This is a genomic window from Bordetella genomosp. 7, from assembly GCF_002261415.1.
Lineage (GTDB): Bacteria > Pseudomonadota > Gammaproteobacteria > Burkholderiales > Burkholderiaceae_B > Bordetella_A.
Map to the genome: position 1 here is coordinate 1 of NZ_NEVI01000001.1, position 226186 is coordinate 226186.

The 226186-nt window shown below is 66.2% G+C and carries 207 protein-coding genes, 1 tRNA gene and 1 riboswitch (1 of these 209 cut by a window edge); of the genes, 108 read left to right on the plus strand and 100 right to left on the minus strand.

Translation table 11 applies throughout. From position 1 onward, the window contains the following. From CAL18_RS00005 to CAL18_RS00015, 3 genes are all read right to left on the minus strand, one after another. A partial coding sequence (locus tag CAL18_RS00005) for a tripartite tricarboxylate transporter permease (RefSeq protein ID WP_170940262.1) occupies positions 1-656 on the minus strand: 656 nt, incomplete at its 3' end. Positions 657-677: 21 nt separating this feature from the next. Next, on the minus strand, positions 678-1142 hold the full coding sequence (locus CAL18_RS00010) for a tripartite tricarboxylate transporter TctB family protein (protein ID WP_094795728.1): 465 nt from the start codon (positions 1140-1142) through the stop codon (positions 678-680). 819 nt (positions 1143-1961) lie between these two features. After that, the gene (locus CAL18_RS00015; protein WP_094817103.1) at positions 1962-2477 is read right to left on the minus strand and encodes an acyl-CoA thioesterase; all 516 of its coding nucleotides are present in this window, start codon (positions 2475-2477) and stop codon (positions 1962-1964) included. A 172-nt stretch (positions 2478-2649) separates the two neighbouring features. Here CAL18_RS00015 and CAL18_RS00020 point away from each other — a divergent pair, with 172 nt between their 5' ends. Continuing rightward, positions 2650-3525: a dienelactone hydrolase family protein gene (locus tag CAL18_RS00020; protein WP_026639808.1), complete on the plus strand. Its 876-nt coding sequence runs from the start codon at positions 2650-2652 to the stop codon at positions 3523-3525. Positions 3526-3533: 8 nt separating this feature from the next. On the opposite strand, the gene CAL18_RS00025 is transcribed toward CAL18_RS00020, so the two are convergent. Together CAL18_RS00025 and CAL18_RS00030 are read right to left on the minus strand one after the other, a co-directional pair. After that, on the minus strand, positions 3534-4547 hold the full coding sequence (locus CAL18_RS00025) for an MBL fold metallo-hydrolase (RefSeq protein WP_094817104.1): 1014 nt from the start codon (positions 4545-4547) through the stop codon (positions 3534-3536). Positions 4548-4598: 51 nt separating this feature from the next. After that, a complete protein-coding gene (locus CAL18_RS00030) occupies positions 4599-5513 on the minus strand; it encodes a LysR substrate-binding domain-containing protein (RefSeq protein WP_094817105.1) in 915 nt (304 codons plus the stop codon). A gap of 131 nt (positions 5514-5644) precedes the next feature. Here CAL18_RS00030 and CAL18_RS00035 point away from each other — a divergent pair, with 131 nt between their 5' ends. Genes CAL18_RS00035 through CAL18_RS00045 form a run of 3 tightly spaced genes read left to right on the plus strand, consistent with a single transcriptional unit; the run spans position 5645 to position 7306 of the window. Next, positions 5645-5902: a DUF2917 domain-containing protein gene (locus tag CAL18_RS00035; RefSeq protein ID WP_026639811.1), complete on the plus strand. Its 258-nt coding sequence runs from the start codon at positions 5645-5647 to the stop codon at positions 5900-5902. Further along, positions 5899-6519 carry a 2-hydroxychromene-2-carboxylate isomerase gene (locus CAL18_RS00040; protein WP_094795732.1) on the plus strand — a complete coding sequence of 207 codons (621 nt, stop codon included), beginning with the start codon at positions 5899-5901 and terminating at the stop codon, positions 6517-6519. The genes CAL18_RS00035 and CAL18_RS00040 overlap by 4 nt, the downstream gene beginning before the upstream one ends. 31 nt (positions 6520-6550) lie before the next feature. Next, positions 6551-7306 (plus strand): SDR family oxidoreductase, encoded by a 756-nt coding sequence (locus CAL18_RS00045; protein WP_026639813.1) that lies wholly within the window; start codon positions 6551-6553, stop codon positions 7304-7306. Between the two features lie 18 nt (positions 7307-7324). On the opposite strand, the gene CAL18_RS19660 is transcribed toward CAL18_RS00045, so the two are convergent. The 4 genes from CAL18_RS19660 to CAL18_RS00065 are packed head-to-tail and all read right to left on the minus strand — an operon-like array spanning position 7325 to position 9945. Further along, positions 7325-7492, minus strand: a complete 168-nt coding sequence (locus tag CAL18_RS19660; RefSeq protein WP_094817106.1) for a hypothetical protein — start codon at positions 7490-7492, stop codon at positions 7325-7327. A gap of 49 nt (positions 7493-7541) precedes the next feature. Then, complete coding sequence (trpC, locus tag CAL18_RS00055; RefSeq protein ID WP_026639814.1) at positions 7542-8330, minus strand: indole-3-glycerol phosphate synthase TrpC; 789 nt, start codon at positions 8328-8330, stop codon at positions 7542-7544. Then, positions 8327-9358 (minus strand): anthranilate phosphoribosyltransferase, encoded by a 1032-nt coding sequence (gene trpD / locus CAL18_RS00060; protein WP_026639815.1) that lies wholly within the window; start codon positions 9356-9358, stop codon positions 8327-8329. The genes trpC and trpD overlap by 4 nt, the downstream gene beginning before the upstream one ends. 14 nt (positions 9359-9372) lie before the next feature. Continuing rightward, positions 9373-9945, minus strand: coding sequence for an anthranilate synthase component II (locus CAL18_RS00065; RefSeq protein WP_026639816.1), 573 nt, complete (start codon positions 9943-9945; stop codon positions 9373-9375). Positions 9946-10636: 691 nt separating this feature from the next. On the opposite strand from CAL18_RS00065, the gene CAL18_RS00070 reads away from it, so the two are divergent. Beyond that, positions 10637-12241 (plus strand): Re/Si-specific NAD(P)(+) transhydrogenase subunit alpha, encoded by a 1605-nt coding sequence (locus CAL18_RS00070; RefSeq protein ID WP_026639817.1) that lies wholly within the window; start codon positions 10637-10639, stop codon positions 12239-12241. Between the two features lie 18 nt (positions 12242-12259). Next, positions 12260-13669 carry a Re/Si-specific NAD(P)(+) transhydrogenase subunit beta gene (pntB, locus tag CAL18_RS00075; protein WP_094795735.1) on the plus strand — a complete coding sequence of 470 codons (1410 nt, stop codon included), beginning with the start codon at positions 12260-12262 and terminating at the stop codon, positions 13667-13669. A 62-nt stretch (positions 13670-13731) separates the two neighbouring features. Here pntB and trpE read toward each other — a convergent pair whose 3' ends face one another. The 3 genes from trpE to rpe all read right to left on the minus strand — a co-directional run bounded on the left by trpE (position 13732) and on the right by rpe (position 16990). Then, the gene (gene trpE, locus CAL18_RS00080; RefSeq protein ID WP_026639819.1) at positions 13732-15252 is read right to left on the minus strand and encodes an anthranilate synthase component I; all 1521 of its coding nucleotides are present in this window, start codon (positions 15250-15252) and stop codon (positions 13732-13734) included. A 260-nt stretch (positions 15253-15512) separates the two neighbouring features. Continuing rightward, positions 15513-16250: a phosphoglycolate phosphatase gene (locus tag CAL18_RS00085; protein WP_026639820.1), complete on the minus strand. Its 738-nt coding sequence runs from the start codon at positions 16248-16250 to the stop codon at positions 15513-15515. Positions 16251-16258: 8 nt separating this feature from the next. Further along, positions 16259-16990, minus strand: a complete 732-nt coding sequence (gene rpe / locus CAL18_RS00090; RefSeq protein WP_094817107.1) for a ribulose-phosphate 3-epimerase — start codon at positions 16988-16990, stop codon at positions 16259-16261. A gap of 100 nt (positions 16991-17090) precedes the next feature. On the opposite strand from rpe, the gene apaG reads away from it, so the two are divergent. The 5 genes from apaG to CAL18_RS00115 are packed head-to-tail and all read left to right on the plus strand — an operon-like array spanning position 17091 to position 21771. Then, complete coding sequence (gene apaG, locus CAL18_RS00095; RefSeq protein WP_026639822.1) at positions 17091-17465, plus strand: Co2+/Mg2+ efflux protein ApaG; 375 nt, start codon at positions 17091-17093, stop codon at positions 17463-17465. Between the two features lie 35 nt (positions 17466-17500). Continuing rightward, complete coding sequence (mltA, locus tag CAL18_RS00100) at positions 17501-18796, plus strand: murein transglycosylase A (RefSeq protein ID WP_026639823.1); 1296 nt, start codon at positions 17501-17503, stop codon at positions 18794-18796. Then, a complete protein-coding gene (locus CAL18_RS00105) occupies positions 18793-19962 on the plus strand; it encodes a UbiH/UbiF family hydroxylase (RefSeq protein WP_094795736.1) in 1170 nt (389 codons plus the stop codon). The genes mltA and CAL18_RS00105 overlap by 4 nt, the downstream gene beginning before the upstream one ends. 18 nt (positions 19963-19980) lie before the next feature. Continuing rightward, a complete protein-coding gene (locus CAL18_RS00110; RefSeq protein WP_094817108.1) occupies positions 19981-20787 on the plus strand; it encodes a DsbC family protein in 807 nt (268 codons plus the stop codon). A gap of 27 nt (positions 20788-20814) precedes the next feature. Continuing rightward, complete coding sequence (locus CAL18_RS00115) at positions 20815-21771, plus strand: D-2-hydroxyacid dehydrogenase family protein (RefSeq protein ID WP_026639826.1); 957 nt, start codon at positions 20815-20817, stop codon at positions 21769-21771. Positions 21772-21817: 46 nt separating this feature from the next. On the opposite strand, the gene ttcA is transcribed toward CAL18_RS00115, so the two are convergent. Together ttcA and folB are read right to left on the minus strand one after the other, a co-directional pair. Beyond that, entirely contained in the window at positions 21818-22789 is a 972-nt protein-coding gene (ttcA, locus tag CAL18_RS00120; protein ID WP_094817109.1) for a tRNA 2-thiocytidine(32) synthetase TtcA, read from the minus strand. A gap of 9 nt (positions 22790-22798) precedes the next feature. Next, the gene (gene folB / locus CAL18_RS00125) at positions 22799-23158 is read right to left on the minus strand and encodes a dihydroneopterin aldolase (RefSeq protein ID WP_026639828.1); all 360 of its coding nucleotides are present in this window, start codon (positions 23156-23158) and stop codon (positions 22799-22801) included. A 114-nt stretch (positions 23159-23272) separates the two neighbouring features. Here folB and CAL18_RS00130 point away from each other — a divergent pair, with 114 nt between their 5' ends. Then, complete coding sequence (locus CAL18_RS00130; RefSeq protein WP_094817110.1) at positions 23273-24169, plus strand: NAD(P)/FAD-dependent oxidoreductase; 897 nt, start codon at positions 23273-23275, stop codon at positions 24167-24169. A gap of 547 nt (positions 24170-24716) precedes the next feature. Here CAL18_RS00130 and CAL18_RS00135 read toward each other — a convergent pair. After that, complete coding sequence (locus tag CAL18_RS00135; protein ID WP_094817111.1) at positions 24717-26480, minus strand: M61 family metallopeptidase; 1764 nt, start codon at positions 26478-26480, stop codon at positions 24717-24719. Positions 26481-26524: 44 nt separating this feature from the next. On the opposite strand from CAL18_RS00135, the gene CAL18_RS00140 reads away from it, so the two are divergent. From CAL18_RS00140 to CAL18_RS00195, 12 genes are all read left to right on the plus strand, one after another. Further along, a complete protein-coding gene (locus CAL18_RS00140) occupies positions 26525-27301 on the plus strand; it encodes an enoyl-CoA hydratase (RefSeq protein WP_026640855.1) in 777 nt (258 codons plus the stop codon). Between the two features lie 184 nt (positions 27302-27485). Beyond that, entirely contained in the window at positions 27486-29066 is a 1581-nt protein-coding gene (locus CAL18_RS00145) for a DUF1254 domain-containing protein (protein WP_094817221.1), read from the plus strand. A gap of 200 nt (positions 29067-29266) precedes the next feature. Continuing rightward, on the plus strand, positions 29267-29695 hold the full coding sequence (locus CAL18_RS00150; RefSeq protein ID WP_249278356.1) for an ATP synthase subunit I: 429 nt from the start codon (positions 29267-29269) through the stop codon (positions 29693-29695). A 68-nt stretch (positions 29696-29763) separates the two neighbouring features. Beyond that, the gene (gene atpB / locus CAL18_RS00155) at positions 29764-30645 is read left to right on the plus strand and encodes a F0F1 ATP synthase subunit A (protein ID WP_026640858.1); all 882 of its coding nucleotides are present in this window, start codon (positions 29764-29766) and stop codon (positions 30643-30645) included. Positions 30646-30759: 114 nt separating this feature from the next. Then, entirely contained in the window at positions 30760-31002 is a 243-nt protein-coding gene (gene atpE / locus CAL18_RS00160) for a F0F1 ATP synthase subunit C (RefSeq protein WP_003815363.1), read from the plus strand. Positions 31003-31150: 148 nt separating this feature from the next. After that, positions 31151-31621 carry a F0F1 ATP synthase subunit B gene (locus CAL18_RS00165; protein ID WP_026640859.1) on the plus strand — a complete coding sequence of 157 codons (471 nt, stop codon included), beginning with the start codon at positions 31151-31153 and terminating at the stop codon, positions 31619-31621. Positions 31622-31633: 12 nt separating this feature from the next. After that, positions 31634-32173: a F0F1 ATP synthase subunit delta gene (locus CAL18_RS00170; protein ID WP_094817112.1), complete on the plus strand. Its 540-nt coding sequence runs from the start codon at positions 31634-31636 to the stop codon at positions 32171-32173. Positions 32174-32210: 37 nt separating this feature from the next. Then, the gene (atpA, locus tag CAL18_RS00175) at positions 32211-33752 is read left to right on the plus strand and encodes a F0F1 ATP synthase subunit alpha (protein ID WP_094817113.1); all 1542 of its coding nucleotides are present in this window, start codon (positions 32211-32213) and stop codon (positions 33750-33752) included. Positions 33753-33850: 98 nt separating this feature from the next. Then, entirely contained in the window at positions 33851-34756 is a 906-nt protein-coding gene (atpG, locus tag CAL18_RS00180) for a F0F1 ATP synthase subunit gamma (protein WP_026640862.1), read from the plus strand. A 42-nt stretch (positions 34757-34798) separates the two neighbouring features. After that, positions 34799-36199, plus strand: coding sequence for a F0F1 ATP synthase subunit beta (atpD, locus tag CAL18_RS00185; protein WP_026640863.1), 1401 nt, complete (start codon positions 34799-34801; stop codon positions 36197-36199). A gap of 9 nt (positions 36200-36208) precedes the next feature. Beyond that, positions 36209-36634 (plus strand): F0F1 ATP synthase subunit epsilon, encoded by a 426-nt coding sequence (locus CAL18_RS00190; protein ID WP_026640864.1) that lies wholly within the window; start codon positions 36209-36211, stop codon positions 36632-36634. 277 nt (positions 36635-36911) lie between these two features. Beyond that, complete coding sequence (locus tag CAL18_RS00195; RefSeq protein WP_038852576.1) at positions 36912-37682, plus strand: helix-turn-helix domain-containing protein; 771 nt, start codon at positions 36912-36914, stop codon at positions 37680-37682. A 247-nt stretch (positions 37683-37929) separates the two neighbouring features. On the opposite strand, the gene CAL18_RS00200 is transcribed toward CAL18_RS00195, so the two are convergent. Both CAL18_RS00200 and ygiD read right to left on the minus strand, forming a co-directional pair. Then, positions 37930-39429, minus strand: coding sequence for a catalase (locus CAL18_RS00200; protein WP_094817114.1), 1500 nt, complete (start codon positions 39427-39429; stop codon positions 37930-37932). 171 nt (positions 39430-39600) lie between these two features. After that, positions 39601-40452 carry a 4,5-DOPA dioxygenase extradiol gene (gene ygiD, locus CAL18_RS00205; protein WP_094817115.1) on the minus strand — a complete coding sequence of 284 codons (852 nt, stop codon included), beginning with the start codon at positions 40450-40452 and terminating at the stop codon, positions 39601-39603. Positions 40453-40718: 266 nt separating this feature from the next. Here ygiD and hemE point away from each other — a divergent pair, with 266 nt between their 5' ends. The 3 genes from hemE (at position 40719) to CAL18_RS00220 (ending at position 46285) form a co-directional block, all read left to right on the plus strand. Then, complete coding sequence (gene hemE, locus CAL18_RS00210; protein WP_094817223.1) at positions 40719-41792, plus strand: uroporphyrinogen decarboxylase; 1074 nt, start codon at positions 40719-40721, stop codon at positions 41790-41792. 350 nt (positions 41793-42142) lie between these two features. After that, positions 42143-44224, plus strand: coding sequence for a primosomal protein N' (locus tag CAL18_RS00215; RefSeq protein WP_094817116.1), 2082 nt, complete (start codon positions 42143-42145; stop codon positions 44222-44224). Positions 44225-44227: 3 nt separating this feature from the next. Then, a complete protein-coding gene (locus CAL18_RS00220) occupies positions 44228-46285 on the plus strand; it encodes a UvrD-helicase domain-containing protein (protein WP_026640869.1) in 2058 nt (685 codons plus the stop codon). Positions 46286-46781: 496 nt separating this feature from the next. On the opposite strand, the gene CAL18_RS00225 is transcribed toward CAL18_RS00220, so the two are convergent. The 8 genes from CAL18_RS00225 to CAL18_RS00260 all read right to left on the minus strand — a co-directional run bounded on the left by CAL18_RS00225 (position 46782) and on the right by CAL18_RS00260 (position 55428). Continuing rightward, positions 46782-47912 (minus strand): M20 family metallopeptidase, encoded by a 1131-nt coding sequence (locus CAL18_RS00225; protein WP_094817117.1) that lies wholly within the window; start codon positions 47910-47912, stop codon positions 46782-46784. 33 nt (positions 47913-47945) lie between these two features. Beyond that, positions 47946-48848 carry a hydrolase gene (locus CAL18_RS00230; protein ID WP_026640871.1) on the minus strand — a complete coding sequence of 301 codons (903 nt, stop codon included), beginning with the start codon at positions 48846-48848 and terminating at the stop codon, positions 47946-47948. A gap of 9 nt (positions 48849-48857) precedes the next feature. Then, positions 48858-49865 (minus strand): ABC transporter ATP-binding protein, encoded by a 1008-nt coding sequence (locus tag CAL18_RS00235; protein WP_026640872.1) that lies wholly within the window; start codon positions 49863-49865, stop codon positions 48858-48860. Then, positions 49862-50845, minus strand: a complete 984-nt coding sequence (locus tag CAL18_RS00240; RefSeq protein ID WP_026640873.1) for an ABC transporter ATP-binding protein — start codon at positions 50843-50845, stop codon at positions 49862-49864. The genes CAL18_RS00235 and CAL18_RS00240 overlap by 4 nt, the downstream gene beginning before the upstream one ends. Then, positions 50842-51762 carry an ABC transporter permease gene (locus tag CAL18_RS00245; protein ID WP_026640874.1) on the minus strand — a complete coding sequence of 307 codons (921 nt, stop codon included), beginning with the start codon at positions 51760-51762 and terminating at the stop codon, positions 50842-50844. The genes CAL18_RS00240 and CAL18_RS00245 overlap by 4 nt, the downstream gene beginning before the upstream one ends. A gap of 3 nt (positions 51763-51765) precedes the next feature. Continuing rightward, a complete protein-coding gene (locus CAL18_RS00250; protein ID WP_094795749.1) occupies positions 51766-52743 on the minus strand; it encodes an ABC transporter permease in 978 nt (325 codons plus the stop codon). A gap of 38 nt (positions 52744-52781) precedes the next feature. Continuing rightward, positions 52782-54395 (minus strand): ABC transporter substrate-binding protein, encoded by a 1614-nt coding sequence (locus tag CAL18_RS00255; RefSeq protein ID WP_094817118.1) that lies wholly within the window; start codon positions 54393-54395, stop codon positions 52782-52784. A 64-nt stretch (positions 54396-54459) separates the two neighbouring features. After that, positions 54460-55428: a succinylglutamate desuccinylase/aspartoacylase domain-containing protein gene (locus tag CAL18_RS00260; protein ID WP_094817119.1), complete on the minus strand. Its 969-nt coding sequence runs from the start codon at positions 55426-55428 to the stop codon at positions 54460-54462. A gap of 309 nt (positions 55429-55737) precedes the next feature. On the opposite strand from CAL18_RS00260, the gene CAL18_RS00265 reads away from it, so the two are divergent. Continuing rightward, the gene (locus CAL18_RS00265) at positions 55738-56694 is read left to right on the plus strand and encodes a LysR family transcriptional regulator (protein WP_094817120.1); all 957 of its coding nucleotides are present in this window, start codon (positions 55738-55740) and stop codon (positions 56692-56694) included. A gap of 572 nt (positions 56695-57266) precedes the next feature. Here the strand turns inward: CAL18_RS00265 and CAL18_RS00270 are convergent. From CAL18_RS00270 to CAL18_RS00280, 3 genes are all read right to left on the minus strand, one after another. Further along, entirely contained in the window at positions 57267-58886 is a 1620-nt protein-coding gene (locus CAL18_RS00270) for an ABC transporter substrate-binding protein (protein ID WP_094817121.1), read from the minus strand. Positions 58887-59152: 266 nt separating this feature from the next. Then, positions 59153-59386, minus strand: a complete 234-nt coding sequence (locus tag CAL18_RS00275) for a hypothetical protein (RefSeq protein WP_094817122.1) — start codon at positions 59384-59386, stop codon at positions 59153-59155. Positions 59387-59481: 95 nt separating this feature from the next. Continuing rightward, positions 59482-60333, minus strand: a complete 852-nt coding sequence (locus CAL18_RS00280; protein ID WP_094817123.1) for an NAD(P)H-hydrate dehydratase — start codon at positions 60331-60333, stop codon at positions 59482-59484. Positions 60334-60368: 35 nt separating this feature from the next. Between CAL18_RS00280 and CAL18_RS00285 the strand changes: the two genes are divergently transcribed. After that, on the plus strand, positions 60369-61256 hold the full coding sequence (locus tag CAL18_RS00285; protein WP_094817124.1) for an enoyl-CoA hydratase/isomerase family protein: 888 nt from the start codon (positions 60369-60371) through the stop codon (positions 61254-61256). A gap of 21 nt (positions 61257-61277) precedes the next feature. On the opposite strand, the gene CAL18_RS00290 is transcribed toward CAL18_RS00285, so the two are convergent. Further along, positions 61278-62030 carry an enoyl-CoA hydratase-related protein gene (locus CAL18_RS00290; RefSeq protein ID WP_094817125.1) on the minus strand — a complete coding sequence of 251 codons (753 nt, stop codon included), beginning with the start codon at positions 62028-62030 and terminating at the stop codon, positions 61278-61280. Further along, complete coding sequence (locus CAL18_RS00295; protein WP_094817126.1) at positions 62027-63019, minus strand: NAD(P)H-dependent flavin oxidoreductase; 993 nt, start codon at positions 63017-63019, stop codon at positions 62027-62029. The genes CAL18_RS00290 and CAL18_RS00295 overlap by 4 nt, the downstream gene beginning before the upstream one ends. A gap of 132 nt (positions 63020-63151) precedes the next feature. Here CAL18_RS00295 and CAL18_RS00300 point away from each other — a divergent pair, with 132 nt between their 5' ends. The 3 genes from CAL18_RS00300 to CAL18_RS00310 all read left to right on the plus strand — a co-directional run bounded on the left by CAL18_RS00300 (position 63152) and on the right by CAL18_RS00310 (position 66742). Beyond that, the gene (locus tag CAL18_RS00300) at positions 63152-63778 is read left to right on the plus strand and encodes a TetR/AcrR family transcriptional regulator (protein ID WP_094817224.1); all 627 of its coding nucleotides are present in this window, start codon (positions 63152-63154) and stop codon (positions 63776-63778) included. Between the two features lie 129 nt (positions 63779-63907). Further along, positions 63908-65137, plus strand: a complete 1230-nt coding sequence (locus CAL18_RS00305; RefSeq protein WP_026639604.1) for a CaiB/BaiF CoA transferase family protein — start codon at positions 63908-63910, stop codon at positions 65135-65137. Positions 65138-65218: 81 nt separating this feature from the next. Next, a complete protein-coding gene (locus CAL18_RS00310) occupies positions 65219-66742 on the plus strand; it encodes a 3-hydroxyacyl-CoA dehydrogenase (protein ID WP_094817127.1) in 1524 nt (507 codons plus the stop codon). Positions 66743-66767: 25 nt separating this feature from the next. Here CAL18_RS00310 and CAL18_RS00315 read toward each other — a convergent pair whose 3' ends face one another. Next, on the minus strand, positions 66768-67676 hold the full coding sequence (locus tag CAL18_RS00315) for a LysR family transcriptional regulator (protein ID WP_094795757.1): 909 nt from the start codon (positions 67674-67676) through the stop codon (positions 66768-66770). Positions 67677-67762: 86 nt separating this feature from the next. On the opposite strand from CAL18_RS00315, the gene CAL18_RS00320 reads away from it, so the two are divergent. Further along, a complete protein-coding gene (locus CAL18_RS00320; protein WP_026639601.1) occupies positions 67763-68545 on the plus strand; it encodes an NAD(P)H-dependent oxidoreductase in 783 nt (260 codons plus the stop codon). Positions 68546-68620: 75 nt separating this feature from the next. Here the strand turns inward: CAL18_RS00320 and CAL18_RS00325 are convergent, their stop codons facing one another. Then, positions 68621-69535: a c-type cytochrome gene (locus CAL18_RS00325; protein ID WP_026639600.1), complete on the minus strand. Its 915-nt coding sequence runs from the start codon at positions 69533-69535 to the stop codon at positions 68621-68623. Positions 69536-69743: 208 nt separating this feature from the next. Between CAL18_RS00325 and CAL18_RS00330 the strand changes: the two genes are divergently transcribed. Continuing rightward, positions 69744-69818, plus strand: a tRNA-Arg gene (locus CAL18_RS00330). 280 nt (positions 69819-70098) lie between these two features. On the opposite strand, the gene CAL18_RS00335 is transcribed toward CAL18_RS00330, so the two are convergent. Continuing rightward, a complete protein-coding gene (locus tag CAL18_RS00335) occupies positions 70099-71220 on the minus strand; it encodes a helix-turn-helix transcriptional regulator (protein WP_051423757.1) in 1122 nt (373 codons plus the stop codon). A gap of 193 nt (positions 71221-71413) precedes the next feature. Here CAL18_RS00335 and CAL18_RS00340 point away from each other — a divergent pair, with 193 nt between their 5' ends. Further along, positions 71414-73612 (plus strand): TonB-dependent siderophore receptor, encoded by a 2199-nt coding sequence (locus CAL18_RS00340; RefSeq protein WP_094817128.1) that lies wholly within the window; start codon positions 71414-71416, stop codon positions 73610-73612. A gap of 28 nt (positions 73613-73640) precedes the next feature. Here CAL18_RS00340 and CAL18_RS00345 read toward each other — a convergent pair whose 3' ends face one another. Further along, a complete protein-coding gene (locus CAL18_RS00345) occupies positions 73641-73895 on the minus strand; it encodes a hypothetical protein (protein ID WP_094817129.1) in 255 nt (84 codons plus the stop codon). A gap of 267 nt (positions 73896-74162) precedes the next feature. Between CAL18_RS00345 and CAL18_RS00350 the strand changes: the two genes are divergently transcribed. From CAL18_RS00350 to CAL18_RS00360, 3 genes are all read left to right on the plus strand, one after another. Further along, a complete protein-coding gene (locus CAL18_RS00350) occupies positions 74163-75098 on the plus strand; it encodes a LysR substrate-binding domain-containing protein (RefSeq protein ID WP_094817130.1) in 936 nt (311 codons plus the stop codon). A gap of 92 nt (positions 75099-75190) precedes the next feature. Then, positions 75191-76735, plus strand: a complete 1545-nt coding sequence (locus tag CAL18_RS00355) for an acetolactate synthase large subunit (protein ID WP_026639596.1) — start codon at positions 75191-75193, stop codon at positions 76733-76735. A gap of 54 nt (positions 76736-76789) precedes the next feature. Then, positions 76790-77770, plus strand: a complete 981-nt coding sequence (locus CAL18_RS00360) for a Bug family tripartite tricarboxylate transporter substrate binding protein (RefSeq protein WP_094817131.1) — start codon at positions 76790-76792, stop codon at positions 77768-77770. Between the two features lie 108 nt (positions 77771-77878). Here CAL18_RS00360 and CAL18_RS00365 read toward each other — a convergent pair whose 3' ends face one another. After that, complete coding sequence (locus tag CAL18_RS00365; RefSeq protein WP_094817132.1) at positions 77879-78574, minus strand: GntR family transcriptional regulator; 696 nt, start codon at positions 78572-78574, stop codon at positions 77879-77881. Positions 78575-78746: 172 nt separating this feature from the next. Between CAL18_RS00365 and gabT the strand changes: the two genes are divergently transcribed. From gabT to CAL18_RS00425, 12 genes are all read left to right on the plus strand, one after another. Continuing rightward, a complete protein-coding gene (gene gabT, locus CAL18_RS00370; RefSeq protein ID WP_249278357.1) occupies positions 78747-80084 on the plus strand; it encodes a 4-aminobutyrate--2-oxoglutarate transaminase in 1338 nt (445 codons plus the stop codon). After that, positions 80081-81061 (plus strand): aminopeptidase, encoded by a 981-nt coding sequence (locus CAL18_RS00375; RefSeq protein ID WP_026639592.1) that lies wholly within the window; start codon positions 80081-80083, stop codon positions 81059-81061. Before gabT ends, CAL18_RS00375 begins: the two co-directional genes overlap by 4 nt. After that, positions 81058-81831, plus strand: coding sequence for an enoyl-CoA hydratase/isomerase family protein (locus CAL18_RS00380; protein WP_094817134.1), 774 nt, complete (start codon positions 81058-81060; stop codon positions 81829-81831). Before CAL18_RS00375 ends, CAL18_RS00380 begins: the two co-directional genes overlap by 4 nt. Before the next feature lie 17 nt (positions 81832-81848). Next, positions 81849-83051, plus strand: a complete 1203-nt coding sequence (locus tag CAL18_RS00385) for a CaiB/BaiF CoA transferase family protein (RefSeq protein WP_026639590.1) — start codon at positions 81849-81851, stop codon at positions 83049-83051. A gap of 163 nt (positions 83052-83214) precedes the next feature. After that, positions 83215-84450: an ABC transporter substrate-binding protein gene (locus CAL18_RS00390; RefSeq protein ID WP_026639589.1), complete on the plus strand. Its 1236-nt coding sequence runs from the start codon at positions 83215-83217 to the stop codon at positions 84448-84450. Positions 84451-84465: 15 nt separating this feature from the next. Further along, entirely contained in the window at positions 84466-85341 is an 876-nt protein-coding gene (locus CAL18_RS00395) for a branched-chain amino acid ABC transporter permease (protein ID WP_026639588.1), read from the plus strand. A gap of 2 nt (positions 85342-85343) precedes the next feature. Next, complete coding sequence (locus tag CAL18_RS00400) at positions 85344-86240, plus strand: branched-chain amino acid ABC transporter permease (protein ID WP_026639587.1); 897 nt, start codon at positions 85344-85346, stop codon at positions 86238-86240. Between the two features lie 2 nt (positions 86241-86242). Continuing rightward, positions 86243-86998 (plus strand): ABC transporter ATP-binding protein, encoded by a 756-nt coding sequence (locus CAL18_RS00405; RefSeq protein WP_038852321.1) that lies wholly within the window; start codon positions 86243-86245, stop codon positions 86996-86998. After that, complete coding sequence (locus CAL18_RS00410; RefSeq protein ID WP_051423755.1) at positions 86995-87762, plus strand: ABC transporter ATP-binding protein; 768 nt, start codon at positions 86995-86997, stop codon at positions 87760-87762. Before CAL18_RS00405 ends, CAL18_RS00410 begins: the two co-directional genes overlap by 4 nt. Then, complete coding sequence (locus CAL18_RS00415) at positions 87759-89090, plus strand: amidase (protein WP_094817135.1); 1332 nt, start codon at positions 87759-87761, stop codon at positions 89088-89090. Before CAL18_RS00410 ends, CAL18_RS00415 begins: the two co-directional genes overlap by 4 nt. Before the next feature lie 216 nt (positions 89091-89306). Continuing rightward, on the plus strand, positions 89307-90284 hold the full coding sequence (locus CAL18_RS00420) for a Bug family tripartite tricarboxylate transporter substrate binding protein (protein ID WP_170940263.1): 978 nt from the start codon (positions 89307-89309) through the stop codon (positions 90282-90284). Positions 90285-90301: 17 nt separating this feature from the next. Continuing rightward, positions 90302-91234, plus strand: coding sequence for a ketopantoate reductase family protein (locus tag CAL18_RS00425; RefSeq protein WP_094817137.1), 933 nt, complete (start codon positions 90302-90304; stop codon positions 91232-91234). Here the strand turns inward: CAL18_RS00425 and CAL18_RS00430 are convergent. Continuing rightward, positions 91231-92103 carry a LysR substrate-binding domain-containing protein gene (locus tag CAL18_RS00430; RefSeq protein WP_094817138.1) on the minus strand — a complete coding sequence of 291 codons (873 nt, stop codon included), beginning with the start codon at positions 92101-92103 and terminating at the stop codon, positions 91231-91233. The genes CAL18_RS00425 and CAL18_RS00430 overlap by 4 nt on opposite strands. A gap of 94 nt (positions 92104-92197) precedes the next feature. Here CAL18_RS00430 and CAL18_RS00435 point away from each other — a divergent pair, with 94 nt between their 5' ends. The 4 genes from CAL18_RS00435 (at position 92198) to metC (ending at position 96785) form a co-directional block, all read left to right on the plus strand. Then, entirely contained in the window at positions 92198-92788 is a 591-nt protein-coding gene (locus CAL18_RS00435) for a cysteine dioxygenase family protein (protein ID WP_094817139.1), read from the plus strand. Positions 92789-92876: 88 nt separating this feature from the next. After that, complete coding sequence (locus CAL18_RS00440) at positions 92877-94445, plus strand: rhodanese-like domain-containing protein (RefSeq protein ID WP_026639580.1); 1569 nt, start codon at positions 92877-92879, stop codon at positions 94443-94445. Positions 94446-94513: 68 nt separating this feature from the next. Further along, entirely contained in the window at positions 94514-95524 is a 1011-nt protein-coding gene (locus tag CAL18_RS00445) for a Bug family tripartite tricarboxylate transporter substrate binding protein (protein WP_094795759.1), read from the plus strand. A 79-nt stretch (positions 95525-95603) separates the two neighbouring features. Continuing rightward, positions 95604-96785: a cystathionine beta-lyase gene (metC, locus tag CAL18_RS00450; RefSeq protein ID WP_094795760.1), complete on the plus strand. Its 1182-nt coding sequence runs from the start codon at positions 95604-95606 to the stop codon at positions 96783-96785. A gap of 22 nt (positions 96786-96807) precedes the next feature. On the opposite strand, the gene CAL18_RS00455 is transcribed toward metC, so the two are convergent. From CAL18_RS00455 to CAL18_RS00465, 3 genes are all read right to left on the minus strand, one after another. Next, a complete protein-coding gene (locus CAL18_RS00455) occupies positions 96808-97977 on the minus strand; it encodes a putative sulfate/molybdate transporter (protein WP_094795761.1) in 1170 nt (389 codons plus the stop codon). Positions 97978-98072: 95 nt separating this feature from the next. Further along, positions 98073-99278, minus strand: coding sequence for an MFS transporter (locus tag CAL18_RS00460; RefSeq protein ID WP_094795762.1), 1206 nt, complete (start codon positions 99276-99278; stop codon positions 98073-98075). 54 nt (positions 99279-99332) lie between these two features. Next, positions 99333-99809 (minus strand): MarR family winged helix-turn-helix transcriptional regulator, encoded by a 477-nt coding sequence (locus tag CAL18_RS00465; RefSeq protein ID WP_094795763.1) that lies wholly within the window; start codon positions 99807-99809, stop codon positions 99333-99335. Between the two features lie 706 nt (positions 99810-100515). Between CAL18_RS00465 and CAL18_RS00470 the strand changes: the two genes are divergently transcribed. After that, on the plus strand, positions 100516-101334 hold the full coding sequence (locus tag CAL18_RS00470) for an SDR family oxidoreductase (protein ID WP_094817140.1): 819 nt from the start codon (positions 100516-100518) through the stop codon (positions 101332-101334). A 3-nt stretch (positions 101335-101337) separates the two neighbouring features. Continuing rightward, complete coding sequence (locus CAL18_RS00475) at positions 101338-103158, plus strand: glycoside hydrolase family 15 protein (protein WP_094817141.1); 1821 nt, start codon at positions 101338-101340, stop codon at positions 103156-103158. A gap of 13 nt (positions 103159-103171) precedes the next feature. On the opposite strand, the gene CAL18_RS00480 is transcribed toward CAL18_RS00475, so the two are convergent. Genes CAL18_RS00480 through CAL18_RS00490 form a run of 3 tightly spaced genes read right to left on the minus strand, consistent with a single transcriptional unit; the run spans position 103172 to position 106370 of the window. Beyond that, positions 103172-104155, minus strand: coding sequence for a Bug family tripartite tricarboxylate transporter substrate binding protein (locus CAL18_RS00480; RefSeq protein WP_026640851.1), 984 nt, complete (start codon positions 104153-104155; stop codon positions 103172-103174). Positions 104156-104166: 11 nt separating this feature from the next. Further along, complete coding sequence (locus tag CAL18_RS00485; protein WP_026640850.1) at positions 104167-105168, minus strand: NADPH:quinone oxidoreductase family protein; 1002 nt, start codon at positions 105166-105168, stop codon at positions 104167-104169. Next, positions 105168-106370: a CaiB/BaiF CoA transferase family protein gene (locus CAL18_RS00490; RefSeq protein WP_094817142.1), complete on the minus strand. Its 1203-nt coding sequence runs from the start codon at positions 106368-106370 to the stop codon at positions 105168-105170. Before CAL18_RS00490 ends, CAL18_RS00485 begins: the two co-directional genes overlap by 1 nt. Positions 106371-106462: 92 nt before the next feature. On the opposite strand from CAL18_RS00490, the gene CAL18_RS00495 reads away from it, so the two are divergent. After that, positions 106463-107404, plus strand: coding sequence for a LysR family transcriptional regulator (locus tag CAL18_RS00495; protein ID WP_026640848.1), 942 nt, complete (start codon positions 106463-106465; stop codon positions 107402-107404). Between the two features lie 28 nt (positions 107405-107432). Here the strand turns inward: CAL18_RS00495 and gshA are convergent, their stop codons facing one another. After that, the gene (gene gshA / locus CAL18_RS00500; RefSeq protein ID WP_094817225.1) at positions 107433-109007 is read right to left on the minus strand and encodes a glutamate--cysteine ligase; all 1575 of its coding nucleotides are present in this window, start codon (positions 109005-109007) and stop codon (positions 107433-107435) included. A 169-nt stretch (positions 109008-109176) separates the two neighbouring features. Here gshA and CAL18_RS00505 point away from each other — a divergent pair, with 169 nt between their 5' ends. Then, positions 109177-109713, plus strand: coding sequence for a hypothetical protein (locus CAL18_RS00505; RefSeq protein WP_094817143.1), 537 nt, complete (start codon positions 109177-109179; stop codon positions 109711-109713). Here the strand turns inward: CAL18_RS00505 and CAL18_RS00510 are convergent. Next, positions 109703-109918: a helix-turn-helix domain-containing protein gene (locus tag CAL18_RS00510; protein WP_094817144.1), complete on the minus strand. Its 216-nt coding sequence runs from the start codon at positions 109916-109918 to the stop codon at positions 109703-109705. The genes CAL18_RS00505 and CAL18_RS00510 overlap by 11 nt on opposite strands. A 124-nt stretch (positions 109919-110042) precedes the next feature. Continuing rightward, positions 110043-110915: a LysR family transcriptional regulator gene (locus CAL18_RS00515; protein WP_094817145.1), complete on the minus strand. Its 873-nt coding sequence runs from the start codon at positions 110913-110915 to the stop codon at positions 110043-110045. 110 nt (positions 110916-111025) lie between these two features. Here CAL18_RS00515 and CAL18_RS00520 point away from each other — a divergent pair, with 110 nt between their 5' ends. The 9 genes from CAL18_RS00520 to CAL18_RS00560 all read left to right on the plus strand — a co-directional run bounded on the left by CAL18_RS00520 (position 111026) and on the right by CAL18_RS00560 (position 119281). Next, positions 111026-111823, plus strand: coding sequence for a succinate dehydrogenase/fumarate reductase iron-sulfur subunit (locus CAL18_RS00520; protein WP_249278359.1), 798 nt, complete (start codon positions 111026-111028; stop codon positions 111821-111823). Continuing rightward, positions 111820-112176, plus strand: a complete 357-nt coding sequence (locus CAL18_RS00525; RefSeq protein WP_094817146.1) for a succinate dehydrogenase — start codon at positions 111820-111822, stop codon at positions 112174-112176. The genes CAL18_RS00520 and CAL18_RS00525 overlap by 4 nt, the downstream gene beginning before the upstream one ends. Continuing rightward, complete coding sequence (gene sdhC, locus CAL18_RS00530) at positions 112163-112516, plus strand: succinate dehydrogenase, cytochrome b556 subunit (protein WP_094817147.1); 354 nt, start codon at positions 112163-112165, stop codon at positions 112514-112516. The genes CAL18_RS00525 and sdhC overlap by 14 nt, the downstream gene beginning before the upstream one ends. Positions 112517-112519: 3 nt before the next feature. Further along, positions 112520-113398, plus strand: coding sequence for a fumarate hydratase (locus CAL18_RS00535; RefSeq protein ID WP_026640841.1), 879 nt, complete (start codon positions 112520-112522; stop codon positions 113396-113398). A gap of 17 nt (positions 113399-113415) precedes the next feature. After that, entirely contained in the window at positions 113416-114027 is a 612-nt protein-coding gene (locus tag CAL18_RS00540) for a fumarate hydratase C-terminal domain-containing protein (protein WP_026640840.1), read from the plus strand. After that, on the plus strand, positions 114024-115757 hold the full coding sequence (locus CAL18_RS00545) for an L-aspartate oxidase (RefSeq protein ID WP_094817148.1): 1734 nt from the start codon (positions 114024-114026) through the stop codon (positions 115755-115757). Before CAL18_RS00540 ends, CAL18_RS00545 begins: the two co-directional genes overlap by 4 nt. Positions 115758-115968: 211 nt before the next feature. Then, the gene (locus CAL18_RS00550) at positions 115969-116859 is read left to right on the plus strand and encodes a tripartite tricarboxylate transporter substrate binding protein (RefSeq protein ID WP_249278360.1); all 891 of its coding nucleotides are present in this window, start codon (positions 115969-115971) and stop codon (positions 116857-116859) included. A 54-nt stretch (positions 116860-116913) separates the two neighbouring features. After that, positions 116914-118527: a thiamine pyrophosphate-binding protein gene (locus CAL18_RS00555; protein ID WP_094817150.1), complete on the plus strand. Its 1614-nt coding sequence runs from the start codon at positions 116914-116916 to the stop codon at positions 118525-118527. Between the two features lie 7 nt (positions 118528-118534). Then, positions 118535-119281: a sulfite exporter TauE/SafE family protein gene (locus tag CAL18_RS00560; RefSeq protein WP_094817151.1), complete on the plus strand. Its 747-nt coding sequence runs from the start codon at positions 118535-118537 to the stop codon at positions 119279-119281. Positions 119282-119296: 15 nt separating this feature from the next. Here the strand turns inward: CAL18_RS00560 and CAL18_RS00565 are convergent, their stop codons facing one another. The 8 genes from CAL18_RS00565 to CAL18_RS00600 form a co-directional block, all read right to left on the minus strand. Continuing rightward, a complete protein-coding gene (locus tag CAL18_RS00565) occupies positions 119297-120304 on the minus strand; it encodes an Ldh family oxidoreductase (RefSeq protein ID WP_094817152.1) in 1008 nt (335 codons plus the stop codon). A 24-nt stretch (positions 120305-120328) separates the two neighbouring features. Continuing rightward, entirely contained in the window at positions 120329-121258 is a 930-nt protein-coding gene (locus CAL18_RS00570) for a hydroxyacid dehydrogenase (RefSeq protein ID WP_094817153.1), read from the minus strand. 74 nt (positions 121259-121332) lie between these two features. Further along, positions 121333-122340 carry a Bug family tripartite tricarboxylate transporter substrate binding protein gene (locus CAL18_RS00575; protein WP_026640834.1) on the minus strand — a complete coding sequence of 336 codons (1008 nt, stop codon included), beginning with the start codon at positions 122338-122340 and terminating at the stop codon, positions 121333-121335. 44 nt (positions 122341-122384) lie between these two features. Next, positions 122385-123266, minus strand: coding sequence for an ABC transporter permease (locus CAL18_RS00580; RefSeq protein ID WP_026640833.1), 882 nt, complete (start codon positions 123264-123266; stop codon positions 122385-122387). Beyond that, entirely contained in the window at positions 123259-124056 is a 798-nt protein-coding gene (locus CAL18_RS00585) for an ABC transporter ATP-binding protein (protein WP_026640832.1), read from the minus strand. The genes CAL18_RS00580 and CAL18_RS00585 overlap by 8 nt, the downstream gene beginning before the upstream one ends. 57 nt (positions 124057-124113) lie before the next feature. Beyond that, a complete protein-coding gene (locus CAL18_RS00590; RefSeq protein ID WP_026640831.1) occupies positions 124114-125127 on the minus strand; it encodes an ABC transporter substrate-binding protein in 1014 nt (337 codons plus the stop codon). A gap of 154 nt (positions 125128-125281) precedes the next feature. Continuing rightward, the gene (locus CAL18_RS00595; RefSeq protein ID WP_026640830.1) at positions 125282-126457 is read right to left on the minus strand and encodes a UxaA family hydrolase; all 1176 of its coding nucleotides are present in this window, start codon (positions 126455-126457) and stop codon (positions 125282-125284) included. A gap of 53 nt (positions 126458-126510) precedes the next feature. After that, positions 126511-126792, minus strand: a complete 282-nt coding sequence (locus CAL18_RS00600; RefSeq protein ID WP_026640829.1) for a UxaA family hydrolase — start codon at positions 126790-126792, stop codon at positions 126511-126513. Between the two features lie 171 nt (positions 126793-126963). Between CAL18_RS00600 and CAL18_RS00605 the strand changes: the two genes are divergently transcribed. The 5 genes from CAL18_RS00605 to CAL18_RS00625 all read left to right on the plus strand — a co-directional run bounded on the left by CAL18_RS00605 (position 126964) and on the right by CAL18_RS00625 (position 132041). Then, positions 126964-127722: a GntR family transcriptional regulator gene (locus CAL18_RS00605; protein WP_026640828.1), complete on the plus strand. Its 759-nt coding sequence runs from the start codon at positions 126964-126966 to the stop codon at positions 127720-127722. A 375-nt stretch (positions 127723-128097) separates the two neighbouring features. Beyond that, a riboswitch (SAM riboswitch) is annotated at positions 128098-128177 on the plus strand. Next, positions 128167-129411: a homoserine O-succinyltransferase MetX gene (gene metX, locus CAL18_RS00610; protein ID WP_026640827.1), complete on the plus strand. Its 1245-nt coding sequence runs from the start codon at positions 128167-128169 to the stop codon at positions 129409-129411. (Overlaps the previous riboswitch by 11 nt.) Beyond that, positions 129408-130025, plus strand: coding sequence for a methionine biosynthesis protein MetW (metW, locus tag CAL18_RS00615; RefSeq protein ID WP_094795906.1), 618 nt, complete (start codon positions 129408-129410; stop codon positions 130023-130025). Before metX ends, metW begins: the two co-directional genes overlap by 4 nt. A 96-nt stretch (positions 130026-130121) precedes the next feature. Continuing rightward, the gene (locus tag CAL18_RS00620; RefSeq protein ID WP_231494604.1) at positions 130122-131378 is read left to right on the plus strand and encodes a muropeptide transporter; all 1257 of its coding nucleotides are present in this window, start codon (positions 130122-130124) and stop codon (positions 131376-131378) included. A 90-nt stretch (positions 131379-131468) separates the two neighbouring features. Next, positions 131469-132041: a trimeric intracellular cation channel family protein gene (locus CAL18_RS00625; RefSeq protein WP_231494605.1), complete on the plus strand. Its 573-nt coding sequence runs from the start codon at positions 131469-131471 to the stop codon at positions 132039-132041. Positions 132042-132531: 490 nt separating this feature from the next. On the opposite strand, the gene gdhA is transcribed toward CAL18_RS00625, so the two are convergent. After that, complete coding sequence (gene gdhA, locus CAL18_RS00630) at positions 132532-133875, minus strand: NADP-specific glutamate dehydrogenase (protein ID WP_094817154.1); 1344 nt, start codon at positions 133873-133875, stop codon at positions 132532-132534. A gap of 466 nt (positions 133876-134341) precedes the next feature. Further along, positions 134342-135130 (minus strand): exodeoxyribonuclease III, encoded by a 789-nt coding sequence (locus CAL18_RS00635; RefSeq protein WP_094817155.1) that lies wholly within the window; start codon positions 135128-135130, stop codon positions 134342-134344. A 174-nt stretch (positions 135131-135304) separates the two neighbouring features. On the opposite strand from CAL18_RS00635, the gene pyrE reads away from it, so the two are divergent. After that, complete coding sequence (gene pyrE, locus CAL18_RS00640) at positions 135305-135991, plus strand: orotate phosphoribosyltransferase (protein ID WP_094817156.1); 687 nt, start codon at positions 135305-135307, stop codon at positions 135989-135991. On the opposite strand, the gene CAL18_RS00645 is transcribed toward pyrE, so the two are convergent. The 4 genes from CAL18_RS00645 to gatC all read right to left on the minus strand — a co-directional run bounded on the left by CAL18_RS00645 (position 135984) and on the right by gatC (position 140490). Beyond that, on the minus strand, positions 135984-136964 hold the full coding sequence (locus CAL18_RS00645; protein ID WP_038852564.1) for a tripartite tricarboxylate transporter substrate-binding protein: 981 nt from the start codon (positions 136962-136964) through the stop codon (positions 135984-135986). The genes pyrE and CAL18_RS00645 overlap by 8 nt on opposite strands. Positions 136965-137188: 224 nt before the next feature. Next, on the minus strand, positions 137189-138643 hold the full coding sequence (gatB, locus tag CAL18_RS00650; protein WP_094795769.1) for an Asp-tRNA(Asn)/Glu-tRNA(Gln) amidotransferase subunit GatB: 1455 nt from the start codon (positions 138641-138643) through the stop codon (positions 137189-137191). Continuing rightward, on the minus strand, positions 138640-140178 hold the full coding sequence (gatA, locus tag CAL18_RS00655; protein WP_094795770.1) for an Asp-tRNA(Asn)/Glu-tRNA(Gln) amidotransferase subunit GatA: 1539 nt from the start codon (positions 140176-140178) through the stop codon (positions 138640-138642). Before gatA ends, gatB begins: the two co-directional genes overlap by 4 nt. A gap of 3 nt (positions 140179-140181) precedes the next feature. Beyond that, entirely contained in the window at positions 140182-140490 is a 309-nt protein-coding gene (gene gatC, locus CAL18_RS00660) for an Asp-tRNA(Asn)/Glu-tRNA(Gln) amidotransferase subunit GatC (RefSeq protein WP_026640817.1), read from the minus strand. A gap of 226 nt (positions 140491-140716) precedes the next feature. On the opposite strand from gatC, the gene CAL18_RS00665 reads away from it, so the two are divergent. The 5 genes from CAL18_RS00665 (at position 140717) to rodA (ending at position 146531) form a co-directional block, all read left to right on the plus strand. Then, positions 140717-141760: a rod shape-determining protein gene (locus tag CAL18_RS00665; RefSeq protein ID WP_012247450.1), complete on the plus strand. Its 1044-nt coding sequence runs from the start codon at positions 140717-140719 to the stop codon at positions 141758-141760. Between the two features lie 73 nt (positions 141761-141833). Beyond that, the gene (mreC, locus tag CAL18_RS00670) at positions 141834-142718 is read left to right on the plus strand and encodes a rod shape-determining protein MreC (protein ID WP_026640816.1); all 885 of its coding nucleotides are present in this window, start codon (positions 141834-141836) and stop codon (positions 142716-142718) included. Continuing rightward, entirely contained in the window at positions 142705-143271 is a 567-nt protein-coding gene (mreD, locus tag CAL18_RS00675; RefSeq protein ID WP_026640815.1) for a rod shape-determining protein MreD, read from the plus strand. Before mreC ends, mreD begins: the two co-directional genes overlap by 14 nt. Before the next feature lie 21 nt (positions 143272-143292). After that, on the plus strand, positions 143293-145398 hold the full coding sequence (gene mrdA / locus CAL18_RS00680; protein WP_026640814.1) for a penicillin-binding protein 2: 2106 nt from the start codon (positions 143293-143295) through the stop codon (positions 145396-145398). Continuing rightward, positions 145395-146531 (plus strand): rod shape-determining protein RodA, encoded by a 1137-nt coding sequence (gene rodA / locus CAL18_RS00685; RefSeq protein WP_026640813.1) that lies wholly within the window; start codon positions 145395-145397, stop codon positions 146529-146531. The genes mrdA and rodA overlap by 4 nt, the downstream gene beginning before the upstream one ends. 809 nt (positions 146532-147340) lie before the next feature. Here the strand turns inward: rodA and slmA are convergent. Genes slmA through argB form a run of 3 tightly spaced genes read right to left on the minus strand, consistent with a single transcriptional unit; the run spans position 147341 to position 149598 of the window. Then, positions 147341-147913, minus strand: a complete 573-nt coding sequence (slmA, locus tag CAL18_RS00690) for a nucleoid occlusion factor SlmA (protein WP_026640812.1) — start codon at positions 147911-147913, stop codon at positions 147341-147343. Positions 147914-147949: 36 nt separating this feature from the next. Next, positions 147950-148696, minus strand: coding sequence for a pyrimidine 5'-nucleotidase (locus CAL18_RS00695; protein ID WP_026640811.1), 747 nt, complete (start codon positions 148694-148696; stop codon positions 147950-147952). Then, positions 148696-149598 (minus strand): acetylglutamate kinase, encoded by a 903-nt coding sequence (gene argB / locus CAL18_RS00700; protein ID WP_026640810.1) that lies wholly within the window; start codon positions 149596-149598, stop codon positions 148696-148698. Before argB ends, CAL18_RS00695 begins: the two co-directional genes overlap by 1 nt. 235 nt (positions 149599-149833) lie before the next feature. Between argB and CAL18_RS00705 the strand changes: the two genes are divergently transcribed. Further along, entirely contained in the window at positions 149834-150619 is a 786-nt protein-coding gene (locus tag CAL18_RS00705; protein WP_026640809.1) for a MetQ/NlpA family ABC transporter substrate-binding protein, read from the plus strand. Between the two features lie 47 nt (positions 150620-150666). On the opposite strand, the gene CAL18_RS00710 is transcribed toward CAL18_RS00705, so the two are convergent. The 6 genes from CAL18_RS00710 to CAL18_RS00735 all read right to left on the minus strand — a co-directional run bounded on the left by CAL18_RS00710 (position 150667) and on the right by CAL18_RS00735 (position 154865). Further along, positions 150667-151491, minus strand: a complete 825-nt coding sequence (locus CAL18_RS00710; protein ID WP_038852562.1) for a TauD/TfdA dioxygenase family protein — start codon at positions 151489-151491, stop codon at positions 150667-150669. A gap of 121 nt (positions 151492-151612) precedes the next feature. After that, on the minus strand, positions 151613-152503 hold the full coding sequence (locus tag CAL18_RS00715) for a LysR family transcriptional regulator (protein WP_094795774.1): 891 nt from the start codon (positions 152501-152503) through the stop codon (positions 151613-151615). Between the two features lie 20 nt (positions 152504-152523). After that, positions 152524-153018 carry a peroxiredoxin family protein gene (locus CAL18_RS00720; protein ID WP_026640807.1) on the minus strand — a complete coding sequence of 165 codons (495 nt, stop codon included), beginning with the start codon at positions 153016-153018 and terminating at the stop codon, positions 152524-152526. Beyond that, positions 153019-153756, minus strand: coding sequence for a BON domain-containing protein (locus CAL18_RS00725; protein WP_026640806.1), 738 nt, complete (start codon positions 153754-153756; stop codon positions 153019-153021). Then, a complete protein-coding gene (locus tag CAL18_RS00730) occupies positions 153753-154346 on the minus strand; it encodes a phosphoheptose isomerase (protein WP_038852559.1) in 594 nt (197 codons plus the stop codon). The genes CAL18_RS00725 and CAL18_RS00730 overlap by 4 nt, the downstream gene beginning before the upstream one ends. Positions 154347-154376: 30 nt before the next feature. Further along, positions 154377-154865: a YraN family protein gene (locus CAL18_RS00735; protein ID WP_094817157.1), complete on the minus strand. Its 489-nt coding sequence runs from the start codon at positions 154863-154865 to the stop codon at positions 154377-154379. Positions 154866-154930: 65 nt separating this feature from the next. Between CAL18_RS00735 and rsmI the strand changes: the two genes are divergently transcribed. Both rsmI and CAL18_RS00745 read left to right on the plus strand, forming a co-directional pair. Then, positions 154931-155875, plus strand: a complete 945-nt coding sequence (gene rsmI / locus CAL18_RS00740; protein ID WP_094817158.1) for a 16S rRNA (cytidine(1402)-2'-O)-methyltransferase — start codon at positions 154931-154933, stop codon at positions 155873-155875. Beyond that, complete coding sequence (locus CAL18_RS00745; protein WP_026640802.1) at positions 155872-156435, plus strand: methylated-DNA--[protein]-cysteine S-methyltransferase; 564 nt, start codon at positions 155872-155874, stop codon at positions 156433-156435. Before rsmI ends, CAL18_RS00745 begins: the two co-directional genes overlap by 4 nt. Before the next feature lie 30 nt (positions 156436-156465). Here CAL18_RS00745 and CAL18_RS00750 read toward each other — a convergent pair whose 3' ends face one another. Together CAL18_RS00750 and rapZ are read right to left on the minus strand one after the other, a co-directional pair. Beyond that, positions 156466-157395, minus strand: a complete 930-nt coding sequence (locus CAL18_RS00750) for a septal ring lytic transglycosylase RlpA family protein (protein WP_026640801.1) — start codon at positions 157393-157395, stop codon at positions 156466-156468. Beyond that, positions 157392-158264 (minus strand): RNase adapter RapZ, encoded by an 873-nt coding sequence (gene rapZ, locus CAL18_RS00755; protein WP_026640800.1) that lies wholly within the window; start codon positions 158262-158264, stop codon positions 157392-157394. Before rapZ ends, CAL18_RS00750 begins: the two co-directional genes overlap by 4 nt. Positions 158265-158426: 162 nt before the next feature. On the opposite strand from rapZ, the gene CAL18_RS00760 reads away from it, so the two are divergent. Both CAL18_RS00760 and CAL18_RS00765 read left to right on the plus strand, forming a co-directional pair. Beyond that, positions 158427-159167, plus strand: coding sequence for a c-type cytochrome (locus tag CAL18_RS00760; RefSeq protein WP_094817159.1), 741 nt, complete (start codon positions 158427-158429; stop codon positions 159165-159167). 10 nt (positions 159168-159177) lie between these two features. Beyond that, positions 159178-160464 (plus strand): cytochrome c, encoded by a 1287-nt coding sequence (locus tag CAL18_RS00765; protein WP_094817160.1) that lies wholly within the window; start codon positions 159178-159180, stop codon positions 160462-160464. Here the strand turns inward: CAL18_RS00765 and CAL18_RS00770 are convergent. The 9 genes from CAL18_RS00770 to CAL18_RS00810 form a co-directional block, all read right to left on the minus strand. Beyond that, the gene (locus CAL18_RS00770; RefSeq protein WP_094817161.1) at positions 160461-161909 is read right to left on the minus strand and encodes a PLP-dependent aminotransferase family protein; all 1449 of its coding nucleotides are present in this window, start codon (positions 161907-161909) and stop codon (positions 160461-160463) included. The genes CAL18_RS00765 and CAL18_RS00770 overlap by 4 nt on opposite strands. A 16-nt stretch (positions 161910-161925) precedes the next feature. Then, a complete protein-coding gene (hprK, locus tag CAL18_RS00775) occupies positions 161926-162852 on the minus strand; it encodes an HPr(Ser) kinase/phosphatase (RefSeq protein WP_026640796.1) in 927 nt (308 codons plus the stop codon). Between the two features lie 25 nt (positions 162853-162877). Beyond that, the gene (locus CAL18_RS00780; protein WP_026640795.1) at positions 162878-163333 is read right to left on the minus strand and encodes a PTS sugar transporter subunit IIA; all 456 of its coding nucleotides are present in this window, start codon (positions 163331-163333) and stop codon (positions 162878-162880) included. Positions 163334-163563: 230 nt separating this feature from the next. Next, complete coding sequence (gene hpf / locus CAL18_RS00785) at positions 163564-163899, minus strand: ribosome hibernation-promoting factor, HPF/YfiA family (protein ID WP_026640794.1); 336 nt, start codon at positions 163897-163899, stop codon at positions 163564-163566. A 218-nt stretch (positions 163900-164117) separates the two neighbouring features. Next, a complete protein-coding gene (gene lptB / locus CAL18_RS00790) occupies positions 164118-164906 on the minus strand; it encodes an LPS export ABC transporter ATP-binding protein (protein WP_026640793.1) in 789 nt (262 codons plus the stop codon). A gap of 32 nt (positions 164907-164938) precedes the next feature. After that, entirely contained in the window at positions 164939-165556 is a 618-nt protein-coding gene (lptA, locus tag CAL18_RS00795; protein WP_094817162.1) for a lipopolysaccharide transport periplasmic protein LptA, read from the minus strand. Further along, the gene (lptC, locus tag CAL18_RS00800; protein WP_026640791.1) at positions 165553-166170 is read right to left on the minus strand and encodes an LPS export ABC transporter periplasmic protein LptC; all 618 of its coding nucleotides are present in this window, start codon (positions 166168-166170) and stop codon (positions 165553-165555) included. Before lptC ends, lptA begins: the two co-directional genes overlap by 4 nt. A gap of 10 nt (positions 166171-166180) precedes the next feature. Beyond that, the gene (locus CAL18_RS00805) at positions 166181-166792 is read right to left on the minus strand and encodes a KdsC family phosphatase (protein WP_026640790.1); all 612 of its coding nucleotides are present in this window, start codon (positions 166790-166792) and stop codon (positions 166181-166183) included. Continuing rightward, positions 166789-167778: a KpsF/GutQ family sugar-phosphate isomerase gene (locus tag CAL18_RS00810; RefSeq protein WP_094817163.1), complete on the minus strand. Its 990-nt coding sequence runs from the start codon at positions 167776-167778 to the stop codon at positions 166789-166791. Before CAL18_RS00810 ends, CAL18_RS00805 begins: the two co-directional genes overlap by 4 nt. Before the next feature lie 100 nt (positions 167779-167878). Between CAL18_RS00810 and purT the strand changes: the two genes are divergently transcribed. The 8 genes from purT to CAL18_RS00850 all read left to right on the plus strand — a co-directional run bounded on the left by purT (position 167879) and on the right by CAL18_RS00850 (position 177797). Beyond that, positions 167879-169093: a formate-dependent phosphoribosylglycinamide formyltransferase gene (purT, locus tag CAL18_RS00815; RefSeq protein WP_094817164.1), complete on the plus strand. Its 1215-nt coding sequence runs from the start codon at positions 167879-167881 to the stop codon at positions 169091-169093. Between the two features lie 516 nt (positions 169094-169609). Continuing rightward, the gene (locus CAL18_RS00820) at positions 169610-170155 is read left to right on the plus strand and encodes a GbsR/MarR family transcriptional regulator (protein ID WP_026640787.1); all 546 of its coding nucleotides are present in this window, start codon (positions 169610-169612) and stop codon (positions 170153-170155) included. A 140-nt stretch (positions 170156-170295) separates the two neighbouring features. Continuing rightward, complete coding sequence (locus CAL18_RS00825; protein ID WP_094795781.1) at positions 170296-171870, plus strand: cytochrome ubiquinol oxidase subunit I; 1575 nt, start codon at positions 170296-170298, stop codon at positions 171868-171870. Between the two features lie 15 nt (positions 171871-171885). After that, complete coding sequence (cydB, locus tag CAL18_RS00830) at positions 171886-173040, plus strand: cytochrome d ubiquinol oxidase subunit II (protein ID WP_026640785.1); 1155 nt, start codon at positions 171886-171888, stop codon at positions 173038-173040. A 12-nt stretch (positions 173041-173052) separates the two neighbouring features. Then, positions 173053-173175: a cytochrome bd-I oxidase subunit CydX gene (cydX, locus tag CAL18_RS00835; RefSeq protein ID WP_094795782.1), complete on the plus strand. Its 123-nt coding sequence runs from the start codon at positions 173053-173055 to the stop codon at positions 173173-173175. Next, positions 173172-175517 carry an ABC transporter transmembrane domain-containing protein gene (locus CAL18_RS19800; RefSeq protein WP_249278362.1) on the plus strand — a complete coding sequence of 782 codons (2346 nt, stop codon included), beginning with the start codon at positions 173172-173174 and terminating at the stop codon, positions 175515-175517. Before cydX ends, CAL18_RS19800 begins: the two co-directional genes overlap by 4 nt. Then, positions 175514-177196: a thiol reductant ABC exporter subunit CydC gene (cydC, locus tag CAL18_RS00845; RefSeq protein ID WP_094817165.1), complete on the plus strand. Its 1683-nt coding sequence runs from the start codon at positions 175514-175516 to the stop codon at positions 177194-177196. The genes CAL18_RS19800 and cydC overlap by 4 nt, the downstream gene beginning before the upstream one ends. A gap of 52 nt (positions 177197-177248) precedes the next feature. Then, a complete protein-coding gene (locus CAL18_RS00850; protein WP_026639455.1) occupies positions 177249-177797 on the plus strand; it encodes an adenine phosphoribosyltransferase in 549 nt (182 codons plus the stop codon). Here CAL18_RS00850 and CAL18_RS00855 read toward each other — a convergent pair. Further along, a complete protein-coding gene (locus tag CAL18_RS00855; RefSeq protein WP_094817166.1) occupies positions 177766-178725 on the minus strand; it encodes a LysR family transcriptional regulator in 960 nt (319 codons plus the stop codon). The two genes, CAL18_RS00850 and CAL18_RS00855, sit on opposite strands and share 32 nt — an antisense overlap. 164 nt (positions 178726-178889) lie before the next feature. Between CAL18_RS00855 and CAL18_RS00860 the strand changes: the two genes are divergently transcribed. Together CAL18_RS00860 and CAL18_RS00865 are read left to right on the plus strand one after the other, a co-directional pair. Further along, a complete protein-coding gene (locus CAL18_RS00860) occupies positions 178890-179219 on the plus strand; it encodes a DUF4148 domain-containing protein (protein ID WP_038852275.1) in 330 nt (109 codons plus the stop codon). A gap of 214 nt (positions 179220-179433) precedes the next feature. After that, positions 179434-180546, plus strand: a complete 1113-nt coding sequence (locus tag CAL18_RS00865) for a porin (RefSeq protein ID WP_026639454.1) — start codon at positions 179434-179436, stop codon at positions 180544-180546. Positions 180547-180685: 139 nt separating this feature from the next. Here CAL18_RS00865 and ilvA read toward each other — a convergent pair whose 3' ends face one another. Beyond that, positions 180686-182194, minus strand: a complete 1509-nt coding sequence (gene ilvA, locus CAL18_RS00870; protein WP_094817167.1) for a threonine ammonia-lyase, biosynthetic — start codon at positions 182192-182194, stop codon at positions 180686-180688. A 708-nt stretch (positions 182195-182902) separates the two neighbouring features. On the opposite strand from ilvA, the gene CAL18_RS00875 reads away from it, so the two are divergent. From CAL18_RS00875 to CAL18_RS00885, 3 genes are all read left to right on the plus strand, one after another. Further along, a complete protein-coding gene (locus CAL18_RS00875; RefSeq protein WP_026639452.1) occupies positions 182903-183457 on the plus strand; it encodes a YqaA family protein in 555 nt (184 codons plus the stop codon). A 116-nt stretch (positions 183458-183573) separates the two neighbouring features. Further along, positions 183574-187533: a DUF3683 domain-containing protein gene (locus tag CAL18_RS00880; RefSeq protein WP_094795787.1), complete on the plus strand. Its 3960-nt coding sequence runs from the start codon at positions 183574-183576 to the stop codon at positions 187531-187533. A 9-nt stretch (positions 187534-187542) separates the two neighbouring features. Further along, positions 187543-188787 carry a TIGR03862 family flavoprotein gene (locus CAL18_RS00885; RefSeq protein ID WP_170940264.1) on the plus strand — a complete coding sequence of 415 codons (1245 nt, stop codon included), beginning with the start codon at positions 187543-187545 and terminating at the stop codon, positions 188785-188787. 16 nt (positions 188788-188803) lie between these two features. Here the strand turns inward: CAL18_RS00885 and CAL18_RS00890 are convergent, their stop codons facing one another. Genes CAL18_RS00890 through CAL18_RS00905 form a run of 4 tightly spaced genes read right to left on the minus strand, consistent with a single transcriptional unit; the run spans position 188804 to position 191756 of the window. Beyond that, positions 188804-189571, minus strand: coding sequence for a LamB/YcsF family protein (locus tag CAL18_RS00890; RefSeq protein WP_026639449.1), 768 nt, complete (start codon positions 189569-189571; stop codon positions 188804-188806). A gap of 10 nt (positions 189572-189581) precedes the next feature. Further along, positions 189582-190583, minus strand: coding sequence for a biotin-dependent carboxyltransferase family protein (locus CAL18_RS00895; RefSeq protein ID WP_094817169.1), 1002 nt, complete (start codon positions 190581-190583; stop codon positions 189582-189584). Further along, entirely contained in the window at positions 190580-191305 is a 726-nt protein-coding gene (gene pxpB, locus CAL18_RS00900; protein WP_094817170.1) for a 5-oxoprolinase subunit PxpB, read from the minus strand. The genes CAL18_RS00895 and pxpB overlap by 4 nt, the downstream gene beginning before the upstream one ends. A gap of 19 nt (positions 191306-191324) precedes the next feature. Beyond that, positions 191325-191756, minus strand: a complete 432-nt coding sequence (locus tag CAL18_RS00905; protein WP_094817171.1) for a VOC family protein — start codon at positions 191754-191756, stop codon at positions 191325-191327. Between the two features lie 158 nt (positions 191757-191914). Between CAL18_RS00905 and CAL18_RS00910 the strand changes: the two genes are divergently transcribed. Further along, the gene (locus CAL18_RS00910) at positions 191915-192790 is read left to right on the plus strand and encodes a LysR family transcriptional regulator (RefSeq protein WP_094817172.1); all 876 of its coding nucleotides are present in this window, start codon (positions 191915-191917) and stop codon (positions 192788-192790) included. A 28-nt stretch (positions 192791-192818) separates the two neighbouring features. On the opposite strand, the gene serA is transcribed toward CAL18_RS00910, so the two are convergent. The 3 genes from serA to phoB all read right to left on the minus strand — a co-directional run bounded on the left by serA (position 192819) and on the right by phoB (position 196124). Next, positions 192819-194027, minus strand: coding sequence for a phosphoglycerate dehydrogenase (gene serA, locus CAL18_RS00915; RefSeq protein ID WP_026639444.1), 1209 nt, complete (start codon positions 194025-194027; stop codon positions 192819-192821). A gap of 90 nt (positions 194028-194117) precedes the next feature. Then, positions 194118-195416 (minus strand): phosphate regulon sensor histidine kinase PhoR, encoded by a 1299-nt coding sequence (phoR, locus tag CAL18_RS00920; protein ID WP_094817173.1) that lies wholly within the window; start codon positions 195414-195416, stop codon positions 194118-194120. A 9-nt stretch (positions 195417-195425) separates the two neighbouring features. Continuing rightward, positions 195426-196124: a phosphate regulon transcriptional regulator PhoB gene (phoB, locus tag CAL18_RS00925; RefSeq protein WP_026639442.1), complete on the minus strand. Its 699-nt coding sequence runs from the start codon at positions 196122-196124 to the stop codon at positions 195426-195428. Positions 196125-196302: 178 nt separating this feature from the next. On the opposite strand from phoB, the gene ubiE reads away from it, so the two are divergent. The 6 genes from ubiE (at position 196303) to rfaE2 (ending at position 202192) form a co-directional block, all read left to right on the plus strand. After that, positions 196303-197073 (plus strand): bifunctional demethylmenaquinone methyltransferase/2-methoxy-6-polyprenyl-1,4-benzoquinol methylase UbiE, encoded by a 771-nt coding sequence (gene ubiE, locus CAL18_RS00930; RefSeq protein ID WP_026639441.1) that lies wholly within the window; start codon positions 196303-196305, stop codon positions 197071-197073. A 177-nt stretch (positions 197074-197250) separates the two neighbouring features. Next, complete coding sequence (locus tag CAL18_RS00935; RefSeq protein WP_026639440.1) at positions 197251-198258, plus strand: Tim44 domain-containing protein; 1008 nt, start codon at positions 197251-197253, stop codon at positions 198256-198258. A gap of 143 nt (positions 198259-198401) precedes the next feature. Continuing rightward, entirely contained in the window at positions 198402-199040 is a 639-nt protein-coding gene (locus CAL18_RS00940) for a ubiquinone biosynthesis accessory factor UbiJ (RefSeq protein WP_026639439.1), read from the plus strand. A gap of 4 nt (positions 199041-199044) precedes the next feature. Continuing rightward, a complete protein-coding gene (gene ubiB / locus CAL18_RS00945; protein ID WP_026639438.1) occupies positions 199045-200598 on the plus strand; it encodes a ubiquinone biosynthesis regulatory protein kinase UbiB in 1554 nt (517 codons plus the stop codon). A gap of 178 nt (positions 200599-200776) precedes the next feature. Beyond that, positions 200777-201661, plus strand: a complete 885-nt coding sequence (locus CAL18_RS00950; protein ID WP_026639437.1) for a ferritin — start codon at positions 200777-200779, stop codon at positions 201659-201661. A 39-nt stretch (positions 201662-201700) separates the two neighbouring features. Continuing rightward, entirely contained in the window at positions 201701-202192 is a 492-nt protein-coding gene (rfaE2, locus tag CAL18_RS00955; RefSeq protein ID WP_094795794.1) for a D-glycero-beta-D-manno-heptose 1-phosphate adenylyltransferase, read from the plus strand. A gap of 21 nt (positions 202193-202213) precedes the next feature. Here rfaE2 and CAL18_RS00960 read toward each other — a convergent pair whose 3' ends face one another. The 6 genes from CAL18_RS00960 to CAL18_RS00985 all read right to left on the minus strand — a co-directional run bounded on the left by CAL18_RS00960 (position 202214) and on the right by CAL18_RS00985 (position 209298). Continuing rightward, positions 202214-203554: a TolC family outer membrane protein gene (locus CAL18_RS00960; protein ID WP_026639435.1), complete on the minus strand. Its 1341-nt coding sequence runs from the start codon at positions 203552-203554 to the stop codon at positions 202214-202216. Positions 203555-203565: 11 nt separating this feature from the next. Beyond that, a complete protein-coding gene (locus CAL18_RS00965) occupies positions 203566-204246 on the minus strand; it encodes a protein-L-isoaspartate O-methyltransferase family protein (RefSeq protein ID WP_094795795.1) in 681 nt (226 codons plus the stop codon). Positions 204247-204335: 89 nt separating this feature from the next. Then, positions 204336-205181 carry a bifunctional hydroxymethylpyrimidine kinase/phosphomethylpyrimidine kinase gene (thiD, locus tag CAL18_RS00970; RefSeq protein ID WP_026639433.1) on the minus strand — a complete coding sequence of 282 codons (846 nt, stop codon included), beginning with the start codon at positions 205179-205181 and terminating at the stop codon, positions 204336-204338. Next, on the minus strand, positions 205178-205978 hold the full coding sequence (locus tag CAL18_RS00975) for a thiazole synthase (RefSeq protein WP_026639432.1): 801 nt from the start codon (positions 205976-205978) through the stop codon (positions 205178-205180). Before CAL18_RS00975 ends, thiD begins: the two co-directional genes overlap by 4 nt. 346 nt (positions 205979-206324) lie before the next feature. Continuing rightward, entirely contained in the window at positions 206325-207212 is an 888-nt protein-coding gene (locus tag CAL18_RS00980; RefSeq protein WP_432759128.1) for a cobalamin-binding protein, read from the minus strand. Positions 207213-207282: 70 nt separating this feature from the next. Then, entirely contained in the window at positions 207283-209298 is a 2016-nt protein-coding gene (locus CAL18_RS00985; RefSeq protein ID WP_094795797.1) for a TonB-dependent receptor, read from the minus strand. A 325-nt stretch (positions 209299-209623) separates the two neighbouring features. Between CAL18_RS00985 and metH the strand changes: the two genes are divergently transcribed. Next, on the plus strand, positions 209624-213397 hold the full coding sequence (gene metH, locus CAL18_RS00990; protein ID WP_026639429.1) for a methionine synthase: 3774 nt from the start codon (positions 209624-209626) through the stop codon (positions 213395-213397). 556 nt (positions 213398-213953) lie between these two features. Further along, positions 213954-214760, plus strand: coding sequence for a helix-turn-helix transcriptional regulator (locus CAL18_RS00995; RefSeq protein WP_038852273.1), 807 nt, complete (start codon positions 213954-213956; stop codon positions 214758-214760). A gap of 99 nt (positions 214761-214859) precedes the next feature. Here the strand turns inward: CAL18_RS00995 and mutY are convergent, their stop codons facing one another. The 3 genes from mutY to argH all read right to left on the minus strand — a co-directional run bounded on the left by mutY (position 214860) and on the right by argH (position 218728). Beyond that, the gene (gene mutY, locus CAL18_RS01000) at positions 214860-215918 is read right to left on the minus strand and encodes an A/G-specific adenine glycosylase (protein ID WP_170940265.1); all 1059 of its coding nucleotides are present in this window, start codon (positions 215916-215918) and stop codon (positions 214860-214862) included. Positions 215919-215997: 79 nt separating this feature from the next. Then, positions 215998-216954 carry a Bug family tripartite tricarboxylate transporter substrate binding protein gene (locus tag CAL18_RS01005; RefSeq protein ID WP_038852272.1) on the minus strand — a complete coding sequence of 319 codons (957 nt, stop codon included), beginning with the start codon at positions 216952-216954 and terminating at the stop codon, positions 215998-216000. An 85-nt stretch (positions 216955-217039) separates the two neighbouring features. After that, on the minus strand, positions 217040-218728 hold the full coding sequence (gene argH / locus CAL18_RS01010) for an argininosuccinate lyase (RefSeq protein ID WP_094817175.1): 1689 nt from the start codon (positions 218726-218728) through the stop codon (positions 217040-217042). Here argH and CAL18_RS01015 point away from each other — a divergent pair. Together CAL18_RS01015 and CAL18_RS01020 are read left to right on the plus strand one after the other, a co-directional pair. After that, positions 218704-219597, plus strand: a complete 894-nt coding sequence (locus CAL18_RS01015; RefSeq protein WP_094817176.1) for a LysR family transcriptional regulator — start codon at positions 218704-218706, stop codon at positions 219595-219597. The genes argH and CAL18_RS01015 overlap by 25 nt on opposite strands. A 251-nt stretch (positions 219598-219848) precedes the next feature. Continuing rightward, on the plus strand, positions 219849-223463 hold the full coding sequence (locus tag CAL18_RS01020; protein WP_026639422.1) for an indolepyruvate ferredoxin oxidoreductase family protein: 3615 nt from the start codon (positions 219849-219851) through the stop codon (positions 223461-223463). 8 nt (positions 223464-223471) lie between these two features. Here CAL18_RS01020 and cheD read toward each other — a convergent pair whose 3' ends face one another. From cheD to CAL18_RS01035, 3 genes are all read right to left on the minus strand, one after another. Next, the gene (gene cheD / locus CAL18_RS01025) at positions 223472-224101 is read right to left on the minus strand and encodes a chemoreceptor glutamine deamidase CheD (protein ID WP_026639421.1); all 630 of its coding nucleotides are present in this window, start codon (positions 224099-224101) and stop codon (positions 223472-223474) included. Positions 224102-224354: 253 nt separating this feature from the next. Beyond that, the gene (locus CAL18_RS01030) at positions 224355-225263 is read right to left on the minus strand and encodes a cell division protein FtsX (RefSeq protein ID WP_094817177.1); all 909 of its coding nucleotides are present in this window, start codon (positions 225261-225263) and stop codon (positions 224355-224357) included. After that, positions 225260-225928 carry a cell division ATP-binding protein FtsE gene (locus CAL18_RS01035; RefSeq protein ID WP_026639419.1) on the minus strand — a complete coding sequence of 223 codons (669 nt, stop codon included), beginning with the start codon at positions 225926-225928 and terminating at the stop codon, positions 225260-225262. Before CAL18_RS01035 ends, CAL18_RS01030 begins: the two co-directional genes overlap by 4 nt. Before the next feature lie 213 nt (positions 225929-226141). Here CAL18_RS01035 and CAL18_RS01040 point away from each other — a divergent pair, with 213 nt between their 5' ends. Further along, positions 226142-226186, plus strand: partial view of an amino acid ABC transporter substrate-binding protein gene (locus CAL18_RS01040; protein WP_026639418.1) — the 5' portion only. It continues 972 nt past the right edge of the window; 45 of the gene's 1017 nt are visible here — the first part of the coding sequence; the start codon lies at positions 226142-226144; its stop codon lies off the right edge, out of view.

Consider the following 226186-nt stretch of genomic DNA (forward strand, 5'->3'; position numbering starts at 1 on the left):
ATTTCGGCAAAGCCGAACACGCCCATGGCCACGATGGCGAAGTCGATGCCGTCCTGCAATTCGGGAATGCCGAAGTCGTAGCGGGCCACGCCGGAGTTCACGTCGGTGCCCACCATGCCCAGCAGCAGGCCCAGCAGGATCATGCAGATGGCCTTGGGCAGCGAGCCCGAGGCCAGCACCACGGCGCCGATCAGGCCCAGGGTCATCAGCGAGAAGTATTCGGCAGGGCCGAACTTGAAGGCCACTTCAGCCAGCGGGGGCGCGAAGGCGGCGATCAGCATGGTGGTGACGCTGCCGGCGAAGAATGAGCCGACGGCAGCCAGCGAGAGCGCCGCGCCGGCGCGGCCGTTACGCGCCATCTGGTGGCCGTCGAGCACGGTGACCACCGCCGAGGTTTCTCCGGGCAGGTTGACCAGGATGGCGGTCGTGGAGCCACCGTACTGGGTGCCGTAGTAAATGCCGGCCAGCATGATCAGCCCGGCCACCGGCGGCAGCACGTAGGTGATGGGCAGCAGCATGGCGATGGTGGGCACGGGGCCCAGGCCGGGCAGCACGCCGACGAGCGTGCCCAGGATGCAGCCCAGCAACGCGTACAGCAGGTTTTCAGGGGTGACCGCGACGGAGAATCCGAGCGCGAGGTGTTCGAGCAATTCCATGATGTTGTCTTCCCCTTGGTTTTAATTCATGCCCAGAAACGTCGGCCACAGCGGGAAGATCAGCCCCAGGCCCTTGACGAATGCCAGCCAGCAGAAGACCACCAGGAAAATGGCGTTGACCACTGCGACGCGCCAGCTGAACTCGAAGCTGGCGATGCTGCTGCCTACCACCAGCAGGAAGATCGACAGGTACAGGCCCAGGGGGCGCAGCAACAGGCCGAACAGCACGACGGAGCCGATGATGATGAACAGGATCTTGAAGTCGAAGCGATCGACGGTGGTTGCGGTGGCTTTCGGGGAAAGCGCGCCCAGCGCGACCACTGCGCCCAGCACGGCCAGGCAGATGCCCAGCCAGAACGGGAAATAGCCGGGGCCCATCCGGGCGGCGGTGCCCATGCTGTATTGGGTAGCCCCGAAGGCGAATCCCAATCCGATCAGGGCGAACATCACCCCTGACCAGAAATCCTGTTTATTCCTTAGCTGCATAGAAGGTCTCCGTATTGTGCCGTGCCAGGTGGGTAGACCTGTAAGGCGGAGACGCAGGGCCGAGGGACGCAAGAGGCTTGGACATGAAACATATAAAAAAAATATGGCACGGCGGAGCGAGCCATATCGGGTTCTGCAAGCGTCCGGACACTGAGCGCACCGCCAGCACGCTTAGTCCAAGTCGGGTGGATCGTATCACGATGTAGTTCGGAATTCTGTTGGTGAATCCACGCAGATTCCCCTGGTCTTATATCGTGGAATGGCGCTTGCGGACACGGGATTTCCCTCGGTTCGGGCGTGCGTGGACGCTCTTGGTTCGAACGGCGCGCAAGTGGCCGTAGATCGTGGCGGGCAGACAAAGTCAACTCTTGCAGCGTGTCAGATATAAAAGGGCGATGCGCTTGCCGGGCACGTGTCACCCTGACTTTCGATATTGGCCGCTACGGCGCACAGAGCAGGACGCTTGCCGCTCTCGTTGCTGTGCATGCGCAAAGCGCCGGCATAACGGGCGGGCGGCGGCGCATCGGGTATGGGGACGCCATTTTCCGACAACGACAAATAATTCTTATCAGATCGTCGTCAACGTCGAATTCTTTAAACAATTACATGGATGTAACGCGTTTGCACATTGTCCACGGAATGGACAAGAAGGCGCGGCGCGGGTGTTGGCGCCACGGCGTTCTTGCTGCCGGCATCAATGCATCCATGGAGCGCTGCCCGCCCGTCCGATACCCAGCCAATACACAGGCGTGCATACAGATACTAGGGAAAATCCTGAGAAATTTGGCGGTATGTACGTTGCTGTGCCGCAACAGAACGCTAGCTGGCCGGGCTGTCGGCCGGGTCCTGCGCGCGCCGCTTGATTTCCTGGTGGTGGCGTTCCATGGCTTGCCGGAGTTCGCGGCGCTGCAATGCGGCCTCATAACGCTGCCGTTGCTCAAGCGTGTGTACTTGCAGTTGCGGCACGGGGGTTGGCTGGCCGCTGTCGTCCACGGCAACCATCGTGAAGAAACAGCTGTTGGCGTGCCGCACGACCTGCGCGCGGATGTCTTCGGTAATTACCTTGATGCCCACTTCCATCGATGTGCGGCCCGTGTAGTTGACGGACGCCAGGAACGTGACCAGTTCGCCCACATGGATAGGCTGGCGGAACATGACCTGGTCTACCGAGAGCGTGACCACATAATGGCCGGCATAGCGGCTCGCACAGGCGTAGGCGACCTGGTCCAGGTACTTGAGGATGGTGCCGCCGTGGACGTTGCCCGAGAAGTTCGCCATATCGGGCGTCATCAGGATGGTCATGGAAAGCTGGTGGCTTGCAGTGTCTGCTTGCATGGCTCGCACACGGGATGTCAAAACATCATGGTAATCCGTGCATGCCGCGCCGGGAGGAAACTTGTCGCGCTAGCCACGAAACGGGGTCATCGATTGTGCAAGACGCCGCAGGTCTGCGGATGCATAATGGCCTGCGTGCCGTGTACGGGCGGCCCACCCAAGGAGATTCCTCATGTCCCGAGATTCGCAGTTCGACAGCCTGCTGCCGCCTCTGCGGCTGGACCGGCGCGCCTTTGTGGTTACGGCCCTGGCCACCGGCTTTACCGCGGCCACCGGTCATGCAGCAGCATCCACCGCCATCAGCACCTCTGCGGACGGCCTGCAGGCAGGCGAAGTCCAGATCCCCGTGCCCGGCGGCAATATGCCGGCGTATCGGGCGGCTCCCCAGGGCGGCAAGTCGCTGCCCACCGTGCTGGTGATCAGCGAAATCTTTGGCGTGCACGAGTACATCAAGGATGTATGCCGCCGCCTGGCCAAGGCCGGATACCTGGCCATTGCGCCCGAACTGTTTGCGCGGCAGGGCGACGCGTCCAAGTTCACCGAAATAGCCCGCCTGCGCGCCGAAATTATCGATAAAGTGCCCGACGCGCAGGTCATGGCCGACCTGGACGCCACGGCGGCCTGGGCGGCCGGGAATGGGGGCAACCCCGAACGCCTGTTGATCACGGGCTTTTGCTGGGGAGGCCGCATCGTGTGGTTGTATTCGGCGCACAACCCCAACCTGCGTGCGGGCGCGGCATGGTATGGCCATGTGCGCAACACCACCAGCCCGATCAAGCCGCAAGATCCCATCGCGCTGGCGGGACGCCTGAACGCGCCGGTGTTGGGCTTGTATGGCGAGGCCGACGCGGGCATTCCGGTGGCGGACGTCGAACAGATGCGCGAGGCGCTGGGCAAAGGCTCGGAAGCAGCCAGGCAATCGCAGATACGCCTGTATAAAGATGCGCCCCATGCGTTTCATGCCGATTACCGGCCCAGCTACCGCAAAGAGCCCGCCGAAGACGCCTGGCGACGCATGCTCGACTGGTTCGAGCGCTACGGCGGGTAAGCCGCGCGCTACGGCTTGCGCACGCGCTGCTGCAGCGGAGCGTATTCGGCCGGCACCCACGCATAACCGTGACCATCGGTGCGCACGTGGCCCAGGCCCGGAAACGGCAGGTGCGCGCCTGCCACCCAGAGTTTGTCGCGCGCTGCGTCGGCGAAGACTTTCTTGCGGCTGGCGATGGCCTGGGCGCTGTCTACGTCGAATTCGATGGCGACTTCAGGCCGTGCGAACTGCACCGCATGGTTGTGCACGATGTCGCCCCATACCAGCAGGCTCTCGCGCCCGGACGTGAACAGGTATGAAGTGTGGCCGGGTGTATGGCCCGGTGTCGGCACGGCGCGTACGCCGGGCAGCAGCGTTTCACCGGGCTGGTAAGTAAGAAACTTGCCGGTAGCCTGGTAGGGCGCAACGGCGTCGCGCGACATCTTGAAAAACGGCTGGACATCGGCGGGCGCCTGCGCGGCGACGGTCTGGCTCAACCAGAAGTCGGCGTCGGCGCGCGCAGCATAGACGTCGGCGTTGGGAAAACGGGGGGTGCCCTGCGCGGTGAGCAGCCCGCAGGCATGGTCGGGGTGCAAGTGCGTGAGCATTACGGCATCGATCTGCTCGGGCTGAAAGCCCGCGGCCCGCAGGCCTTCGGCCAGGCCGCCGGCGGTGGGGCCCATGCAAGGCCCGGCGCCCGTGTCCACCAGCACCAGGTGTTTGCCGTTCTGGATGACATAGGCGTTGACGGCAGTCTGTACGCCCGGGTCAGCCGGCACGAACATGGTGGCCAGCAGGGTCTGGATGTCGGCCGCAGTGGCGCCGGTGAGCAGGCCGGGATCGACATCGAGATAGCCGTCATACAGGGCGGTTACCACGAAATCGCCCAGCGCCATGCGATAAAAGCCGGGGGCCTGCGCCGTTTGCAGCGGGGCGGCCGCGTGCGCGGGGAGTGCGGCCCCGGCGCCGGCCACCAGGGCCGTTGCAGCCAGACTGAATGCGCCCAGCAAGCGGCGCGGCAGGAAACAGACCGGAAAACGCATGACAGATAGCTCCGTTGAATCAGGCCGTAGGTGCGTCGAGGATAGCGCGAATCAAGGCAGCATGCGCGCCGTGGCCCGCGCCTGGGCGGCGAGCCAGTCGGCCACGGTATCTACGTCGGGCGATCGAGCATGCGCGCCGCGCATCATGAAGTAGGCATGACGGGACGCGCTTTGCAGCGGCGGGCCCACGGCCACCAGCCGCTGCTGCGCCAGCAGCGGCTCGACCAGTGCCTGGCGGCCCAGCGCGACGCCGTGGCCGGCCAGCGCGGCGTGCACGATCTGGTCGTATTGATTGAAACGCAGCATGCCTTTGGGGCGCACGCTTCCCAGCTGGTGGGCCTGCAGCCACTCAGCCCATTGCAACCATGGGCGCGTGGGATCATCGAACTCCAGCAGCACCAGGCGCGGCAGGCTCAAGGCGTCGATTGCGCCGATACCCTGGGACGGGTGCGCCACCGGCGCCACCGCCTCGCCAAACAGCCATTGCGCGCCTTCGGGCGCGGCATCGCGGGGCGTGTACCGGATGGCAATGTCTACGCCGTCGCGTTCAATGTCGAGCAGGCGATTATCGGCAGCGACCCGCACATCGACGGCCGGATGCTGTGCCTGGAATTCACCCAGCCTGGGCAACAGCCACAGCGAGGCCACCCCTATGGTGGTGGTGACCGTCACGGGAATACGGCGCTCGGGGGCGCGCCATTGCCCCGCCAGTTCCCCCAATTGAGACAGCCACGGGTCGGCCATGTGGAACAACCGGGCGCCTTCGGACGTGAATGCCACGGAGCGGAACCCCCGCTTGAGCAAAGGCACGCCCAGGTGCGCCTCCAGGGCGCGCACCTGGCGGCTGATGGCCGACTGCGTCAGGTGCAGGTCGCGCGCCGCGGCGGTGATGCTCATGCGCCGGCCCACTGCGACGAATCCGCGTATCAAGTCCAGGGGAGGCAGCTTGGAAAGGGGATATGACATTCCTGTAGCGCATGCGAATGCGACGTGGAAATCGGTTGAACAATCATACCCGGACGGCGTTCAATAAGGCGTACTGGATCAACACATGCGTGGCGCGGAACCCTGCCGCCATGCAGCGGCGGAGAACTTCGATGGCCGGCGAACCGATCAGCCTGTATTGCGCAACGGGAATGTCAATGGCATTGACGCGCGATCCGGTGCGGGTGCGGCGCGTGCCGGGCCTGCGTATTCTTTGCCAGGCCGGCGTGGCATGGGTATCGGAATATCGGTGCCGCGACGACTACGTGCTTGGCGCCGGCGACACCGTGCGCCTGCGCGGCAATCGCGATATTGTGATGAGCGGGCTGCCCGACGCGCGGGTGGCGCTTTTCCTGGAGCCTACGTCATGACTGCAACTGCCTTGCCCTGCGAATTGTGGTTCGACTTCGCCAGCCCCTATAGCTACCTGGCGGTCGAGCGCGTCGAGCCCCTGGCTCGCCAGGCCGGCGTCGATGTCGTGTTGCGGCCGTTTCTGCTTGGTCCGATTTTCCAGGCGCAGGGGTGGAACGATTCGCCCTTTCGCCTGTTTCCCGGCAAGGGCGCATACATGATGCGCGACGTCGCGCGCCTGGCGGACAAGTACGGCATTGCCTACCAGCGACCCAGCCAGTTTCCGCGCATGAGTGTCCTGGCTGCGCGCGTGGCATTGCTGGGGCAAGAGCAGCCCTGGGGCGCCGGGTTCTGCCGTGCGGTGTTTCGCGCCAACTTTGCCGGCGATCTCGACATCCAGGACGAGTCCGTCGTGCGCAATTTGCTGCAAGCCCTGGACGTAAATGGCTCCGCCCTGGTGGAGCAGGCTCGCCAGGAAACCACCAAAGAGGCCTTGCGACGCCGCGTCGACCGGGCTCGCGAACTGGGCATCTTCGGCGCCCCTACCCTGATGGTGGGTAGCGAGATGTTCTGGGGCAACGACCGTCTGGAAGATGCCTTGCAATGGGCTGCAAGCGGGCGCAAGGCCGGGTCTTGAAACTGCCGCCCGGTTAAACAGGAGATCGACAATGTCTACCGACAAGAAAGTCATGATCGTCACCGGAGCCAGCCGCGGCATCGGCGCGGCTGTCGCCATGCTGGCCGCCCGGCGCGGCTACAGCGTCTGCGTCAATTATCGCCATCGCCGCGACGCGGCCGACGAGGTGGTGGCGGCCATCCGCGCCGAAGGCGGCCAGGCGATCGCCGTCGCAGCGGACATGGCCGACGAGGCGCAAGTCGTGCAGCTGTTCCAGGCGGTAGACCGCGAGCTGGGGCGCGTAGACGCCCTGGTCAACAATGCGGGGGTGCTGGAAACCCAGATGCGCGTAGAGGACATGGATGCGGCACGCGTCTCGCGCATCCTGGCCACCAACGTCGTAGGCGCGCTGGTCTGTTGCCGCGAGGCGGTGCGCCGCATGGCCCCCCGGCACGGCGGCCGGGGCGGGGCGATCGTCAACGTGTCGTCGGTGGCCGCCCGCCTGGGCTCGCCGGGCGAATACGTCGACTACGCGGCGTCCAAGGGCGCGCTGGATACGCTGACCATCGGGCTGTCGAAAGAAGTGGCTGCCGACGGCATCCGCGTCAACGCGGTACGCCCGGGAACGATATATACCGATATGCATGCCAGCGGCGGCGAGCCCGGCCGGGTTGATCGCCTGGCAAGTTCGATTCCGCTGCAGCGCGGCGGCACCGTCGACGAAGTGGCCGGCGCCGTGATGTGGTTTTTCTCGGAAGAGGCCGGCTATACCACCGGCTCGTTCATCGAGGTGTCGGGCGGCAAGTAGCCCTGCGCGCCCCACTGCCTATCGGCCGGTATTGGGGTAGTCGGGGCCCGCGTCATGAAAGCCGCCGGTGCTGTAAGGATTGACGGCGCCCGGGTGGGGCGGCCCCGCGCGGTGCGGGCCGTCGGCGCAGCCGGAAAGCAGCAGGGCGCAGGCGGCCAGGGTCAGCCAATGTAAACGAGATTTCATGATGGTCTCCTGAGAGTCTGGAGCGGGCTGTCGTACGCCGGCGTACGACTCACTCCATCAGCCGCGCCAGTTCCACTCCGGGATCGTCCGCACGCATGAACGCTTCGCCAACCAGGAAGGCGTCTACGTTGTGGCGCCGCATCAGTTGGACGTCTTCCGGAGAGAGAATGCCGCTTTCGGTAATGACCCGCTTGCCGGCGGGGATCATGGGCAGCAGGTCCAGGGTGTTCTGCAAGCTGGTTTCAAAGGTGCGCAGATTGCGGTTGTTGATGCCGAGCAAGGGCGTCTGCAGGCTGAGCGCGACGTCGAGTTCCTTGGCGTCGTGCACTTCCACAAGCACATCCATGCCCAGTTCAAACGCGACGGCTTCCAGTTCGCGCAGGTGGGTGGGTGTCAGGGCGGCCACGATCAACAGCACGCAGTCGGCGCCCATGGCGCGCGCGGAGATGACCTGGTAGGGGTCGATGATGAAATCTTTGCGCAGCACGGGCAGCGGGCAAGCCGCGCGGGCGCGCCGCAGATTGTCGTGCGAGCCCTGGAAAAACTGCACGTCGGTCAGTACCGACAGGCACGCCGCGCCGTGCACCGCATAGGTGGCCGCGATGGCCGCCGGGTCGAAGTTTTCGCGCAGCACGCCCTTGGAGGGCGACGCTTTCTTGATTTCGGCAATGACGCCGGCCTTGCCCTGGGCGATCTTGTCTTCAATGGCCTGGGCAAAACCGCGCACGTCCTGGCGCGCCTGCGCCTCGCGCAGCAGCTCTGCTTCGCTGCGCATTTGGCGCGCGGTTGCGACTTCCTCAGCCTTGACGGCGAGAATCCTCGCGAGAATGTCGTTCATTTCAGGAATTTCCGGGTATATGTGCAGAACTCTTCCAGCTTGGCTCGCGCCGCGCCGTTAGCAATCGTTTCAAAAGCCAATTTCAGGGCTTCGGCAATGGTGGGGGCCTTGTTGCCGGCATAAATGGCCAAGCCGGCATTGAACCCGACGATGTCGCGGGCAACTCCGTCGACATTGTCCAACGCCTGGATGACAAGCTCGCGGGATTCTTCACGGTTGCTTACCTTGATGCCCCGATTAGACACCATTGCCAACCCATAGTCTTCGGGATGGATTTCATATTCGCGCACTTCACCATCCTTGAGCTCTCCCACCATGGTGGAACCGCCCAGCGAAGCTTCGTCCATGCCATCTTTGCCATGCACCACCAACACGTGGCGCGACCCCAGGCGCTGCAAAACTCGTACCTGAATGCCGACCAGGTCGGGGTGGAACACGCCCATCAGCTGGTTGGCCGCGTTGGCGGGGTTGGTGAGCGGCCCGAGGATATTGAAAATGGTACGCACGCCCAGCTCTTTGCGCACGGGCGCCACGTTCTTCATGGCGCTATGGTGCGCGGGGGCGAACATGAACCCGATACCGGTGGCCTGAATGCATTCGGCGACTTCGGCGGGGCTGAGCGCCAGGTTCGCGCCCAGGGCTTCCAGCACGTCGGCGCTGCCGGACGAGGAAGACGCGCTGCGGCCGCCATGCTTGGCGATCGGCACGCCTGCGGCCGCCGCCACGAACATGGCAGTGGTCGAAATATTGAAGGTATGGCTGCCGTCGCCGCCGGTGCCGCACATGTCGAGCAGGTCTTGCGGATTGGGCGTGACCACCGGGGTGGCGAACTCGCGCATGACCTGGGCGGCGGCGGTGATTTCGCCGACGGTTTCTTTCTTGACCCGCAACCCCATCAGCAGCGCGCTGGCAATCTGCGGCGACATTTCGCCGCGCATCAGCATGCGCATCAGGTGCAGCATTTCATCGTGGAAAATTTCGCGATGCTCGATGCAGCGCGTCAGGGCTTCGGTGGGCGAGATGGACATGGTGTCGGTTCCTTTTATTGGATGTTCAGGAAGTTGCGCAGCAGGTCATGCCCATGCTCGCTCAGCACGGACTCGGGGTGAAACTGTACGCCGTATACCGGCAGTGTCTTGTGGCGCACGCCCATGATGTCGCCATCGGGCGCGGCGGCGGTCACTTCCAGGCAGTCGGGCAGCGTATCGCGCGCGATCGTCAGCGAGTTGTAGCGAATGACGGTATATGGCGAGGGCAGCCCCGCGAAAATGTCGGTGCCCCGATGCGTGATCTGCACGGTCTTGCCGTGCATGATCTGGGGGGCCCGCACAATGTCGCCGCCGTAGGCCGCGCCGATGGCCTGGTGGCCCAGGCATACCCCCAGGATGGGCACCTGGCCGGCAAAACGCTGGATCAGGGCCACCGACACCCCGGCTTCGGCCGGTGAGCAGGGGCCCGGCGACACGCAGATGCGGTCGGGTCGCAGCGCGGCGATTTCGTCGAGCGTGATCTGGTCGTTGCGGGCGACCTGCACATCCTGCCCCAGCTCGCCAAAGTACTGCACCAGGTTGTACGTGAAGGAATCGTAGTTATCGATCATCAGCAATCTAGACATGGCGATTCCTGTGCGTGGCAGAGAGCGGGAGTGTTTTGTTGTGGAATTTCAAGGGTTTGGGCGCGAGCGAACCCGCCCGGCGCCACCCTGGGAAGGGGCGATCATGGGTGACTGCGGGGAACAAGAGTACGGGCATTGGGCAGGTCTCCTTGGGTGTTGGAGCCGCCGTGCCGGAGTGCCATTCTGCTAAACCTTGCCTGCCGGTACGGCGGCAAGGTGCGGTTCGGGAACCGCAGCAACGTGCCGCTTCCTATTGGAAGCGCCACCACTTAGCAATATTGATCGATGTGATACGGGTCATGGCCGACCGGATGTTCGTTGGTTGCGGCAAGTTGCCACAAGTGAGGGGAATATTACCATGCGTGGCGCGCTCCGGCACATCCGGCCCTGCTCGAATGCATGCCGGTTTCCGCAGCGCGGAACGACTGCGCGCAAGTTGCCACGGGACTCGCAAGTTGCGTCATCATGCGCGATTTTGGTGCGCGGAAGCCTCATAAGCATGTAAGCTTCTGCTGCTGAACACAGTACGGCTGGCGTGTCGTTTCCGGCGATCCCGGAAGTCCCTGTCCGCAGTCATCGATCCACCGAAAATCAACAAAATACCAATCAACGTCGCATCCCATGCGGCATTGTGTGCATCGGCTCGCCTGTGGCAGTGGGCGATGCCATGCAATTCTTGAGGATGTTGTGTATGCAAGCTCAATCGACACCGCAGGCGCAGCGCATCGGGATTCCGCGCGAAACCTTTGCCGGCGAAAAGCGCGTCGCATCGGTGCCCGATGCCGTCGCGAAGCTGGTCAAGCTGGGGTTCCAGGTAGCGGTGGAATCCGGGGCGGGGGAAGCCGCCAATTTCAGCGACGACGCCTACCGGGAGGCGGGCGCCGAGATTATTGACGGGGCTGCCGCGCTGTGGAGCGCGTCCGACATCGTGTTCAAGGTGCGCCCGCCCACCGCCGACGAAGTGTCGCTCATGCGCGAAGGCGGCATGCTGGTGGGCTTTATCTGGCCGGCCCAGAATCCGGAGCTGATGCAGCAGCTGGCCGCCAGGAAGGCGACGGTGCTGGCCATCGACAGCCTGCCGCGCACCTTGTCGCGCGCACAGAAAATGGACGCGCTGACCTCGATGGCAGGCGTCAGCGGTTACCGCGCCGTGATCGAGGCCGCCAACGCCTTCGGGCGCTACTTCAATGGGCAGATCACGGCGGCGGGCAAGGTTCCGCCGGCCAAAGTGTTTGTCGCCGGCGCCGGCGTGGCCGGGCTGGCCGCCATCGGCACGGCCGCGAACCTGGGCGCCATTGTGCGCGCCAACGATACGCGGGCCGAGGTCGCCGACCAGGTCAAGTCGCTGGGTGGCGAGTTCGTCAAGGTCGACTACGAAGAAGAAGGCTCGGGCGGCGGCGGGTACGCCAAGGTCATGAGCGAGGGCTTCCAGGCGGCTCAGCGGGCGATGTATGCAGAGCAGGTCAAGGACGCCGACATCGTCATCACCACGGCGTTGATTCCCGGCAAGCCGGCCCCCAAGCTCATTACCGCAGACATGGTGCGCTCGATGCGCCCGGGCAGCGTGATCGTGGACATGGCCGGCGAGCAGGGCGGCAATTGCGAGCTTACCGTGCCGGGCGAGGCCGTGGTGCGCCATGGCGTGACCATCATCGGCTATACGGACCTGGCGTCGCGCCTTGCGAAGCAGTCGTCCACCCTTTATGCCACCAACCTGCTGCGCCTGGCCGAAGAGCTGTGCAAGGCAAAGGATGGCGTGGCAGTGGTCAACATGGAAGACGACGCGATCCGCGGCCTGACCGTCATCAACGCGGGCGAAGTCACCTGGCCCGCGCCGCCGCTGAAGCCCGCCGCGACCCCGCCGGCCAAGCCGGCCGCCGCGCCTGCGGCGAAGCCCGGCGGGCATGGCCACGGCGCCACCGGGCCGCTGCCGGCCAAGGCGGTGGCGGGCATTTTCGCGGCAGCTGCCGTTGCCTTCTGGTTCATCGGCAGTTATGCGCCCGCAGCCTTCCTGGGCCATTTCACGGTATTCGTGCTGGCTTGCTTCATCGGATACATGGTGGTGTGGAACGTCACGCCCGCGCTGCACACCCCGCTGATGAGCGTGACCAACGCCATTTCCAGCATCATCGCCATCGGCGCGCTGGTGCAGATTGCATCGCCCGACGCGGGGCAGGCGGGCCGGCCCGACGAATTGATCCGCTGGCTGGCGTTCATTGCGCTGGTGCTCACGGCCGTCAATATGTTCGGCGGCTTCGCCGTCACCCGCCGCATGCTGGCCATGTTCCGTAAATAATAAGTAGAGAAGAACATCATGTCCCAAAGTCTTGCTACGGTGGCGTACCTGGGCGCCGCCATCTTGTTCATCCTGAGCCTGGGAGGGCTGTCCAACCCCGAGACTTCGCGGCGCGGAAACTGGTTCGGTATTTTCGGCATGGCCCTGGCCGTGTTGGCCACGGTGTTCGGGCCTCGTGTCGATGCATCGGGCATTGCCTGGATCGTGGCAGCGCTGGTCATAGGCGGCGCCATAGGCCTGTACGCCGCCCGGATAGTCAAAATGACCCAGATGCCGGAACTGGTGGCCCTGATGCACAGCCTGGTGGGCCTCGCCGCCTGCCTGGTGGGGTTTGCCAGCTACGTCGATACCTCGTTGCAGCTCCAGGGCGCCGAGAAAGTCATCCACGAAATCGAGATCTATGTCGGCATCCTGATCGGCGCGGTAACGTTCTCGGGTTCGCTGATCGCTTTCGGCAAGCTCAATGGCCGCATCGGCGGCAGGCCGCTGCTGCTTCCGGCGCGCCATTGGCTGAACCTGGCCGCGCTGCTGGTGGTGATCTGGTTCGGGCGTGAGTTCATTCGCGCCGATTCGGTGGCCGACGGCATGGTGCCCCTGCTGGTAATGACGGCAATCGCCCTGTTGTTCGGCGTGCACATGGTCATGGCCATCGGCGGCGCCGACATGCCGGTGGTGGTGTCCATGCTCAACAGTTATTCGGGCTGGGCGGCGGCCGCCACCGGATTCATGCTGAGCAATGACTTGCTCATCGTCACGGGGGCGCTGGTCGGTTCTTCGGGCGCGATTCTGTCGTACATCATGTGCACCGCGATGAACCGCAATTTCATCAGCGTGATCGCCGGCGGCTTCGGGTCGGGCGCTTCGTCCGCCAAAAAGGGCGATGCGGCCGAGCAACAGGGTGAAGTCACCCCCATCGGCGCCGCCGAAACCGCCGAGATGCTGCGCGAGGCCAAGAGCGTGGTGATCGTGCCGGGCTACGGCATGGCGGTGGCGCAGGCCCAGCACACCGTCAACGACATTACCCGCACGCTGCGCGAAAAAGGCGTCGATGTCCGCTTCGCCATCCATCCGGTGGCCGGCCGCATGCCGGGGCACATGAACGTGCTGCTGGCCGAAGCCAAGGTTCCGTACGACATCGTGATGGAAATGGACGAGATCAACGACGATTTCCCCGATACCGATGTGGCCATCGTTATCGGCGCCAACGACATCGTCAACCCCGCCGCGCAAGAAGACCCGGGCAGTCCTATTGCCGGCATGCCGGTGCTTGAAGTGTGGCGCGCCCGCAATTCCATCGTGATGAAGCGGTCCATGGCGTCGGGGTATGCCGGGGTGGACAACCCGCTGTTCTACAAAGAGAACAACCGCATGTTGTTCGGCGACGCCAAGCAGATGCTGGACGAAGTGCTGGGCGCCCTGAAGGCGTAACGAAGGCGCTCGCGCCTGCCGCCACCGTGCGGCGGCAGGCGCGAGCGCCCGCAGGCGCCGCGTCAGATGGGCTCGTCAAGCCCGTGCTGCACCTGTTCGGCGGCGCGCAGCACGGCGCGGGCCTTGGCCTCGGTTTCGGCCCATTCGAGCTCGGGGTCGGAATCCGCCACAATGCCTGCGGCCGCCTGCACGTATAGCGTGCCATCCTTGATGACACCGGTACGGATGGCGATTGCCACGTCCATTTCGCCGCCGTAGCTCAGGTAGCCGGCCGCGCCGCCGTAGATGCCGCGGCGCACCGGCTCGAGTTCGTCGATGATTTCCATGGCGCGCACCTTGGGCGCGCCCGTAAGCGTGCCGGCAGGGAAGGCGGCGCGCAGCACGTCCATGCTGCTCATGCCCGGGTTCAGGGCGCCGGTCACGTTGGACACCAGATGCATGACGTGCGAATAGCGTTCGATCGTCATGGTGTCGGTGACCTTTACCGAGCCCACTTCGGCCACCCGGCCCACGTCGTTGCGCGCCAGGTCTATCAGCATGACGTGTTCGGCGATTTCTTTCGGATCCGCGCGCAGTTCTTCGGCAAGCGCCAGGTCTTGTTCCGGGGTGGCGCCGCGCTTGCGCGTGCCGGCCAGCGGACGAATGGTGATCTGCGATTTGGGCGTGCCGTTGTCGCTGACCTGTTCCTGCCGCACCAGGATCTCGGGCGACGCGCCCACCACCTGGAAGTCGCCGAAGTTCCAGAAGTACATATAGGGCGACGGGTTCAGCGAGCGCAGCGCGCGGTACAGCGACAGCGGCGAGTCGCGGAACGGCTTGGCGATCACCTGGCCGACCTGGACCTGCATCAGGTCGCCCGCCGCGATGTATTCCTTGGCGCGGCGCACGGCGGCCAGGTAGTCTTCCTTTTTGAAGTCGCGCCGTTCTTCGGTCTGCATGCTGGCGTGGCTGTAGGGAATGTCCACGGGGCGACGCAGTTTGGCGCGCAGATCCAGCAGGCGCTGCTGCGCGCGGCTATAGGCCTCGGGCTGCGAGGGGTCGGCATACACCATCAGGTAGGTGCGGCCGGCCAGGTTGTCGACGATCACAAGTTCATCGACGTGCATCAGCATGATGTCGGGCGTGCCGCCCTGCATGCCGGCCGGAAACGGCTTGGTGGCCGGGCCCAGTCGCGGTTCGATGTGGCGCACCGTGTCGTAGCCGAAGTAACCGGCCAGGCCGCCGCAAAAACGGGGCATGCCGGGGCGCACGGCTACCTTGAAGCGGCCCTGGTACTGCTCGATGAAAGCGAGCGGATCGCCCTGGTTCGTCTCGATTACCTGCCCGTCGCGCAACACTTCGGTGGTGGTGCCTTCGGCCCGGATCACAGTGCGCGCCGGCAGGCCGATGAACGAATACCGTCCGAAGCGCTCGCCGCCGACCACCGATTCCATCAGGCAGCTCATGCGCCCGCCCTGCGCGCCGCTGTGGGCCAGTTTCAGATAGATGGCCAGCGGCGTATCCAGGTCGGCGTAGGTTTCGGCCACCAGCGGAATGCGGTTGTATCCCTGTGCTGCCAGTGCTTTGAATTCAATTTCGGTCATGGGGGTCTCGCAGGTTTCTTGGGGGCTACGGGCCGGGCACGCAACAAAAAAGCCCGGTCCAGTGATGGGTCCGGGCTTAGGCGCTGTGTTCGTACAGCTTCGGCACTAGTCGGCAAACGCGTCCAGGGCCGGGAAGGGAATCATCGCCACCCGGAAGACCAACGCCACCAGCGCCACGCGGCGCTGTGCTGGAAGGTCTTGGGGCAGGCGATCATTGATGAGAAAAATCTGCTTGTTGCGCTGGAGGCAAAGCGCCGGGATCAGGAGGCCGCGCCATCCAGGGCGGCTGCCGGATTTCCGGGCTGGCCCTTGGTGCGGTCGGCGTTCCAGAGTGCGATCCACTGGGCGGCTTCGACGATGCCGGCAACTATACCATCGACATCCAGGCTGTGCACATCCTGCCCTTCGTTGTAGCCGTAAGGCACGGCCAGCACTTGCACGCCGGCGGCGCGGCCCGCCAGTGCGTCGTTGACCGAGTCGCCGATCGCCACGGCCTGCGCCGGGGCCACGCCCAGGCGCTCGCAGGCGTACAGCATCTGGTCGGGGTCGGGCTTGCGGCGCGCGCAGGTGTCTCCGCACACCACTTCCTGGAAAAAGCCCGCCAGGCCGGTGCGCTGCAATAGCGGCAGGGTGAACTCGGTGGGCTTGTTGGTGACGACAGCCAGCTTCAGGCCCTGGTCGCGCAGCGCTTTCAGTCCTTCGATGACGCCGTCGAATACCGTCGCCTTGTCGCCGTTTACCAGGTGATAGTGGCGGAAAAACGATGCGCGGGCGCGGGCGAACAGCTCGGGGTCGGGTTCGGCATCGTGCAGCGAGCCGGCCAGCGCTCGGCGCACCAGGTTGTCGACGCCTTTGCCTACGAAAGTGGCGATTACGTCTTCGCGCAGGGGGGGCATGCCCAATTCGATGCGCATGGCGTTGGCGGCATGGGCCAGGTCGGGCACCGAGTCGAGCAGGGTGCCGTCCAGGTCGAGCAGAACGGCGTGGAATGTGGTCATGACGGGCCTCACGCGGTCAGGGTGCCGGCCTTCGCGATTTCGGCGCGCAGGGCCTGGATGACCGCGCCGTAATCGGGCTTGCCGAAAATGGCCGAACCGGCCACGAAGGTATCTGCCCCGGCGGCGCGGATCTGCGCGATATTGTCGACTTTCACCCCGCCGTCGACTTCAAGCAGGATGGGCTGGCCGCCCTGTTGCGTCCAGCGGTCGATGCGCGCCCGCGCATCGCGCAGCTTGGCCAGCGTGCCGGGAATGAAGCTCTGGCCGCCGAAGCCGGGGTTTACCGACATCAGGAGCACCACGTCGAGCAGGTCCATGACGTGGTCCATGGCGTCCAGGGAGCTGGCCGGATTGAACACCAGGCCGGCCTGGCAGCCGTGGTCGCGGATCAGCGACAGGGTGCGGTGCACATGGCGCGAGGCTTCGGGGTGGAAGGTGATGATGTTGGCGCCCGCCTTGGCAAACTGGGGAATCAGTTCGTCGACCGGCTCGACCATCAGATGCACGTCGATAGGCACCGGCACGTGCGGACGGATTGCGGCGCAGACCATCGGGCCGATGGTCAGGTTGGGAACGTAATGGTTGTCCATGACGTCGAAGTGGATCCAGTCGGCGCCGGCGTCGACGACATTGCGGACTTCTTCGCCCAGGCGGGCGAAGTCGGCAGACAGGATACTGGGCGCGATACGAGTGGCGGCCTGAGACGCAGTAGGCATGATGATCGGGGTTTCCGCGGGCATAATGTGCCATTATTGTAGTTTGCCGTACCAGAATGCCGCCCGGTCCGGTTACAACCGCCCGCGGCAGGCTCCCTTTACCAGCGCTCATCGGGAAAGGCCCGTGAAACCCTACGACCTGACCGTCACCGTTGCTCCGGTTTTCGTGCCCGAGCAATCCGATCCCGCCGAACAGCAGTATGTGTTCGCCTACACGGTGCGCATCACCAATACCGGCGAGCACCCTGCGCAAGTCATCAGCCGCCACTGGATCATCACGGACGGCGACCAGCGTGTCCACGAAGTGCGTGGCCTGGGGGTAGTGGGGCAGCAGCCGCTGCTGGCTCCCGGCGAAACCTTCGAATACACCAGCGGCTGTCCGCTGAACACCCCCGTGGGCACCATGAGGGGTACTTACCATTGCGTGGGCGAGAACGGAATTCCGTTCGAGGTGCCCATCCCCGAATTCCTGCTGGCCATGCCCCGCACGCTGCACTGACACGGCGGCATGCCGGCATTTTTCCGTATTTGTACATGAAGCGTTTACTGAGCCTGTTGTGCATGCCGCCGCTGTTGGCGGCATGCAGCCTGACGCAAGTTCCGCCCGAGCCGGGCCAGCAGGCGCCGGCCGCCTCGCCGGGCGCGCCATCTGTGACCGGACCGCTGGTCGTGCCGCCGCTGTCGGCGTTGCCGGACACGCCCGCGCGGGCGCTGGGCGGGCGCTTCCAGCGGGCAAACTGGGCCGACCTGCCGGGCTGGTCGGCCGACGACCTGTCTCAGCTGTGGCCGCTGTTCATCCGCAACTGCAAGGGGCTGATGCGGCCCACCAGCGGCAACCTGGCCGCGCCGGCGCGCGCCGCGCCACGGGTCTGGCAGCCGGTTTGCGCGGCCGCCGCCGATCTTGGGCAAGATCCCCTCGACGCCGCCACGGTGCGGGAATTCGTGCAGACGCATCTGCAGCCCTGGCGCCTGAGCGGCGCCGACGGCCGCCCGGCCGCCAACACGGTCACGGGCTACTACGAACCGTTGGTGCGCGGGTCGCGGCGGCAGGGCGGGGTGTACCAGTGGCCGCTTTACGCCGTGCCCGACGATCTGCTCACCATCGACCTGGGCGCGGTATACCCGGAATTGGCCGGCAAGCGGGTGCGCGGCAAGCTGGTGGGCAAGCGGGTGGTGCCCTACGACACGCGCGCCGCCATTGAGTCGTCGAACCGCAAGCCGCCGGCCATCGTCTGGGTTGACGACCCCGTCGACAACTTTTTCCTGCAGGTGCAGGGGTCCGGCCGCGTGCTGCTGACCGACGGGCCGGACGCGGGCACCACAATACGGGTGGCGTATGCCGACCACAACGGCCAGCCTTATGCATCCATCGGACGCTGGCTGATCGACAAGGGCGAATTGGGCGCCGACCAGGCTTCGATGCAGAATATACGGGCCTGGGCGCAGCGCAACCCGCAGCGCGTGCGCGAAATGCTCAATGCCAATCCGGCGGTGGTTTTTTTTCGCGAAGAGGCCGTCACCGACCCCGAGCTCGGTCCCAAGGGCGCCTACGGCATTCCGCTGGCGCCGCGTCGTTCCATTGCCGTGGACGCCGGTTTCGTGCCGCTGGGTGCGCCGGTGTACCTGGCCACGACGTGGCCGGCTTCCGACCGGCCGCTGCGGCGCCTGGTATTCGCGCAAGATACCGGCGCCGCCATCCGCGGCGCCGCGCGGGCCGACTTTTACTGGGGATATGGCGACGAGGCCGGCGCCCTGGCGGGCCGCATGAAACAGCGCGGCCAGATGTGGGTGCTGTGGCCCCGGCAGGCAGGGGAGCCCAGCGCGCGATGACTCACCAGATAGTCGTTTGCGGCGCCGGCATTATTGGTTTGGCCAGCGCCCTGGCGCTGGCGCGTCGCGGGCTGCGCGTCGCGTTGCTGGCGCCTGCATCGACGGTGCCCGCCGCCGACCCCGATACCTATCATCCGCGTGTCTATGCCATATCGCCGGCCAGCCAGAAGTTCCTGGCCGGGCTGGGAATCTGGGACGCCCTTCCGACCGCACGCATCACGCCGGTGCAGGCCATGGAAATCCATGGCGACGCGGACGGCCGGGTCGACCTCGATGCCTGGCATGCGGCGCAGCCGCAGCTGGCCTGGATCGTCGAGTCCGGTGAAATCGAACGCGTGCTGATCCAGGCCGTGCGCATGTTCGCGATTCCGTGGTTGCCCGAACGTTGCGTGGGGTACCGCGATGGCGCGGTGGAAACCAGCTCGGGGCAGTGGCTGCGCGCCGAGCTGTTCGTGGGCGCCGATGGCGCTTCTTCGCCCCTGCGCGCCGCGGCCGGCATTGCGCACAAATCAGTGCCATACGAAGACACGGGCCTGGTGGCGCACCTTGACGCCGAACGCCCGCACCATGGCACGGCTTTCCAGTGGTTCCGCGACGACGGCGTGCTGGCGCTGCTGCCGCTGCCCGATACGTCGGCGGGGCCGCAGGTATCGATGGTGTGGTCCATGCACAACCCGCAGGCGGCGGCGTTGCAGGCGCTGGCTCCGCAAGAACAGGCCGATCGGCTGCAAGACATGCTTGCGCAGGCTTCGCACGGGCGGCTGGGCCGCCTGACGCTGCGCGGCAAGGTGCACGGTTTTCCGCTGACGCTGGATCAGGCGCAAATGACGGCGCCGGGCATCGCGCTTGCCGGCGATGCCGCGCATCGCGTGCACCCGTTGGCGGGGCAGGGCCTGAACCTGGGGCTGGGCGATGTCGAAGCGCTGGCGCGCATCGTGGCAGAGCGCGAGCCCTACCGCACGGCCGGCGACCCGCGGGTGTTGCGCCGCTACCAGCGCGCCCGCGCCGAGTCGGTGTTGGCCATGCGGTTGGCTACCGACGGCCTTTACCGGCTGTTTGGCGCTCGGGCGGCGCCGCTGGCCTGGCTGCGCAATGCAGGCATGCAATGGGTGGACGCCGCGCCCGTCCTGAAGCGCTATTTGATCAACGGGGCCTCGCGCAATTAAGCCGGGCCAGGAGTACTCATGAACTTCCGAATTTCCGCAGTCTTGTCCAGCGCCGCATGCGCGGTGGGGTTGGCCCTGGCGGGCAGCGCGTGGGCGCAGGCGCCCGCTGCGCAGCAGGACAAGGTTTATTCCACCGGGTCGGGCGCGCAGGCGCCGGCGGGCAAATCCTATTCCACCGATTCTGTCGCTGACCCGGCCGCGCAGGCCGTCAAAGATCGCTTCGCGCAGCGGTTCGGCGAACTCAGTGTGACGGCCGTGCGCCGCACCCCCTATGGCATTTTCGAAGTGCAGCTGGGCACCGAGCTGGTCTACACCGACGAAAACGTGACCTGGGTGATGGAAGGCCCGCTCATCGACGCGGCCACGCGGCGCGACGTCACGCGGGAGCGCCAGGAAAAGCTGGGTGCGGCGGCGTTTGACGAACTGCCGCTGGACATGGCCGTCAAGCAGGTGCGCGGCGACGGGTCGCGCAAGATGGCCATTTTCGAAGACCCCAACTGCGGCTATTGCAAGCAACTGCACAAGACGCTGCAAGACGTCGACAACCTGACCATCTACACCTTCCTGTATCCGGTGCTGACGCCCGATTCCACGACCAAGTCGCGCAACGTCTGGTGCGCCAAGGACCAGGCTCGGGTGTGGCAAGACTGGATGCTGCGCGGCCAGACGCCGCCGAGCGCCGAATGCGACGCGCCTATCCAGCAGGTGCTGGCGCTGGGGCAGAAGCTGATGGTGCGCGGCACGCCCGCCATCTTCTTCGAGGACGGCAGCCGCCTCAACGGCGCTGCGCCGCTTGAAATGATCGAGGCCCGTCTGGGCCAATAACCGGAGCTTGCCGTGAATGACGATGCCATCAAGGTCGCGCTGCTGGATGACTACCACGGCGTGGCCGAACGCTACGCCGACTGGAGCACGCTGGGCGCCAACGTCCAGGTGCAGTCGTTTCGCGACTACCTGCCCGAAAGCGCGCGGGTGCAAGCGCTGCAGCCGTTCGATGTCATCGTCGCCATGCGCGAGCGCACCCCGTTTCCCGCGCAACTGGTCAATGCCCTGCCCAGGTTGCGCCTGCTTATCACCACGGGCATGCGCAACCTGGCCATCGACATGGATGCCTGCCGTGATCGCGGCGTGGTCGTCTGCGGGGCGCCGGGCAGCGCGGACGCCAATACGGCCACGGCCGAACTGGCCTGGGCCCACATCCTTGCGCTGTTCAAGAACCTGACCATCGAAGACGCCAATATGCGGCGGGGCCTGTGGCAGACCGGCATGCCCCAGCCGCTGGCAGGCAAGTGCCTGGGCGTGGTGGGGCTGGGCAAGCTGGGCGCCGCGGTGGCCCAGGTGGGCAAGGCCTTCGGCATGCAGGTGCTGGCCTGGAGCCCCAACCTGACGCCCGAGCGTGCGCAGGCCGCTGGCGTCGGGTTCGCATCCAAGCACGAGCTCTTCGCCAACGCGGATGTGGTCAGCCTGCACCTGGTCCTGAGCGAAAGCACGCGCCAGGTCGTGGACGTCGCCGCGCTGGCCGCCATGAAGCCCACCGCGTTCCTGGTGAATACGTCGCGCGCGGGTCTGGTCGATCAAGACGCCCTGGTCGATGCACTGCGCAAAGGCCGGCTGGCCGGCGCCGGCCTGGATGTGTTTCCCGAAGAGCCGCTGCCCGCCACCGATACGCTGCGCGCGTTGGACAACGTGGTGCTTACGCCGCATCTGGGGTATGTCAGCCCCGAGAACTTCACGGTGTTCTACCGCAGCGCCCTGGAAGCGGTGCAGGCCTGGATGGCCGGCAACCCCATACGCGTTCTCAACGCGTAAAAACCCCGTAACGGCTGCCTGACGGCGGGGCGGCCGGCGCGGCCGCCTAGCGCCGCTCGAACATCACTTTCTGTTCGGTCAGTGCGGGTTCATTGTCGGCGCAGCCCTCGCCGGCGCCGCCGTGCGGCGTCGCGGGTTCCGACGGGTCGATGTGGTCGAACGCCGTATCGCCGCCGGCATCGGGCACTCCGGTGGGCTTCAGGCCCGCGAAGTCGAACAGGTCGCGGTCCATCAAGTGCGACGGCACGATGCGCGACAGCGCATTGAACACGTTCCATGAACGACCGGGATGCCGGCGGTCCCACTCGCGGATCATGCGGCCCACTTCTTGCCGCTTCAGGTTTTCCTGCGAGCCGCACAGGTTGCACGGAATGATGGGAAACTGCTTGAATGCCGCGTAGGCGATAAGGTCGCTCTCGGGCACATAGGCCAGGGGGCGGATCACCGTATGCCGGCCGTCATCCGACACGAGCTTGGGCGGCATGGCCTTGGCCTTGCCGCCGTAGAACAGGTTCAGGAAAAACGTCGCAAGAATGTCGTCCCGGTGGTGACCCAGCGCGATCTTGGTGGCGCCCAGTTCGCTTGCCACCCGGTACAGGATGCCGCGCCGCAGCCGCGAACACAGCGAACACATGGTTTTTCCCTCGGGAATGACCCGGGTCACGATCGAATACGTGTCCTGTGTCTCGATGTGAAAGGGCACGCCCAGCGAACTCAGGTAATTGGGCAGGACATCGGCCGGAAAGCCGGGCTGCTTCTGGTCGAGATTCACCGCGACGATGTCGAACGAAAAGGGGGCCCGCTTGCGCAGATTGATCAGGATGTCGAGCAGCGAATACGAATCTTTGCCGCCCGACAGGCACACCATGACGCGGTCGCCTTCCTCGATCATGTTGTAGTCGGAGATCGCGCGGGTAGTTTCGCGCGCCAGGCGTTTGCTGAGCTTATTGCCCTCATGGCGGATCTTTTCTTCGGCGGGAGTACGCGCCACGGGGGCGGTGTCGACAAGGTCTTGCATGACAGGAGCCTAGCGGTTGATCTGTATTTCGACGCCCACGGCCGCGCAGTCGGAGAACGCCATGGGTTTGCTGATGCGCAGGCGCAGCGCCCGCACCTCGTCGAAGTCGCGCAACAGGCGCGCCGCCACCTGTTCCGTCAGTGTTTCGATCAGGTTGACGTGGGCCTGCGTGCATTCTTCGACAATGGCTTCGCGCAGGCGGCGATAGTCGAGCACGCTGTGGATATCGTGATCGTCGACCGTGCGCGTGATGTCGACGTCGAATTCGGCGTCGATATGCAGGGGTTGGGTCGCGCGGCGTTCGTGTTCAAGGATGCCGATACGGGCGTCCAGTGCCAGCCCGGAAAGGATGATGCGGCGTGTAGGCATGATGAATACCTAAAAGACAGAAACGGGATTGTAAGGCGGGCGGCGCGGCTGGCTACAATCCGGGCTGATGTGCCGCGGGCGGCGCAATGCTAAGCCTTACGGAAGACGAGTTTCATGCAGCAATACGACGCAGTGATCGTGGGCGGCGGCCCGGCCGGCGCCTCTTGCGCCATCTGGCTTGCCCGGCTGGGCCTGGATGCGCTGCTGGTCGAGGCCGCCGGGCAACCCGGCGGGCTTGCCCACGACAACCCGTTCAACGATGACTGGATCGCCGTGCTGCCCGACGTCACGGGCCAGCAGGTCGCAGCCAATATTGCCCGCAGCGTGCGGGCCGCCGGGGTGGCCACGCGGCTGAACACGGTGGCGCGCCGGGTGGTTTGTCGCGACGGCGGTTTTGACGTGGAACTCGAGGCAGAGGGCCAGGCAATGCAGGCGCGAGGGCGTGCGCTGGTGATCGCCTCCGGTGTGCGTGCCCGTGGCCTGCCGGGCCGGCCCGCGGACGCCGCCTGGCCCGGCGTGCTGGTCGGTCCGGGCTCGGCCATCATGGCGCAGGACTACACCGGCCAGTCGGTGGCGGTGCTGGGCGGCGGCGATAACGCGTTCGAGAATTTCGTCTACGTGCGCAATCGCGGCGCACGCGAAGTACATCTGTACGCGCGTACCGTGCGCGCCCAGCAGCAATGGGTGGCGCGCGCCGGCAACGAGGGCGTGCATGTCGGCCAATATGTGGTCGATCCGGCGGCGCGCACCGTCAACGGCCAGGCGTACGACCTGATCCTGGTGTTCTACGGCTGGGAGCCGCAAGCCGCCTTCGCCGATGGCCTGGGCCTGCAGCGCGATCCGCGTGGTTACATCCACACCGACCCGGCCACGGCCGAGACCAGCGTGGCGGGCGTGTACGCCATAGGCGAAGTGGCCAACCGCATGCATCCGTGCGTGGTGACCTCCATGGCCGACGGCGTGGTCGCCGCCAAAGCCATCCAGCGCCGCCACGAACGCGGCGCAGCATAAAGGCAGCCGTATCCGCGCGAGGTGTCTGACACCCTCCGGGAGTCAGACACCGGTGGCACCTAGAAGGCGCCGTTAGCGCAGTGTCTGACTCCCGAAGGGTGTCAGACACCGATGGCACGCAGAAGGCGTCGTTACTGCAGTGTCTGACTCCCGAAGGGTGTCAGACACCGACGGCAGGCAGAAGGCGTCGTTACTGCAGTGTCTGACTCCCGAAGGGTGTCAGACACCGACGGCAGGCAGAAGGCGTCGTTACCGCAGTGTCTGACTCCCGAAGGGTGTCAGACACCGACGGCAGGCAGAAGGCGTCGTTACTGCAGTGTCTGACTCCCGAAGGGTGTCAGACACCGACGGCAGGCAGAAGGCGCCGTTACTGCAGTGTCTGACTCCCGAAGGGTGTCAGACACCGACGGCAGGCAGAAGGCGCCGTTACTGCAGTGTCTGACTCCCGAAGGGTGTCAGACACCGACGGCGGGCAGAAGGCGTCGTTACTGCAGTGTCTTCTCCGTGCGCCGGGCAGGACGCTGGACGGCCCAAACCGCGCCTTCCGTTATTTGGCAGTCAGCACACAATCCAGCGCGGCCGGCGGCGCCAGCCGCACCGTAAAGGCCCGCAGTTCGTCGCGGCGGAACACGTGCACGGTAACGCGGTCGCCCGGTCGATACTGGGCCAGCAACTGTTCCAGCCCGGCCGAATCATCGACCCGCAAGCCGTCGATGGCCACCAGGGTATCGCCGGCGGCCAGCCCGCCCTTATGTGCCGCGCCGCCTTCGAGCACCGTGGTCAGCACCAGGGAGTCTGCCTGCTTGCGCGTGCGCACGTCCAGCGACGGGATGTTCAGGGATGCCTTCCATTGCAGCCCGATGCCATGTGGCGCCAGCAGTTCGGCCAACGGCACGTCGGCCGTGCCGTAGGCGTATCGCGCCACAAAGCGGCGCACATCCACGCCGGTGGCCTCGCGCACCAGTGCGGGCAGTGCGTCTTCGGGTACGCCCACCGGCTTGCCGCGATAAAAATCCCGGCCGTAGCGCCGCCACAGCAGCCGCATCACGTCGTCCAGCGACGCCGCCCCACCGCTTTCGCGGCGGATCGTCAGGTCCAGGCCCAGCGCCACCAGCGCACCCTTGGTGTAGTAGCTCACCAGCGCGTTGGGTGAGTTTTCGTCCTGCTTGTAGTAGCGCGTCCAGGCGTCGAACGAGCTTTCGGCCACCGATTGCTTGTGGCGCCCGGGCGTGCGCGCCACGCTGGTGATGGTCTTGGCCAGCAGGCGCAGATAGTCGGCCAGGCTTACCGTGCCAGAGCGCAGCAGCATCAGGTCGTCGTAATACGACGTAAAGCCTTCAAATACCCAAAGCAGGCGCGTCAGGGCCGGCTGTTGCAACGAATAGGGCGCAAAGGCGGCGGGCTTGATGCGCTTGACGTTCCAGGTGTGGAAATATTCGTGGCTGAGCAGCCCCAGAAAGCCGCGGTAGCCATCGCCCTGGCCTTGCTGGCCTTGCACGGGAAGGTCTTTGCGCGAGGCCATCAGTGCCGTGCTGGCGCGATGTTCCAGGCCGCCGTAGCCGTCGCCCACCACCATGGTCATGAACACATAGCGGTCGCTGCTGTCCAGGAACGGCGCGCGCTTGCTGCGAGGTTCAAAAAGTGCGATCTGCGCTTCGCAGATGCGGCGGGCGTCGTCGGCGATGCGTGCCAGGTCCAGCCGCGGCGCCACGCCGGTGAACACCAGCTCGTGCTCCGCGCCATGCGCGGTAAAGCGCGCCACCTGTGGCGTGCCCATTTCCACGGGGTGATCGATCAGGGCGTCGTAATCGGGAGCCAGGTAGCGGCCAAAACCGTGGCGCCGTGCCGCGCCGGCGTAGCCGCGCGCTACGGGCAGGCTGGTATAGACCTTCCAGCCATCGATGCCCCGCGGGGGCTCCAGGTCGAGCAGACAGGGCGCCGATTCGCGACCTTCTACGCGCAGGAATACGCTCGTGCCGTTGAAAAATCCGTGCGTTTCGTCCAGGTGCGCGCCGCGCACCGACAGGTCCCAGGCGTAGACCGTGTACTCGACCTGCAGCGGCCCTTCGCAAGGCGCGGCCTGCCAGGTATGGTTGTCGATCTTGGTTACGGCAACCGCGCGGCCGCCGGCACGGGCGTGCAGCGTTTCGATCTGCCGGGAAAAATCGCGGATCAGGTAGCTGCCGGGTATCCAGGCGGGCAATGCCAGGCGCTGGCCGGCGGAGTCCGGCTCGGGCACCGTCAAGGTGACGCGGTAGCGGTGGCCGGCGGGGTCGTAAGGCTCAAGGCGGTAAATTACGGGTTTGTCCATTGCGGTATCTTACTTTCCCAAACACGATTTTCCAGGAGACTTCCATGAGCGAATCATTTGTGCTGGTCGAAACCCGCGGCCGGGTCGGGCTGTTGACGCTTAACCGCCCCAAGGCGCTCAATGCGCTCAATGATCAGCTGATGGACGAGTTGGGCGCGGCGCTGCTGGCCTTCGACGCCGACGACGGTATCGGCGCGATCGTGATCACCGGCAGCGAAAAGGCCTTTGCGGCCGGCGCCGACATAGGCGCCATGAAAGACTGGTCGTACATGGACGTGTACGCCAGCGAATACATCTCGCGCAACTGGGAAACCATCAAACGCGTGCGCAAGCCGGTCATTGCCGCGGTGGCGGGCTATGCCCTGGGCGGCGGCTGCGAACTCGCCATGATGTGCGACATCATCATTGCCGCCGACTCGGCCCGCTTCGGCCAGCCGGAAATCAAGCTGGGCGTCATCCCTGGCGCGGGCGGCACGCAGCGCCTGCCGCGCGCGGTAGGTAAGGCCAAGGCCATGGACCTGGTGCTGACCGCCCGCCTGATGAAAGCCGAAGAGGCCGAGCGTGCCGGCCTGGTTTCGCGGGTCGTCCCTGCCGACAAGCTGCTCGACGAGGCCATTGACGCCGCCACCGTCATCGCATCGATGTCGCTGCCCTCGGTCATGATGGCCAAGGAATGCGTCAACCGCGCGTACGAATCGCCGCTGAACGAGGGCGTGCTGTTCGAGCGCCGGGTGTTCCATTCGCTGTTTTCCACGGCGGACCAGAAAGAGGGCATGGCGGCGTTCGTCGAAAAGCGTCCGCCCGCGTTCCAGCACAAGTAAATCCGGCGGGCGCAGGGCGCGCCCGGGCAAGGGTACGCGCGGTCCACACCCGGTTTCGCGCTGTAACTTTTACGTCGCACACTGTTGCGGTGTCCGAGCCTATTCTGTAACGGCGTTATGTTGAAAGGTGGCCGCCTGGCAGCAGGCGGCCGGCTCATTTGCCAATACGAACAAGGAGCCCCTCATGCATTGTCGCCCGTCCATTCCCACCCGCCGCTGGCGTACCGCCACTCTGGCGGGCGCCCTGGGAGCCTGCTTTGCCTGCGCTGCGCTCGCCCAGGAGCCTCGCCACACACTGCGGCTGGTTTCCGAAACGCCTGCCGCCGCCTCCAGCGCGCCCCTTTCTGCCCAGGAACTGCGCGATACCGCAGTAGATGCGTATCTGTACGCCTATCCGCTGGTCTTGATGGAGGCCACGCGCCGCAGTTCGACCCAGGTGCAGCATGCGCTGGCCGGCAAGGCGCCCATGAACCAGTTCGGCCACCGGACGGTCTTCCCGGATCCGGGCAACACAGACGTCGCCTGGCCCAGCACCGACATGTTGTATTCCAGCCTGTGGTACGACGTATCCCGGCAGCCCCTGGTCATACGCGTGCCCGCCTCGGGCGGCCGCTATTACGCGTTGTCGCTGCTGGATATGTGGACCGACGAATTCGATTCGCGCGGTACCCGCACCACGGGCAACGGCGAGCAAACGTTTGTGATTGTGGGCCCGCATTGGCAAGGCATCGCGCCCGCAGGCATGGACGTCGTGCGCAGCCCCACCAACATGGGGTGGCTGATCGCGCGCATCCAGGCTGGGGGGCCGCATGAATATGCGGCCGTCAACCAGTTCCAGGCGGGGCTGACGGCCACTGCGTTGCCGGTGGCTCCGCCGGCGCCGGCCACGCCGCCGCGGCCCGGGGCGGCCAAGCCGGCAGTCTGGCCCCAGAGCCCGGCCAGCCCGGGGTATTCGCCAGTGGGGGCGGCGTCGGCTCTGCCGCCGCCCGCGCCTGTGCAACCGGCGTCCTCGGTCACCTGGGACACTCAGGGCACGCCGGGGCAGCAAGTCGCCGCCATGGATCCGGCCACATTCTTCACCGTGTTTTCCGAGCTGCTGCAGGCCAACCCGCCGCACGCGAACGACAACGCCATACTCTCGCGCCTGCGTCGCATCGGCCTGGCCGGCCCCCAGCCCTTCGTGTATTCGAACCTGGATCCGGTGGTGCAACAGGCGCTGGCGGACGCGCGTCCCGTGGCGGGCCGCCGCATCGCGGACGCGGTTGCGCGCATGGGCACGCCCCTGAACGGCTGGAACACCGTGCTGCATGGCATCGGTTCATACGGCACCGACTATACGCGCCGGGCCGCGGTTGCCTACGCCGGGCTGGGCGCCACCACGCCGCATGACGCCCTGTATCCCATAACCACCGTGGACGAAGACGGTGAGCTGCTCGATAGCAACGAAGAGTACGTCCTGCACTTCGACAAGGGGCAGTTGCCGCCCGTCAATGCGTCGTGGTCGCTGACCTTGTATAACGCCCAACAAGGCCTGGCGCCCAACCGCAAGGGCCGCTATGCGCTGCGCAGCACCGATCCCCTGCAATACAACGCCGACGGCTCGCTCGATATTTACATTCAGCGCGACGATCCGGGCCCCGGCAAGTCGCAGAACTGGCTGCCCGCCCCCGACCAGGGCAACTTCATGCTCAACATGCGCCTGTATTGGCCCCAGGACATCGCGCTCGACGGCCAGTGGGCTCCGCCGCCGGTCCGGGAAGACTAACTCTCGGCACACCCCGGCCGGGCGTCATCCGGCGCCCCGCTGCCGCAGCTGCCGGCCCGCACCAAATATTGGTGCGGGCCGGCAGCTTTATTTGCTCGGTCAAATCGAATCACGCTATACTCTACGGGTTTGACGCTTGCGGGATAAAAACACATGGCAAACCTGTCGCGCATGTGTGTTCGCAAGAGCGGGGAAGCCTGATGCAAAGCCTGGTGCAACACAATCCGGTGCTTACCGAAGCCGATCGCGCGGCGCTCGATGCTCAGGCTTGCCGGGGGCTCTTGTGGGCATTGGCGGCGCAGGGGGCCATGGGGCTCGCGGCGGCATTAATTGCAGGGATCATTGCGGGTAAGGCGGCCGGGTTGTCGGCGTTGGCGGGGGCGGGTGCGTATTTCATACCCAATGCGTTGTTTGCATTGCGTCTGCTCGTCAACGTGCTCAAGTCGGGTCGAGCCAATCCTGTTACTTTTTTCCTAGGCGAGGCGGCCAAGTTGCTCATGACGGCATTGCTGTTGTGGCTGCTGTCGCGTGTGGCGCAAAACTGGCTGGTATGGCCGGCTGTGCTGCTCGGGCTGGTCTTCACGCTCAAGGGCTATCTCCTGTTGTTAATGTTCCGCAAGTTGTCATAGCTGCTTAGAAATCATGCAAACGTCCGGCTCGCAAGGGTCGTTCATTCAGCAAACAGGGTAGGGTTCAAATGGCTGCTGCCAGCGACGTATCGCCTCAGTCCGCGTATATTCAGCACCACCTGGTGCATCTGAACAATCTTGGCGAAAAGCAGTCCGTCATCGCCCAGTTCGACGTCATCAACTATGACTCGGTGTTCTGGTCCGCCCTGACGGGTCTGGCAGTCATCCTGGTTCTTTGGCTGGCCGCGCGCCGCGCCACGGCAGGGGTGCCCGGCCGCTTCCAGATGTTCGTCGAAATGATCGTCGACATGGTGGACGAACAGGCCAAGGGCATCGTCACCAATGCCAAGAGCCGCCTGTTCGTGGCCCCCCTGGCGCTTACCGTGTTCCTCTGGATCGTCCTGATGAACGCGCTCGACCTCATCCCCGTCGACCTGATGCCGTCCATCTGGCGCTGGACCGGCCTGGGCGACGAGCACGGCGATCCGCTGTATTACCATCGCATTCTGCCCACCGCCGACCTGAACGTGCCCATGGGCATGTCGCTGGGCGTGTTGCTGCTGATGTTCTACTACGGCATCAAGATCAAGCACCCGGGCGGTTTCGTCAAAGACCTGTTCGCCGCGCCGTTCCATGCCCATGGCATCGGAGCCGTGCTGCTGGCCCCGGCCAACCTGCTGCTGAACCTGATTGAATACGCCGCCAAGTCCGTTTCGCTGGGCATGCGGTTGTTCGGCAACATGTTTGCCGGCGAACTCGTGTTCATGCTGATCGCCTTGCTGGGCGGCGCCTGGACAGGGCTCAACGCAGCCAGCGTGGGCCTGGGTATCGGCCACATCCTGGCCGGTTCGGTGTGGGCCATCTTCCACATCCTGATCGTGCTGTTGCAGGCCTTTATCTTCATGATGCTGACGCTGGTGTACATCGGCCAGGCTCACGAAGGGCACTAACCCGATTCCTGGCGCGGGTTTCCGCCCGCGCCCAGGGGCGCAAGATTTTCTTGCATTCCAAGCAGTACCGTTTTCTTACATTTTTGACTTCAGATTTCTAACCAAGGAGTTGTCATGACCAACGTCGCTTTCGTTGCTCTCGCTTGCGGTCTTATCATCGGTCTGGGCGCTATCGGCGCTTGCATCGGCATCGCACTCATGGGCGGCAAGTACCTGGAAGCTTCGGCTCGTCAGCCTGAACTGATGAATGCGCTGCAAACCAAGATGTTCCTGCTGGCTGGCCTGATCGACGCGGCGTTCCTGATCGGCGTGGGTATCGCCATGCTGTTCGCCTTCGCCAACCCGTTCGTAGGCTAAGTCCGACGGTTCATGGCAACGCCCGCCGGCGCAACGGCGGGCTTGACGCCGGCGGCAGCAGCTTCAGCTGCGTGCATGTCGGCCAAGTATCGAGTGCTCCGTGACGCCCTTCATGTGTCCGGAGCCGTAAGGTGTTAAAGGAACGACCGTGAATCTGAACGCGACGATCTTTTTCCAGATGCTCGTGTTCTTCGTTCTGGGCTGGTTCACGATGAAATTCGTGTGGCCGCCTCTGACGAAGGCGATGGACGAGCGCCGCCAAAAAATCGCCGACGGCCTGGCCGCCGCCGAGAAGGGCAAGGCCGATCTGGCCCAAGCCCAAGCGCGCGTCAGTCTGATCGAGGCTTCTGCCAAATCCGAGACCCACGCCCGCATCGTCGAGGCCGAGAAGCAGGCCGCCTCGCTGATCGAGCAGGCTCGCCGCGAGGCTGAAGCCGAGCGCGCCCGCATCGTCGCCCAGGCGGCGCAAGATGCCGCGCAGGAAGTCCAGCGTGCCCGCGACCTGCTGCGCGACGACGTCGCCGCATTGGCTGTCAAGGGTGCTGAACAGATCCTCCAGCGCGAGGTTGATGCCCGCGCCCATGCCGAGCTGCTCAACCAGCTCAAGGCGCAGCTTTAATCCGGGAACGCCATGGCTGAACTTTCCACTGTCGCCAGGCCCTACGCCGAGGCACTTTTTGGTGCGGCACGCGACGACAAGGCCGGTTTGCAGGCCTGGGCCGAACTGGTCGGCGAGCTGGCCCATGTGGCTGCTCACCCCGACGTGCGCGAAGCGATGTCCGATCCGCGCCTGGGCGATGCGCAGCGCATCGAACTCTTTACCAGCCTGGTCAAGGCTGAGTTGCCCCAGGGTGCGCGCAACTTCATCGAGCTTCTGGTGGCCAACGACCGCCTTTTGCTGCTGCCCAGCATTGCGCAGCAATTCGTCGCGCTCAAGAACCGACACGAAGGCACGGCGCAGGCGGAAATCACCAGTGCGTTCGAGCTCGGCGCCGATCAGGTCAAAGACCTGGTCAACGCCCTTGAAACCAAGTTCGGTCTGAAGCTCAGCCCGGTCGTCACGGTAGACAAGTCGCTGATCGGCGGCGTGCGCGTGGCGGTAGGCGACCAGGTACTCGATACTTCCGTAAAAGCCCAATTGGCCCGCTTGCGGGATACGCTGGCTGCCTGACGCGCAAGGCCAGATAAACAGGATTCCAGGAGTCAATATGCAACTCAATCCCTCCGAGATCAGCGAACTGCTCAAGAGCCGCATCGAGGGCCTGGGCGCTTCGGCTGACATTCGCACCCAGGGCACCGTCGTGTCCGTGAGTGACGGCATTACCCGCATCCACGGCCTGTCCGACGTGATGCAGGGCGAAATGCTCGAATTTCCCAACAATGTTTTCGGCGTGGCGCTGAACCTCGAGCGCGACTCCGTCGGCGCCGTGATTCTGGGCGACTACACCGGCGTGTCCGAAGGCGACCAGGTCAAGACCACCGGCCGCATTCTCGAAGTGCCGGTCGGCCCCGAGCTGAAGGGCCGCGTGGTCAACACGCTGGGCGTACCCATCGACGGCAAGGGTCCCATCGACACCAAGGAAACCGACATCATCGAAAAAGTGGCGCCCGGCGTAATCGCCCGCCGCTCGGTGTCGCAACCGCTGCAAACCGGTATCAAGGCTATCGACTCGATGGTGCCCATCGGCCGCGGCCAGCGCGAGCTGATCATCGGCGACCGCCAGACCGGCAAGACCGCCGTTGCCGTCGACACCATCATCAGCCAGAAGGGCAAGGACGTCACCTGCGTGTACGTCGCCATCGGCCAGAAGGCGTCGACCATCAACAACGTGGTGCGCAAGCTCGAAGAGCACGGCGCCATGGAATACACCATTGTCGTGGCCGCCTCGGCGTCCGACTCGGCCGCCATGCAATACCTGGCTGCCTACGCCGGCTGCACCATGGGCGAGTACTTCCGCGATCGCGGCCAGGACGCCCTGATCATTTACGACGACCTGACCAAGCAAGCCTGGGCCTACCGCCAGGTATCGCTGCTGCTGCGCCGTCCGCCGGGCCGCGAAGCCTACCCTGGTGACGTGTTCTACCTGCACTCGCGCCTGCTCGAGCGTGCCGCGCGCGTCAACGAAGAATACGTCGAGAAGTTCACCAACGGCGCCGTCAAGGGCAAGACCGGCTCGCTGACCGCGCTGCCGATCATCGAAACCCAGGCAGGCGACGTGTCGGCTTTCGTGCCCACCAACGTGATCTCGATCACCGACGGCCAGATCTTCCTGGAAACCGACCTGTTCAACGCGGGTGTTCGTCCTGCCATCAACGCCGGTATCTCGGTGTCGCGGGTGGGTGGCGCTGCCCAGACCAAAGTCATCAAGAAGCTGTCCGGCGGTATCCGTACCGACCTGGCACAGTACCGTGAACTGGCAGCCTTCGCGCAATTCGCATCCGATCTCGACGACGCCACCCGCCGTCAGCTCGAGCGCGGCAAGCGCGTGGTCGAACTGCTCAAGCAGCCGCAATACCAGCCGCTGCAAGTGTGGGAACTGGCCGTCACGCTGTACACGGTCAACAACGGCTACCTGGACGACGTGGACGTGGCGCAGGTCCTGGCCTTCGAAAAGTCGCTGAAAGATCAGCTCAAGGCCAAGCACGCCGGCCTGATCCAGCGCATCGAAGACACCAAGGAACTGTCCAAGGACGACGAAGCCGAACTGGCTGCCGCCATCCAGGATTTCAAGAAGCACGGTGCTTTTTAAGGCAATGTCCGGCGTAGTGGCGGGCCGCGTGCCCGCCCTACGGTAGGGCGGGGCGAGCCCCGGCCGCAACCGCCAAGCCGTTACAACAGGAAAGCGCAATGCCCGGAATCAAGGAAATCCGAACCAAGATCAAGAGCGTGCAAAACACGCGCAAGATCACCAAGGCGATGGAGATGGTCGCTGCATCCAAAATGCGCAAGGCGCAGGACCGGATGCGCGCGGGTCGTCCGTACGCCACCAAAGTGCGCGAGATCGCTGCGCACCTGATGCAGGCCAACCCCGAGTACAGCCATCCGTACCTGATCGAACGCGATATCAAGGCGGTAGGCGTGGTGCTGGTCACCACCGACAAGGGTCTGTGCGGCGGCCTGAACACCAACATCAGCCGTGTGACGCTGGCCAAGCTCAAGGACTTCGAGCAACGCGGCATCCGCGTGCAGGCCACGGCGTTCGGCAACAAGGGCCTGGGCCTGCTGACTCGCATTGGCGCCAATCTGGTCTCGCACGAGGTGCAGCTGGGCGACAAGCCCGACCTCGACCGCCTGCTGGGCGCCATCAAGGTGCAGCTCGACGCCTATCTCAGTGGCGAAATCGATGCGTTGTACGTGGCGGCTACCCGCTTCGTCAACACCATGAAGCAAGAGCCGGTGTTCCTGCGTCTGCTGCCGCTCGAAAGCGGCTTGGACGATCCCTTCCAGTCGGGCGTTGAAAAACTGGCATCGACCGCTGAGGTCAAGTCGAACTACAGCTGGGACTACATCTACGAGCCCGATGCCAAGAGCGTGATCGACGACCTGCTGCAGCGTTACGTCGAAGGTCTGCTGTACCAGGCCGTGGCCGAGAACATGGCCTCGGAGCAGTCGGCCCGGATGGTCGCCATGAAGGCAGCGTCGGATAACGCCAAGAAGGTTATCGGCGACCTGCAGCTGGTCTATAACAAGACCCGCCAGGCGGCGATCACCAAGGAAATTTCGGAAATCGTAGGGGGCGCGGCCGCCGTCTAAGCAGCCTGCATCCCGTCAAAAGCTATCAAGCAAGGAATCGACATGAGCAACGGAACCATCGTTCAGTGCATCGGCGCCGTGGTGGATATTCAGTTCCCCCGCGATCAAATGCCCAAGATCTACGAAGCGCTCACTCTGGCCGACGAAAGTTCGCCGTTCGCCGAAAAGGGTCTCACGCTGGAAGTGCAGCAACAGCTGGGCGACGGCGTGGTGCGTACCATTGCGCTGGGCTCCAGCGACGGCCTGCGCCGCGGCATGAAGGTCGTGGGCACCGGCGCGCCCATCTCTGTGCCGGTGGGCCACGGCACGCTGGGCCGCATCATGGACGTGCTGGGTCGTCCCATCGACGAAGCCGGCCCCATCCAGGCCGACGAAAAGCGCGCCATCCACCAGACTGCTCCCCGTTTCGACGAACTGTCGCCGTCGGTCGAGCTGCTCGAAACCGGCATCAAGGTTATTGACCTGGTCTGCCCGTTCGCCAAGGGCGGCAAGGTGGGCCTGTTCGGCGGCGCCGGCGTGGGCAAGACCGTCAACATGATGGAACTGATCAACAACATCGCCAAGCAGCACAGCGGTTTGTCGGTGTTTGCAGGCGTGGGCGAACGTACCCGCGAAGGCAACGACTTCTACCACGAAATGGAAGAGTCGAAGGTGCTGGACAAGGTGGCCATGGTGTTCGGTCAGATGAACGAGCCTCCCGGCAACCGTCTGCGCGTCGCCCTGACCGGCCTGACCATGGCCGAGAAGTTCCGCGATGAAGGCCGCGACATCCTGTTCTTCGTCGACAACATCTATCGCTACACCCTGGCCGGTACCGAAGTGTCGGCGCTGCTGGGCCGTATGCCTTCGGCCGTGGGCTACCAGCCGACGCTGGCCGAAGAAATGGGCGTGCTGCAAGAGCGCATCACCTCGACCAAGACCGGCTCGATTACGTCGATCCAGGCCGTGTACGTGCCTGCCGACGACTTGACCGACCCGTCGCCCGCCACCACCTTCCAGCACTTGGATTCGACCGTGGTGCTGTCGCGTGACATCGCCGCGCTGGGTATCTACCCCGCCGTGGATCCGCTGGATTCGTCCAGCCGCCAGCTCGACCCGCAAGTCGTCGGCGAAGAGCACTACGCCGTGGCCCGTGGCGTGCAGCAAACCCTGCAGCGCTACAAAGAACTGCGCGACATCATCGCCATTCTGGGCATGGACGAACTCTCGCCCGAAGACAAGCAGGCCGTGGCCCGCGCGCGCAAGATCCAGCGCTTCCTGTCGCAGCCGTTCCATGTGGCCGAAGTGTTTACCGGTTCGCCCGGCAAGTACGTGCCGCTGGCCGAGACCATCCGTGGTTTCAAGATGATCGTCAACGGCGAATGCGACGCGTTGCCCGAGCAGGCCTTCTACATGGTCGGCACCATCGACGAAGCCTTCGAGAAGGCCAAGAAACTGCAATAAGGAGCTCACATGGCTACCCTGCAAGTGGATGTGGTCAGCGCAGAAGAAGCGATCTTCGCCGGTGAGGCTAAGTTCGTGGCACTGCCTGGCGAGGCGGGTGAGCTGGGCATTCTGCCCGGGCACACCCCGCTGATCTCGCGCATACGCCCCGGTACAGTCAAGATCGTCCGTGCCGATGGAGGCGAGGAGAACATCTTCGTCGCCGGGGGCATCCTTGAAGTGCAGCCGGGCATGGTGACGGTGCTGGCCGATACGGCCATCCGCGCCGCCGACCTCGACGAAGCCCGCGCCGTGGCGGCGCGCGAAAAGGCCGAAGAGGCCCTACGCAATGCCAAGGACAAGGCGGATATCGCGGTGGTTGAGGCGGAACTCGCCATGCTGGCCGCGCAAGCCGTGGCTGCGCGCAAGCTGCGCCAGACCCGCAGCACGCACTGATATCAGTACCCCGTGCGCCGCGTGTCCCGCGCGGCGCACAAGCAAAAAGGGCGGCCTTGGCCGCCCTTTTTGTTTTTGCATTTCCAAACGGGGCGCGTGCATATGCGTGTGGCGCGTCCGCTGGTCGCCGCGCTTTGCGCTAGTGCTTAAAAAGCAGGAACTGGCAAGCGCTGGACGCTTGGATTACGTATAACCCGCAATATGACATGTGCGGATACCGCCTAGGTGGACTGACGCGTACGCTTGCGTTTATTGCGTACGTATCAAGGAGCTCATCTTGCGGGAAACACTCGATTGCGCCGTACTGATGACGCCCGGCCATGAAGCCTGGGTGCGCGACTGGGTCGCGAGCCACCAGGGCCAGGGCCGCCTGCGCCTGTACGCGCAGGAACTGTCCGCGTTGGCGCCGGGTTTGCCAGATACGCGCCTGCTGGCGCGCGCGCGCCTGGCGCTACGGCGCTACGACGGCTGCGTCATCCCGGTGGCGCCAACGTCCTTGTCGTGGGTGCGCACCATTCTTGCCAATGCTGGGGCCGAGCCGCGTACGCCGTTGGTTGCCATGGTGTTCGACATCACCGCGCCGGCCATACTCGATCTGCTCGCCCTGGGGGCGGCCGACTTCATGCGCGCGCCGGCCTGCACCGATGAGCTTCGTGCACGCCTGTCGCGGCTATGCCGCGGGGGGCCATCCATGACGCCCCAGATGGCGCCAGGGGGTGCGGCGGGCGCGCCTCCGTGCACGGTGCGTGAACCCGTGCCGGGCTACGGCGCACGGGCGGGCGCGCGCCGTACGGCAACGCGTGCCCGTCTTGAAGCGGCCTTGGCCGCGTTGCATGCGCAGGATGCCACGCTGGCTGAAGAACCTTTCCGGCAGGCCAAGTCCCGCGTGGTTGCCGGCTTCGAACGCGAATACTTGCGTCGCGCGTTGTCACGCCATGGCGGCAACGTGGCCCAGGCCGCGCGCGCGTCCAGCAAGCATCGCCGCGCGTTCTGGGCACTGATGCGCAAGCACCGCATCGACGCGTCGCCGTACCGCGAGCCCCGCTGACGCGGCAGGCGCTGGTTTCGATCTCTGGTGTCTGACGCCGTGGCGTGATTGGTGTCTGACACCCTTCGGGAGTCAGACACCAATAATTCCCGGCGAGAGTCAGACGTCGGCAATTTCCGGCGGGCGTCAGGCAATGGCAATGTCCCGTCGCTACCGAAGGCAGGCGCGCCGCAGATGGGCGCGTGTGTGATGGGCGTCTCGCGTGTAATTGGTGTCTGACTCCCGAAGGGTGTCAGACACCGCCAAGCTACCCTTCGCTCATGCCCGGGGCGGGTTGGGGGGCTTGATGCTTGCGTACGCGTTCCTCGATACGCTTGCCTACATCCGGATCGACGCTCTTCCAGTACTCGAAAGCTCGTTCCAGCACGGGCGAACGCACGCCGCCAAGCAGGCTTCCGGCAACAGTTTCAACCAGGCGCGCGCGCTGCGCGTCGTCGAATACCTCGCGTACCAGGATGCCCGGCTGAGTGAAGTCGTCGTCTTCCGCGTGCAAGGTGTAGGCGCTGCGTACCATTTCGCCATCGGCTTCCCAGCCGTCTTCTGCCTTGCCCGACGTGTCGGCCCAGGCGCGGCCTTCGGAATTGGGCGCATAAACCGGCTGGTTGCCGCTGTGCTCGTAGGCCATGTGGCCGTCGAACATATACGTATTGACCGGCACCTTGGGCTTATTGACCGGCAACTGGTGAAAGTTGGCGCCGATGCGGTGGCGCTGCGCGTCGTGGTAGGCGAACGCCCGGCCCAGCAGCATCTTGTCGGGCGACAGGCCGATGCCGGGAACAGTATTGCCGGGAGAAAAAGCCGCCTGCTCGATTTCGGCAAAGAAATTCTCGGGGTTGCGATCGAGCGTCATCGTGCCCACTTCGATCAGCGGGTAGTCTTTATGCGACCAGGTCTTGGTAAGGTCGAACGGGTTGATGCGATACGTCTTTGCGTCTTCGTAAGGCATCACCTGCACCGAAAGCGTCCAGCGGGGGTAATCGCCCCGTGCAATGGCGTCGAACAGGTCGCGGCGGTGGAAGTCGGCATCGCTGCCGGCCATGTCCTTGGCTTGCTGGTTATTGAAGAATTCCATGCCCTGCCGGGTATGGAAATGGTATTTCACCCAGAAGCGCTCGCCCTGGGCATTGACCCACATATACGTATGCGAGCCATAGCCGTTCATGTGCCGCCACGTGCGCGGCAGCCCGCGGTCGCCCATCAGGTACGTGACCTGATGCGCCGATTCGGGGTTGTTGGTCCAGAAGTCCCACTGCATGTGGTTGTCGCGAAGGCCGGAATCCGGCAGGCGCTTCTGGCTGCGTATGAAGTGCGGGAACTTCATCGGGTCGCGCACGAAGAAAATGGGCGTGTTGTTGCCCACCAGGTCGTAGTTGCCTTCGGAGGTATAGAACTTCAGCGAGAACCCGCGCACGTCGCGCCAGGTGTCGGGGCTGCCGGCTTCGCCCGCCACGGTGGAGAACCGCGCGAGCATTTCGGTTTTACAGCCTTTCTGAAACAGCGCGGCCTTGGTGTACCTGGACACGTCCGCCGTGGTTTCAAACACGCCAAAGGCGCCGGCGCCTTTGGCATGCGGCTGGCGTTCAGGAACCTTTTCCCGGTTGAAGTGCGCCATCTGCTCCAGGAAGTGGACATCGTGCAGCAAGATGGGACCATTGGGGCCGATGGTCAACGAGTGGCGATCGCTTGGCGCGGGCGCTCCGGCCCCGGTAGTAGATGGCGTGGCGTCGTGCTTTTTTGAGTTTGTCATGGTGGCTCCTGGAAGAAGATGACAAGCAGGCGAAAGCGGGTTCGGCCCGGGCGGCAAGGTTCACTGTACACCAGGTTATCCTGGCCTTAGCCTGCGCCGGCGCATGCACATTGCGTACGGCCGGGGGGCGAACGCAAGCCGACATAAAACATCGCGCCCACGCGGGGCGGGTCACATGTTCGTCTGGTCCGGCGGCACACCTTCCGGAAGCATCGCCGCACAATGGGCGTTCTTGCGCAGTTCAAGCTGTGCGCCCAGCCCGTAGCAGGCCATCGAGATCGAGCCCATAGTATGGCCGCGCACCAGCAGTTCAGGCTTGCTGTTTTCGGCGGCCGCCAGGCCCGCGATGTATAGCAGCGGCACGAAGTGGTCCGGGGTGGGAACCGCCAGGTCGTAGTCGGCATGCCCGGTCAGGCGCAACAGGTCGCCGGGTCGATCGGCAAGTTGCGCGGCCACGGCGTCGTCGAAGCGCCGTGCCCAGTCGTAGGCCAGGTCGGCCTGGCCCCATTGCAGGCGCCCCAGGTTGTGCACGACGTTTCCGCTGGCCACCACCATGACCCCGCGTTCTCGCAGGGCGTCGAGCCTTGCGGCCAGATCCAGATGGTATTCAAGGGGGCGCAATGCATTGATAGACAGCTGCACCACCGGTATGTCGGCGTCAGGGTATAGGTGCGTCAGGATGGACCAGGTGCCGTGGTCCAGCCCCCATTGGTCGATATCGAGACCGACCCATTGCGGTTTGACCAGCTCTACGATTTCGCCGGCCAGGTCCGGATCGCCGGGCGCGGGGTAGTCGAAATCGAACAACTGTTGAGGAAAGCCGTAGAAGTCGTGGATCGTGCGTGGCCGGGGCATGGCCGTGACTGCCGTCGCGCCGAAATACCAGTGGGCAGATACCACCAGCAGCGCACGGGGCCGGGGCAAGTGCTCGCCGAAGGCGCGCCATGCTTCGGTGAAATCGTTTCGCTCCAGAGCGTTCATGGGGCTGCCGTGGCCGATGAACAGTGCGGGCATCTTGCTCATAGTGTCGCTCCTTGGGCGGCGCGGCTGGGTGCGCCTGCTGCGCACAGGAAAGCCGGCAACGACGGCGCAAGATCAGGCTGGGCTGATCCGCCAGTCGCTTGCAACATCATAGTCGGATTGCGCGACTGCGTTATGGCGACCGGGTCGGGTATTGCCGCGTGGGCGCGCCGCCCACGCCCGCCCAGAAAGCCGCCGGTTGCGGCAGCCCATCCTTCGTCGCGCGCCCCGGGGGGTAAAATCACGGCTTCCGATGTTGAAGGATGGCCGTGTCTGCTACCCCTTTGAAGAACGATGTGTTCTTGCGCGCGCTCTTGCGCGAACCCGTCCCCTATACCCCCATCTGGCTGATGCGCCAGGCGGGCCGATATCTGCCCGAGTACAACGCCACCCGGGCGCGCGCGGGTTCGTTCATGGGCCTGGCGCAGAACCCCGAATACGCCACCGAAGTCACGCTTCAGCCCCTGGCCCGTTACGATCTTGATGCGGCCATTCTGTTTTCCGACATTCTTACCGTGCCGGACGCGATGGGCCTGGGCCTGGACTTCGCCCCGGGCGAGGGGCCGCGCTTTGCGCAGCCGGTGCGCACAGAAGACGACGTCGCGCGCCTGGCCGTGCCCGACATGGCCAAGTTGCAGTATGTGTTCGATGCCGTGGCCCTGATCCGGCGCGAACTCGATGGCAAGGTGCCTCTCATCGGCTTTGCCGGCAGCCCCTGGACCATCGCCTGTTACATGGTTGAAGGCCGTGGCAGCGCCGACTACCGCCAGATCAAATCCATGCTGTATGCGCGTCCGGACCTGCTGCATCGCATCCTGGAAATCAACGCCCAGGCCACGCTGCAATACCTGAACGCGCAGATCCAGGCCGGTGCACAGGCCGTGATGCTGTTCGACAGCTGGGGCGGCGTGCTGGCCGACGGCCTGTTCCAGCAGTTCTCGCTGGCCTATACCCGCAAGATCGTGGATGGGCTTATTCGTGAGCATCAAGGCCGCAAAGTGCCCGTGATCGTGTTTACCAAGGGCGGTGGCCAGTGGCTCGAAGATATCGTGGCCTGCGGCTGCGATGCCGTCGGGCTGGACTGGACGGTGAACCTGGGCCAGGCGCGCCAGCGGGTGAACGATGCCGTGGCGCTGCAAGGCAACCTCGACCCGATGACGCTGTTCGGCGGTGCACAGGCCATCCGGGCCGAAGCGCGTCGCACGCTCGATTCGTACGGGGCGGTGGGCCGGGGTGGTCACGTGTTCAATTTGGGCCACGGAATTTCGCAATTCACGCCGCCCGAGGCGGTGGCCGAATTGGTGGACGAAGTGCATAGCCATAGCCGTGCATTGCATGGCTAAGTAAGTGGCCGCTATCGCGGCCCCGGGCGACCGCACATGGGGTTGGCCGCTTACTTGTGCACAGCGCGCAGGCAAGTCGGGATAACCCCGAATAGCTGGAAGCGTTTCTGGGAATTGCTTATAAGTATTTGAAAATAAACAGCAAATACATATGCAACTACCGCCGGAGCATGTTTTTTCAGCCATTCGCCTTGACAAGTCCCAACGTTGTTGGCGATTTTTCCCCAAAGTTATCCACAGGCCCATGTGCTTTCAGTAAATCGTTATGGCGCGACAATCTGTTAGCCGCAAAACCCAGAATCTACTTTAATTACGCAAGCGCCCAGCCATGCCCTTCCGCTCTGTCCCTTATGTCTGACCCGCAAGGCAGCGGCGTCGCGCACCCCGTTAGCTGGGTGCGTGTTGCGCTTGATGTTCCGTTGCCCGGCCCGTTTGACTACCGCGCGGCGGAGGCGGTGCCGGTGGGCGCGCGCGTGATCGTGCCGTTTGGACGGCGCAAGCTGGTGGGCGTGGTGGTCGCCGCGCCAGAGCAGCCTGGGGTAGAGGTCGGCCAGGTGCGCGAGATCGAGCAGGTGCTGCAAGACCTGCCGCCACTGCCGGCCGATTGGCTGCGGCTGGCCAGCTTTGCGGCCGATTACTACCAGCGGCCCCTGGGTGAAGTCATGCTGCCGGCCATGCCGCCGCCGTTGCGCAAGCCGTCGGCCTACCAGGGCAAGCGTTCGGGGCTGGGCCCGGTGGCGCGCCTGGAGTCCCGCAAGCGCAAGGCGGCGCCCGCGCCGGTAGAGCCCGACGAGCCCCCTGCGCTCAATGCCGACCAGCAGGCCGCCGTGGATGCGGTGGCGGGGCTGGCTAGCTTCAAGCCCGTGCTGCTGCATGGCATAACCGGCAGCGGCAAGACCGAGGTCTATCTGCACGCCGCGCAGCGTGTCCTGGGGCAGGGCCGCCAAGTGCTGCTGCTGGTTCCCGAAATCAACCTGACTCCCCAGCTTGAATCGGCGTTGCGCGCCCGGCTGGCGGGGGTGCTGGGCGCCGATGGCCTGGCGGTGATGCATAGCGGCTTGTCCGATGGCGAGCGCGTCCAGGCGTGGGCCCGGGCGCAGCGCGGCCAGGCGCGCATGCTGCTGGGCACGCGCATGGCCATTTTTGCGCCGCTGGCCAACCTGGGGCTGATCGTGGTCGACGAAGAACACGATGCGTCGTACAAACAGCAAGACGGCCTGCGGTATTCGGCGCGCGACCTGGCGGTGTGGCGCGCGCGAGACCTCGGCATTCCGGTAGTGCTGGGCTCGGCCACGCCCTCGCTGGAAAGCTGGCATCACGCCGAGCGCGGCCATTATCTGCGTTTGTCGCTGCCGGGCCGTGCCCGTGCGAGCGACCTGCCCGCGATACGGCTGATCGATACGCGCCGCCTGGTGATGCGGCAAGGCATCTCGCCGCAGTTGTCGGATGCCATTGCGCAGCGGCTCGAGCGCGGCGAACAGTCGTTGGTGTTCCTGAACCGGCGCGGCTATGCGCCTGTTCTGCATTGTGCATCGTGCGCGTGGGTCAGCCACTGCCCGCGCTGTACGGCCTTTACCGTGCTGCACCGCATTGCCGGGCGCGGCCATCGCCTGCATTGCCATCATTGCGGCTACCAGGCGTCGGTGCCGCGCGCGTGCCCGGAATGCGGCGACCAGGATCTGCAGCCCATGGGCCGTGGCACACAGCGCGTGGAAGAACATCTGGCGGAACTGTTTCCCGAAGCCCGCATCTCGCGAATCGACGCGGACAGCACGCGCCGCAAAGGCAGCGCGCAGACCTTGTTCGCGGCAGTGCACGCCGGAGAGGTCGATATTCTGGTGGGCACCCAGATGGTGGCCAAGGGGCACGATTTCGCGCGCCTGGGCCTGGTGGGGGTGCTGAACGCCGACGCCGCGCTGTTTGCCCACGATTTCCGCGCGCCGGAGCGCCTGTTTGCGCAATTGATGCAGGTGGCGGGCCGCGCCGGGCGTCATGGCGGGGGCGGCGAAGTCCTGATCCAGACGGGATACCCCGAGCAGCCGGTGTATCAGGCATTGCTGCGGCATGATTACGCCGGTTTTGCACGCCATGCACTCGAAGAACGCGAAACCACCGGCCTGCCACCTTTTGCCTACCAGGCCCTGCTCACGGCCGAAGCGCGTGAACTCTCGCAGGCGCTGGCCTTTCTGCAGCAGGCTCGCGGGCTGGCCACCACCGGCGAGTTTCCCGGACTGGCGTCACTGACGCTGTACGATCCCGTGCCCCTGCGCGTGGTGCGCGTGGCGAATGTCGAGCGAGCCCAGCTTCTTCTGGAAAGCACCAGCCGGCCGGCGCTGCAGGCCTTTCTTGGCGCGTGGTCGGCGCACCTGCCCGCGGTGGCGGCAGAGAACCGCGTGCGCTGGCAATTGGAAGTCGATCCTCTTGAAATCTGACGCATGTCCGACAGTACACCCATAGGCCACGGCCTGAACCCCGCCCAGAAAGAGGCCGTGCTGTACCTGGACGGCCCGTGTCTGGTGCTGGCCGGCGCGGGCAGCGGCAAGACCCGCGTCATCACCCAGAAGATTGCGTACCTGCTGCGCGAATGCGGTTACATGGGCCGCAATATCGTGGCGCTGACCTTCACCAACAAGGCCGCCCGCGAAATGGGCGAGCGCGTCAAGCCGCTGGTGGATCGTCAGATGGCAAAGGGGCTGACCATCAGCACCTTTCACGCGCTGGGCGTCAAGCTGTTGCGGGAAGAGGCGCGCCATGCAGGCCTGAAGCCGCAGTTTTCCATATTGGATGCGGACGACGCGATGGCCATCATCCAGGAACTGCTGGCCACGACGGACCGCGGGCGTTTGCGCGCGGTGCAGTCGGTTATTTCGTTGTGGAAGAATGCGCTGCTCAGCCCCGACGATGCCGAACGCATCGCGGCCACGCCCGGCGAAGTCGAGGCCGCGCGCGTGTACCGAAACTACAGCGCCACGCTGGCGGCCTACCAGGCGGTGGATTTCGATGATCTCATCCGCATACCCGCGCAGTTGCTGGAGCACAACGAAGAGGTACGCACGCGCTGGCAGAACCGCGTGCGCTATTTGCTGGTGGACGAATATCAGGACACCAATGTGTGCCAGTACCGGCTGGTGCAGCTTTTGTGCGGAAGCCGAGCCATGTTTACCGCGGTGGGAGACGATGACCAGGCCATTTATGCCTGGCGCGGCGCCACGGTCGAGAATCTGGCCAAGCTCACCACTGACTACCCGCAGCTCAAGCTGATCAAGCTGGAACAGAACTACCGGTCGGTGCAGCGTATCCTGGCGGCGGCCAATACGGTTATTGAAAAGAACCCCAAGCTGTTCGAGAAGAAGCTCTGGTCCGACCTGGGGGTGGGCGAGCCCATCGTTGTATCGGCGATGGACAATGATGAGCACGAGGCGCAGTCCATTGCCATGAAGATCTCGGCCGCGCGTTTCGAGCGGCAGGCGCAGTGGAAGGATTTCGCTGTGCTGTATCGCGGCAACCACCAGGCGCGCATCCTGGAGCAGGCGTTGCGCAACCTGAAGATCCCGTACACCATCGCTGGCGGCCAAAGCTTCTTTGACAAGGCCGAGGTGCGGGACATCCTGGCTTATCTGCGGCTGATCGCCAACGACGACGATGATCCCGCCTTCATACGGGCCGCCACCACACCCAAGCGGGGCATCGGACAGGCCACGTTGCAGGTGCTGGGCCAGTACGCCGCGCAACGAGAAGTGTCGTTGCTGGCGGCAGTGGATGAATCTGGCCTGGAAGGCCTGTTGCAGGCCCGGCAACTCGAATCGTTGCGCACTTTTGCCGAGTTCATCCGCCGCATCCAGTGGCGCGCGGGCCGGGGGCGTACCGATGGCGCGGGCTCGCCCGAATCGGCGGGCGCCATCCTGGACGACATGCTGGCGGCTATCCAGTATGAGCGCTATTTGTACGATACGCTCGACGAGAAGCCCGCGCAGGCACGGTGGGAAAACGTGCTCGAGCTCACGGGCTGGCTCAAGCGCAAGGCCGACGAAGACGGAATGACGCTGTTTGACCTGGTGCAGCACGTTGCGTTGATCACCATGCTCGAGCGCGGCGACGAAGAAGAACCGGACGCGGTGAAGCTGTCGACGCTGCATGCATCCAAAGGCCTGGAGTATCCGCACGTGTACATCGCCGGCGTGGAAGAAGGCTTGCTGCCGCACTGGGGCAAGGACGACGAAGAGGGCGACCCGGCCCGCGCCGCCGAAAGCCTGGCGACCCGCATCCAGGAAGAGCGGCGCCTGATGTACGTGGGCATCACCCGCGCACAGCGCAGCCTGAATATCAGCTGGTGCAAGAAGCGGCGCCGCGCCCGCGAAGACATGGTGCGCGAGCCTTCGCGCTTCATCGAAGAAATGGGCCTGGGCGACGTGCCGGTGCAAGAAGACGAAGCCACGCGCGCCATGAGCCCGAAAGAACGCCTGGGGATGCTCAAGGCGCTGCTGCGCAAATAGCGAACGGGCGGTTTGTGCGATGGGTGTCTGACACCTACGGAGTCAGACACCGGCGGACTGGGGGAGGCGCTGCGCCTGTACAGGAGTCTGGCTCCCGAAGGGTGCCTGCTACCGTTTGGTGCGATGGGTGTCTGACACCTACGGAGTCAGACACCGGCGGACTGGGGGGAGGCGCTGCGCCTGTGCAGGTGTCTGGCTCCCGAAGGGTGCCTGACACCGTTTGGTGCGATGCGCATTTGACACCTACGGAGTCAGACACCGTCGGACTGGGGGGAGGCGCTGCGCCTGTACAGGTGTCTGGCTCCCGAAGGGTGCCTGACACCGTTTAGTGCGATGGGTGTCTGACACCGTTTGGTGCGATGCGCATTTGACACCTACGGAGTCAGACACCGGCGGCGGACTGGGGGAGGCGCTGCGCCTGTACAGGTGTCTGGCTCCCGAAGGGTGCCTGACACCGTTTGGTGCGATGAGATGGCTGACGCCGTTGCGTGATGGATCAGGCGAGTTCGCGCAGCAGCAGTTCCCAGAACTTGAGCCGGGTCTGCAGGGTGGAAACCAGGATGTATTCGTGCAGCGTATGCGCGCCGTCGCCGTCGGCGCCCAGGCCGTCGAGTGTGGGCACGCCCATGGCGGACGTGAAATTTGCATCGCTGCCGCCGCCTGTCATGGGGGCTTCTTCGAGCGCAAAGCCGGCTTCGCGCGCGTACTGCTGCGCGCGCGACAGCAGCGCCGCGGCCGCGTCGGTGCGCACCATCGGCGGCCGGTTGAGCTCGACGTTGATATCCAGCTCTACATCGGGCCCAACTGCACACAGGTTGCGCATGCGGCGCAGCACATCTTCGGCCGCGCCCATATCGGGCACGCGGAAGTCGACCACGCAGCGGCAGCGGGCCGGAACGGTATTGGTGACTGTGCCCCCGGCAATCGTGCCCACGCTTACGGTAACGCCGCGCTCGTAATCGGTCATGGCTTCCAGGGCCAGCACCTGGTGCGCCATCTCGCGTATGGCGCTGCGACCCTTTTCGTGCTGCATGCCGGCATGCGCGGGACGGCCCTTGACGTCCAGGCGCAGCATGCCGGTGCCTTTGCGGGCCGTGACACACTTGCCGCCGTTGGGTCGGGCGGGCTCGCACACCAGTGCGTACTTGGCGTTGGCGGCGTACCGTTCAATGGATGCGCGCGAGGCATGGCTTCCGGTTTCTTCGTCGGGCACCATCAGGAAGTCCACAGGCAGGCGGGTGGCACCGGGTTGGGCCAGCCTGGCCAGCGCGGCCAGCGCCAGGTAGATGCCGCCTTTCATGTCGTAGCTGCCCGGGCCGTACAGGCGGTCGCCCTCGACGCGGCACGGATTGTCCTGCAGCGTGCCGACCGGGTGCACCGTGTCCAGGTGCGCCAGCACCAGGATGCCGGGCCGCGTATCGCCGGGGGCGCGATTGGTGGTGTACAGCAGCGGGCCCGTGGCCGGGCCAAGCGGCGTGATTTCAACGTTCAGGCCGGCCGCGCTTGCCTGCGCCTGCACCAGTTCGGCCATGGCGGCCACGCCTTGCGGCGAGTTCGACGGCGATTCGCATTGCACCCACGACTGGATGCCGGCGACGATTTCTTCGGTGGTGGGCAACGATGACATGTGGTGGTTCCAGAATGTAGAAAGACCGCAGGCTCAGGCGACCTGCTGGCCCGCCAGTTTGGCGAGTTCGGCGTCGCCGGGCAGTTTGCCTTCAAACCACAGGCTGGCACAAGCCGCCGACATTGCGCGGCCATCGTGGCCGATGCCGGGCACCACCTGCAATTTCCAGCCGAACGGCACGCCGCGGCGTTCGGCTTCGCGCTGGCCGGCCTCGAAGTAATAATGGGCGCGCGCAAACCGGTGCGGGCCCTGGCGCAGCGCGGGCGGGTCGGACGGGAGGTTGGGATCGTTGGTGGCGATATCCTGGTCGCCCGCCAGGATGGTCATCGGATAGGCCAGCAGGCGAACCAGGTGTTCTTCCGACAGACCGACGCCGTCCAGGCCTTCGGGGAACGGATGATCGAAGGTGGGCAGGGTGTACCAGCCCGGGTTGGCCGCCGTCACCGCGCAGAAGGGCGCATGCGGCTGGCTGCTCATCAGCCGATGCACGAACTGGCCTCCCGCCGAATGGCCGAACAGATACGCCTGTTCGACCTCGGTGATTTCGGCCCGGCGCAGATCGGCAAATACCTTGGCCACGAGGGCGTACGTCCATCCGTCGACGTGGCGAGGGTTGCCGCCGGGGCTGAACACGCGGCCGTTGTTGTAGCTTTCGACGCCAGGCCAGATATCGTTGGAGAACGTGGGCGCCACGATCAACAGCTTGTGCTTGTCGGCAGCGGGGATCCAGAAATCGCGGTAGTCATCGCCATTGCGCAGTACGCCGTGCTGCACGATCACGACGGGGCGGTCGGGCGTGTAGCCGTAGGGGCGGTAGGTTTGCAGCGTGAAGGGACGATCGGCATTGCGATCGTCGTCGACATAGACGATAGCGTTGCGGCCGGCGTGGCCCAGTTCGTGGGCGATGCGCTCGACGTTGGACGTTTCTGCTTTCATGGCTGCGTATCAGTTGGCGGTATTGAGGTGACAGGCCGACCAGTGGCCGGGCGCGATTTCCTGCAACGGGGGCACCTGTTCGCGGCAGCGCGGCATGGCGTGCGGACAGCGGGGATGGAAGGTGCACCCTGGCGGCGGGTTCAGCGGCGACGGGATCTCGCCCTTGATGGGTGTGAACTTGCGGCCTCGGCGGCTGACGTCGGGCACTTCGGCCAGCAACGCCTGCGTATACGGGTGATTGGCCCGCGCGAAGATCTGGGCGGCCGGCGCGCGCTCGACGATCCTGCCCAGGTACATGATGGCCACGCGATCGGATATGTGCCGGACCACGCCCAAGTCGTGGCTGATGAACAAATAAGTAAAGCCGTGCTGTTCGCGCAGGTCCATGAACAGGTTGATGACCTGCGCCTGGATGGATACGTCCAGCGCGGCCACGGGCTCGTCGCACACCAGGAATTTGGGTTCGACCATCAGCGCGCGGGCAATGCCGATGCGCTGGCGCTGGCCGCCGGAGATCTGGTGCGGAAAGCGGTCGCGGTATTCGCGGTCCAGGCCCACTTCGGACAGGGCGCGGTCAATGCGCGCCGGTATCTCGGCGGCCGGCGCCAGCTTGTGCACCTTGAGCGCCTCGCCCAGGATCTGCCGCAGGCGCTGGCGCGGATTGAGCGACGCCTGGGGGTCCTGGAAGATCATCTGCACACCCAGCGTGTAGGCCAGGCGCTCGGCGCCGCGCAAGTCCTGGACGGGCCTGCCCTGGTACAGCAGATCGCCTTCGGTCTGGCGGTGCAGGCCGGCCACGACGCGGCCCAGCGTAGACTTGCCGCAGCCGGATTCCCCCACCAGGCCCAGCACTTCGCCGGGCTGCACCGTCAGGTCGACGCCATTGACGGCGTGCACCGTGCGCCGGTCGACCGGCTTGCCGGCCAGCGCCAGGATGCGCTGCGCCAGGTCGGGGTGATGTTCGAAGCGCTTGTGGACGTTGCGCAGTTCGATTACGGGCGTGTCTTGCTGGGTCATGCGGCAGTATTCTCGCGGGCGATCGGTACGTAGCAGCGGAAGCTGCGGGGCCCCTCCTGGCTGGCGGCGGGAGCCTGTTCGGCGCAGCGCGGGATGGCGCTGGGGCATCGCGGCCGGAAGGCGCAGCCGGCGGGTCGGCCCGCCAGGCTGGGCGCCATGCCCTCGATCTGGTGCAGGCGCGCGCCGGGGGCGGTGTTGGCCGGCATCGAATCCAGCAGCCCCCGCGTGTAGGGGTGGCGCGGCGCGTCCAGCACCTGGGCCACGGGCCCGGCCTCGACAATGCGGCCGGCATACATCACGGCGACGTGATCGGCGAGTTCGGCCACTACGCCCAGGTCGTGGGTGATCCAGATCAGGGCGGTATTGTGAAGCCGGCAGATTTCCTGCATGCGATAGAGGATCTGCCCCTGGATGGTGACATCCAGCGCCGTGGTGGGTTCGTCGCAGATGATCAGGTCCGGGTTGTTCAGCATCGCGATGGCGATGGCCACGCGCTGCCGCATGCCGCCCGAAAACTCGTGCGGATAGCTGTCCAGGCGCGTTTCGGGCGACGGAATGCCCACCATGGCCAGCGCCTCGCGGCAGCGCTCGCGCGCCTGGGCCACGGGCACCCGCTCGTGCGTAAGAATCGCCTCCATCATCTGCTCGCCGATGCGCAGCACCGGGTTCAGCGTCATCAGCGGGTCCTGGAAAATCATGGCGATGCGGTTGCCGCGCAGGCGCCGCATGCCTTCTTCGTCGAGCTTGCGCAGGTCCTGGCCCTTGAAGAGAATTTCGCCGGATACGACTTCGCCCGGCGGGTCGATCAGGCCCAGCAACGAAAAACCGGTGACCGACTTGCCGGAACCGGATTCTCCTACCAGCCCCACGATTTCGCCGCGCCGCACCGTCAGGTCGACGCCGTCCACCGCCGGCCAGGCGCCGGCTTCGGTATGAAAGGCGGTGCGCAGTCCGCGCACCTGCAGTATTACGTCGCTCATGCTCGTCGGGGATCCAGGGCTTCGCGCAGGCGGTCGCCCACAATGTTGATGGTCAGGATCAGCAGCAGCAATGCAATGCCCGGGAACATGCTGATCCAGTAATCGCCCGACAGCAGGTATTGGAAGCCGTTGGCAATCAGCAGCCCCAGCGAGGGCTCTGTAATGGGTACGCCCACGCCCAGGAAAGACAGGGTGGCCTCCAGCGCGATGGCGGTGGCGATCTGGATGGTGGCGAACACCATCACGGGCCCCAGGCAATTGGGCAGCAGGTGGAACGCCATGATGCGCCACGCCGGAAAGCCCAGGTTGGCGGCGGCCTCGATGTATTCTTTGCGGCGCTCTTGCAGGGCGCGGCCCCGCATGATGCGCGCGTAGTGCGCCCATTGCACCACCACCAGCGCCAGAATCACCTTGTCCACGCCGCGGCCCATCATGGCCAGCAGCACCAGCGCCACGAGAATGGTGGGAAAGCCCAGGATGAAGTCAACCACCCGCATGACCACCGTATCCACGAAGCCGCCCACGTATGCCGCGATCAGGCCCGCGATACTGCCGATGGCCGTGGCCAGCGCCACCGCCGTCAGGCCCACCAGCAGGCTGATGCGCAGGCCGTACAGAATGGCGCTGAACATGTCGCGGCCCTGGTCGTCGGTGCCCAGCAGGTACACCTGGCCGTCCATCGACTCGGAGCCGGGCGGCAGCCGCCCGTCGAGCAGGTTGAGGTTGGCCAGGTCGTAGGGGTTCTGCGGCGCGAAGTAGGGGGCGGCCATTACCACCACCATCAGCAGGACCAGCGCGATCACCGAGCCCATTACCGTGGGCCGGCTGCGCAGTTTTTTCAGGATGGCGACACGGCGCGGCGTTTCAGCCAGGGGCTGGATGGTGCGCGTACGGCCATTGGAAGACGATTGAGCCATGACTTAATGTGCAGGAGCGACAAGCTGCACGCGCGGATCAAGCGCGGCATAAAGAATATCGACGATGAAGTTCACGATGACGAAGATCAGCGTCACCAGCATCACGTACGCGACGACCACGGGGCGGTCAAGCTGATAGACGCTGTCGATCAGCAGCTTGCCCATGCCTGGCCACGCAAACACGGTTTCGGTGATGGTGGAATAGGCGATCAGGCTGCCGAATTCCATGCCGACCACCGTGACCACCGGGATCAGGATGTTGCGCAGAATATGGCGGCGCACGATGCGGCCGGGGCGCACGCCCTTGGCACGCGCGAACTTCACGTATTCCTGCGATTGCGCCTCGGCCACGCCGGTGGCGGTCAGGCGCAGCACCAGCGCGATGTTGGCCAGCGCCAGGTTGATGGCGGGCATGATGATGTGCGACCAGCCATCGGCGGTAAGAATCGACAGCCGTACGCCCAGCACGCTGACCGTGTCGCCGCGCCCCGAGGCGGGCAGCCAGCCCAGCCATACCGCGAACAGCAGAATCAGCATCATGCCTTGCCAGAAGTTGGGCAGTGAAAAGCCCAGCACCGAGCTGGCCATGATGCCGCGGCCCAGGACCCGGTCGCGGTACAGGCCGGCTACCAGGCCCAGCGGGATGCCCACGATACAGGTCATGCCAATGGCGACCACCACGAGTTCGAACGTGGCCGGCACACGCTGCAGGATCAGCTCGATGGCCGGTATGCCGTGCACGAATGAGTTGCCCAGGTCGCCGTGCAGGGCGCGCCACAGGAAGGTGAAATACTGCTGCCAGATCGGCTGGTCCAGCCCCAGGCGGGCGATGGTGGCCTGGCGGGCCTCCACCGTTGCCTCGGGGCTGACCAGCAGCTCGATCGGGTCGCCCACGGCATACACCGCAAAGAAAACCACGACCGAGACGGCCAGCAGCACGAACAGGCTCTGAAGCAGCCTGCGCAGGGTGAACAAAACCACGTTGCGAGTTCCTTGGGGTCTTGCAAAAACAGCCGGCGTTATGGGGCCGGCTTAACCGAAGTAGCGAGAGTGTACTGGTCGGCGCGACCTTCGTACGTGAGCCCCTTGCGGAAAGCCCACAGGGTGCTTTCGTAGTGCAGGGGGATGCTGGGCAGGTCGTCCAGAGCGATGGTCAGGGCCTGCTGCAGCAGTTTTTCCCGCTGGGCATCGTCCACAGTGGTGACGGCCTGGCGGAAGATTTTATCCAGCTCCGGGTTCGAGTAGCGGCCATAGTTGCTGGTGCCCATGCCCAGTTCGGGCGCGTACGAGGTTACCCAATACTGCAGGAACGATGAGGCCTCGCCGGTTTCGGATGACCATCCGCCCATGGCGACGCTGAACTCGCGCTTGGCCCGCTTCGGGAAATACACCGAGCGCGTCATGGCGTCGACATTGGCCTTGATGCCGACGCGCGACAGATACTGCGCCACGGCCTGGGTGATCTGGCCGTCGTTGATATAACGGTCGTTCGTCGAAGACAAAGTCAGCTCGAAGCCGTCCGGATAGCCGGCCTCGGCCAGCAGCTTGCGCGCGGCTTCGGGGTCATACTTCAGTTCGGGCGGCTGGGGCAGTGTGCCGAACATGCCGTCGGGCAGGAACTGGTTGGCCGGCGTGGCCATGCCGTCCATGATGCGGTCCACAATGGTCTTGCGGTCTATGGCCATGCTGATGGCGCGTCGCACCCGCACGTCCTGCAGCGGGTTCTTGCCGCCGGGGGCCTTTACCAGCGGGCTGTCGTCGCGATCGACATCGAACTGGAAGTAAATGACGCGCACCGATGGCGTCACCACGTAGCCGATCCCCGGGGTGTTCTTGATACGCGGCACGTCGCGCGCGGCCGGACTTTCGATGACATCAAAGTCGCCCGCCAGCAGACCGGTCAGGCGCGGGCCCGCGCCGGGCACCGGCACGAAAGTCACGTTGCGCCATTCGGGCTTGTCGCCCCAATAGGCGTCATTGCGCTCCAGTTCGATGCCCGAGCCCTTCACGTATGACTTGAATTTGTACGGGCCGGTGCCGATCGTGTTCTTGCCATTGTTGAAATCGATGACCCTGGGCCAGTCGCCGGTCACGCCGCATTTCTTGTCGAGATCGAAGCTGATGGGGCCATGCTCGACGATGCCGCTCCACAGAATGCCCATGCGCGTCAGGTCGTTGGGCAGCAGCGGATACGGCTTCTGCGTCTTGATACGCAGCGTGCGGGCATCTACGGCCGAGACATCGGCGAACTTCTTCACGACGGCGGCATAGGAGCCGGCGATGGCTTCTTCATTGTTCATGGCCCGGCAAAACGTGAAGATGACGTCCTGCGGGGTAAATGGCTGGCCGTTCGAGAACTTTACGCCCTCGCGCAGGTTGAATTCCCAGGTGGTGTCGTCCAGCGCCTTCCACGACGAGGCTAGGCCGGGCACCAGGCTCATCTTCGCGTCCTGCGCGACCAGGGTTTCGAAGATGTGGGCAGCCAGCGCATTGTTGGGGGTGGCCTGGTGGTAGTGCGGGTCCATGGCGGTGGGCTCGGAGGCCAGCGCGATCTTGAGCGTCTGGGCGTGCGCGCCGCCGGTCAGGCCGAGCAGCGCGACCAGGGCGGCCGTGCGTATGCGGAATGCGGACATAGTGGTTGTCTCCTGGATGCGTGGCGATGTCAACGTTGTGATGAATCCGGGCCGTGTTGGCGGCCTAGGCAATCGGTTGGGCCAGGCGCAGCACCGTTACCCCGGGGCGCACATTGGCCAGCGACGGCATGATGAGGACGCAGTCGTCATACGGTGTCACGAAGGGCTCGCCGGCATTCCAGCCCAGCAGCGTGCCGGCCCGGGGCAGACGTTCCAGGCCGCGCCACGGTTGCGCGAAGCGCACGTCGGCCGTCTGAGCGGCGATGGCATGCGTAACGCGCAAGGCTTGCTGGCGCGGCGCAGGCGGCGCGGTCCAGTCGGCGGGCAGATCGCCCGGGTCGAACGCGCCCGCAGCCGCCAGGAAGCGGGCCATCTGGTCGATGGCGACATCTCGCGACGCCGGGTCGCCATGAAATCCGCATTCGATCAGCAGCGAGCGGGTGCCGTTGTCGCCGCTTTCGCCAAAGCGGCCGTAATCGCGCATGCGCACGCCTGACGCATGGCCGGCATCGGCAATGATGTTGGCGGGGTTGCCCAGCTGCAAGGCCAGTTCGATGTTCCGGTCGTGCACGCCGGTCAGTTGCAGGGGCACATCGGAATTGCTCATCGAGTGGAAATCCAGCAGCCAGTCTGCCCGGTCTACCCAAGGCCGCAGGGCCGCGGCACGCTCGCGTTCGCACGTCGAGGGCGCGGCCAGTTTGTCGGCGCTCCACACGCGGTTCATGTCTTCGTCGACGAAGCGCGCGGGCAGGTAATTGGCGGCATCGAAGCGGTCGAACGCGGCCAGGTTGCAGAACGCCAGGGTCAGCGTGCCACGCCGGGGTTGCGGGCCGTGTGCGAGCAGGGCCTTCAGTGCCCAGGCGCCGCACAGCTCGTTGCCGTGCACCAGCGCCGTGAGCATGACGCGCTTGCCCGGCGCGCCGGAGTCGAAATGCCACACGCCGGGCGTGCCGGTATTGCCCTGTCGTTCGGCAGTCAGATCCGGACAGTCGAGAGTGAAGGGTCGCAGCGGTGTGGCGGCATCGGTAACCATGGGCGCTCCACGAAGCAGGTTTTCGGCATCTGGGCGCCAACCCGCGCGGCACGCCGCCGGCGTGCACGGCTGCACGAGGCCCGGGCTTCCGGACACGATGCTGCCATGGACACGTTTCCCCTGCGGCGCGCGGGCAAGGCCTGGGCCAGCGCGGCCGGATTGTTATCTGGGCAGATTCTAGGAGCCGCCACCTTTCGCGACAATTAGAATATTTGGCAGAGTATTTGCTTTTTTGGCAAAGGTAGCCGACCATGACGCGGGGTTGCCGCTTGCCTTTGCAGTGGCCGCTTGCGGCCCCACAGGAGACCTATGCTGGGAATTTCGCTGAAGTACTTCGTGGCAGTCGCCGAAACGGGCAGCCTCAGCGCCGCTTCCAGGCAGTTGCACGTGGCGGTGTCTGCCATCAGCCGGCAGATCGCCCGGCTGGAAGAACAGGTGGGCGCGCCGTTATTCGAGCGTGCCCCGCGCGGCATGGCGCTGAGCGAGGCCGGCCGGCTGTTGCTGGCGCATGCGCGCCGCACCTGGCTTGAAGCGGACGAAGTCATGCGCCAGATTGCCGCCTTGCAGGGCACGCCGCACGACGAGATCCGCGTCGGCGCTTCCGAAGGGCCGGCGCAGGGCTTCCTGCCTGTCGCCATGGTGGATTTCCGCAAGCAGTATCCGCGCACGCGGTTTTCGCTCCAAGTGCTTACCCCGCCCGAAGCGATGCGCTATATCGCCAACGGCGACATTGACGTCGCGGTGTCGTTCAACGTCGAGCCGGCGCAGGGGGTGGCGGTCGTGCATTCCTGGCGCGCGCCGGTGTACGCCGTCATGGCGGCGACCCATCCGCTGGCCGCGCGCAGCAGCCTGCAGCTCGAGGACGTGCTGGCCTATCCACTGGCGCTGACCGATGACAAGAGCACGGCGCGGCGCCTGCTCAACCGCACCTGCGCGTTGGAAGACATGCAGTTGCAGGCGGCGCTGATTTCGAATTATTCGCCGGCGCTGCATGGTTTTGTGCGCAATTCCGATGCAGTGATGTTCGCTGGCTACATCTCGGTGGCCTGGCGCCTGGAGCAAGACGGGCTGGTGGCCCGGCCCGTCGTCAGCGCCGAACTGCAGTCGCGCAATCTGCAGATCCAGACCATGGAAGGGCGGCTGCTGCCGCCAGGCGTGGTGCGCTTCATCAACCACCTGAAATCGCGCATCGACGAAGTCGAGGCCACGTTGCCGCAGGAAAGGCAGCAGGCGCGCAGCGAGAAAAAACGCGTGAAATGGGTTTGACGGCTGGTGCGGGGGGCGGTGTCTGACACCCTACGGGAGTCAGACACCAGAACCGTTGGAAGATGCCGGGGCAGCACCGGTGTCTGACTCCCGCAGGGTGTCAGACACCTTAGCCGTTGGAAGATGCCGGGGGCAGAACCGGTGTCTGACTCCCGAAGGGTGTCAGACACCTTGGTCGTTGGAAGATGCCGGGGGCAGCACCGGTGTCTGACTCCCGAAGGGTGTCAGACACCTTGGCCGTTGGAAGATGCCGGGGGCAGCACCGGTGTCTGACTCCCGAAGGGTGTCAGACACCTTGGCCGTTGGAAGATGCCCGGGGGCAGCACCGGTGTCTGACTCCCGAAGGGTGTCAGACACCTTGGCCGTTGGAAGATGCCGAGGGCAGCACCGGTGTCTGACTCCCGAAGGGTGTCAGACACCTTGGTCGTTGGAAGATGCCCGGCGCAGCATCGGTGTCTGACTCCCGTAGGGTGTCAGACACCTTGGCCGTTGGAAGATGCCGAGGGCAGCATCGGTGTCTGACTCCCGAAGGGTGTCAGACACCTTGGCGCCGAAGGCCGTGCCTTGTCGGCTTATTGCGAGGGCCGTACCGACATCGCCAGGGTGTACTGGTCGCGGCGGCCTTCGTAGGTCAGGCCCTTGCGGAAGGCCCAGATGCTGCTTTCGAAGTGCAGCGGAATCAGCGGCAGGTTGTCCAGTGCGATCTGCGTGGACTCTTGCAGCAGTTTTTCGCGCTTTTCGGGGTCAACCGTCACAATGGCCTGCTCGTACACCTTGTCGAAGTCGGCGTTCGAAAAGCCGCCGTAGTTGCTGGTGCCCAGGCTGCGGGCCGAATCCAGCGATGCCACCCACAACTGGAACAGCGCCGACGCTTCGCCCGTTTCAGCCGGCCAGCCGCCCATCGCGAAGCTGAACTCACGCTTGGCGCGCTTGGGAAAGTAGATCGACGCAGTCATCGCATCCACGTGGGTCTTGATGCCGATGCGCGACAGATACTGGGCCACTGCCTGCGTCACCTGGGCGTCGTTCACATACCGGTTGTTGGTGGACGACAGCGTCAGCTCAAAACCGTTGGGATAGCCGGCTTCGGCCAGCAGCTTCTTGGCGCCTTCCGGGTCGTACTTGATTTCCGGCGCGGCAGGCAGCGCGCCGAACATGCCGTCAGGCATGAACTGGTACGCAGGCGTGGCCAGGCCGTCCATGATGCGCGCATTGATCGTCTTGCGGTCGATGGCCATGCTGATGGCCTTGCGAACCCGCAGGTCTTGCAACGGGTTCTTGTCGTCCGGGCTCTTGACGAACGGGCTGGGGTTGCGGCCGACGTCGGGCTGGAAGAAGATCAGGCGGGTCGACGGCGTGGCCACGTACTCGAACTTGCCGTTGTCTTTCAGACGCGGCAGGTCGCGGGCGGCCGGGTTCTCGATGACATCGAAGTCACCCGACAGCAGGCCCGTCAGTCGGGGGCCGGCGTTGGGCACCGGCACGAACTTCACCGTTTGCCAGTGCGGCTTCTCGCCCCAGTACGTCTCGTTGCGCTCCAGTTCGATTCCGGTGCCCTTGACGTACGACTTCAGCTTGTACGGGCCGGTGCCGATGGCGTCTTTGCCATTATTGAAATCAACCACCGTCGGCCACGCGCCCGTTACGCCGCAGCCTTCTTTGGGGGCGAACTTCAGCGGGCCGTGCTCGACAATGCCGTTCCAGATGATGGGCAGCTGGCGCGCCAGCTCGGCGGGCATCAGCGGGAAGGGCGCGGCGGTCTTCAGGATGACAGTGTGGTCGTCCGGCGTCTGCACATCGGTCAGCAGCTTGGTGACCGTCATGTACGACTGCGAGATATTGGTCTCGTTGTTCAGCGTGCGGCACACCGAGAACAATGCGTCCTGGGACGTAAAGGGCTCGCCGTTCGAGAACTTCACGCCTTCGCGCAGCTTCAATTCCCAGGTCAGGTCGTCCAGGTTCTTCCAGGACACCGCCAGGCCGGGCTTGAGCTGCATGTCGGCGCTGCGATAGATCAGCGAATCGTAGATGTGCGCGGACAGCGCATCGTTCTGCGTCTGCTTGTGATAGTGCGGGTCGGCGGAAGTCGGCTCCGACGACAGGGCCACGGTCAGGGACTGTGCCAGGACGGTCGGTGCGATGATGAGACCGGCGCTGGTAACCAGCGCGGCCAGGGAAGTGCGGATATTCATTTTGGCTCCAGTCGGTGATCGTTCGCACCGGACGGCGGGGGTGCCGCCAGTTGCAATCAATCGTGACAAGGCGCCGATTATCGGAAGCCGATTCCCGCGTTGTCAATTCGCGAATTTCATGTTGCAATGCAATAAATCTTCGGCCCACGCATCAAAAACGACAAGGCGCCACCCTCGCTTCGAGGTGTGGCGCCTTGGACGCGTGCCATGCACGCAAGGCAATGCCGCCCGACTTTTGAAAGTGGCGGGCGGCGGCCGTTACGGTATTACCACTGCGAACCGGTGTAGTGCGCGCTGGCGGCGCGGGCGCGGTTCATGGTGTCGTTGACTTCGGCAACGTAGTTGGCGAAGGCGCGACCGGCGCGGGCGATCTTGCCGGCGGCCTGCTTCAGCAGCACCAGCGGTTGGGCGTTAGATTGGGCTTCCATCGCGCCGCGAAGCAGGTCGCGTTCAAGCGCGTCGGTAAGGCGGGCATTGCTATTAAGGGTCAGTTCGCTCATGGTTTTCTCCAGTCCGTTTCGTCTTGGGGTAAACCATTATAGGGATAACCCTAAGTGCAATGCAACATCTATCTGTGGATAAGTTGTAACTACCGTTAACCGTGGCCGTTGCGCAACTGCCGGACGGCGTCGGGGAGCTCGCTTGCGGTGAGTCCTTTGGGTCCGGTTCCCCGGGCTACCAGGAGATCGGCAGCCGCCCCGTGTAGCCACACGGCCCCGGGTACGGCCTGATCCAGCGGGATGCCCTGCGCGATCAGGCTGCCCAGCATGCCGGCCAGGGTATCGCCGGTACCCGCCGACGCCAGGCCGGCGTTACCCGTGATATTGCGCCAGCAATGCCCGTCAGGCCGGCACACCAGGGTGCCGGGCCCCTTCAGTACTACCCAGGCGGCGTGGCGGCGCGCCAATTCACGGGCGGCTTCCAGCCGGTCGGCCTGCACCGCCTTGGTGCTTACGCCCAGCAAGCGGGCACCTTCGGCAGCGTGCGGCGTCAACACCACCGGCCCGGGGCCCCAGCCGGGCAGGGCGCCGCCCGCAAGCAGATTCAGCGCGTCGGCGTCCAGCACGAGCGGCGTGTCGGCACGTTGCGCGAAAAGCCCGGCCAGGGTGGTTTGCGACAGCGTGTCCATCCCCAGCCCGCAGCCGGCCACCCAGGCATCGACGGGCAGGTCGGCCCGATACAGTGCGGCGGCATCGCGCAACATCAGCTCGGGCTGCAAGGGATCGCAGGGCAGCGGGCAAGCCTGCTGGGCAAAGCCCACCAGGACTTTGCCCGCTCCCGTTTTCAGGGCGGCGCGGCCGGCCAGCAGCGCCGCGCCGACCATGCCCGGCCCGCCGCCAATGATGGCAACGGTGCCATGCGTACCCTTGTGGGCATCGGGCCGGCGCGGCGCGAACAACAGAGGCAGGTGCTGGCGAAGAATGGGCAGGGGATCACGGGCAGACATGGCGGCGCTTGCGGAGCAAGTCAGGCAGAGAATGGATGACTATCCACTATAGTGCCCCTGGAGCACAGGCAATATTCAAGGAGACAACGGTGCCCGACTCATCGCTGGACCATTATTCGCAATACCAGGCCTTGAAACTGCGCCGGCATCCGCACGGCATCCTGGAAATCATCATGGCCGCCAAGGGCGGCCAGCCCGGCAGGCTTTCTACCGCGGACGCCCGGCTGCACCGGGAGCTGGCCGACATATGGCGCGACGTCGATACCGACCCCGCCACCCGCGTGGTGGTGATCCGTGGGGAAGGCAAAGGGTTTTCCGGCGGGGGCGACCTGGAGCTTGTCGAGCAGATGGCCGACGACTTCCAGGTACGGTCGCGGGTATGGCGCGAGGCTCGCGACCTGGTCTACAACGTGATCAACTGCAATAAGCCCATCGTGTCGGCCATGCACGGGGCCGCCGTGGGTGCGGGGCTGGTGGCCGGGCTGCTGGCCGACATCTCCATCGCTGCGCGCGATGCGCGCATTATCGATGGGCACACGCGGCTGGGCGTGGCGGCAGGCGACCATGCCGCCATTGTGTGGCCGTTGCTGTGCGGCATGGCCAAGGCCAAGTACTACCTGTTGTTGTGCGAGACGGTGACGGGGGCCGAGGCCGAGCGCATAGGGCTGGTGTCGCTGTGCGTGGACGAAGCCGAATTGACCGACAAGGCATTCGAGGTGGCCACGCGGCTGGCCAACGGCTCGCAGACGGCCATCCGCTGGACCAAATACGCGCTGAACAACTGGTTGCGCACCGCAGGCCCCAGCTTCGATGCGTCGCTGGCCCTGGAGTTCATGGGGTTTGCCGGCCCCGACGTGAGCGAAGGTATCCAATCCCTGCGCGAGCGGCGTGCGCCGGATTTCGATCCCGGCGCGCCGTTCTGACAGGCGCATCCGGGCAGGACGCTATTTCTTTGTCAGGAACCGCGCGAATGCGTCCTGCGCTTCCTGTGTTTGCAGCCGGGCCCGGAATTGGGCCGCTTCGTACTCAAGCGTTTCGTCGACCGCCTGGCGGTCGGCCCGCTTGAGCATGGCCTTGGTCAGCCGCAGGGCGTTGCGCGGCTGGGCTGCGAGTTCGGCCGCCGTTGCGTGCGCCATGGCCAACGCCTGGCCGGGTTCAGCAATGTCGGTCGCCAGGCCCGCTTGCACCGCGGCCTCGGCGTCGAACGCCTTGCCCTGCAACAGCCACTGCGCGGCCTTGCGCGCGCCCGCCAGTCGGGGCAGCAGCAGGCTGGATGCGCCTTCGGGGCACAGCCCCAATGCGACGAACGGGATGCGCAGCGTGGCATTGCGCGCCGCATAGACAAAGTCGCAATGCTGCAGCAAGGTGACGCCGATACCGACCGCGTAGCCCTCTACCGCCGCGATCACCGGCACGTCAGTGGCGATCAGGGCGCGCAGAAACGTCATGCCGGCGCTGTCGCCTTCGGGGCGGTCGCCCTGGAAGTCGCGCAGGTCGTTGCCCGCCGTGAAATGTCCGCCTGCGCCAGTCAGGATCACCGCCGACAGGCTGGAGTCGTCGGTCGCGCGGGCCAACTGATCGGCCAGCGCCAGATAGGTGGCGATATCCAGCGCATTGCGCCGATCGGGGCGATTGACCGTCAGGGTCAGGACGCCGCCCTCCCGCTCGACCGTCAGGCTGTCGGGCACGGCGCTCATGCGAACTCCCGTGCGGCAAGCCGCGCACGCGCCTCGGCGTACTCGCGGCGCAGGTTGGCCACGATGTCGGCAGCAGGCAGTACGCTGTCGATGCCGCCCACCCCCTGGCCGGCGCCCCAGATGTCTTTCCACGGTTTGACGCGGGTCGAGCCGAAGTTGGAGGCGCCCGTGTCCGGAGCCGGCAGGTTCGCCGGGTCCAGGCCGGCCGCCTCGATGCTGGATTTCAAGTAGTTGCCGGGGATGCCTGTAAAGAAGGGCGTGTACAGAATGTCGGCCGCACCGGCATCTACGATGGCCTGCTTGTAGCCGTCGGACGCATTGGCTTCGGCGCTGGCGATGAAGCGCGTGCCCATATAGACAAAGTCGGCGCCCATGGCCTGCGCCGCCAGAATATCCGCGCCGGACGTGATGGCGCCCGACAGGATGATCGGGCCGTCGTAGCGGCGCCGGACTTCGCGCAGCAGTGCGAACGGGCTCAAGGTGCCCGCATGGCCGCCCGCTCCGGCGCACACCAGGATCAAGCCGTCCACGCCCGCTTCCAGCGCTTTTTCGGCGTGCCGCACGGTGGTGACGTCATGGAAGACCTTGCCGCCCCAGGCGTGGATGCCGTCAACCAGGTCGCCGGGCGCACGCAGGCTGGTAATGATGTAGGGAACGCGATGCTTGGCGCAGACGGCCAGGTCTTGTTCGAGGCGGTCGTTCGAATGGTGGATGATCTGGTTCACTGCGTAGGGCGCCACTGTCGCGGCCGTGTCGGTGTTGCGCCGCGCGGCCAGGCCTTCCTGGACTTCGGACAGCCACTCATCCAGCAGCGACTGCGGCCGTGCGTTGAGCGCGGGAAAAGACCCCACCACGCCGCTGGCGCATTGTTCCACCACCAGCTTGGGGTTGGACACGATGAACATGGGCGAACAAATGACCGGCAGCGTCATTTGCGCATAGAGCTGGGAAACCAGGGCATGGGGCTGGGCGGCGTCGCGTGCGTTCATGAGTGAGCGGAAGTTGAAAGTGAGCCGGGGGCGTGCATATAATTACCTACCGGACGGCCGGTAATTAATCGATATTCATTTAACGGCAAGCATCGCCCGCATGTCAATGCGATGCGCCGCGCCCTTGCCTTCATGCCCGACAGCATTGCTTCCACCAAGCGGCCACGCGCCGGCCGCCCCCCGACACTGACTGCGCCGCGCGAACGCATCCTGGAAGAGGCCGCGCGCCTGTTCGCGAAATCGGGCTACGAAAACAGTTCGGTGGCCGACCTTGCCGCCGCCATCGGGGTATCGAAGGCGGCGATTTACCATTACTACCCCACCAAGCAGGACATCTACGACGCGATCATCATCGATGTGCTGCGCGGCATGACGGCGGCCGTATCCCAGGCCGTGGCGCAGGCGCCCGGCCACCGCGAGCGCCTGCGTGCGTTCATGCTGGCTCACGCCCGCTACTTCGAGCAGCATCATCCGCAATTCGTCACGATGCTGGTCGGCTATTCGGGCATGACCATCACCGAACGCGAAGACGCCGCGCATCTGCGCGACGATTACGAACGCATGCTGCGCGACATCCTGGCCGCCGGCATGGCCGCAGGTGAATTCCGCGCGCTCGACGTCGCTTCCTCGGGCCGTGCGGTGCTGTCGACGCTGAACTGGATGGCGCGCTGGTATCGGCCGGGGGGCCCGCAGGCGGCCGAAGCCATCGCAGAAGATTTCTTCGACCTGCTGGCGGGCGGCCTGGTGGCGCCGGAGTAACGGCGTGCAGGCCGCAACTTGTGCAGGACGCGCACAACAACGTTCGCAAAACGGAATACGTCAATACGGGCCGAGGGCTAATATCCCAGGGTTCTTTCCGAGTTTTATCTTTCTTCTTTCTTATTGATCATGTCGCAACGACCCGCTCCCCTGACCGGCATACGCGTGCTGGACCTGACCCGCGTCCTGGCCGGCCCCTGGTGCACCCAGAACCTTGCCGACCTTGGCGCCGAAGTCATCAAGATCGAACGTCCCGGCGCGGGCGATGACACGCGCGCGTGGGGCCCGCCTTATCTGAAAGACGCCACGGGCGCCGATACCACCGAGGCCGCGTATTACCTGAGCGCCAACCGCAACAAGTATTCGGTGGCGCTCGACATCGCGTCGCCGCGCGGCGCAGAACTGGTGCGCGAACTGGCGCGCCAGAGCGATATCCTGGTCGAGAACTTCAAGGTGGGCGGCCTGCGCAAGTACGGCCTGGACTACCAGACGCTCAAGGCCGAAAACCCCCGCCTGATCTACTGCTCGATCACCGGATTCGGCCAGACCGGCCCCTACGCCAGCCGCCCTGGATACGACTTCATGATCCAGGGCACGGGCGGGCTCATGAGCATTACCGGCGAGCGCGACGACCTGCCGGGCGGCGGGCCGCAAAAGGCCGGCGTGGCCGTGGCCGACCTGATGACCGGCATGTATTCCACCGTTGCCATCCTGGCCGCGCTGCACGAACGCGGCCGTAGCGGCCTGGGCCAACACATCGACATGGCGCTGCTGGATTGCCAGGTCGCCATGCTGGCCAACCAGAACCTCAATTACATGACAACCGGCCAGGCCCCCAGGCGCGCCGGCAATGCGCACCAGAACCTGGTGCCGTACCAGGTGTTCGCCGCGAGCGACGGCCACCTGATCGTGGCGGTGGGCAACGACAGCCAGTTCCGCAACTATTGCCGTGTGATCGGGTTGCCCGAGCTGTCGGACGATCCGCGCTTTTCCACCAACCCGCAACGCGTGCAGAACCGCGACGCGCTGGTGCCGTTGCTGGCCGAGCGCATGGCCACCGGCGAGCGCGACTTCTGGCTGGCCGAGCTCGAGGCGGCCGGCGTGCCGGCCGGCCCCATCAATACGCTGGACCAGGTCTATAAAGACCCGCAGGTGCAGGCGCGCGAGATGTGGCGCGAACTGCCGCACCCCACCGCCGGCAAGGTGCCGGTGGCCGCCAGCCCGCTCAAGTTCTCGGACAGTCCGGTGCAGTACCGCCGTCCCGCGCCTTTGCTGGGCGAGCACACGCGGCAGGTGTTGTCCGAAAGGCTGGGCCTGTCTGAAGAAGAAATCCAGGCGCTCGCGCAGCCGCGCAGCTGAGCGGCCAACGGGGCGCAATGCCCGCGGCGGACATCCGCGGCGGGCGCCCGTCGATGATCAATCCGCTACGGAGCACAAGCAATGACAGATATTCAGACCATCGCCGTCGTCGGTGCCGGCGCCATGGGGCGCGGCATTGCGCAGATCGCCGCGCAGGCGGGCGTCCAGGTGCGGCTGTACGACACCAGCGGCGACGCCATTGCCTCAGCGCGCGAGTCGCTGCGGCAACTGTGGGACAAGCTGGCGCAGAAAGGCAAGCTCAGCCAAGCCGACGCCGAGGCGGCGCTGGCGCGGATTCATCCTGCCGCCGCGCTGGACGAACTGGCCGACTGCCAGGCGGTGGTCGAAGCCATCGTCGAACGGCTGGACGTCAAGCGCGATCTGTTCGTCAAGCTGGAAAGCATCGTCGGGCCCGATTGCATCCTGGCCTCGAATACCTCATCGCTGTCGATCACCGCGATTGCGGCTGCGTGCCAGCGCCCGCAGCGCGTGGTGGGCTTTCACTTCTTCAACCCGGTGGCGCTGATGAAGGTGGTCGAAGTCATCGATGGCCTGCGCAGTGATCCCGCGGCTGGCGATGCGCTTGCCGCCCTGGCGCGCCGCATGGGCCATACCCCGGTGCGCGCCAAGGACATGCCCGGCTTCATCGTGAACCATGCGGGCCGAGGCATGAACATAGAGGGCCTGAAGGTGGCGCAGGAATCCGTGGCGTCGTTTGCGCAGATCGACGCCATCATGCGCGAACAGGCCGGATTCCGCATGGGGCCCTTCGAACTCATGGACCTGACCGCGCTGGACGTTTCGCATCCGGTCATGGAATCGATCTATCGCCAGTTCTTCGATGAACCGCGCTTCCGGCCGTCGCCCATCACGGCCGTGCGCCTGGCGGGCGGCCTTATCGGCCGCAAGGCCGGTGCGGGTTTCTACGATTACCCCGATGGCCAGAAGCAGGCGCCTGCCGAGCCCGCCGCGCCCGCGGCCGAGCCCGGCCTGCGTGTGTGGGTCAGCCCGGCGCATGAAGAGGGCAGGGCGCGCGCCCTGGCGCTGCTCGAATCGCTGGGCGCCGGCATCGTCGATGCGGCTCAGGCGCCCGACGACGCGTTGTTGCTGGTGACGCCATATGGCGAAGACGTATCCACCTGCGCCAGCCAGCAAGGCCTGGATGCAACACGGACGGTCGGCCTGGACACCCTGCATGGGCTGGCCGCGGGCAAGCGCCGCACGCTGATGCTGTCGCCCGCGACGCAGGCACGCTGGCGCGACGCCGCGCACGCGCTGCTGGCCGGCGACGGTGCGCCAGTCAGTGTGATCCAGGATTCGGCGGGTTTCGTGGCGCAGCGCATCGTGGCGGCGATCGTCAACGTGGCTTGCGAGATCGCCCAGCAAGGCATCGCCACGCCGGCCGACATCGACCGCGCGGTGACGCTGGGCCTGGGCTACCCGATGGGGCCGCTGGCGATGGGCGACGCCCTGGGGGGCGAGCGCATTCTCGAGATCCTGCGCAACCTGCAGCGCGTAACCGGTGACATGCGCTATCGGCCCAGCCTGTGGCTGCAGCGGCGGGTGCAGCTGGGCCTGTCGCTGCTCGCCGAGCCCGCGGCCTGACGGACACTCTTCGCCCGGCGCGCCGCTACGCCGTCGACCGGGCGATCTGTTCGCGCAGCCATTGGTGGGCTGGGTCTCGGTGCAGGCGTTCGTGCCACAGCATCACCATGTCGAACCCCGGTATATCCAGCGGCGCCCGCACCGCACGCAATTCGGTTGCGCCGCGTATGAGTCGCGCGGGCACCATCGCCACCAGATCGGTGGTGGCGAGCACGGACCGAAGCACCAGAAAGTGTGGCACGGACAGCACGACGTTGCGCTGCATGCCTTGTTGGGCCAGCACCATGTCGGTCACCCCGTAGAACCCGCCTTCGTCCTGCGACACGACGGCATGGTCGAGCCGGCAGAACTGCGCGAGCGTGGGGCGGCGCTTCAGCCCGGGATGGCCAGCCCGCCCTGCCAACACATAATGCTCATGGAACAAGGGCCTGCGCCGCAATGCGGGCGGCGACTCGGCCGCAATGTGAAAGGCCAGGTCCAGTTCGCCCTGTTCGAGCTGGCGCGCCAGGCGCTGCGGCGAAAGCGGACAGATGGCAATGCGCGAACGCGGCGCGCGGGCGCGCAGCCCGGCCAGGGCCGGCTGCAATACGGTCGCTCCCGCGTAATCGGATGCAGACACGCGCCAGGTAAGTTCGGCGTTGGCCGGCTCGAAGGCGCCGGGGGGCGCGATAGCCTCGCGCAGCGCCTGCAGCGCCACGCGCAGGGGCTCGCGCAGTTGTTCTGCGCGGGCGGTGGGCCGCATGCCGCGTGGTCCGGGCAGCAGCAGGGGGTCGCCCAACACGTCGCGCAGCCGGGCAAGCTGCAGGCTGACCGTGGGCTGCGACAAATGCAGCCGGCTCGCCGCGCGCGTGACGTTCAGCTCGGTCAGCAGCGCCTCCAGCGTCACCAGCAGATTCAGGTCCAGCCGGCGCAGCCGATCTACGGTATTGGGCATGGCAATAGTGACCAATAAAGGAATTCATTTCTAATATAGCGGACGCGACCCTATCGTGTGGCTGGCTATCTCGATAGGAGCTTTCCGTGAATCTGTTGCTTGTCTATGCCCATCCTGAACCGCGCTCGCTGAACGGGTCCATCAAGAACTTTATTTGCCGGCATGTGGAGCGCGCCGGCCATGCGGTGCAGGTTTCCGATCTGTATGCCATGGGCTGGAAGGCCGCGCTCGATGCGCAGGACAACATGGCCTGTGAGCCGGAAGTGCGCTTCGATCCTTCGGCCGAATCTGCAGCGGCCTTCCGGAACGGTACGCAAAGCGCCGATATCGAACGCGAGCAGGAGAAACTGCGCTGGGCCGATGGCGTCATTCTGCAGTTTCCGCTGTGGTGGTTCTCGATGCCGGCGATCCTGAAGGGATGGGTTGAGCGCGTCTACGCGTATGGATTTGCCTATGGCGTGGGCGAGCACTCGGACACCCATTGGGGCGACCGCTATGGCGAAGGGACGCTCGCGGGCAAGCGGGCCATGCTGGTCGTGACTGCGGGCGGCTGGGAGTCGCACTACGGCCCCCGCGGCATCAATGGCCCTATCGACGACCTGCTGTTTCCCATCCAGCATGGCATCCTGTACTACCCCGGGTTTGATGTGTTGCCGCCGCACGTCATCTATCGCACCAGCCGCATTGACACGCCCGCGTTCGAGCGTGTGTGCCAGGCGCTATCGCGCCGCCTGGACGACTTCTGGACGGCGCAGCCCATTCCCTTTCGCAAACAGAATGCGGGCAGCTACCTGATCCCGGAGTTGACCCTGCGGCCGGACATTGCGCCGGGCGAGTCCGGGTTGGCCATACACCTGGAGCGGCGATAGAGGCGCCAGGCGCGCGCATCGCGCGCGTAAAAAAGCCCCCGCACTGCGGGGGCTTTTCTTCGGCCAGGGCAGGGATTACTGGACCGACTGGACCATGTATTCGACAGCGGCCCGAATGTCTTCTTCGGAGGCGTTGGCCGCGCCACCCTTGGGCGGCATGGCGCCCTTGCCGGTGATGGCGACCTTGACCATGGCGTCCATGCCGGTCTTCAGGTAGGGTTCCCAGGCAGCCTTGTCGCCCAGCTTGGGAGCGCCGGCCACGCCCGTGCCGTGGCAAGCGAAGCAAGTGGCTTTGTACAGTTTTTCGCCAACCGGATTGACCGCGGCTTCGGCCTTGGGCGCCGGGGCCTGGGCTTGCTGTTGAGCCGGGGCGGGGGCTTGGGCCTGTGCCTGGGGGGCCGCGGCAGCAGGCGCAGCAGCGGCAGCGGCCGGAGCAGCCGCCTGCTTGGTTTCTTCGGGCTTGGCCTCGCCTTCCTGCGCGGGGGCTTCGGGTTCTTCGAACGAGCCGCCGGATTCATTGGCCATGTAGACCACCGCACGGGCGACTTCGTAGTCGCTCAGGGCCGGGTTGCCGCCCTTGGCGGGCATGGCGCCCTTGCCGTGCAGGGCCACGTCGAGCATGGCGTCGTAGCCCGCTTTCAGGAGAGGTTCCCAGGCGGCCTTGTCGCCCAGCTTGGGCGCGCCGGCCACGCCCGCCGTGTGGCAGGCCGTACAGACGGCCTGATAGACCTGTTCGCCGGTCTTGAAGACCTTGGGCGCGTTGGCATCGACCAGTTCAAACCCGGCCACCGGGGCAATGCGGCGGGCCACCGCCTCTTCGGTGAGGGTGTCGGAGCCGGCGCCCGTCTTGTCGCTGGCCGTGACCAAGTTCACCAGCATGATGATGACGATGATCGGCACCAGGAACGACAGCACGACCGTGACGATCAGCTGTTTGGGAGTCTTGATAGGCGACGCGTGTTCTTCGTGGTGTTCCTGCTCGTTGCTCATAACCAAATCCTGCAAATCGGGTACCGGGGCGCCTGGCGGCGGCAACAGACGAATAACTACTGCGCAAGGATAGGCCAGAAAAGCGACCGACCCCGCATGCAAACGCTGGATTATATAACGCTAAGCCGGCCGGGGACGACGGAGGTCAACTTGTCTGGCCGCTGCGCCGCCGCAACGGCGCGAAATATGGGTACAATGTCGCCTCTTTGCGCCCGTAGTTCAATGGATAGAATGAGAGTTTCCGAAGCTCTTGATACAGGTTCGATTCCTGTCGGGCGCGCCATAGAATCAAGCACTTAAATTTTTTGGGCCCGTTCTGGGCCCATGCGACGCGTATTGGCGCGTGTTCTTTGGCCTTCTGCTGGCCCTCTTGTGCTGGCAAATGGTCTGCGTACAGCGCAGGCATCCTGGCCTTCTTCCTCTGATGACCTCACGCCTGTGAAAAAGGCGGCTACAAAGCAGTTGCGCCAGGGCGGTTCTTAGTGTGCGCCAACGTGCTCCAGCACCAGCAACGCGCTTGGTATCGGCCTGTGCCGCCACCACGACGATCCTGCGGCGCCGATTCATCGCATCCAGCGGTTTTGCCCGGTTTCGAGACCATCCAACATGCCGGCCGGGTGATCGGCGACGATGCAAGGGCCTGGCTGCGTGAATCCTTCCCCGGGGGCTTCGCTCAGACTCATGGGCGCACTTGAGACGACTTGCACCGTTGTTTGTACGCGTACTGCGCTGCGCCGCGCCCAGTCTTTGGGGCCCAGGCCATAACGCTGGCGAAATACTTTGCCGAAGTGGCTCTGGCTGGAAAACCCGGTATCGACCGCGGACTGGGTAACGCTGCAGCCGCGGTCGAGCATGGCCGCTGCTTCGGTCAAACGCAGGTCGCGCAAATAAGCGTGTACCGAAGTACCGAAGTACGCCCGGAACCCGGCCTGGAGTTTTTTTTCGGGAATGCCGACGCGCCGTGCCAACTGCCGTGGCGTCCAGGCCTCTGCGCAATTTTGGCGCAGCAGCGTTCCCGCGGCCACGATTGCGACGTATTCCTTGTCTGTGGGCCGCTGCAGCGGGAGCGGCGTGCAGATCGTGTCGGCTACCAGGGCCAGCGCCTCCTGGATGCGCGCCCAGCGCCACGCACGGCGCGCGAATGCGTCGCTGACCGGGGCGTCGCTCGCCAGCGCCCAGGCAAGATCCACGCAGGCCGACGGCGTGGCGAACGCTGCCGAAAAGGCGACGGCCCCCCCGCCATCCGGCCCCGCGAAACGGTGTTCGACCCGGCCGGGCAGGTGGCTCCAGCCCAAGCTGCATAGCGCCTCCAGTGTGAAGCGTATATCCACCAGCCTGATGCTCTGGCCCGCCGGCAAACGCCAGAGCGCGCAGGCCGGCACCGGGTGGTGAAACACCATCGCCATGCCGCCCGACAACAGGCAGGAACGGCCGCCGCCGTGGGTGAGCTCCAGGTTGCCTTCCAGGCAGATCTGTATGCCAAACAAGGCATTGTCGGGCGATGGAAGATGAAGTTCGCGCGGCGCCACGCCGTCAAGAACCACTAGGCTGACGCCCTCGGCCACCCGCTCGACCTGTTTGATGACGGCTTCCCAATCATCGTCTCGGGGCACCGTGGGCAGCGTGCCGCGCCACCATTCATGTGGCTTGTGCGGCGTGGCATAAATGGCGGGGGCAGGTTTCATGTGGGTTCGGGATACCGCTTGCAGGAGTTCGCGTGGCCTACGACGCTGCGTGAAAACCGCTATGCCGTAATGTCGCCGGGCCGCAAATCCGCCAGTGCGCGCCGGAAAAACGCCAGACATTGCCGCCGCGTTCTGGGATTATCCATTACCAATCAATAATGATTCTTGTTAATTATAACGAGGCCTGATCTTTATGACCCTACCGCCGTTCCGTATGCGCCCGCTCGCGCTGGCTGTCCTCTTCAATCTGGGCGCGTGCGCGTCCGCCTTGGCACAGACGCCGGAAGCAGCCGTCCTGGCGCCGGTTCGCGTGGAGGGGAATGTCGATCAATCGCCCGCCTCGGGTGACGCGTATGCAGCCGTGCGCAGCCGGTCCAGCACCAAGACGGATAGCGCACTGATCGATATTCCTCAGACCGTGAACATCGTGACTCGCAACGAGATGGACCGCCAGGGTTCGACGTCGGTGTCCCAGGCGCTGCGCTTCACCCCTGGCGTGGTGACGCAGTATGGCGACAACGACGCGCGCCACGATTGGCTGACGGTGCGCGGTTTCACGCCGGGGCGCTATCTGGACGGGCTGCTGCTGCCGTTTGGCGCACGGGGTTACGCGCAACCGCGGGTAGAGACATACGGATTGGAACGAATCGAGGTCCTGAAGGGGCCGTCTTCCGGCCTATATGGTCAGGCATCCCCCGGCGGCGTCATCAATATGACGAGCAAGCGTCCCACTGAAGACTATCGCAATGAGGTCATCGTGCAGGGAGGCAGTTTCGACCGGTTCCAGGGCGGATTCGATTTTTCGGGCCCGGTCGACGCGGACGGGCGTCTGCTGTATCGGCTGACCGGACTTGTGCGCGATAGCGGGACACAGTTCGACTACGTGACCGACGACAAGGTCTTTATCGCGCCGAGCTTTACCTGGAAGGCGTCGGCCGACACCACCATCAATTTCTCCGTGCAGTACCAGGAAATCGACGCGGCCGGCGGCGGCGGCGCCCCGGCGCTGCCGGCGATCGGGACGCTGTATCCGTCTTCGAAGGGGCGCATTTCGCGCGATCGTTACGTCGGCGACCCCGACTATGACCGGTTCCGCAACGAACAGACGCTGGTCGGCTATACGCTGGACCACCGATTCAATGACGCACTCTCGTTCCGTCAGACGACGCGCTACAGTGAGGTCGATACCGATACGCGACGAGTTCAGCTCGGCGCCATGCCAACGGACACGCAGGCCATCCGCTACGCCTGGGCGTTTCCCGAATCCTCGCGCGCGATTCAGGTGGATAATCAGCTGGCCTGGAAATTCGATACGGGCCCGGTAAAGCACGACCTGTTGATAGGCTTCGATTATCTGCGCGAAAGTTCGAACTTCACCGAGTCGCAGCTGACCTTGCTGTTGCCGCCGATTTCCCCGCCATTGTTCGATCTGTACAACCCGGATTACGCCAATGCCGGCATCCAGACGCCGCCGGACGGCATGCGCATTGACCAGCGGCGCGACCAGCTGGGCCTGTATCTGCAGGACCAGATTGCCATCGACAAGCTGCACCTTACCTTCGCGGGCCGGTATGACTGGACGCATTCCCGAACCCGTACCTGGACTCACGCATCGAATGCCACGGCGACGGCACGCAACAGTCCGGAGCACTTCACGGGCCGCGTGGGTGCCAGCTGGCGTTTCGATAACGGGATTGCGCCCTATATGGCGTATTCCACGTCGTTCCAGCCCCTGTCGGGAACGAATCGCCTGGGTACGCCGTTCAAGCCGAGCACTGGCGAACAGGTAGAAGCGGGCGTCAAGTACATGCCGGCCGGTTCCGATACGCTGGTGACCTTGGCCGTCTTCCAGCTGGACCAGAAGAACGTGCTGGCGCCCGATCCGCTCAACACCAGCTTCAATACGCAGACCGGCGCGGTACGGCTGCGCGGCGTAGAACTGGAAGCGAAGGCGCAGGTAACGCGCGGGCTCGACGTTACGGCGTCGTATGCCTACACGGACAGCGAGATCCGCCGCACCAACGCCACCGACAGCACGGGCCAGCAAGGCAACCAGATGGCGTTTGTGCCGCGGCACCAGGCCGGTGTGTGGGTGGACTACACCTTCCAGGCCGGTGCGCTGCGCGGGCTAGGCATGGGTGCGGGCGCGACATATCGTGGCAGCAGCTACGGCGACAATGCGAACAACTACGCCATTCCTGCCGTGACGCTGGTGGACATGGCCTTGCGATACGAATTGGGGAATCTGTCCGAGGCGCTACGAGGCGCTCAAGTGGCGCTGAATATTTCCAACGTGTTCGACAAAGAGTATGTCGCTACGTGCTTGGGCCCGCTGAGTTGCTACTGGGGCGCGGAACGCACGGTACTGGCCACGCTGCGCTATCGCTGGTAAGACGCGTGCGAACGCGGATGTCTGCGCATCAGCCGTCCGCCACGGTGCGAACCAGGCTGTTGCGCGGCTGGTCGGCTCGCTGATAGATGCATACCGGCATCCGGACTTCCGGCTCCAGGCGAACGAAACTCACTTTGAACGCACTGGCGATCTTCCGCGTGTACGCGGAACTTATCATGTGGCCTCTTCCACTTTCCACGGCAGCTAAAGCTGTGCTCAGGCTGCTGAGCACGCGCCAGTCTGTCAGGACGAGGCGATCACGAAGGTAGCTGTTGACCTGCATGACCGAGCGCGAATCCCGCCCAACGTCGCGCCAATCGGCGCTAATATTGCGCCGTACCGATTCGATTCCTGTCGGGCGCGCCAGAACTTCGCCTGCCGGCGTCGTCCTTCCGTCGCGCTGTAGCTTATTTCGCAGGCGTCGGTCTTTGTCGGGCCGACAGCCGCGCCGCGCTCCTTCAGTGCCTGTCGGGTCATTGCTCTGCCGGCCTCGCGCTACCACCTTCCGATGGCGGCCGCACCGCATTCTTCCAGGGGAATTCATCGCATCATGCGTCGTATCCGCACGCCCAGCATGGCGGCGCTGACTGCCTTCGAGGCGGCGGCCCGGCACGAGAGCTTCACGCTGGCCGCGCGCGAGTTGTCCGTGACCGAAAGCGCCATTTCGCGGCAGATCAGTCTGCTGGAAGAAAGCCTGGGTGTGTCGCTCTTTGTTCGCGTCAAACAGCGGGTGACGCTGACCCGGCCGGGCCTGCTGTACAGCGAAAAGGTGCGCGCCTCGCTGCGTGCGCTGGAACAGGACACGCTGGCCATCGCCGCGCATGGCAGCGGTCGGGGCAATCTTGAACTTGCGGTGCTGCCGACGTTCGCGCTCGAATGGCTGATTCCACGACTGCCCACGTTCTACGCGCGCTATCCGGATGTACGTATCAACATGGGCGTGCGCACCGCCCCGTTTTCGTTCGAAAACGAACACTTTGATGCCGCCATACATCACGGCAAGCCCATTTGGCCGCACGCCACGCTGGAACTACTGTTTGGCGAACGCATGGTCGCCATCGCCCGCGCCGACCTGATCGGCAAGCCGCTCGAGCGCGCCGAAGACCTGCTGCAGTACACGCTTCTGTATTCCACCACGCGGCCCGAGTCCTGGCGCCAGTGGTTCGAACTTGCCGGCGTGGCGCAGATGCCTGAATCGATCGCCAGCGCCGGCTTCGAGTTGCAGTCGATGGTGGTGCGGGCCGCCGAAGCAGGGCTGGGGGTTGGCCTGGTGCCCGAATTCTTCGTGCCCGAGGCCGCCTGGCAGAATGGGGTGATACGGGCGCATCCACTTTCGATGCTGGCCGAAGATTCCTACCATCTTGTGTACCCGCTTGAGACTCGGGACAACCTGCCGCTGCAGTGCTTTCGCGAATGGATACACCAGGAAGCGCGGGGCTTCGCCGCCGAGCTGCGGTTACCGCCATCCGATAGGGTTGATGACTAAAACTCATCATATGGCAATTATTTGTCGCTTTACGCCTGGGTAGAAGCGATAAAAAATGGCGGGTTCAGTAGAAAACTGCGGGAAGAGTTTTTATGAATGGCGCCAAAAGTCTGGTTAAAACCCTGCTGGCTTCCGGTATCGATACTTGCTTTGCGAATCCCGGAACCAGCGAAATGCATTTTGTTGCTGCACTCGACCAGGTGCCGGGCATGAAATGCGTGCTGGGCCTGCAGGAGAACGTGGTCACCGGCATGGCCGATGGTTATTTCCGCATCGCCCGCAAGCCTGCCTGCACCCTGCTGCATTGCGGCCCGGGGCTGGCCAATGGCATGGGCAACCTGCACAATGCCCGCCGCGCACGCAGCGGCATCGTCAACATTGTGGGCGACCAGGCCACCTACCATCGCCCCTTCGACGCGCCCCTGACCGCCGATACGGCCGGAATGGCGCAGACGGTGTCGCAATGGGTGCGCACCAGCGTCGACAGCGCGCGCCTGGGCCGTGACGCGGCTGAAGCCGTCGCCGCGGCGCGCAGCTTTCCCGGCCAGATCGCCACGCTTATCCTGCCCGCCGATGTGTCCTGGAACGAGGGTGGGGTGGTCGGCGAGCCGGTGCCCGCGCCCGCGTCGCTGCCGGTAGACGGCAATGCCATCGAGAACGCCGCGCGCACGTTGCGCGCCCATGGCGCCGACACCCTGATCCTGGTTGGCGGCACGGCGGTGCTGAGCGACGCGCACCCCTGGCTGTGGCGCATCGCGCAGGCAACCGGCGCCACATTGATGGCCGATTTCGTCACCGCGCACCTGTCGCGCGGCCGGGGCCGCCTGCAGCTCGAGCGCACGCCCTACGTGATGGAGGCTGCCATCAAGGCGTTGCAGCGCTACAGGCACATCATTCTCGTCAACGCCAAGCCGCCCGTGGGCTTTTTTGCGTACCCCGGCCTGCCGTCGACGCAGTATCCGCCCGACGCCCAATTGCAGGTGCTGGCGCGCGCCGACCAGGATCCGCTGCCTGCGCTGCAGGCTTTGGCGTCGCTGCTGAACGCGCCCGAGGTCGCCATCCCCGACCCGGGGCCGCGCCCCGCGGTTGCGACGGGCGCGCCCACTCCGGAGGGCCTGGCCCAGACCGTGGCCGCCGTCATGCCCGAACACGCCATCATCTCGGATGAGAGCGTGTCGTTCGGGCGGGGCTTTTATAAGTTCAGCCATGCGGCGCCGCCCAACGACTGGCTGCACCTGGCTGGCGGCGCGATCGGCGATGGCCTGCCTGTGGCCACCGGCGCCGCCATCGGCGCACAGAAGCAGCGCCGCGTGATCAGCCTGCAGGCCGACGGCTCGGCCATGTATTCGCTGCAGTCGCTGTGGACGCAGGCCCGCGAAAAGCTGCCGTGCACGACCATCATCCTGAACAACAGCAAGTACAACATTCTTATCGGCGAGTACGCCAACGTGGGCGCGACCCCGGGCGATACCGCGATGAGTATGCTGGACCTGGGCAACCCGGCGCTGAACTGGGTGGGCCTGGCCAACGCCATGGGCGTCGAGGCCGCGCGCGCCACCACCCTGGAGCAATGCGCAGACCTTATGCAGGCCAGCTTCGGCAAGCAGGCCCCATTCCTTATTGAGCTTATGGTGTAAGTACAGCGCCGTAGACTACCTTTTGTCCCTTACCTGGATGGAGACACATCTTTCATGAAACACCGGAAACTTTCCCAGATCCTGGCCGCAGCCGTCATCGGTGGTACGGCGTTGTGCGCGCAGGCAGACGACTATCCGTCGCGCCCGATCACGTTGATCGTGCCTTACCCCGCCGGCGGCACCACCGACCTGGCCGCCCGTACGATCGCCCACGCGATGGGCCCGCTGCTGAAGCAATCCATCGTGGTTGAAAACCGCGCCGGCGCGGGCGGCAATATCGGCATGGGCGTGCTCAAGCGTTCCGCCGCGGACGGCTACACCATCGGCATGGGCACTATCGGCACTCAATCGATCAACCAGTTCATCTACAAGGACATGCAGTTCGACCCGGCCAAGGACTTCGCGCCCCTGGCCATGGTGTTCACCACGCCCAACGTGATTGCGGTCCGCCAGGACGCAAAGTGGAAGTCGGTGCAGGACCTGTTCGCGGACGCCAGGCAACGCAAGGACGCACTGATATCGTATGCCTCGCCCGGCGTCGGATCGTCGGTGCACGTGACCGGCGCCTACCTGGAGCAGGCTGCCGGCATCAACATGCTGCACGTGCCCTTCAAGGGCGTGTCTGCGTCCATGCCGGCATTGATCGGCGGCCAGATCGACGTGCTGATGGATAACCTGCCCAGCACGATCAGCCAGCTGAAAGACGGTTCGCGCGTGCGCGCCCTGGCAGTTACTTCTGCCGAGCGTTCGCCCTTGCTGCCCGATGTGCCTACCGTGGCCGAATCGGGGCTCAAGGACTTCGACGTGACGGCGTGGTTCGCGCTGTACGCGCCGGCCGGCACGCCCGCCGAGGCGCAGGCCAAGCTGATCGAAGCGGCAAAGCAGGCTTTGGCGACCCCTGCCGTGCAGGAGCAGTTTTCGAAGCTCGGCGCCACGCCCGGTTCCATTACCGGCAAGGACCTGGCCGCGTTTGAAGTCGCCGAACGCGAACGCTGGGGCAAGCTGATCAAGGAACGCAACATCACCACGGACTGACACCGCGCCGTACCCCGCGGCGGCACCTTACTCTTGGCGGCGCAGCAGCGCCGGACTTAGATGCGGCCGCCCAGGCCAGGCGCTGCGCGCCTGGCCTGGGCGGCCGCGCTACAGATATTCCTTATACCGCTGGATGTATTCGCGCGCGCTGGTGTTCAGTTCGCGCACGCAGCGGTCGGCGGCGTCGGCGTCGCCGCGCATCATTGCCGCGAGCAATTCGCGGTATTGCTTGATGCCGGCTTCCGCGCGGCCCGGCAGCACGGCCACCCGCCGCATGGTGACCCGGGTGCGCTCGTAGATCCGTTCGATCAGGTCGCTGAGTATCGGATTGCCGGCCAGGCTTGTGACGCGGTAGCGAAAGCGCATGATGGTGTCTACATGCCCTTCGATATCGCCGTCGCGCAGGCTTTGCTCGAACGGCGGGCCGAGCCATTCCTGGAGCTCTTGCCAGTCTTCCGGGCGGGCGTTCTGCATGGCCAGGCGCACCGATAGGCTGTCCAGCGCTTCACGCACTTCGTACAGGCGGTAGGTGGTCTGCATGTCTACCGGCACGACGATGGCGCCCTTGTTGGGCACGCGCTGCACCAGCCCGCGGTCTTCCAGGGTGGCCAGTACCTCGCGCGCCTTGGCCCGCGTGATGCCGTAGTGCTGCGCCAGATCTTCTTCGGGAATGCGCGAGCCTGGCAGCAATGCCTGTGCGGCAATGCGGTCGCGCACGTCCAGCACCACGGCCTGCGTGGAAATCAACTTTCTTTTTGCTGCCGCCGGCTTATCGCTGGCCGCGGGCTTGGTTCGGGTTGCCATTTCCACCGTTCCTGAAAGGCAAATTGGGTGAGCGGAATGATAACACCCGTTTGGGCTCAAGATTGTGCACAATTTTATATCCCAAATTGTAATTCATCGTTGACACAATCCTGATTCCGCCCCAAACTGCTTCCGTCCGATCGATGGGACGCTCGATATCAGGAGAATGGCTTTGCATACCGATCACTCGACGGGGTTGCCCGGCCCTCGTTGCCAGGAATACTTGAACCGGCGCCAGGCGCTGGTTGCGCGCGGGGTGGTCAACGGGCCGCCCATATTCGCCCAGGAGGCTTCCGGCGCCACCGTTATCGACCTGGACGGGCGCCGCTACCTGGATTTCGCCGGGGGCATAGGCACCCTCAATGTGGGGCACGCCCATCCCGAGGTCGTGCAGGCCGTCAAGGAACAGGCCGACGCTTATCTGCACACCTGCTTCAACATCGTGATGTACCCGGGGTATATCGAGCTGGCCCAGGCGCTGGTCGATCAGGTGCCGGGCGACTGGCCTAAAAAGGTCATGCTGCAAAGCACCGGGGCAGAGGCTATCGAAAACGCGATCAAGATCGCCCGGTGCGCCACCGGCCGGCGGGCAGTGGTGGCATTCGAGAATGCATTTCACGGCCGCACCTACATGGCCCTGTCGCTGACCGCCAAGGCGCCGGCGTACAAAACCGGCTTCGGCCCGCTCGCGGGCGACGTGTACCGCGCGCCTTTTCCGGTGCCTTATCGCTGGCGCGGCGATGTTCAGTCGTGCGTGGACGACGCCTTTGCCCGGCTGCGGCGTATGGTCGAAACCGAGATCGGGGCCGACCAGGTGGCGGCGATCGTGATTGAACCGGTGCAGGGCGAGGGCGGGTTTCATGTTGCGCCGCCCGAGTTCATGCAGCGCCTGCGCGATTACTGCACCCGCCACGGCATCGTCATGATTGCTGACGAGATCCAGTCGGGTTTCTGCCGCACGGGGCAGTGGTTCGCCACCGAACACAGCGGCGTGCAGGCTGACTTGTACACCCTGGCCAAGTCCATGGGCGGGGGCATGCCTATCGCCGCCGTGGTGGGCCGGGCAGACTTGATGGACGCGCCCGCCGTAGGCGGGCTGGGCGGCACCTACGCCGGCAACCCGCTGGCCTGCGCCGCGGCATTGGCGACCATGCGCATCATGAAGCGCGACGACTACGCGGCCAAGGCCCGCCAGTTGGGCGAGGTGCTGCAGGCGCGGTTCGCGAAATGGGCTCGGGATATCGACATCGTGGGCGATGCCCGGGGCGTGGGCGCGATGCAGGCGGTGGAAATCGTGCAGGACAAGGCCGGCGCCGAGCCCGCGCAGGATTTGGCCGCCCGCATCGTGCAGTATGCCTACGAGGCCGGCCTGATCCTGGTGAAGGCCGGGTTCCACGGCAATGTGCTGCGCTTTCTCGGCCCGCTGAACATGAGCCAGGCCGAACTGGAGCAAGGCCTGGATATCCTGGAAGCCGCCATCGTGCGTGTGTCGCGGGAGGCTCGCGCATGAACACGCTGCTCAAGCTCGACAATGCCCGCAAAGTGGTGCGCCTGCTGGGCGCGGCCCGGCCCGACATGAACGTGCTGGTGCTTTACGACTTCTATACCGAGCACAATGTGCAGCCCCTGGCCATTGCGGTGCAGGAAGCCGGCGCCGTGCCGCACCTGATGCAGATACCCGGCAGCCGCCAGCATGGCCGGCCGTTCTCGGACGTGGTGGCCAAGGCGATGTGCGCGGCCGATCTGGTCATTGCCCTGACGCGCGCCAACGCCGCGCACACCGAGGCGCGCCAGCAGGCCACTCGCGCAGGCGTGGGCGTGATCGTCCTGCCCGAATCCGATCTGCCGGATTTCTTCCTGGCCGACGGGTGGAACGCCGACTTCGAGGCCCTGCGCCCGCAGATCCAGGGCCTGGCCGACGCGTTGAGCCGCGCCGACCACGCTCGTGTCACCAGCGCCGCCGGCACCGATATCCGCATGAGCATCGCCGGACGACGCGGACGGGCCCTGCATGGTTTCGCCAACACTGTCGATATTTCGGCGGGCTATTGCCTGGAGTCCAGCCTGGCCCCCGTTGAGGGCACCGCCGAGGGCGTCATCGTCGTAAACGCCAGTATTCCCGGCGTGGGGCTGGTGCGCGACGAGCCGGTGCGCATTGTGTTTGAGCGCGGCATGGCCGTCTCCATCGAAGGCGGAGACCTGGCAAGGCGGTTCCGCGATCTGCTGGCCAGCTTCCAGGATCCGGGCGTGTACAACCTGGGCGAGCTGGGCGTGGGCATGAATCCCTGCTGCACGCTGGACGGCACCATGCTTTCCGACGAAAGCGTGTACGGATCGATACAGTTGGCATTGGGAACCAGCGCCTACATCGGCGGCACGGTGAAGGCAGCTGCCCACTACGACACCATCGTGACCGACGCGCAGCTGTGGCTGGATGATCGGCTGGTGCTTGACGGCACGCGGCTGATGCTGGAGGAACAGTCATGACGATACGCGTGCAACAAGGCAGCGACGGCATCGCCACCGTACTGCTGGACAGGCCGGAGAAGCGCAATGCCTTCACGCTGGATATGTACCGGCAGTTCGGCGCGGCCATCGATGCGCTGGATGCGGACGACAGTGTGCGTTGTATCGTTGTGCGGGGCGCCGGCGGCGCGTTCTGCGCCGGCAGCGATATCGGCGGCTTTGATGAAGAGCGGGGCGACGCCCAGGTGGCGCGAGAGTATGCCGAACTGACGCTGGACATGACCGACCGCCTGAAGCTCACGCGCCATCCCACGGTGGCGTGCATCGAAGGCGCCTGCGTGGGCGGCGGGCTCGAGATCGCGGCGTTGTGCGATGTGCGCATCGCGGCTCGCAGCGCGCGCTTCGGCATACCGATCAACCGCATAGGCCTGACCCTGGACTACCGCGAGCTCGAAGACCTGGTTGGCCTGATCGGCCCGGCACATGCCCTGGAAATCCTGCTTGAAGGCAGTGTGTTCGGGGCGGACGAGGCCATGTCCAAAGGGTTGCTGACCCGTGTGGTGGACGACGAGCAGGTGGTCGAGCACGCCTACCAGTGTGCGGCGCGCATCGCCAAAGGCGCGCCGTTGGTCAACCGATGGCACAAGCGCTTCGTGCGCAAGCTTGCGTCGGGCGTACCCCTGAGCGAGGCAGAGCGGCTCGAGCCCTACGCCTGTTTCGACACCGAAGACTATCGCATTGGCAAGGCGGCTTTTCTGCGCAAGGAAAAGCCTGCTTTCCTGGGCCGTTAAGAAGGAAATCCGTAGTCATGGCAAACGAAGTCAAGCAGCCGCTGGCCGGCCTGAAGGTCCTGGACCTTTCTCAGATCATGGCCGGCCCGTATTGCACCATGGTGCTGGCCGACCTGGGCGCCGAAGTCATCAAGGTGGAAAAGCCCGGAAGCGGCGATGATTCGCGCGAGATGGGGCCCTATGTCAATGGGGAGTCCACCTGCTTTGCCCAGATCAACCGCAACAAGATGGGCATTTCGCTGAACCTGAAGCATCCGGATGCCCGCAACATCGTATATGACATGGTGCGCTGGGCGGATGTGGTGGTGGAAAATTATCGCGTCGGCGTCACCCGCTCGCTGGGGCTGGATTACGACACGCTCAGCGCCATCAACCCCCGCCTGGTGTACTGCTCGATTTCCGGTTACGGGCAGACCGGTCCGTACGCAGGCAAGGGCGGGTTCGACCTGGTGGCGCAGGGCATGACCGGCATCATGAGCATGACCGGCGAGGCCGGGGGAAGGCCGTTGAAGTCCGGCATCGCCATCTACGACATCGGCGCCGGACTGACGGCCTGCTATGCCATCCTGGCGGCCTGCCTGCATCAGCGCCAGACCGGCGAAGGGCAGCACATCGATATTTCGCTGGCCGAATGCGGGCTGCCCTGGTTCATCTGGGAAGCCGCGGCGTACTTCGCCGAAGGCACGGTGCCGCAGGCGACCGGCAGCCGGCACCGTGTGTCGGCGCCTTACCAGGCGTTCCAGACCGGAGACGGCTACATCATTATCGGCGCGGCGAACCAGCGCACCTGGGAAAAGCTCTGTGCCGATGTGCTGGGGCGTCCGGAATGGATCACCGACCCCCGCTTCGCCACGAATTCTGACCGCATGGCCAATATCGAAGTGCTGGAATCGTTGCTCGAGGCGGAGTTCGCCAAGGCCGATGCCGCTACGTGGATACAGCGTTGCGAAACGGCAGGGGTGCCATGCGGCCCCATCAACGATTTCGGCCAGGCGGTCAACGACCCGCATTACGCGGCGCGCGGCATGATCCAGGAACTGGATCACCCCCGGCTGGGGCGCATGAAGACGATCGGCATACCTACCCATTTCTCGCATACGCCGGGGCTGGTGCGCACGGCGGCGCCGCTGCACGGCCAGCACACCGACGAGGTGCTGGAGCGTTTCGGGGTGGACGCGGCGCGCCGTGCGCAGTTGCGCGAAGCAGGAGCCATCCAGTAGTAAAGCAGGCAGTTCGACCGGCGGCGTACGAACACGCAGCCGGCCAGGCAGCAAGCCCGAGCGTCGTCAGCAAGGGCCGACAACAAGAGCAACAAGGGGCCGGGCAGTCCAAGCCGGCATATTCGAAGAATCGCAATGCGCATACGGCGCAGAAGGAACGAATATGAAGCACAGCATCAATCGCAGCCGCCGCCAGTTCGTGTCGTCCAGCGTGGCCCTGGGGGCCGCCTCGGTGTTTCCGTGGGCCGTCCGGGCCCAGTCGCCAGGCGAACCGTTTCGAATCGGGGCGCTGAACTCCATCACGGGCGTGGGCGGGCCCTATGGCGGCGCCATGTTGCAGGCCATCCGCATCGCGGTCGACGAAGTCAATGCAGCCGGGGGCGCGGCGGGCCGGCAGCTGGCCCTGTACGCCGAGGACGACCAGACCAAGCCCGACGCCGCCGTGCTGGCGGTCAAGAAGCTCATCGACATCAACCGGGTGCAGGCGGTGGTTGGCGTGTGGCCGTCGGCGGTGGGGCTGGCCATCATGCCCATCACCAACAATGCCGGCGTCATCATGATGAACACCTGCGGCGCGCCCGAGATGCAGACGGAAAACAAGCGCGGCCTGGCCTGGATGTTCCAGGCGTCCAACGCCGTATTCGGCAAGGCGTTTGCCGAGATCGCGCGCCAGCGCGGATTCCAGCGGCCGGCGGTGATGGCGTTCAATAACTCGACCTTCGTCGGCCTGGCCAATTACTTCCGGCAAACCTGGGAAGCGGGCGGCGGCAAGGTCAGCGAACTGGTTATCTACGAGCCCAACCAGACCACTTACCGCACGGAACTGAACCGCGTGCTGGCCACCAAGCCCGACGTCATCGCCCTGGGCTCGTACCGCCCGGACGCGACGATCCTGCTGCGCGAATGGTTCCAGTCCGGCCAGGACTGCAAATTCATCATGCCCGGATGGACCGCCAATGAAGACTTGGTCAAGGCGCTGGGCAAGGAAGCCACCGAAGGCATTATCTCGGTCTCGAACGTGGCGGCCCACGACCACGAAGCCTACAAGAGCTTTGCGGCGCGCTTTCGCGACAAGATGAAGCGCGATCCCGACGTTTTCGCCGCGCAGAGCTATGACATGGTGATAACCCTGGCCCTGGCGCTTGAAGCGGCCGGCGCCCAGGCCACCACGATGGACATCAACGCGCATATCAAGCCCGTGACGTCCGGGGGCCAGAAGGTGTCGTCGTTCCAACAGGGGCGCGAAGTCCTGAAGTCCGGCGGCGACGTCGACTACGAGGGGGCGTCGTCGAGCCTGAACTTCGGCCAGCACGGCGAAACGGTTCCGGACTTCGGTGTGTTCGAAATCACCGACGGCAAGCTCGTCCTGAAAGAGACAGTGCCGGGTTCGCTAGCCTGAGGCACGGAGCAGAACATGGACTGGATTGCAATCCTGAACGCGGCGATCAACGGCATCGTGCTCGGCACGCTGCTGGCACTGCCGGTGCTGGCGATTACGATGGTATTCGGCATCGCGCGCTTTCCCAACGCGGCCACGGGCGACTACATGACGCTGGGCGCCTACACCGCCATCGCGATGCAGACTTTCGTAAGCAGTTCGCTGGTGCTTGGCGTGCTGGCCGCCTGCGCAGTAACGGCCCTGGTTTCGGTGGGCTTTTACCTGTGGGTGTTCCGGGCGCTGGCGCATCGCTCCAACATCGCGCGGCTGGTCGCGTCGCTGGGGGTGGCGTTCGTGGTGCGCAATACCATCACGTTCTTTGCCGGCCAGGATCAGTACAACCTGGACGTGCCTCTGGTGCGGGCCTGGAACTTCAACGGGGTCAGGATCCTGCCCACCGATGTGTACATCCTGGCCACCGCGACGGTCGCGCTGATCCTGGTGTTCGTGCTCTTGCACGCTACCCCCATGGGACGCCGCATGCGAGCGGTGGCCGATAACGCCGACCTGGCGGCCGCGAGCGGCATACGATCGCGGCGGGTGATGCTGTGCCTGTGGACGCTGTGCGGCGTGTTCTCCGGTCTGGGCGGCGTGCTGCTCGGCATCAAGGCGGTGGTGATTCCCGAACTGGGTTTCGAACTGCTCATGCCGATGTTCGCGGCCGTGATCCTGGGCGGTATCGGCCATCCGGTGGGCGCGGTGGTGGGTACGCTGCTGTTCAGCGTGTCCCAGGAGATTGCCAGCCTGTACTTCGAACCGTCCTACAAGATCGTCATGGCGTTCGGGATTCTGCTGGTCGTGCTGCTGGTGCGTCCGCAGGGCATCTTTGGCCGGCCGATGGCAGCGAGGTAATCATGGAAGCCTATCTGATCGCCATCTCCATTGGCATTCTGATCTACATGCTCATGGCTGTGGGCCTGTCCCTGCACTATGGTTTTACGGGGTTGGTCAACTTCGGCCACGTGGGTTTTTTCGCAATCGGCTCGTATGCCTCCGCGCTGCTGTCGATGCAGGGGGTTCCCATCCCGCTGGCCATGTTGGGCGCAACGGTGCTGACCGCGCTTGCGGCCTATCCGATGGGCATTATTGCGCTGCGGCTGGGCAGCGATTACCTGGCCATCGTGACGCTGGGCTTTTCCGAGTCGGTGCGCATGATGCTGCAAACCGAAGAATGGCTGACGCGGGGCATGCACGGCCTGCCGGGAATTCCGCGCATGTTCGCGGGGTGGGTACCGGCCGACCAGATCGACTTCTGGATCATGATCAGCCTGCTGGCGGTCAATGCAGCAGTGTTCTGGCTCGTGACGCGCGTCATCCGCAGCCCCTTTGGCCGGGTAATCGAGGCCATCCGGGACAACGAGGTGGCGGTGCGTGCGCTCGGCAAGGATCCGGCGCGGTTCAAGACGCGATCGCTGATGCTGGGCGCGGCCCTGGCAGGCCTGGCGGGCGCCTTCCAGGCCCATTACCTGACGTTTCTCAGCCCCGACCAGTTCGTGCCGCTTATCACCTTCTACATCTGGATCGCGGTGTTCGTCGGCGGCGTCAACCGGCTGTCGGGGGTGGCGCTGGGTACGGTGATCCTGATCGGGTTCCTGGAAGGTTCGCGTTTCGTGCGCGAGTTCCTGGGCGGCATTTCCGAAGTGCAGATGGCCAGCGTGCGTATCTGGGTGATCGGCATGGCGCTGATTCTTATCGTTCTTTACCGCCCGCAAGGCGTACTGGGCAAGCCGACGGGAGGCAAGCAATCGTGAAGATGCTCGAAGTCTGTAACGTCAGTGCCAGTTTTGGAGGCTTCAAGGCGCTGGACGATGTCAGCCTGCACCTGAATCGCGGGGAGCTGCTGGGTTTGATCGGCACCAACGGCGCGGGCAAAAGCACCCTGTTTTCGGCGATAACCGGTTATGTGCCGCTGCAGTCGGGCGCCATCCGCTTCGATGGCCAGGACATCACCGACCTGGCTGTGCACCGGCGTGTGCGCCGCGGGCTGGCCCGGACCTTCCAGGTGCCGCGCGAGTTTTCTCAGCTGTCGGTGCTGCACAACATGATGGCGGCCGCGCCCGACCTGAGCGGGGAAAAGCTGCTTGCGCTGTTCTTCTCGCCGCGCCAGGTTGCACGCGAAGAACAGCGCGCCGCCGAGCGCGCGCACGAGCTGCTGCAGTTCCTGAATCTTGCCCGTGTGGCGGATGAGCCGGCCGGCATGCTTTCCGGCGGCCAGAAAAAGCTGCTGGAGCTGGGGCGGCTATTGATGCTGGAGCCGCGCTGCATCATGCTGGACGAACCGTTCGCCGGCGTGAACCCGGTGCTTATCGGCGAGCTTTCCGAGCGCATCACGGCATTGAATCAACGAGGGATGACGGTGCTGATCATCGAACACAACCTGGAAGAACTGGCCCGCATCGTGCCCCGCATGTATGTCATGGATCGCGGCCAGGTCATCGCCGAAGGCGGGCCGCGCGAAGTGCTTGCGCAGGAAGCCGTGCGCGAAGCCTACATGGGAGGCGTGATATGAGCGGGCCGGGCATTTCCCATGACACCGGCGGCGGCGCCTTGCTGTCCTTGCAGAACGTGGCCGGCGGCTACGGAGACGTGGATATCGTCTGCGGCATCGACATGCAGGTGGCAGCGCAGGAAATCGTGACGATCGCCGGTACGAACGGGGCAGGCAAGTCCACGCTGATCAAGGCAGTGATGGGCTTGCTTCCTCGCCTGTCCGGCACGCTGGAGTTCAACGGTGTAGACCTGCGCAGCCTTGATGTCGAAGACCGGGTGCGGGTGGGCATTTCGTATGTGCCGCAAGTCAAGAACGTGTTCGGCGACCTTACCGTTCTGGAAAACCTGCAGGTCGTGGAGTATGTGCGGCAACCCCGGGCGCGCATCGCCGAAATGCTGGATATGTTTCCCGCGCTGGCGGCGCGACGGCGCACTTACGCGTGCAATCTGTCCGGCGGCGAGCGGCAGCAACTTGCGTTCGCGCGAGCGCTCATGCCGGATCCCCGGCTGATACTGCTGGACGAGCCGTCGGCCGCGCTGTCTCCCGCCCTGACCGACCAGGTGTTCCGCGAAGTGCAGCGCCTGCCCAGCCTGGGCGTGGCCGTGCTGATGGTCGAGCAGCGGGCTCGCCAGGCGCTGCAGTTCAGCGACCGCGGGTACATCCTGGACGCCGGGCGCATCGTGCTTACCGACACGGGCGCCAACCTGCTGGCCAATGAAGATATGGCCGATCTTTATATCGGCCGGGGCCACTCCACCGAACAGACCGGAGATCAACTATGAATACCGCGGACTTGCGCGCGCGCCGACCGGCGCCGTCGTCTATTGCTCGCCTTACCATGGCCGAGGGCTTGCGGGCGCTGGATGCCGGCACCCTGACGTGCGAGGCCTGGGCGCAGGCCTGCCTGGAACGCATCGCCTTGCGCAACCCTGACGTTCGCGCCTGGGTGCATGTGGCCGGGGAACAATCGCTGGCCCGCGCCCGCGCCCTGGACAAGAGCGGCCGCACCCGTTTTTTTGACGGCGTGCCGCTGGGAATCAAAGACACCATCGACACGGCCGACATGCCCACGGAGCTTGGCGACCCCGAGATATTTCCGGGGCGCCAGCCTGGCGCCGACGCGCCGGTGGTGGCCCGCGCCCGTGCGCTGGGCTACAACATACTGGGCAAGAATACCGTGTCGCGCCACGCCATCATGCTGGCCGGACCCTGCCGCAACCCCCACGACCTGAGCCGCAGCCCGGCTGCGTCATCGGCCGGGTCCGGGGCCGCGGTGGCCGATTTCATGACGCCGATCTCGGTCGGCACCCAGACGGCCGGGTCCATTCTGCGGCCGGCATCGTTTTGCGGAGCAGTGGGATTCAAGCCGACGCTGGATCTCATCCCGTATGTCGGCATCCGTACGTATTCGCGGCCGCTGGACGTGATCGGGCCGTTGTGCCGCTCCGTGGAAGACGCGCAGCTATTCATGAAGGGCTTCGTAGGAGACCCGCGCTACACCGCCCAGGCGCCCGACGCCATGCCGCGGCTGGGCGTCTGGAAACCGCGCGACTGGCCGCAGGCGGATGCGCGTACGCAGGCAATCTTTGAAGAGAACCTGGCGTCGCTGGCCCATGCCGGCGCACGCCTGGTGCCTTTGTCGATGCCCGGTTCGTACGAAGAGATCGGCGACATCCAGGACGTCATCATGGCGTACGACCTGGCGCGGGAATACGACGATCTGCGCCGTCACCACGCCGACCGATGCGATCCCGAACTGCTTGCCTACCTGGAGCTGGGCCGTTCATATAGCGATGCGGACTACGCCCGGGCGCTGGACGCGGCCGACCGCTGCCGCCGCCAGTTCTACGATATTGCCCGCGACCTGGACGCGCTGGTCATGCCGGCTACGCTGGGCGAGGCAACCGAGATTTCCAGCACGGGCAGCTCAGTGTTCATCCGCGCATGGTCGCTGCTGCACAACCCGTCTATCTCGCTGCCGGTGGCGCGCGGGGACCACGGCCTGCCGATCGCCATCCAGCTGGTGGGCTTTCGCAATGAAGACCCCGCGCTGCTGGCATGGGCCCGCAAGGTGGAGCAGGTGCTGGGCAATCGCGCGCACGATACCTGAACCGCGCGTGCCGCGCCGTTCGCGGCACGCGGCATGCGGCCGCCTTGCCGGCCCTTCGAATTTCGCCAACCGCCCTTGACCAAATCGCGCTTGCCGGTCGCCAGGGCATTCCTATACTGCTTTGCAGGGACGTGGCCGCCCGGTGGTTCGTGCGGCGGCCCCAGGCCGCGCCGCGCCGCGTCGGGCCACAACGATAAGAACACATCGGAGGACGACATGCTGGTGAAGTCATTGGCCCGGGCTTGCCTGGGAATTGCGGTACTGTGGGGCAGCGCCGGCGCGGCGCTGGGCGCAGATTGGCCCGCGCAGCCCGTCAACCTGGTGGTGGGCTCGCCGCCGGGCGGCTCTACGGATTATCTGGCGCGCCTGTTGTCCGAGCCGCTGGGCGCCGAGCTGGGCCAGTCGGTGGTGGTGGTAAACAAACCGGGCGGCTCAGGCAATGTCGGCAACGGTTTCGTGGCGAATGCCCGTCCGGACGGCTATACGCTGCTGTTCGGCTATAACGGCTATCTGGTCTCGAATCCGCACTTGTTCAAGGATATTGACCTTGACCCCAACAAGCGCTTTACGCCGGTGGCGTTCGTGGCCAGTTCGCCGCAATTGCTGGTGGTGAGCGGCAAGGCGCCGTTTCAGGACCTGCCGGGCCTGATCGCGTACGCAAAGGCCAATCCCGGAAAAATCAACTACGCCTCGTCGGGGCAGGGCTCGATTCCCCATGTGGGCGCGGTGATGCTCGAGCAGATCGCCGGCATTTCCATGGTGCACATTCCGTTCAAGGGCGCGGGCGATGCCATGCAGGCGCTGGCGGCAGGAACGGTCGATTTCTACATTACCAGCCCGGCGGGCGCCATGGGCCAGGTGAAGGCAGGCCTTGCCCGGCCTGTTGCGGTGTCGGGCGGCAAGCGGCTCGATGCGTTGCCGGACGTGCCCGCCACCGATGAACTGGGGCTCAAGGGCTACAACGTGGGCTCGTGGTTCGCCATCTATGGGCCCGAGAAGCTCGACCCCAAGATCGTTGCCCGCCTGAACAGCGCGTTCAACCGCGTGCTGGGCACCGAAAAAATCCGCCAGGGCGTGCTCAGCGCGGGCATGTACGTGGACACCATGTCGCCCGACGAACTGGCTCGCTACACGAGCGAAGAGTTCGATCACTGGGGCGCTGTCATCAAGCAGGCCGGCATCAAGCTGGACTGACTACCGGGGAAGGAGCAATGGCAAAAGTATGTATTGTCGGGTGCGGGGCAATGGGCTCTGTCTACGCAGGCCTTATGGCGTCGGCCGGGCACGAGGTGCACGCGGTGACCCCGTGGCAAGAGCACGTGGACGCCATCAACGCGAACGGGCTGCGGGTATCGGGGTATAGCGGCGAGCGGCGGGTGCGCCTGGCCAGTGCGTCTGTCGATACAGCGGGAATCGGCCCCTGCGACCTGGTCATCATCGCCACCAAGGCGTTCGACGTCGAAGCGGCCGCGCAGGCCGCAGCCCCTCTGTTGAAGCCCGATACGGTGGTGCAGACCATCCAGAACGGCGTGGGCTCGCCGGAGCGGGTGGCGCGGTTTATCGATCCGGGCCAGTTGGCCGTGGGAGTGGTGGGCGGCTATGGCGCGTCCTTGCCCGAATGGGGCCATGTGCACCATAACGGCCTGGCCGTGACCTGGTTCGGCGCTTATGCGGGGCTGCCGCGCACCGCGCTTGAAGCGTCGGCCGAGGTATGGCGTTCGTCGGGCTTTGATGTGGCGTTGCACGACGATGTTTCGAGCATGGTCTGGAAGAAGGTCATCATGAACGTCGCGTATTCGGGCACCGCGGGGCTGACCGAGTTGACCATAGGCCAGATCATCGAGCACCCCGAGGCGTGGCGTATTGCGTCCGGCTGCGCTCAGGAGGCGGTGGATGTGTCGCGCAGCCTGGGCGTGGAGCTGGGGCTGCCGGACCCCATTGCCCACGTGCGCGCGCTGGGCGGCAAGATCCCCGGCGCGCGGCCGTCGATGCTGCTGGACCTGCAGGCGGGCCGCCGCTGCGAGGTGGATGCGATCAACGGCGCCATTGTCAGGCTGGGCAAAGAGCAGGGCGTGCCGACGCCGGTCAATGATGTGGTGGTGGCGCTGATCCGCGCCAAGGAGTCGGAGCGCCTGCGGCCTTAGCCGCGCCGTGTGTCGCGCGCAAAGCTCAGCCGCGTCTTCAGGCTCTGGAAAACCTGCCGTATCACCGGGTTGACCACGTGGCTGCGCACATATAACCGGTACACCAGGTCGGGCAGGGCCGGCATGCCGTCGCCGGCGCCCAGCACGCGCAGGCCCGGGTCCAGCTGTTCTACGCCGCGCGCGGTCACGCCCAGCCCCGCGCGCAAGGCGGAGCGTATGCCTACCAGGCTGGTAGAGGTGTGCCGCGGCGTCCACGCGATGCCGGCGGCGTCCAGCGCTTCGCACGCGATGCGCCGGAAGATGCTGGGGCCGTCGGCCATTACCAGCGGGACGGGCTTGGCGGGGTCGTGCGCATAGTTGGCGCCGCACAGCCACACCGTGGGGCTGGACCGAAGCACGAAGCCTTCGTACGCGGGGTCTTCGCGGTTGGATATCACCATGTCCATTTCCCCTTCTTTCAGCGATTCCATGAGAAACGGGCTGCGCCCGACGTGCAGGTCGAACTGCACGCCGGGAAAGCCGAGGGTGATTTCCTGAAGCACGGGCGGAAGCATGGTGTCGGCCGTGTCATGCGGCGCGCCGATGCGGATGAGGCCCTGCATGGATTGTTGCTGCAGGCTGCGCAGCGCTTCGTCGTGGATGGCGAGCATATGCCGCGCGTAACCCAGCAGGCGATGCCCGTGATCGGTCAGCCGTTTCTGCCGACCCTGCTTTTCAAATAACGGGTGGCCGGCCCGGTCTTCCAGGCGCTGGATCTGCTGGGTGATGGCGGCTTGGGTGCGCCCAAGTTGCACGGCCGCCGCGGCAAAACTGCCCTTGCTGACGATGGTGGAAAAGGTGCGCAGCAGGTCGATGTCTAGGGTGTCCATACTTAAATTATATTTATGTATTTATTCCTCGCGTTGGATTGTTGCCAGTCGGCCATAAGGCTAAAGTGAGCCCAACGATTAAGAGGAGCTTGTCTTGACTACCATCTCTGAGCAACGCCAGGCGGCTGTGGGCGCAGCCATTTCAGCCATGAAGGCGGCGATCGGGCCAGGCCCCGCCACGCGTGCAAGTCTGGACGCCGTCTTGCAGCAGCTGTTGGGCCTGGCGGCGCAGCGCCAGTTCTGGCAGCAGGCCGAGTTTGCCGCGCCAGAGCCTGGCGAATACCAGAATCGTTACCTGATCGCCGAAGACCCGGACCAGAGCTATGCGCTGTATTTGAACGTGATGCGTCCGGGCAAGCGTATCGTGCCGCACAACCACACCACCTGGGCCTGTATCGCAGCGGTCGAGGGCTCGGAGCACAATCGCGTGTATGAACGCACCGACGATGGCTCGGTGCCTGGCGTGGGCAAGCTGCGCGAGACCGCCGTGGTCGTGGTCGAGCCGGGGCGCGGCATCGCGCTCATGCCCGAGGACATTCATTCTGTAGAGATCCAGGGCGACCAGGTGATTCGCCACCTGCATATGTACGGCCGGGCGCTCGAGACACTGACCGAGCGCATGAGCTATGACCTGGCTGCAGGCACCTGCAAGAAGATGGACATAGGCGTGCAGACGCGCCGCTAGCCAACCCGCAGCATTTATTCCGGCCCGGAAAGGTGTGCGCCCGCGAGGCGCACGGGGCTTCGTTTTGCCTGTTTTTTTTGAGTATTCCATGCCCAACTTCATATCCGCCGCCACGTTGAAGGCCATGCTGCATGATGGCCAGGAGATCGCCCTGCTGGACGTGCGCGAGCATGGCCAGTATGGCGAAGCCCACTTGTTCTATGCGGCTTCGCTGCCCTACAGCCGGCTGGAGCTGGACATCCACCGCCTGGTTCCGCGCAAGCAGGTGCGGATCGTGGTCTATGACGGCGGTGACGAGGCCAGCCGCGACGTGGCCGGACGCGCGGCGCTGCGTCTGCAGGCGCTGGGCTATGCCCAGGTAATGATCCTGGAAGGCGGTGCGCGAGCCTGGCGGGACGCAGGGTACAAGCTGTTTGCCGGCGTCAACCTGCCGTCCAAGACCTTTGGCGAGCTGGTCGAGCACGCGTATCACACACCGCGCATCTCTGCGCAGGAACTTGCCCGCAAACAGGCGGCCGGAGAACCACTGGCGATCTTCGACGGGCGGCCGGTGAACGAGTTCCACAAGATGAATATCCCGGGCGCGACGTGCTGTCCCAATGGCGAACTGGCCTATCGCATCAAGAGCCTGGTGCCGGACGACTCGACCCCCATCGTGATCAATTGCGCGGGCCGCACGCGTTCGATCATCGGCGCCCAGACGTTGATCAACCTGGGCATCCCCAATCCCGTTTTTGCGCTGGAAAACGGCACGCAGGGCTGGTTCCTGGCGGACCTTGCGCTGGAGCACGGGGGCACCGACCGCTACGGCGACAACACCGGAAGCCCGGCGCTGCTGCCGCAGGCCCGGGCGTTGGCAGAACGCTTCAATGTGCCGTATGTGACGGCGCAGACAGTACGCGCGTGGGCGCAGGACGCCGGGCGCACGCTGTTTCTGTGCGATGTGCGCACGTCCGCGGAGTTTCATGCAAAGTCGCTGCCGGGCGCACAGCATACGCCGGGCGGGCAGCTTATCCAGGCCTGCGACCAGTATGTGGGGGTGCGCGGCGCGCGGCTTGTGCTGTTCGACAGCGACGGTGTGCGCGCACCGGTGGTGGCCAGCTGGCTGCGCCAGATGGGCCACGATGCCAGCGTGCTCGAGGACGGCCTGTCCAGCGGCCTGGCCTTGCAGGCCGAACCTGCTGCAACGCCGCCCCGGCTGGAACGGATCTCGGCCGCGCAACTGGCCAGCCGCATGCAGGCGGGCGATGTGGCCGTCGTGGATGTGCGCGCCGGCATGCAATACCGCGCAGGACATATACCCGGTTCCCGGTGGTCGATACGGCCTCGGCTGGCGAGCGACCTTCGCCACGAGACCCGCCAGGCGGTCCTGGTGGCCGACGACGCGCGGATCGCGCAATGGGCGGCCATCGAGCTGGTTCGCGCGCCGCTGCTGCTTGAAGGCGGGCTGGACGCCTGGCAGGCCGTCGGCTACGCCGTAGAACCCAGCCCGGACTGCCCGTCGGACGAGGATTGCATCGATTACCTGTTCTTCGTGCACGACCGGCACGACGGCAACAAGGAAGCGGCGCGCCAATATCTTGCATGGGAGACCGGCCTGGTCGCCGAGCTCGACGAGCAGGAGCGCGGCAACTTTTACCTGCCCGCATCCGCATAGCCATATGCGGGGAGGAGCCGCGTTCGCGCGGAAACCATAAGAAGCTCAAAGTAAACAGGAGAGTCACCATGTCTGGAGCAAGGTTTGCAAAACTGATGATGCTGGGGGCGGCGACGGCAGTTGCTGCATTCGCGACGTTGTCGCACGCGCAGTCTGTCGAGCGCCTGCCCGCGCGCGACGGCTATCCGGGCGAGCCCATCCGGTTCGTGTCGCCGTTTCCGCCCGGAGGCGGCAACGACGCCACGACGCGCTGGGTGACTTCGCGCCTGATGGACGTGACGGGGCAACCCGCTGTCGTGGAAAACCGCGGAGGAGCAGGGGGCAACATCGGCGCCAAGGCGGCAGCCTCGGCCAAGCCGGACGGCTATACCGTGCTGACGGGCCAGGTGTCGCTGATGGCGGTGAACCCCGCGATCTACAGCGACGCAGGGTTCGACCCGCTGAAGAACTTCACGCCGATCACGCAGATCAATGCTGCCCCCCTGGCCATCGTGGTGCCGGCCGCGTCTTCCATCAAAGACTTCAATGACCTGGTGACGCAAGCCCGCGCGAATCCCGGCCGCCTGACCTACGCCACCCCCGGCAATGGCACACTGTCGCATCTGGTGGGCGTGGTGCTGGCGAAGGAGCACGACATTCCGCTGACGCACGTGCCGTACCGCGGGGCCGGGCCGGCCATCAACGACCTGCTGGGCAACCAGGTCAATGCGCTGGTTACGTCGACGTCGTCCGTGGCGGGCCTGATCCAGAACGGGCAGTTGCGCGCGGTGGCAGTCACGAGCCCGCGCCGCATCGGCGTCTTTACCCAGGTGCCCACGCTGGAAGAGCTCGGCCTGAAAGGCGCGCGATTTGAAGACTGGTATGGCTTTTTCGTGCCCGCCGGTACCCCGCAGGACCGTGTAGCCTATCTGCACGAGGCCATTGTGCGCACGTTGCGCTCGCCTGACGTCACGCGCTTGATCGTCGAGGGCGGCAGCGAGGTGGTCGCCAGCACGCCGGAAGATTTCGCCCGGCAACTGCGCGACGATATCCAGCGTTGGGCGCACGTTGTCAAACTGGCCGGCGCGAAGGTGGATTGAGCCGGTGGCCGGTGGCCGGTGCGCATGCGCACCGGCGCCCGCCCACGCCGGGCCATTACCGAAGCAGGGTGAATTGAACATGTCGCGGACACAGGGCATAAAAACTCGACTGGCAAGCGTTGGCAAGACGCCGGCGTACGACGGCGGGACGGCAGTCAACCCGCCCGTTGTGCGGGCCAGCACGGTGGTGTTCCGGAATGCCGCGCACCAGCGGCAGGCGCGCGAACAGCGCGGCCAGGATCGGCTCTTTACGTATGGCGCGCGCGGCACGCCCACCACGTTCGCCCTGGAAGACGCGGTATGCGAGCTGGAAGGCGCCTATCGCGCGCGCCTGTTCCCAACGGGCCTGACGGCCATTGCCATGACGCTGGTCAGCTACCTGCGGCCCGGCGACCATGTGCTGATTTCCGACAGTGCCTACCAGCCTGTGCGTCAGCTGGCGCGCCAGTTCCTGGAGCCCTACGGGATCGAATATTCGTTCTTTGCCGCCGACGGCAGCGATGCCGAAGACGGGATGCGCCCCAACACCCGGATGCTTTATGCCGAGTGCCCGGGCTCGCTGGTCTACGAGATGTGCGACCTGCCCGCGCTGGCCGCCATGGCCCACGCCCGGGGCGCATGGGTGGCCGCCGACAATACCTGGGGCTCGGGGTGCCAGTACCGGCCGCTGGCCCTGGGCGCCGACATTTCCGTCATGGCCGCCACCAAGTACCTGTCGGGCCATTCCGACGTCATGATGGGCACGGTTGCCACCACGGAAGCGGCGTGGAAGCCTTTGGCGCAGCGCTGCGACGCGTTCGGCATCACGGTAAGCCCGGACGACGCGTGGCTGGTGTTGCGCGGCGTGCGTTCATTGATTCCGCGCCTGGCCATGCATGAACGGCACGCGCTGCAAGTGGCGCAATGGCTGGCGTCGCAACCCGGCGTGGCCACGGTGTTCTGCCCGGCCCTGCCATCGCACCCCGGCCACGACCTGTGGCAGCGCGATTGCCAAGGCACCAATGGGCTGGTGTCTATCGAGCTTGCCCGAACCACATCCCAGGCGAACGTCGACCGGTTCATCGACAGCCTGCAGCTGTTTGGCATAGGCGCGTCGTGGGGCGGGCACGAAAGCCTGGTGACGCAGGCTCATATGAGCGAGACGCGCAGCGTCACAGACTGGAGCAAGCGCGGGCCGGTGGTGCGCCTGCACATCGGGCTGGAAGACCCGCAGGATCTTATTGACGACCTGGCGCAGGCGTTGCAGGCGGCGGCGCCGTAGCGTGTTTGCCGCCATGCGCGCGCTACAGCCGCAGCCAGCCGCGGCGGCTGAGGCAATGCAGCGCGACGCCGGCCACGAAGCCCAGCGCCACGTTCCAGATACATAGCGCCGCACAGGCAAGCGCGACGATGCGGTCGCCGCGCTGCGCGGGAAGCGTGCTGCTGCCCGCGGCAAGCTGCATGCCGGTGATGAACAGCACGACCCCCAGCACGGCCGGTGGAAACAGCTGGAAGAGGGCATGCACCGATCCGCTGAAGAACAGCGCCAGCGCCAGCAGGATGCAGCCCAGGATGACGACCGAGCCCCCGGTGCGCGCGCCGAATGCGCGGTGCCCCGCCATGCCGCCGGCGCCATGGCACATCGGAACGCCGCCGATCGCGCCGCTGAACAGGTTCATCAGGCCGGTGGAGACGGCCACCTTGCCCTCGGTGACGCGACGCTGCGGAAAGTACTTGTTGTTTTCTTCGGTGATGGCGATGACGGCATTGCCCAGCGTAAGCGGCACCTGGGGCAGCGCCAGCAGCACCAGGCCCACGAACACTTCGTTCCATGTGACGTCGGCCAGCGCGAACGACGGCGCGCTGAATCCGATGGAGGCCGCGCCCAGCCGCGACAGCAGCTCGGGCTGCTGGACGGCGCCCACTGCCGCTCCGAAGGCCAGCAGCACGAACATGGCCGGCACGGCCCGGTTGCCCATCAGCGCCAGGGTGCCGGCCATGCCCACGATGGCGACCAGCCAGTCGGTGTGCATCATCCTGGCGCCTTGCAGCATGAAGCCGAAGCCCAGGCCCAGCACAATGCCGAGCACGATGGACGGCGGCACCAGCCTGGCCACGCGCCCCATCAGCCCGCTGATTCCGATGCCGAACCAGATGATGCCGGTGGCGATCGCGGCGCTATATACGGCAGCCGGAGTCACCACGGCCGTCTGCACGGCCTGGATGGAGGCTACCGCGCCGATGGCCTTCATGGGCTGAACGGGGAAGGGCGTCCTGTAATACAGCCCGCAGGCGATCATGGACACGCCAAAGGCGAACAGCACGCCGAACGGATCCATCCCCAGCACGCCGATATAGGCGGCCACGAAGGGGATGAGCGTACCCAGGTCGCCGAACGCGCCGGCCCATTCCATCCGGTCGTAGCGGTTGGCTGGGCTGCCGGTGGCGGGGGCGTCAGGATGAGTGGAGGGCATGCTGGCCGGGATAGCGGTTTGCAGTCGTCTGCATGAACGCGAGTGTACCCATCGCACGCCAGTGCAGCGAGGTTCGCGAAACAGCAGGCATCGTTCTACGCCGCCGCGGCCCGCATCCTGGGATGCCGCTGGAAGTAGACCGCTGCAGGGGTGGCCAGCAAGATGACCGTGACGCAGAAGGCGCACACGGCGATGTCCATGCCCCAATGGTCTGCGATCCAGCCGATGCCCATGGTGGGCGCCATGGCGCCGATGTAGCCGACGACCAGGTACGTCGACAGCAGGCCGGAGCGCGTGGTGGGGGTGGCCAGGCGGGTGAGCATGCTCATGCCGGCCAGCATGCACATGCCATGTCCGATGGCGGTGAACAGCACGCCCAGGCCGAACAGGATGGCCGAGCTGGTCCACAGGTTGGCGATCAGCAGCATGTTGCTGAGCGCCAGCATGACCAGGCCCCCAGCCCCGCACCATTGCGTGGGCATGCGGCCAACCGACATCTGCACCGCCGCCGACGCGAACAGAATGAGCGCGATGGCGGTGCCGCTGACCACGGGCCCGTGCCAGGGCACCAGTTGGTCCAGGAAGAGCGGCGCCATGGACGCATACATCCCGAATACGCCGAACGCCAGGAAGGGCAGGGTACATGTCAGCACGAAGGCCCGCGCGTCGGTGCGGGCGGGCCAGGTGAGCGTGGGAAGAATGTCGCGCAGGCCGGGCTTCTTGGCGTGATGCGGGCTTTCATCGCGCGGCAGGGGCACCCGCCACAAGGCGAACAGGCCCAACGCGCCCAGGAACAGTGTGGGAACGTAGGTGGTGACCAGCGGCGATGGCGCCCATTGCCCGAAGACGCCGCCCACCAGCGGCCCCAGGCCAAAGCCCAGCGCGAGCAGGAAGCCGGTCATCATGGCCGCGCGTTGCACGCTGCCGGACCGCGATAGCCGCGCCAGCCCCAGTGTGGAGCTGGTGGTGACCAGGCTGGATGCCACCCCGACGACGAAACGGCCGGCGCACAGGCTGGCCAGGTCCCACGCTGCAAGGCTGGCGAATGTGCCGACCACCACCAGGGCCAGGCCGCACTGCATCATGGGCCTGAACCCCAACCGGTCGGGCAGCCGCCCCAGAAACAGCAGGCTGCACAGCGCGCCGCCCATGTAGACCACATACAGCACTGATATATCGCTGGTTTGCAGCTGCCACGTGTCTTTGTACAGGGCGTACAGCGGGCTGATGAGCGCGGTGCCCATCACACCCACGATCATCGCGAAACTCACCCATGCGTAGGGTGAACCTTTTAGTTTCATTGCGGGTTCAGCCTGGGAAGCAGGTTGCCGGGTCGGGATGCGCTGCGCCCGCTGTCAGGCCGGGGCGTTGAGCTCATGGAAACGACGCGAAATTTTTTCGAGGGCGATGAGGGTGACTTCACGTTCGTGCGGGGTCAGGTCGGCCAGGATGGTGCGTTCGATTTCCTGGCTTTTGGCCAGGATGGCGGCCGCGACCTGCCTTCCGGCGGGCGTCAGGCCGATGCGCTTGGTGCGGCGGTCGTCGGGGTCGCTGGACCAGTCGACCAGGCGGGCCTTGCGCAGGTAATTGAGCACGCGCACCAATGATGAGGTGTCCAGGAACAGGGCGTTGGCCAGGTCTTTCTGGCGCAACGGTTCTCCCTGTACGTAAAGCACTAGCAGCGGCATGCGGGTGGCATCGGACAGGCCCTGGTCTTTGAAGCTGAGGTCAACCTGGCGGCGCCATTGCCGGAATACGCCGCCCAGCAAGGGGCCGAAGCGCGTGCGAACCTGCCGCGGGTCGGGCGCGGCGGGGGGTAAGGTAGTTTGCATACAAAGTATTCTACTGCAGGGCGGCATCTTGGGACATGACGGCATGGCCTGTGAGGGTGTCTGACACCAAAGGTGTCAGACACCGACCGGCAAGCAGAATGCAGCAGCGTGATGGCACGGCCGTGGGGGTGTCTGACACCAAAGGTGTCAGACACCGTCTGGCAAGCAGCAGGCAGCAGCGTGATGGCACGGCCGTGGGGGTGTCTGACACCAAAGGTGTCAGACACCGTCTGGTAAGCAGCAGGCAGCGGCGTGATGGCACGGCCGTGGGGGTGTCTGACACCAAAGGTGTCAGACACCGTCTGGTAAGCAGCAGGGAGCGGCGTGATGGCACGGCCGTGGGGGGTGTCTGACACCAGAGGTGTCAGACACCGTCTGGCAAGCAGCAGGCAGCGGCGTGATGGCACGGCCGTGGGGGGTGTCTGACACCAGAGGTGTCAGACACCGACCGGCAAGCAGAAGGCAGCAGCGTGATGGCACGGCCGTGGGGGGTGTCTGACACCAGAGGTGTCAGACACCGACTGGCAAGCAAGGCACGCCACGGTGTCAGACGCCGCCTGGCAAGCAGGCATGCGATGTGCTGCGGGACGCGCGGCGCGCAGGGGCGGGTTTGCCGCGGGGGAGGTCCCGGTCTAAGCTTTGGACAGGCTATCGACAGGCGGCGTTTGCCCGGGTCCTGGTTCTGGCGCGCCGCAAGGAGAACAGCATGCGGAATTGCGTGGATCTATCGGGGAAGGTGGCGATCGTAACGGGCGCCAACTCGGGCATAGGCAAGGGCGTGGCCCTGGAGCTGGCGGCAGCCGGGGCCCGGGTGGTGGTGAACCACCGCCCCAATGAAGATTCGGCGCGGCGCGCCGCCGAGGTAGTCCAGGCCATTACGCAGGCGGGCGGCACGGCGGTGGCAGGGCCGGCCGATATCAGCCGGGAAGACGATGTCGAACGGCTGTTCGGCATTGCCCAGGAGCGCTTCCAGGGGCTGGACATCCTGGTGAACAACGCCGGCATCGAGCAGCCCGCGCCGGTGCAGGATATGACCCTGGAGCAGTGGCAACGGGTCATCGATGTAAATCTGACCGGCCAGTTCCTGTGCTCGCGCGCGGCGGTGCGGTCGTTCCTGAAACAGCACCCCTCGCCGCCCGCCGACACCGCAGCGGGCGCGATCGTTTTCATCAGTTCGGTGCACGAAGTCATTCCCTGGGCGTTCCAGGCCAACTACGCGGCCTCGAAAGGCGGCGTGTCGCTGCTGATGCAGTCGCTGGCGCAGGAGCTTGCGCCGATGAAGATACGTGTGAATTCGGTGGCGCCGGGGGCGATACGCACGCCTATCAATGCGCCCGCCTGGAACACGCCGGAAAGCCTGGTCCAACTGTTGAAGCTGATTCCCTACGGCCGCATCGGCGAGCCGGTTGATGTGGCGCGCGCCGTGGCCTGGCTGGCCAGCGACAGCGCCGACTACGTCACCGGCCACACCCTGTTCGTGGATGGCGGCATGACGCTGTACCCCGGTTTTCGTGGAGCGGGCTGAGCGATGTCCAAGCCAATCGAGGATTACGGATTGATCGGCAATATGCTGTCGGCCGCGCTGGTGGCGCGCGACGGCTCGATCGACTGGCTGTGCCTGCCGCACTTTGACTCGCCGGCCTGCTTTGCCGCGTTGCTGGGCGACGAAAGCCACGGCCGCTGGCTGCTGGCGCCGGCGCAGCCGTGCGCACCGGCGCGGCGCCGCTATCTGCCCGATACGGCCGTGCTCGAGACCCTGCACGAAACCGACACCGGCGCAGTGCGGGTATATGACTTCATGCCGCTCAGCGATGAGGACGAACGCGTGGACGTGGTGCGCATTGTGCGCGGCGAGCGGGGCCACGTGGACATGCATACCGAGCTGACGCTGCGCTTTAACTATGGGCAGGCGGTGCCTTGGGTGCGGCGGCGCGATTACGGACTGAGTGCGATCGCGGGGCCCGATGCAGCAGAACTGCATACCTCGGTGCCGATGGAGGGCCATGACATGAAGAGCGTGGCCAGTTTCCGCGTGCACCAGGGCCAGACCGTGCCGTTTACCCTGTCGTACCACCGTTCGCACAAGACGCCGCATTTCGTGCCCGACCGCTTGGAAAGCATGGACCGGACCATTGCCTGGTGGCAGGAATGGGCCAAGCGGTGCCATTGGGAAAACGGATCGGGCGAGCGGCGCGATGCGGTGGTGCGGTCGCTGATCACGCTGAAGCTGCTGATCTTCCAGCCCACGGGCGGCATCGTGGCGGCGCCCACGACCTCGCTGCCGGAAGAGCTGGGCGGCAGCCGGAACTGGGATTACCGCCATTGCTGGCTGCGCGACTCGGCCTTGACGCTGTACGCGCTGTTGAATGCCGGCTATCGGGAAGAGGCCGAAGCCTGGCGGCAATGGCTGTTGCGCGCGGCGGCGGGGCATCCCAACCAGATACAGATCATGTACGGCATTGCCGGCGAACGATGGCTGCCCGAGAACGAGATACCGTGGCTGCCGGGCTACGAGGGCAGCGCGCCGGTGCGAATCGGCAACGGCGCGGCGGGCCAGATGCAGCTGGACGTCTATGGCGAGCTGATCGAGACCCTGCACGCGGGCCGGGTCGCCGACCTGGCTCCGTTGGCCGAGGCATGGCGGATGCAGAAAGTGCTGCTCAAGCCGCTGGAGCAGCTATGGGACCAGCCCGACCACGGCATCTGGGAAGTGCGCGGGCCGCGCCGCGCGTTTACGCATTCGCGGCTGATGTGCTGGGTGGCGCTGGACCGCAGCATCAAGTCGTGCGAGCGCTTCGGGCTGGAAGGGCCGGTAGAACGATGGCGCGAGCTGTGCGAACGCATACGCCAGGACATCTGCACGCATGGCTACGATGCGCGCATGAATTCGTTTGTGCAGTATTACGGCGGCACGGCGCTCGACGCCAGCCTGCTGCTGATTCCCCAGGTGGGGTTCCTGCCGGCCAGCGACCGCCGCGTGCAAGGCACCATTGCGGCCATCGAGCGCAAGCTGATGCGTGATGGCCTGCTGTTGCGCTACAGCACCGAAGAAAGCGATGATGGCCTGCCAGGCGAAGAGGGCGCGTTCCTGGCCTGCAGCTTCTGGCTGGCCGACGCGTACATCATGCAAGGACGCCTGGACGACGCCGAACGTCTGTTCGAGCACCTGCTGGCGCTGCGCAACGACCTGGGCCTGCTGGCCGAAGAATACGATGTGGCGCGGCGGCGGCTGGTGGGCAATTTCCCGCAGGGGTTCTCGCACATCGGCCTGGTGAACACGGCCTATAACCTGGGCAAGGCCGGCGGCACGGCGCGCCAACGATCCACGAGCGACGCGCCGCGCGACTGACCGCGGGTGCTGTTTATTGCGGCTGGATACGGGCGGCCGTCACGATGTCGAGCCACTTTTTGCCTTCGGCCTCGGTAAAACGCGCGAAGGCCTGCGGATCGGAGCCCACGGGCTTGGCGCCCAGGCCCGCATACTGGGCCTTCAGGCCGGGTTGCTGCAACGCCCGTGCAGCGTGCTGCGACAGTTTGGCCACGACCTCGGGCGGCGTGCCCGCAGGGGCCCACAGTCCATACCAGGTGCTGATGTCAAATCCCGGAAAGCCCGATTCGTCCATGGTGGGTACATCGGCCAGTTCGTCGACGCGCCGCGGCGTGGTGACGGCAATAGCGCGCAGTTTGCCGGACTTGATGAACGGCATGGCCGACGGCATGGAGTCGAACATAAGCTGGATCTGACCGCCTACCAGGTCGGTGAGCGCGGGCGCGCTGCCCTTGTACGGTACGTGCTGCATAGTCAGGCCGCTGCGCACTTTGAAAGACTCGCCCGCCAGTTGCTGAGCCGACGCCGTGCCCGCCGAGCCGAAGTTCAGCGGCTGCGTCTGCCCCAGTTTGACTAGATCCTGCACGCTGCGCACGCTGGAGCTTGCCGGCACCACCAGCACAAGGGGTACGTCGGCCAGCTGCGTAATGGGGGCGAAGTCCTTGAATGCGTCATAGCGCATCGACTTGTACAAATAGGGATTGATAACGTGCAGCGACGCGTTGGCCAGGAAGGTATACCCGTCGGGCTTGGCGCGCGCCACCAGGTCGGCGCCTATCATGCCGCTGGCGCCGGGTTTATTCTCGACTACGACACTCTGGCCGATGGTCTTGGACATTTCCGCGGCCACCAGGCGCGACACCGTGTCGGTGGGCCCGCCCGGCGGATACGGCACGACCATGGTGATGGGGCGGTCAGGGAAGTGGTCTGCGGCGGATGCGGCAAGGGGAACAACGGTAAAACCGGACATGGCCAGCACGGCCGCGGCGCGGCGCAGGGGATGCGGCAAGGCAAGCATGGGGATGTCTCCTATTTTATTTTGAGCGCCACTTTGCCGATGACGCGCCGCGATTCCAGCGCGTCCAGGGCCAGGGCGAGATCGGCGGCCGGGTAGACCGCCGTGACTGCAGGCCGGATCCGCCCAGTGCGGGCCCAGTCCAGCAAGGTATGCATGGCGCGCTGCAGCGCCGGGGCATGCGCGATGCGCTCGTCTGCCGGGGTCCACCCCAGGTAGCGGCCATAGAAGAACCCATGCAGGCTGATGTTCTTGACCAGCAGGAGGTTCAGCGGCACCGGCGGCACTTGGCCGCTGGCAAAACCGATGCTCAGCATGCGGGCGTTGGCGGCGGCGGCCCGTACGCTGTGCTCAAAGGCTGTCCCTCCTACCGGGTCGAACACCACATCCGCGCCGCGGCCGTGCGTCAGGGCCTTTACGTTTGCAGGCAGCTCCGCGTCGGCGGCCATGGCGTGGGCGGCGCCGGCGGTCAATGCGGCCTGGCGCTTGTCGGGCGTGCTCGCGCACGCGATGACGTGGGCACCCGCCTGCGTGGCGATTTCAACTGCCGCGAGGCCCACGCCCGATCCCGCACCCAGCACCAACACGGTATCGCCGGGCTGCAGGCCGGAGCGCCACAAGAGCGCCGTATAGGCCGTGCCATATGAGATGGGCACGGGCAGCGATTTCAGAAGATCCAGCCCTTCTGGCACGGGGTAGACGGTGTACTCGGGCAGCGTCAGATACTGCGCGTAGCAGCCCCAGCGCGAAACGGCCACGACGCGATCGCCTGCGGCCACGCGGGTGACGGCGCTGCCTCGCGCGGTAACGCGCCCCACGGCTTCGGTGCCGGGCACGAAGGGCAAGGGCGGGCGGCTTTGATAGGTGCCTTCAATCAGCAAGCGCGTGGCGTGGCTGACGCTGGCGTGCTCGATTTCGATTGTGACTTCGTGCGGGCCGGGCGCGGGCGCGTTGTCGATTTCGCGCACGGTGACGTCGGCCACGGGGCCGTGGCGTTCGCAGACCAATGCGCGCATCATGATGCCGGCTCCGCTTGCTGCACGACGCCGAGGCGCAGCAGTTCTTCCACGTCTGCCTCGGCCACGCCCCAGTCGGCGAGTATCTGCCGGGAATGTTCGCCGATGGCCGGCGCGGGCGCCAGGCCGCGTGCCTGTGCCAGCCCGGGCGCGCGTGCGTAGGGCAGCGGGGCGCCGCCAGGTTGGGCGAGCGGCTCGAACAGATTCAAGTGCAGCGCCTGCGGGTGCGCTGCCAGGCCGTCGTAGTCGCGCACGCACGCGTGCAGCACGTCTTCGCGCGTCAATCGTTCAATCCAGTATGCCGACGGACGCTCGCGCAACTGCGCGGCCAGCGCCTCGTGCAGCGTGTCGCGACGGGCCATGCGGCCGGCGTTGTCGGCGTAGGCGGGGTCGGTTAGCCAATGGGTACGATCCAGCGCCCGGCACAGGCGGCTGAACTGGTCGTTGTTCAGGGCCAGCACCGCCAGGCGTCCGTCGGCGGTGTCGAATACGCCGTTGGGCGCGCTGACCGGGCCGGCGACTCGTTCGCCGGCCATCGCGTGCGCCACGATATCGTGCACTTGCAGTGCCGCGCACGCGTGGAACAGGCTGATCTCGACGTGGCTGCCGCCGCCGCCGCGAGCCTGCCGATACAGGGCGGCGCTGGCAGCCTGCGCGGCGTACAGGGCCGTGGCGATGTCTGCCATCAGCATGCCGATGCGGCGCGGCGCGCCGTCGGACGCCTGGTTGGCGACCATCAGGCCGCTGTCGGCCTGCATCACCGAGTCCGACGCCGGCGCATCGGCGTACGGGCCGTCGGCACCGTAGCCGCTGATCGAAACATAGACGAGCTCGGGGCAGTCGCGTGCCAGCTCAGCGTAGCCCACGCCCAGCCTCGATGCCACTCCCGGCCGGAAATTCTGGATCAGTACGTCGGCCTGGCCGGCCAACCGGGCGAGCAGAGCTCGGCCCGCTGGCTGCCGTGCGTCTACGCACAGGCCGCGCTTGCCGACGTTGTAGGCGATGGACAAGGCGCTGTCTGCGCCGCGCACTACGCCCACGTGGCGGCCCCAGTCGCCGGTGGGCGGTTCGACTTTTACGACCTCGGCGCCCTGCTGCCACAGGAGCTGCGCACAGTACGGCCCGGCAATGCCCTGGCTGATGTCCAGCACGCGCAGGCCCGTGAAGGGCAGCGGCACAGGGGAGGAGACGGAACGATGCATGAGACTTATGTCATCTGGTGGGTGTATCCACTGATGGTAGGCAGGCACACCGTATTCGACAATGCGTGGAACTGTGCCAGTAATGGTGAATCATGTTTGACAATATCCCCGACCTGAACCTGGTGCGGCTGTTTGTCGCCATGGTTGAATCGCCCAATCTCAGCGTGGCGGCACAACGTTGCGGCATGACACGCTCGAACATGTCACACCGGCTGAAAAGGCTGGAACTCGTGATGGGGGCACAGCTGTTACGGCGCACGACCCGCCACGTGGAGCTCACCCAGGCAGGCCGCCTGCTGTACCAGCACGGCGTACGTTTGCTGGACGAAATGCGTGCCGCCCAGGCATCGATCGACAGTCTGGGCGGCACCGTGCGCGGCGATGTACGGGTGCGCCTGCCCACCGGGCTGGGACATTTATACCTGGCTCCGGTACTGTTGGAATTCGCTCGCAGCTATCCGGATATCAGCCTGCGCGTGCACATCAATGACAACATCGGCGACCTGGTGTCGGCCGAGGTCGACCTGGCCTTGAAGATCACCTCAGCACCGCCTGAAGACCATGTGGCGCGGCGGCTATGTGCTATCCAGTGGGTGCTGTGCGCCGCGCCGTCGTTCAGGCACGAGGGCCGGCCGGTGCGCACGCTGGAAGAGCTGGGGCGGTGTTCGCTGATCGCGCCGCAGTCGATGGGCCGGCGCTTCGACCTGCGCTTGATGCATGCGCATGGCGATCCGCTGGTGCTGCGCGTTGCGCCCCGTCTGCAGTCGGGCGACTACCCGTTTCTGCGCGAAGCTGTGCTGGCGGGGCTGGGCGTTGTCCTGCTGCCTCGTTATGCGGTGTGGAAAGAGCTGCGCGACGGCCTGTTGCAAGAGGTGCTGCCCGAGTTCGAACCCGAAGGCGTAGGCAACGCCATTTACCTGCTGACCGCGCCCAATCGGTTTCCGTCGATGGCTGCGCGTACCTTGGCGGCTTTCGTGCAAACGCACATCGAACGGCACCATCGAGACTGGCTGCGCCCCGCGGCGGGGCGCTGATGGCCGCGCCAGGCGGCGCGCACGCCGGTCAGGGCTGGGCCGGCGCTTTCAGCGCGGCCTGGAAGCGCGCGACGTAGGTATCGAAATCGATGTCGTCGCTTTGTTCCAGGCGAGCCTGTTCGGCATGCGACTGGCGCGCGGCATCGGCGTAGGCGGCCGCGACGTCGGCGGGCAGGGGCGTGGCGCGCAGCGTATCGGCGTGCCGCTTGCTCAGTTGCAGCGAGTAGTCGTGGAAAGACAGGCCGCTGTCGCGCAGGCCGGCCAAGAGCTGCGCCGAGGGCGTCTGGTCGGGGTCGTCGAGCTTGGCGCGCTGGGCCTGCACGGCTCGTGCATAGGCGTCGCCACCCAGGGCGTGGTCGTACAGGGCCGCATAAGGAGCGATCTGGTCAAGCAGCTGATGGCCCCACTCGGCCACGCCGATGCCGGCGCCATCGCGGTCGAGCAGCAGGCCGGGCCTGCGGCCTTCTTTGACGACCATCGAGAAGTTGTCGGCGCTGCGCTGGCAGTAGCCGTTCTGGGAGAAATACGGGCTGTCGGACGCGGCACAGAACAGCAGGAAGGCGTCCATGAAGCGCGCCGTTTCGGCGGCGATGCCCACAGGCTGCTGCGGGTCGATGTCCAGGCAGCGCACTTCGACGTACTGCACGCCGCGCTCGGCCAACGCAGTAACCGGCCGCTCGCACCGGCCGGTGGTGCGCTTGGGGCGGATGCTGGAGTAGTACTCGTTTTCGATCTGCAGCACGTTGGTGTTGAGCTGTATCCATTGGCCGTCGCGATGCGTGCCGATGGCCTGGTAGTCGGGCCACGGCTGCGTGACGGCGCCGTACAGGCGCCCCAGGAAAGTGCCCAGATCGTTGTAGCAGAGCTTGAGCTGCGATTGAGCCTTGTTCTGGTAGCCCAGGTCGCTCATGCGCAGGCTGGTGGCGTGGGGCAGGTACAGCGTGTGGGCATCCAGCGATTGCAGGGCGTGGCCGTTGTCGCCCATGAAGTCGCGCGAAACCGCCGGCGCCGCGCCGAACAGGTACATCAGCAGCCAGGAATAGCGGGTGAAATTGCGAATGAGCGCAATGTAGCCGCGCGATCGCCGTTCCTGGGCGTCGATAGGGCCGGGTTCGAGCTCGTCCCAGAGGGCGTCCGGCAGCGAGAAGTTGTAGTGCAGCCCCGCGATGCATTGCATGGCCTTGCCGTAGCGTTCGGCAAGCCCGCGCCGGTATACGTGCTTGAGCATGCCGGTGTTGGATGTGCCATACCAGGCGATGGGAATGTCGGCTTCGGGGGGCAGCGTGGCCGGCATGGACTGGTTCCAGATGTACTCGCCGTTCAGTACGCTGTAGACGAACCGGTGGGTGTCTTCGAGTTCGGCAAGCAGCGGCTCGACACGGGCATGGGTGCCGGTAATGAGTTCGAGCAGCGCTTCGGAATAATCGGTAGTGACGTGTTCGTTGGTCAGGGCGGAGCCCAGGCCGGCGGGATGGGCGGTAAGTGCCAGCTTGCCGCGGGCGTCGACGCGCAGCCCTTCTTTTTCGATGCCGCGCAAAGTCTGGGCGAGCAGGTCGGGGCGGGCCTTCAGGCAGGCCATGCGGCTGGCAGCGGTATCGTTCACGGTCATATGGATATTCTGGGATTGAGCGCGGATTTTACGGGGTGCGGGCGTTTCGTGCCGAGGGATCCCGCACCGGCAGTAGGGGGGCTTTTGATCTGCCCACACTGCCGGCGCCGATCGGCGACAATCAGCGCAACCCCACTGCTCGCGACCCGGAGGCCGCAGGACGATGATTTCCCGATTGTTTAGCCCGTTTATGGCGCGCCTGTCACGCCTGATTGCTGTCGCGCTGCTGCTGGCCGCCTGCTCGCCCAGTTACAACTGGCGCGAAATGGATGTGGCCGACGGCCATGTGCGCGCAGCCTTTCCGGCCAAGGTGCAGACTCAGGCCCGCGACATTTCGCTGGGCGGGCACCGGCTGCGGTTTACGCTGGATATGGCCGAGGTGGATGGATCCATGTTTGCCGTGGGGCATGCGCGGCTGCCCGAGGCCGTCGCAGGCGACCCCGCTGCGCGGTCGGCGCTGCGCGACGCCCTGGTGCAATCGCTGTATGCCAACCTGGGCGCCCGGCCCGCGACGCCGCTGCCCGGCGATGGCGAAGTGATCGAAATACATGGCCAGGCGGGCGAACGGCCCGGCTGGATACTGGCGCGGGTGTGGGTCACCGATACCCTGCTGGTGGACGCGGTGGCCGCCGGCTCGCCGCAGGGCTTGCCGCGCGAGCGCGCGCAGGAGTTCGTGCAGGCGGTGAAGATCAATCGGTAAGCGGCGGCAACAGCCCGTGCCGCAGGGCCTGCGTGATTGCCGCGCGGCGGTTGTAGACGCCCAGCTTGCTGCACGCGTTGCCGATATGGAAATTGACGGTGCGTTCGGTAACGCCCAGGATGACGCCGGTTTCCCAGCTGGTTTTTCCCAGCGCTGACCAGTACAGGCAATCGCGCTCGCGGTCGGATAAAGGTTTGGCGTGCATGGCGACGCAATGCGGGGATGCGGGGCGGGAATGAGGGGGAAGATTTTCCATGGCGCCCGCATGGATGAGCGGGCACGGGCCGCCGGCGCCGGCTTATCGGACCGATCTGAATGGTGCCGTCGGCCTAATCGGCTGCCGCGGCGAACACCCCGCGCAAGGTCTGGGTGATTGCCGATTTGCCATGGCGGCGTCGTTCCAGCATGCCCACGCGCCGCAGGATGGGCGGCCCGGGCAGCGGCTTGACCGCCAATTGCTTGCCGTGGCGCCAGTCCGCATTGGCCAGCAGCGGCACAATGGCCACGCCATAGCCTTGCCGCACCAGCTCGGCAATGGCCTCGATGGAATTCAGCTCCAGGATGACGTCCGGGGCGGCGCGCAGGCGCGCCAGGGCGTCGGCGATCAGGTGGCCCGTCCAGAGCGAGCGGTCGAACTGCAGGAATGGTTCGGACGCCAGCAGCGACGCGACCGACTTGCGGCGCAGCCGCGGGGCGGCGATCAGGACCAGCGGCTCCTGGTACAGCGGTGTCCAGACCAGTGACGCGTCTACGCCATGCGGCGGCTCGGTAACCACCGCAGCGTCCAGTTCGCCGCTGGCCACGCGCGCCGCGAAATCCGCCGACTGGCCGGCCAGCAGGGTGATGCGCAGGTCGGGGAAGTCGCGCTTTACGCGCGCCAGCACCGTGCCGAAGGTACCCATCAGGGACGACACCAGGGTGCCGATGCGCAGGCTGCCGCGCATGGGGTTGCCGCTGTGCGCGAGCAGCTGCTCGTAGCGCGCGACCAGGTCTTCGAGTTCGGCCAGTACCTGGCGGCCCTGCGCCGTGGGCACGGCCGCCTGCGCGCGCCGCTCGAACAGCTGTGTGTCCAGCTCGCTTTCCAGGTTTTTGATCTGCAGGCTGACGGCGGCCTGGGTCAACCCGACGTGGCGGCCGGCCGCCACGAAGCTGCCCAGCCGGGCGGCCGCGAGCGCGGTGCGGAACTGGCGTATGGATGCCATGGGTCGACCCTATATAAGCAAAACTTGGTCTGTCCAAAATAATTAATAGTTTTACTTCTGTCAAAGCCGGCTGCACCATGTATGGCGTTGCACATACACATGGAACGGCGATGGCCCAGCTTGAAACTGCTGCCGGGATGCTGCACGTCAAGGTATGGCGGGGCGGCCAGCATGGTGTCTTCCAGGACTACGAGGTGCCGCGCCGCGACAACCAGACCGTGCTGGACGTGGCCACGCATATCCAGCGGCACCTGGACCCCACCTTGTCATACCGGTATGCCTGCCGCGTGGGCATGTGCGGATCGTGCGCCATGACGGTCAACGGCGTGGCGCGCTGGACCTGCCGCACCCATGTGTCGCGCGTTGCCCGCGATGGCCGCATCGAGCTCGCGCCGCTGTCGAATCTGCCCATCGTCAAGGACCTGGTGACCGACATGGCGCCCTTTTTCGACAAATGGCAGCAGGCGCAGGGCCGTTTCACGGGGCCGGCCAGCCGGCAAGATCCGGTGGCGCGCGTCAGCCCCGCATCGCCGGCGCGCCGCGCGGCCGATGCGGGCATCGAATGCATAGGCTGCGGTGTCTGCTATGCGTCGTGCGACGTGGTGAGCTGGAAGCCGCAGTTCCTGGGGCCGGCTGCGCTGAACCGCGCCTGGACGCTGGTCAACGACGAACGCGACACCGCCGGCGCCCGGCGGCTTGCTGCCGTGGCGGGCGACGCCGGCTGTCACGCCTGCCATACACAGGGCTCCTGTACGCTGCGCTGCCCCAAGGGCATTGCGCCCACCGCCGCCATCGCCGGCCTGAAGCGCGTGACGGCGCGCGCGGCGTTGCGGGGCGAACTGACCGGCAACGCCGCGCCGGAAGAAACGGCCGGCGCGCTGCGCGGCGTAACGGAAGCGACGCCATGAGCGCGGCCAGCGCAGCGCGGCGGTGGTACTGGCAACGCATCAGCGCCATGGCCATGACGGTATTCGTGCTGGCGCACCTGGCGCTGGTGACATGGGCAGTGCGCGGCGGGCTGAGCGCCGCCGAGGTGCTGGGCCGCACGCAGGGCAGCGTGGGCTGGGGGGTGTTCTACGCGGTGTTCGTGCTGTTGGTGGCCATCCATGCGGGCATAGGCTTGCGCAATGTGCTCGACGAATGGGCGCCGACGCGCAAATGGTCAGGCGCAATGGGGCTGGCGGCGGGCGCGCTGCTGCTGGCACTGGGGTGGCGCGCCGTTGCCGCCGTGACGCTGGGGGGCGGATATGCGCCGCAATGACCGCCGCGCCCGCACGCATGCCAGCTGGCTGGCTTTTGCCGTGCACCGCATTTCAGGGCTGCTGTTGCTGGCGTTCCTGCCCGTGCACTTCTGGACATTGGGCCTGGCGCTTCAGGGCGAGGCGGCGCTGGACGGCGCATTGCGCTGGTACGACGCGCCCATTTTCAAGTTCGGCGAATGGGCGCTGGTGCTGTGCCTGGCGCTGCATCTGGCGGGCGGGGTGCGCTTGCTGTGGATAGAGTTTGCGCCGTGGCAGGGCTTGCGGCGCGGATGGATCGCGGCAGGCACGCTGGCTTCGCTGGCGGTGTCTGTGCTTTTTGCCTTCAACATGCTGGGTTGAACGATGCCAGAGATCGATTATGCGCAGGTGGAAGACGCCGCGCGCGAACTGTACATAAGGGCGCTCAAGCGGCTGCCTGACGACATCAAGCAGGGCTTTGCGCAGTTGCGCGCCGCAGAATCGTCGCCGCGCGCGCAGACGATCCTGGACACCATGACGACCAATATCACGGTGGCCGAACAGAACGACAACCTGCTTTGCCAGGACACCGGCATTCCCATCTATAACGTCTTGGTGGGGCGTCGCGTGGGGCTGGACGGCTGGCGGCTGAAGCAGGCAATCCGCGCCGGCTGCGAGCGCGCCACGCGCGAGCATCCGCTGCGTTCAAGTGTGGTGCATCCGATCAGCCGCAAGAACGCGCATACGTCGTGTGGCCCGGGCGTGCCCGTTATCCATATCGATTTCTGCGAGCAAGACGACCGCCTGGAAATCGAGATGATTCCCAAGGGCAGCGGTTCGGAAAACAATTCGTTCCTGCGTATGGCGATTCCGGCCGAGGGGCTGGATGCCGTGAAGACCTTCGTGATCGACTGTGTCATGCAGGCGGGCGGCAAAACCTGTCCGCCCACCATCGTGGGCGTGGGCGTGGGCGGCACCTCGGACCTGTGCGTGCACCTGGCCAAGCAGGCCGCGACCCGCCCGCTGGGTTCGCACTGTGGCGATCCGCTGGGCGCCGAACTGGAGCGCGACCTTTCCGTGGCGGTCAACCAGCTGGGCGTGGGCCCGCAGGGCCTGGGGGGCGACGCAACCGCCTTTGCCGTGCACGTCGAACTGGCGGCCACCCATATCACCATGAATCCGGTGGCCGTGAACATGCAATGCCATTCGGCGCGCCGGGCGCGCGCCATCTTCACGCCGCGGGGCGTGCAGTACGGATTCTGAGCGCAGCGGGACGAGCCATGACGCACCACGACCTGACCATGCCCATCACGCAAGCCCAGGCGCGCGCGCTGCGCGTGGGCGACACCGTAACCCTGCAGCGCACCCTGTTCGGCATACGCGACGCGAGCTATATCGCGCTGTTCGACCAGGGGCGTGCGACCCGCCTGGATATGAACGGGCACGCCGTCATCCACACCGCGCCCAACGTGCGCAAGGTAACGCCCAGCGCGGCCAATCCGGCAGGTTATGAGCCGGTGTGCATTGGCACCACCACGTCATCGCGCATGGAGCGCTTCACGGCGCAGCTGATGCGCCAATGCGGCGTGCGCCTGATTGTTGGCAAGGGCGGCATGCATGAAGGGTCGAGCCGCGCGTTTGCCGAGCTGGGCGGCGCGTACCTTGCCATTGTCGGCGGAACTGCGGCGCTGGAAACCACGTGGATCGAATGCATCGAGGATGTCGACCTGGACGACCTGAACCCGGAGTCGCTGTGGAAGTTCCGCATCCGCGACTTCGGCCCGTTGCTGGTGGCCATGGACAGCCATGGCGCATCGCTGTATGAACAGGTGGCGCACGACGTCGCGGATCGTCGCCAGGCAGTGCTGGCGAGCCTGGGGGTGACGCGATGAGCCAGCATGGCTTGCAGGTGCGCCAGACGGATGTGCTGATCCTGGGGTCGGGCGGCGCGGGGCTGTTCGCGGCGCTGCATGCGCACGACACGGCGCCGGGCCTGGACATTACCGTGGCCGTCAAGGGGCTGCTGGGAAAGTGCGGGTGCACGCGCATGGTCCAGGGCGGCTACAACGTGGCCCTGGCATCGGGCGATTCGCCCGAACGGCATTTCATGGACACCATCGAGGGCGGCAAGTGGCTGCCCGACCAGGAACTGGCCTGGACGCTGGTCAACCGGGCAATCGAACGCATCCACGAGCTGGAGAACGAGCTGGGCTGCTTCTTTGACCGCAACCCCGACGGCACACTGCATCAGAAGGCCTTCGCGGGCCAGACGTTCGACCGCACCGTGCACAAGGGAGACCTGACCGGCATCGAGATCATCAACCGGCTGGCCGAACAGGTATGGGCGCGGCGCATCCATCGCATGGAAGAGCACCGCGCCGTCGAGCTGATACCGTGCCGCGACGGCCGACGCATCGCGGGCGTGCTGATGATAGACATCCGCACGGGCGAGTTCGTGCTGGTGCGGGCCAAGGCGGTGCTGCTGGCCACCGGCGGCGGGCCGACCATGTACCGCTTTCACACCCCCTCGGGAGACAAGAGCTGCGACGGCCTGTCCATGGCGTTGCGCCTGGGGCTGGGCCTGCGCGACATGGAGATGGTGCAGTTCCATCCCACGGGGCTGCTGGCGGGGGCGGATACGCGCATGACGGGCACCGTGCTCGAAGAAGGGCTGCGAGGCGCGGGAGGCTACCTGCTCAACGGCGCGGGCGTGCGCTTCATGCAAACCGTCGACCCGCGTGCCGAGCGCGCCACGCGCGACATCGTGTCGCGCGGCATCTACGCCGAGATGCGCGCCGGGCGCACGTCGCCCAACGGCGGCGTGTATATCGAAATGGCCCACCTGGGGCCGGATAACGTGCGGCGCCAGTTCAAGGGTATGGTCGAACGCTGCGCCGACTGCGGTTTCGACCTCGCGGCGGGGCGTGTCGAAGTGGTGCCGACCGCGCACTACATGATGGGCGGCGTGCTGTTTGCCCCGGATTGCCGCACGGCCATGGCCGGCCTGTTTGCCGCCGGCGAAGATACCGGCGGCGTGCACGGCGCGAATCGCCTTGGCGGCAATGGGGTGGCCAATTCCACGGTATTTGGCGGCATCGCGGGCGACACCATGGGGCGTTGGGCGCCCGGCCAGGATTGGGCCGAGCCGGACCAGCGCGCCGTGCAGGCAGCCATGGCGCGCACACTGGCTCCGCTGGCCAGGCGGGGCGGCGATCTGCACGCCCTGCGCGAGCAGTTGTCGAACGTCATGTGGGACGACGCCGGGATTGTGCGCGATGCAGAGGGTCTGCAGCGGGCGCTGGCGGCGCTGGCGCAGCTGCGCGGCGAGCTGGACAGCGTGGGCGTGGCGGAGTCGGGACGCGCCTACAACATGACCTGGCACGATTGGCTGAACCTGGACAGCCTGGTGCACGTCAGCGAGGCCATCGTACGGGCCGCGCTGGCACGCGAAGATTCGCGCGGCGCGCATTTTCGCGCCGATTATCCCGACGTGCGCGATCTGGAGTATTCGTGGTTTTCCGTGGTGTCGCAGCAGGACGGCGCCATGCAGGTGGAGAGGCATCCCGTGCAGTTCACACGCGTGCGGCCTGGCCAGACGCTGTTGCAGCAAGACGCGGCGTAGCCCTGCCTGGTGGCACGCCACGCAGGCCGCTTCATAAAGAAAGAAGAAAAGCGAGGAGACCATCATGGCAATCAGTGCAATCGGTGCAATCGGTGCAATCAGGGCAATCGGTGCATTCGGGGCGGCGCGGTGGGCCGCGGCGATGGCGGGGATGGCGGCCAGTATGGCGTTGGCAGGTCATGCCGCGGCACAGGCTTATCCGCAGCGCCCTGTGACGTTGGTGACCCCTTTCAGCGTGGGCGGGGACGCGGACCTTGCCGCGCGCAACCTGGCCGCGGTCGTGCAGCCATACCTGGGGCAGCCGCTGGTGGTGCTGAACCGGGCAGGGGCCAACGGCGCCATCGGCTCGCAATATGTCAGGGACGCCGAACCCGACGGCTATACCCTGCTGATGGCTCGCGTGGGGTCGCAGGCGATACTGCCCGCCTTGCAGCCGGGGCTTTCGTATCGCTGGGACGATTTCACTTTCCTGGGCTTGCTTGAACTGAACCCCTACGTATGCGCCGTGCCCAAGAATTCCCGCTACCGCACGCTGGCCGACCTGGTGGCGGCCATCAAGGCGCGGCCGGGAGCCTTGAACTACGCGACCACGGGCCCGGCCACCGTGCTGAACCTGGGGCCGCAACTGCTGTTCAACGTGTTGGGGCTGTCGTCTACCGCCGCGATGCCGATTACCTATAAGGGTTCGGGCGAGGCGATGCTGGCCGCGCTGTCGGGGCAGGTGGATTTTGTGTGCACCAACTATGCGCCGATGGCCGGCCCTTTGCAGGACGGCCGCCTGCGTGCGCTGGTGACCACGACGCCCAAGCGCCTGGAAAGCCTGCCCGATGTGCCGACGGCACGCGAAGCCGGCTATCCGCAGCTCGAGGCCATTACGGGCTGGAGTGCGTTGTACGGCCCGCCGGGCATGACGCAGGACGCGGTGCGCAAATGGGCGGAAGTGCTGCGCCAGGTATCGTCCGACCGTGCCTGGATCGACGGCACCGTGCGGCTGGGCAGCGTGCCCGACGTGCGGCCGGCCGAGCCGACGCGGGCGTTCGTGCAGACCCAGGTCGATGCCTATGTAAAACTGGGGCGCACGGCGGGTATTGCACTGAAATAAGATTCGACAGGTCACTGCCGCTGCGTGCGGCATGCGCAACACGAGGGGTTAACGATGGCAGTCAACGTTCGCGGCGCCGATGCGCTGGCGCAGTCGATCAGGGCGGCAGGCATCACGCGCCTGTTCACCTTGTCGGGCAACCACATCATGCCGGTATTCGACGCCGCGCTGTCGGCGGGAATCGAGCTGGTGCACGTGCGGCACGAGGCCGCCGCGGTACACATGGCCGACGCATGGGCGCGGCTGACGGGCGAACCTGGGGTGGCGCTGGTGACGGGCGGGCCCGGCCACGCCAACGCGGTGTCGGCTCTTTACACCGCGCAGATGTCGGAATCCCCGGTGGTGCTGCTGTCGGGCCACGCGCCCAATCGCCAGGCGGGGTGGGGCGCCTTTCAGGAAATGGACCAGGCCGCCATGGCGGCCCCCGTGGCCAAGGCCTCGTGGGTTGCCGCGACGGCAGACGGGCTGGCAGCCGACTTCGCGCGCGCCTGCCGGGTGGCCGCCAGCGGCCGCCCTGGCCCGGTGCATCTGAGCCTGCCTACCGATGCGCTGGAGCAAGCTGCCGGCTCCGCAGCGCCGCCGGCCCAGGGGTACGCGCCGCAGCCCATGCCGCTGCAGGCCGATCGCGCGGCCTTGTTTGCGGCGCGCCTGGCGCAGGCCCGGCGCCCGCTGGTGCTGGTGGGGCCGCGAGGCTGGACGGATGCGGGCCGCGCCCGCGTGGCGGCGCTGCGCCGGGCCTGGGGAATCCCGGTCGTGGCCAGCGAGAGCCCGCGCGGCGCCAATGATCCGGCGCTGGGCGCGTTCGCGCCTGTGCTGGGTCGCGCCGATTGCGTGCTGCTGGTGGGCAAGCGGGTCGATTTCACCTTGCAATTCGGCCAGGCGTTCGACCCCGCATGCGTGTTTATGCAGATCGACGCCGACGAGTTTGAATACGACCGTACGCGCCGCGCCGTGGGCGAGCGCCTGCACGAAACCGCGCAGGCCGACACTTATGCCGCGCTGGATGCCCTGGCGGCCATCCCGGCGCAAGGGCCGGCCGGCTGGCTGGCCGAGGTCGAGGCGGCGCTGGCCTATCGTCCATCGGCCTGGCGCGAGGCGCGCGGCGCCGATGCCGGACTGCATCCGGCCGAAATCTGCCGCGCGGTGCAGCAGGTGCTGGACTCGCACGAAGATTCGGTGCTGGTGTGCGACGGCGGGGAATTCGGGCAATGGGCGCAGGCGTGCCTGAACGCGCCGCATCGCATCATCAACGGGGCCGCGGGCGCCATCGGCGCGGCGCTGCCTATGGCCCTGGCTGCGCGCCTGGCGTATCGCGGCGCGCCCGTGGTGGCGATGATGGGCGACGGCACGTTCGGCTTTCATTGCGCCGAAATGGACACCGCGGTGCGCTACGGTCTGCCCTTCATTTGCGTAGTGGGCAACGACGCGCGCTGGAACGCCGAATACCAGATCCAGCTCAACCAGTATGGCCCCGGGCGTCTGGTCGGTTGCGAACTGCTGCAGACGCGCTACGACCGCGTGGCCGAAGGCTTCGGTGCGCTGGGCGCGTGGGTCGGGCGCGCCGAGGCTCTTGCGCCGGCGCTGCAGGCCGCGCGCCACGCCAGCCTGCCCACCTGCGTGAACGTGGCGCTGGACGGCTTGCCGGCCCCTGTGGTGCGGCAGGGCTGAGGCGCCCGTGCCCGTCGAAACATGGCTGCTGCTGGGCGGCGGCGCCTTTGTCGCGGGGTTTGTGCAGGGGCTGGCCGGGTTCGGATTCGGGCTGGTGGCGATGGCATTCTGGTCGTGGACGCTGCCCCCGTCGATGGCCGCGCCCGCCGTGGTGTTCGGGTCGCTGATCGGGCAGTTGCTGGCGGTGCGCTCGTTGCGCCATGGGTTCAGCTGGCCTCGCCTGTTGCCGTTTCTATTGGGCGGGCTGGCGGGCATCCCGCTGGGCGTGGCGCTGCTGCGCTATGTCGATCCCGCCGCCTTCAGGCTGGGGGTGGGCCTGGTGTTGCTGGCCTATTGCCCGGCCATGCTGCTGGCTGCCGAGCTGCCGCGTATTGCGCGCGGCGGGCGCGCGGCCGACGCGGCGGTGGGATGGCTGGGCGGGGCCATGAGCGGGTTCGGCGGTCTGCCCGGTCCGGCGCCCACGTTGTGGTGTGTGCTGCGCGGCTGGCCGCGCGACGAGCAACGCGCGGTGTTCCAGAGCTTCAACCTGGCGATGCATGCCGTCACCCTGGCAAGCTACGGGGTGGCCGGCCTGCTGACGCCGCAGACCGTGCCCGTGTTTTCCGTGGTGGGGGCGGCCGTCCTGATTCCCGCCCTGGCGGGCGTGCACTTGTATCGCCGCTTCAGCGATCTGGTGTTCCGCCGCCTGGTGCTGGCATTGTTGACCTTGTCGGGCATTGCGCTGGTGGTGGCGGGCGCGCGGGGGTTCTGGTAGCCCTGCGCGGCGGCTTCAGGCGTGGCCTGCCAGCGCGCGCAGTTGCGCAAGCAAGGGCTCGGGTATGTCCACGCCATGCTCGGCGGCGCGCCGTTGCAGGTCCGCCCGCCGGGCGCCCGGCAGCCGCACGTCTTCGTCGGCCAGCATCGCGGCTATCAGGGTTTCGACACGGTCCAGGTAGACATCGCGGCCGGCCAGCGCGCCGGGGTCGATGGCCAGGAAGGCCTGTCCGATGCGCGCCTGGTTGCCTTCGTCGGTAAAGAACGAATCGGCTTCGAAACCGAAGTGCGCGCCGGTCAGCGCGCACGCCAACAGTTCGACGATCAGCGCCAGCATGGCGCCCTTGACGCCGCCCATCGGCAACATGCTGCCTGCCAGACCGGCCTTGGGGTCGGTAGTGGGGTTGCCGTCCGCATCCAGTGCCCAGCCCAGCGGAATTTCGCGGCCCTCGCGCGCGGCCACCATCAGTTTGCCGCGCGCGACTTCGGACAGTGACAGGTCGATGACCAACGGGTCGCCGTCGCGGCGCGGAAAGGCGGCGGCGATGGGGTTGGTGCCGAACAGCGCGCGCCTGCCGCCCCAGGCGGGCATGGCCGCGGGCGAGTTGCCCATTGCCAGGCCCACCAGCCCCTGCCGGGCCAGCGCGTCCAGATGGTAGGCGGCCACGCCGAAATGGTGGCTGTTCGTCACGCCGGCAAAGGCCACGCCATGGCGCAGCGCGCGCGAGGCGGCTTCGTGGATGGCCATCGCGCACGCCGGAAAGGCAAGCCCCGCGCCGGCATCGATCAGTACGGCGCCGTCGCGCTGCCGCAGGATGCGCGGCACGGCGTCGCCCACCGCGCGGCCATTGCGCACATGCACCGCGTACGAGGGCACGCGCGACACGCCATGCGATGCCAGCCCCTGCGCATCGGCATAGACGAGCGCGCGGGCCGTGCTGGCGGCCATGTCGGGGCTGGCGCCCGCGCCACGCAGCGCAGCGGCGGCCAGATCATGCAGGGATTTCAGGTCTACAGTTGCCATGGGATCCGGTCAGAGAAGTCAGGGTCAAAGGCCCTTGAGGGCCTGCGCCACGCGTTGCGCCACCATGCCGGACACGCGGACGTTGGCTTCCTGGGTCAGGCCGGCGATATGCGGCGTGAGCACCAGGTTGGGCGCGTCGGCCAGCGGGCTGCCGGCGGCCAGCGGCTCGTTGTCGAACACGTCGATGGCCGCGCCCCGCAGGTGGCCGCTGCGCAGCGCGTCGGCCAGCGCCGCTTCGTCGACGATGCCTCCACGGGCGGTATTGATGAGCACGGCGCCGCGCTTCATTGCCGCCAGCCGGCGCGCGTCCAGCAGGTTGCGCGTGGCGTCCGTCAGTGGAATATGCAGGGTCAGGACGTCGGCGCGCTGCAGCAGGTCGTCCAGCGGCAGCGGCTGCACCCGCGCATCGCGCCAGGCCGGGTCGTCGTCGCGCAACATCGGATCGTGCGCAACAACCTGCATGCCCAGCCCCTGCGCCAGACGGGCCGTCAGGCGGCCGATGCCGCCGAAGCCAACCACGCCCAGCGTGCGCGACTCGGCCTCGAGCCCGTCCGAGAGCTCGGTGCGCGGCCACGCGCCGGCGGCCACCTGCGCGCTGTGGCGGTAGGCCCCGCGCAGCAGCATCAAGGCGCTGGCGATGACGTATTCGGCCACGGCCCGCGCATTGGCGCCGGTGGCCGGCAGTACGGCAATGCCGCGCGCCTGGCAGGCGGGCAGGTCGATGTTGTCCAGGCCCACGCCCAGGCGTCCCACCGCCTTCAGGCCCGGGCCGGCGGCCAGCAATGCGGCATCGACGCGCGTGCGGTTGCGCACCACCAGCGCGTCGGCGTCGGCCAGGGCGGCCGCCAGCGCCTCACGCCGGTCGACCAGATCGGGCTCGTAGCGCACGTCGAAGTCGGCGCGCAGCGCGGCCACCGCCGCTTCGTCCATGAATTCGGAAATAACAATATGCATCAGGGCTGCTCGATGTCAGTGTAAGGTCGCTGCCGCCCTGCGCCCGCCGGGGGCGCGCACAGGGCGGCGGCATTTCAGCCAACCTGGATATTGGCCTCGCGAATGATTGTGCCCCATCGGTCGATCTCGGCGTCCAGGTATTGCTTGAAAGCCACCGGACCGCGCGGCCGCGGAACGAAACCCAGGCGCCGCAGCGATTCCTGCATGGCGGGGCGGGCCATTTCCTGTTCGATGGCGCCGCCGATGCGCAGTACCAGGTCCTGGGGCAGGCCGGCCGGCGCGAGCACGCCGGTGAAGTTTTCGACCACCAGATCCGGCAGGCCGGCTTCGGCCACGGTGGGCACATCGGGCAGGTCGGGGCTGCGTTCCCGGGTGCTGACCGCCAGCGCGCGCAGCGTGCCGCTTTTTACGTGGGGCAGCGACTCGGGGTAGTTGGAAAAAATCACGTCCAGCTGGCCGCCGATCAGGTCCGTGAGCGACGGTGCGCCGCCCTTGTAGGGCACATGCAGCAGCGAATTGCCGGTCAGCTTCTGGTACAGGGCCAGGGTAAGGTGGGGCGGCGTGCCGTTGCCGCTGGAACCCGCCGACAGCGAGCCGCCCTTGGCGGCGTGCGCGAGCTCTTGCAGGCTGCGTATCGGGCTCTTGGCGGGTACCACCACCATCATGGCCGACGATGCCAGCCCGGCCAGCGGCACCAGGTCTTTCTTGACGTCGTAGCCCGCCTTGCCGGCAAAGAGGGTTGCGTTGGCCGCATGGGTCATGGTGATGGCCAGCCAGGTGTAGCCGTCGGCATTGGCGCGCGCGACCAGCGACGCGCCGATGTTGGCGCTGCCGCCCGGCTTGTTCTCGACCACGACGTTCCAGCCCTGCGCGCTGGCCAGCGCCTGCGCCGTCTGGCGCGCCGCCACATCGGTCAGCCCGCCCGGCGAAAACGGCACCACATAGCTGATGGGCCGCTGCGGCCATTCTTGCGCGGCGGCCAGGCCGCGCGACCACGGGCCCAGGGCCAGTGCGCCGGCGCCGAGCAGCCCCAGCGTTCTGCGTCGCTGGAAATCGGGACAGGCGGGACGGACAATGCACATTGCAGGTTCTCCTTAGGTCACAGGTTGCCGCCCGGAGGGCGGAGTCAGTGCTGCATTCCCCACTTGCGTATGGTGTGGATCTCGACAGTGCGGAAGATCACGTTCTCGACCAGCAGGCCGATGAGAATTACGGTGAACAGGCCGGCAAACACGTTGGGAATTTCGAGCAGGTTCTTGTTCTCGTAGATGAACCAGCCCAGTCCGCCCGAGCCCGAACTGACGCCGAACACGAGTTCGGCGGCGATCAGCGTGCGCCAGGCGAATGCCCAGCCGATTTTCAGCCCGGTGAGAATGCTGGGAAACGCCGCCGGGATCAGAATGCGCCTGACGTACCCGAATCCGCCCAGGCCGTAGTTGCGGCCCACCATGCGCAGCGTCATGGATACCGACAGGAAGCCGGAATGGGTGTTCAGGGCCACGGCCCACAACACCGAGTGGATCAGCACGAACACCACGCTGCCTTCGCCCAGGCCGAACCAGATCAGCGCCAGCGGCAACAATGCGATGGCGGGCAAGGGGTTGAACATCGATGTCAGGGTCTCGAGCAGGTCGGTGCCCAGCCGCGTGGTGATGGCCAGCACCGTCAGCACTGCCGCCAGCGCGATGCCGGCCGCGTAGCCCACCAGCAGCACCCGGATCGAGGTCCATGCCTTGAGCAGCAGCGCGCCGTGGACCAGCCCGTCATACAGCGCCGCCACGGTAGAGCCGAAGGTGGGAAACAGCAGCGGGTTGTTGACGTTGCGCGCATACATTTCCCAGATGAGGGCTAGCACCGCCAGCAGGAACAGCTTGCGCAGGGCGCCCACGTTGTACAGGCGTTCCCAGGTAGACAGCGGCTTCTGCACCACGCCGAAGGAATCGTCGGCCACCGGTTCCAGGTAGCGTTCCGGGCGCGGGACGGCGAGGTCGGCATTGTGGTCAGCCATGATGGTGCCCCTCTTCTTCGACGCGGTCGGCGAACAGCATCGCGTTGATCTTGTCTTCGAGTTCCTGGTGGCGGGCCGCGTCCGATTCGCCGCGCGGCACGCTGTTGATCTCTGCCTTGACCTGGCCGGGATGCGGCGACAGCAGCAGGATGCGGTTGCCGATCTTGATGGCTTCGGGAATCGAGTGCGTGACGAACAGCACCGTGAACCGGGTGTCGTCCCACAGCTGCAGCAGCTCGTCCTGCATCTTGCGGCGCGTCAGCGCGTCCAGCGCGGCAAAGGGCTCGTCCATGAGCAGGATGTCCGGTTCCATGGCCATGCCGCGCGCAATGGCCACGCGCTGCTTCATGCCGCCGGACAGCATGTGGGGGTAGTGATCGGCGAACTTCGCCAGGTTCACCTTGTTGATGTAATGCATGGCGCGTTCGCCGGCCTCGCGCGGGCCCATGCGGCCGCTGGCCACCAGCGCGAACGCCACATTCTGGCGCACCGTCTTCCAGGGCAGCAGCTGGTCGAATTCCTGGAACACCATCATGCGGTCGGGCCCCGGCCGGGTCACCACTTCGGACTTCAGCCGGATCTCGCCTTCCACGGGCTGCAGATACCCGCCCACGGCCTTCAGCAACGTAGATTTGCCGCAGCCGGACGGCCCCAGCAAGATAAAGCGGTCCCCCTGCAGCACCTGGAAGTCCACCCGATAGGTGGCTGTGATGAGGTATTCAGGGGTTTTGTACTGCAGTGTCACGCCGCGTACATCCAGCAGCGGCGCGGCGGTGTTTGCATCGGTCATGCCAGCCCTCCTGTGTAGGGCCCCGGCGCGAGGCCGGGGTTGGGTTTGACGCGGCCTTCAACTGCCCTGCAACGTGTGCGCGTTGGGAAAGAACAGGTCTTTCCACGAATCGGGCATGACTTTGATGGACCCCACCTTATGCATGAAATTCACGTACTTCATGATGTTGTTGGGGGTAAGGGTGTACGAGATGTCGGGGTTGTTCAGGATGTCGACCACATCCTGCAACGGGGTGCGCGTATCGTTGGCCAGGCGCAGGTAGGTCTTGGCCGCCCAGTTCTTGTCGTTATTGATCTTGTCGGTGGCTTCCTGCAGGGCCGCCATGAACGCCGCATATACCTTGGGATTTTCTTTGTAGAACTTTTCGGTCGTCCATACCAGGTTGAAAGTGGCGGGGCCGCCCAGCACGTCGTACGAACTCAGGATGCGATGGATGCCCGGCTGCTTCAGTTCAAAATCCTGGAAGGGAGGCGACGTGAAATGCGCGGTGATTTCACTGGACCCCGACAGCAGCGCGGTCATGCCGTCGGGATGCGAGAGCGACACCGTCAGCTTGTCCAGGCGGTTCTGCTGCCCTTCGCCAAAGGCTTGCTCGGCCGCCATCTGCAGCGTGACGGCCTGGATGGATACGCGCACGGCGGGCAGGGCAATGCGGTCCTTGTCGGTCAGGTCCTTGATGGACTTGACCTGCGGGTTGCGCGAATTCAGGTACAGGGGCATGGCGTTGATGGCCGATACCGCCTTGACGTTGAGGTTGCCGCGCGTGCGCGCCCACATGGTCACCAGGGGGCCGACGCCGCCGGATGCGAAATGCAGGCTGCCCGACAGCACGGCCTCGTTCATGACATTGCCGCCTGCAAAGCGCGACCAGTTCACCTTCAGGTCGTCGATGCCCGCCTGCTTGGCGTGCTTCTCGATCAACTGTTCGTCCTGCATGATCATCAGCGACAGATAGCTGATGCCGGGCTGCACGGCGACAGCAAGCTCCGAGACCTCGGCGCGCGCCTGGGAACCAAGCAGCAGGCCTGCCGACAGACAGGCCGCCATTGCAATATGCGTGAATCGCTTCATGTCTTCCTCCTTGGGGGTGGTGCCTGGGCAGGCGTAGGGCGGGATGCGCGCCCGGCATCTGTGTGCCGGTGCGCGCAGGCCGTCGGGTGTGCATCAGGGCCCGGCGATCTGCCGGGCGGGATCGATGTGGCTTGGCTTCATGGCGTGCGCCGCGTCATGCGCTTTCGTACAGGCGGGTCAGCACGAACTCGCGATGGCCCAGGGCTTCGGCGGCGGTCCAGCGGCCATTGGCCGTGGCCAGCATGCATTCCAGCAGCTTGTCGCCAGCCTGGTCCAGGTCGATCTCGCGTTGCAGCAGCGCCGATGTGTCGACATCGATGTGTTCGCTCATGGTGCGTACCGTGCGCGGGTTGGCGCAGATCTTGATGACGGGCAGGATGGGGTTGCCGATGACGTTGCCCTGGCCGGTGGGAAAGAAGTGCACGGCATAGCCCGACGCAGCGCACAGGGTCACCATTTCGGCGGCCGCCGAAGACGAGTCCATGAACCACAGGCCTTTGCCGGTAGGCACTTCGGCCTTGTCGAGCACGCCGTCGATGCGGCATTTCTTGCCGATCTTCTGGATGTTGCCCAGCGCTTTTTCTTCGATGGTGGTCAGGCCGCCGGCGATATTGCCCTTGGTGGGCTGCGATTCGGACAGGTCGCTGGTTTTCCAGCGGTCGATGACTTCCTGGTAGCGATTGAACATGAACATGAAGCGCTCGCGCACCGCATCGTTGGCACAGCGTTCGGCCACGATGTGTTCGCCGCCGGTCAGTTCGGTGGTCTCGCCGAACACCAGCGTATTGCCCAGGGCATAGAGCTTGTCGAAGGCGTTGCCCACGGTGGGGTTGGCGCCGCAGCCCGACGTGGTGTCCGATTCGCCGCACTTGGTGGACACCCACAGGTCGGATATGGGGCATTCCGTGCGTTGCAGCGACGTGGCGTAATGCACGAACTCCTTGGCCTGGCGCGATGCGCGCATGATGGTGTCGAGGTCGCCGTGCAGCTCGATGCTGAAGCCGGCCACTGGCTTGCCGGTGGCCGCAATGCCATCGACGACGCGCTTGGTCCACCCTTCTTCGATGCCGATGACGATGACGGCCGCGACGTTGGGGTTGCTGCCCGTGCCGATCAGGGTGCGGAAATGCAGTTCCAGGTCTTCGCCGAACTGCAGGCGGCCGTAGGGGTGCGGCAGGGCCATGGTGCCCTTGATGTTGTTGGCGACGGCTTCGGCGGCTGCGTTGGAGATGTCATCCACGGGCAGGACGATGACGTGGTTGCGCACGCCTACGCGCTCATTATCGCGGCGGTATCCCCGGAAGGTGGTCGAAGCATTGACGATGGCCATGGCGGTTCCTATGTGGGTGTATCTGTGTATGGGGCGAGTGGGGGCGCGGCCGCTTACCAGCGCTTGGTCTTGATGTTGTGCACGTGGGCGTGCTGGCCGGCCTTGATGGGCTCGACCACCTTGCCGATGTCGATGCCGTACTTGAACACGGTGTCGCCGACCGCCATGTCTTTAAGAGCGACTTTGTGGCCGATGGGAATGTCCTGCAGCGCCTTCAACTGGATGATCTTGTCTTCATCCATGATCCAGGCGTTCAGTTCCGTGCCCGCCTTCAGGCCTTCCACGACGGCGACCGCCACCGTGTCTTTCGCATCGTGCAATACGGCGTGAATCATTGCTGTCCTCTCTTGGTGTGATGACCGCCCCGGTTGCTCGATCGGAGCCGGTTGGACGCATCTTAGGCGCGCCGGCAGGTCAAGTCAACTAAATCATATATATGACATGTATGATTGGGATTGTGCCGGCATGCGTGGCTACAATTCGGGCCTCTTCAATCTGGTTCTTCCATGAAAAACACGACGACGACGACGGTTCCCCTGGGCAGCCCCCTGTATGCGCAGGTCAAGCAGGCGGTGCTTGCCGCGCTGGCGCGTGGGGAGTGGAAGCAGGGCGAGGCCGTTCCGCCAGAGAAGACGCTGGCCGAACGCTTCGGCGTTTCCATCGGCACCCTGCGCAAAGCCATCGACGAACTGGCCGCCGAGAACATATTGGTGCGGCATCAGGGCCGCGGAACGTATGTCGCGGTGCACACCCGCAATCACCATTTCTTCAAGTTTTTCCGCATCGTGAGGCAGGACGGCCACAAGTCGTACCCCGCCACGCGCCTGGTGCGCTTTCGCCGCGTGCGGGCCAATGCGGCGGCGCGCGAATACCTGAGCCTGCCCGCCGGCGCATACGTATTTGAGTTCACCAATGTGCTGTCGCTCAACGGCGATGTGGTGATGGTGGATGACATCAGTGTGCCCGAAGCGCGCTTTCCCGGCATGACCGAACAGCAGCTGCGCGAGCGGCCCAGCACGCTGTACGCGTTTTACCAGGACATGTTCGGCGTGAACGTCATCGCCACCGATGAGCGGTTGCGCGTATGCCCGGCCGACGCCGCCCACGCCGGCTGGCTGGGCGTCGCCGAGCACACGCCCTTGCTGGAAATCCGCCGCGTGGCGTTTTCGTACAACCGGCAGCCGGTGGAATGGCGCATTTCGCGCGTCAACACCCAGGCGTACGAGTACCTGGGCCAAGAGCCCGGCGCCGCCGTAGCCGGATAGACAGAGGAGGGTGTCTGACACCTTGTATCTTGAAGGCGGTGGTGATTAGCTATGACACCTTCGGAGTCAGACACCGGCTTGTGGCACGGTGGGGCTCGGCATCTGCAAAGGTGTCTGACTCCCGCAGGGTGTCTGACACCTTCGGAGTCAGACACCGGCTTGCGGCAGGGTGGGGCTGGGCATCTGCAAAGGTGCCTGACTCCCGCAGGGTGTCTGACACCTTCGGAGTCAGACACCGGCTTGTGGCATGGTGGGGCTTGGCATTTGCAAAGGTGTCTGACTCCCGCAGGGTGTCTGACACCTTCCGAGTCAGACACCGCACCCCGTCGCACCGGCTTCGCCGCCCTCGTGTTCCCGGCAGTGCTAAACTTCCGAACTTCAACCGGCGCCGATTTGCCTGATCCGCTTGCGGGCGCCTCTATAAATCCAGCTAAAGAGGTCCGTATGACCGCTCCTGCCCTATCTCCGGCCGGGGGGCTAACCCCCGGCGCTGCGCCTGCCGACCCTGGTTCGGTGGGTATCGTGACTCCCCAGCTCATCCGATTCGACGAGCCGCTGCAATTGGCCAGCGGCCAGTCGCTGCAATCGTACGAACTTGCCGTCGAGACCTACGGCGTCCTGAACGCCGAACGCACCAACGCCGTGCTGATCTGTCATGCGCTGAATGCGTCGCATCATGTGGCCGGCGTAGCGGCCGACGACCCCAACGACATCGGCTGGTGGGACAATATGGTCGGGCCGGGCAAGCCGGTGGACACCAACCGGTTTTTCGTCATCGGCGTCAACAACCTGGGGTCGTGCTTCGGGTCCACCGGCCCGGCCAGCATCAACCCCGCCACCGGTCGGCCATGGGGCGCGGCCTTTCCCGTGCTGACCGTCGAAGACTGGGTGCACGCCCAGGCGCGCCTGGCCGACTACTTCGGCATCGGGAAGTTTGCCGCGGTCATGGGCGGATCGCTGGGCGGCATGCAGGCCCTGAGCTGGGCCATTACCTGCCCGGAACGCGTGGCGCACTGCATCGTCATCGCCAGCACGCCCCGCCTGTCGGCGCAGAACATCGGGTTCAACGAAGTGGCGCGGCGCGCCATCATCACGGACCCCGACTTCCACGGCGGCGACTACTACGCCCACAACACGGTGCCGCGCCGCGGCCTGTCGGTGGCGCGCATGATCGGCCACATCACCTACTTGTCGGACGACGACATGGCCGAGAAATTCGGCCGTACCCAGCGCGAGCCCGCCGAAGGCGGCGCCTATCGCTACGGCTACGACGTGGAATTCGAGGTGGAGTCGTACCTGCGCTACCAGGGCGAAAAGTTTTCGCGCTACTTCGATGCCAATACGTATCTGCTGATCACGCGCGCGCTGGATTACTTCGATCCTGCACGCCGTACCGGCGGCGACCTGGCCCAGGCGCTGGAGCCCGCACGCGCCGATTTTCTGCTGGTGTCGTTCACGACCGACTGGCGCTTTCCGCCAGAACGCTCGCGCGAAATCGTGCGGGCGCTGCTGAAAAACGGCAGCCCGGTGACATACGCCGAGATCGATGCGCCGCACGGCCATGATGCGTTCCTGCTCGACGACTCGCGCTACCACGCGGTAATGCGCGGATATTACGAGCGTATCGCGCACAAGCTGGGCCTGGCCGTGACGGCCAGCGAACCTGCCGACGAAGGATGCCCAGCATGAGCCCCGCCAGCTTTCCGCCTGTGCGCAAGCAAGACGTGCGTCCGGACCTGATCCGCATTGCCAGCTGGATCGAGCCCGGCAGCCGCGTGCTGGACCTGGGGTGCGGCGACGGCGCCCTGCTTGCTTATTTGCGCGATGAGCGCCAGGTCAGCGGCGCGGGCGTGGAAATCGACGACAGCCACGTCATTACCTGCGTACAACGCGGTGTCGAGGTCATTCAGCAGAACCTGGAAGACGGCCTGGCCTTGTTCGACAACAAGCAGTTTGACACGGTCGTGCTGTCGCAGACACTGCAGTCCATGCATCGCACCGAACACATTCTGCGCGAGATGGCGCGAGTGGCGCGGTTCGGCATCGTGTCGTTTCCCAACTTCGGTTACTGGCCGCATGGCTGGTCCATTCTGCGCGGCCGCATGCCGGTGACGGGCCAGATGCCGTACCAGTGGTACAACACGCCCAACATTCACCTGTGCACCCTGGACGATTTCGAGCGGCTGGCGCGGGATCTGGGCCTGCGCATCCTTGAGCGCGCCACGTTCCACGAGGGGCGCGAGATCACCCTGCTGCCCGGCTGGCGCAGCACCCTGGCGGTGTACCGCTACGCAGCCGACTGACGGCCCCGTGACGCGCGGGGCGGCCCCTGCACCGCGCGCGGCGGATGCGGCCATTGGTTAATATGCCGTGTCCGGCGCGCATCGCGCCGGCTGTCGTTGCAGGAGCCGTCTATTTCCGCCGCCTCTCATGTTTATTTCAGCCGCCGCGTCGCCCCCTTGCTGGTGCTGGGGTTTGCCAGTGGCTTGCCGCTGGCCTTGACGGGCGGCACGCTGCAGGCCTGGGCCACGGTCGATGGCGTGTCGCTGGAGGAAATCGGCTTTCTTACCCTGGTGGGGTCGGCTTACACGCTGAAGTTCCTGTGGGCGCCGCTGGTCGACCGCTATGTGCCGCCCCTGTTGGGCCGCCGGCGAGGCTGGATGCTGGTGACGCAGCTGCTGCTGGCCGCGGCCATCATGGCCATGGGGTTGCTCAACCCCGGTTCGGCGCTTTTGCCGCTGGCTATGCTGGCGGTCGCGGTGGCGTTTCTGTCGGCCACCCAGGATATCGCCTTTGACGCTTATTGCACCGACGTGTTGCGGCGCGAAGAGCGCGGGGCCGGCGCCGCCGTGAAAGTGCTGGGATACCGGCTGGCCATGGTGGTGTCGGGTGGGCTGGCGCTCATCCTGGCCGACCAATGGCTGGGCTGGGGGGCCACCTATGTGCTGATGGGGGCGCTGATGCTGGCCTGCGCGCTGGCTACCATCTGGGCGCCCGAGCCCGAACAGCCCGCGCGCGCGCCGCGCAGCCTGGCGCTGGCGGTGGTGGAGCCCCTGCGTGAGTTCTTCAGCCGGCGCGGCGCCTATACCGTCCTGGTCCTTATCGTGCTGTACAAGCTGGGCGATGCCTTCGCCGGGGCATTGTCCACCACCTTTCTGATACGCGGCGCGGGTTTCGACCCCACCGAAGTGGGTACCATCAACAAGGTGCTGGGGCTGACGGCCACCATCATCGGCGCATTGGCCGGCGGCTCGCTGATGGCGCGCTGGGGGCTGTATCGTTCGCTGATGGCATTCGGCCTGCTGCAGGCCGTATCGAACCTGGGCTATTGGGTGCTGGCGGTCAGCCCCAAGAGCCTGTGGCTGATGGGCGCCGCGGTGGGCGTCGAGAATCTGTGCGGCGGGCTGGGCACGGCGTCGTTCGTGGCCCTGCTGATGGCGCTGTGCCAGCAGCGTTTCTCGGCTACGCAGTTCGCGCTATTGTCGGCGCTGTCGGCGGTGGGGCGCATTTATCTGGCGGGTCCGCTGACGCCGCCGTTGGTGCACTGGCTGGGCTGGCCCGGGTTTTTCATGTTGACCGTGGCAATCGCCATTCCGGGGCTGGTGTTGCTATGGGCCCAGCGCCGCACCATCGATGCACTGGAGCCCGCCAACTGAGGGCATGTTGCCGTCGAGGTCGTCATGCACGTTGAAACGTCTACGCTATTGCTGCACACCCTGTACCTGATCGCCATCGTGGCCGAAGCCATGACGGCCGCGCTGGCCGCCGGGCGGCGCGACATGGACTGGATGGGTGTGTGCATCATCGCCTGCGTCACCGCCCTGGGCGGCGGTTCGCTGCGCGACGTGCTGCTGGGCCACTATCCGCTGACGTGGGTGAGGCATCCCGAATACCTGGGCATGACGGCGGGCGCGGCGCTGCTGACCGCGCTGGCCGCGCCCCTGATGCGGCGCCTGCGCAGGCTGTTCCTGTTGCTGGATGCGGTGGGGCTGGTGGCGTTCACCATCATCGGCTGCAAGGTCGCACAGGCCATGCAGCTGCCGGTCAGCATCGTGCTTATCAGCGGCATGATCACCGGCTGCGCCGGCGGCGTGCTGCGCGACGTGCTGTGCAACGATGTGCCACTGCTGTTTCGCAAAGAACTGTACGCCAGCGTGTCGCTGGTGACCGGCGGGCTGTACCTGCTGCTGCTTGAAGCCGGGCTGACCGCCAACGCCGCGGTGCCACTGGCGCTCGTGGTGGGCCTGGCTTTCCGCTTGCTTGCGCTGCGGTTCAATTGGCAGATGCCCCGATTCGTGTACCGCGACGACTGGCACTGACCGCAGCCCCCCGTGCCGCGATACGGCGTGTCGGACACCCGACGAAAGGCGGGCGTTTTTGCCGGATGCGGGATGGTATGGCGCCGCCGGTGTCTGACTCCGAAGGTGTCAGACACCCTGCGGGAGTCAGACACCTGACGCGTTTTGGCGGATGCGGGATGGTATGGCGCCGCCGGTGTCTGATTCTGACGGTGATGGGTAGGTGCCGCTGGTGTCTGACTCCGAAGGTGTCAGACACCCTGCGGGAGTCAGACACCTGACGCGTTTTGCCGGATGCGGGACGGTGTGGCGCCGCCGGTGTCTGTTTCTGACGGTGATGGGTATGGTGCCGCTGGTGTCTGACTCCGAAGGTGTCAGACACCCTGCGGGAGTCAGACACCGGCGACCTCTACGGGGTCAGACATCGGCGACCTTTGCGGGGTCAGACACCGGCGACTTCTGCGGGAGTCAGGCACCGGGTCCAGGTGCCTACCCCCTGGGTGAACCAAGATCAGTACAGACCTTGTTGCCGCATTGCGTCGGCCACTTTGACGAAGCCGGCGATGTTGGCGCCGTCGAGATAGTTCACGGCGGTACCGCGGCCCTGGCCGTGGCGCACGCAGTTGTCGTGGATGTCGCGCATGATGGCATGCAGGCGATGGTCGACTTCTTCGCGGCTCCAGCTCAGGCGGATGGCGTTCTGGCTCATTTCCAGGCCCGACACGGCCACGCCGCCGGCATTGCTGGCCTTGCCGGGGGCATACAGCACGCCGGCGTCGATGAAGGCCTTGGCGGCTTCCAGCGTGGACGGCATGTTGGCGCCTTCGGCCACGCACTTCACGCCATTGGCGATCAGGGTGCGGGCATCGTCGATTTCCAGTTCGTTCTGCGTCGCGCAGGGCAGGGCGACGTCGACCGGCACGTGCCACGGGCGCTTGCCGACCACGTAGGCGAGCTTGAACTGGCCCGCATACTCTGCCAGGCGGCCGCGTGCGTTGTTCTTCAGGTGCATTAGCGCGGCGAGCTTTTCATGCGTGAAACCGGCCTCGTCGACCACCGTGCCGTCGGAATCCGACACCGTCACCACGCGGGCGCCCAGCGTCATGGCCTTCTCGATGGCATATTGCGCCACATTGCCCGAACCCGACACCGATACGCGCAGACCGTCGAACGACATGCCTTCGCGCTTGAGCATTTCTTCGGCGAAATACACCGTGCCATAGCCCGTGGCTTCGGGGCGGATCAGGCTGCCGCCGAACGACAGGCCCTTGCCGGTGAACACGCTGGACGCCGTGTTGGACAGCTTTTTCATCATGCCGGCCATGTAGCCGACTTCGCGCGCGCCCACGCCCATGTCGCCGGCCGGCACGTCGGTGTCCGGGCCAAGATGGCGATGCAGTTCGAGCATCAGCGCCTGGCAGAAGCGCATGACTTCGGCGTCGGACTTGCCCTTGGGGTCGAAGTCGGAGCCGCCCTTGCCGCCGCCCATGGGCAGCGTGGTCAGGGCGTTCTTGAGCGTCTGCTCGAAGGCCAGGAACTTCAGCACCGACAGGTTGACCGACGGGTGAAAGCGCATGCCGCCCTTGTACGGGCCGATGGCCGAGCTGTGCTGGACGCGGAAGGCTCGGTTGACGCGCGGGCGACCGCTGTCGTCGGTCCAGCAGACGCGGAACTGGATCACGCGCTCGGGTTCCACCAGCCGCTCGAGCAGGGCGTGCTCGGCATAGTGGGGGTGCTGCTCAAGAAAAGGCCACAGGCTGGCCATGACTTCGTGCACGGCCTGCATGAATTCGGGTTGCTGCGGGTCGCGCGCAGCGACCTGGCGCAGAAAGTCGTCAAGACTCTGCAGTTTCACTCGGGTCTCCTGGGGGGCGCTGCAAACCGGTGCAGAAATGCCCGGCTGTGGTGCGCTAGAGGGGCCAATTCAATGCGTAATTGCACTGACTCGGTGCGCAATTGTACGAGCAACGAATGGCCCGCGCAAAACGCCCGTTGCCCGGAAACCCGCATGAACATTGGCTTTGCGCCAGGTCATATATGGGGACGCATCTTGGAGGATGCGCCCCGGCAAGGCTCGAAAAACGCCCCGAGAACTCCCAGGCACGCGTTTTTACGGGGTATTTAAATATGTCCCCATATAAACCCGCCACACGGCGCCCGGCGATGTCGATGCCAACGAGGTGCGCAAGGCCGGTTTGCGGGAAGGATGGAGGGCTGGGCCCGGGTCGGATCAGCCCTTTGCGTCCCCGTTTTAATTTAATGCGTCCCCGTATATTTTTCGGCCGTTGAGCGCCTCGCGAAGTACCGCGTACCGCCGCGAACTACAGTGCAGCGTCGTAATCGATGGTCAGCGGCGCATGGTCGCTGAACCGCTCGTCTTTGTAGATGGCGGCCGCCCGCGCCCGCGCGGCGATTCCCGGCGTGGCGATCTGGTAGTCGATACGCCACCCCACGTTCTTGGCCCAGGCCTGCCCGCGATTGCTCCACCAGGTGTACTGCTCGGGGCGGTCGTCCAGCGTGCGGAACACGTCAACGAAGCCGCGCCGGTCGAACACGTCGCTGAGCCAGGCGCGCTCTTCGGGCAGAAAGCCCGAGTTCTTCTGGTTGCTCTTCCAGTTTTTCAGGTCGATTTCTTTGTGGGCGATGTTCCAGTCGCCGCAGATGATGAACTCGCGGCCGGTCTTGCGGTGTTCCTGCATCAATTCGTCGAGCCAGGGGCCGAACACATCCAGGAAGCGGTATTTGGCCTGCTGGCGCTCGTCGCCGCTGGAGCCCGACGGCAAGTAGGCGCTGATGACCGAGAGATTATTCCAGTCGGCGCGGATGATGCGGCCTTCGGCGTCGAACTCTTCGCATGCAAGACCGGTTTGGACGCGTTCGGCGGCGTTGCGCAGATAAATGCCCACGCCGCTGTAGCCCTTCTTGATGGCATGGCAGAAATGGCCGGTGTAGCCCGGCGGATGCCGCAGGTCGTCGGTCAGGTCGTCGTGCGAGCATTTGATTTCCTGCAGGCAAAGCACATCGGCGCCATGCGTCTGCATCCAGTTCTGCAGCCCCTTGCGAAAGGCCGAACGGATGCCGTTGAGGTTGATCGAGGTAATGCGCAGCACGACGGAACTCCTGTAAACGCCCGGCCAACGCCGGCTCAATAGGCGACTTTAACCGACGCTTGCGGCCGGCGCGCAAGCGCTGCGGCGCGCGGCCCCCTGGCGCCGCAAGCCCGGGCCGCTCCCGGAAGGCAGCTAAAATGCCGCCTGTCATCCATATTCACGGAATTCCGCCGCATGGCCGCCGCTACTGCCACTTCCGCCGACTTTGTCCGTTTTGCCCTCGACAAGGGCGTGCTGCGCTTCGGCAGTTTCAAGGTGAAGTCCGGCCGCACCAGCCCCTACTTCTTCAATGCGGGCCTTTTCAATGGCGGCGCATCGGTCGGCCGGCTGGCGCAGTTCTATGCCCAGGCGCTGCTGGATTCGGGCGTGGCGTTCGACATGCTGTTCGGCCCCGCCTACAAGGGTATTCCGCTGGCCACCGCCACCGCCGTGGCATTGGCCGGCCACCCGGCCATGCAGGGACGCGACGTGCCCTTTGCCTTCAACCGCAAAGAAGCCAAGGATCACGGTGAAGGCGGCACGCTGGTGGGCGCGCCGCTGGCCGGCAAGGTGGTGATCATCGACGATGTGATTACCGCAGGCACGTCGGTGCGCGAATCGGTAGACATCATCCGCGCCGCGGGCGCGGAGCCCGCCGCCGTACTGATCGCACTGGATCGCCAGGAACGCGCCGGCCCAGACGGCGCCCTGTCGCCGCATTCGGCCGTGCAGGACGTGGCGCAAACCTACGGCATACCGGTGGTCAGCATTGCCACGCTGGGCGATATCCTGGCGCTGCTGCAGGACGACGCGGCGTTCGCCAGCCACCGCGACGCCGTGCTGGCGTATCGCAGCCAGTACGGCATTCAGTCGCTCAATTGACGTTCATGCCCTCGGCCTTGAGCACGGGGGTCCATTTGTCGATTTCGGATTTCACCCATTTTTGCAGCGATTCGGGCGTCTGGCGGTCTTCGGACACGATCTCGGCGCCCAGGTCGGCCATCTTGCCGGTGAACGCCGGCGACTTCAGTGCGGTTTTCAGCGCACTGTTGAAACGGCTTACCGCTGCGGGGGGCGTGCCCGCCGGCGCGTAGATGCCGTGCCACACTTTCACCTCGAAGCCCTTGAGGCCCTGTTCTTCTAGCGTGGGGGCGTCCGGCAGCTTTGATATGCGCTCTTGCGTGGTGACGCCGTAGAACTTCACATTGCCCGCCGCTATGTGCGGGATGGTCTGGGTGGTCTGGTCGCACAGCACGTCCACCTGTTCGCCCAGCAAGGCCGCCATGGCGGGGCCGGTGCCCTGGTACGGGATGGTGGTGAACTTCACGCCCAGCGCCTGCTGCAGCAGCGAGCCGCACAGCTGCGACACGGCGCCCGGCCCGGCATTGGCCAGGTTGATCTTGTCGGCATTGGCCCGGGCATATTCGATGAATTCGGCCATGTTGGCGGGCGGCAGGTTCTTGCGGCCCAGCAGGGTCATGGGCACGTCCACGACTTCGCCCACATAGGCATAGCTCTTGAGCGGATCGAACTTCAGGTTCGAATACAGCGCGGTGGCGGTGGCCATGCCGTTGTGGTGGATCAGATAGGTGTACCCGTCGGGCTCGGCATTGGCGACGTAGGCGGCCGCCAGGGTGCCGCCCGCACCCGTGCGATTCTCGACCACAATGGGCTGGCCCAGTTCTTTGCTGAGCTCGGCGCCCAGCGTGCGCGCCACCACGTCGGTGGGCCCGCCAGCGGCAAACGGCACAATCAGGGTGATCGGACGCGAAGGGTAGTCGGCGGCCTGGGCGGCCGGGGCCAGCGTAAGCACGATGGCCGACAGGGCGGTGGCAAAGGGTAGGCGCAAGGTCATTCGTGTCTCCAGATTTACGCGGACAATACCGGCCGCGCCGAACGCCGACGCGGCCTGCAAGTGTGCGTCAATTCTGGCCTGCCGGCGAGACGTGCGCATTCAGCTTTGTAGAAGCCGGGATTTGCGTGGCCGAAAGCAGGGTAAACCCGAGTGCGGCGCCAGGCGCCTGCGCGGGGCTGGCGGCGCCCGCAGGCCTTGCCGGCGGGCGCCTGCCGCGTTGCGGGTTACGCCAGCTTTTGCTTGAGCAGCTCGTTGACCTGCTGGGGGTTGGCCTTGCCCTTGGCGGCTTTCATGATCTGGCCCACCAGCGAGTTGAACGCCTTCTGCTTGCCGGCGCGGTATTCGGCCACGATGGCGGGGTTGGCCGCCAGCACTTCGTCGATCATGGCGCCGATGGCGCCGCTGTCGCTGATCTGCTTCAGGCCGCGCGCCTCGATGATGGCGTCGGGGTCGCCGCCATGCTCGCCGGCCCACATCGCCGCGAAGACGTCGCGGGCGATTTTGTTGGATATGGTGCCGTCGATGATGCGGCCGATCAGGGCCGCCAGCGCGGGCGCCTTCACGGGCGCGTCGGCGATGTCTTTTTCATCGCGGTTCAGCGCCGCGGACAGCTCGCCCATGATCCAGTTGGCGGCCTGCTTGGCCTGGCCCGCGGGCAGGGCGCCGGCCACGTCTTCGAAATAGGCCGCCAGGCCGCGGCTGGCCGACAATTGCGCGGCATCGTAGGCCGACAGGCCGTAGTCGCGCTCGAAACGCGACCGCAGCGCCGCCGGCAGCTCGGGCATCTGCGCCCGGACGGCTTCGATCCATTCGGACGAAATGACCAGCGGCGGCAGGTCGGGGTCGGGAAAGTAGCGGTAGTCGTGCGCGTCTTCCTTGCTGCGCATGCTGCGCGTTTCGTCGCGATCGGCGTCGTACAGACGAGTTTCCTGCACGACCGTGCCGCCGTCTTCCAGCAGTTCGATCTGGCGGCGCGCTTCGTAGACGATGGCCCTTTCAAGAAAGCGGAACGAGTTGACGTTCTTGATCTCGGTGCGCGTGCCGAACTCTTTCTGCCCCACGGGGCGTACCGACACGTTCGCGTCGCACCGGAAAGAGCCTTCTTGCATGTTGCCGTCGCAGATGCCCAGCCACACCACCAGGCTGTGCAGCGCGCGGGCGTACGCCACGGCTTCGGCGGCCGAGCGCATTTCGGGTTCTGTGACGATTTCGAGCAGCGGCGTGCCGGCGCGGTTGAGGTCGATGCCGCTGGCCGCATTGCCGTTGGCGAGGGTGAAGTCGTCGTGCAGCGACTTGCCGGCGTCTTCTTCCAGGTGGGCCCGCGTCAGGTTGACGGTTTTTTCTTCTTCGCCCACGAAGAACGAGATCGAGCCGCCCGTGACGACCGGAAGTTCGTACTGGCTGATCTGGTAGCCCTTGGGCAGGTCGGGGTAGAAGTAATTCTTGCGCGCGAACACCGAGCGAGGCGCGACGGCGCCGCCCACGGCCAGGCCGAAACGAATGGCCAGCTCGGCCGCGCCCCGGTTCATCACGGGCAGGCTGCCGGGCAGGGCCAGGTCGACCACGTTGGCCTGGGTGTTGGGCGCGGCGCCGAAGCGGGTGCTGCTGCCTGAAAAGATCTTGGCGCTGGTGGAAAGCTGGGTATGGGTTTCCAGGCCGATGACGATTTCCCAGTTCATTGCTTGGTGCCTTGCTGGCCGGGCACGCGGCGGTGCCAGTCGGTGACTTGTTGATAACGGTCGGCGATGGCCAGCAGGCGGCCTTCGTCGAAGTAGTTGCCGATGATCTGCAGGCCCACGGGGCGCTGGTGCTGGCCGAAGCCGCACGGCACGGACATGGCGGGCAGGCCGGCCAGGCTGACGCCCAGGGTGTAGACGTCGGCCAGCCAGTCGGCGGTGGGGTCGTCGCGGTTGTCGCCCAGGTTCTTGGCCACGGTGGGCGCCACCGGCCCCATGATGACGTCGCACTGGTCGGCGAAGGCGCGCTGGAAGTCCTGGGCGATCAGGCGGCGCACGCGCTGGGCCTGCAGGTAGTAGGCGTCGTAGTAGCCGTGAGACAGCACGTAGGTGCCGATCAGGATGCGCCGCTTGACCTCGTCGCCAAAGCCTTCGGCGCGCGAGCGGGCGATCATCTGGTTGAGGTCGGCGTATTCGGCGGCGCGATGCCCGTAGCGCACCCCGTCGTAGCGGGCCAGGTTGCTGGACGCTTCGGCGGGCGCAATGACGTAGTACGCGGGGATGGCCAGCTCGGTGCGCGGCAGCGAAATCTGCACGCGCTCGGCGCCCAGCGCCTCGAATTGCGCCAGCGCGGCCTCGACGGCCGCGGCCACGTCGGGGGCCAGGCCTGCGCCCAGGTATTCTTGCGGCACGCCGATGCGCAGGCCTTTCAGGGTCAGGCTGCCGGCCGCGTCGCAGGCGGCCTGGGCGGCCTCGTAAGCGGCGCGGATGCGGCCAGGCTCGTTGGGCGCGCCGTCGCAGGTTTCCAGGCTGGTGGCGTCATGGGGGTCGAAGCCGCTCATGGGGTCGAGCAGTTCGAGCAGGTCGCGGCTGCTGGGAGCGAGCGGCCCCGCCTGGTCGAGGCTGGAGCCGAAGGCCACCATGCCGAAGCGCGACACGGTGCCATAGGTGGGCTTGATGCCGCTGACGCCGCACAGCGCGGCCGGCTGGCGTACCGAGCCCCCGGTGTCCGTGCCGGTGGTGGCGGCCACCAGGCGCGCGGCCACCGCGGCCGCAGAACCGCCCGACGAACCGCCGGGCACGGCCGCGGGGTCCCAGGGGTTGCGCACGGGCCCGTAGGCCGAGTTTTCATTGGCCGAGCCCATGGCGAATTCGTCGCAGTTGAGCTTGCCGACCGATACGGCGCCGGCGGCCTGCAGGCGCTGCACCACGGTGGCGTCGAAGGGGCTTGCGTAGCCCTTGAGCATCTTGCTGCCCGCGGTGGTGTGCCAGCCGCGCGTAACGAACGCGTCTTTGTGGGCGATGGGCACGCCGGCCAGCGGGCCGGCGCTGCCGGCCGCCAGGGCGGCGTCGGCGGCGTCGGCCTGGGCCAGTGTCAGGGCGTCGTCGATATGCAGGAAGGCGTTCAGGTCGCCGGCCGCGCGGGCGGCTTCGAGCGCGCTGACGGCGAGTTCCCGGGCGCTGACCTGGCGCCGGGCCAGCGCGGCGCGCAATTCGGCAATGCCCCCGAATTGGGTGTGCAGGGCGGTAGTCGTCATGGCTTACTCGATGACCTTGGGAACCAGGAACAGGCCGTCGCGGGCATCCGGCGCGTTGGCCAGCAACTCGGCACGGCGCGCTTCGGACGGCGTCTCGGTGACGGCGTCGGGGCGCAGGCGCAGGGCGATGTCCTGGTGGGCCGACAGGGGGTGGGCCATGGGCTCGACCCCCTGCGTGTCGGCCGCCTGCAGCCGTTCGATAAGGTGAAGGATGCCGTTGAGTTCGTCCTGGGCGCGAGAGCGCTGGTCGGGAGTCAGTTCAATTCTGGCCAGCCGGGCGATGCGGGCCACGTCTTGTTCGTTGAGCGCCATGCAGGAAAACTGAGAAAAATCGAAGGAAGGACGGGCCATGGTAACCGGCCCGGGTTTTACACCGCCCGGTCCTGTGACAAACCATGAATAGCCCGCATTTATGCGCTATTTCCGGCGAAATTATAAGTTATCATTCACGGTTTAATCGCTGCACCGGTCCGGCGGGTGTCTCTTGCAGCCCGCCGCCAGCAGTCCAGCCCTCATTCTCGAATCTCGCTGAGCTCCCATGTTCGGATTCCTGCGCAGTTATTTTTCCAGCGATATGGCGATCGACCTCGGTACCGCCAACACGCTGATCTACGTCCGGGGCAAGGGCATCGTGCTCGACGAGCCATCGGTGGTCGCCATCCGCCACGAAGGCGGTCCCAACGGCAAGAAAATCATCCAGGCCGTTGGCCACGAGGCCAAGCAGATGCTGGGCCGGGTGCCCGGCAACATCGAGGCCATCCGGCCCATGAAAGACGGCGTCATTGCCGACTTCACGGTTACCGAGCAGATGCTCAAGCAGTTCATCCGCATGGTCCATCCGCGCAACATGCTGGCGCCCAGCCCGCGCATCATCGTGTGCGTACCCTGCGGCTCCACCCAGGTCGAGCGCCGGGCCATCCGCGAGTCTGCGCTGGGCGCGGGCGCCTCGCATGTGTACCTGATCGAAGAACCCATGGCGGCGGCCATCGGCGCAGGGCTGGCCGTGTCCGACGCCAGCGGCTCGATGGTGGTCGACATCGGCGGCGGCACGACCGAAGTGGCCGTGATCTCGCTGGGCGGCATGGTGTACAAGGGCTCGGTAAGGGTCGGCGGCGACAAGTTCGACGAGGCCATCGTCAACTATATCCGCCGGAATTACGGCATGCTCATCGGCGAGCCCACCGCCGAACTCATCAAGAAAGAAATCGGCTCGGCGTTCCCGGGGTCCGAAGTGCGCGAGATCGAAGTCAAGGGGCGCAACCTGGCCGAAGGCGTGCCGCGCAGCTTCACGGTGTCGTCCAACGAAATCCTGGAATCGCTCACCGATCCGCTCAACCAGATCGTGTCGGCCGTCAAGATCGCGCTGGAACAGACGCCCCCCGAACTGGGCGCCGACATCACCGACAAGGGCATCGCCCTGACCGGCGGCGGCGCGCTGTTGCGCGACCTGGACCGCCTGCTCCAGGAAGAAACCGGCCTGCCGGTGGTGGTGGCCGAAGATCCTCTCACCTGCGTGGTACGTGGCTGCGGCGAAGCCCTTGAGCACCTTGAAAAGCTGGGCGCCATTTTCATCAACGACTAAGTCCGTCCCGCCGGGCGCCGCCTCGCCTGTGGCGCGCGGTACAGCGGTTGCGGGCTGACGCCCCTCGGTATTCATGCAACGACAAGGGACTCCACCGCTGTTCAGGCGCGGCCCGGCCGCAGAGCTGCGGCTGGCCGTCATGGTCGTCCTGTCGCTGGTTCTGCTGGTTCTCGATTCGCAATTCCACGTGCTCGAACCCTTGCGGCGCGTCGTCGCCCTGGGGCTGTATCCGTTCCAGCGCACTGTCATGGCGCCGCGCGACCTGGTTCAACAGGTCAATGAATGGGTCAACGCGGCCAACCGCATCCGCACTGAAAACGAAGCCCTGCAGCGCCAGCGCATCGAGCTGTCGCAGGTGGCGACCCACGCCGCCCAGCTGGCGGCGGAAAATGCGCAACTGCGCCGCCTGCTCGGAGTTACCGACACGGTAGAACAGGCCGCGGTGGTGGTCGAGGTGCTGTACGAGCCGGCCAACAGTTTCCAGGAGCGGCTGGTCTTCAACAAGGGCAGCCAGGCAGGGCTGGCCCCGGGCATGCCCGTCATCGACGAAGGCGGCGTGGTGGGCCAGATCGTGCGCGTGACGCCGATGGCTGCCGAAGCCGCGCTGGTTACCGACGAGCGCGTGTCCATCCCGGTGCAGGTGCTGCGCAACGGGCTGCGCCTGATCGCCTTCGGCTCCAATACGCCCGGCCGCATCGAGGTGCGCTACCTGGCCGCCAACGCCGATATCAAAGAAGGCGATGTTATCGTTACCAGCGGCGTGGGCGGGCTCTTTCCGGCTGGCCTGCCGGTGGCCAAGGTGCAGGCCGTCGAACGGGACACGGCGTCCGGCTTCGCGCGGGCCCTGTGCGAGCCGCTGGCCCACCCCGAACGCTATCGCCACTTCCTGGTGCTGCAAGTCGACGTAGCCCGGGCGCAATCCGATCTTCAAGAGGCCGACAGCGGTGGACCGCAATAACCCGACGGTACGGCAAACGGCGCGCCGGCTGGGCACGCCCAGCAACGTGCATCCCGAGCGCCTGACGCGACCGGCGCATGGCGCGTTCGTGTGGGGCACGCTGCTGGCGGCCTGGCTGTTGTCGCTGCTGCCCTGGCGCGCCTGGCCGGGCGCGCCCGACGTCCTGGCGCTGGTGCTGGCGTTCTGGTGCGTGCACGAGCCGCGGCGCGTGGGCATGGTGGCGGCGTTCTGCTTCGGCCTGCTCATGGATGTGCATGACGCCAGCGCGCTGGGCGGCACCGCGCTCGAATACACCTTGATCGCCTACGGAGCGGTGGTGTTGCATCGACGGCTGCAGCGCTTCGATCTCTGGAGCCAGGCGCTGCACATGCTGCCCGTGTTTTTTGTCGCGCGGCTCGTGCAGCAGATGTTGCTGGCCTGGCTGGCGGGGCGCTGGCCAGGCTGGGACTGGGCCCTGGGCGTGTTGCTGACCGTCGCCCTTTGGCCGGTGGTGGGCTGGGCGCTGCACCTGCCGCAGCGCGGCGCCGACGACGCCGAATCCTCGTCCGTCTGAGGCCGGCATTTCCGCGTGCCCATGTTCGAGTTCAAGAAAACCGGCCAGCAGCAGAAGCAGCGCTTCAAGCTGCGCGCGTGGGTGGGCGGCCTGTTCGCGCTGGCCTGCTTTGGCGTGCTGGTGGGGCGTTTCTGGTATTTGCAGGTCGACCGCTACGAGGGCCTGTCCGAACGCGCCGACCGCAATCGCATCGCCGTCGTGCCCATTGCGCCGCGCCGCGGCGAGATCCTCGACCGTAATGGCCAGGTGCTGGCGCGCAATTACCGCACCTATACCCTTGAGGTGGTGCCGGCCCAGGCCGGAAACATCGACAAGCTGCTCGATCGTCTGACGCCCATTGTGTATGTCAGCCCCGGCGACCTGCGCCGCTTCAAGCGCCGCGTGGGAGAGTCCAGCCGCTATGCCAGCCTGGTGCTGCGTAACAACCTCAACGAAACCGAGGCCGCCTGGTTCGCCGCGCACGCCTATGAGTTTCCCGGCGTCGAGCTGCGCGCGCGCTGGGTGCGCGAATACCCCCAGGGCGCCACGGCCGCGCATGTGGTGGGCTATATAGGCCGTATCGCCGACAACGATCTCGAACAGCTCGAAGAAACCGGCCAACTGGGCAATTATCGGGGCACCGATGTCATCGGCAAGAAGGGCATCGAAAAAAGCTGGGAACGCCAGCTGCACGGCCAGACCGGGGTGGAAGAAGTCGAAGTCACCGCCACGGGACGCCCGGTGCGCACGCTGCGGCGCACCGACCCCGTGCCGGGCTCGGACATCATGCTGTCCATCGACCTGGACTTGCAGCGCATCGCCGAAGAAGCCTTCGGCGACCAGCGAGGCGCCCTGGTGGCCCTGGACCCCAAGACCGGCGAAGTCCTGGCGTTTGTGTCGCAGCCGTCGTTCGACCCCAACCTGTTCATTGACGGCATTGACGTCGACAACTGGCGCATGCTGAACGAATCGCCCGACCATCCGCTGATCAACCGTCCGCTGTACGGCACGTATCCCATCGGCTCGACATACAAGCCGTTCGTGGCCCTGGCGGCCTTGCAGCTGGGCGTGCGCAGCGCCACCGAGCGCATCTCGGACCCGGGCTACTACGAATTCGGCGGCCAGCGCTTTCGCAATGCGGGGGGCGCGGCCTATGGCATGACCGACATGCATCGCGCGATCGTCGTGTCGTCGGATACCTACTTCTATTCTCTGGGGCCCGAAATTGGCGTGAATGCCCTGCACGATTTCTCGAAGCAATTCGGGTTCGGCCAGATCACGGGCATCGACCTCGATGGCGAGCGCGCCGGCGTGCTGCCTTCTACCGAATGGAAGCGCAACGCCTACAAGGGCCGTGAACGCCAGCGCTGGTACGCCGGCGAGACGATTTCGGTAGCGGTGGGGCAGGGCTACAACTCGTTCACGTTGCTGCAGCTGGCGCAGGCCACTTCGACGCTGGCGGACAATGGCGCGTACCGCCGGCCGCACCTGGTGCATGCGGTGCGCGATACCCGCACGGGCGAGGTCAAGGTCACGCCGTCGGACCCGGAATATCGCATTCCGCTCGAACAGCACAACGTCGATATCATCAAGGCCGCCATGGCGGACGTGGTGCGTGCGGGCACCGCGCGGCGCGCTTTTGCCGGCGCTTCGTACCAATCGGCCGGCAAGACGGGCACGGCGCAGGTGTTCAGCCTGCGCGGCGCGCAATACCGGGCCAGCGAGCTGGACGAGCGCTTGCGCGACCATGCACTGTTCATGGGGTTTGCGCCGCTGGAAAACCCGCGCATCGCCGTGGCGCTGCTGGTAGAAAATGCGGGCTGGGGCGCCAGTGTCGCCGCGCCCATTGCCCGCAAGGTGTTCGATTACTGGCTGGCCAAGACGGCGCCCGCCGCGCCCACGTTGCCCGCGCAGGCGCCGACGGCCGATGGCGCGGTTGCCGACTCGGCCTCCGACGCCAGCGCCGAGCCGGCGCCGCGTGCCGAGCCGCGTCCGCCCGCTCCTCCCGCTCCGCGTCCGCGCCCCACGCCTCGCGCACTGGCGCCGGCCACGCCGCCGCCCGCGCCGGCTCGCCGCGTTCCGTCAACTGCGCCAGCGTTGTCCGACCTGAGCGAGCTTTTTGAGTCTTCCACGGGAGCCAAGCCATGAAACGCCTGGGCGCGCTGCTGGCTCGGATTTTCCTTGCCTTCGACTGGCCATTGCTGGTCATCCTGGCCCTGTTCGCCGCGCTGGGCCTTACTGTCATGCATTCGGCCGTGGGCAGCACCGACTGGCGCTTTGCCGAGCAGTCGCGCAACTTTGCGATTGCCTTTGCGGCGATGTGGGTCGTGGCCCTGGTGCCGCCCAGGCGCCTGATGCAGCTGGCGCTGCCGTTTTATGTGGTGGGCGTGGTGCTGTTGCTGGGGGTGGAATTTTTCGGCGAAACCAGCAAGGGCGCGACGCGCTGGCTGGACCTGGGCGTTACGCGCATCCAGCCATCCGAAATGATGAAAATCGCCGTGCCGATGATGCTGGCCTGGTATTTCCAGCGCCACGAAGGCGACGTGCGCATCCGCGATTTCCTGGCGGCCGCCGCCATGCTCGCGGCGCCATTCGGCTTGATCGTGTTGCAGCCCGACCTGGGCACGGCATTGTTGGTGTTCGGCGCCGGGTTCTTCGTGATCTATTTCGCGGGCCTGTCGTTCAAGCTGTTGGTGCCCCTGACGGTGATCGGGGTGGCGGGCATAGGCACGCTGATCTATTACGAAAATTCGCTGTGCCAGGCCGGCGTTGACTGGGTGGTATTGCACGAATACCAGAAGCAGCGGGTATGCACGCTGCTCAATCCCAGCTCGGACCCCCTGGGCAAGGGGTTCCACACCATCCAGTCGATGATCGCGGTGGGGTCGGGCGGTCTGTATGGCAAGGGTTATATGCAGGGCACGCAGACGCACCTGGACTTTATCCCTGAGCGCACGACGGACTTCATTTTCGCGGTGTACGCGGAAGAGTTCGGGCTGTACGGCGGGGTGGCGATGCTGGTGCTGTACGGGCTGTTGATCGCTCGGGGCCTGACCATCGCCATGCGCGCTTCGTCCCAGTTCGGCCGCCTGCTGGCCGGGGCGCTGACGATGATGGTGTTCATCTACGTGTTCGTGAATGTGGGCATGGTGACCGGCATCCTGCCGGTAGTGGGCGTGCCGTTGCCATTCATGAGCTACGGCGGGACGGCGCTGTTCACCATGGGGATTGCCTGCGGGATATTGATGAGCGTCTCCAGGCATCGGGGGGAGCAGGCGTGACGGTTGGGGTGTTGGGGTATGCCGGGGGGTACTGAGTACTGAAGCGCCGGCGGGCGGGGACAGGCGGGGGAGCGGCTTCACGTGGCCGGTCGGCCGCCCCGCGCGGCCGACACCGCTTCGTCAACCTCGTCAGCCTGCGGCTTCCTTCGGTTTCCCTCGCTCGGCCCCGAGGCGCCGCTCCCCCGCCTGTCCCCGCCCGCCGGCTCGCGGTGTCGGTTTGCCACGGTTATTGGCGCCGCCGGTGTGCTTGGCCGTGTTCAGGTCGTCAAGGGGACGGGAGATGGTAGCGGGCCGCCTGGGCAGGCCGCCCTGCGCGGCCTGCCCGGGCATTCGGGGTGGGCTGGCGGGGGGCTTGTTCCGTTGGCGGGGTAGGGCGGCGGTGCGGTGTTGGTGGGGCGATCGGAGGTCACTAACCAGGTTGGCTGTCGAGCTTCGTTGACCGTGCCACCTTACGTACCGCCAATCCTCGCATTCCATCACCCGAACGCGTCAGGCGTCCGCGCAGGGCGGGCGCTTGACGCGGCCCTGCACTTCTCCCACCCCTCTTGAGCATCAGCCCCGCACGACACGGTTTTTTTTTCAGCAACCTGACCACATTCACCGATGCAGCCGGGCGCCGGGGGCGTAGCGGGAGGCGGGCGCCTCGGGGGCGAGCTAGGGAAACCGAAGGAAGCCGCAGGCTGACGAGGTTGACGACGCGGTGTCGGCCGCGGGGGGCGGCCGACCGGCCCCGTGAAGCCCGCCTCCCGCTACGCCCCCGGCGCCCGGCGTCAACAGAAAGGACAACCAGCCCTCCCCCGAAAAGCCCCTCAGAGCAACACCCTCAGATGCTCATCCAGATGCACGGTAGGCGCCACGCGCCATCCGCTTTGGGCGTACCGCAGCCAGCGTCCCAGCACCAGGTGGGTCAACAGGCTGGCGTGGGCGGTGATGTTGGCATCGGCGGGCAGGTCGCCGTCGCTGACTGCCACGCGCAGAGATTGCTTCAGCGTGGCCTCGATGCGGTCGTTGATGTGGTTGATGCGTTCCTGCAGCCGGTTGTCTTCCGTGACCAGCGCGTCGCCGGTCAGCACCCGCGTCATGCCCTTGTTGCGCTCCGAGAATGCCAGCAGCATCGACACCGTCTTGCGCGCCTGCGCCAGGCCCAGCGGTTCGGCCGCGGCAATCTGGTTGATAAGGGTGAACAGGCTTACTTCGATAAACTCGATCAAGCCTTCGAACATCTGCGCCTTGCTGGCGAAATGCCGGTACAGAGCCGCTTCCGAAACCTGCATGCGGGCGGCCAGCGCCGCGGTGGTAATGCGTGCCGCATGTGGCTGCTCCAGCATTTCAGCCAAAGTTTGCAGGATCTGGTTTTTGCGTTCGCCGGGTTTGCTCGCCATGGGCCGACAATCGGTGGATGGGAAGATGGGCCGCCGCTAGCGCCGCAACGGACGGCGGCGCAGCAGCAGGTCGCTTACCGAGTTTACCCGCAAGTCGACATAGCCCGGCCGGTGGCAGGATGCGCGCGCAAAAGGCGTGCCGGGATGGTACACGTGGACGGTGCCGACCCCTACGCGGCGGGCGCCGCGCAGGTTGGGCAGCGTATCTTCGACGAGCACCGCGCGCGCCGCGGGCACGCCTTCGCGCGCCAGCACGTAGCGCAGCAGGGCCGGCGAGGGCTTGGGCCGGAACTCGCCATGCAGGCGCATGTGCTCGATGGCCCAGATGCTGTCGAACTGGCGCAGTATGCCCAGCCGCCTGAGCACGGCGCGCGCGTAGTCGAAAGGCGCGTTGGTCAGCAGCACCTTGCGGCCCGGCAGCCGGCGCAGCTTGTCGGCCAACGCGGATTCGGCGCGCACCAGCGGATTGACGTCGAAATCATGGCTGCGGCGCAGGAAGGCATGGGCGTCCACGCCATGGTGGCGCACCATACCGATCACGGTGGCGCCGTAGCGATGCCAATACTTGGAGCGCAACTCGTTGGCCGTGTCGATGTCCACGTCCAGCGCTTCGGCCACTGCCGCCGTCATGCCCTGGTCGATGCGGGGAAAGATCGCGTGCGAGGTGTCGTGCAGGGTATTGTCGAGGTCGAACAGCCACAGCCGTTCGGCCACGGCCGTGGCCGCGCGGCGCGAGCGGCGCAGGCGCGCCGCCGGCCGCAGCAGATGGCGGCGAACCTGCATCAATGCGAGCTGATCATCGTGCCGACGCCCTGGTCGGTCAGGATTTCGAGCAGCAGGCAGTGGGGCACGCGGCCATCGACGATGTGCACCGAATTCACGCCGTTCTTGGCGGCGTAGAGCGACGACGCGATCTTGGGCAGCATGCCGCCCGAAATCGTGCCGTCGGCGAACAGCTCGTCGATGGTCTGGGCCGACAGGCTGCGCAGCAGTTTGCCGCTTTTGTCGAGCACGCCCGGAGTGTTGGTCATCATCAGCAGTTTTTCGGCGCCCAGCACTTCGGCCATTTTGCCGGCCACCACATCGGCGTTGATGTTGTACGCCGTGCCGTCTTCGCCGTAGCCGATGGGCGAGATGACCGGAATGAACTGGTCGTCTTGCAACGCCTTGACCACGGCCGGCTCGACCTGGGTGATGTCGCCCACGAAGCCGATGTCGATGGGTTCGTCGGGGTTGTCTTTGTTGGCCATCAGCTTCTTGCGCGCCTGGATCAGCATGCCGTCTTTGCCGGTCAGGCCCACGGCCTTGCCGCCGACTTCATTGATCATCATGACGATATCTTGCTGCACCTGGCCGCCCAGCACCCATTCGACCACTTCCATGGTTTCGGCGTCGGTGACACGCATGCCTTGCACGAAGGTGCCCTGCTTGCCGATGCGCCGCAGGGCGTCGTCGATCTGCGGGCCGCCGCCGTGCACAACCACCGGGTTCAGGCCCACCAGCTTGAGCAGCACCACGTCGTGCGCGAAGCTGCGTTGCAGGCGCTCGTCGGTCATGGCGTTGCCGCCGTACTTCACCACGATGGTCTTGCCATGGAATCGTCGTATATACGGCAGTGCTTCGGAAAGAACGGCCGCTTTGATGGCGGGCGACGATACGGCGGCAGGGTCGGGGGTGTCGGTCATGGCAACTGGAGCTCTGCAAAGTGTGAAAAAGGAAAAATGCCTGCGCCGGCGCGGGCTCGGCGCTGCCAGGGCAAGCATACGGCAGATTGTAGACCCGCCCAATTACTTATACCCGCAACCCATGACGTTATGACCGACAAATGACTGCTATTCAGGTAAATTGAGGGCGTTTTGCAACGGCCGCGGCCCCCCTGGGGGCAGGCGGCCCTTCTGTCCTATTCCCACGAGGTCCATCATGCGTTTTCTCTTTGCCCGGACGGCCCTGCTGGCGTCCGCCTTCTTCCTGGCCGGTGCGGCCCAAGCCGACAAACTGGTCGTGGGCGCCACGCAAGTGCCGCACGCCGAAATCCTGGAAGTGGTCAAGCCCGTGCTCGCCAAAGACGGCGTAGAGCTCGACATCAAGGTGTTCAGCGACTACGTGCAGCCCAACCTGCAGCTGGCCGACAAAGAGCTGGACGCGAACTTCTTCCAGCACCAGCCCTACCTGGACACCTTCAACAAAGACCGCGGCACCAAGCTGGTGTCGGTTGGCCTGGTCCACGTCGAGCCGTTCGGCGGCTACTCGCGCAAGGTGAAGTCGGTGGCCGAGCTGCCCCAGGGCGCCACGATAGCCATCCCGAACGACCCGTCCAACAGCGGCCGTGCCTTGCTGCTGCTGCAGAAGCAGGGCCTGATCAAGCTGAAAGACCCGTCCAACATCGTCGCCACGCCGCTGGACGTGGTGGAAAATCCCAAGCAGCTGAAATTCCGCGAGCTCGAGGCCGCCATGTTGCCGCGCGCGCTCGATGACGTGGCGCTGGCGCTCATCAACACCAACTACGCCCTCGAGGCCGGCCTGGTGCCCACCAAAGACGCCCTGTTCATCGAGGGCGCGGATTCGCCCTACGCGAACCTGGTGGCCGCGCGCCCCGACAACAAGGACGCGCCCGCCATCAAGAAGCTGGTCGACGCCCTGCACACGCCCGAGGTGAAAGCGTTCATCCAGGACAAGTACAAGGGCGCTGTCGTACCGGCGTTCTGAGCGTCGTGTGGTACAGGCGGCGGCCCCATGCGGGGCGGCCGCCGCGGTCAGGCGGGGCGTTCGCCCTTGAGGGTGATGCGATGCATCACCCGCCGGAAGCCGTGGTAGTCATTTACCGGGTTGTGCTGCGTACAGCGGTTATCCCAGAACGCGATGGTGTCGGGTGTCCAGGTAAAGCGGCAGGTGAATTCGGGCTTGACCTGGTGGTCGAACAGAAACCGCAGCAGCGGCGCCGATTCTTCGGGGCGCATGCCCTTGATGCCCACCGTATGGGCCACATTCACATACAGCGCCTTGCGGCCCGTTTCGGGGTGGGTGCGCACCACGGGGTGCTCGGCCACGTAGTCCTTCGGCGCCGCGCCGGGCCCATCGGTGCGCATGCGGTCTTCGCGCGTCTTGGATACGTCGGCCTGGGCTGAACTGTTGATGCCCACCAGCCCGTCAAGCAGCCCGCGCATCGTCTCCGACAGCGCTTCGTAGGCCAGATACTGGTTGGCGAACATGGTGTCGCCGCCGTATGGCGGAATTTCGCGCGAGAGCAGCATCGAACCCATGGGCGGCTCTTGCAGATAGGTAGTGTCCGAATGCCAGATGCCGCCGAAGTTCAGCGTCTCGTGTTCCAGTTTCTTGACTTCGATGATCGTGGGATAGCCTTGCAGCCCACGCACGAAAGGGTATTCGATCGGCTCGCCCATCGCCTGGCCAAAGGCCAGGTATTGCGCGGCAGTGAGTTTCTGGTCTTTGATGAATATGACCTGGTGGTCGAGCAGCGCCCGGCGCACGTCGGCAGCCTGTTCGTCGGTCAGTCCGGCAGCCAGATCCAGGCCGGACAATTCGGCGCCCAGGGCGCCAGCGATCTTGCGGATTTTCATGTCGATCGGGATTCCACGCAGGCAGACCGTGCCCGCAACGGCTACATGGTATGCCGGGGTGGACCTGGGAACAAATCAAATAATATTAGGGTTTGTTCAGGAAAATTTAATAATGGCGTGGCTAGGCGGCGTCGCCGGAACCCAGCATTTCCACCAGTCTGGCGCCGGCCGGCGATAGCGTGTACCCGCGGATGGTGACCACCGCAATCGTGCGGTGCAGGGCGGGCCGCGTGATGCGCACGGCAGTCAGCGTCGTGCCGCGCGGAATGGCGATGCGCGGCAGGATGCCTGCGCCCAGGCCGGCTTCGACCATGGCGATCAGCGTGCTGGCATGCGTGAACTCGTAGCCCAGGTCGGCCTTGATGCCGCTGGCCTGAAGCGCCGCTTCCAGATGGTTGCGAAACATCGAGTTGGGCGCCAGCGTCAGCAGCCGCAGGCGCGTGACTTCGCGCAAGGTGATGGCCTGCCGGCCGTTGTGACGGTAGCCGTGCGGCAGCAGCGCGCAGTATTCGTCGTTGAATAGCGGGTGGAATTCAAGATCGGGACGCTTGTCTTCCACCGGCCCGATGCCGAAATCGACTTCGCGCCGGCGTACGGCTTCGAGCAGGTCGTGGTGGGTGAGTTCGCGTACCCGCACCGCAATGCCGGGATAGTGGCGGGCATAGGCCGTCAGCACGGCGGGCAGCCGCGTGCCCGCCACGGTGGGCACACAGGCAAAGGCCAGGTTGCCTTGCTGCGCATTGGCGGCCTGCTGGATGCGGGCCAGCCCGCTGTCGAGTTCGGCCAGGGCCTTGCGCGCGCTGATCAGCAGCTCTTCGCCTTCGGGCGTGAGTTCGACCCGCCGGGTGGTGCGGTGGAACAGCGCCACGCCCAGCTGGGACTCGAGCTGCTTGACCTGCATGCTGATGGCGGGCAGCGACACGAACGATTGTTCGGCGGCCTTGCGAAAGCTGCCATGCTCGGCAACCGATACAAAGGCTGACAGCAGTTTGAAATTGAACGTCGCGGACATGCGCGCGGCCGCGTGGATGATCAGCCGGCCGCCAGTGCTTTTTCGATGGCGGCGTGGAATTCGGCCTTGTCGTAGTCGCCCAGGTAGCGCTTGATGATGCGCCCCTGCTTGTCGACCAGGAAGGCGCTGGGCGTGAGCTTGACGTCGCCGAAGGCGCGTGCGATTTCACCGCTGACGTCCAGGGCCACCGGGAAGGGCAGCTTGCGCGTTTCGGCGAAATTGAGCACGTAGTTGGGCGGGTCGTAGCTCATGGCCACGGCCACGGTTTCGTAGCCCTTGGGCGCGTACGCGTTGTAGGTGTCGATGTTGTCGGGCATCTGCTTGACGCACGTGACGCAGCTCGTGGCCCAGAACTTCACCAGCACGACCTTGCCCCGCAGGTCGTGCATGCTGAACTTCCTGCCGTCGATGGTGGTAAAGGCCACATCGGGGGCGGGGGCGGCGGGGCGCCATATGAACCAGGCCCCGATGCCGGCCGCCACCAGGACGGCCAGGGAAAGAATGAGTTTTTTCATTTACTTGATAGGCATGACTTCGACGCCGCCGACCTGGCCGCCGGTGCCGGTTTCGATGGGCGCCGCGTGGGACTGCGACGAGCCGCCCGCCGGTTGCGGCGTGCTGGCGCTGGCCGGGCCCGACAGCCGCACGGCTTCTTCGCGGCTGATGATCTGGAACAGCTTGACAACCTTGGCCACGCCGCCGACTTGGGATGCGGCCGTGGCCGCATAGTTGCCTTCGGCTTCGGTGACCATGCCCAGCAGGTAGACGACGCTGCGGTCGGTCGTGACGACGATGGTGGCCGAGGGCACGTACTTGGTGTTGAGCAGCGCGGTCTTGACCTTGGAAGTCAGCCACGTGTCGTTGGAGCGGGTGCCGAACGAGGCCGCAGGGCCGACGTTCATCTGGTTGACCACCGACTTGACGTGCTGGATGCCCCGCGCGATTTCGGTGGCCTGCGCCTTGGCGGCCTCGGAAGGGGCGTCGCCGGTGAGCAGCACCAGGCCGTTATACGACACGGCACTGATGCGGGCGGCATCGCCGAGCTTCTGGCTGATCTGGTATTCGGCCTTGAACGCGATGTTCTGGTCTTCGAGCTGCGCGCCCGACGTACGACGATCGGTGATGACCACTGCCGTGGTGGCCGCCGCGCCGCCCACCACCAGCGGCGCGCAAGCCGACAGCGACAGGGCGGCGGTGCCGAGCATGGCGGCCAGCAGCAGCGGTCGGGCAACTGTCTTGGCGTCGGGCATCATTCGGTGTCTCCTAGAAGTAGGGCGTCAATACCGTCGCACATGGCATGCAGCATCAGGGCGTGGATTTCCTGGATGCGCATGGTGCGGTCGTTGGGTACACATAAATGGACGTCGTGCGCGGTCAAGAGTTCACTTATTACCCCGCCGCCCTTGCCGGTAAGCGCAATGACCGACATTTCGCGGTCGTGGGCAGCCTGTACGGCGCGCACCACGTTCGCGGAATTGCCGCTGGTGGAAATGGCCACCAGCAGGTCGCCTGGCTGGCCCAGGGCGCCCACCTGGCGTTCGTAGATTTCTTCGAAGCCGTAGTCGTTGCCGACCGCGGTCAGGATGGCGGTGTCGGTGTTCAGGGCGATGCCCGCCAGGGGCAGGCGTTCGCGCTCGAACCGGCCGACCAGTTCGGCGATGAAATGCTGGGCGTCGGCGGCCGAACCGCCGTTGCCGCATGCCAGAATCTTGCCATTGTTGGCCAGGGCGGCGAACAGCATGTCGACCGCGCTGGCCAGCGGGGCCGACAGGGCTTGCATGCTTGCTTCGCAGGCGGCCATGGCATCGCGAAAGTGCGACGTCATGCGAGAGGTCATATCCATGGCCCGCATTATCTCATGGCGGCAGGCGGGCTAAGGGGTGAACGCGGCCGCCAGCCAGCACGCCCTGCCGCCGTCGAAGGCCACGACATCAAAGCGCACCGGGGGTGTGCGGCCACCCCAGTGGCGCAGCGCCAGTGCGGGCAGCAGCAGGGCCGCGCACCGTGCCAGCCGGGCCTGCTTGGCCCGCCCCACGCTGGCGGCCGCCCCGCCGTAGCGGTGGCCGGTGCGGGCGCGCACCTCTACGAACACCAGGGTATCGCCGTCGCGCATGACCAGGTCGATCTCGCCTGCCCGGCAATGCAGGTTGCGCGCCAGCGGCGCCAGGCCGGCGGCCGTCAGCAGGGCAAGCGCCCGGGTTTCATGCGTATGGCCGGCGCGTTGCGTGGGCGACCGGCGGGGCGCTTCGGCGCGCGCCGGCGGACGGGCCGTGCGCCCGGCGGCGGCGCGGCGCCGCTTCAGCAGCCGCTGTTGCGCCTGCCGGGCGCGCGTGTAGGCGATTTCCAGGAAAGGGTCGGACATGGGCGTGATCCGGGCCGATGGGAGGGCTACACTGGCACAATTTGCCGCCTGGCCGCCATCCGACTATGAACCTGAATGTCCCGCCTGCGATCGCCGGCGATGCCTGGAGCCGCATGGCCGAGCGTGTCGCCGGCCAGCACTGGCCCGAGGCCACGCTTTACGTTGTGGCGACTCCCATTGGCAACCTGGGCGATCTGGGGTTGCGTGCGTGGCAGGCGCTGTCGCGGGCCGACGTGATCGCCGCCGAAGACACCCGCGCCAGCCGCAGCCTGCTCGACGCCTGGGGAATTTCCACGCCCCTGATGGCCGCACACCGGCACAACGAGGCTGCCGCCGCGCAGGGCATCTGCGAACGCCTGGCGCAAGGCCAGCGTGTGGCGCTGGTGTCAGACGCGGGCGCGCCCGCCGTCAGCGACCCCGGCGCGCGCGTGGTGCGGGCCGTGCGCGCGGCCGGCTACGCCGTCGTGCCGGTGCCCGGCCCCAGCGCGGTGATCGCCGCGCTGATGGGCAGCGGCGCCACCTCGGACGAAAACCCGGCTTATGCATTTGCGGGCTTCGCCCCGGCCAAGTCCGCTGCGCGCCAGCGTTGGCTGCGCTCGTGGTGCGCGCTGCCGGCCCCGGTGGTGATGTTCGAGTCGCCGCATCGCCTGGGCGCCTGCCTGGCGGACTTGCTCGATGTGTGCGGCCCCGGGCGCCTGCTGACCATCGCCCGCGAACTGACCAAGCGATTCGAGCAGATCGTCACTTTGCCCCTGTCGGAAGCGGCCGGCTGGCTGGCAGCCGACCCGCATCGCGCGCAGGGCGAGTTCGTGCTGATCGTGCACGCCGCAGAAGCCGCCCCGGCCGATTCCGAAAACCCGGAAGATCCGGCCACCGGCGTGCTGCTCGATGCGCTGCTGGAAACCCTGTCGGTGCGCGACGCAGCGCGCGTGGCCGCCAAAGTGACAGGCCAGCCGCGCGACGCCCTGTACGCCGCGGCGCTGGCCAGGAAGGCGCGCGCAGGCTCATGACGCGGGCCGATATCCGGGCTCCGGTGGCCTACCTGGACGCCGATACCCCGCTGGGCGGCCTGCGCCTGGCCGCCAGCGACGCGGCGCTGCAGGGGGCGTGGTTCCTGGACCAGTGGGACCTGCCGCCGCCGTCGGCCGCGTGGCGGCTGGCGCCCGAACATGCCGTGCTGGTGCAGGCCCGCGGGCAACTGGCCGAATGGTTCGCGGGCAAACGGCGCGAATTCCGGGTGCCGCTCGACCCCCGCGGCACGCCGTTCCAGCAGGCCGTGTGGCAGGCGCTGCTGGCCCTGCCGTTCGGCGCAACATGCAGTTATGGCGAACTGGCGCAGGCCATAGGCAAGCCCAAGGCCGTGCGCGCGGCGGCGCAGGCGATCGGCCGCAACCCCATTTCGATCTTCATCCCGTGCCACCGTGTGGTGGGCCGCGACACGTCGCTGACGGGTTTCGGCGGCGGGCTGGCGCGCAAGCACGCGCTGCTGGCGCACGAAGGGCACCGCTATCCCGGGCAGAACGCGCGGGCGCGACGCATTACCGACGGGCAGGCGGAGCTGCCCTGGTAAACGGCCAGGCCGCGCCAGCCCGCGTCAGTGTCAGTAAGTGGCCAGGCTGGGCAGGATGCCGGTGCGATCGGCCACCTGCCGCGCGGCGCCCAGCGCCGTCGCGCGGTCGGTGTACGGGCCGATGCGCACCCGGTACAGGCCGCCTGCCTGCTGCACCCTGGCCGGCGGCGTTTCGGCGGCGGCGTCCAGTTGCGCGTTGACCTGTTGCATCAGGGTCTGCGCATTGGCCGGCTGGCTGAAAGCGCCCACCTGCAGGTAGACGCCGCTGGCCGCGTCCGCGCCCGAGCCTGGCGAGGCCGGCGCCAGCTCGGCGACGACAACTTCCGTGGCGGCCAGAGGGGGGGCGTCAGCCACGGTTTGCGCCGAAGCCGCACTGGCGACGCCCGCGCTGCGTTCCTGCGCCAGCCGGATTTCGCCCGGCAGGATGCGTTCGACCACCACTTCGCCGCTGCCGGGCTCGATGATGCCCAGTTTGTGCGCCGCTGCATACGACAGGTCGATGATGCGGCCGCCGTGGAACGGCCCGCGGTCGTTGATCCGCACCACCACGGTGCGGCCGTTGATGCTGCTGGTGACGCGCGCATAGCTGGGCAGCGGCAGCGTGGGGTGGGCAGCCGTCATGGCGTACATGTCGTAGACCTCGCCGATGGAGGTGCGCCTGCCATGGAATTTCTTGCCGTACCACGAGGCGATGCCGCGTTGCTTATAGGCGTGGTCCTGGTCGGCCACGGGCACGTAGCGTTTTCCGAACACCGAATATGGCCGGTTGGCGCCGCCGGCCAGGGGTTCGAGGCGCGGAATCGCGTCGGGAATGTTGTCCAGGTCGGACGGCGGATGGGCGCCCGGGCCGTCGTCCTGGTAATAGCCGCCGGCCTTGCGGGTGCCGGGCGACGAGCAGCCGGCGATCAGCACCGCCAGGCCAAGCAGCACGGGAGCGAGAATCAGGCGGCTACGGTTCATTGGGGCTCATCCGGCAGTTGCGTGCGATGCCGCACCAGCAGGGGGTCGTGGTCGGAGAAGCGCTTGGCCAGTTGCTCCACCACATATACCGAGCGATGCTGGCCGCCCGTGCAGCCGATGCCCACCGTGAGATAGTTGCGCGTGTCCTGCGTGTATTGCGGAAGCCAGCGCCGCAGGTAATCGGTAATATCGTCGATCATGCGGCCCACGATGTCGAAGCTCGCCAGCCATGTGGCGACGGGTTCGTCGCGCCCCGTCAGCGGACGCAACGTCCGGTCGTAATAGGGGTTGGGCAGGCAGCGCACGTCGAACACCAGGTCGGCATCGCTGGGCACGCCGCGCTTGTAGGCAAACGACTCGAAAGTCAGCACCAGCGGCGGCCGGTCGGCCTGCACCAGGTCGCGGATCCAGGCGCGCAACTGGCCGGGGGTCAGGTCGGACGTGTCAATGACGTGCTCTTGTTCGCGCAGCGGAGCCAGCAGGTCGCGTTCGAGCGAAATGCAGTCCAGCAGCGAAGGAGCCTGCCCGCCACGCGACAGGCGGTCGGTCAGCGGATGGCGGCGGCGCGATTCGGAATAGCGCTGCGCCAGCGTGTTGGTGTTGGCGTCCAGGAATATGACGCGCAACGACGTTCCCATGGCGCGCATGGCGGTCAGCACGCCCGGCAATTCGGCCAGCTCGCCGGGCGAGCGCACGTCGATGGCAATGGCGACGCGCTCGAGGCCATCGTCGCGCGCGCCGGCCACGAATTCGCTCAGAAACCTTACCGGCAGGTTATCGATACACGTGTAGCTGGCATCTTCCAGCATGCGCAGCGCGACCGATTTGCCGGACCCGGATATTCCAGTGATAAGGACAACACTTAGCATGGTTTTGATTGTTGCATGAATTTGCCGCAGGGTTGGCCGCCGGTTCGCATCTGATATGGCCTTAAACTGTAAGACTGATCCTATACCCGAGTGCCGCGGCGGCGTAATCTGAGGTTGCCAGCACGTCTGGCCTGCTTATTTGCCTATCCCTCTGCCTACTTGATGCCAGTATTTTCCCTTTTTTCCCGCTCCGGTCGCCTGCGGCGCCAGCTGGCTGTGCTGGCTGCCGCCGTGGCCTTGTCGCATGCTGCCGCCGCGCAGGAAGGCGCGGTGCTGCAGCCCGATACCATGCAGGCGCGAGTGGCCGCCTGTACGGCCTGCCACGGTGAGCAGGGCAAGGCCGGCGCCGACGGCTACTATCCACGCCTGGCCGGCAAACCCGCGGACTATCTTTACCACCAGTTGCTGAACTTTCGCGACGGGCTGAGGCAGTATCGCCCCATGACTCACCTGCTGGTGGGGCTGCCCGACGACTACTTGCGGGAAATGGCCGCCTATTTCGCCGAACAGCACGTGCCGTACCCCCGGCCGGCGCGGCCGGCGGCCTCGGCCGACATGCTCGAACATGGCCGCACGCTGGCCCTGCAGGGCGACGCGTCGCGCGGGCTGCCCGCCTGCGTGGCCTGTCACGGCGCCGCGCTCAGCGGCCAGGCGCCGGCGATACCCGGTTTGCTGGGCCTGCCGCGCGACTACATCGGCGCGCAGATCGGCAGTTGGCAGAACGGGCTGCGCCGCGCCGCCGAGCCGGACTGCATGGCCGATGTCGCCAGTAAGCTGACGCCCGAGGATATCGGCGCGCTTTCGGCGTGGCTGTCATCGCAGCCTGTCGTCGAGCCCTATGTGCCAGACCCGGCCGGCACGGCGGCCTTGTCCGCCGAATGCGGCAGCCAGAATCAACAGTAGAAGGGCCGGCATGAAACGCATCATCAAGATATCTGTGCTTGCGCTGCTGCTCGCGTGCGTGGCCGCGATTGCGGCCCTGTACTGGATGGGCACGCGCGACGACACCTCGACGGGCCGTCCCGCAGACCCCGCCGAGGCCGGACGCCAGGTCGAGCAGGGGCGGTATCTGGCGCGCCTGGGCAATTGCATGGCGTGCCATACCACGCAAGGCGGCAAGGCCTACGCCGGCGGCACCGCCATCCCCACGCGCTTTGGCACCCTTTATGGGCCGAACATCACGCCGGACCCGCGCACGGGCATCGGCCAATGGAGCGCCGACGATTTCTGGCAGGCCCTGCACAATGGCAAATCGAAGGACGGCAGCCTGTTGTACCCCGCCTTTCCGTACACGGAGTACACGCGCATGTCGCGCGCGGACTCGGACGCGCTGTACGCATACCTGCGCACGGTCGAGCCGGTGGAGCAGCCCAGCCGCGCCCATGAGCTGGATTTTCCGTACAACCAGCGCGGGCTGCTGGCCTTCTGGCGGGCCTTGTATTTCAGCCCCGGCGTGCTCGAGCCCGATCCGGGCGAGCCGGTGCCCTGGAACCGGGGGCGCTACCTGGTCGAAGGGCTGGGGCATTGCGCCGCCTGCCACGCGCCCCGCAACAGCCTGGGCGCCACGCGCGCGCAAGACGGTCTGTCGGGCGGCTTTATCGACGGCCTGGACTGGTATGCGCCGCCGCTGGACAACGCCCCGGGCACCGGGCTGGGCCACTGGAACGCGCACGACATCGCCCAGTTGCTGCAAACCGGCATGGCCAGGCAATCCACGGCCAGCGGGCCGATGGCCGAAGTCGTGCTGGGCAGCTCCCAGTTTCTTACCGACGAAGACGCTCTGGCCATCGGAACGTATCTGAAGTCCCTGCCGGTGCCGGCCATTGCGGCGCCGGCCCAGGCGCGCGCCGCCGCGCCGGCGTTGCTGGAACATGGCGGCCGCCTGTACCAGCAGCATTGCGCGGCCTGCCACCAGGACCAGGGGCAGGGCATCGGCACGGCGTGGCCGGCGCTGGCCGGCAACCCCACCGTGACGGCGCCGCTGGCGGTCAATGCGATACGCATGGTGCTCAATGGCGGCTACGCCCCTGCCACGGCGGCCAATCCGCGTCCGCACGGCATGCCGCCGTTCGGGCCGATGCTGAGCGACTCCGATATCGCGGCCGTGGTGTCGTATATCCGTTCCAGCTGGGGTAACCAGGCCGGCGCCGTGACCGCCTTCGACGTCAGGCGCGTGCGCGACGCATCTACGCGCAATTAGCCGGATGCGCCGGCGCGTGGGGCGGCGCCGCGGCGCCGCCCGGCCAGCGCGCCCAGTTCGCGCATGGCGTCTTCCATGCGGTCGTCCCAGGGGTGGCCGTAGTTCAGGCGCAACGCATGGGCAAATTGCCCGCCGGCCGAGAAAATCGGCCCCGGCGCGACGCTGATGCCGCGCGCCAGGGCGCGGCGGTGCAGGTCCAGCGCGTCGGCGGGCGCCGGCATTTCCAGCCACACGAAAAAACCGCCCTGGGGGCGCGTGACACGGGTGCCGGGCGGAAAGTAGCGCGCCACTGCGTCCAGCATGCGTTCTTGCTGCGCGGCCAGGGTGGCGCGCAGCCGGCGCAAGTGGCGGTCGTAGCCGCCCCGTTCCAGGTATCCCGCCAACGCCCCTTGCGCCGGCACCGAGGCCGACAGCGTGGTGGCCAGCTTCAGGCGCTGCACGGCCCGCGCGTAGCGGCCCGCCACCGCCCAGCCGATGCGAAACCCCGGCGCAAGGCATTTGGAGAACGACGCACAATGCAGCACCAGGCCGTCGGTGTCGTAGGCTTTGGCCGGCAGGGGCCGGGAATCGCCGAAATACAGTTCGCCATAGACGTCGTCTTCAATCAGCGGGATCTGGTGGCGCCGCAGCAGCGCCACCAGGTCGCGCTTGCCGGTTTGCGACATCAGGCTGCCCAACGGGTTCTGGAACTGGGTCATCAGCCAGCACGCCTTGGGAGAATGCCGCCGGATGGCGCCTTCCAGGGCTTGCAGGTCAATACCCTGGCGCGGGTGGGTGGGCACTTCCACAGCCTTCAGCCCGCGCTGTTCGAGCGCCTGGAGCGCGCCGTAGAACGTGGGCGACTCTACGATCACCGCATCGCCCGGCCGGGTGGTGACGTGCAGGCACAGGTTCAGCGCCTCGAGGGCGCCGGTGGTGATGACCACGTCGTCGGGCGTAACCGGCACGCCCGCCGCCCGGTAGCGCAGGGCGATCTGCCTGCGCAGGCGCGGGTAGCCGGGTGACAGGCTTTCGACGGTGTCGTGCGGGTCCAGGTGGCGCAGGTAGCCGGCCATGGCCTGCCCCAGCTGCTCCAGCGGGAACAGCGATGCCGACGGAAAGGCCGAGCCCAGCGGCACGACTTTGCGGTCGCGCACGGATCCCAGAATATCGAAAATGCGTTCGCTGATGGCCAGCGGCCTGGAATCGCCGCGCGGTTGCGACGTATCGGGCTCGGGCGGCAGGCTGGCCGGCAGGGCCCGCACGTAATAGCCCGAACGCGGCCGCGCCTGCACCAGGCCGCGCGCCTCGAGCAGGTAATAGGCCTGGAAGACGGTAGAAGGGCTGACGCCGCGCGTGGCGCAGGTGTCGCGCACGGAGGGCAGCTTGTCGCCTGCCTGCAGCAGGCCTTCGCGTATGGCGCGCGCGATATCGTCGGCCAGCGCCTGGTAGCGGGTGACAGCCATGGGCCGGTGGCGTGGCCTATTTGCTGCTTTGCAAGATCGCCATGGCCTGGCGTTCCATGAATTCGCCCAGCGTATCGATGCCGCGCAGTTTCAGGATGGTGTTGCGCACCGCGGCTTCGACCAGCACGGCCAGGTTGCGGCCGGCGGCCACCTGCAGCATGACTTTGCGCACGGGCATGCCCAGCATGTCCTGGGTGATGTCTTGCAGGGGCAGGCGTTCGAACTTGTCTTGCGCGGTAGAGCGCACCAGGTGCACGATGAGCTTGAGCCGCATTTTGCGCCGCACGGACGTTTCGCCGAAGATGGTGCGGATGTCGAGCAGGCCCAGGCCACGCACTTCAAGCATATTCTGCAGGAGCGGGGGGCAGTGGCCTTCGATCATGCCGGGGGCGATACGCGAGAATTCGACCGCGTCGTCGGCTACCAGGCCATGGCCGCGCGAAATCAGTTCGAGCGCAAGTTCGCTCTTGCCCAGGCCCGATTCGCCGGTGATCAGCACGCCCACGCCCAGCACGTCCATGAAGACGCCGTGCACCGTGGTGGTGGGCGCGAGCTTCTTGCCCAGGTAGATGCGCAGCAGGTCGATGAGCTGCGCGGCCGCCACGGGCGTGGACAGCAGCGGCACCTGGTGCTGGTCGCATTGGTCGATGAGATCCTGCGGCGGCGTCAGGCCGTCGGCCAGCAGGATGGCCGGCACGCCGCCGATCAGCAGTTCGTCCATGTGGTGCGTTCGGCGGCGCAGGTCGAAGCGGCTGTAGTAGGCCAGTTCTTCCTGGCCGAACACCTGTATGCGCGAGGGGTGAATGAGGTTCAGGTGGCCGATCAGGTCGGCGGCCGACATGCCGTCGTCGCGGATGGCGCGCTCTGCGGCGCCTTGTCCGGCGATCCAGGTGAAGGGGATGTTGTCGGCGTTGTCGTCGACCAGTTCCTGCACAGTCAGCATGGCAGCGCCTCGGCGATCGGCGGGGTCAGCGTTGCCCCGTGGTGAGCATCCGGTGAACTTCGGCCGGGTCGGTTTCGGTGCCCAGGGCTTCGCGCAGCGCCTTGTTGGACATCAACTGGGCCAGTTCGGCCAGGATATCCAGGTGCTGCTGGGTAGCGGTTTCGGGCACCAGCAGGCACATCAGCATGGTGACCGGCTGGCCATCGGGGGCGTCGAACGGCACCGGCTGCGCCAGGCGGAAGAACGCGGCCATGGGTTCGGACAACCCCTTGACGCGCCCGTGCGGCACCGCCACGCCCTGGCCCAGGGCCGTGGAGCCCAGGCGTTCGCGTGCAAACAGGCTGTCGAACACGACAGTCCGGGCCAGCCCGTGATGGTTTTCGAAGAGCAGCCCGGCCTGCTCGAATGCGCGTTTCTTGCTGGTGGCGGGCAAGTCGAGAACGACGTTGCCGGCGGGAAGGATGCGCGACAAATGATTCATGCGGTTCATTATAGGGTGTTATGCGGCAGTGCAAAATCCGCCGCGGCCGCTACCTGGTACGAACCGGCAAGCATAGTCGCATCGGCAAGGCATTGGGAAGGGGGGACTTGCCGATGCCCCGGCGGGAAAGCTGCATCTCGCGGGACATCGGGATCGGGCAGATCCGGCTAGCGGGATCTAGGGTTCAAGCTCGGGTACGTGACCGGCTCGAGTCGGGGTGAGGCGCGGGACTACGGGGTTTGCTGCATGGCAGCGGCTTGTCGCTTCACGGACTCTGCCGAGTGGCTTTGTACCTTGTCTTTGTGCTTGAGGACCTGGCGGTCGACTTTGTCGGCCAGGAGGTCGATGGCTGCGTAAAGGTTTTCATCCACGGCTTCGCAATGGATGTCCTTGCCGCGCAGTCGCATGGTGATTTCGGCTTTATGCCGCAGGGGCTCAACCGAGAGCATGACCTGGGTATCGATCACGTGATCGAAATGCCGCAGCACTCGCGCCAGTTTGTTCATGACATATTCCCGGATGGCCGGGGTGACGTCGAGATGACGACCGCAGATGCTCAGGTTCATAGTGCGCTCTCCTACAAAAAAGAGAAATGGGTGCGCATATAGCGCGGGGATCGGCTGAATAGGTCTCCTGTGAAAAGGGGTTGGATGGATGGGGCGCGGCGCGCGAAACGCCGGCCTTCAGTACTAGTGTATAGACTCTGTGGGCTAAAACAAGTTGCGTCCGGGCAAGCGGGCGCGCGGCCCCGCAGGGGCCGTACAGGGGTTGCCCCCAGGTTTTGTTACATACGGAAGTGTTCGCCCAGGTAGACGCGGCGCACGGCCGGATCGCCGACGATTTCATCGGGCTGCCCGTCGGTAAGCACCTTGCCTTCGCTGATGATGTAGGCGCGGTCGCAGATGCCCAGGGTTTCGCGCACATTGTGGTCGGTGATCAGCACACCGATGCCGCGGCCCTTCAGAAAACGCACGATGCGCTGGATTTCGATGACGGCGATGGGATCGACGCCCGCGAAGGGCTCGTCGAGCAGGATGAAGCGCGGCCGCGTGGCCAGCGCGCGAGCGATTTCGACGCGGCGCCGCTCGCCGCCCGACAGCGAGATGGCGGCGTTGCCGCGGATGTGGCCGATCTGCAATTCGTCGAGCAGGTTTTCGAGCTGCTCTTTGATCTGCCCGTCGGTAAGGCCGCGGCCGTCGGCGCCGACTTGCAATTCGAGCACGGCGCGGATGTTCTGTTCGACGCTCAGGCGCCGGAACACGGACGCGTCCTGCGGCAGGTACGACAAGCCCATGCGCGCGCGCTTGTGGATGGGCATCGCAGTGATGGGCGCATCGTCGATTTCGATGCGGCCGGCATCGGCGGGCACCAGGCCGACAATCATGTAGAAGCTGGTGGTCTTGCCCGCGCCGTTGGGGCCGAGCAGGCCGACGACTTCACCGCTGTTGACCGACAGCGAGACGTCCTGCACCACGGTGCGGCCGTTGTAGATCTTGCGCAGGCCCGTTGCGCGCAGGCTGCCCTGCTTGACGCCGGAGGCTGATGACAAGTTGGGCGGGGGAGTCTGGGTCATGAGTATGCGAAGAAGAACGGCGGGTGGGCCTTTCAGCCCTGCTTGGCGGCCGCGCCGCGCTTTGCGCGGCATTCGGCGATGGCGGCGTCGGCCTTGGCGCGCGGAGGAGCCAGCGAGCGCACGCGGCCGCCCGGCGCCGATGAGTTTGGCCCGCCCTGGGCCTGGTACACCCCGGTTTTTTCGTTGTAGCGGACACGTTCGCCGCGGATGGTGTCAAACGGCTTGCCGCAGATGAAGCGCGTGACGATGGCCTGGCCGATGAGGTCGAATTCGCCCTTGGTGCTGTTGTACTCGGCGCGCAGGCCCGTGCCTTCGATGACTTCGAAGCTTTCGGGCCGTTCCTGCCGGATGGTCACGATATTGCCCTTGTTGGCGGTGGCGGTGCCGAACTGGTTGCCCGCCGCGTCTTCGTGGGCTTCGAGCCGGTCGGCCGTAAGCTTCATCAGCCCGCGGGTGAGCACGACATTGCCGGTGAAAATGCTCTGGCGCTTGATGTCGTCGTAGTGCAGCGTATCGGACAGGATCAGCGTGCTGGGTTCTTCGGCCGGCGCCGCCTGCTGCGCATGCGCGGCCGCCGCGCCCAGCAACAGGCAAGCGGACAAGGCCCTGGCGGCGAAGGAACGCATCGGGGAAATCGGTGAGTGCATCATGGCGAGGCCTGGGTTGATTCGCCCGAGGGGCGCGTGCGGGTATCGGAGCCGGCGATCTCGACGTCGGTGGAAGCCGACACCTGGAGCTGCCGGGTAGCGTTGTTGTACCGCATGCCGGTGCCGCTCATGCGGGAATTTCCCTTGACCACGACGGCCGGCAGGTCGGTATAGATGACGTCTTCGTCGGGCAGGATGATGAGCTGCTTGCTGCGCACGTCGAGCGCGTCGTTGTTGGCGTCGGCCCGGCGATGCACGTGGGCGTTGCCGTTCATGACGATGCGCACGCCGCCGCGTTCCATGATGGCGGTATCGGACGTGGCCACCGTAATGGGGTTGTTTTCTTGCTGGCCGACGGCGCGGGGAGCCGTGACGTGATAGGAATCGTCGTCGGGGAAGTGTTCGGCATAGGTGCCTTCCAGCCGGTTGACGGGCTTGCCGGTGGCGTCGGTGCGCAGCATGACGAAATCGCGCGCCCATGAGTCCATTTCGTGGGTCAGCCTGCGCGGCGGATCGATAGGGATGGCGCGCTGGGCGTAGTCGGCCGCCCACCACGTGCCGACCACGATGGCGATCAGCAGTACCAGGGCGATCAGGGCCGGGAAGCGTTCTTTCATGCCTGAGGCGTTATTGGATGGCGCCGGGGCCGAGCAGGCCGGGCGCCGTCATGAAGGCGCCCAGGCGGCCTTGCGAGGCCAGCAGCAGGTCGCAGCATTCGCGCACGGCGCCGCTGCCGCCAGGCTGCGAGGCCACCCAGTGGGCTGCCTGCGCAATATAGCCCGGCGCATTGGCCACGCTGGCGGCGAATCCGGCGCGTTGCAGGGCCGGCAGGTCGATGATGTCATCGCCCATGAAGCCGGTCTGGTTCAGTTCGACCCCATGGCGCTGGGCAAGTTCCGCCAGCGCCGCGCCCTTGTCGCGCACCCCCTGCAGGACCTCGGCAATGCCCAGTTCGGCGGCGCGGCGGTCGACGATGGGGCCCGACCGGCCCGTGACCAGGGCGACTTTCAGCCCGCCCTCGAGCAGCAGGCGCAGCCCATGGCCGTCGTGCGCATGGAAGCGCTTGAACAGTTCGCCGCTTTCGCCGTAATACAGGCTGCCGTCGGTGAGCACGCCATCGACGTCGAACACCATCAGGCGCACGGCGGCGGCGCGCTCGCGCACGGCCGGCGAAATGCGGGCCAGGACCAGCGCTTCGGCCGGGTGGGGAGAGAGATTGTGAGGTGGTGTCATGGTCATACTACTTTAGCGGCCATCAGGTCGTGCATGTGCAGGGCGCCCAGCAGGGCGCCGTCGGTATCCAGCACCAGCATCTGGTTCAGGCGCTGTTCGTCCATCTGGCGGGCGGCATCCACCGCCAGCGCGTCGGGACCTATGCTGCGGGGCATGCGGGTCATGCCTTGCGCCACCGTAAGGTTGCGAATATCGCCATGGCGTTCGATCAGGCGGCGCAGGTCGCCGTCGGTGAAGATGCCGGTGGGCTTGCCGGCCGCGTCGAGCACGATGGTCATGCCCATGCCCTTGGCGGACATTTCTTCAAGCGCCGTGAACAGCGCCGCGGATTCGGCCACCGTGGGCAGCGCGGCCCCCTGGCGCATGACGTCGCGCACGTGAGTGAGCAGGCGGCGGCCCAGGGTTCCGCCCGGATGCGAACGGGCGAAGTCGGCGGGGCCGAAGCCGCGCGCCTCCAGGCAGGCCACCGCCAGCGCGTCGCCGAGGGCCATCGCGGTGGTGGTGCTGGCGGTGGGCGCCAGGTTGAGCGGGCAGGCTTCCTGCGCCACGCTGGTGTCCAGGTGCAGGTCGGCCAGGCGCGCCAGCTCGGAGGCCGGGTTGCCGGTGATGGCGACCAGGCCGGCCCCCATTCTGCGGGCCACGGGCAGGATGGTCAGCAGTTCCTGGCCCGAGCCGGAATGCGACACCGCGATGAGGACATCGTCGCGGGTGATCATGCCCAGGTCGCCATGGATGGCTTCGGCGGCATGCACGAAGAAAGCCGGCGTGCCGGTCGAGGCAAAGGTGGCGGCGATCTTGCGGGCGATGTGGCCCGTCTTGCCGATGCCGCTGACAACGACCCGGCCTCGACAGGCCAGCAGCATGTCGACCACGCGCGTGAAGTTGTCGTCCAGCCGCGCGGAAAGATCGGCGATGGCCTGGGCTTCGATGCGCAGCGTGCGGCGCGCGGAATCGATCGCCGTGCCGCCAGAGGTGGTGGGATGGTCGGTCATGGGCGGATTTTAATCTCAGTATGGCTGGTTGCCGCCTTACTGGGTGTGTGGCATGCTGGCGCCGCAATTTTCCGTTTCAACTCTCTACCAGGCTCGCGTCATGTCTTCCATTCCCGCGCCCGTGCTGGGCACGCCCCTGTCCGGCTCCGCCGTTCGCGTCATGTTGCTGGGAGCCGGCGAGCTTGGCAAGGAAGTCACCATCGCCCTGCAGCGGCTCGGCGTCGAAGTGGTGGCGGTCGACCGCTATGCCGACGCGCCGGCCCACCAGGTTGCGCACAGGGCCCATGTCGTGTCCATGACCGACCCGGACGCCCTGCGGCGCGTCATCGAGCAAGAGCGCCCCCACGTAATCGTGCCCGAGATCGAGGCCATCGCCACCCAGGTGCTGGCCGAGATCGAAGCCGCCGGAACCGCCCGTGTCACGCCCACGGCCCGCGCCGCGCACTTGACCATGAACCGCGAAGGCATCCGCCGGCTGGCCGCCGAAACCCTGGGCCTGCCGGTGTCGCCTTATCGGTTCGTGGACGCCGAGTCCGAGCTGCGCCGCGCCATCGACGAAGGCATCGGCTACCCTTGCGTGGTAAAGCCCGTCATGTCGTCGTCGGGCAAGGGCCAGTCGGTCATCCATGGCCCCGACGACATCGCCGCGGCCTGGCAGTATTCGCAAGAGGGCGGCCGCGTGGGGGCGGGGCGCGTCATCGTCGAGGGCTTCATCCGGTTCGATTACGAAATCACCCTGCTCACGGTGCGGGCGCGCGCGGCCGACGGCAGCATCCAGACGCATTTCTGCGAACCCATCGGCCATCTGCAGGCCGATGGCGACTACATCGAAAGCTGGCAGCCGCACCCCATGAGCCCCGTGGCGTTGCAGCGCGCGCAGGAAATTGCCCGCGCGGTCACGGGTGAACTGGGCGGCATGGGCGTGTTCGGCGTGGAGCTGTTCGTCGCCGGCGACCAGGTGTGGTTTTCGGAAGTAAGCCCGCGCCCGCACGACACCGGCATGGTCACCATGATCACCCAGGCCCAGAGCGAGTTCGAGCTGCATGCCCGCGCCTTGCTGGGCCTGCCGGTCGATACCTCGCTGCGCCAGCCCGGCGCCAGCAGCGTCATCTACGGCGGCCTGGAGGCTCGCGGCGTATCGTTTCACCACGTGGCCGACGCCCTGGCCGAACCGGGTACCGATATCCGGCTGTTCGGCAAGCCCGAATCGTTCGCCAAGCGCCGCATGGGCGTGGCCCTGGCCACCGACACCGACGCCCAGGCCGCCCGCGCCAAGGCCAAGCGCGTATCCGGCAAGGTGGCCGTCAAGGCCTGACAGATCACCTGCGGGCGCGCCTGCAGGCAGTGGCGCGCGGCCCCGGCTGCGTTGCTTCTTGCCGTCGATGCGAAGGTGTCTGACACCCTTCGGGAGTCAGACACCGCTGTGACGGGCGCCGGTCCGGGTTGGCGCAGGCTGTCGATGCCAAGGTGTCTGACTCCCGAAGGGTGTCAGACACCGAGCCGTTCAGCGCCGATCTGGTCTGCGTCAGGCCGTCGACGCCAGGGTGTCTGACTCCCGAAGGGTGTCAGACACCGCACCGTTCAGCGCCGATCTGGTCTGCGTCAGGCCGTCGACGCCAGGGTGTCTGACTCCCGAAGGGTGTCAGACACCGCATCGTCCAGCGCCGATCTGGTCTGCGCCAGGCCGTCGACGCCAGGGTGTCAGACACCGCACCGCTGACTCTTATCCTGTTGTAGATAGTGCCGCCTTCCAGGCGGCATTTTTGTGGCTTGCTTTTGATTTTGGTTAATACGATAATTTCAGAAATTTCTGAAATTCGCGTAACAAAACATGCCACTCACGCCTCGGACCGAACGTTTCGTGCTGCATTTCGGCGAAATGGGCAGCCGGTGGGGCGTCAATCGCACGGTGGGGCAGATGTACGCCTTGCTGTTCCTGGCGCCGCAGCCGCTCAATGCCGACGATATCGCCGAAGCCCTTGGGTTTTCGCGTTCGAACGTCAGCATGGGGCTCAAAGAGCTGCAGTCATGGCGCCTGGTGAAGCTGGTGCATCAGGTAGGCGATCGCCGCGATTACTTCGAGACCCCGCAAGATGTCTGGGAGATCTTCCGCATCCTGATGGAAGAAAAGCGCAAACGCGAAGTCGACCCCACGCTGACACTATTGCGCGACACGCTGCTGGACCCGCCGCGCGGCGAATCCGAGGCATATGCTCATCAGCGCATGCGCGAGATGCTCGAGTTGATCGAGTTGTGCACCGGCTGGTTCGACGAGGTGCATGACCTTCCCCCCGAAACGCTACAAAGCCTGATGAAAATGGGCACCAAGGTGCAGAAGGTTCTGGGGTTTGCCGGCAAGCTGCGAGGCCGGGACTGACATCGCGGCATCACGAAGGATGTGTCGTATGGGTCTGTCGGAAGCGCGCCTGGCGCGCATATGGTTGTACCGGGCCGCCCGCCGCCCCATCGGCGCCAGGGCGATATCGCGGCTTGCCGCGGCTTGCTAGGAAGGCGATTATGTTCGATATCGACGTCGTCAACCTGTCGCGCCTGCAGTTCGCCGCGACAGCGATGTATCACTTCATCTTCGTTCCGCTGACGCTGGGGCTGTCGTTCATCCTGGCCATCATGGAAAGCGTGTATGTCATGACCGGACGCGACATCTGGCGCCGCATGACAATGTTCTGGGGCACGCTGTTCGGCATCAACTTCGCGCTGGGCGTGGCCACCGGTGTGGTCATGGAGTTCCAGTTCGGCATGAACTGGTCGTACTACAGCCACTATGTGGGCGACGTGTTCGGCGCGCCGCTGGCGCTCGAAGGCCTGATGGCGTTCTTCCTGGAAGCGACCTTCGTCGGGCTGTTTTTCTTCGGCTGGGACCGCCTGTCCAGGGTGGGCCACCTGGTGGTGACCTGGCTGGTTGCCTTCGGCACCAACTTCTCGGCCTTGTGGATCCTGATTGCCAACGGCTGGATGCAGAACCCGGTGGGCGCGGTATTCAACCCCGACACCATGCGCATGGAAATGACCGACTTTGTCGCGGTGCTGCTCAACCCCGTGGCCCAGGCCAAGTTCGTGCATACCGTCAGCGCGGGTTATGTCGCGGGCGCGATGTTCGTGATGTCGATCAGCGCGTGGTATCTGCTGCGGCGTCGCCATGTCGACCTGGCCAAGCGTTCGATGGCCGTGGCCGCCAGCTTCGGCCTGGCGTCCGCGCTGTCGGTCGTGGTGCTGGGCGACGAAAGCGGCTACCTGACCACCGAGCACCAGAAAATGAAGATCGCCGCGATCGAGGCCATGTGGCACACGGAGCCCGCGCCGGCCAGCTTCAACCTGTTTGCCATTCCCAACCAGGCAGAGCGCAAGAACGACTACGCCATCGAGATTCCCTGGGTGATGGGCATCATCGGCACGCGGTCGCTGACCACGCCGATGCTGGGCATCGACGACCTGGTGCGGCGCGCCGAGGTACGCATCCGCGAAGGCCTGGTGGCCTACGAGGCCATGCAGCGCATACGCGCCAACCCCGACGATACCGAGGCGCGGATGACGCTGGACCGCACCTGGCCCGAGCTGGGCTATGCGTTGCTGGTCAAGCGCCACCAGCCCGACCTGAGCAAGGTCACCGACGCAGACATTGCACGGGCCGCGCAGGATACGGTTCCGCATGTGGCGCCGCTGTTCTGGGCGTTCCGCATCATGGTGGCGGTGGGCATGTACCTGATCCTGTTCTTCGCGGTGGCGTTCTGGCTGGCGTCGCGCGGGCAACTGGACCGCCGCCCTGGCCTGCTGAAAGTGGCCCTGTGGAGCCTGCCGCTGCCCTGGGTGGCCATTGAAGCCGGCTGGTTCGTGGCCGAGTACGGACGCCAGCCGTGGGTGATCGAAGGCGTGCTGCCCACTTACTACGCCGCTTCGGGCCTGACGGTAAGCGACCTGGTGATCAGCCTGAGCATCTTCGTGTCGCTGTACACCGTGCTGCTGGTGATCGGCGTGAAGGTGATGCTGCATGCCATCAAGGCCGGGCCCAAGTCGGATCAGCCGCCGCGTCCGGCGCAGGCCGATCCGGTTTCCGCCGCTGTCGACGCATATTGATAACGGAGCGCGCAAATGGAAAGTCTGATTCCTTTTGACTATGCCGCCTTGAGAGTGATCTGGTGGGCGCTGCTGGGCGTGCTGCTGATCGGGTTTGCGGTGATGGACGGCTTCGACCTGGGCATCGCCGCATTGCTGCCGGTGGTGGCCCGTACCGACATAGAGCGGCGCGTGGTCATCAACGTCGTGGGGCCGGTGTGGGAAGGCAACCAGGTCTGGCTGATCACCGGGGGCGGGGCCATTTTCGCGGCGTGGCCGCTGCTGTATGCCTCGTCGTTTTCGGGCTTTTACATGGCCATGATGCTGGTGCTGGTTGCCCTGATCGTGCGGCCGGTGGGCTTCAAGTACCGCAGCAAGATGGAGGGCACCCGCTGGCGCAGCACATGGGACCGCGTGCTGTGCGCGTCGGGTGTGCTGACGTCGCTGGTGTTCGGGGTGGCCATGGGCAACCTGATCGTGGGCGTGCCTTTCGGCTTTGACGCGAACATGCTGCGCCCACAGTATTACGGCCATTTCTACCAGCTGTTCAGCCCCTTTGCCCTGCTGGCGGGGGTGTTGAGCGTGGCCATGCTGGTCATGCACGGCGCGGTGCAGCTCGTATGGCGCACCGACGGCGTGGTTGCGCAACGCGCGCGACGCGCCGGCCGCCTGGCGGCGCTGGCGACGGCGGCGCTGTTCGTCGCGGGGGGCTTCTGGGTGGCATACGGCATTGACGGGCACATCATTACCAGCATCCCCAATACGCTGGCGCCGTCCGACCCGGCGAGCAAGACCGTGGCGCTGCAGCCCGGCGGCTGGCTGGCCAACTTCGGCAAGTGGCCGCTGGCCTGGGTGGCGCCCGCTCTGGGCGTGGGCGGCGCTCTGCTGGTGGCGGCGCTGCTAGGGCGCTGCCGCGACGGCCTGATGTTCATCATTTCGTCATTGGCGGTCAGTGGCGTGATCCTGACAGTGGGGCTGGCGCTGTTTCCGTTCCTGATGCCTTCGTCGGCCGACCCGCGCTTCGGGCTTACGGTGTGGGACGCATCGTCCAGCCGCCTGACGCTATGGATCATGTTGCTGGCCACGGCGTTTTTCATGCCCATCATCACGATGTACACCGCCTGGGTATATCGCGTGATGCGCGGCAAGGTCAGCGCCGAGTCGGTCGACGGCACGCCCAATTCTTACTAGGAGCCCGCACGCATGTGGTATTTCTCGTGGATACTCGGTTTGAGCCTGGCGTGCGCCTTTGCCATTCTTAATGCCATGTGGTTTGAATTGCGCGAAGGCGGCGAGCACGATCCTGCCAGGCCGCCCGGCAAGTGAGCCGCCCGCCCGGCCATGTGCCGGACCCCGCCGTGCCGGCCGGCCAGGCCACGCGTGAACAGGGGCGTTGGCTGGCCGCGCAGGCGCGCCGGGTGCGCGCGCCCCTGGCCGTGGCGGCCGGATCGCCGCTGTTGGGGGGCATTTTGCTGGTGGCGCAGGCCTGGTTGCTGGCGCGGGTGCTGGACGCGGCCATCGCACAAGGCGCGCTGCGCGCCCAACTGGCGCCCGCCATCGGCGCGATCGCGGCGTTGATTCTGGCGCGCGCGGCGCTGGCATGGCTGGGCGAGCGCGCCGGGGCACGGGCCGCCGAGGCAATCAAGCAGCGGGTGCGGCTGGCGTTATTCGACAGGCTGGTGGCGCATGGGCCGCAATGGTCGCGCGCGCGGGTGTCGGGCGAGCTGGCCAGCGCCATCGTCGACCAGGTCGAGGCGCTGGACGGATTTTTCTCGCGCTATTTGCCGTCGGCTGTGGCCGCGGCCGTGCTGCCGGTGGCGTTTGCCGTGGTGCTGCTGCCGCTGGATATCGTGGCGGGCCTGCTGTTGCTGGTGACGGCGCCCTTGATTCCCCTTTTCATGGCGCTGGTGGGGTGGGGGGCCGAGGCTGCCAGCCGTCGCCACCTGCAGGCCTTTGCGCGCCTGTCCGGCTTTTTTGCCGACAGGCTGCGCGGCCTGTCGACCTTGAAACTATATGGCCGCGCCGAAGCCGAGGCGCGCTCGGTCGCCGCCGCAAGCGATGCCGTACGGCGGCGCACGATGGCGGTGCTGCGCATTGCATTCCTGTCGTCTGCCGTGCTGGAGTTCTTCGCGGCGCTGGGCGTGGCCGGCATGGCGGTGTACTTCGGGTTGACCTACCTGGGCTTTCTGGACGTGCGCGGTTCGCCGCTGACATTGCACGTGGGCTTCTTCTGCCTGCTGATGGCCCCGGAAGCGTATGCGCCGCTGCGGCAGTTCGCCGCGCATTACCACGACCGCGCCGCCGCCCGCGCGGCCGTGTCCCAGATCGCCGCGGCATTTGACGGCTTGCCCGACCCGGCCGACGGCGATCCGGAAGACAGCCACCCGGCAGCGTCCGAAACAACCCCGCGTGGCCACGGGCGCCAGACCCCAGATCGTCCGTCGAGGTGTCAGACACCCCATGCGGCCGTTGTTGGGTGTCAGACACCCCCTGCCGCGGCGGCGCTCGAGACAGGGCATTCGCAGGGGTGTCTGACACCGTTGCAGGAGCGTGCGACAGCGGATACCGATGCGCTGGCCGTTGTTGGGTGTCAGACACCCCCTGCCGCGGCGGCGCTCGAGGCAGGGCAGTCGCAGGGGTGTCTGACACCGTTGCAGGAGCGTGCGACAGCGGATACCGATGCGGCCGTTGTTGGGTGTCAGACACCCCCTGCCGCGGCGGCGCTCGAGGCAGGGCATTCGCAGGGGTGTCTGACACCGTTGCAGGAGCGTGCGACAGCGGATACCGATGCGGTCGTTGTTGGGTGTCAGACACCCCCTGCCGCAGCGGTGCTCGAGGCAGGGCGTTCGCAGGGGTGTCTGACACCGTTGCAGGAGCGTGCGACAGCGGATACCGATGCGGCCGTTGTTGGGTGTCAGACACCCCCTGCCGCAGCGGCGCTCGAGGCAGGGCATTCGCAGGGGTGTCTGACACCGTCACCGGAGCGTCGGACACCTGCCCCCGCCACGGGGGCGGCGGTGTGTGCCGACGCGTTGACGATTTATGCCCCGGGCCGCGCGGGGGCGATCATAGACGGGGCGCGGCTGGCTTTGGAGCCCGGCGCCCACGTCGCGCTGACGGGGCCCAGCGGGGCGGGCAAGACGACGCTGCTCGAGACCCTGTGCCGCCTGCGCGCAGGGGCGGGCCAGGTCATTCTCGACGGCGTTCCGCTGGCAGAGTGGGATGAACCGGCCTTGCGCGAACGCGTGGCGCTGGTGGGCCAGCGGCCATACCTGTACGCGGGCAGCATCGCCGACAACATCCGGCTGGGCCGGGCCGATGCCACCAATGCGCAAGTGCGTGAAGCCGCCCGGCGTGCGTGTGTGCTGGAATTTGCCGATGCGATGCCCCTGGGGCTGGATACTCCCCTGGGAAGCCGTGGGCATGGCCTGTCGGGCGGGCAGGCGCAGCGCGTGGCGCTGGCGCGTCTGTTTCTTCGCGACCCCGGCCTGGTTCTGTTGGACGAGCCCACCTCGCATCTGGACGAGGCCGCGCAGGCGCGCGTCATGGATGAAGTCCTGGCCTTTGCGCAGGGGCGCACCCTTGTGCTGGCCACGCACGCGCCGGCGGTGGCCCGCCGGCTGCCCCGAATGCTGCGCCTGGCGCACGGCAGGCTGGAGCCGGCATGAAAACACTATGGCTGCTGCTGCCCCTGTATCGCCGGCGAGTCGGCGGCCTGGCCGCGGCGCTGGTGTTGGCGCTGGTGACGATCGCGGCAGGCGTGGGCTTGCTGGGCGTGTCCGGGTGGTTCCTGAGCGCCGCGGCCCTGGCCGGCGCCGGCACCGTTTTCAACCTGTTCGTGCCGTCGGCGCTGGTGCGGCTGCTGTCGTTCGTGCGGATCGCATCGCGCTATGCCGAGCGGCTGGTGGGGCACGCCGCCACGCTGCGCCTGCTGACCGACCTGCGCGCCAGCGTGTTCGACGCGTTGGTCGCACTTACGCCGCGGCAGCTGGGCCGCTATCGGGGCGGCGATCTGGTGGCGCGCCTGACGGGCGACGTCGATGCCCTGGATACGGTATTCCTGAACGTGCTGGCGCCGTTGACGACAGCGGCCCTGGCGGCCGCCCTGCTTGCGGCGGTGGTGGGGCGCTGGACCCCTGAGGGCGCGTGGATCCTGGCGGCTGCCATGCTTGCCGCCTGCCTGGCGGTGCCGGCCTGGCAGGGGTGGGCGGGCCGGCAGGCCGGGCGCGACATCCAGGAGCGTCATGCGCAGTTGCGCGCCGCGACGCTGGACGTGGTGGAAGGCCATGCCGACGTGGTCGCATGGCATGCCGCGGCACAGGTGCGCGGCGCGTACGCCCGGCACTGCGAGCAGGCCGCCGGCGCCCGCTGGGCGCAGGTACGGGTGGCCGCGGGCGGCCTGTGGGCGCTGCAAGTGCTGTCGGGCGCCGGGATGCTGGCCGTGCTGTGGTTCGGGCTGGCGGCCCAGGCCGAGCAAAGGCTGGCCGGCCCCGTGCTGGCCGGGCTGGTGCTGGCCGCCATCGGGCTGTTCGAAGTACTTGGCCCGCTGATGCGAGGGGCTGCGCGGCTGGGCGGGTCCGTGGCCGCCGCGCGGCGCATCCATGCCATTACCGCACAGCGGCCCGCCCAGGAAGATCCGCGGGAACCGCAAGCCCTCCCCAGTCGGGGCGCCATCGAGTTCGACGCCGTGCGCTATGCCTATCCGGGTCCGGCGGGCCTGCCCGGACTGCCAGTGCTCGATGGCGTGAGCCTGCGCGTCGAGCCCGGCGAGCGCGTGGCCATTGTCGGGCCCAGCGGCGGCGGCAAATCCACGCTGCTGCACCTGTTGCTGCGCCTGGAAGACCCGCAGGCAGGCGGTGTGCGCTATGGCGGCGTGGACCTGCGCCTGGCGGCCCAGGCCGACTGGCACCGCCGCGTGGCCTGGCTGGCGCAGGATGCGCCGGTGTTCCTGGGCACCGTGCGCACCAATCTGTTGATCGGCGCGCCCGACGCGGGTGATGCCGCGCTCTGGGCGGCGTTGGACGCGGCCGGCCTGGCGGACTTTGTGCAGGCGCTGCCCGACAGGCTGGACAGCTGGGTGGGCGAGACGGGCGCCACGCTGTCGGCGGGCCAGGCGCGCCGGCTGTGTCTGGCGCGCGCGCTGCTGGCTCCCGCCCCCGTGCTGGCGCTGGATGAGCCCACCGCCGGCCTGGACGCCGCCGCGCAGGAGGCATTCTTTCGCGACCTGGGCCGCGCCGCGCAGGGACGTACGGTATTGCTCGTGACCCACGCAGCGCTGCCGCCCGGCACGGTGCACCGATGCCTGGCGTTGCGTGGCGGCCGCCTGACGGCCGTTGCGCTGGCCTAAGCCCGGCGGCACGGTTATAGTTTGCGTTGCTTCACTTTTCCGGGGCGTTCCCATGCAGACCGATACTGCCGAACTCATCCGGCGCACTATCCGCAGCGTTCCCGATTGGCCCCGCCCCGGGGTCGTGTTCCGCGATATCACGCCACTGCTACAAGACCCGCGCACCTTCCGCGTACTCATCGACCTGTTCGTCTACCGTTATATGCGCCAAAGGCTGGACCTGGTGGCGGGCGTGGACGCGCGCGGCTTTATCGTGGGCAGCGTGCTCGCTTACGAGCTGAACCTGGGTTTCGTGCCGGTGCGCAAAGAGGGCAAGCTGCCTTATCGCACAGTGGCCGAGTCCTATAGCCTGGAATACGGCAATTCAACGGTCGAGATGCATACCGACGCGGTGCGCACCGGCCAGCGCGTCTTGCTGGTCGACGATCTGATCGCCACTGGCGGCACCATGCTGGCCGCCATCAAGCTGTTGCAGCGGCTGGGGGCCAACGTGGTCGAGGCCGCCGCCATTATCGATCTGCCCGAGCTGGGTGGTTCGGGCAAGGTTGCCGCCACCGGCACGCCGCTGTTCACGGTGTGCAGCTTCGATGGCGCCGCCTGACCGCTAGTTCGCCTTCATCGCCAGCCGGCATGGCGCAGGTGGCCAGCCGGGGCTCGATAAAGTCCAGGAACGCGCGGGCCCTGGCGGGCGGCGTGCGCGACGGCAGCAGCGCAAACAAGGAAACGGGCGCAAGACGCCAGCCTGGCAGCACCTGCACCAGGTCCTTGCCGCCGACCGGCTCGCCAGACCCGTCGGATACCTTCAGGTGCAGGGGGGCGATGCCCAGGCCCTGGTTGGCCAGATGCGCCAGCACGCTTATATTGTTGGCCGCCAGGCGCCCCGACACGGCAACGGTTTCGGTTGTTGCGCCCGAATGCAGCTCCCAGTGCGAATAGGCGTCGTCCATGGTCGCGCGCAGGCATTCATGATGTGCCAGGTCTGCAGGCACGCGCGGCGTGCCATAGCGTTCCAGGTATTGGCGCGAGGCGAACAGCCGCCGTTGTACTTGCACGATGTGCCGCGCCACCAGGCTGGAGTCGGGCTGAGGGCCGAAGCGCAGCACCACGTCATACGGGTTGTCCAGCGGATCGATATTGCGCATGCTCAGGTCGAAGTCGCATTCGATATCGGGGTGCTGCACCCGGAAATCGTGCAGCACCTCGGGCAGAAAGAATTGCGCCAGGCTCGACGGCATGGATACCCGCAACCGGCCTCGGGGCTGGGCGGCCATGGCGACCAATTGGTCGTGCGCCACGCGCGCCTGTTCTACCAGTGGCAGGCAGCGCTCGAAGTACGCCTGGCCGGCCGGCGTGAGCTCAATGCGCCGGGTACTGCGGTTCAGCAGCTTGAGGCCTATGCCGTGTTCGAGTTCTGTGACGCGCCGCGACAGCGTGGACGCGGGCATGTCCAGGGCTTCGGCGGTATGGCTGAAATTCTTGCGCTTGGCGACTTCGACAAAGAGCGCGATGTCGTTGAGCTGGATATCCATGAGACGTGCCGGGGGGAAGATGCGATATAAAGAACATATCGCATCGCCGCGGCCGGATTGTTAGTTGAAAACAGAAAACTCTGTTCCGCCCGCGAAACGATCGGCGCTGCCGAACGAGCCGGATGCGGCCGAACCACCGTTTCGTAAACCTCTTTGCTCACGCTATGTCTGAAGAAGCTCCTCGTAAAACGCGCGCCCAAGTGCGCGACGAACTGGCGGCGGCCAAGCGGGCCGGCGAGGTCTCGTTTGGCGAGCTGGACTATCCGCCGCCCGTCGCGCCGGCCGGTTCGCACAAGACCCGCTCTCAGGTGCGCGCCGAGCTTGCGCAGGCGCGGGCCTCGGGCGAGCTGTCTTTCGGCGAGCTGGACTATCCCCCCGAGCCGCCCGTCACCTCGGGCAAGACCCGCGCCCAGGTGCGCGCCGAGCTTGCCGCCGCCAAAGAGGCCGGCGAGGTCGGCTTCGGCGAACTGGACTATCCGCCCGACGGCCGCTAGCCGGCCGCACCCGCTGTCGTCGCGCCAGGGCCCATTAGGGGCCACGCCCGGGGCGGCGTCAATCGCCTTTCTGCAAAACAGATCGCCAAACGCACGCTTAATTTCGGCAGCGGTTGCAAAGATACTGCGCGGTGTACATGCGCCTGCCGGCATCGCTACGGTCGATGCGGATCGCGCGTGGCTCTTTCCTTTCACACTGTTCTAGGAAAACACCATGAAAAAAACGCTATTGGCCGCCGCGCTGGCTACCTGCTTGGCGGGCCTGGCCCAGGCGGAAACCTCGGTGACGCTGTATGGCCTGATCGACGCGGGCGTGGGATACAACCAGATCAAGGGCCCGGATGGCAACAAGCAAAGCCGCTTCGGCGCCGTAGACGGCGTCAGCAGCGGCTCGCGCTTCGGGCTGCGCGGCGTCGAAGACCTGGGCGATGGCCTGTCTGCCGTGTTCCAGCTCGAGGGCGGCTTTTCCCCCAACAACGGCAATTCGTCGCAAGGCGGCCGCCTGTTCGGCCGCCAGGCCACCGTGGGCCTGCAAAGCGACACCTGGGGACGCCTGGATTTCGGCCGCCAGACCAATCTGGCCTCCAAGTACTTCAGCAGCATCGACCCGTTCGGCCTGAGCTACGACACCGCCAACATGGGCGCCACGTTCGGTTCGGCCAACACGATGCGGCTGGACAACATGGTGCTGTACCAGACTCCTTCGATCTCGGGCTTCAAGTTCGGCATCGGCTATTCATTCAATGCCGACGACCGCAACACCTCCTCGGGCAACAACTTCCAGACCGGCGACAACAACCGCGTGCTGACCACCGGCCTGCAGTACGCCAACGGCCCCCTGACCCTGGCGGCTGCGTACGACCGCATGAACCCGGACAACAGCACGCCCGGCGGCAAGAACGATGGCCACATCCAGCAGTACATCGTGGGCGGCGCGTACGACTTCGAGGTGGTGAAAGTGTCGGCGGCATTCAGCCAGACGCGCGACGGATGGTTCGTCAGCACCAACCTGGATACGTTGCCCACGGGCGTTGAAAACTACGGCAACTTTCGCACCGTTGACGGATTCCGCGCCAATTCGTACCTGCTGGGTGTAAGCGCGCCGTTCGGCCCGCACAAGGTGTTTGCGTCGTGGCAGCGCGCCGACGCCAAGAATGACCGCCTGACCGGAGACGACGCCACCACCAACATCTACAGCGTCGGCTACACCTACGACCTGAGCAAGCGCACCAACCTGTATGCGTACGCGTCGTACGGCGACAACTACGCGTTCCAGGAAGACGTGCGCAGCACGGCGGCCGCCGTCGGCCTGCGCCACCGGTTCTAAGCGCGCGGCACGGCCGGCGCGGGTTGCCGGATGCACGGGCGGTATCCGTCGCCCGTCCAGTGACAACTGACCCCGCGAAGGTTTGCGCCGGCCGTGGGCGTGGCTGGAAAGGAAGGGCCCCTGCAAAGGGGCCCTTCCGCTACAAGAACAGGCGGTAGGCCGGATTGTCGGTTTCGTTCCAGTGCGGGTAGCCCAGCTCGGCCACGAAGCTCTTGAATTGCTTCTTGTCGGACGGCGGCACCTGGATGCCGATCAGGATCTGGCCGTAATCCGCGCCCTGGTTGCGGTAATGGAACAGGCTGATGTTCCAGTCGGGGTTCATGGCGCTGAGAAAGCGCATCAATGCGCCCGGACGTTCGGGAAACTCGAAGCGATACAGCAGTTCGTTGCTGGCGAGCGTGGACCGGCCGCCCACCATATGGCGCAAGTGAGTCTTGGCCATTTCATCGTGAGTGAGGTCCAGCGTATCGAAGCCGTTGCGGCGGAAGTTTGCGGCGATCTTGTCGGACTCGGATGGCGAGGCGACCTGCAGGCCCACGAATACGTGCGCGCGCGCGGGGTCGGATATGCGGTAGTTGAACTCCGTCACGCTGCGGTGCCCCACCAGTTGGCAGAAGCGCCGGAAGCTGCCTCGCTGTTCGGGCATGCTGACTGCGAAAACCGCTTCGCGCATTTCGCCCACTTCGGCGCGTTCGGCCACGAAGCGCAGGCGATCGAAGTTCATGTTGGCGCCGCAGGCGATGGCAACAAGAGTGGCGCCCTTGAGCTTGTGCGTGGCGGCATATTGCTTGGCGGCGGCCACCGCCATGGCGCCGGCGGGCTCGAGCACGCTGCGGGTATCCTGGAATACGTCTTTGATGGCCGCGCAGATGGCGTCGGTGTCGACCACCACGAAATCGTCGACATACTGGCGGGTCAGCCGGAACGTTTCGGCGCCGACCATCTTCACGGCGGTGCCATCGGAGAACAGGCCCACATCGTTGAGCTGCACGCGGCGCCCCGCGCGCACGCTGCGCAGCATGGCGTCGGAGTCATCGGTCTGCACGCCGATGATCTTGATCTCGGGGCGCAGTTGCTTGACGTAGGCGGCGATACCCGACACCAGCCCGCCGCCGCCGATGGCCACGAAAATGGCATCAATGGGGCCGGGATGCTGGCGCAGGATCTCCATGCCCACCGTACCCTGCCCGGCGATGACGTCAGGGTCGTCGAAAGGGTGCACGAAGGTGAGCTTTTCTTTCTTCTCGAGCGTCTGGGCGTGCTCGTAGGCATCCGTGAAGCTCTCGCCGGCCAGCACGACTTCGCCGCCCAGGCGCCGCACCGCGTCGATCTTGACTTGCGGGCTGGTGGTGGGCATGACGATGACGGCCCGGCAGCCCAGCCGCGATGCAGCCAGCGCGACGCCCTGCGCATGGTTGCCCGCCGAGGCGGCGATGACGCCCCGGTTGCGCGCCGCGGGCGGCAGGTTGGCCATTTTGTTGTACGCCCCGCGCAGCTTGAAGCTGAAAACCGCCTGGGTATCTTCACGCTTGAGCAGCACCGTGTTCGAAATTCGCTGGGACAGCAGGGGAGCGGGGTCTAGCGGGGATTCGACGGCGACGTCATAGACCTTCGAGGTCAGGATGCGTTTTAGATAATCGGCGGACATAGTGGCTTTGGGGCCGCGTGTAGGAAGGTTGAAGCGGTGGGGGGATTATTGCATGCGGCATTTGGGGAGGAGGTGTTCCTTCTGATGACGTCGCGGGGGGAGGGGGCGCGAGACCCGGCTTCACGGTGCCGTCGGGCGCCCTGCGCGCCCGGCCCGCCCGCGCCGCCCTGCGCGGCGCGGGCGGGCCATTCGGGCAAGGATTGTGTCGGGGATTTGTATATGCGGGGTGGTGTCAGACACCGAGGGCATGGGTTGATGCCTGACCCGAGAAAATTGGTCGGTGTCTGACACCTGGAGTGCGATAGGCGCTTGCTTGATGCGAGGTGTCAGACACCGGGAGCGCATCGGCATATCCATCGATCGGCGCCAGCCACCGGCCCACACGCCATCCCCATCCCCTATGCGAATGCATTTTCCAGGCCGCGCAGGGCGGCCCGGAAAATGCGGCCCTGTGCGATTTTCCCTTCCACGCCAATGCGGCGTTCAACATGCAAGAATCCGATCCGCCCCGGCGATGCATCATCGGTATTCCACTGCAAGTCGTGGGCGGGGGGCGTGGGGGCCGCGGCGCCTCGGGGGCGGATCGGGCGCGCGGGGCGCCCGACGGCCCCGTGAAGCCAAGGCCCCACGCCTCCCGCCCACGACGCCAACAGAACCCCAACACCCCCCCAAAAACGCCACCCCAAACCAGCTAAACTGCCGCCCATCATGGAAGAAAGCCTGCTGAACGCCGTACATTGGATGCTGGCGCTGGTGGCGTTGCCCGTGGTCGGATTGCCGGCCATTTTCGTGGTCAGCGTCATTTCGGCGACCCTCTTGCCGCTGGGCTCCGAGCCGGCGGTTTTCGGCTTTGTGAAGCTGGCGCCCGACATGTTCTGGCCGGCCGTGCTGGTCGCCACCGCGGGCAACACCATCGGCGGAGCCATCAGTTACGCCATGGGCCTGGGCGCCCACCGCGCCCTGGAACGATGGCGGGAAAAACACCCCCACCCGCATCCCGACGGGCACCCTGGCCACCCCGGCGGGCCCGCCGACCGCATGCGCGGGCGCTGGCACCTGCATGCCCACGACTGGCTGCACCGGATCGGCCCGCCGGCCCTGCTGCTGTCGTGGCTGCCGGCCGTGGGCGACCCGCTGTGCGCCGTGGCGGGCTGGCTGCGCCTGGCGTTCTGGCCGTGCGTGCTGTACATGGCCATCGGCAAGTTTGCCCGGTACACCATCATGACGGCCGGCCTGCTGTGGTTCTTTCCGCAGCCCGTGTAGGCCTCTCGCACGCGGCGCCGCGTCGGCGCTACCGGCGTTCGGTCCGGCGGGCCCGGGCGGCCGCCGCGCACAATGTCATAAAATGATTCTTTAAGGGCCTTTCCCTACCGTTGTCCATGAACGCCCCCCTCGCCAGCCAAATCCTGTCCGCGGCGATCCCGCCCGCGGCCACATCTCGCCTACGCGAAATCCCGTACAACTACACGTCGTTCTCCGACCGTGAGATCGTCGGCCGCCTGCTGGGCGACGATGCCTGGCAGTGGCTGACCGACCTGCGCGGCGAGCGCCGCACCGGCCGCTCGGCGCGCATGCTGTACGAAGTGCTGGGCGACATCTGGGTCGTCAGCCGCAACCCCTACCTGCAGGACGACCTGCTCGACAACCCCAAGCGCCGCAGGCTGCTCATCGAGGCCCTGCATCATCGCCTGGCCGAGATCGAGAAGCGCCGCGAACCCGACGTGCCGGCCCTGGAAGGCCATGATCCGCACCGCGACGCCAAGGTGGGCGAGCTGCTGGCGCGGGCGCGTTCGGCCGTGGCGGCTTTCGAAAGCCAGTTCGACCAGACGGCGCACCTGCGCAAGCAGGCCGTGAAAGTGCTGGGCCGATTCACTGCGCGCGGCAACATCAAGTTCGATGGCCTGTCACGCGTGTCGCACGTCACCGACGCGACCGACTGGCGGGTGGAATATCCATTCGTCGTGCTCACGCCCGACAACGAAGAAGAAATCGCTGCCCTGGTGCGCGCCTGCATCGAGCTGGGCCTGACCATCGTGCCGCGTGGCGGCGGCACCGGTTATACCGGCGGGGCCATTCCGCTGACCTGGAAGTCGGCGGTCATCAACACCGAAAAGTTCGACGCCCTGGGGCCGGTCGAGTCCTGTATTCTGCCCGGGCTGACCGAGCCGGTGGCGGTCATTCATGCCGGGGCGGGCGTGGTGACCAAGCGCGTCGCCGAAGCCGCCGAACAGGCCGGCCATGTGTTCGCCGTAGACCCCACCTCGGCCGAAGCCTCGTGCGTGGGCGGCAACATCGCCATGAACGCCGGCGGGAAAAAGGCCGTGCTGTGGGGCACTGCGCTGGACAACCTGGCCTGGTGGCGCATGGTCGATCCCGACGGCAACTGGCTCGAAGTCACGCGCCTGGACCACAACCTGGGCAAGATCCACGACGTGGACGTCGCGCGCTTCGAGCTCAAGTGGTTCGACGGCGCCGGCAAGCCGGGCGAAAAGCTCATCAAGACCGAACAGCTTGAAATCGCCGGCCGCGCATTCCGCAAAGAAGGCCTGGGCAAAGACGTCACCGACAAGTTCCTGGCCGGCCTGCCGGGCGTGCAGAAAGAAGGCTGCGACGGCCTGATCACGTCCGCCCGCTGGATTCTGCATCGCATGCCGCGCCACACCCGCACGGTGTGCATGGAGTTCTTCGGCCAGGCGCGCGACGCCATTCCGTCCATCGTCGAGGTCAAGGCCTATCTCGATGGCGAAGGCCGCGCACGCGGCGCCATTCTTGCCGGCCTGGAGCATCTCGACGAACGCTACCTGCGCGCGGTGGGCTATGCCACCAAGAGCAAGCGCGGCACGCTGCCCAAGATGGTGCTGATCGGCGACATCGTGGGCGATGACGAAGACGCCGTGGCCACTGCTGCCAGCGAGGTCGTGCGGCTGGCCAATACCCGCCATGGCGAAGGTTTCGTGGCCGTCAGCGCCGAGGCCCGCAAGAAATTCTGGCTCGACCGATCGCGCACGGCGGCCATCGCCCGGCATACCAACGCCTTCAAGATCAACGAAGACGTGGTCATCCCGCTGTCGCGCATGGGCGAATACACCGACCATATCGAGCGCATCAACATCGAGCTGTCCACACGCAACAAGCTCAGGCTGCTCGAAGCGCTGGACGCTTTCCTGGCGGCGCCGCTGCCCATCGGCAAGATCGAAGACGCGGAAGACGGCCCGGCCCGGGCCGAACAGCTGGCCGAGCGCACCCGCCAGGCCATTGACGTGCTGGCGCAGGTGCGGCGTCGCTGGCAGTGGCTGCTGGACAACCTGGATATGCCGCTGCACCAGGCGCTGCCCGACCTGCCGGGCCTGGGCCTGGCGCCGCTGCAGGGCGCCTTGGCCGACCGGGTGGCCGCGCAGCCCGACGTCACGCTGTTCAGCGTGCTGCAGGACCGCACGGTGCGCGTGTCCTGGAAAACCGAAGTGCTGGCGCCGCTGCAAGGCATTTTCTCGGGCAACATGGGCAAGCACGTGGTCGACGAACTCAAGGCGATCCACGCCCGCGTGCTCAAGAGCCGTGTATTCGTCGCCCTGCACATGCACGCCGGCGACGGCAACGTGCACACCAACATTCCCGTCAACTCCGACGACTACGAAATGCTGACCGAGGCGCACCAGGCGGTGGCCCGCATCATGCAGATCGCGCGCGACCTGGACGGGGTGATATCGGGCGAGCACGGCATCGGCCTGACCAAGTACGAATTCCTTACCGAAGCCGAACTGGCGCCGTTCCAGGAATACAAGCGGCGCGTCGATCCGCGCGGCCACTTCAACGCGGGCAAGCTGATGCCCGGCGCTGACCTGCGCCATGCCTGGACCCCCAGCTTCAACCTGATGGGCCACGAATCGCTGATCATGCAGCAAAGCGATATCGGCGCCATTTCCGAATCCATCAAAGACTGTCTGCGTTGCGGCAAATGCAAGCCGGTTTGCGCGACCCACGTGCCGCGCGCCAACCTGCTGTATTCGCCTCGCAACAAGATCCTGGCGACCTCGCTGCTGGTCGAGGCTTTCCTGTACGAAGAGCAGACCCGCCGCGGCGTCAGCCTGAAGCACTGGGAAGAATTCGAAGACGTCGCCGACCACTGCACGGTCTGCCACAAGTGCTACAACCCTTGCCCGGTGGACATCGACTTCGGCGACGTATCCATGAACATGCGCGCGCTGCTGCGCCGCATGGGTCGCAAGTCGTTCAACCCGGGCACCGCGGCGGCAATGTTCTTCCTGAATGCCAAGGACCCGGCCACCATCAACGCCACGCGCAAGGCCATGGTGGGCGTGGGCTACAAGGCGCAGCGCCTGGCACACGACCTGCTGTCGGGCATTGCGCGCAAGCAGACGGCGCATCCGCCTGCCACGGTGGGCAAGCCGCCGTTGCGCGAGCAGGTGGTCCACTTCGTCAACAAGAAGATGCCGGGCGGCCTGCCCAAGCAAAGCGCGCGCAAGCTGCTGGACATCGAAGACGCCAATTACGTACCCATCATCCGCGACCCCAAGGCCACCACTGCGGATACCGAGGCGGTGTTCTATTTTCCGGGCTGCGGATCGGAACGGCTGTTCTCGCAAGTGGGGCTGGCCACGCAGGCCATGCTCTGGCATGCGGGGGTGCAAACCGTGCTGCCGCCGGGCTATCTGTGCTGCGGGTATCCCCAGCGCGGCAACGGCATGAACGACAAGGCCGAACAGATCATCACCGACAACCGCGTGTTGTTCCACCGCGTGGCCAATACGCTGAACTACCTGGACATCAAGACCGTGGTGGTCAGCTGCGGCACATGCTATGACCAGTTGGCGGGCTACGAATTCGACAAGATCTTCCCGGGTTGCCGCCTGATAGACATCCACGAATACCTGCTTGAAAAAGGCATCAAGCTCGACGGGGTGCAGGGCGTGCGCTACGTGTACCACGACCCCTGCCATACCCCCATGAAGCTGCAGGAGCCCATGAAAACGGTGCGTGCGCTGGTGGGCGATGGCGCGATCAAGACCGACCGGTGCTGCGGCGAATCCGGCACGCTGGCGGTGACGCGCCCCGATGTGTCTACCCAGGTGCGCTTTCGCAAGCAGGAAGAACTGAACAAGAACCAGGCCGCCGTGCGCCAGGATGGCTACGCGGGCGAGGTCAAGATGCTGACGTCATGTCCGTCGTGCCTGCAGGGCCTGTCGCGCTATCAGCAGGATACGTCCATGCAGGCCGACTACATCGTGGTCGAAATGGCTCGCCACATCCTGGGCGAGCAATGGATGGAAGACTACGTCCGGCGCGCCAATGCCGGCGGCATCGAACGCGTGCTGGTGTAAGCCGCTGCCGTGCGCGTAGCCATAATCGGGGGCGGCCCGGCGGGCCTGATGGCGGCCGAGGTCCTGGCGCGCCGGGGCATACAGGCCGACGTATACGACAGCATGCCGTCGGTGGGCCGCAAGTTCCTGCTGGCGGGGCGCGGCGGGCTCAACCTGACGCATAGCGAACCTGCGGGGCGCTTCAGCCAGCGATACGGCGCGCGCAGCGCCGCCGTGGCCGGCTGGCTGCGGAACTTCGATGCCGACGCGATGCGCGAATGGGCGCATGGGCTGGGCATAGATACGTTCGTCGGCTCGTCCGGCCGGGTGTTCCCGCGCGAAATGAAGGCGGCCCCGCTGTTGCGAGCCTGGCTGTCGCGGCTGCGCGCGGCCGGCGTGCGCCTGCACATGCGGCACCGCTGGACGGGCTGGCCCGACGCCGCCGCGGCCGCGGCGCACACGCTGCACTTCGATACTCCGCAGGGCGCCGTGGTGGCGCAGGCCGACGCCGTCGTCCTGGCGCTGGGCGGAGCAAGCTGGGCGCGCCTGGGCTCGGACGGCGCCTGGGTGCCCGGCCTGCGGGCGTGCGGGGTGGACGTCGCGTCATTGCGGCCCGCCAATTGCGGCTTCGATGTCGACTGGAGCGCTCATCTGCGCGAACGCTGCGCCGGCACGCCCGTGAAATCCGTGGCCATGGCGCCCGACGACCATGGCGCGCCGGGCACATGGCGGCGCGGCGAGTTCGTGTTGACCGCCACCGGGGTCGAGGGCAGCTTGGTCTATGCCATGTCCGCGCCGCTGCGCGACGCCATCGATGCGCGGGGCGCGACAGTGGCGTGGCTGGACTTGCTGCCCGATCTGTCTGCCGACCGCGTGGCCGCCCAGGTGGCGCATCCGCGCGGTGCGCGTTCAATGGCCAGCCATCTGCAGAGCCGGCTCGGGCTCAAGGGAGTCAAGGCGGCTTTGCTGCGGGAATGCGCCGAGCCCCAGGCCTGGAGCGATATGGCGCTGCTGGCCCGTTGCATCAAGGCGCTGCCGGTGCGCCTGCTGCGCGCCCGCCCGATCGACGAGGCCATCAGCAGCGCGGGCGGTGTGACCCTGGAAGCCCTTGATTCCGGCCTGATGCTCAAGGCGCTGCCCGGCGTCTTTTGCGCCGGCGAAATGCTGGACTGGGAAGCGCCCACGGGCGGCTATCTGCTGACCGCCTGCATGGCCAGCGCCGTGGTGGCCGCCGAAGCGGTACACGCATATCTGGACGCGCCCCTGGCCGCCTGACGGCGTACCAGGGGTGTCAGGCTTGCGGGACGGTGCGCACCGCGATGCCGGCTTTTGACAAGGCATCGCGCAGCGCCTGCGCGAACACCCTGGCGTTGGGCTGGTCGCCGTGGATGCACAGGGTATCCGCGCGCACCGGCACGTCGCGGCCGCTGACCGAGCGCACCACGCCGTCTTGCACCATGCGCAGCACCTGCGCCAGCGACGCGTCTACCTCTTCGATCATTGCGCCCGGCTGGCTGCGCGGCGTCAGCGAGCCGTCGTCCTGATACGAGCGGTCGGCGAACACTTCATGGGCGGCCCGCAGGCCCAGTGTTTCGGCCTCGCTGACCAGGTGGCTGCCGGCCAGGCCGTACAGCACCAGGCTGGCGTCGACATCGCGCACCGCGCGGCAGATGGCCTGCGCCAGCGCCGCGTCCTTGGCTGCCATGTTGTACAGCGCCCCGTGCGGCTTGACGTGGTGCAGGCGCGTGCCCTGGCTGGCGGCCACGCCGGCCAGCGCGCCCACCTGGTAAACCACCATGTCGTAGGCTTCTTGGGGCGTGATCTGCATGGTGCGGCGGCCGAAGCCGGCCAGGTCGGGCAGGCTCGGATGGGCGCCTACCGCCACGTTGCGGTCCCGCGCCGCGGTCACTGTCTTGCGCATGGTGGACGGGTCGCCGCCATGGAAGCCGCACGCGACGTTGGCCGACGTGACGAAATCCAGGACGGCCTCATCGTTGCCCATGGTCCAGGCGCCGTAGCTTTCGCCCATGTCGCAGTTAAGGTCGATGGCGGAACTCATGTGGGTGTCCTCAAGCGTGAAGCAGGACGCGCAGCGGCGACAGGGCATCCTGCAATTGGGCAAAAGCGTCTTCGCGATCGCTGTCGAGTTGTTGGGCCTCGTCCAGGTTGACGCGCGCAAAGCGCACCGCCTGACCGGGGCCCATCTGCGCCAGTGCCGGCAAATCGGCCGTGATCACCTGCGCGATCTTGGGGTAGCCGCCGGTGGTCTGGCGATCGGCCATCAGCACAATGGCCTGGCCGCCCGCGGGCACTTGTACGGTGCCATAGTTGATCGCCTCGGACAAGATCTGACGCGGGGCCGCCATGGCCAGCGGCGGGCCGTCCAGGCGGTAGCCCATGCGGTCGGATTGCGGGCTGATGCGGAATTCCGCGTGCAGCAGCTGATGGCGCGCGTCATCGGTGAACTCGTCCCAATGCGCGCCCGGCAGCACGCGGATATGACGGCGTGGCTGCACGGCCAGGGGGGAAGGCAGGTAGATGCGCAGTTGCCAGAGGCCCTGCGCGAGCTGGTCGAGTGCCTCGGGTTGCGTGGGCAGGGAGGCACGCAGGCCGATGGTGTCGCCCTTGGCCAGGGCGCGCCCCGCATGCCCGCCGAAGCCGCCGCGCAAGTAGGTGCTGCAACTGCCCAGAACGGGTTCCAGCGCGTAACCGCCATGCACCGCCAGGTAGGCGCGTATGCCGCCGTCGGGACGGGCCGTGCGAAAGGCCAGCACATCGCCGGCGCGCGCCACCAGCGGGCGATGGCAGGGCACCGGGTCGCCGTTGAGCGTGGCCTGCAGGTCGGCCCCGCCGATGGCAAAGCAGGCGGGGGCATCGAACTGCAGCGTCGGGCCGGCCAGCGTGATCTCGAGCGTGGCCAGGTCGGCCTCATTGCCCGCCAGCAGGTTGGCCAGTCGATGCGAACGGGCGTCCATGACGCCGCCCACGGGCACCCCCAGGTGCTGGCTGCCGGTGCGGCCCATGTCCTGGAAGCTGGAGAGCAGCCCGGGCTTGAGGACGGTAATGCTCATCGCGCGGCCTCGCGCAGGCGGCGGAACTCTGCGGGGCCGATAGGCACGAAACGCACGCGGTCGCCGGGTTGCAGCAGGGTGGGCGCGTCGCTTGCCGGGTCGAAGAGCACGGCGGGCGTGGCGCCGATGATGTTCCAGCCGCCCGGCGACTGGCTGGGGTACAGCACGGTCTGCCGGTTGGCGACAGCCACCGAGCCGGCGGGCACGGCGGTGCGCGGCGACGCCCGCCGCGGGATGTCGAGGCGGGCGTCGTGCACGCCCATATACGGGGCGCCCGGGGCGAACCCCAGCATGAAAACCAGGCTCTCGGCGCCGCTGTGCAATTCGATGACGGCTTCGGGCGACAGGCCGGCATGGCGCGCCACGTCTGGCAGGTCGGGGCCGTATTGGCCGCCATAGCAGACGGGAAGCTCCACGTGCCGGCCGGTCTGTGTGTCGGCCGCCACCCCCTGGGCAAGCAGCGGTTCTATCCGGGCGGCCAGTTCTTCGTAGCGCGGGCGCTGCCCGCCACCCGGCCGGTAATGCACCGCCACCGTGACGAACGACGGCACCACGTCGGTTACGCCCGGCAGCTGCGCCAGGCGCAGCGCCTGCGCGGCGGCCAGGCACAGCCGGCCGACCTCGACATCAATGCTGTCGCCAAAGCGGATCAGCAGGCAGCGATCGCCTTGCGGCTCGATACGCCATGGCGGGGCGGGGGTGGGTGAGGGCGTGGTCAACAGCTTGGCGGCCCGTAGTCGGTTACTTGGCGAAGAGGGAATCCATGTTCTTGAACGATTTGAATTCCAGCGCGTTGCCCGACGGATCGAGGAAGAACATGGTGGCCTGCTCGCCCACTTCGCCCTTGAAGCGGATGTAGGGCTCGATGACGAACTTGGTGCCCGCGTCGGTCAGCTTCTTGGCCAGGGCTTCCCAGTCTTGCATCGGCAGCACGGCGCCGAAGTGGCGTACCGGCACGTCGTGCGAATCGACCGAGCTGGTGGACTTGTGGCCGCATTCGTCCGGCGACAGGTGCGCGACGATCTGGTGACCATAGAAGTTGAAGTCCACCCATTCGTCGGAGCTGCGCCCTTCGGGACAGCCCAGCAGCTCGCCATAGAAGTCGCGGGCTTCGGCAAGGTCGCGTACGGGGAACGCCAGGTGGAAGGGGGGCAGGGTTGCAGGTGTGCTCATACGGGCTCCGGATTGCGGCAAGAGTAAATCAAAATCAAGCGTCGGGGCGGGCCGCCCGGCAACGGGCACGGCCGGCTCGCGCAGGCCTATCAGTTTAGAGATTGTTTTTTTGATTCAAAAGCGATATTTTTTTGCCCTGAGCATCAAAAAAATCGATAGTGATACGCGAATTCAAAACCTTCATGGCGGTGGCGCGCGCCGGTACGTTTACGGCAGCTGGCCGCCAGCTGGGGCTGACCCAGTCCGCCGTCAGCGCGCAGATGCGCCGGCTCGAAGACTATCTGGGCGTGACGCTGTTCGAGCGCACCGCCAAATCGGCGGTACTCAGCGCGTCAGGCCGCGAGATGCTGCCGCAGGCCGAAGAAATCGTGGCGCTGGCCGAACGCATCGCCGGCGCGGCAAGGGCGGGCCACATCAGCGGGCTGCTGCGCGTGGGCGCCATTGCCTCGGCGCAGCAAAGCCTGCTGGTGGACGCCCTGGTGCAGTTTCGCGATGCGTTTCCCGATGTGCGCGTGCGTATCGTGCCGGGCGTGTCGCTGTCTTTGCTGGGGCAGGTCGACGCCGCGGAAATCGACATGGCCGTCCTGATACGCCCGCCGTTTGCGCTGCCGCCCGAGCTGGCCTGGCGGCCGCTGCTGCGCGAACCCATGGCGCTGGCGGTTCCCGCCGGTTTGCCTGCCCGGCCATGGCGCGAGCTGCTGACCAGCCAGCCATTCATCCGCTACGACCGCACGTCGTTCGGCGGCCGCCTGGTGGATATGTTCCTGAAGAAGCACCGCATTGCGGTGCGCGAGGCGATCGAACTGGACGAAATGGAGGCCATCGCCAACCTGGTCAGGCGCGGCCTGGGCGTGGCGCTGTTGCCGCGCACGCGCCGCTTTGATGACCGGGGCCTGGACCTGTACGACCTGGGCGAAGCCGGCTTTACCCGCGATATCGGCCTGATCGTGCGCCTGCCGCACGACCCGGCCTCGTTGGCAGGGCACCTGGCCGAATGTCTGCTGAACGCCGCGGGCATGTCCTGCGGCGGCTAAGGCCGGCGGGCGCCAGTTTGCCCGCCGCTCAGGGCGTGCGGATCACGTCGCAGCGCACGGTGATGGGGTGGCTGCACAGCGCGGTCATGACGGCGTCGCTGACTTCGCCATCCACATCGGTGATCACGTAGCCGATCTGGCCGCGCGTCTGCAGGTTCTGGCTGAGGATGTTCAGCCCCTGATCGGCGAGCAGGCTGTCCAGGGCGCCCAGCGCGCCGGGGGCATTGCGGTGCACGTGCAGGATGCGCGCGGCGCCGGCCGGCTCCAGATAGGGCAGTTCAGGGAAATTGACGGCGCTCTTGGTTGTGCCCGATTGCAGGAAGCGCACCAGTTTCTCGGCCACTTCGCGGCCGATGTTTTCCTGGGATTCCTGGGTGCTGCCGCCGATGTGCGGGGTAAGCAGCACGTTGGGCAAGCCGATCAAGGGGCTGTCAAGGGGTTCGTCCACGCCCTTGGGTTCGACCGGAAATACATCGAGCGCCGCGCCGGCCAGATGGCCCGATGTCAGGGCGGCGTGCAGCGCGGCAATGTCCACGACGGTGCCGCGCGATGCATTGATAAGAATAGCGCCGCGCTTCATGCGGGCCAGCGCATCGGCGTCGATAATGTTCTGTGTGCTCTTGCCGCCGGGCACATGCAGCGTCACGACGTCGGCTTGCTGCAGCAATTCATCGAGCGACCCTGCGGGGCGGGCGTTGCCCAGCGGCAGCTTGGCTTCCACGTCGTGATACACCACGCGCATGCCCATCGCTTCGGCCAGCGTGCCGACCTGCGAGCCGATGTTGCCATAGCCCACGATACCCAGCGTCTTGCCGCGGGTCTCGAACGCGCCGGCGGCCGACTTGTCCCAGTGGCCCAGGTGTACGCGCGCGTTCTTCTCGGGGATGCGGCGCAGCAGCAAGATGGCCTCGCCCAGCACCAGTTCGGCTACCGAGCGGGTGTTGGAAAACGGCGCATTGAACACCGGCACGCCGCGCTGCATGGCGGTGTTCAGGTCGACCTGGTTGGTGCCGATGCAGAAGCACCCCACCACGCGCAGATCGGGCGCGGCCGCCAGCGCTTCGGCGTCAAGGTGCGTGCGTGAGCGGATGCCCGCCACCTGCGCATCGCGCAGGGCCGCATGCAGTTCGGCGGGCGGCAGCGCGCTGGCGTGCGTGACGATATCGGTGTAGCCGGCGGCGGTGAAGACGTCGCGCGCGCGGGGGTGGATATTTTCAAACAGGACGATCTGGGCCATAGAAGCTTGGTGCAAGAATGGAAGGTGATGCCCGTATTGTGGCGCAGTTCGCGCGCGCAACGCACAGAGGCCATTTGGCCGGTGTGGCGATCAGGCCGCCACGATCCGTTCCGCGGGGAAATACAGGGCAAACGTGCTGCCCTTGCCGACTTCGCTGGTGATCAGCAGTTCGGCATCGTGCCGGATGGCGATGTGTTTGGTGATGGCCAGGCCCAGCCCTGTGCCGCCGGCGGCGCGCGAGCGGCCGCGGTCGACCCGGTAGAAGCGCTCGGTCAGCCGCGGCAAATGCGGCGCCGCGATGCCGATGCCGGTGTCCTGCACGCTGAAGCGCGCCCCGCCGTCGGGCTCGCTGCGCCATTGCACGGTGATCGTGCCGCCGTCGGGCGTGTAACGCACGGCATTGGTCAGCAGGTTCGACATCGCCGAAGCCAGCTCGGTTTCGGCGCCGAGCACATCGAGTGATTCGTCGATATTCCACGAGAATTCGTGGCGCCCTCCGGACAGGGCCTCTATCTGCTCGCGCGCCCTGCGCAGCAGCGCGGGCAGGTCCACGGCGTGAGGGTCCGATCCCGGCGAGGATTCCAGCGTCGACAGTGTCAGCAGGTCTTCCACGATGGCCTGCATGCGGCGCGCCTGCTCGTGCATCAGGCCCAGGTATTGTTCGCGCTGCGAGTCGTCCAGGGCCTCGGGCGGCATGTCGCGCAGCGTTTCCAGAAAACCCGCCAGCACCGTCAGCGGCGTGCGCAGTTCGTGCGATACGTTGGCCACGAAATCGCGGCGCGTGGTCTCAAGCTTTTCAATCTGCGTGACATCGCGCGTGATCAACAGGCGCCGATTGCTGGCATACGCAGCCAGATGCGTCATCATGACGCGTTCCTGGTCGCCGTGCGCCAGGCGCACCAGCACCGGTTCGGGCCAGCTGTCGCGATGCGCGTAAGCCACGAACTCCGGATCGCGCAGCAGGTTGAGCAGGTTGGTGCCCCGGTCGGCGGGCAGGCTCAGCCCCAGATGGTGCCGCGCCACCCGGTTGCACCAATCGATCTGGAAGTCTTCATTGAGCGTGACCACGCCGTCGGGCAGGGCCTGGGCAGCGGCCAGCATGCCTTGCATGGTGGCGCGCGTCTCGGCCAGTTCGCGCGCCCGCGCCCGGGTATAGCGGTAAAGCGGCGCAAGTATGTCGTCCCAGGGGCCCACGGACGCCGGCGGAGATGTTTCGGGGTGGTGCGCCCAACGCGATACCGCGCTCAGGCGCCAGCTGCGCCAGAACAACAAGCCCAGCAGGGCCGCGCAGAAGACCACCCAGCCGGCGGGTGCGCCCGCCAGCCAGTGCACAAACAACGCAAAGGCCGCCCACAGGGCGACCAGGAAAATAGTGCGCAGCCAGATCATCGTGGCGTTTTACCGTGCCGGCACTTGTGCGGTAAACCGGTACCCGCTGCCGCGCACCGTTTCGACATGCACGTCGTGGCCGGTGGGCTCCAGCGCCTTGCGCAGGCGGCGTATGTGCACGTCCACCGTGCGCTCTTCCACGAATACGTGATCGCCCCAGACCTGGTCCAGCAATTGCGAGCGCGAGAACACCCGTTCCGGGTGCGTCATGAAAAAGTGCAGCAGGCGGAACTCGGTGGGGCCGATCGACAGCGGCTGTTCGTTGCCCGACAGGCGGTGGGTAACCGGGTCGAGCTTCAGGCCGCCCACATCGATGATGTCGTCGGTGAGCTGCGGCGCGCGGCGGCGCAGCACCGCCTTGATGCGGGCCATCAGCTCTTTGGGCGAGAAGGGCTTGGTGATGTAGTCGTCCGCGCCGGCTTCCAGGCCATCGACCTTGTCCTGTTCGGCGCCCTTGGCGGTAAGCATGATCACCGGCACCGCCCGCGTGCGCTCGTCGTCGCGCAGCTTGCGCGCCAGGCTCAGCCCCGAGGTGCCGGGCAGCATCCAGTCGAGCAGGATGAGGTCGGGCAGTTCGGCGCGGATCAGCGTCTGCGCCTGTTCAGCGTCGAAAGCGCGAAGCACCTTGTGGCCGGCAAAAGACAGGTTGACGGCAATAAGTTCCTGGATGGCGGGTTCGTCTTCGACGACAAGAATGGTGCTGGACATGGCGGTCGAGGCAGTCAATGTTCAAGTGGGCGCTTCTGCGGCGCGAACATTGCGATAGTATGGCCGGAATATTTCAGGTATGTGACCAGGCAGGGGCGGCACGGCGTTTTCCTGCCGGCCGGCCGGTGCGGCGCGGCCTCGATCGGCTACCATTGCGTCATATACCGGGATACCAGCCATGCAACAGAACCCTGCCACTCCATCCGAGCCCGAACACGGCACGACGCATTTCGGCTTCCAGTCGGTGCCCGAAACCGAGAAAGCCCGCAAAGTCGCCGAGGTGTTCCATTCCGTGGCCTCGCGCTACGACGTCATGAACGACCTGATGTCGGGCGGACTGCACCGCGCCTGGAAAGCCTTCACCATCGGGCGCGCGGCGATCCGCCCCGGCATGAAAGTGCTGGACATCGCCGGCGGCACGGGCGACCTGGCGCGCGCCTTCGCGCGGCGGGCCGGCCCTTCGGGCGAAGTATGGCTCACCGACATCAATGATTCGATGCTGCGCGTGGGCCGCGATCGCCTGACCGACGCCGGCCTGCTGCTGCCCATTGCCGTGTGCGACGCCGAGCGTCTGCCGTTTCCCTCGGGTTATTTCGATCGCGTCAGCGTGGCGTTCGGCCTGCGCAACATGACCCACAAAGACCGCGCGCTGGCCGAAATGACGCGCGTGCTCAAGCCGGGCGGCAAGCTGCTGGTGCTGGAGTTTTCCCGGGTCGCCAAGCCGCTGGCCCCCGCCTACGACTGGTATTCCTTCAACGTGCTGCCCTGGCTGGGCAAGCGGGTCGCGGGCGACGAAGCCAGCTACCGCTATCTGGCCGAGTCCATCCGCATGCACCCCGACCAGGACACTCTGGCTGGCATGATGCGCACCGCCGGTCTCGAGCGCGTGCAGTACTTCAACCTGACGGCCGGCGTGGCCGCCCTGCACGAGGGCGTGCGGCTGGCCTGACCCCCCACAGGGGGGAACTTGTCGCCCGCGGGCTTGTCCGTTATTCTCTGGGTATTCAGTTAGTTGTAAGAAACCCTCCGGCAGAGACGCCGGCCGCACTGCGGCCTGCTCGCGCCCCTGGCCGGAAGCCCCTCGCGGCGCCTCGCCCGGCGCCCGTGCCCCAAGGAGTCACATCTTATGTTTCGTTCCCGATTCACCCGGTTGCTGGCCGCGGCGCTGATCGCCGTTGCGGGCAGCGCCATGATGGCCGTGTCGTTCGACGCCGAGGCCCGCCGCATGGGCGGCGGCAGCAGCGTCGGCCGCCAGTCCAGCAACGTCATGCAGCAGCGGCAGGCCACGACGCCGCCGGCCACCACCACCAACCGCAGCGCGGCGCCCGCCACCGGCGCCGCCGCAGGCACGGCAGCGGCCGGCGCCGCCGCCAAGAGCGGCATGTCGCGCTGGCTGGGCCCCATCGCTGGCATCGCGGCGGGCCTGGGCATTGCCGCGCTCCTGTCGCACCTGGGGCTGTCGGGCGCCTTCGCCGAGTTCCTGTCCAGCATGCTGCTGATCGCGCTGGTGGTGTTTGCCGTCATGTTCATCGTGCGCCGCCTGCGCGGCGCGGGTCCGCGCACGGCCACCCAGGGCGCCTACGGTGCCCACTCGGCCCGCCAGGACGGCTCCGGCCAGTCGCAGCAGTCCATGTGGCGCCAGGCCGCCACCCCGGCGCCGGCCCAACCGGCTGCCGCGGCTTCGGCCGCCGTTGCGGCGGCTCCGGCTGCCGTTGCGCAGCCCGCCGACGGCGACACCAACAACTGGTATATCCCTGGCGACTTCAACAGCACCGAGTTCCTGGCCAAGGCCAAAGAGCAGTTCGTGAAAATCCAGGCCATCTGGGACAGCGGCGACACCGACCGCCTGCGCGAATTCCTTACCGACGACCTGATCGCCGAACTGAAGCAGCAGCTGGCCGAGCGCGGCGCCGCGCCCAACCAGACCGAAGTCGTGCTGCTCAACGCCGAACTGCTGGGTATTGAAACGGTGTCCGACGGCCACCTGGCCAGCGTGCGCTTCTCCGGCATGCTGCGCGAAGCCCCCGGCACCGAGGCCTTCCGCTTCGAAGAGGTCTGGAACCTGTTCAAGCCCCAGCAAGGCGGCTGGCTTCTTGCCGGCATCCAGCAGATTCCCGTCGAATACGCCAGCTGAGCCTGGCGTGGCGTTCCCGCGGATCGCGGCGCGGCCTGTCCGCAGCCGCCGCCGCGGGCGCGGGCGGGCGTCCGACCCGGTAAACTCCGGGTTTGTCCGTTAAATCGGCCGGGCCCGCGGGCACGCCGGCCCGCCTAGCACTGATGCAGCCTTTTCCTTTTCTTCCCACCCCGGCGCGCGTGGCTGTCCGCGCGCTGAACGCCTTGCTGGCCCGCGAACCCTGGGCGCGCGAACGCCTGGAGCGCCACGCAGGCAAGACGGTGCGGTTCGTGCTCGGCGGCTTTACGGCGGGCCTGGCGATCAACAGCGACGGCTACGCCGACCAGGCCGATGCGGCCGTGGTGCCCGACGTAACGCTCACGGTCGATCCGGCCAAGTTCAATCCCTTGCGCCTGCTGCCCGGCCAGGAACGCCCCGACGTGGCCGAGGCCACGCACATTTCGGGCGAGGCCGCGCTGGCCCGGGTGGTGGCCGACCTGGCCGCCCACCTGCGCTGGGACCCCGAAGACGACCTGGCGCGGCTGGTGGGCGATATTCCCGCGGCGCGCCTGACCGCCGGCGCGCGCGCGGCCAACGAGGGCCTGCGCTCGGCCACCGCGGCCGTGGCCCGCAATGTGTCTGAATACCTGTCCGAAGAGCGCGGCGTGCTGGCGGGCGCGCCGCTGCTGGCCCAGTGGCGGCTCGACCACGCCGACCTGGTCACGCGCGCAGACGACCTGCAGCGTCGCATGGCCGCCCTGGACACACGCATCGCCCGCCTGGGCCGACAGCGGGGCGCCTGAATCCATGCCGACACTCCTGCGACTGCTGCGCATTCTTTATGTGGCATTCCGGTACGGGCTGGACGACCTGGTGTTGTCCAGCCTGGACCGTCCCCTGGCCCGCGGCCTGCGCTGGACGCTGCGCCTGGGCATGCGCCCGCGCGCCCCACGCGGCCTGAGGCTGCGGCGCGCGCTTGAATCGCTGGGCCCCATCTTCGTCAAGTTCGGGCAGATGCTGTCGACGCGGCGCGACCTGATCCCCGCCGATATCGCCGACGAACTGGCGCTGCTGCAAGACCGCGTGCCGCCGTTTCCCTCGGCCCAGGCCGCCGCCTGCATCGAGACGGCGCTGGGCGCGCCGCCGTCCGAGCTGTTCGCGCAATTCGAAGTGGACCCGGTGGCGTCCGCATCTATCGCCCAGGTGCACTTTGCCGTGCTGCACGACGGCCGCGAAGTGGCCGTGAAGGTGCTGCGCCCCGGCATGCGCGAAGCCATCGAGCGCGACCTGTCGCTGCTGCGCACCGTGGCGCGCATCATCGAGCGCACCGGCCCCGATGGCCGCCGCCTGAAGCCGCGCGAGGTGGTGGCCGAATTCGACAACTACCTGCACGACGAACTCGACCTGGTGCGCGAGGCCGCCAACTGCAGCCAGCTGCGGCGCAACTTCGATCCGGCTTCCGGGCGCGGCGAGCTGCTGATCGTGCCCGAGGTCATCTGGGAATACACCGCGCCCACCGTATTCACCATGCAGCGCATGTATGGCATACCGGTGGGGCAGGTAGACCGCCTGCGCGCGGCCGGCATCGATATCCCCAGGCTCGCGCGCAGCGGCGTCGATATCTTCTTTACCCAGGTGTTTACCGACGGCTTCTTCCATGCCGACATGCATCCGGGCAACATCTATGTGTCGGACCAGCCCGAAACTCTGGGCCGCTATATTGCGCTGGACTTCGGCATCGTCGGTTCGCTGTCCGAGTTCGACAAGAACTACCTGGCCCAGAACTTCCTGGCCTTCTTCCATCGCGACTACCGCCGCGTCGCGCAACTGCACATCGAATCGGGCTGGGTGCCGCCGGATACCCGCGAAGAAGCGCTCGAAGGCGCCGTGCGCGCCGTGTGCGAGCCGTATTTCGACCGTCCGCTGGCCGAGATATCGCTGGGGCAGGTGCTGTTGCGCCTGTTCCAGACCTCGCGCCGCTTCAATGTCGAGATCCAGCCGCAACTGGTGCTGCTGCAGAAAACGCTGCTCAACGTCGAGGGGCTGGGCCGCCAGCTGGACCCGAACCTTGATCTCTGGAAGACGGCCAAGCCGTATCTCGAGAATTGGATGCGCCAGCGCATGGGCCTAGACGGCCTGCGCAAGTCGCTTGCCAAAGAAGCCACGCAATGGTCGCAGATTCTGCCGGCCCTGCCGCGGCTCGTGCATGAACAGCTCAGCCGGCCCAACGTAGATCCGTTGGTGCTGCTCGAGCTGGCCCGCCTGCGCCAGACGCAGGAACGGGGCAATCGCCTGCTGGCCGTCGTGGCGGCCGTGCTGGCGGCAGCAGTGGGGGTGGCCCTGTGGGCGTTACAACGCTGACCCGCTGATTCGCCGCGCCGCGCTGTCATGAGTTCGTCATCGGGCTGTCATGACAGTTTCGCGCGGTGCGGCGATAAATAACCCTGCGCGAATAACGTGCGAGGTCCGAGCCGTAGCTACCGGTACGGCATTTTTTGAAAGTCATTAAAGCCCCACGCGGGACCAACAAGGGCACACCATGCTTTATCCTGAACTATTCAAGACCATGGAAGCCGTGCGCTGGAACATGGCAAGCGACATACCCTGGGACGACTTCGACGGCAGCAAGCTGTCGGATGAGCAGGCGTATACCATCAAGATGAACGCCATCACCGAATGGGCGGCGCTGCCCGCCACCGAGATGTTCTTGCGCGATAACCGCGGCGACAGCGATTTCTGCGCGTTCATGTCGGTATGGTTCTTCGAAGAGCAGAAGCATTCGTTGGTGCTGATCGAATACCTGCGGCGGTTCCGTCCCGAGCTCGTGCCCACCGAAGAAGAGCTGCACAAGGTGCGCTTCGAGTTCGACCCGGCGCCCGAGCTCGAGACGCTGATGCTGCACTTTTGCGGCGAGGTGCGCCTGAACCACTGGTACCGGCGCGCCGCCGAGTGGCATACCGAACCGGTCATCAAGGCGATATACCAGACCATCTCGCGCGACGAGGCGCGCCATGCCGGCGCGTACCTGCAATACATGCGCCGCGCGTTGCACGAGCGCGGCGACCGCGTCAGCGAGCAGGCGCGGCTGTCATTCTCGAAGATCGGCGTGCTGATGGCCTCGGCCAGCCGCACGGCGCAGGCCATGCACCCCACCAACCTGCATGTCAACAAGGATCTCTTCCCCAACGACACCGTGCAGTCGCGCCTGCCCGACCCGGGCTGGCTGGAGCACTGGCTGGACACGCAGATTCGTTTTGACGGCGCCTGGGAACAGAAGGTGGCCAGCCGCATTCTGCATATCCTGTCCACCCTGATGGGCCGCACCTTCGAGACCGTGAAGGACCTGAACCGTTTCCGCAAGGAAATGGTCCAGCAGTCGGCCCGCGACGGGCAATCGGGGCTGATTCTGCCTGCCGGCGCCTGAGCGCGCCGCGGGCGGCGGGGCGCGGCGTACAATCGCCGCATGTCCGCCGCCCGCTTCGAATCCAAGATACTGTCCCGCGACGCCTGCGTCGCCGCCATTGCCCAGGGCACACTGCCCAGGCCGCTGGTGTTCACCAACGGCGTGTTCGACATTCTGCACCGCGGGCATGCCACCTACCTGGACCAGGCCGCGCAATTGGGCGCGACGCTGGTCGTGGCCATCAACACCGACGATTCGGTGCGCAGGCTGGGCAAGGGCAGCGACCGCCCCCTGAACCGCCAGGAAGACCGGGCCGCCTTGCTGGCGGCGCTGGGCTGTGTCGGCGCGGTGACGATGTTCCATGAAGACACGCCGGTCCAGATCATCGGCCAACTGCGCCCCGACATTATCGTGAAGGGCGGCGACTACGATATGGAAAAACTGCCCGAAACCGCGCTGGTGCGCAGTTGGGGCGGACGCGCCGTCGCCATTCCGTTCGAGTTCGAACGCTCGACCACGTCGCTGGTGAAGAAGATCCGCGCCGGCGGCTGAGCGCCGTACGCCCGCGGCCGCTTACCTGCCGGGGGCGGGCAGCCGCAGCATGCGGTTGATGGCTTCGAGGTCGGCCTCGGCCAGGATGCCGCCCACCGCCTTCAGGCGCAGCCCGTCGAGCAGCGTGCGATAGCGGGCCTGGGCCAGGTCGCGCTGCGTGGCATACAGCTGCTGCTGCGCATTGAGCACGTCCAGGTTGATGCGCACGCCGATCTCGTAGCCTGTCTGGTTGGCCTGTACGGCCGCGCGGCTGGAGTTTTCGCCGGCTTCCAGGGCCGCGATGCGCGCCAGGCCCGACACGACGCCCGTGTAGTACTGCCTGGCCTCTTGGACGGCCTGACGGCGCGCGGCTTCGTAGTCTTCGCGCGCTTTTTGCTGAAGCTGGACTTTTTCGGTGACCTGGGAAGATACGCCGCCGCCCGAGTAAATGGGCACGGACAACACCAGCCCGATGGAACTGTCGATGGCGCGGCCGCCAGCGGCTTCGCGGTGCTGGCCTTCGGCGCTGCCGCTGGTGGCGCGCAGGCTCAGGGTAGGGTAGTGGCCGCTGCGCGCCACCTGGATTTCACGCTGCGCGATCTGCGTCTGCAGCTGCGCCCGCGCCACGGCCAGGCTGGCCGATTCGGCCTGCGTGGACCAGTCGGCCATGCGGGCGGGCTGGGGCGGCGGCAGGCGCACGCCGGCCGGCAGTTCGGCCAGCGCGCCGGGCTGCTGGCCGATGATCTTGGCCAGTTCGTCGCGCAGCACGGTCAGGGTGTTCTGCTGCAGCAGTTCCTGGGCCACGATCAGGTCGTAGCGCGCCTGGGCCTCGTAGGTGTCGGTGATGGTGGCGTTGCCCAGCTCGAAATTGCGCTTGGCCGCTTCCAGCTGGGCCGCCACTGCCGCTTTTTCGCCTTCGGTGGCGGCCAGCGTGTCTTGCGCGGCCAGTACATTGAAGTAGGCGTCGGCCACCCGCAACAGCAGGTCCTGGTAGGCCTGCTGCAACTGCAGTTCGGCATCGGCCACGCCCAGCCTGGCCTGTTCGTAGCGCTGCCAGCGCGAGCCGTCGTACAGGGGCTGGCTCAGTACCAGGCCCCAGCCCGCCCGGCTGCCGTCGCGGGCGCGCGACGAGATATTGCGGGTGGCGCGGGTTTCGTCGTAGCCGCCGATGATTTCGGCATTGACCGCGGGCAGCAGGTCGGCCCGCGCCTGCGGTAGCTGTTCGATAGAGGCGCGGTAATTGGCGCGCGCCGCGGCGTAAAGGGGGTCGCTGGCCAGTGCGGCGCGCCAGATCTGCAGCAGGTCTTGCGCGGCGTGCGCCGCGCTGGCCATGCCTGCGGCAAGCACCAGTATCAGTGAAACCGCAAGCGACCCGGGGCGCATGCGCGAGGGAATCAGAACTTGAACTGCGAAACCGTGACCCCGCGCAGCGGCTTGACCACCGTCTCGAACAGGTTGACGGTTTCGAAGCTGGCGGCGGTAGTGCGGGTGATGCGGCAGGCGGTCATGATGGGCGCCTGGCCCACGATGACGACCAGGCGTCCGCCCACGCGCAGTTGGTACTTGAGCGAATCGGGCACTGCGGGCACCGAGCCGGTGACCAGGATGGCGTCGTATTCGGTCGTGCCCCAGCCGTTGCGGCCGTCGCCGGTTTCGACCTTGACGTTGGTGACGTTGTTCAGTTGCAGGTTCTGCTGGGCGAAGGCGACCAGCCGGCTGTCGATCTCGACCGAGGTCACCTGCTGGGCCAGGTGCGCCAGCAAGGCCGCCTGGTACCCGGAACCGGTGCCGATTTCGAGCACGCAATCGGTGGGCGTGAGCTGCAGCTCTTGCGCCAGGCGGGCTTCTACCTTGGGCGCCAGCATGACCTGCCGGGTGTCCACGGCGTTGATCTGCAGCGGCAGTTCAAGATCGGAGAACGCCAGGGCGCGCAAGGCCGGCGGCACGAACTGCTCGCGGCGCACGGCGGACAAGGCATCCAGCACCTTGGAATCGAGCACGTTCCAGGGGCGGATCTGCTGCTCAACCATGTTGAAGCGGGCGATTTCTACGTCGGGCAGGGTCGAAGCGTTCATGACGGCACAGGGAAAATCAGACAGACCAACCGCACATTGTACTGATTCGTTGCATTCCTGGGGTGCGGCCCCGTAGGGCCGGACCGGTCTTACCACCAGGCGTGGAAATGATGGGTGGGGCCGTGGCCCGAGCCGACCTGCAGGCGGTCGGCGTGGCGCAGCGCCTCGGCCAGGTAGGCCTTGGCCCGCCGGGCCGCCTCGGGCACGTCTTCGCACTGCGGCAGCAGGGCTGCCAGGGCGGCCGACAGCGTGCAACCCGTGCCATGGGTATTGCGCGTGTCGATCCGGTAGCCCGGCAATTCGATCATGCGGTCGCCGTCGTGCAGAAGATCGACCGTGTCGTTGCCGGGCAGGTGCCCGCCCTTGAGCATGACCCAGCGCTGGCCGGAATAGGCCATGATGTTGCGCAGCCGCTCGGCCACGCGGCGCATTTCTTTCAGGGTCTCGACGGGCCGCTCTTCGAGCAGCACGCCGGCCTCGGGCAGGTTGGGCGTGAGCAGCGTGGCCAGGGGCAGCAGCGCCTCGCGCAGCGCGCCGACGGCTTCGCGTTCGAGCAGCAGGTCGCCGCTCTTGGCCACCATGACCGGGTCCAGCACCACGTGGGGCGGCTGCCACCGGGCCAGTTTCTCGGCCACTACCAGGGTGACCGGCTGCTGGCCCAGCATGCCGATCTTGACGGCGTCGATATGCACGTCGGCGAACACGGTGTCGATCTGTTGGCCGACGAAGGCGGGCGGCACCGGCGCGATGCCCGTGACGCCCTGGGTGTTCTGGGCCGTGAGCGCGGCCACTACGGCGCAGCCGTAGGCGCCCAGCGCGCTCATGGCCTTGACGTCGGCCAGCACCCCGGCGCCGCCCGAGGGGTCCACCCCGGCAATGCTGAGAGCGTTGGGAATACGTCGCCCGCTCTCTGGCGACAGGACCGCCCCGTTCATTTTGGAGCGCCTGTGATCAGGCCTTCGGTGGGCGAGCTGGGCGCGCCGCTATACAGTTTGCGCGGCATGCGCCCGGCGCGGAACGCGTCGCGGCCCGCTTCCACGGCTTTTTTCATGGCGGCCGCCATCAGCAGCGGGTCTTGCGCGGCGGCGATGGCGGTGTTCATCAGCACGCCGTCGCAGCCCAGCTCCATGGCGATGGCCGCATCGGATGCCGTGCCCACGCCCGCGTCGACCAGCACCGGCACGCGCGCCTGGTCGATGATCAGGCGCAGGTTCCAGGGGTTGAGGATGCCCATGCCCGAGCCGATCAGCGAAGCAAGCGGCATGACGGCCACCACACCCAGGTCTTCGAGCATGCGGCACTGGATCGGGTCGTCGGTGCAATACACCATGACCTTGAAGCCCTCGGCCACCAGGGTCTTGGCGGCCTGCAGCGTTTCGGGCATGTTGGGAAACAGGGTGTGCGGGTCGCCCAGCACTTCGAGCTTGACCAGGTCGTGGCCATCGAGCAGTTCGCGGGCCAGGCGCAGTGTGCGCACGGCGTCGTCGGCGGTGTAGCAGCCGGCGGTGTTGGGCAGCAGCGTGAATTGCGATGGCGGCACGTAGTCGAGCAGGCTGGGTTCGCCGGGGTTCTGGCCGATGTTGGTGCGGCGGATGGCGACGGTGACGATCTGCGTGCCGCTGGCGTCCAGGGCGGCGCGGGTCTGTTCGAAGTCTTTGTACTTGCCGGTGCCTACCAGCAGGCGCGAGTGGTATTCGCGGCCGGCGATGGTCAGGGTGTCAGGAGCGGTCATGGTGATGCGTGCGGATGAAAATGACGGCGGCCCATGTTGCGGGCGTTCGAGGGGATGTCTGTGGCCTCATGATAAAGCATGGCGGCTGGGATGGACGTGGGGCCGTTGGCGGTTCTTGCGTGCCTTTCGGCGTGCGGCCATGCGGGGCGGCGCACGTGCGTCGGGCTCGGGCGCATGCAGGCGCCCTCGGCCGGCTGCGCCGGCTGCCCCGCCGCCCAACGCGCCGCCCCGCATGGCCGCACGCCGAAAGGCGGGCGTGGCCCGCCGCTGCGATGGCCTGGCGGGGGGCTTCGTCCTGGAGACGGGTTTTTCGGGATGTGCGCGAGTATTCGGGATGCGCGAGTAATTACCGGGAAGCCTGGCGGGTTTGTTCCAGGGCATCGCACAGGCGTTCGGCGGCGTCCACCAGGCGCGGGCCGGGGCGGTACAGCGAATCGGCGTCCAGGCCGTATACATGGCCTTGCAGGGCGGCCGGCAGGCCGTGGCGCTGCCAGGCGGCGAGGCTGGCGTGCGTGTCCTGCGGGGCGACCGTGCCCACGAGCACGGCGTCGGGCCGGGCGGCTAGCACGCTTTCCACGGAAACCTGGGGGGCCAGCACGCCGGCCTGGGCAAATACGTTGACCCCGCCGCACAGGCGCACGGCATCGCTGACGATGCTGGCGCCGTTGAGCGTGTATACGGGCTGCAGGCCCGCCTGGATAAAGACACGCACGGGCGGGCGGCCGGCATAGCGGTCCGACAGCGCCCGCAGGCGGGCCCGCAGGCGGGCGGCGGCGGGCGTTGCCCGGGCCTCGGTGCCGAACAGCCGTCCCATGGCCTGGACGGCGTCGGGGATGGCAAGCAGGGTGCGCGGGTCGCTGTAGTACACCGGCACGCCCATGCGCCGCATCAGGTCGCCCAGGGGGTCGGGGTGGGTGGGCTGCCACGCGATCAGCAGGTCGGGCCGCAGAGCGGCCGCGCTTTCCAGGCTGGGGCGCATCGCATCGCCTATCGAGGGCAGGGCGCGCGCGTCGGGCGGATGGTCGCTGCCTTGCGCGGTGCCCGCCAGGTAACGGCCCGCGCCGGCGGCGTAGACGAGTTCGGTGGCGTGCGGGGTGATGGTGATGGCACGCCGCGCCGGATGAGGCAGGGTCACCTCGCGCCCCTGGTCGTCATGCACCGTGATGCCGGCCCGCGGGGTGTCGGCGGCCGGGGCGGCCGTCGCCAGCCAGCCGGCGAGCGCGCCGGTGACGATGACGGCCCCCCGCCGCGCTACGGCGGGCCGGGGGCGGGGCGAAAGGGCCGGGGCGGCGTTGCCTGGCACGTCAGTAGCGGATGGTGAGCGCGGCCTGCACATTGCGGCCCGCCGCGGGGTACAGGTTATAGGGGCCGCTTGCGCCCGTGCTGCCCGACCGGATGCCGTAGGTCGCGTACTCGCGGTCGAAGAGGTTGTTGACGGCAAGCGTGGCCGATATGTGCCTGGTGAACGCATAGCCCACTTTGCCGTTGACCAGCACGTAGTCGTCGAGCTGCTTGTCGAACTGGTTGGCCTGGTCGTTGTCCATGCGCGCCTTGCCCACATATTGCGCCGCCACGCTGACGAACAGCCGCTCGTCGGGCCGCCATGTGGCGCCCAGGTTGGCCATCCACTTGGGCACCAGCGGCACGGTGTTGCCGGCCAGATCCACGCCGTTATAGGTGCCCGACCGGAACTGCGCCTGCAGCCACGTGACGTTGGCGTCCAGCGCCAGCTCGCGCGTCAATGCGTGGCGCCCTTCGAGTTCCACGCCCTGGCGTCGCGTGGGCGACAGGTTGACGTTCGAGAACGTGACCGGGTTGTACTGGATCTCGTTGTCGAGATCGTAGCGAAACCACGTGAGCCGCGCACTGGACTGGCCATCCTGCCACAGGATGCCCAGCTCTTTGTCCACCGATGTCTGCGGTTTCAGGGGAGTGGCGACATACAGGGCCTCGTCGGAATTGGCCAGCCGGAAGCTGCGCCCGATCTTGCCGTACGCGGCATAGCCGTTGCCGATTTCCTGTCGCATGGCCAGCTGCCAGGCGCCCAGGTGGCGGGTCTCGTCGGAATTGCCGCTGAAGCCCGACACGGTTTCCAGGCGGTCGCGCGCGTATTGGCGGCGGCCTCCGAGCGTAATGCGGGTGGTGTCGGTGGCCTGCAGCTGCACTTCACCGAACACCCCGTGCTGGCGCTGCTCGGCGCGCCACCTGTCCGGCACGGGCGAGAACGAATAGGCGTTGGTGGCGTCGAGGTTGCTCTCCAGCATGTCCACGCCCGCGATCAAGGCGTGCCGGCCCGCCACGGGCAGGTGGTAGCGCAGGCTGCCGGTCGTCTGGTCCAGGTCCTGGGTGCGGGTGGTGTCGCCGAAGGGGCTGCCGGTAAAGCCGTGCAGCGATTTGTCGCGCTGGCCCAGTTCGGCATACAGCGTGCCGGCGCCCGCCTGCTGTTCGACCTGCACGCCAAAGGCATCGGTCTGCGTCTTGATGTAGTCGTCGGGCGTGGAGGTGCCGCGCGGGTCGTCTTCGTATTCGTTCAGGCCGGTGGCCGGATCGACGCGGCGCGGGCCGGGCAGCCCCAGTTTCTGGCGCGTGGTGCGGGCATACAGGCGCACCTGCCCGCTGTCGTGAGCGAAGCCCAGCGACACGCCGCCGCTGTCGCGGCTTTCGCGGTTGTTGTCGCGGTAGTTGTCGGTACGCAGCGTCTGGCCGTACACATCCACCGTGACATGTTCGTTCTGCAGGCCGATGGCCGCGTCGAGCTGGTGCAGGCCGTAGCTGCCCACCGTGCCGGTAGCACTGGCCGCCACGGGCTGGCCGTCGGCATTGCCGCGCCGGGTGACGATGTTGATCACGCCGCCGGTGGCGCCGCCGCCGTATTGCACCGACCCGCTGCCGCGCACGATCTCGATGCGTTCGATGCGCTGCAACGGCACGGTGCCCAGGCCCGGCGTGGACAGGTCGTTGTTGTTTTGCGGAATGCCGTCGATCAGGATCAGCGTATTGCTATGGCCGGTCAGCCCGAAGCCGCGTATATCCACGGCCGCCTGCTCGGCGGCGCCGGTGCTGTTGATCACGTGGATGCCGGCCTGGGTCGACAACAGTTCCTGCACCGTGACGGCGCTGCTGGTGCGGATCTGCTCGGCCGTCAGTACCGATACCTGCACCGGCTGGTCGCGGGCCTGCAGGGGCACGCGCGATGCGGTCACCGTAACGGGGTCCAGCTGTGTGATGGAGGGCGGGGCAGAAGGGGATTGCTGCGCGGCGGCCATCGCAGGCGCTGCGCACATGACACCGGCGGCGCGCCGGAGCAAACGGGATTTCATCTTATGAACCTCGGTGTGACGCGCGACCCCGCACGTCGTTCAAGGGAAGGGCGCGCCGTGGGCGCGGCCCCGTGTGTCGAACCGGCCGGTATCGGGCTGCCATGCGGCGCGTGGCGCGGCATGGGGACCGTTGCGGGGGCAGCACAGGCCGGGCGCGGACGCCTTCCTGTTTCCCGTTTAAGCCCGGCGCGCGTGGGGCGCGCCGGAACACCAGTTCGGCCCGCACTGTAGCACTGGCGGGCGGGCCGCGACCCATTTTGTTACCATCAAGCGTAGGTTTTCAGGCGTTTTTTGCCTTTTTCGCCACATATTTCCGAGAGTTTCCGTGCCGCATCCCCGCCTGCCTTATCCGCCATCGTCCTATACCCGCGGCGGCGACTTCGTCCGCCTGCTGGAGCAACGCATCCTGATCCTGGACGGCGCCATGGGCACCATGATCCAGCGATACAAGCTCGGCGAAGCCGACTTCCGCGGGGAGCGTTTCGCCGAACATGGCAAGGACCTCAAGGGCGACAACGAGTTGCTGTCGCTGGTGCGGCCCGACATCATCGATGAGATCCACCGCCAGTACCTTGAGGCCGGGGCCGATGTCATCGAAACCAATACCTTCGGGGCCACATCGGTGGCGCAGGGCGACTACGGCCTGCCCGAACTGGCCTATGAACTGAACCTGGCCTCGGCCCGACTGGCCCGCGCCGCCTGCGATGCCTACAGCACGCCCGACAGGCCGCGCTTTGTGGCGGGCGCGCTGGGCCCGCAACCCAAGACCGCGTCGATCTCGCCCGATGTCAACGATCCCGGCGCGCGCAACATTACTTTCGACGAACTGCGGGTGGCGTACACCGAGCAGCTGAACGGCCTGCTCGATGGCGGCATCGACATCGTGCTGATCGAGACGATCTTCGATACGCTGAACGCCAAGGCCGCCATCTTCGCCGTGGAATCCGTGTTCGAAGAGCGGGGCGTGCGGCTGCCGGTCATGATCTCGGGCACCGTCACCGACGCGTCGGGCCGCATCCTGTCGGGCCAGACGGTCGAGGCGTTCTGGAATTCGGTGCGGCACGCGCGGCCGGTCACGATCGGGCTGAACTGCGCGCTGGGCGCCGCGCTGATGCGGCCGTATGTGGCCGAGCTTGCCAAGCTGTGCGACACCTATGTATGTGTGTACCCCAACGCGGGCCTGCCCAACCCCATGGCCGAGACAGGCTTCGATGAAACGCCGGCCGATACATCCGGCCTGCTGGAAGAGTTTGCCCGTGCGGGCCTGGTGAACATGGCCGGCGGCTGCTGCGGCACCACGCCCGATCACATCCGTGCCATCGCCGACAAGGTGGCCAGCCTGACCCCGCGCCAGGTTCCCGAGGTGCCCGTCAAGACGCGGCTGTCGGGCCTGGAACCTTTGAACATCGACGAAGACTCGCTGTTCGTCAACGTGGGCGAACGCACCAACGTGACGGGCAGCAAGATGTTCGCGCGCCTGATCCGCGAGGAAAAATACGACGAGGCGCTGGCCGTGGCCCGCCAGCAGGTCGAGAACGGCGCGCAGATCATCGATATCAACATGGATGAGGCCATGCTCGATTCGGTGGCCTGCATGCGCCGCTTCCTGAACATGATCGCGTCCGAGCCCGACATTGCGCGCGTGCCGATCATGATCGACAGCTCCAAGTGGGAAGTGATCGAGGCCGGCCTGAAATGCGTGCAGGGCAAGGCGGTGGTGAACTCGATCTCGATGAAAGAAGGGGTCGAGGCGTTCCGGCACCACGCCCGCCTGTGCCGCCGCTATGGCGCGGCCGTGGTGGTGATGGCGTTCGACGAGACCGGCCAGGCCGATACGCTGGCCCGCCGCCAGGAAATCTGCGGGCGCGCCTACCGCATACTGGTGGACGAAGAACAGTTTCCGCCGGAAGACATCATCTTCGACCCCAACGTGTTCGCCGTGGCCACCGGCATCGACGAGCATAATCACTACGCCATGGACTTCATCGACAGCGTGCGGTGGGTGCGGCAGAACTTGCCGCATGCGCGCCTGTCGGGCGGCATCTCGAACGTGAGCTTCTCGTTCCGCGGCAACGAGCCCATGCGCGAAGCCATCCATACGGTGTTCCTGTATTACGCCATACGCGAAGGCCTGACGATGGGCATCGTCAACGCGGGCCAGCTGGGCGTGTATGCCGACCTGGACGCCAGGCTGCGCGACCTGGTCGAAGACGTGATCCTGGATCGCGCCGAACCGGTAGGCAAGACAGGCGACGACGACGACCGCACATCCACCGAACGGTTGGTGCAGTTCGCCGACACCGTCAAGGGGTCGGGCGCCAAGAAGGAAGAAGACCTTGCATGGCGGTCGGGCACGGTGGAAGCGCGCCTGTCGCATGCGCTGGTGCATGGCATCACCACCTACATCGTCGAAGACACCGAAGAAGTGCGGCAGAAGATCGCCGCGCGCGGCGGCCGCCCCATCGAGGTGATCGAAGGCCCGCTGATGGACGGCATGAACGTCGTGGGCGACCTGTTCGGGGCGGGCAAGATGTTCCTGCCGCAAGTCGTGAAATCGGCGCGCGTCATGAAGCAGGCCGTCGCGCACCTGATTCCTTTCATCGAAGAAGAAAAGCGCCAGATCGCCGCGGCCGGCGGCGACGTGCGCGCCAAGGGCAAGATGGTGATCGCCACCGTCAAGGGCGACGTGCACGACATCGGCAAGAACATCGTATCGGTGGTCTTGCAATGCAATAACTTCGAAGTCGTGAACATGGGCGTGATGGTGCCCTGCGCGCAGATCCTGGAAAAAGCCAAGGAAGAAAAGGCCGACATCGTGGGCCTGTCGGGCCTGATCACGCCCAGCCTGGAAGAAATGGCCTACGTGGCCTCGGAAATGCAGCGCGACCCGTACTTCCGCGAGCGCAAGATTCCGCTGATGATAGGCGGGGCCACCACCAGCCGCGTGCATACCGCGGTGAAGATCGCGCCGAACTACGAAGGGCCGGTGGTCTATACCCCGGACGCCAGCCGCGCGGTGGGCGTGGCCGCCAACCTGGTGTCCGACCAGGCCCAGGCGTTTATCGACGACATTGCCGACGAATACGAACAGGTGCGCCGCCGCCACGCCAACCGCAAGGCCACGCCGCTGGTGTCGCTGGAGGCGGCCCGCGCGGCGCGTCCGCAGATCGACTGGGCCAGCTATACACCGCCGCGCCCGAAATTCATCGGCCGGCGCGCCTTTAAAAGCTACGACTTGGCCGAGATCGCCAGGTATCTGGACTGGACGCCGTTCTTCCAGACCTGGAGCCTGTTCGGCCAGTTTCCGGCCATTCTGGACGACAAGGTGGTGGGCGAACAGGCCCGCAAGGTATACGCCGACGGCCAGGCCATGCTCAAGCGCATCATCGAGGGCCGGTGGCTCACCGCCAACGGCGCCGTGGCCTTCTACCCGGCCAATACGGTCAACGACGAAGACATCGAGGTATATACCGACGATACGCGCAGCGAGGTGCTGTTCACCTACCGCAACCTGCGCCAGCAGGGCGTCAAGCGCGAGGGTGTCGCCAACAAGTGCCTGGCCGACTACATCGCTCCCAAATCCAGCGGCGTGGCCGACTACATAGGCCTGTTCGCGGTGACGGCGGGCCTGGGCATCGAGAAAAAAGAAGCCGAGTTCCAGGCCGCGCTGGACGACTATTCCAGCATCATGCTCAAGGCGATGGCCGATCGCCTGGCCGAAGCGTTCGCCGAGTGCCTGCATGCGCGCGTCCGCCAGGATTTGTGGGGCTACGCGCCCGACGAAGCCTGGACCAACGAAGACATGATCGCCGAGAAGTACGTGGGCATCCGCCCGGCGCCGGGGTATCCGGCCTGCCCCGAGCACGTGGTCAAGCGCGACATGTTCCGCGTGCTGGACGGCGACGACATCGGCATGCAGCTGACCGACAGCTATGCCATGTACCCGGCTTCAAGCGTGTCCGGCTTCTACTTCAGCCATCCGCAGTCGCAGTACTTCAACGTCGGCAACATCGGCGCCGACCAGCTCGCCGACTACATCGCGCGCAGCGGGCGCAGCGAAGAAGACGTGCGTCGCACCCTGGCCAGCAGCCTGGGATAGCCTGGCCGCCGGCCAGACAGCCGGCACGCACGCGGCGTGTCCCGGCAGGCGCCGGGCACACCGTGTTGCGCCGGGGGCTGTGTCGTTTACCCAAGGGGGTGTCTGACACCTTTGGAGTCAGACACCAGCGCAGCGGTTACCAGTGCAGCGGTGTGACGCCATCCGTGGACTTTGGTGTCTGACTCCCGCCGGGTGTCAGACACCGCCACGTGCAAGGCGACTTCTGGGATTTTGGTGTCTGACTCCCACCGGGTGTCAGACACCGCCACGCGCCAGGCGACTTCTGCGACTTTGGTGTCTGACTCCCACCGGGTGTCAGACACCGCCACGCGCAAGGCGACTTCTGCGACTTTGGTTCTGACTCCCACCGGGTGTCAGACACCGCCACGCGCAAGGCGACTTCTGGGACTTTGGTGTCTGACTCCCAGCGGGTGTCAGACACCGCCACGCGCCAGGCGACTTCTGCGCATGTGCCGCGGCGCGCCCGGGGCTGTGTCGTTTACCGGATAAGATTAGCGTTTGCCACGGCCGTATCACGTTCGATTCTTCATCCTGTATGCCGCCGCCCGCCAGCCAGCTGGAAAGTTCCGCCCGTCGCCGCCAGGCGCTGGGCGAGTTCGTGCGCGCCGCGCGTGCCCGCATTACGCCGCAGATGGCGGGGCTGCCCGAAGGCTCGCGGCGCCGCACGCCGGGGCTGCGGCGCGAAGAGGTGGCGCAGCTGTGCGGCATCAGCGTCACCTGGTACACCTGGATCGAGCAGGGGCGCGAGGTATCGGTGTCGCCGTCAGTGTGGGCGCGCATTGCCGGCGTGCTGCAGCTGGCGCGCGCCGAACGCGCCTATCTGTTCGAACTGTCCGAATGCGCCGACCCCCAGCACCCGCGCGACGACTCCAGCGAAGCGGCCGGCCTGCTGCGAGAATGCGTGGATGCGATTACCGCCCCCGCTTATGTGCTCGACCGCGCCTGGAACGTGCTGGTGCACAACGATTCCATGCGCGAGCTGTTCGACGACTGGCCAGTGCGGGATCCCCACCCCAACTTGTTGCGGTACATCTTCCTGGACCCGGCGGCGCGCCAGCTGGTGGTGGACTGGGACCAGCGCGCTCGTCGGGTGGTGGCCGAGTTCCGCGCCGATGCCGGCGCGCACCTGGATGAAACCGACGTATTGGCCTTGCTGGACGAACTGAACCGCGACAGCGACGTGTTCGCCCACTGGTGGACGCGCCATGCCGTCGTCGAGCGCGAAGGCGGCGTGCGCGAATTCCAGCACCCGCGCCTGGGCCGACTGGCATATCGCCAGACCACCTTTCGCCTGGCCACCCATCCCGACCTGAAACTGGTGATGCTGCTCGAAGGCGCGTGAAGTCCGTCCCGCGGGCCACGGCCGCGGCGCCGACCGGTGCTTGGCTCCCGCAGAGTGCCAGACACCCTCCCGCGCGACTCGCGGGCCACGGCCGCAAGTTCAGTCGGGCAGGCCCGCTTCCAGCAACCCGTCGATCAGCTTGCGTACCGGCGCGGGCAGCGCCATGCCGGGCAGGTCCGCCGCGTCCGCCCAACGCTGCGCCGGCCCGGGCTCGGCCAGGGAAGCCGCCGGCTGTACCGGCACATACCAGGGCTTGATATGCAGGCGGTAATGCGTAAAGGTATGCGCGAACGCCGCGAGCTCATAGCGCCGCAGCGGCTGCAGGCCCAGCCGCTGCACGGCCTGCGCGGGATCGCTGCCCGCCTCGAATTCCGGCAGGCTCCAGAGCCCGCCCCAGATACCGGGCGAAGGCCGCAATTGCAGCAGAATCGCGCCATCGCGCTGCAACACCAGCATGCCCGTCTGGCGTTCGGGGATCGCCTTGCGTGTCTTGGGCGTGGGCAGCTCGGCCTGCCGGCCTTCGCGGCGCGCCACACAGGTGTCGGCCAACGGGCAGTGCCCGCAATCCGGCTTGCCGCGCGTACAGAGCGTCGCGCCCAGATCCATCAGCCCCTGCGTATACGCGGCCATGTCCAGCCTGGGAGCAGCCGCCACCTGAGCCTCGGCCAATGCCCACAGACGTTGTTCGACATCGCGGCGCGCCGGGTCGCCTGCGATGCCGAAGTGACGGGTGAATACGCGCTTGACGTTGCCGTCCAGAATGGGCGCCCGCTCGCCATATGCAAACGCCGCAATGGCCGCCGCCGTCGAGCGGCCGATTCCGGGCAGGGTGGCGATCTGTTGGGCAGTGGGGGGAAACCGGCCGTTCCACTCGTTCACGACCGCCTGTGCACAGCGATGCAGATTGCGGGCCCGTGCGTAATAGCCCAGGCCGGCCCAATAGGGCATCACCTCGTCCTGCGACGCAGCCGCCAGCGCGGCGACATCCGGAAACCGCTCGAGAAAGCGCTGGTAGTAGGGGATGACCGTGGCCACCTGAGTCTGCTGCAGCATGATCTCGGACAGCCAGATCCGGTAGGGGTCTTGCGTGCCCTGCCAGGGCAGGCCATGGCGGCCATGGCTGCGTTGCCAGGCAACGATGCGGGAGGCGAAATCCATGGGCGGGATTATCGCACTACCGGACCGCAATCCCTTTCGACGGGCGGCGAGTTGAAGCAGGGCAGCAAATGGACGTTGGTCAGTCCATCTGAATATCCAGCCGCTTGACGACCGGACTCCAGAGCTCAAGTTCGTCGGCCATGATCCGGGCTGAGGCGACTGCGTCGTTCGGAAACGGCGTGGCGCCTACTTCAATCAATTTAGTGGTGAAGTCAGGCTCTTTCGTCATGGCAAGCACCGCATCCTGGATTTTCTTGACCACGGCTTGCGGGGTCTTGGCCGGCACCATGACGCCGTACCAGGAGTCGAGTACGGCATTCTTCACGCCACCCTCGCCAAATGTCGGTACATCCGGAATCGACGGAGCGCGTGCTTCCGATGCGACGCCGAGTAGTCGAATTTTGCCGGCCGAGACGTGAGACATCACGTTGGGGAGATTTACAAATAATGCCTGAACTTCGCCAGACAGCAGATCGGCCGTGGCGGGCGCAGCGCCCTTATAGGGGATATGGGTCAGCTTGACCTTCGCGCGGTCCTGGAACACTTCGCCAACCAGGTGGTTGATCGAACCTATGCCAGCCGAGCCCATATTGATGGCGCCAGGATTCGACTTTGCATACGCGACGAATTCGTCCAGGGTATTGGCCGGCGTATTAAGGGAAACGGCCAGTACATTCGGCACCGCAGCAAAGGTGGCGACGGTGATCAGGTCTTTATTGCTATCGAAATCCAGGTTTTTATACAGCAGGGGTTGCAAAACCTGCCCCTGGGTGCCTACTAGTAGGGTGTATCCATCCGCGGGCGCCTTCACGGCGTAACTCGTTCCAATGATGCCGCCGGCCCCAGGACGGTTGTTGACGATGACGGGCTGCCCCAGGTACCCCGCCAGTCTTTCGGCAATGATGCGGCCCATGAGGTCTACCGTTCCGCCCGGGGCGAAGGGGACGACGAGCGTAATGGGTTTGCTGGGATAATCCTGGGCGTTGGCATGGAATGAAAGCGCCAGTGCGACGATTGCTGCAAGCTTCTTGAACATGGTTGGGTTTCCTCTTGTCTCTTTGATCATCTGCGGTTGTGGCACGGCAGAAGGCGTGCGTGTCGGAGTACCGGGCTTGCTCAGTTCAGCCCGACCATTGCGCTGCTGATGACGCTCGCATCGTTGCGGCTGTTGCTATCTGTGCCCTGCGAGCTTGCAGCCATGTGCTCTGTTCGCCAACGACGGTTCTGGCATCTTCGAGAAGGCTCATGGTCTCTGCGGCGGCGGTGCCTCCCGAAGACGTACGTGAACTGACAAACGCCCGGGCGTCGAGGCTTTCCCGAATAACGGCGCTCGACAGGCCGGGATCGGCTACGTTTAGTTCTCGCGCGGCTTCACTTAACAGCTCAGCGGTGACGCCATCTCGGGAAACGTCCCTTTCGGAACATAGGCGTACCAGGCGCGCCACCAAGCTGTGCGCTTCACGGAACGACAGGCCGCTGCTGTGCACGATCCGGTCGGCGAGGCTGGTCGCGGTCGACCAGTTGGATTCCGCGGCTCGGGCCATCCGGTTTTCGTGCACGGTCAAACTTTCGATCATCCCGGTCATCAGGTCCAGGCAGCCGTTCGTATCGGCGAATGCTTTGTCAAGCAACGGTAGCTCGCGCATTACGACATCGCCTGTGCCTTCCGCGCGGAAGGTGGCCAACGCTGTCGTGAGCCAGGTCGTGGCGCCCCCGGCGGCAAACTTTACGACTTCGAGTCCGGCCGGGTTCTTCTTTTGGGGGAAGATCGAACTGGTGCCGCAGAATGCGTCGGCGGTTTCTACAAACGCAAACTCATGCGCCGACCACAGGTGAAGATCAGTGGCCAGGTCGTTGAGCGTGGACATCACGAATGACAGTGCTGAGGCCACCTCTGCCGCGTAATAGGCTTCGCGCGCCAGCTTGGCGTTTGCGATGATCCCGTCGAAGGCCAGCAGTTCGGTGGTGCGCTGCCGGTTGATCGGCCAAGCCGTGCCGGAAAGACCTGCAGCACCGAGAGGATTCAGGTTCAGTCGCGTGAACGCGCTGCGCAGCCGGTCGAAATCATCCGACAGCTTTGTGCTGAACGACAGCAGATAATGCCCAAAATTGGTGGGGTGGGCATGCTGCATGCATGTATACCCGGGCATCAGCGTACCGACATGCCTGGATGCAAGGTCAAGCAGGGCGTCTTGCAGACGGATGATTAGGTTGAACGTATCCAGCAGCAGGCGCCGTTTGTACAGGCGACGTACCGTCGGGCCCTGATCCAGACGGCTGCGCCCGGTGTGCATTCTTCCGCCTACCGCCTCGCCGATCTGCTGGAAAAGATAGCTTTCGACCTGCAGCAAGAAGCTGCCCCGCATGGGATCGATAGGGAAGCTCTCGGGCCCCAGCGCCACGATATCCTGGAGCGTGGACAGAATCAGCCGCGCGTGGGTCGGTTCGAGAATGCCCTGCTCGGCGAGCATGATCGTATGCGCGATATCAACCTGCAGGTATTCATGGAACTGCAGCAGTTCTCGCTCCAGGTGGGGGCGCTCGAAGTACTTCACCATCAAATCAGAGGGCGCTGAAGTCAGTCGTGCCTCGACGAGGGTGCGTGTTGGTGCAGGCGGTTCGGCCCATTGGTTCACAACATCTTCTCCATGCAGATATTCCTGGGCATTACTTGGCTTGCAATGGCAATGCCGGGATTGACTGCAGAGCACTTTATTTTCTATAAGGTCATTCGTCCAATTAATTTTGATCGCCGATTTTGATAAGTTCGGCTGATGAGACGCGCATGGAAATACGTCAGATCGAAGCATTTGTCTCAATTGCGACCCTACGGAACTTCCGGGTCGCAGCGAACCGGTTGCACATTACGCAACCGGCCGTTTCCATGCGACTGGCTTCGCTGGAACGCGAACTTGGCGTGGACCTCATTGACCGCAGCGGTGGCGATGTTCAGCTGACACCAAAGGGGATGCAGCTGCTGCAACTCGCCGAGCACCTGCTCGACACCACGGCTGAACTGAAGACATTGGCATCCGGCGGCGAACGCAAACTACAGCGCGTTCGTATTGGCACGACCAGTACCATCGTGAATGCCTGGATCGTGGATCTGTTCAAGGAAATCGAACGCGACTTGCCGCACCTGACTGCAGAGCTGATGGTGGATACGTCGCCACGGCTGCGTAGCCTGCTTGAGCGCGGCGAGTTGGACTTGGCGATCATCATGGGAAACACATTGAGCGCAGGGGTACGCAACCTGCTGCTTGCCCGCTACGAAACGCGATGGGTAGTCAGCGGGCAATTGCGGCTTCCCAAGGCCGCCTCGCTGGCCGACATGGCGCAGCATCCGATCATGACCTATGCACGGGACTCGGCGACGTACGGTGCCATCGAAGAACTGTTTCGCAACAACGGACTGTGGCCAATCCGCATCAGCTGCACCAATTCAGCCGAAGCCTTGCTGGGTATTGTGAAAGCAGGCATGGGCATTGGGATCATCAGTGAGGCATGCGTAGGCGCCGCGCAGGATGCCAGGTCGCTGCGGATCATCGAAGGGGCTCCCGCGCTGCCCGTCTACGAATATTTCGCCTCCTACCACGTGGACTCCGTAGGCCGCGTGGGGATGATGGTCGCCGAACTGGCCCAGCGGGTGTGCTGGGAGCATGCGGCACGAAAGAAGTGAGCTTCAATCGCCGTCTGAACCGCCGCTAGTCGCAAGCCCGACGCGGCTCCGACAGCAACCGAAACCTGGCGCCGCCCTCGCACCTGGCCGCCCCCCGATATGCCATCGGGTTCCGTCCCTATTGCATCCCCCCGAGTCCCCGGGTACAACCCTGATAGAACAACGGCACTTTCGCCCGTTCCGGTCCGCCGCGGCTTCACAAGAGCCGGCAGGCGACACCGGGCCGGACATCCAAGACCCTCGGAGTAGACATGAATGCCCCACTGACGCCCGCACAACATGCGGCGCTCGCTTCTGTCCAGCTGGACGACAAATACACCCTGGAAACGGGCCGCGCCTGGATGAGCGGCATCCACGCCCTGGTGCGCCTGCCCATGATGCAGCGCCTGCGCGACCTGCGCGCCGGCCTTAACACCGCGGGCTTCGTCTCGGGGTACCGTGGGTCGCCGCTGGGCGGCGTCGACCAGAACATGTGGAAAGCCGCCAAATACCTACAGGCGCATCACATCGAGTTCCAGCCGGGCATCAACGAAGACCTTGCCGCCACTGCTGTCTGGGGCACCCAGCAGGTCAACCTGTTTCCCGGCGCCCGCTATGACGGCGTGTTCGGCATGTGGTACGGCAAAGGCCCCGGCGTGGACCGCAGCGGCGACGTCTTCAAGCATGCCAACGCCGCCGGCACATCGCCGCACGGCGGCGTGCTGGTCGTGGCCGGCGACGACCATCCGGCCAAGTCGTCGACATTGCCTCACCAGAGCGACCACATCCTCAAGGCGTGCATGATTCCCGTGCTGTTTCCGGCGAGCGTGCAGGAGGTGCTGGACTACGGGCTGCACGGCTGGGCAATGAGCCGCTACGCGGGCGTGTGGGTGGGCATGAAATGCATCACCGATATTGTCGAAGTGTCCGCGTCTGTAGACGTCGACCCGCATCGCGTACAGATCGCCCTGCCTGGAGATTTCCAGCTGCCGCCCGACGGCCTAAACATCCGCCTGAACGACACTCCGCTGCAGCAGGAGGCCCGGCTGCTCGACTACAAGCTGTATGCGGCGCTGGCCTACGCACGCGCCAATCGGCTCAACCGCGAGCTGTGGCATGTACCGCAAAGCGTGGCCCGGTTCGGCATCATGACTTCGGGCAAAGCCTATCTGGATACGCGCCAGGCGCTCAGCGACCTGGGCCTGACCGAAGACGTATGCCGCCGTATCGGCGTGAGGCTCTTCAAGGTGGGCATGGTATGGCCCCTGGAAGCCACGGGCGTGCAGCATTTTGCCGAAGGGCTGGACGAGATCCTGGTGGTGGAAGAAAAGCGCCAGGTTCTCGAATACCAGCTGAAAGAAGAGCTGTTCAGCTGGCTTGGCACGGGCAAGAAGATTCCGCGGGTGGTGGGCAAGTTCGACGACAAGGACGGCGGCGAATGGTCGGTGCCCCAGGGCAATTGGCTGCTGCCGGCGCATCATGAGTTCACGCCCGCCATGGTTGCCAAGGCAGTGGGCGCCCGCCTGCTGCGGCTCGAACTGCCCGAAGACGTGCGTGCGGGTATCCAGGCCCGGTTGGCCTTCATCAGCGAGCGCGAACAGGCGCTGGCCCGGCCGCGCGTGGTGACCGAACGCAAGCCCTGGTTCTGTTCGGGCTGTCCGCACAACACCTCGACCCGCGTGCCGGACGGGTCGCGCGGCATGGCGGGTATCGGCTGCCACTATATGGTGACGTGGATGGGCCGCAATACGCAGGTCTACACGCAGATGGGCGGCGAGGGCGTGCCGTGGATAGGCCAGGCTCCCTTTACCGACGAGAAGCACGTCTTTGCCAACCTGGGCGATGGCACGTACTACCATTCCGGCCTGCTGGCCATACGCGCCGCCGTGGCGGCCAAGGTGCCCATCACTTACAAAATACTGTTCAACGATGCGGTGGCCATGACGGGCGGCCAGCCGGTGGATGGCCCCATCGATGTGCCGATGATCACGCGCCAGGTGGCTGCCGAGGGCATCGAGAAAATCGTGGTGGTGACCGACGAGCCCGAAAAGTACCAGGGCGTGACCACGCTGGCTGCCGGCGTGCCGGTGCGCCATCGCGACGAGCTTGACGCCGTCATGCGCGAATTGCGCGACTACCCCGGCGTGTCGGTGCTGGTGTACGACCAGACCTGCGCCACCGAAAAGCGGCGGCGCCGCAAGCGCAACGCCTACCCCGATCCGGCCCGGCGCGTGGTGATCAACGAGCGTGTATGCGAAGGCTGCGGCGATTGTTCCGAGCAGTCGCATTGCCTGTCGGTCGAGCCGCTGGAAACTGAATTCGGCCGCAAGCGCACCATCAACCAGTCCAGCTGCAATAAAGACTTTTCCTGCCTGAAGGGCTTCTGCCCCAGCCTGGTTACTGTTGAAGGCGGGCGCCTGCGCAAGCCCCGTGCGCTGCAGCAACAGGCCCCCATCGACGCCGACCTGCCATCGCCGGCCTTGCCGTCGCTGGACCAGCCGTACGGCGTGTTCGTCGCGGGCGTGGGCGGCACGGGGGTCGTGACCATCGGCCAGCTGCTGGGCATGGCCGCGCACCTGGAAGGCAAGGGCGGCTCGGTGCTCGATATGGCAGGCCTGGCCCAGAAGGGCGGGGCCGTGGCCTCGCATGTAATACTGACCCCGACTTCGGACGAGCTGTTGAATACGCGCGTGGCCATGGGCGAGGCCGACCTGGTGCTGGCCGGCGATCTGGTCGTGGCCGCGGGCCAGGATTCGCTGGCCCGCATGCGGCCCGGCCGCACGCGCGTGCTGCTCAACACCGATGTCGCGCCGACGGCGGCATTCGTCAACAATCCCGACTGGCGTCTGCCGGGCTCGGACCTGCAGGCCGAATTGCGGGCCGCCTGCGGCAACGAGAACGTCGCCATGCTCGACGCGGCGGAACTTGCCGTGGCGCTGCTCGGCGACGCTATCTATGCCAACCCCATGATGCTGGGCTATGCCTACCAGAAGGGCTGGCTGCCGCTGGGGCAGGACGCGTTGCTGCGGGCCATCGAGCTCAACGGGCAGCAGGTGCCGGCCAACCAGGCGGCGTTTGCCTGGGGGCGGCGTGCCGCGCATGACCTGCCCGCCCTGCGACGGCTGGCCGGGCTGGATGCCGCCGCGCGCGCCGACGAGACCGATGGCATTGTGCAGGTGCGGCGCGGGCAGCCGGCGGATGTCGTCGATATCAAGCGGCCCAGCGGAGAGCTTGAAAACCTGGTGGCCGTGCGCAGCAGTTTTCTTACGGCCTATCAGGATGCGGCGTACGCGACGCGCTACCGCGATCTGGTGCAACGCGTGGCCGAGGCGGAACAGGCGGCTACCGGCACCACCCGGCTCGCGGCCGCGGTGGCCCGCTACTACTTCAAGCTGATGGCGTACAAAGATGAATACGAAGTCGCGCGGCTATATACCGACGGCGAATTCATCAAGCAGGTCCAGGCCCAGTTCGAAGGCGACTGGAAGCTGCGGCTGCATCTGGCGCCGCCCCTGTTGGCGCGGCGCGATGCCCAGGGCCATCTGGTCAAGCGCGCCTACGGGCCCGGCATTCTGAAGCTGTTTGCCGTGCTGGCGCGGTTGCGTCGCCTGAGAGGCACCGTGCTGGATGTCTTTGGCTATACCGCCGAGCGCCGCGCCGAACGTGCCTTGATCGACACCTACCGCAACGACATCCTGGCCATTCTGCCCAAACTCAGCCGGGCCAACCTGGATCGCGCGGTGGAACTGGCAAGCCTGCCAGAAACCATACGCGGGTACGGGCACATCAAAGAAGCGGCGATGCAGCGGGCGGCCGCCCGGCGCGCCGAACTGATGCAGGGGTTCAGTGCGCCGGTGCTGCCGATCGACGGGGTGCGGGCGGCCTGACGCCGGCCTCAGCGCGCGGGCGGGGCGAAGCGTTCGACCCGGGGCGGCGTATGGGCCTTGGCCTGGGCCGTTTGCGCCGCCGCCTGTTCGCGCCGGGCGATCAAGGCTTCGGCCTTGTGGTGGTGGGGGGCCAGCTTGCGCACCATGACACGTCCGTCGCGCGGAAAGTAGCCGATGCGGCGGGCGTGCACGTCGCCCAGGTCTTGCGCCAGCACAGGGATGCCCTCGAGGCGCAGGTAATTAAGCACGAAGCGCGCATTGCGCTCGCCGATGTTCATCTGCTGCATGGCGCTCAGCACGGCGCCGCCGCCGAACACCTTGGCCTCGAGGCGCTCGCGCGCGGCCCCGGCCTTGAGCAGTTCGTTGATCAACACTTCCATCGCGTAGGCGCCGTAACGCATGGTGGCCGAAGCGGGCGCCTCGATGTCGCCCTCGGGCAACATAAAGTGGTTCATGCCGCCCACGCCCGTGAGCGGGTCGCGGATGCACGCCGCCACGCAGGAGCCGAGCACGGTGGAAATCATGATGTCTTCGCCGGCCGCAACGTAATACTCGTTGGGCAGCACCTTCACCGCCGGGCATTGGAAGGCGCTATCAAAATAGTGACGAGTCGCGCGGGCGTCGAGGCGTGGGGGCATGGAAGGGCGGGGAAGGGGGCCGCGCACAGCGGCAAGAAGCCACAGCTTGGCAAGCCGGTAATGTTAGCAAATTTGTTTTATGTAAATAAAAATGAATAAAAGGCGGGTGGAGCAGAGGAGCCCGCGCCGTTTACACGCCCGCCGGGCAAGCGGGCGGACGTTATGCGTCCCTATTTAATTCGGGCAGCTGCGGGCCAGCCGATGCCCGCACTATAGCGGCGGCGTCGGCTGGCCTTTTGGGGCAACAAGCGGCTTAAAACCGTGTACTGCGCGTGACTGACCAGCGGGCGGCCAGCGCCCCCAGGATGCTGGCGCCCGCCACCGCAACAGCCAGGACTGGCGCGCCCGGCAGGTGCAAGGCGAATTCGGCTCCGTAGCTGCGGGCCAGCCCTTGCAAGGCGTTGTTCAGCGGCGTCAGCGCCAGGGCGGCCGCGCCGATGGCCGCCAACGCCGCCAGCGCGCCCGACAGGGCGCCCAGGTAGAGAAAGGGGCGCCGCACGAAGGATTCGGTGGCGCCCACCAGGCGCGCCACGGCGATTTCTTCGCGCTGGAGCATGGCCTGCATGCGCACCGTGTTGAACACGGCCGCCAGCACCACGGCCGCCACGCATGCGGCCAGGAACAGCAGGCCCACCCGTGCGAACCTCAGGATGGCTTCGAGCCGCTGCACCCAGGCACTGTCGAGTTGCACCTGGTCGACGTGCTCCCACTGGCGCCATACCTGGGCCAGCTGGCTGGCGCGCTGGGCCAGCTGCTCGCCTTCGGTCAGGGTGGCGACCACGGCGTCGGGCAGGGGGTTGTCCGGCAACACCGCCAGGGCCTGGTCCCAGGTGGGGTTGTTGCGCAGCGCGGCCAGCGCTTCGTCGCGCAGCACCACACGCACGCCCTGCAGCTGGTCGCCATGCTCGACGCGGATGCGCTGCGCGATGGACTCGGCCGCGCCCGCCGGCGCCTGGGTCTGCAGGAAGAGGGTGACTTCCGGCGTGACCGACACCTGGCGCGCCACGGGCTGCGCGGACACCAGGACCGCCGCGCCCAGCAGGGGCAAGGCCAGCGCCAGCGTCATGACCAGCAAGTTGGCCAGGGTGGAGAAAGGTTGGGCCGCCAGACGGCGCAGCGTGACGGTCAAGGCATAGCGATGCTGCCGCAGCCAGGATTTCATGCGGAGGCTCCCGAATCGTAGAACTTGCCCGGCTCCAGCCGCAGCATGCGGGTGGCATAGCGGGACAACAGGGCCTCGTCGTGCGAGGCGATCAACGTGGTGACGCCCACGCGGTTGAAGTCGCGGAACACATTCAGGATGCGTTGCGCGGTGTCGTGGTCGAGGTTGGCGGTGGGCTCGTCGGCGATCAGGATGGCGGGCCGGTTGACGATGGCGCGCGCGATGGCCAGGCGCTGTTGTTCGCCCCCGGACAGCTCGATGGGATTCATGTCTTCCTTGCCCGCCAGGCCCACCTTGTCGAGCGCGGCGCGCGCGCGGCTGCCGGCCGCCTCGGGCGACTGGCCGATGACGGCCAGCGGCAGCATTACGTTCTGGAGCGCGCTGCGGTCATACAGCAGATGCGTATCCTGCAGAATGACGCCGACGGCGCGGCGCAGGTATGGCCGGGCCCGGGCGGGCAGCTTGTCCAGCCGCTGCCCATTGACCTGGATGGACCCCCGGCTGGCGGGCTCCAGCCCGCCTATCAGCTTGAGCAGGGTGGACTTGCCTGCGCCGGATGCCCCCGACACGAAGATGAACTCGCCGGCGCTGACCCGGAAGTTGATGTCGGCCAGGATGTTTCGGCCGCGCCCATACGATTTGAAGACGTGCTGGAATTCGATCATGGCGGCTGTTGAGAATGAAGCAGCAATAGTACAGCGCGGGTAAGGGCGCGGACATCGTGCCGCGACGCATTTTTTGCGTCCCTTTTTTTCATTTAAACCGTCAAGGGATTTCCCCCATGTCCCCGAATAACCTCAACCTTTACCATGCCGGCGATGCTTGACGCGCCGTGTCTTACCTCTTGGCGCATTGGGCTTCCCAACAGGAGATCAAACATGAAAGCACTGAAATTAGCCGCCGTTGCCGCCGCCCTGTTCACC

Bases quoted from the DNA above. Each gene is read 5' to 3' on its own strand.
- CAL18_RS00315 (WP_094795757.1), bottom strand. From the start codon at position 67,676: ATGCCCAATACCGTAGATCGGCTGCGCCGGCTGGACCTGAATCTGCTG.
- thiD (WP_026639433.1), bottom strand. From the start codon at position 205,181: ATGAACGGGGCGGTCCTGTCGCCAGAGAGCGGGCGACGTATTCCCAAC.
- rpe (WP_094817107.1), bottom strand. From the start codon at position 16,990: ATGCCCGCGGAAACCCCGATCATCATGCCTACTGCGTCTCAGGCCGCC.
- CAL18_RS00045 (WP_026639813.1), top strand. From the start codon at position 6,551: ATGTCTACCGACAAGAAAGTCATGATCGTCACCGGAGCCAGCCGCGGC.
- atpG (WP_026640862.1), top strand. From the start codon at position 33,851: ATGCCCGGAATCAAGGAAATCCGAACCAAGATCAAGAGCGTGCAAAAC.
- CAL18_RS00720 (WP_026640807.1), bottom strand. From the start codon at position 153,018: ATGAAAAAACTCATTCTTTCCCTGGCCGTCCTGGTGGCGGCCGGCATC.
- rfaE2 (WP_094795794.1), top strand. From the start codon at position 201,701: ATGTCCGCCGCCCGCTTCGAATCCAAGATACTGTCCCGCGACGCCTGC.
- CAL18_RS00405 (WP_038852321.1), top strand. From the start codon at position 86,243: ATGCTCGAAGTCTGTAACGTCAGTGCCAGTTTTGGAGGCTTCAAGGCG.
- folB (WP_026639828.1), bottom strand. From the start codon at position 23,158: ATGCCTACACGCCGCATCATCCTTTCCGGGCTGGCACTGGACGCCCGT.
- slmA (WP_026640812.1), bottom strand. From the start codon at position 147,913: ATGGCGAGCAAACCCGGCGAACGCAAAAACCAGATCCTGCAAACTTTG.
- CAL18_RS00465 (WP_094795763.1), bottom strand. From the start codon at position 99,809: ATGCAAACTACCTTACCCCCCGCCGCGCCCGACCCGCGGCAGGTTCGC.
- CAL18_RS00605 (WP_026640828.1), top strand. From the start codon at position 126,964: ATGAAAAACACGACGACGACGACGGTTCCCCTGGGCAGCCCCCTGTAT.
- CAL18_RS19660 (WP_094817106.1), bottom strand. From the start codon at position 7,492: ATGAAATCTCGTTTACATTGGCTGACCCTGGCCGCCTGCGCCCTGCTG.
- CAL18_RS00110 (WP_094817108.1), top strand. From the start codon at position 19,981: ATGAACTTCCGAATTTCCGCAGTCTTGTCCAGCGCCGCATGCGCGGTG.
- CAL18_RS00470 (WP_094817140.1), top strand. From the start codon at position 100,516: ATGCGGAATTGCGTGGATCTATCGGGGAAGGTGGCGATCGTAACGGGC.
- lptC (WP_026640791.1), bottom strand. From the start codon at position 166,170: ATGAAAGAACGCTTCCCGGCCCTGATCGCCCTGGTACTGCTGATCGCC.
- CAL18_RS00495 (WP_026640848.1), top strand. From the start codon at position 106,463: ATGTTTGACAATATCCCCGACCTGAACCTGGTGCGGCTGTTTGTCGCC.
- CAL18_RS00235 (WP_026640872.1), bottom strand. From the start codon at position 49,865: ATGACCCAGCAAGACACGCCCGTAATCGAACTGCGCAACGTCCACAAG.
- CAL18_RS00410 (WP_051423755.1), top strand. From the start codon at position 86,995: ATGAGCGGGCCGGGCATTTCCCATGACACCGGCGGCGGCGCCTTGCTG.
- argB (WP_026640810.1), bottom strand. From the start codon at position 149,598: ATGACCGACACCCCCGACCCTGCCGCCGTATCGTCGCCCGCCATCAAA.
- CAL18_RS00505 (WP_094817143.1), top strand. From the start codon at position 109,177: ATGATTTCCCGATTGTTTAGCCCGTTTATGGCGCGCCTGTCACGCCTG.
- CAL18_RS00855 (WP_094817166.1), bottom strand. From the start codon at position 178,725: ATGGATATCCAGCTCAACGACATCGCGCTCTTTGTCGAAGTCGCCAAG.
- CAL18_RS00510 (WP_094817144.1), bottom strand. From the start codon at position 109,918: ATGCACGCCAAACCTTTATCCGACCGCGAGCGCGATTGCCTGTACTGG.
- cydC (WP_094817165.1), top strand. From the start codon at position 175,514: ATGAAAACACTATGGCTGCTGCTGCCCCTGTATCGCCGGCGAGTCGGC.
- CAL18_RS00150 (WP_249278356.1), top strand. From the start codon at position 29,267: ATGCAAAGCCTGGTGCAACACAATCCGGTGCTTACCGAAGCCGATCGC.
- ilvA (WP_094817167.1), bottom strand. From the start codon at position 182,194: ATGTCCGCCGATTATCTAAAACGCATCCTGACCTCGAAGGTCTATGAC.
- CAL18_RS00365 (WP_094817132.1), bottom strand. From the start codon at position 78,574: ATGGCAACCCGAACCAAGCCCGCGGCCAGCGATAAGCCGGCGGCAGCA.
- CAL18_RS00135 (WP_094817111.1), bottom strand. From the start codon at position 26,480: ATGGACAAACCCGTAATTTACCGCCTTGAGCCTTACGACCCCGCCGGC.
- atpD (WP_026640863.1), top strand. From the start codon at position 34,799: ATGAGCAACGGAACCATCGTTCAGTGCATCGGCGCCGTGGTGGATATT.
- CAL18_RS00270 (WP_094817121.1), bottom strand. From the start codon at position 58,886: ATGAATATCCGCACTTCCCTGGCCGCGCTGGTTACCAGCGCCGGTCTC.
- CAL18_RS00715 (WP_094795774.1), bottom strand. From the start codon at position 152,503: ATGTCCGCGACGTTCAATTTCAAACTGCTGTCAGCCTTTGTATCGGTT.
- CAL18_RS00985 (WP_094795797.1), bottom strand. From the start codon at position 209,298: ATGAAATCCCGTTTGCTCCGGCGCGCCGCCGGTGTCATGTGCGCAGCG.
- ttcA (WP_094817109.1), bottom strand. From the start codon at position 22,789: ATGCAAGACCTTGTCGACACCGCCCCCGTGGCGCGTACTCCCGCCGAA.
- CAL18_RS00445 (WP_094795759.1), top strand. From the start codon at position 94,514: ATGTCTGGAGCAAGGTTTGCAAAACTGATGATGCTGGGGGCGGCGACG.
- CAL18_RS00625 (WP_231494605.1), top strand. From the start codon at position 131,469: ATGACGGCCGCGCTGGCCGCCGGGCGGCGCGACATGGACTGGATGGGT.
- metX (WP_026640827.1), top strand. From the start codon at position 128,167: ATGACCGCTCCTGCCCTATCTCCGGCCGGGGGGCTAACCCCCGGCGCT.
- CAL18_RS00525 (WP_094817146.1), top strand. From the start codon at position 111,820: ATGAGCGCGGCCAGCGCAGCGCGGCGGTGGTACTGGCAACGCATCAGC.
- CAL18_RS00865 (WP_026639454.1), top strand. From the start codon at position 179,434: ATGAAAAAAACGCTATTGGCCGCCGCGCTGGCTACCTGCTTGGCGGGC.
- CAL18_RS00420 (WP_170940263.1), top strand. From the start codon at position 89,307: ATGCTGGTGAAGTCATTGGCCCGGGCTTGCCTGGGAATTGCGGTACTG.
- CAL18_RS00425 (WP_094817137.1), top strand. From the start codon at position 90,302: ATGGCAAAAGTATGTATTGTCGGGTGCGGGGCAATGGGCTCTGTCTAC.
- CAL18_RS01035 (WP_026639419.1), bottom strand. From the start codon at position 225,928: ATGATCGAATTCCAGCACGTCTTCAAATCGTATGGGCGCGGCCGAAAC.
- CAL18_RS00355 (WP_026639596.1), top strand. From the start codon at position 75,191: ATGAATGGCGCCAAAAGTCTGGTTAAAACCCTGCTGGCTTCCGGTATC.
- gatC (WP_026640817.1), bottom strand. From the start codon at position 140,490: ATGGCGCTCAACGAACAAGACGTGGCCCGCATCGCCCGGCTGGCCAGA.
- CAL18_RS00735 (WP_094817157.1), bottom strand. From the start codon at position 154,865: ATGTCCGACCCTTTCCTGGAAATCGCCTACACGCGCGCCCGGCAGGCG.
- rodA (WP_026640813.1), top strand. From the start codon at position 145,395: ATGAAACGCCTGGGCGCGCTGCTGGCTCGGATTTTCCTTGCCTTCGAC.
- CAL18_RS00665 (WP_012247450.1), top strand. From the start codon at position 140,717: ATGTTCGGATTCCTGCGCAGTTATTTTTCCAGCGATATGGCGATCGAC.
- sdhC (WP_094817147.1), top strand. From the start codon at position 112,163: ATGCGCCGCAATGACCGCCGCGCCCGCACGCATGCCAGCTGGCTGGCT.
- CAL18_RS00035 (WP_026639811.1), top strand. From the start codon at position 5,645: ATGGCCGGCGAACCGATCAGCCTGTATTGCGCAACGGGAATGTCAATG.
- CAL18_RS00360 (WP_094817131.1), top strand. From the start codon at position 76,790: ATGAAACACCGGAAACTTTCCCAGATCCTGGCCGCAGCCGTCATCGGT.
- CAL18_RS00460 (WP_094795762.1), bottom strand. From the start codon at position 99,278: ATGAAACTAAAAGGTTCACCCTACGCATGGGTGAGTTTCGCGATGATC.
- CAL18_RS00015 (WP_094817103.1), bottom strand. From the start codon at position 2,477: ATGCAAGCAGACACTGCAAGCCACCAGCTTTCCATGACCATCCTGATG.
- CAL18_RS00490 (WP_094817142.1), bottom strand. From the start codon at position 106,370: ATGCATCGTTCCGTCTCCTCCCCTGTGCCGCTGCCCTTCACGGGCCTG.
- CAL18_RS00260 (WP_094817119.1), bottom strand. From the start codon at position 55,428: ATGGTTACCGATGCCGCCACACCGCTGCGACCCTTCACTCTCGACTGT.
- CAL18_RS00880 (WP_094795787.1), top strand. From the start codon at position 183,574: ATGAACGCCCCCCTCGCCAGCCAAATCCTGTCCGCGGCGATCCCGCCC.
- CAL18_RS00375 (WP_026639592.1), top strand. From the start codon at position 80,081: ATGAACACGCTGCTCAAGCTCGACAATGCCCGCAAAGTGGTGCGCCTG.
- CAL18_RS00215 (WP_094817116.1), top strand. From the start codon at position 42,143: ATGTCTGACCCGCAAGGCAGCGGCGTCGCGCACCCCGTTAGCTGGGTG.
- CAL18_RS00220 (WP_026640869.1), top strand. From the start codon at position 44,228: ATGTCCGACAGTACACCCATAGGCCACGGCCTGAACCCCGCCCAGAAA.
- CAL18_RS00760 (WP_094817159.1), top strand. From the start codon at position 158,427: ATGCCAGTATTTTCCCTTTTTTCCCGCTCCGGTCGCCTGCGGCGCCAG.
- CAL18_RS00455 (WP_094795761.1), bottom strand. From the start codon at position 97,977: ATGCCCTCCACTCATCCTGACGCCCCCGCCACCGGCAGCCCAGCCAAC.
- CAL18_RS00705 (WP_026640809.1), top strand. From the start codon at position 149,834: ATGCGTTTTCTCTTTGCCCGGACGGCCCTGCTGGCGTCCGCCTTCTTC.
- CAL18_RS00805 (WP_026640790.1), bottom strand. From the start codon at position 166,792: ATGACCATGACACCACCTCACAATCTCTCTCCCCACCCGGCCGAAGCG.
- CAL18_RS00325 (WP_026639600.1), bottom strand. From the start codon at position 69,535: ATGAGCAACGAGCAGGAACACCACGAAGAACACGCGTCGCCTATCAAG.
- CAL18_RS00395 (WP_026639588.1), top strand. From the start codon at position 84,466: ATGGACTGGATTGCAATCCTGAACGCGGCGATCAACGGCATCGTGCTC.
- CAL18_RS00895 (WP_094817169.1), bottom strand. From the start codon at position 190,583: ATGAGCATTACCGTCCTCAAGCCCGGGCTGCTCTCCAGCTTCCAGGAC.
- CAL18_RS00860 (WP_038852275.1), top strand. From the start codon at position 178,890: ATGTCTGAAGAAGCTCCTCGTAAAACGCGCGCCCAAGTGCGCGACGAA.
- CAL18_RS00085 (WP_026639820.1), bottom strand. From the start codon at position 16,250: ATGACCACATTCCACGCCGTTCTGCTCGACCTGGACGGCACCCTGCTC.
- CAL18_RS00575 (WP_026640834.1), bottom strand. From the start codon at position 122,340: ATGTGCATTGTCCGTCCCGCCTGTCCCGATTTCCAGCGACGCAGAACG.
- CAL18_RS00960 (WP_026639435.1), bottom strand. From the start codon at position 203,554: ATGCGCCCCGGGTCGCTTGCGGTTTCACTGATACTGGTGCTTGCCGCA.
- CAL18_RS00030 (WP_094817105.1), bottom strand. From the start codon at position 5,513: ATGTCATATCCCCTTTCCAAGCTGCCTCCCCTGGACTTGATACGCGGA.
- metW (WP_094795906.1), top strand. From the start codon at position 129,408: ATGAGCCCCGCCAGCTTTCCGCCTGTGCGCAAGCAAGACGTGCGTCCG.
- trpC (WP_026639814.1), bottom strand. From the start codon at position 8,330: ATGAACGACATTCTCGCGAGGATTCTCGCCGTCAAGGCTGAGGAAGTC.
- CAL18_RS00905 (WP_094817171.1), bottom strand. From the start codon at position 191,756: ATGAGCACACCTGCAACCCTGCCCCCCTTCCACCTGGCGTTCCCCGTA.
- CAL18_RS00645 (WP_038852564.1), bottom strand. From the start codon at position 136,964: ATGACCTTGCGCCTACCCTTTGCCACCGCCCTGTCGGCCATCGTGCTT.
- CAL18_RS00750 (WP_026640801.1), bottom strand. From the start codon at position 157,395: ATGAACCGTAGCCGCCTGATTCTCGCTCCCGTGCTGCTTGGCCTGGCG.
- cydB (WP_026640785.1), top strand. From the start codon at position 171,886: ATGGAAAGTCTGATTCCTTTTGACTATGCCGCCTTGAGAGTGATCTGG.
- ubiE (WP_026639441.1), top strand. From the start codon at position 196,303: ATGCAACAGAACCCTGCCACTCCATCCGAGCCCGAACACGGCACGACG.
- CAL18_RS00585 (WP_026640832.1), bottom strand. From the start codon at position 124,056: ATGACCGATGCAAACACCGCCGCGCCGCTGCTGGATGTACGCGGCGTG.
- CAL18_RS00200 (WP_094817114.1), bottom strand. From the start codon at position 39,429: ATGACAAACTCAAAAAAGCACGACGCCACGCCATCTACTACCGGGGCC.
- CAL18_RS00340 (WP_094817128.1), top strand. From the start codon at position 71,414: ATGACCCTACCGCCGTTCCGTATGCGCCCGCTCGCGCTGGCTGTCCTC.
- CAL18_RS00515 (WP_094817145.1), bottom strand. From the start codon at position 110,915: ATGGCATCCATACGCCAGTTCCGCACCGCGCTCGCGGCCGCCCGGCTG.
- CAL18_RS00940 (WP_026639439.1), top strand. From the start codon at position 198,402: ATGCAGCCTTTTCCTTTTCTTCCCACCCCGGCGCGCGTGGCTGTCCGC.
- CAL18_RS00710 (WP_038852562.1), bottom strand. From the start codon at position 151,491: ATGAAAATCCGCAAGATCGCTGGCGCCCTGGGCGCCGAATTGTCCGGC.
- mutY (WP_170940265.1), bottom strand. From the start codon at position 215,918: ATGGATTTCGCCTCCCGCATCGTTGCCTGGCAACGCAGCCATGGCCGC.
- CAL18_RS00725 (WP_026640806.1), bottom strand. From the start codon at position 153,756: ATGATGCCCGACGCCAAGACAGTTGCCCGACCGCTGCTGCTGGCCGCC.
- CAL18_RS00440 (WP_026639580.1), top strand. From the start codon at position 92,877: ATGCCCAACTTCATATCCGCCGCCACGTTGAAGGCCATGCTGCATGAT.
- CAL18_RS00070 (WP_026639817.1), top strand. From the start codon at position 10,637: ATGCAAGCTCAATCGACACCGCAGGCGCAGCGCATCGGGATTCCGCGC.
- phoR (WP_094817173.1), bottom strand. From the start codon at position 195,416: ATGATCTGGCTGCGCACTATTTTCCTGGTCGCCCTGTGGGCGGCCTTT.
- CAL18_RS01005 (WP_038852272.1), bottom strand. From the start codon at position 216,954: ATGTTCAAGAAGCTTGCAGCAATCGTCGCACTGGCGCTTTCATTCCAT.
- CAL18_RS00595 (WP_026640830.1), bottom strand. From the start codon at position 126,457: ATGGCCATCGTCAATGCTTCGACCACCTTCCGGGGATACCGCCGCGAT.
- CAL18_RS00130 (WP_094817110.1), top strand. From the start codon at position 23,273: ATGCAGCAATACGACGCAGTGATCGTGGGCGGCGGCCCGGCCGGCGCC.
- mltA (WP_026639823.1), top strand. From the start codon at position 17,501: ATGAAGCGTTTACTGAGCCTGTTGTGCATGCCGCCGCTGTTGGCGGCA.
- CAL18_RS00570 (WP_094817153.1), bottom strand. From the start codon at position 121,258: ATGCATATTGTTATTTCCGAATTCATGGACGAAGCGGCGGTGGCCGCG.
- CAL18_RS00290 (WP_094817125.1), bottom strand. From the start codon at position 62,030: ATGAGCGCCGTGCCCGACAGCCTGACGGTCGAGCGGGAGGGCGGCGTC.
- CAL18_RS00695 (WP_026640811.1), bottom strand. From the start codon at position 148,696: ATGCAGGTTCGCCGCCATCTGCTGCGGCCGGCGGCGCGCCTGCGCCGC.
- CAL18_RS00230 (WP_026640871.1), bottom strand. From the start codon at position 48,848: ATGAAAGCAGAAACGTCCAACGTCGAGCGCATCGCCCACGAACTGGGC.
- CAL18_RS00245 (WP_026640874.1), bottom strand. From the start codon at position 51,762: ATGGCTCAATCGTCTTCCAATGGCCGTACGCGCACCATCCAGCCCCTG.
- CAL18_RS00730 (WP_038852559.1), bottom strand. From the start codon at position 154,346: ATGGATATGACCTCTCGCATGACGTCGCACTTTCGCGATGCCATGGCC.
- CAL18_RS00390 (WP_026639589.1), top strand. From the start codon at position 83,215: ATGAAGCACAGCATCAATCGCAGCCGCCGCCAGTTCGTGTCGTCCAGC.
- CAL18_RS00300 (WP_094817224.1), top strand. From the start codon at position 63,152: ATGCCCGACAGCATTGCTTCCACCAAGCGGCCACGCGCCGGCCGCCCC.
- CAL18_RS01030 (WP_094817177.1), bottom strand. From the start codon at position 225,263: ATGAAATCCTGGCTGCGGCAGCATCGCTATGCCTTGACCGTCACGCTG.
- CAL18_RS00140 (WP_026640855.1), top strand. From the start codon at position 26,525: ATGAGCGAATCATTTGTGCTGGTCGAAACCCGCGGCCGGGTCGGGCTG.
- cheD (WP_026639421.1), bottom strand. From the start codon at position 224,101: ATGCCCCCACGCCTCGACGCCCGCGCGACTCGTCACTATTTTGATAGC.
- lptA (WP_094817162.1), bottom strand. From the start codon at position 165,556: ATGATGCACTCACCGATTTCCCCGATGCGTTCCTTCGCCGCCAGGGCC.
- CAL18_RS00770 (WP_094817161.1), bottom strand. From the start codon at position 161,909: ATGGCTGTCACCCGCTACCAGGCGCTGGCCGACGATATCGCGCGCGCC.
- CAL18_RS01015 (WP_094817176.1), top strand. From the start codon at position 218,704: ATGGAAATACGTCAGATCGAAGCATTTGTCTCAATTGCGACCCTACGG.
- atpE (WP_003815363.1), top strand. From the start codon at position 30,760: ATGACCAACGTCGCTTTCGTTGCTCTCGCTTGCGGTCTTATCATCGGT.
- purT (WP_094817164.1), top strand. From the start codon at position 167,879: ATGTCTTCCATTCCCGCGCCCGTGCTGGGCACGCCCCTGTCCGGCTCC.
- CAL18_RS00430 (WP_094817138.1), bottom strand. From the start codon at position 92,103: ATGGACACCCTAGACATCGACCTGCTGCGCACCTTTTCCACCATCGTC.
- CAL18_RS00020 (WP_026639808.1), top strand. From the start codon at position 2,650: ATGTCCCGAGATTCGCAGTTCGACAGCCTGCTGCCGCCTCTGCGGCTG.
- CAL18_RS00170 (WP_094817112.1), top strand. From the start codon at position 31,634: ATGGCTGAACTTTCCACTGTCGCCAGGCCCTACGCCGAGGCACTTTTT.
- CAL18_RS00965 (WP_094795795.1), bottom strand. From the start codon at position 204,246: ATGAACGCTTCGACCCTGCCCGACGTAGAAATCGCCCGCTTCAACATG.
- CAL18_RS00305 (WP_026639604.1), top strand. From the start codon at position 63,908: ATGTCGCAACGACCCGCTCCCCTGACCGGCATACGCGTGCTGGACCTG.
- CAL18_RS00745 (WP_026640802.1), top strand. From the start codon at position 155,872: ATGACGCGGGCCGATATCCGGGCTCCGGTGGCCTACCTGGACGCCGAT.
- lptB (WP_026640793.1), bottom strand. From the start codon at position 164,906: ATGACCCAGACTCCCCCGCCCAACTTGTCATCAGCCTCCGGCGTCAAG.
- CAL18_RS00520 (WP_249278359.1), top strand. From the start codon at position 111,026: ATGGCCCAGCTTGAAACTGCTGCCGGGATGCTGCACGTCAAGGTATGG.
- cydX (WP_094795782.1), top strand. From the start codon at position 173,053: ATGTGGTATTTCTCGTGGATACTCGGTTTGAGCCTGGCGTGCGCCTTT.
- CAL18_RS00565 (WP_094817152.1), bottom strand. From the start codon at position 120,304: ATGGCAACTGTAGACCTGAAATCCCTGCATGATCTGGCCGCCGCTGCG.
- CAL18_RS00275 (WP_094817122.1), bottom strand. From the start codon at position 59,386: ATGAGCGAACTGACCCTTAATAGCAATGCCCGCCTTACCGACGCGCTT.
- argH (WP_094817175.1), bottom strand. From the start codon at position 218,728: ATGCTTCGATCTGACGTATTTCCATGCGCGTCTCATCAGCCGAACTTA.
- ygiD (WP_094817115.1), bottom strand. From the start codon at position 40,452: ATGAGCAAGATGCCCGCACTGTTCATCGGCCACGGCAGCCCCATGAAC.
- CAL18_RS00010 (WP_094795728.1), bottom strand. From the start codon at position 1,142: ATGCAGCTAAGGAATAAACAGGATTTCTGGTCAGGGGTGATGTTCGCC.
- CAL18_RS00890 (WP_026639449.1), bottom strand. From the start codon at position 189,571: ATGAGTTCCGCCATCGACCTTAACTGCGACATGGGCGAAAGCTACGGC.
- CAL18_RS00480 (WP_026640851.1), bottom strand. From the start codon at position 104,155: ATGCTTGCCTTGCCGCATCCCCTGCGCCGCGCCGCGGCCGTGCTGGCC.
- CAL18_RS00040 (WP_094795732.1), top strand. From the start codon at position 5,899: ATGACTGCAACTGCCTTGCCCTGCGAATTGTGGTTCGACTTCGCCAGC.
- CAL18_RS00225 (WP_094817117.1), bottom strand. From the start codon at position 47,912: ATGTCATCGTTGCCCACCACCGAAGAAATCGTCGCCGGCATCCAGTCG.
- hpf (WP_026640794.1), bottom strand. From the start codon at position 163,899: ATGAACCTGAGCATCTGCGGTCGTCATCTCGACGTCACCCCGGCCATC.
- CAL18_RS00935 (WP_026639440.1), top strand. From the start codon at position 197,251: ATGTTTCGTTCCCGATTCACCCGGTTGCTGGCCGCGGCGCTGATCGCC.
- CAL18_RS00820 (WP_026640787.1), top strand. From the start codon at position 169,610: ATGCCACTCACGCCTCGGACCGAACGTTTCGTGCTGCATTTCGGCGAA.
- pyrE (WP_094817156.1), top strand. From the start codon at position 135,305: ATGGCCGCCGCTACTGCCACTTCCGCCGACTTTGTCCGTTTTGCCCTC.
- pntB (WP_094795735.1), top strand. From the start codon at position 12,260: ATGTCCCAAAGTCTTGCTACGGTGGCGTACCTGGGCGCCGCCATCTTG.
- mreC (WP_026640816.1), top strand. From the start codon at position 141,834: ATGCAACGACAAGGGACTCCACCGCTGTTCAGGCGCGGCCCGGCCGCA.
- trpD (WP_026639815.1), bottom strand. From the start codon at position 9,358: ATGTCCATCTCGCCCACCGAAGCCCTGACGCGCTGCATCGAGCATCGC.
- CAL18_RS00825 (WP_094795781.1), top strand. From the start codon at position 170,296: ATGTTCGATATCGACGTCGTCAACCTGTCGCGCCTGCAGTTCGCCGCG.
- CAL18_RS01020 (WP_026639422.1), top strand. From the start codon at position 219,849: ATGAATGCCCCACTGACGCCCGCACAACATGCGGCGCTCGCTTCTGTC.
- CAL18_RS00975 (WP_026639432.1), bottom strand. From the start codon at position 205,978: ATGACCGCTCCTGACACCCTGACCATCGCCGGCCGCGAATACCACTCG.
- rapZ (WP_026640800.1), bottom strand. From the start codon at position 158,264: ATGCTAAGTGTTGTCCTTATCACTGGAATATCCGGGTCCGGCAAATCG.
- CAL18_RS00145 (WP_094817221.1), top strand. From the start codon at position 27,486: ATGCATTGTCGCCCGTCCATTCCCACCCGCCGCTGGCGTACCGCCACT.
- CAL18_RS00295 (WP_094817126.1), bottom strand. From the start codon at position 63,019: ATGAACGCACGCGACGCCGCCCAGCCCCATGCCCTGGTTTCCCAGCTC.
- CAL18_RS00335 (WP_051423757.1), bottom strand. From the start codon at position 71,220: ATGAAACCTGCCCCCGCCATTTATGCCACGCCGCACAAGCCACATGAA.
- CAL18_RS00590 (WP_026640831.1), bottom strand. From the start codon at position 125,127: ATGAAGCGATTCACGCATATTGCAATGGCGGCCTGTCTGTCGGCAGGC.
- CAL18_RS00345 (WP_094817129.1), bottom strand. From the start codon at position 73,895: ATGCAGGTCAACAGCTACCTTCGTGATCGCCTCGTCCTGACAGACTGG.
- gatB (WP_094795769.1), bottom strand. From the start codon at position 138,643: ATGAACTGGGAAATCGTCATCGGCCTGGAAACCCATACCCAGCTTTCC.
- phoB (WP_026639442.1), bottom strand. From the start codon at position 196,124: ATGTCCAGCACCATTCTTGTCGTCGAAGACGAACCCGCCATCCAGGAA.
- CAL18_RS00765 (WP_094817160.1), top strand. From the start codon at position 159,178: ATGAAACGCATCATCAAGATATCTGTGCTTGCGCTGCTGCTCGCGTGC.
- CAL18_RS00380 (WP_094817134.1), top strand. From the start codon at position 81,058: ATGACGATACGCGTGCAACAAGGCAGCGACGGCATCGCCACCGTACTG.
- trpE (WP_026639819.1), bottom strand. From the start codon at position 15,252: ATGACCGAAATTGAATTCAAAGCACTGGCAGCACAGGGATACAACCGC.
- CAL18_RS00850 (WP_026639455.1), top strand. From the start codon at position 177,249: ATGCAGACCGATACTGCCGAACTCATCCGGCGCACTATCCGCAGCGTT.
- mrdA (WP_026640814.1), top strand. From the start codon at position 143,293: ATGTTCGAGTTCAAGAAAACCGGCCAGCAGCAGAAGCAGCGCTTCAAG.
- gatA (WP_094795770.1), bottom strand. From the start codon at position 140,178: ATGACGACTACCGCCCTGCACACCCAATTCGGGGGCATTGCCGAATTG.
- CAL18_RS00600 (WP_026640829.1), bottom strand. From the start codon at position 126,792: ATGATTCACGCCGTATTGCACGATGCGAAAGACACGGTGGCGGTCGCC.
- CAL18_RS00475 (WP_094817141.1), top strand. From the start codon at position 101,338: ATGTCCAAGCCAATCGAGGATTACGGATTGATCGGCAATATGCTGTCG.
- CAL18_RS00280 (WP_094817123.1), bottom strand. From the start codon at position 60,333: ATGTCTGCCCGTGATCCCCTGCCCATTCTTCGCCAGCACCTGCCTCTG.
- CAL18_RS00025 (WP_094817104.1), bottom strand. From the start codon at position 4,547: ATGCGTTTTCCGGTCTGTTTCCTGCCGCGCCGCTTGCTGGGCGCATTC.
- CAL18_RS00950 (WP_026639437.1), top strand. From the start codon at position 200,777: ATGCTTTATCCTGAACTATTCAAGACCATGGAAGCCGTGCGCTGGAAC.
- rsmI (WP_094817158.1), top strand. From the start codon at position 154,931: ATGAACCTGAATGTCCCGCCTGCGATCGCCGGCGATGCCTGGAGCCGC.
- serA (WP_026639444.1), bottom strand. From the start codon at position 194,027: ATGGCCCAGATCGTCCTGTTTGAAAATATCCACCCCCGCGCGCGCGAC.
- CAL18_RS00555 (WP_094817150.1), top strand. From the start codon at position 116,914: ATGGCAGTCAACGTTCGCGGCGCCGATGCGCTGGCGCAGTCGATCAGG.
- CAL18_RS00540 (WP_026640840.1), top strand. From the start codon at position 113,416: ATGACGCACCACGACCTGACCATGCCCATCACGCAAGCCCAGGCGCGC.
- CAL18_RS00780 (WP_026640795.1), bottom strand. From the start codon at position 163,333: ATGAATCATTTGTCGCGCATCCTTCCCGCCGGCAACGTCGTTCTCGAC.
- hprK (WP_026640796.1), bottom strand. From the start codon at position 162,852: ATGCTGACTGTGCAGGAACTGGTCGACGACAACGCCGACAACATCCCC.
- CAL18_RS00350 (WP_094817130.1), top strand. From the start codon at position 74,163: ATGCGTCGTATCCGCACGCCCAGCATGGCGGCGCTGACTGCCTTCGAG.
- metC (WP_094795760.1), top strand. From the start codon at position 95,604: ATGTCGCGGACACAGGGCATAAAAACTCGACTGGCAAGCGTTGGCAAG.
- CAL18_RS00285 (WP_094817124.1), top strand. From the start codon at position 60,369: ATGACTATCCACTATAGTGCCCCTGGAGCACAGGCAATATTCAAGGAG.
- CAL18_RS00240 (WP_026640873.1), bottom strand. From the start codon at position 50,845: ATGAGCGACGTAATACTGCAGGTGCGCGGACTGCGCACCGCCTTTCAT.
- CAL18_RS00255 (WP_094817118.1), bottom strand. From the start codon at position 54,395: ATGTCCGCATTCCGCATACGCACGGCCGCCCTGGTCGCGCTGCTCGGC.
- atpA (WP_094817113.1), top strand. From the start codon at position 32,211: ATGCAACTCAATCCCTCCGAGATCAGCGAACTGCTCAAGAGCCGCATC.
- CAL18_RS00385 (WP_026639590.1), top strand. From the start codon at position 81,849: ATGGCAAACGAAGTCAAGCAGCCGCTGGCCGGCCTGAAGGTCCTGGAC.
- CAL18_RS00415 (WP_094817135.1), top strand. From the start codon at position 87,759: ATGAATACCGCGGACTTGCGCGCGCGCCGACCGGCGCCGTCGTCTATT.
- CAL18_RS00265 (WP_094817120.1), top strand. From the start codon at position 55,738: ATGCTGGGAATTTCGCTGAAGTACTTCGTGGCAGTCGCCGAAACGGGC.
- CAL18_RS00400 (WP_026639587.1), top strand. From the start codon at position 85,344: ATGGAAGCCTATCTGATCGCCATCTCCATTGGCATTCTGATCTACATG.
- CAL18_RS00875 (WP_026639452.1), top strand. From the start codon at position 182,903: ATGGAAGAAAGCCTGCTGAACGCCGTACATTGGATGCTGGCGCTGGTG.
- atpB (WP_026640858.1), top strand. From the start codon at position 29,764: ATGGCTGCTGCCAGCGACGTATCGCCTCAGTCCGCGTATATTCAGCAC.
- CAL18_RS00545 (WP_094817148.1), top strand. From the start codon at position 114,024: ATGAGCCAGCATGGCTTGCAGGTGCGCCAGACGGATGTGCTGATCCTG.
- CAL18_RS00105 (WP_094795736.1), top strand. From the start codon at position 18,793: ATGACTCACCAGATAGTCGTTTGCGGCGCCGGCATTATTGGTTTGGCC.
- ubiB (WP_026639438.1), top strand. From the start codon at position 199,045: ATGCCGACACTCCTGCGACTGCTGCGCATTCTTTATGTGGCATTCCGG.
- CAL18_RS00810 (WP_094817163.1), bottom strand. From the start codon at position 167,778: ATGACCGACCATCCCACCACCTCTGGCGGCACGGCGATCGATTCCGCG.
- CAL18_RS00310 (WP_094817127.1), top strand. From the start codon at position 65,219: ATGACAGATATTCAGACCATCGCCGTCGTCGGTGCCGGCGCCATGGGG.
- CAL18_RS00580 (WP_026640833.1), bottom strand. From the start codon at position 123,266: ATGGCTGACCACAATGCCGACCTCGCCGTCCCGCGCCCGGAACGCTAC.
- CAL18_RS00535 (WP_026640841.1), top strand. From the start codon at position 112,520: ATGCCAGAGATCGATTATGCGCAGGTGGAAGACGCCGCGCGCGAACTG.
- CAL18_RS00065 (WP_026639816.1), bottom strand. From the start codon at position 9,945: ATGTCTAGATTGCTGATGATCGATAACTACGATTCCTTCACGTACAAC.
- CAL18_RS00995 (WP_038852273.1), top strand. From the start codon at position 213,954: ATGCCGCCGCCCGCCAGCCAGCTGGAAAGTTCCGCCCGTCGCCGCCAG.
- CAL18_RS00190 (WP_026640864.1), top strand. From the start codon at position 36,209: ATGGCTACCCTGCAAGTGGATGTGGTCAGCGCAGAAGAAGCGATCTTC.
- CAL18_RS00485 (WP_026640850.1), bottom strand. From the start codon at position 105,168: ATGCGCGCATTGGTCTGCGAACGCCACGGCCCCGTGGCCGACGTCACC.